General features: G+C 72.8%; 204 protein-coding genes, 5 tRNA genes, 1 other RNA gene and 4 pseudogenes (1 of these 214 running past the window's edge). 112 read left to right on the top strand and 102 right to left on the bottom strand.

The features are described 5' to 3' along the window. Positions 1-206: 206 nt before the first annotated feature. From SM611_RS06535 to SM611_RS06560, 6 genes are all read left to right on the top strand, one after another. Entirely contained in the window at positions 207-509 is a 303-nt protein-coding gene (locus SM611_RS06535) for a hypothetical protein (RefSeq protein ID WP_371948018.1), read from the top strand. Positions 510-512: 3 nt separating this feature from the next. After that, positions 513-968, top strand: a complete 456-nt coding sequence (locus SM611_RS06540) for a hypothetical protein (protein WP_371948020.1) — start codon at positions 513-515, stop codon at positions 966-968. Positions 969-982: 14 nt separating this feature from the next. Further along, a complete protein-coding gene (locus tag SM611_RS06545; protein ID WP_371948021.1) occupies positions 983-1,426 on the top strand; it encodes a hypothetical protein in 444 nt (147 codons plus the stop codon). A gap of 50 nt (positions 1,427-1,476) precedes the next feature. Further along, positions 1,477-1,677, top strand: a complete 201-nt coding sequence (locus SM611_RS06550; protein ID WP_371948023.1) for a hypothetical protein — start codon at positions 1,477-1,479, stop codon at positions 1,675-1,677. Between the two features lie 19 nt (positions 1,678-1,696). Next, the gene (locus SM611_RS06555) at positions 1,697-2,131 is read left to right on the top strand and encodes a M67 family metallopeptidase (protein ID WP_371948025.1); all 435 of its coding nucleotides are present in this window, start codon (positions 1,697-1,699) and stop codon (positions 2,129-2,131) included. Positions 2,132-2,290: 159 nt separating this feature from the next. Next, positions 2,291-2,944 carry an abortive infection system antitoxin AbiGi family protein gene (locus SM611_RS06560; RefSeq protein ID WP_371948027.1) on the top strand — a complete coding sequence of 218 codons (654 nt, stop codon included), beginning with the start codon at positions 2,291-2,293 and terminating at the stop codon, positions 2,942-2,944. Between the two features lie 36 nt (positions 2,945-2,980). On the opposite strand, the gene SM611_RS06565 is transcribed toward SM611_RS06560, so the two are convergent. After that, positions 2,981-3,766 carry a hypothetical protein gene (locus tag SM611_RS06565; RefSeq protein ID WP_371948029.1) on the bottom strand — a complete coding sequence of 262 codons (786 nt, stop codon included), beginning with the start codon at positions 3,764-3,766 and terminating at the stop codon, positions 2,981-2,983. A 109-nt stretch (positions 3,767-3,875) separates the two neighbouring features. After that, positions 3,876-4,676, bottom strand: coding sequence for a putative endonuclease domain-containing protein (locus tag SM611_RS06570; RefSeq protein ID WP_371948031.1), 801 nt, complete (start codon positions 4,674-4,676; stop codon positions 3,876-3,878). 97 nt (positions 4,677-4,773) lie between these two features. Here SM611_RS06570 and SM611_RS06575 point away from each other — a divergent pair, with 97 nt between their 5' ends. Continuing rightward, entirely contained in the window at positions 4,774-6,330 is a 1,557-nt protein-coding gene (locus SM611_RS06575; protein WP_371948032.1) for an AbiJ-related protein, read from the top strand. 360 nt (positions 6,331-6,690) lie between these two features. Here the strand turns inward: SM611_RS06575 and SM611_RS06580 are convergent, their stop codons facing one another. Next, positions 6,691-7,041 (bottom strand): terminase large subunit domain-containing protein, encoded by a 351-nt coding sequence (locus tag SM611_RS06580; protein WP_371948034.1) that lies wholly within the window; start codon positions 7,039-7,041, stop codon positions 6,691-6,693. Positions 7,042-7,223: 182 nt separating this feature from the next. Beyond that, complete coding sequence (locus tag SM611_RS06585; protein ID WP_371948035.1) at positions 7,224-7,619, bottom strand: hypothetical protein; 396 nt, start codon at positions 7,617-7,619, stop codon at positions 7,224-7,226. A gap of 172 nt (positions 7,620-7,791) precedes the next feature. Between SM611_RS06585 and SM611_RS06590 the strand changes: the two genes are divergently transcribed. The 5 genes from SM611_RS06590 (at position 7,792) to SM611_RS06610 (ending at position 10,638) form a co-directional block, all read left to right on the top strand. After that, positions 7,792-8,118 (top strand): hypothetical protein, encoded by a 327-nt coding sequence (locus SM611_RS06590; protein WP_371948037.1) that lies wholly within the window; start codon positions 7,792-7,794, stop codon positions 8,116-8,118. Positions 8,119-8,214: 96 nt separating this feature from the next. Beyond that, positions 8,215-9,222, top strand: coding sequence for a helix-turn-helix domain-containing protein (locus SM611_RS06595; protein WP_371948039.1), 1,008 nt, complete (start codon positions 8,215-8,217; stop codon positions 9,220-9,222). A 10-nt stretch (positions 9,223-9,232) separates the two neighbouring features. Then, positions 9,233-9,904 (top strand): ATP-binding protein, encoded by a 672-nt coding sequence (locus tag SM611_RS06600; protein ID WP_371948041.1) that lies wholly within the window; start codon positions 9,233-9,235, stop codon positions 9,902-9,904. 11 nt (positions 9,905-9,915) lie between these two features. Beyond that, entirely contained in the window at positions 9,916-10,251 is a 336-nt protein-coding gene (locus SM611_RS06605) for a DCL family protein (RefSeq protein ID WP_371948042.1), read from the top strand. Between the two features lie 249 nt (positions 10,252-10,500). After that, entirely contained in the window at positions 10,501-10,638 is a 138-nt protein-coding gene (locus SM611_RS06610) for a hypothetical protein (RefSeq protein ID WP_371948044.1), read from the top strand. On the opposite strand, the gene SM611_RS06615 is transcribed toward SM611_RS06610, so the two are convergent. Next, positions 10,635-11,573, bottom strand: a complete 939-nt coding sequence (locus tag SM611_RS06615) for a hypothetical protein (RefSeq protein WP_371948045.1) — start codon at positions 11,571-11,573, stop codon at positions 10,635-10,637. The two genes, SM611_RS06610 and SM611_RS06615, sit on opposite strands and share 4 nt — an antisense overlap. A 982-nt stretch (positions 11,574-12,555) precedes the next feature. On the opposite strand from SM611_RS06615, the gene SM611_RS06620 reads away from it, so the two are divergent. Then, positions 12,556-12,620: transfer RNA gene (locus SM611_RS06620), tRNA-Val, on the top strand. 188 nt (positions 12,621-12,808) lie between these two features. Here SM611_RS06620 and SM611_RS06625 read toward each other — a convergent pair. The 3 genes from SM611_RS06625 to SM611_RS06635 form a co-directional block, all read right to left on the bottom strand. Beyond that, entirely contained in the window at positions 12,809-13,501 is a 693-nt protein-coding gene (locus tag SM611_RS06625; RefSeq protein WP_371948047.1) for a DUF899 domain-containing protein, read from the bottom strand. Between the two features lie 87 nt (positions 13,502-13,588). Beyond that, positions 13,589-14,650 carry a right-handed parallel beta-helix repeat-containing protein gene (locus tag SM611_RS06630; RefSeq protein WP_371948048.1) on the bottom strand — a complete coding sequence of 354 codons (1,062 nt, stop codon included), beginning with the start codon at positions 14,648-14,650 and terminating at the stop codon, positions 13,589-13,591. Between the two features lie 206 nt (positions 14,651-14,856). Next, positions 14,857-15,093 carry a hypothetical protein gene (locus SM611_RS06635; RefSeq protein WP_371948050.1) on the bottom strand — a complete coding sequence of 79 codons (237 nt, stop codon included), beginning with the start codon at positions 15,091-15,093 and terminating at the stop codon, positions 14,857-14,859. Positions 15,094-15,278: 185 nt separating this feature from the next. Here SM611_RS06635 and glnII point away from each other — a divergent pair, with 185 nt between their 5' ends. Both glnII and SM611_RS06645 read left to right on the top strand, forming a co-directional pair. Then, a complete protein-coding gene (glnII, locus tag SM611_RS06640) occupies positions 15,279-16,292 on the top strand; it encodes a glutamine synthetase (RefSeq protein ID WP_371948051.1) in 1,014 nt (337 codons plus the stop codon). Positions 16,293-16,439: 147 nt separating this feature from the next. Continuing rightward, positions 16,440-17,069, top strand: coding sequence for a hypothetical protein (locus tag SM611_RS06645; RefSeq protein ID WP_371948053.1), 630 nt, complete (start codon positions 16,440-16,442; stop codon positions 17,067-17,069). Here SM611_RS06645 and SM611_RS06650 read toward each other — a convergent pair. Continuing rightward, positions 17,050-17,871 (bottom strand): hypothetical protein, encoded by an 822-nt coding sequence (locus tag SM611_RS06650; RefSeq protein ID WP_371948054.1) that lies wholly within the window; start codon positions 17,869-17,871, stop codon positions 17,050-17,052. The genes SM611_RS06645 and SM611_RS06650 overlap by 20 nt on opposite strands. 370 nt (positions 17,872-18,241) lie before the next feature. On the opposite strand from SM611_RS06650, the gene SM611_RS06655 reads away from it, so the two are divergent. From SM611_RS06655 to SM611_RS06675, 5 genes are all read left to right on the top strand, one after another. Beyond that, positions 18,242-19,261: a polyhydroxyalkanoate synthase family protein gene (locus tag SM611_RS06655; RefSeq protein WP_371948056.1), complete on the top strand. Its 1,020-nt coding sequence runs from the start codon at positions 18,242-18,244 to the stop codon at positions 19,259-19,261. 175 nt (positions 19,262-19,436) lie between these two features. Next, the gene (locus tag SM611_RS06660) at positions 19,437-24,743 is read left to right on the top strand and encodes an SDR family NAD(P)-dependent oxidoreductase (protein WP_371948058.1); all 5,307 of its coding nucleotides are present in this window, start codon (positions 19,437-19,439) and stop codon (positions 24,741-24,743) included. After that, positions 24,740-28,975, top strand: a complete 4,236-nt coding sequence (locus SM611_RS06665; RefSeq protein ID WP_371948060.1) for a beta-ketoacyl synthase N-terminal-like domain-containing protein — start codon at positions 24,740-24,742, stop codon at positions 28,973-28,975. The genes SM611_RS06660 and SM611_RS06665 overlap by 4 nt, the downstream gene beginning before the upstream one ends. Continuing rightward, positions 28,972-30,195, top strand: coding sequence for a glycosyltransferase (locus SM611_RS06670; protein WP_371948061.1), 1,224 nt, complete (start codon positions 28,972-28,974; stop codon positions 30,193-30,195). Before SM611_RS06665 ends, SM611_RS06670 begins: the two co-directional genes overlap by 4 nt. A gap of 50 nt (positions 30,196-30,245) precedes the next feature. Beyond that, entirely contained in the window at positions 30,246-30,980 is a 735-nt protein-coding gene (locus SM611_RS06675; RefSeq protein ID WP_371948063.1) for a maleylpyruvate isomerase family mycothiol-dependent enzyme, read from the top strand. Positions 30,981-30,999: 19 nt separating this feature from the next. Here the strand turns inward: SM611_RS06675 and SM611_RS06680 are convergent, their stop codons facing one another. The 4 genes from SM611_RS06680 to SM611_RS06695 form a co-directional block, all read right to left on the bottom strand. Continuing rightward, positions 31,000-31,653 carry a DUF1361 domain-containing protein gene (locus SM611_RS06680; RefSeq protein ID WP_371948065.1) on the bottom strand — a complete coding sequence of 218 codons (654 nt, stop codon included), beginning with the start codon at positions 31,651-31,653 and terminating at the stop codon, positions 31,000-31,002. A gap of 112 nt (positions 31,654-31,765) precedes the next feature. Further along, positions 31,766-32,164, bottom strand: coding sequence for a hypothetical protein (locus SM611_RS06685; protein ID WP_371948067.1), 399 nt, complete (start codon positions 32,162-32,164; stop codon positions 31,766-31,768). A gap of 49 nt (positions 32,165-32,213) precedes the next feature. After that, a complete protein-coding gene (locus SM611_RS06690; RefSeq protein WP_371948068.1) occupies positions 32,214-32,558 on the bottom strand; it encodes a DUF6191 domain-containing protein in 345 nt (114 codons plus the stop codon). 45 nt (positions 32,559-32,603) lie between these two features. Continuing rightward, a complete protein-coding gene (locus SM611_RS06695; protein ID WP_371948070.1) occupies positions 32,604-33,137 on the bottom strand; it encodes a pyridoxamine 5'-phosphate oxidase family protein in 534 nt (177 codons plus the stop codon). A gap of 111 nt (positions 33,138-33,248) precedes the next feature. On the opposite strand from SM611_RS06695, the gene SM611_RS06700 reads away from it, so the two are divergent. The 6 genes from SM611_RS06700 (at position 33,249) to SM611_RS06725 (ending at position 38,269) form a co-directional block, all read left to right on the top strand. Then, complete coding sequence (locus tag SM611_RS06700; protein ID WP_371948072.1) at positions 33,249-34,070, top strand: Nif3-like dinuclear metal center hexameric protein; 822 nt, start codon at positions 33,249-33,251, stop codon at positions 34,068-34,070. Then, positions 34,067-34,810, top strand: a complete 744-nt coding sequence (locus tag SM611_RS06705; RefSeq protein ID WP_371948073.1) for a zinc ribbon domain-containing protein — start codon at positions 34,067-34,069, stop codon at positions 34,808-34,810. The genes SM611_RS06700 and SM611_RS06705 overlap by 4 nt, the downstream gene beginning before the upstream one ends. Then, entirely contained in the window at positions 34,807-35,934 is a 1,128-nt protein-coding gene (locus tag SM611_RS06710) for a bifunctional RNase H/acid phosphatase (protein WP_371948075.1), read from the top strand. The genes SM611_RS06705 and SM611_RS06710 overlap by 4 nt, the downstream gene beginning before the upstream one ends. 44 nt (positions 35,935-35,978) lie before the next feature. Then, a complete protein-coding gene (locus tag SM611_RS06715; RefSeq protein WP_371948077.1) occupies positions 35,979-37,322 on the top strand; it encodes a TrpB-like pyridoxal phosphate-dependent enzyme in 1,344 nt (447 codons plus the stop codon). A 28-nt stretch (positions 37,323-37,350) separates the two neighbouring features. Beyond that, positions 37,351-37,746, top strand: an RNA gene (rnpB, locus tag SM611_RS06720) — RNase P RNA component class A. A gap of 307 nt (positions 37,747-38,053) precedes the next feature. Further along, entirely contained in the window at positions 38,054-38,269 is a 216-nt protein-coding gene (locus tag SM611_RS06725; protein ID WP_371948079.1) for a hypothetical protein, read from the top strand. Between the two features lie 132 nt (positions 38,270-38,401). Here the strand turns inward: SM611_RS06725 and SM611_RS06730 are convergent, their stop codons facing one another. From SM611_RS06730 to SM611_RS06740, 3 genes are all read right to left on the bottom strand, one after another. After that, positions 38,402-40,657, bottom strand: a complete 2,256-nt coding sequence (locus SM611_RS06730; protein ID WP_371948081.1) for a SulP family inorganic anion transporter — start codon at positions 40,655-40,657, stop codon at positions 38,402-38,404. A gap of 159 nt (positions 40,658-40,816) precedes the next feature. Further along, entirely contained in the window at positions 40,817-42,604 is a 1,788-nt protein-coding gene (locus SM611_RS06735) for a hypothetical protein (RefSeq protein ID WP_371948083.1), read from the bottom strand. A 252-nt stretch (positions 42,605-42,856) separates the two neighbouring features. Further along, entirely contained in the window at positions 42,857-43,447 is a 591-nt protein-coding gene (locus SM611_RS06740) for a YbhB/YbcL family Raf kinase inhibitor-like protein (protein ID WP_371948084.1), read from the bottom strand. Between the two features lie 387 nt (positions 43,448-43,834). Here SM611_RS06740 and SM611_RS06745 point away from each other — a divergent pair, with 387 nt between their 5' ends. Further along, the gene (locus tag SM611_RS06745) at positions 43,835-45,208 is read left to right on the top strand and encodes an NAD(P)/FAD-dependent oxidoreductase (protein ID WP_371948086.1); all 1,374 of its coding nucleotides are present in this window, start codon (positions 43,835-43,837) and stop codon (positions 45,206-45,208) included. 198 nt (positions 45,209-45,406) lie between these two features. Here SM611_RS06745 and SM611_RS06750 read toward each other — a convergent pair whose 3' ends face one another. Then, positions 45,407-46,216 (bottom strand): ABC transporter permease, encoded by an 810-nt coding sequence (locus tag SM611_RS06750; protein ID WP_371948088.1) that lies wholly within the window; start codon positions 46,214-46,216, stop codon positions 45,407-45,409. Beyond that, entirely contained in the window at positions 46,213-47,205 is a 993-nt protein-coding gene (locus SM611_RS06755) for an ATP-binding cassette domain-containing protein (RefSeq protein WP_371948090.1), read from the bottom strand. Before SM611_RS06755 ends, SM611_RS06750 begins: the two co-directional genes overlap by 4 nt. Positions 47,206-47,463: 258 nt before the next feature. Between SM611_RS06755 and SM611_RS06760 the strand changes: the two genes are divergently transcribed. Beyond that, positions 47,464-48,021 carry a PH domain-containing protein gene (locus SM611_RS06760; protein WP_371948092.1) on the top strand — a complete coding sequence of 186 codons (558 nt, stop codon included), beginning with the start codon at positions 47,464-47,466 and terminating at the stop codon, positions 48,019-48,021. Then, positions 48,018-49,457, top strand: a complete 1,440-nt coding sequence (locus SM611_RS06765; protein WP_371948094.1) for a PH domain-containing protein — start codon at positions 48,018-48,020, stop codon at positions 49,455-49,457. Before SM611_RS06760 ends, SM611_RS06765 begins: the two co-directional genes overlap by 4 nt. Here SM611_RS06765 and sepH read toward each other — a convergent pair. Next, positions 49,429-51,246, bottom strand: a complete 1,818-nt coding sequence (gene sepH, locus SM611_RS06770; RefSeq protein WP_371948095.1) for a septation protein SepH — start codon at positions 51,244-51,246, stop codon at positions 49,429-49,431. The genes SM611_RS06765 and sepH overlap by 29 nt on opposite strands. Before the next feature lie 399 nt (positions 51,247-51,645). On the opposite strand from sepH, the gene SM611_RS06775 reads away from it, so the two are divergent. Then, positions 51,646-52,581: a hypothetical protein gene (locus tag SM611_RS06775; RefSeq protein WP_371948096.1), complete on the top strand. Its 936-nt coding sequence runs from the start codon at positions 51,646-51,648 to the stop codon at positions 52,579-52,581. A gap of 5 nt (positions 52,582-52,586) precedes the next feature. On the opposite strand, the gene SM611_RS06780 is transcribed toward SM611_RS06775, so the two are convergent. Further along, positions 52,587-53,897: a D-arabinono-1,4-lactone oxidase gene (locus tag SM611_RS06780; protein WP_371948098.1), complete on the bottom strand. Its 1,311-nt coding sequence runs from the start codon at positions 53,895-53,897 to the stop codon at positions 52,587-52,589. A 148-nt stretch (positions 53,898-54,045) separates the two neighbouring features. On the opposite strand from SM611_RS06780, the gene SM611_RS06785 reads away from it, so the two are divergent. Genes SM611_RS06785 through SM611_RS06795 form a run of 3 tightly spaced genes read left to right on the top strand, consistent with a single transcriptional unit; the run spans position 54,046 to position 57,150 of the window. Beyond that, positions 54,046-55,326, top strand: a complete 1,281-nt coding sequence (locus SM611_RS06785; RefSeq protein WP_371948099.1) for a lytic transglycosylase domain-containing protein — start codon at positions 54,046-54,048, stop codon at positions 55,324-55,326. 55 nt (positions 55,327-55,381) lie between these two features. Beyond that, positions 55,382-56,290 carry a ferrochelatase gene (locus SM611_RS06790; RefSeq protein WP_371948100.1) on the top strand — a complete coding sequence of 303 codons (909 nt, stop codon included), beginning with the start codon at positions 55,382-55,384 and terminating at the stop codon, positions 56,288-56,290. 50 nt (positions 56,291-56,340) lie between these two features. Further along, entirely contained in the window at positions 56,341-57,150 is an 810-nt protein-coding gene (locus SM611_RS06795; protein WP_371948717.1) for an inositol monophosphatase family protein, read from the top strand. Positions 57,151-57,209: 59 nt separating this feature from the next. Here SM611_RS06795 and SM611_RS06800 read toward each other — a convergent pair whose 3' ends face one another. Next, positions 57,210-57,386 carry a hypothetical protein gene (locus tag SM611_RS06800; protein WP_168444606.1) on the bottom strand — a complete coding sequence of 59 codons (177 nt, stop codon included), beginning with the start codon at positions 57,384-57,386 and terminating at the stop codon, positions 57,210-57,212. A 208-nt stretch (positions 57,387-57,594) separates the two neighbouring features. Between SM611_RS06800 and SM611_RS06805 the strand changes: the two genes are divergently transcribed. Then, positions 57,595-58,248, top strand: coding sequence for a response regulator transcription factor (locus tag SM611_RS06805; RefSeq protein ID WP_024935038.1), 654 nt, complete (start codon positions 57,595-57,597; stop codon positions 58,246-58,248). Beyond that, positions 58,245-59,603: a sensor histidine kinase gene (locus tag SM611_RS06810; RefSeq protein ID WP_371948102.1), complete on the top strand. Its 1,359-nt coding sequence runs from the start codon at positions 58,245-58,247 to the stop codon at positions 59,601-59,603. Before SM611_RS06805 ends, SM611_RS06810 begins: the two co-directional genes overlap by 4 nt. Positions 59,604-59,707: 104 nt before the next feature. On the opposite strand, the gene SM611_RS06815 is transcribed toward SM611_RS06810, so the two are convergent. Beyond that, entirely contained in the window at positions 59,708-61,375 is a 1,668-nt protein-coding gene (locus SM611_RS06815) for a serine/threonine-protein kinase (protein ID WP_371948104.1), read from the bottom strand. A 542-nt stretch (positions 61,376-61,917) separates the two neighbouring features. On the opposite strand from SM611_RS06815, the gene SM611_RS06820 reads away from it, so the two are divergent. Both SM611_RS06820 and SM611_RS06825 read left to right on the top strand, forming a co-directional pair. After that, entirely contained in the window at positions 61,918-62,214 is a 297-nt protein-coding gene (locus SM611_RS06820) for a DUF4193 domain-containing protein (protein WP_067488409.1), read from the top strand. Between the two features lie 17 nt (positions 62,215-62,231). Next, positions 62,232-63,050, top strand: a complete 819-nt coding sequence (locus SM611_RS06825; RefSeq protein ID WP_371948105.1) for a hypothetical protein — start codon at positions 62,232-62,234, stop codon at positions 63,048-63,050. A gap of 104 nt (positions 63,051-63,154) precedes the next feature. Here the strand turns inward: SM611_RS06825 and SM611_RS06830 are convergent, their stop codons facing one another. Both SM611_RS06830 and SM611_RS06835 read right to left on the bottom strand, forming a co-directional pair. Next, entirely contained in the window at positions 63,155-63,736 is a 582-nt protein-coding gene (locus SM611_RS06830) for a maleylpyruvate isomerase family mycothiol-dependent enzyme (RefSeq protein WP_371948107.1), read from the bottom strand. A gap of 97 nt (positions 63,737-63,833) precedes the next feature. Further along, positions 63,834-64,121 carry a DUF4235 domain-containing protein gene (locus tag SM611_RS06835; protein WP_371948109.1) on the bottom strand — a complete coding sequence of 96 codons (288 nt, stop codon included), beginning with the start codon at positions 64,119-64,121 and terminating at the stop codon, positions 63,834-63,836. A 181-nt stretch (positions 64,122-64,302) separates the two neighbouring features. On the opposite strand from SM611_RS06835, the gene valS reads away from it, so the two are divergent. After that, a complete protein-coding gene (gene valS / locus SM611_RS06840) occupies positions 64,303-66,852 on the top strand; it encodes a valine--tRNA ligase (protein ID WP_371948110.1) in 2,550 nt (849 codons plus the stop codon). 134 nt (positions 66,853-66,986) lie between these two features. On the opposite strand, the gene SM611_RS06845 is transcribed toward valS, so the two are convergent. The 8 genes from SM611_RS06845 to SM611_RS06880 form a co-directional block, all read right to left on the bottom strand. Continuing rightward, positions 66,987-68,273 (bottom strand): cytochrome P450, encoded by a 1,287-nt coding sequence (locus SM611_RS06845; RefSeq protein WP_371948112.1) that lies wholly within the window; start codon positions 68,271-68,273, stop codon positions 66,987-66,989. Between the two features lie 74 nt (positions 68,274-68,347). Next, positions 68,348-68,533: a hypothetical protein gene (locus tag SM611_RS06850; protein ID WP_371948113.1), complete on the bottom strand. Its 186-nt coding sequence runs from the start codon at positions 68,531-68,533 to the stop codon at positions 68,348-68,350. 6 nt (positions 68,534-68,539) lie between these two features. Then, on the bottom strand, positions 68,540-69,094 hold the full coding sequence (locus tag SM611_RS06855) for a hypothetical protein (RefSeq protein WP_371948114.1): 555 nt from the start codon (positions 69,092-69,094) through the stop codon (positions 68,540-68,542). Between the two features lie 18 nt (positions 69,095-69,112). Then, complete coding sequence (locus SM611_RS06860; RefSeq protein ID WP_371948116.1) at positions 69,113-69,280, bottom strand: hypothetical protein; 168 nt, start codon at positions 69,278-69,280, stop codon at positions 69,113-69,115. After that, entirely contained in the window at positions 69,268-69,822 is a 555-nt protein-coding gene (locus tag SM611_RS06865) for a hypothetical protein (RefSeq protein ID WP_371948117.1), read from the bottom strand. Before SM611_RS06865 ends, SM611_RS06860 begins: the two co-directional genes overlap by 13 nt. After that, on the bottom strand, positions 69,819-70,283 hold the full coding sequence (locus SM611_RS06870) for a hypothetical protein (protein ID WP_371948118.1): 465 nt from the start codon (positions 70,281-70,283) through the stop codon (positions 69,819-69,821). Before SM611_RS06870 ends, SM611_RS06865 begins: the two co-directional genes overlap by 4 nt. Then, positions 70,280-70,810: a MauE/DoxX family redox-associated membrane protein gene (locus SM611_RS06875; RefSeq protein WP_371948120.1), complete on the bottom strand. Its 531-nt coding sequence runs from the start codon at positions 70,808-70,810 to the stop codon at positions 70,280-70,282. Before SM611_RS06875 ends, SM611_RS06870 begins: the two co-directional genes overlap by 4 nt. After that, positions 70,807-71,505: a hypothetical protein gene (locus SM611_RS06880; RefSeq protein ID WP_371948122.1), complete on the bottom strand. Its 699-nt coding sequence runs from the start codon at positions 71,503-71,505 to the stop codon at positions 70,807-70,809. Before SM611_RS06880 ends, SM611_RS06875 begins: the two co-directional genes overlap by 4 nt. A 232-nt stretch (positions 71,506-71,737) precedes the next feature. Between SM611_RS06880 and dut the strand changes: the two genes are divergently transcribed. The 3 genes from dut (at position 71,738) to SM611_RS37625 (ending at position 73,295) form a co-directional block, all read left to right on the top strand. Beyond that, on the top strand, positions 71,738-72,229 hold the full coding sequence (gene dut, locus SM611_RS06885; protein ID WP_371948124.1) for a dUTP diphosphatase: 492 nt from the start codon (positions 71,738-71,740) through the stop codon (positions 72,227-72,229). Positions 72,230-72,232: 3 nt separating this feature from the next. Further along, positions 72,233-73,045, top strand: coding sequence for a DUF3710 domain-containing protein (locus tag SM611_RS06890; RefSeq protein WP_371948126.1), 813 nt, complete (start codon positions 72,233-72,235; stop codon positions 73,043-73,045). Between the two features lie 169 nt (positions 73,046-73,214). Further along, positions 73,215-73,295, top strand: coding sequence for a 50S ribosomal protein bL37 (locus SM611_RS37625; protein WP_486303772.1), 81 nt, complete (start codon positions 73,215-73,217; stop codon positions 73,293-73,295). Positions 73,296-73,316: 21 nt separating this feature from the next. On the opposite strand, the gene SM611_RS06895 is transcribed toward SM611_RS37625, so the two are convergent. Beyond that, positions 73,317-74,018, bottom strand: a complete 702-nt coding sequence (locus SM611_RS06895; RefSeq protein WP_371948128.1) for a PIG-L deacetylase family protein — start codon at positions 74,016-74,018, stop codon at positions 73,317-73,319. An 83-nt stretch (positions 74,019-74,101) separates the two neighbouring features. Here SM611_RS06895 and SM611_RS06900 point away from each other — a divergent pair, with 83 nt between their 5' ends. Then, on the top strand, positions 74,102-78,142 hold the full coding sequence (locus tag SM611_RS06900; protein WP_371948130.1) for a HEAT repeat domain-containing protein: 4,041 nt from the start codon (positions 74,102-74,104) through the stop codon (positions 78,140-78,142). Here SM611_RS06900 and SM611_RS06905 read toward each other — a convergent pair. Then, the gene (locus SM611_RS06905; RefSeq protein ID WP_371948132.1) at positions 78,096-79,376 is read right to left on the bottom strand and encodes an ArsB/NhaD family transporter; all 1,281 of its coding nucleotides are present in this window, start codon (positions 79,374-79,376) and stop codon (positions 78,096-78,098) included. The genes SM611_RS06900 and SM611_RS06905 overlap by 47 nt on opposite strands. A gap of 230 nt (positions 79,377-79,606) precedes the next feature. Between SM611_RS06905 and SM611_RS06910 the strand changes: the two genes are divergently transcribed. The 5 genes and pseudogenes from SM611_RS06910 (at position 79,607) to SM611_RS06930 (ending at position 83,952) form a co-directional block, all read left to right on the top strand. Then, on the top strand, positions 79,607-80,401 hold the full coding sequence (locus SM611_RS06910) for an ABC transporter ATP-binding protein (protein WP_371948134.1): 795 nt from the start codon (positions 79,607-79,609) through the stop codon (positions 80,399-80,401). Between the two features lie 2 nt (positions 80,402-80,403). After that, positions 80,404-81,762, top strand: a complete 1,359-nt coding sequence (locus SM611_RS06915) for an FtsX-like permease family protein (RefSeq protein WP_371948135.1) — start codon at positions 80,404-80,406, stop codon at positions 81,760-81,762. 316 nt (positions 81,763-82,078) lie between these two features. Next, a pseudogene (locus tag SM611_RS37605) lies at positions 82,079-82,324 on the top strand (murein biosynthesis integral membrane protein MurJ); the annotation flags it as partial. A gap of 477 nt (positions 82,325-82,801) precedes the next feature. Further along, positions 82,802-83,224 carry an OB-fold nucleic acid binding domain-containing protein gene (locus tag SM611_RS06925; protein ID WP_371948139.1) on the top strand — a complete coding sequence of 141 codons (423 nt, stop codon included), beginning with the start codon at positions 82,802-82,804 and terminating at the stop codon, positions 83,222-83,224. 50 nt (positions 83,225-83,274) lie between these two features. Further along, positions 83,275-83,952, top strand: coding sequence for a DUF3159 domain-containing protein (locus SM611_RS06930; protein WP_371948141.1), 678 nt, complete (start codon positions 83,275-83,277; stop codon positions 83,950-83,952). Between the two features lie 25 nt (positions 83,953-83,977). On the opposite strand, the gene SM611_RS06935 is transcribed toward SM611_RS06930, so the two are convergent. Together SM611_RS06935 and SM611_RS06940 are read right to left on the bottom strand one after the other, a co-directional pair. Further along, positions 83,978-84,637: a potassium channel family protein gene (locus tag SM611_RS06935; protein ID WP_371948143.1), complete on the bottom strand. Its 660-nt coding sequence runs from the start codon at positions 84,635-84,637 to the stop codon at positions 83,978-83,980. Beyond that, positions 84,637-85,302, bottom strand: a complete 666-nt coding sequence (locus SM611_RS06940) for a potassium channel family protein (RefSeq protein ID WP_371948144.1) — start codon at positions 85,300-85,302, stop codon at positions 84,637-84,639. Before SM611_RS06940 ends, SM611_RS06935 begins: the two co-directional genes overlap by 1 nt. 231 nt (positions 85,303-85,533) lie before the next feature. On the opposite strand from SM611_RS06940, the gene SM611_RS06945 reads away from it, so the two are divergent. From SM611_RS06945 to SM611_RS06955, 3 genes are read left to right on the top strand one after another with little or no spacing between them, the layout of a single operon-like run. Continuing rightward, positions 85,534-87,567, top strand: a complete 2,034-nt coding sequence (locus tag SM611_RS06945) for an APC family permease (protein ID WP_371948146.1) — start codon at positions 85,534-85,536, stop codon at positions 87,565-87,567. Next, on the top strand, positions 87,560-88,897 hold the full coding sequence (locus tag SM611_RS06950) for a class I SAM-dependent RNA methyltransferase (protein WP_371948148.1): 1,338 nt from the start codon (positions 87,560-87,562) through the stop codon (positions 88,895-88,897). Before SM611_RS06945 ends, SM611_RS06950 begins: the two co-directional genes overlap by 8 nt. Positions 88,898-88,932: 35 nt before the next feature. Beyond that, positions 88,933-90,111 (top strand): GNAT family N-acetyltransferase, encoded by a 1,179-nt coding sequence (locus tag SM611_RS06955; protein ID WP_371948150.1) that lies wholly within the window; start codon positions 88,933-88,935, stop codon positions 90,109-90,111. Positions 90,112-90,133: 22 nt separating this feature from the next. Here the strand turns inward: SM611_RS06955 and SM611_RS06960 are convergent, their stop codons facing one another. Further along, the gene (locus SM611_RS06960) at positions 90,134-91,162 is read right to left on the bottom strand and encodes a glycoside hydrolase domain-containing protein (protein WP_371948152.1); all 1,029 of its coding nucleotides are present in this window, start codon (positions 91,160-91,162) and stop codon (positions 90,134-90,136) included. Between the two features lie 586 nt (positions 91,163-91,748). On the opposite strand from SM611_RS06960, the gene SM611_RS06965 reads away from it, so the two are divergent. Together SM611_RS06965 and SM611_RS06970 are read left to right on the top strand one after the other, a co-directional pair. Next, positions 91,749-92,504 carry a hypothetical protein gene (locus tag SM611_RS06965; RefSeq protein ID WP_371948154.1) on the top strand — a complete coding sequence of 252 codons (756 nt, stop codon included), beginning with the start codon at positions 91,749-91,751 and terminating at the stop codon, positions 92,502-92,504. A 43-nt stretch (positions 92,505-92,547) separates the two neighbouring features. Further along, positions 92,548-93,474, top strand: coding sequence for an LLM class F420-dependent oxidoreductase (locus tag SM611_RS06970; RefSeq protein ID WP_371948155.1), 927 nt, complete (start codon positions 92,548-92,550; stop codon positions 93,472-93,474). A gap of 56 nt (positions 93,475-93,530) precedes the next feature. On the opposite strand, the gene SM611_RS06975 is transcribed toward SM611_RS06970, so the two are convergent. After that, on the bottom strand, positions 93,531-95,237 hold the full coding sequence (locus tag SM611_RS06975) for an MFS transporter (RefSeq protein ID WP_371948156.1): 1,707 nt from the start codon (positions 95,235-95,237) through the stop codon (positions 93,531-93,533). Between the two features lie 171 nt (positions 95,238-95,408). Here SM611_RS06975 and SM611_RS06980 point away from each other — a divergent pair, with 171 nt between their 5' ends. Further along, complete coding sequence (locus SM611_RS06980; protein WP_371948157.1) at positions 95,409-96,155, top strand: TetR/AcrR family transcriptional regulator; 747 nt, start codon at positions 95,409-95,411, stop codon at positions 96,153-96,155. Here the strand turns inward: SM611_RS06980 and SM611_RS06985 are convergent. Beyond that, positions 96,152-96,985 (bottom strand): TIGR02452 family protein, encoded by an 834-nt coding sequence (locus tag SM611_RS06985; protein ID WP_371948158.1) that lies wholly within the window; start codon positions 96,983-96,985, stop codon positions 96,152-96,154. The genes SM611_RS06980 and SM611_RS06985 overlap by 4 nt on opposite strands. Before the next feature lie 76 nt (positions 96,986-97,061). On the opposite strand from SM611_RS06985, the gene SM611_RS06990 reads away from it, so the two are divergent. From SM611_RS06990 to SM611_RS07000, 3 genes are read left to right on the top strand one after another with little or no spacing between them, the layout of a single operon-like run. Further along, complete coding sequence (locus SM611_RS06990; protein ID WP_371948159.1) at positions 97,062-97,913, top strand: DUF3152 domain-containing protein; 852 nt, start codon at positions 97,062-97,064, stop codon at positions 97,911-97,913. Between the two features lie 56 nt (positions 97,914-97,969). After that, positions 97,970-99,406 carry a 3' terminal RNA ribose 2'-O-methyltransferase Hen1 gene (locus tag SM611_RS06995; RefSeq protein WP_371948161.1) on the top strand — a complete coding sequence of 479 codons (1,437 nt, stop codon included), beginning with the start codon at positions 97,970-97,972 and terminating at the stop codon, positions 99,404-99,406. Beyond that, a complete protein-coding gene (locus SM611_RS07000; RefSeq protein ID WP_371948163.1) occupies positions 99,403-101,946 on the top strand; it encodes a polynucleotide kinase-phosphatase in 2,544 nt (847 codons plus the stop codon). The genes SM611_RS06995 and SM611_RS07000 overlap by 4 nt, the downstream gene beginning before the upstream one ends. A gap of 95 nt (positions 101,947-102,041) precedes the next feature. On the opposite strand, the gene SM611_RS07005 is transcribed toward SM611_RS07000, so the two are convergent. From SM611_RS07005 to SM611_RS07020, 4 genes are all read right to left on the bottom strand, one after another. Then, entirely contained in the window at positions 102,042-102,308 is a 267-nt protein-coding gene (locus SM611_RS07005) for a TFIIB-type zinc ribbon-containing protein (protein WP_371948164.1), read from the bottom strand. A gap of 67 nt (positions 102,309-102,375) precedes the next feature. Then, entirely contained in the window at positions 102,376-103,305 is a 930-nt protein-coding gene (locus tag SM611_RS07010; RefSeq protein WP_371948165.1) for a phosphotransferase family protein, read from the bottom strand. Positions 103,306-103,331: 26 nt separating this feature from the next. Beyond that, positions 103,332-105,065, bottom strand: a complete 1,734-nt coding sequence (locus SM611_RS07015) for an AMP-binding protein (RefSeq protein ID WP_371948167.1) — start codon at positions 105,063-105,065, stop codon at positions 103,332-103,334. A 57-nt stretch (positions 105,066-105,122) separates the two neighbouring features. Further along, the gene (locus tag SM611_RS07020) at positions 105,123-105,614 is read right to left on the bottom strand and encodes an Lrp/AsnC family transcriptional regulator (protein ID WP_371948168.1); all 492 of its coding nucleotides are present in this window, start codon (positions 105,612-105,614) and stop codon (positions 105,123-105,125) included. A 105-nt stretch (positions 105,615-105,719) separates the two neighbouring features. Here SM611_RS07020 and SM611_RS07025 point away from each other — a divergent pair, with 105 nt between their 5' ends. Next, positions 105,720-106,886 (top strand): MFS transporter, encoded by a 1,167-nt coding sequence (locus tag SM611_RS07025; RefSeq protein WP_371948170.1) that lies wholly within the window; start codon positions 105,720-105,722, stop codon positions 106,884-106,886. A 3-nt stretch (positions 106,887-106,889) separates the two neighbouring features. On the opposite strand, the gene SM611_RS07030 is transcribed toward SM611_RS07025, so the two are convergent. Further along, the gene (locus SM611_RS07030; protein WP_371948171.1) at positions 106,890-107,096 is read right to left on the bottom strand and encodes a hypothetical protein; all 207 of its coding nucleotides are present in this window, start codon (positions 107,094-107,096) and stop codon (positions 106,890-106,892) included. Between the two features lie 155 nt (positions 107,097-107,251). On the opposite strand from SM611_RS07030, the gene manA reads away from it, so the two are divergent. The 10 genes from manA to SM611_RS07080 all read left to right on the top strand — a co-directional run bounded on the left by manA (position 107,252) and on the right by SM611_RS07080 (position 112,985). After that, the gene (manA, locus tag SM611_RS07035) at positions 107,252-108,370 is read left to right on the top strand and encodes a mannose-6-phosphate isomerase, class I (protein ID WP_371948172.1); all 1,119 of its coding nucleotides are present in this window, start codon (positions 107,252-107,254) and stop codon (positions 108,368-108,370) included. Beyond that, positions 108,367-109,302, top strand: coding sequence for an ROK family protein (locus tag SM611_RS07040; protein ID WP_371948174.1), 936 nt, complete (start codon positions 108,367-108,369; stop codon positions 109,300-109,302). Before manA ends, SM611_RS07040 begins: the two co-directional genes overlap by 4 nt. Positions 109,303-109,353: 51 nt before the next feature. Continuing rightward, positions 109,354-109,617 (top strand): sigma factor-like helix-turn-helix DNA-binding protein, encoded by a 264-nt coding sequence (locus SM611_RS07045; RefSeq protein ID WP_371948175.1) that lies wholly within the window; start codon positions 109,354-109,356, stop codon positions 109,615-109,617. Between the two features lie 376 nt (positions 109,618-109,993). Beyond that, a tRNA-Ser gene (locus SM611_RS07050) sits at positions 109,994-110,078 on the top strand. A gap of 1 nt (position 110,079) precedes the next feature. Further along, positions 110,080-110,152, top strand: a tRNA-Met gene (locus SM611_RS07055). 11 nt (positions 110,153-110,163) lie between these two features. After that, positions 110,164-110,236, top strand: a tRNA-Arg gene (locus SM611_RS07060). A gap of 2 nt (positions 110,237-110,238) precedes the next feature. Continuing rightward, positions 110,239-110,310: transfer RNA gene (locus SM611_RS07065), tRNA-His, on the top strand. 76 nt (positions 110,311-110,386) lie between these two features. Continuing rightward, entirely contained in the window at positions 110,387-112,237 is a 1,851-nt protein-coding gene (locus SM611_RS07070) for a glycoside hydrolase family 3 protein (RefSeq protein ID WP_371948176.1), read from the top strand. Between the two features lie 158 nt (positions 112,238-112,395). After that, a complete protein-coding gene (locus tag SM611_RS07075; RefSeq protein WP_371948177.1) occupies positions 112,396-112,698 on the top strand; it encodes a hypothetical protein in 303 nt (100 codons plus the stop codon). After that, positions 112,695-112,985, top strand: a complete 291-nt coding sequence (locus tag SM611_RS07080) for a hypothetical protein (RefSeq protein ID WP_371948178.1) — start codon at positions 112,695-112,697, stop codon at positions 112,983-112,985. Before SM611_RS07075 ends, SM611_RS07080 begins: the two co-directional genes overlap by 4 nt. Here the strand turns inward: SM611_RS07080 and SM611_RS07085 are convergent. The 9 genes and pseudogenes from SM611_RS07085 to pdhA all read right to left on the bottom strand — a co-directional run bounded on the left by SM611_RS07085 (position 112,960) and on the right by pdhA (position 122,542). Then, positions 112,960-113,130, bottom strand: a complete 171-nt coding sequence (locus tag SM611_RS07085) for a hypothetical protein (protein WP_371948179.1) — start codon at positions 113,128-113,130, stop codon at positions 112,960-112,962. The genes SM611_RS07080 and SM611_RS07085 overlap by 26 nt on opposite strands. A gap of 40 nt (positions 113,131-113,170) precedes the next feature. Then, a complete protein-coding gene (locus tag SM611_RS07090) occupies positions 113,171-113,902 on the bottom strand; it encodes an anti-sigma factor (protein ID WP_371948180.1) in 732 nt (243 codons plus the stop codon). Then, on the bottom strand, positions 113,899-114,495 hold the full coding sequence (gene sigK / locus SM611_RS07095) for an ECF RNA polymerase sigma factor SigK (RefSeq protein ID WP_371948181.1): 597 nt from the start codon (positions 114,493-114,495) through the stop codon (positions 113,899-113,901). The genes SM611_RS07090 and sigK overlap by 4 nt, the downstream gene beginning before the upstream one ends. A 65-nt stretch (positions 114,496-114,560) precedes the next feature. Beyond that, entirely contained in the window at positions 114,561-115,958 is a 1,398-nt protein-coding gene (locus SM611_RS07100; RefSeq protein WP_371948182.1) for a High-affinity nickel-transporter, read from the bottom strand. Beyond that, the gene (locus SM611_RS07105) at positions 115,955-117,265 is read right to left on the bottom strand and encodes a tetratricopeptide repeat protein (RefSeq protein ID WP_371948183.1); all 1,311 of its coding nucleotides are present in this window, start codon (positions 117,263-117,265) and stop codon (positions 115,955-115,957) included. The genes SM611_RS07100 and SM611_RS07105 overlap by 4 nt, the downstream gene beginning before the upstream one ends. Next, the gene (locus SM611_RS07110; RefSeq protein ID WP_371948185.1) at positions 117,265-118,818 is read right to left on the bottom strand and encodes a DUF4331 domain-containing protein; all 1,554 of its coding nucleotides are present in this window, start codon (positions 118,816-118,818) and stop codon (positions 117,265-117,267) included. The genes SM611_RS07105 and SM611_RS07110 overlap by 1 nt, the downstream gene beginning before the upstream one ends. A gap of 233 nt (positions 118,819-119,051) precedes the next feature. Then, complete coding sequence (locus SM611_RS07115; RefSeq protein WP_371948186.1) at positions 119,052-120,335, bottom strand: dihydrolipoamide acetyltransferase family protein; 1,284 nt, start codon at positions 120,333-120,335, stop codon at positions 119,052-119,054. Between the two features lie 98 nt (positions 120,336-120,433). Next, a pseudogene (locus tag SM611_RS07120) lies at positions 120,434-121,423 on the bottom strand (alpha-ketoacid dehydrogenase subunit beta); the annotation flags it as partial. A 12-nt stretch (positions 121,424-121,435) separates the two neighbouring features. Further along, positions 121,436-122,542: a pyruvate dehydrogenase (acetyl-transferring) E1 component subunit alpha gene (gene pdhA, locus SM611_RS07125; protein ID WP_371948187.1), complete on the bottom strand. Its 1,107-nt coding sequence runs from the start codon at positions 122,540-122,542 to the stop codon at positions 121,436-121,438. Between the two features lie 150 nt (positions 122,543-122,692). On the opposite strand from pdhA, the gene SM611_RS07130 reads away from it, so the two are divergent. The 13 genes from SM611_RS07130 to SM611_RS07190 all read left to right on the top strand — a co-directional run bounded on the left by SM611_RS07130 (position 122,693) and on the right by SM611_RS07190 (position 138,618). Continuing rightward, positions 122,693-123,319 carry a GntR family transcriptional regulator gene (locus SM611_RS07130; protein ID WP_371948188.1) on the top strand — a complete coding sequence of 209 codons (627 nt, stop codon included), beginning with the start codon at positions 122,693-122,695 and terminating at the stop codon, positions 123,317-123,319. 51 nt (positions 123,320-123,370) lie between these two features. Next, positions 123,371-123,595 (top strand): carboxyltransferase domain-containing protein, encoded by a 225-nt coding sequence (locus SM611_RS07135; protein WP_371948719.1) that lies wholly within the window; start codon positions 123,371-123,373, stop codon positions 123,593-123,595. Beyond that, the gene (locus SM611_RS07140) at positions 123,592-124,176 is read left to right on the top strand and encodes a 5-oxoprolinase subunit C family protein (RefSeq protein ID WP_371948189.1); all 585 of its coding nucleotides are present in this window, start codon (positions 123,592-123,594) and stop codon (positions 124,174-124,176) included. The genes SM611_RS07135 and SM611_RS07140 overlap by 4 nt, the downstream gene beginning before the upstream one ends. Continuing rightward, positions 124,173-124,964, top strand: coding sequence for a putative hydro-lyase (locus SM611_RS07145; protein ID WP_371948190.1), 792 nt, complete (start codon positions 124,173-124,175; stop codon positions 124,962-124,964). The genes SM611_RS07140 and SM611_RS07145 overlap by 4 nt, the downstream gene beginning before the upstream one ends. Positions 124,965-124,983: 19 nt before the next feature. Then, positions 124,984-126,387: a protein kinase domain-containing protein gene (locus tag SM611_RS07150; protein ID WP_371948191.1), complete on the top strand. Its 1,404-nt coding sequence runs from the start codon at positions 124,984-124,986 to the stop codon at positions 126,385-126,387. A 191-nt stretch (positions 126,388-126,578) separates the two neighbouring features. After that, positions 126,579-127,865: an ABC transporter substrate-binding protein gene (locus tag SM611_RS07155; RefSeq protein ID WP_371948192.1), complete on the top strand. Its 1,287-nt coding sequence runs from the start codon at positions 126,579-126,581 to the stop codon at positions 127,863-127,865. After that, positions 127,862-128,776: a carbohydrate ABC transporter permease gene (locus SM611_RS07160; protein WP_371948193.1), complete on the top strand. Its 915-nt coding sequence runs from the start codon at positions 127,862-127,864 to the stop codon at positions 128,774-128,776. Before SM611_RS07155 ends, SM611_RS07160 begins: the two co-directional genes overlap by 4 nt. Further along, positions 128,773-129,663: a carbohydrate ABC transporter permease gene (locus SM611_RS07165; RefSeq protein WP_371948194.1), complete on the top strand. Its 891-nt coding sequence runs from the start codon at positions 128,773-128,775 to the stop codon at positions 129,661-129,663. Before SM611_RS07160 ends, SM611_RS07165 begins: the two co-directional genes overlap by 4 nt. Continuing rightward, complete coding sequence (yicI, locus tag SM611_RS07170; protein ID WP_371948195.1) at positions 129,663-131,954, top strand: alpha-xylosidase; 2,292 nt, start codon at positions 129,663-129,665, stop codon at positions 131,952-131,954. The genes SM611_RS07165 and yicI overlap by 1 nt, the downstream gene beginning before the upstream one ends. Further along, on the top strand, positions 131,954-133,321 hold the full coding sequence (locus tag SM611_RS07175; protein WP_371948196.1) for a GH1 family beta-glucosidase: 1,368 nt from the start codon (positions 131,954-131,956) through the stop codon (positions 133,319-133,321). The genes yicI and SM611_RS07175 overlap by 1 nt, the downstream gene beginning before the upstream one ends. Next, on the top strand, positions 133,318-134,505 hold the full coding sequence (locus SM611_RS07180) for an MFS transporter (RefSeq protein ID WP_371948197.1): 1,188 nt from the start codon (positions 133,318-133,320) through the stop codon (positions 134,503-134,505). Before SM611_RS07175 ends, SM611_RS07180 begins: the two co-directional genes overlap by 4 nt. A 27-nt stretch (positions 134,506-134,532) precedes the next feature. Beyond that, complete coding sequence (locus tag SM611_RS07185; RefSeq protein WP_371948198.1) at positions 134,533-135,540, top strand: LacI family DNA-binding transcriptional regulator; 1,008 nt, start codon at positions 134,533-134,535, stop codon at positions 135,538-135,540. A gap of 90 nt (positions 135,541-135,630) precedes the next feature. Then, positions 135,631-138,618 carry a glycoside hydrolase family 3 protein gene (locus SM611_RS07190; RefSeq protein WP_371948199.1) on the top strand — a complete coding sequence of 996 codons (2,988 nt, stop codon included), beginning with the start codon at positions 135,631-135,633 and terminating at the stop codon, positions 138,616-138,618. Between the two features lie 311 nt (positions 138,619-138,929). Here SM611_RS07190 and SM611_RS07195 read toward each other — a convergent pair whose 3' ends face one another. Beyond that, on the bottom strand, positions 138,930-139,391 hold the full coding sequence (locus tag SM611_RS07195; protein WP_371948200.1) for a nuclear transport factor 2 family protein: 462 nt from the start codon (positions 139,389-139,391) through the stop codon (positions 138,930-138,932). A 153-nt stretch (positions 139,392-139,544) separates the two neighbouring features. Between SM611_RS07195 and SM611_RS07200 the strand changes: the two genes are divergently transcribed. Next, on the top strand, positions 139,545-139,868 hold the full coding sequence (locus SM611_RS07200) for a hypothetical protein (RefSeq protein WP_371948201.1): 324 nt from the start codon (positions 139,545-139,547) through the stop codon (positions 139,866-139,868). Positions 139,869-139,881: 13 nt separating this feature from the next. On the opposite strand, the gene SM611_RS07205 is transcribed toward SM611_RS07200, so the two are convergent. The 11 genes from SM611_RS07205 to SM611_RS07255 form a co-directional block, all read right to left on the bottom strand. After that, complete coding sequence (locus SM611_RS07205) at positions 139,882-140,364, bottom strand: nucleoside deaminase (protein WP_371948203.1); 483 nt, start codon at positions 140,362-140,364, stop codon at positions 139,882-139,884. Between the two features lie 14 nt (positions 140,365-140,378). After that, positions 140,379-141,389, bottom strand: a complete 1,011-nt coding sequence (locus tag SM611_RS07210; RefSeq protein ID WP_371948204.1) for a LacI family DNA-binding transcriptional regulator — start codon at positions 141,387-141,389, stop codon at positions 140,379-140,381. Between the two features lie 37 nt (positions 141,390-141,426). Continuing rightward, entirely contained in the window at positions 141,427-142,851 is a 1,425-nt protein-coding gene (locus SM611_RS07215; RefSeq protein ID WP_371948205.1) for a GH1 family beta-glucosidase, read from the bottom strand. Further along, positions 142,848-143,669 (bottom strand): carbohydrate ABC transporter permease, encoded by an 822-nt coding sequence (locus SM611_RS07220; RefSeq protein ID WP_371948721.1) that lies wholly within the window; start codon positions 143,667-143,669, stop codon positions 142,848-142,850. Before SM611_RS07220 ends, SM611_RS07215 begins: the two co-directional genes overlap by 4 nt. 74 nt (positions 143,670-143,743) lie before the next feature. After that, positions 143,744-144,733: a carbohydrate ABC transporter permease gene (locus tag SM611_RS07225; protein WP_371948206.1), complete on the bottom strand. Its 990-nt coding sequence runs from the start codon at positions 144,731-144,733 to the stop codon at positions 143,744-143,746. A gap of 119 nt (positions 144,734-144,852) precedes the next feature. Then, positions 144,853-146,148, bottom strand: a complete 1,296-nt coding sequence (locus SM611_RS07230; protein ID WP_371948207.1) for an ABC transporter substrate-binding protein — start codon at positions 146,146-146,148, stop codon at positions 144,853-144,855. Positions 146,149-146,346: 198 nt separating this feature from the next. Continuing rightward, on the bottom strand, positions 146,347-147,393 hold the full coding sequence (locus SM611_RS07235; protein ID WP_371948208.1) for a LacI family DNA-binding transcriptional regulator: 1,047 nt from the start codon (positions 147,391-147,393) through the stop codon (positions 146,347-146,349). 10 nt (positions 147,394-147,403) lie between these two features. Then, the gene (locus SM611_RS07240; protein WP_371948210.1) at positions 147,404-149,029 is read right to left on the bottom strand and encodes a glycoside hydrolase family 13 protein; all 1,626 of its coding nucleotides are present in this window, start codon (positions 149,027-149,029) and stop codon (positions 147,404-147,406) included. A gap of 32 nt (positions 149,030-149,061) precedes the next feature. Further along, positions 149,062-149,886: a carbohydrate ABC transporter permease gene (locus tag SM611_RS07245; protein WP_371948212.1), complete on the bottom strand. Its 825-nt coding sequence runs from the start codon at positions 149,884-149,886 to the stop codon at positions 149,062-149,064. Beyond that, the gene (locus tag SM611_RS07250) at positions 149,883-150,878 is read right to left on the bottom strand and encodes a carbohydrate ABC transporter permease (RefSeq protein WP_371948213.1); all 996 of its coding nucleotides are present in this window, start codon (positions 150,876-150,878) and stop codon (positions 149,883-149,885) included. The genes SM611_RS07245 and SM611_RS07250 overlap by 4 nt, the downstream gene beginning before the upstream one ends. Positions 150,879-150,883: 5 nt before the next feature. Beyond that, on the bottom strand, positions 150,884-152,185 hold the full coding sequence (locus SM611_RS07255; RefSeq protein ID WP_371948214.1) for an ABC transporter substrate-binding protein: 1,302 nt from the start codon (positions 152,183-152,185) through the stop codon (positions 150,884-150,886). A 208-nt stretch (positions 152,186-152,393) separates the two neighbouring features. Between SM611_RS07255 and SM611_RS07260 the strand changes: the two genes are divergently transcribed. From SM611_RS07260 to SM611_RS07295, 8 genes are all read left to right on the top strand, one after another. Beyond that, the gene (locus tag SM611_RS07260; protein ID WP_371948215.1) at positions 152,394-152,537 is read left to right on the top strand and encodes a hypothetical protein; all 144 of its coding nucleotides are present in this window, start codon (positions 152,394-152,396) and stop codon (positions 152,535-152,537) included. A 112-nt stretch (positions 152,538-152,649) separates the two neighbouring features. Continuing rightward, a complete protein-coding gene (gene ribA / locus SM611_RS07265; protein WP_371948216.1) occupies positions 152,650-153,306 on the top strand; it encodes a GTP cyclohydrolase II in 657 nt (218 codons plus the stop codon). Continuing rightward, entirely contained in the window at positions 153,306-154,112 is an 807-nt protein-coding gene (locus tag SM611_RS07270; protein WP_371948218.1) for a CDP-alcohol phosphatidyltransferase family protein, read from the top strand. The genes ribA and SM611_RS07270 overlap by 1 nt, the downstream gene beginning before the upstream one ends. Further along, positions 154,069-155,040, top strand: coding sequence for a zinc-dependent alcohol dehydrogenase (locus tag SM611_RS07275; RefSeq protein WP_371948219.1), 972 nt, complete (start codon positions 154,069-154,071; stop codon positions 155,038-155,040). The genes SM611_RS07270 and SM611_RS07275 overlap by 44 nt, the downstream gene beginning before the upstream one ends. A gap of 22 nt (positions 155,041-155,062) precedes the next feature. Beyond that, positions 155,063-155,461 carry a 6-pyruvoyl trahydropterin synthase family protein gene (locus SM611_RS07280; protein WP_371948220.1) on the top strand — a complete coding sequence of 133 codons (399 nt, stop codon included), beginning with the start codon at positions 155,063-155,065 and terminating at the stop codon, positions 155,459-155,461. Further along, positions 155,458-156,585 carry a glycosyltransferase family 4 protein gene (locus SM611_RS07285; protein ID WP_371948221.1) on the top strand — a complete coding sequence of 376 codons (1,128 nt, stop codon included), beginning with the start codon at positions 155,458-155,460 and terminating at the stop codon, positions 156,583-156,585. The genes SM611_RS07280 and SM611_RS07285 overlap by 4 nt, the downstream gene beginning before the upstream one ends. A 71-nt stretch (positions 156,586-156,656) precedes the next feature. Then, the gene (locus tag SM611_RS07290; RefSeq protein ID WP_371948223.1) at positions 156,657-157,466 is read left to right on the top strand and encodes an SAM-dependent methyltransferase; all 810 of its coding nucleotides are present in this window, start codon (positions 156,657-156,659) and stop codon (positions 157,464-157,466) included. Further along, positions 157,463-158,392, top strand: coding sequence for a lysylphosphatidylglycerol synthase transmembrane domain-containing protein (locus tag SM611_RS07295; RefSeq protein ID WP_371948225.1), 930 nt, complete (start codon positions 157,463-157,465; stop codon positions 158,390-158,392). The genes SM611_RS07290 and SM611_RS07295 overlap by 4 nt, the downstream gene beginning before the upstream one ends. On the opposite strand, the pseudogene SM611_RS07300 reads toward SM611_RS07295, so the two are convergent. Further along, a pseudogene (locus SM611_RS07300) lies at positions 158,393-158,905 on the bottom strand (creatininase family protein); the annotation flags it as partial. Next, positions 158,799-159,713 (bottom strand): phosphatase PAP2 family protein, encoded by a 915-nt coding sequence (locus SM611_RS07305; protein ID WP_371948227.1) that lies wholly within the window; start codon positions 159,711-159,713, stop codon positions 158,799-158,801. The gene SM611_RS07305 and the pseudogene SM611_RS07300, both read right to left, overlap by 107 nt. Positions 159,714-159,860: 147 nt before the next feature. Here SM611_RS07305 and SM611_RS07310 point away from each other — a divergent pair, with 147 nt between their 5' ends. The 4 genes from SM611_RS07310 (at position 159,861) to SM611_RS07325 (ending at position 163,162) form a co-directional block, all read left to right on the top strand. Beyond that, complete coding sequence (locus SM611_RS07310; RefSeq protein WP_371948228.1) at positions 159,861-160,424, top strand: DUF1349 domain-containing protein; 564 nt, start codon at positions 159,861-159,863, stop codon at positions 160,422-160,424. Positions 160,425-160,479: 55 nt separating this feature from the next. Further along, on the top strand, positions 160,480-161,448 hold the full coding sequence (locus tag SM611_RS07315; protein ID WP_371948230.1) for an alpha/beta hydrolase: 969 nt from the start codon (positions 160,480-160,482) through the stop codon (positions 161,446-161,448). Positions 161,449-161,598: 150 nt separating this feature from the next. Next, positions 161,599-162,231, top strand: a complete 633-nt coding sequence (locus SM611_RS07320; RefSeq protein WP_371948232.1) for a signal protein — start codon at positions 161,599-161,601, stop codon at positions 162,229-162,231. Positions 162,232-162,364: 133 nt separating this feature from the next. Then, positions 162,365-163,162 (top strand): SDR family oxidoreductase, encoded by a 798-nt coding sequence (locus tag SM611_RS07325; RefSeq protein ID WP_371948233.1) that lies wholly within the window; start codon positions 162,365-162,367, stop codon positions 163,160-163,162. A gap of 14 nt (positions 163,163-163,176) precedes the next feature. Here the strand turns inward: SM611_RS07325 and SM611_RS07330 are convergent, their stop codons facing one another. The 6 genes from SM611_RS07330 to SM611_RS07355 all read right to left on the bottom strand — a co-directional run bounded on the left by SM611_RS07330 (position 163,177) and on the right by SM611_RS07355 (position 173,204). Next, positions 163,177-164,892, bottom strand: coding sequence for an ATP-binding cassette domain-containing protein (locus tag SM611_RS07330; RefSeq protein ID WP_371948234.1), 1,716 nt, complete (start codon positions 164,890-164,892; stop codon positions 163,177-163,179). Continuing rightward, positions 164,889-166,679 (bottom strand): ABC transporter ATP-binding protein, encoded by a 1,791-nt coding sequence (locus tag SM611_RS07335; RefSeq protein WP_371948235.1) that lies wholly within the window; start codon positions 166,677-166,679, stop codon positions 164,889-164,891. The genes SM611_RS07330 and SM611_RS07335 overlap by 4 nt, the downstream gene beginning before the upstream one ends. Positions 166,680-166,825: 146 nt before the next feature. Next, positions 166,826-166,981, bottom strand: coding sequence for a VenA family class IV lanthipeptide (locus tag SM611_RS07340; protein WP_371948237.1), 156 nt, complete (start codon positions 166,979-166,981; stop codon positions 166,826-166,828). A 5-nt stretch (positions 166,982-166,986) separates the two neighbouring features. Next, positions 166,987-168,870, bottom strand: a complete 1,884-nt coding sequence (locus SM611_RS07345) for an alpha/beta hydrolase family protein (protein WP_371948239.1) — start codon at positions 168,868-168,870, stop codon at positions 166,987-166,989. Continuing rightward, entirely contained in the window at positions 168,867-171,656 is a 2,790-nt protein-coding gene (gene lanL / locus SM611_RS07350; RefSeq protein WP_371948241.1) for a class IV lanthionine synthetase LanL, read from the bottom strand. Before lanL ends, SM611_RS07345 begins: the two co-directional genes overlap by 4 nt. Positions 171,657-172,055: 399 nt before the next feature. After that, positions 172,056-173,204 (bottom strand): ROK family transcriptional regulator, encoded by a 1,149-nt coding sequence (locus SM611_RS07355; protein WP_371948243.1) that lies wholly within the window; start codon positions 173,202-173,204, stop codon positions 172,056-172,058. Positions 173,205-173,349: 145 nt separating this feature from the next. Between SM611_RS07355 and edd the strand changes: the two genes are divergently transcribed. From edd to SM611_RS07375, 4 genes are all read left to right on the top strand, one after another. Continuing rightward, a complete protein-coding gene (gene edd / locus SM611_RS07360) occupies positions 173,350-175,161 on the top strand; it encodes a phosphogluconate dehydratase (RefSeq protein ID WP_371948245.1) in 1,812 nt (603 codons plus the stop codon). Then, positions 175,158-176,141, top strand: coding sequence for a glucokinase (glk, locus tag SM611_RS07365; protein ID WP_371948247.1), 984 nt, complete (start codon positions 175,158-175,160; stop codon positions 176,139-176,141). The genes edd and glk overlap by 4 nt, the downstream gene beginning before the upstream one ends. Next, complete coding sequence (gene eda, locus SM611_RS07370; RefSeq protein WP_371948249.1) at positions 176,138-176,758, top strand: bifunctional 4-hydroxy-2-oxoglutarate aldolase/2-dehydro-3-deoxy-phosphogluconate aldolase; 621 nt, start codon at positions 176,138-176,140, stop codon at positions 176,756-176,758. Before glk ends, eda begins: the two co-directional genes overlap by 4 nt. 84 nt (positions 176,759-176,842) lie before the next feature. Then, positions 176,843-177,253: a PPOX class F420-dependent oxidoreductase gene (locus SM611_RS07375; RefSeq protein WP_371948251.1), complete on the top strand. Its 411-nt coding sequence runs from the start codon at positions 176,843-176,845 to the stop codon at positions 177,251-177,253. A 172-nt stretch (positions 177,254-177,425) separates the two neighbouring features. Here SM611_RS07375 and SM611_RS07380 read toward each other — a convergent pair whose 3' ends face one another. Further along, a complete protein-coding gene (locus SM611_RS07380) occupies positions 177,426-177,911 on the bottom strand; it encodes a DUF1707 SHOCT-like domain-containing protein (protein WP_371948253.1) in 486 nt (161 codons plus the stop codon). A 2-nt stretch (positions 177,912-177,913) separates the two neighbouring features. Beyond that, a complete protein-coding gene (locus tag SM611_RS07385) occupies positions 177,914-178,594 on the bottom strand; it encodes a PadR family transcriptional regulator (RefSeq protein WP_371948255.1) in 681 nt (226 codons plus the stop codon). A gap of 226 nt (positions 178,595-178,820) precedes the next feature. On the opposite strand from SM611_RS07385, the gene SM611_RS07390 reads away from it, so the two are divergent. Further along, on the top strand, positions 178,821-180,797 hold the full coding sequence (locus tag SM611_RS07390; RefSeq protein WP_371948257.1) for a bifunctional phosphatase PAP2/O-acyltransferase family protein: 1,977 nt from the start codon (positions 178,821-178,823) through the stop codon (positions 180,795-180,797). A gap of 33 nt (positions 180,798-180,830) precedes the next feature. Here SM611_RS07390 and hpnH read toward each other — a convergent pair whose 3' ends face one another. Genes hpnH through hpnC form a run of 6 tightly spaced genes read right to left on the bottom strand, consistent with a single transcriptional unit; the run spans position 180,831 to position 187,963 of the window. Next, positions 180,831-181,835 carry an adenosyl-hopene transferase HpnH gene (gene hpnH / locus SM611_RS07395; protein WP_371948259.1) on the bottom strand — a complete coding sequence of 335 codons (1,005 nt, stop codon included), beginning with the start codon at positions 181,833-181,835 and terminating at the stop codon, positions 180,831-180,833. Then, complete coding sequence (gene shc, locus SM611_RS07400) at positions 181,835-183,742, bottom strand: squalene--hopene cyclase (protein ID WP_371948261.1); 1,908 nt, start codon at positions 183,740-183,742, stop codon at positions 181,835-181,837. The genes hpnH and shc overlap by 1 nt, the downstream gene beginning before the upstream one ends. Beyond that, the gene (locus tag SM611_RS07405) at positions 183,742-184,752 is read right to left on the bottom strand and encodes a polyprenyl synthetase family protein (protein WP_371948263.1); all 1,011 of its coding nucleotides are present in this window, start codon (positions 184,750-184,752) and stop codon (positions 183,742-183,744) included. Before SM611_RS07405 ends, shc begins: the two co-directional genes overlap by 1 nt. A gap of 58 nt (positions 184,753-184,810) precedes the next feature. Next, complete coding sequence (hpnE, locus tag SM611_RS07410) at positions 184,811-186,130, bottom strand: hydroxysqualene dehydroxylase HpnE (RefSeq protein ID WP_371948265.1); 1,320 nt, start codon at positions 186,128-186,130, stop codon at positions 184,811-184,813. 40 nt (positions 186,131-186,170) lie between these two features. Next, positions 186,171-187,088, bottom strand: a complete 918-nt coding sequence (locus SM611_RS07415; protein WP_371948267.1) for a phytoene/squalene synthase family protein — start codon at positions 187,086-187,088, stop codon at positions 186,171-186,173. Further along, a complete protein-coding gene (hpnC, locus tag SM611_RS07420; RefSeq protein ID WP_371948268.1) occupies positions 187,085-187,963 on the bottom strand; it encodes a squalene synthase HpnC in 879 nt (292 codons plus the stop codon). The genes SM611_RS07415 and hpnC overlap by 4 nt, the downstream gene beginning before the upstream one ends. Positions 187,964-188,182: 219 nt before the next feature. On the opposite strand from hpnC, the gene SM611_RS07425 reads away from it, so the two are divergent. Next, entirely contained in the window at positions 188,183-189,166 is a 984-nt protein-coding gene (locus tag SM611_RS07425) for a DUF2804 domain-containing protein (protein WP_371948269.1), read from the top strand. On the opposite strand, the gene SM611_RS07430 is transcribed toward SM611_RS07425, so the two are convergent. From SM611_RS07430 to SM611_RS07440, 3 genes are all read right to left on the bottom strand, one after another. Beyond that, positions 189,129-190,946, bottom strand: coding sequence for a glycoside hydrolase family 2 protein (locus tag SM611_RS07430; RefSeq protein WP_371948271.1), 1,818 nt, complete (start codon positions 190,944-190,946; stop codon positions 189,129-189,131). The genes SM611_RS07425 and SM611_RS07430 overlap by 38 nt on opposite strands. After that, on the bottom strand, positions 190,943-192,265 hold the full coding sequence (locus tag SM611_RS07435) for an MFS transporter (protein WP_371948273.1): 1,323 nt from the start codon (positions 192,263-192,265) through the stop codon (positions 190,943-190,945). The genes SM611_RS07430 and SM611_RS07435 overlap by 4 nt, the downstream gene beginning before the upstream one ends. 87 nt (positions 192,266-192,352) lie before the next feature. After that, on the bottom strand, positions 192,353-192,781 hold the full coding sequence (locus SM611_RS07440) for a MerR family transcriptional regulator (protein WP_371948275.1): 429 nt from the start codon (positions 192,779-192,781) through the stop codon (positions 192,353-192,355). A 93-nt stretch (positions 192,782-192,874) separates the two neighbouring features. Here SM611_RS07440 and SM611_RS07445 point away from each other — a divergent pair, with 93 nt between their 5' ends. From SM611_RS07445 to mug, 6 genes and pseudogenes are all read left to right on the top strand, one after another. Continuing rightward, complete coding sequence (locus SM611_RS07445; protein ID WP_371948276.1) at positions 192,875-193,882, top strand: SDR family NAD(P)-dependent oxidoreductase; 1,008 nt, start codon at positions 192,875-192,877, stop codon at positions 193,880-193,882. 248 nt (positions 193,883-194,130) lie between these two features. Continuing rightward, on the top strand, positions 194,131-195,705 hold the full coding sequence (locus SM611_RS07450; RefSeq protein ID WP_371948277.1) for a carboxylesterase/lipase family protein: 1,575 nt from the start codon (positions 194,131-194,133) through the stop codon (positions 195,703-195,705). A gap of 233 nt (positions 195,706-195,938) precedes the next feature. After that, positions 195,939-196,571, top strand: a pseudogene (locus SM611_RS07455) (DUF222 domain-containing protein); the annotation flags it as partial. Between the two features lie 742 nt (positions 196,572-197,313). Further along, positions 197,314-200,079, top strand: a complete 2,766-nt coding sequence (gene acnA, locus SM611_RS07460; protein ID WP_371948279.1) for an aconitate hydratase AcnA — start codon at positions 197,314-197,316, stop codon at positions 200,077-200,079. Between the two features lie 252 nt (positions 200,080-200,331). Further along, positions 200,332-201,270: an aldo/keto reductase gene (locus SM611_RS07465; protein WP_371948280.1), complete on the top strand. Its 939-nt coding sequence runs from the start codon at positions 200,332-200,334 to the stop codon at positions 201,268-201,270. Positions 201,271-201,357: 87 nt separating this feature from the next. Beyond that, the gene (mug, locus tag SM611_RS07470; protein ID WP_371948282.1) at positions 201,358-201,918 is read left to right on the top strand and encodes a G/U mismatch-specific DNA glycosylase; all 561 of its coding nucleotides are present in this window, start codon (positions 201,358-201,360) and stop codon (positions 201,916-201,918) included. On the opposite strand, the gene SM611_RS07475 is transcribed toward mug, so the two are convergent. The 5 genes from SM611_RS07475 to idi form a co-directional block, all read right to left on the bottom strand. Beyond that, positions 201,908-202,333: an ASCH domain-containing protein gene (locus SM611_RS07475; RefSeq protein ID WP_371948283.1), complete on the bottom strand. Its 426-nt coding sequence runs from the start codon at positions 202,331-202,333 to the stop codon at positions 201,908-201,910. The genes mug and SM611_RS07475 overlap by 11 nt on opposite strands. Before the next feature lie 253 nt (positions 202,334-202,586). Beyond that, complete coding sequence (locus SM611_RS07480; RefSeq protein ID WP_371948285.1) at positions 202,587-203,438, bottom strand: carbohydrate ABC transporter permease; 852 nt, start codon at positions 203,436-203,438, stop codon at positions 202,587-202,589. Continuing rightward, a complete protein-coding gene (locus tag SM611_RS07485) occupies positions 203,435-204,406 on the bottom strand; it encodes a carbohydrate ABC transporter permease (RefSeq protein WP_371948287.1) in 972 nt (323 codons plus the stop codon). Before SM611_RS07485 ends, SM611_RS07480 begins: the two co-directional genes overlap by 4 nt. Beyond that, positions 204,403-205,707 (bottom strand): ABC transporter substrate-binding protein, encoded by a 1,305-nt coding sequence (locus SM611_RS07490; protein ID WP_371948288.1) that lies wholly within the window; start codon positions 205,705-205,707, stop codon positions 204,403-204,405. Before SM611_RS07490 ends, SM611_RS07485 begins: the two co-directional genes overlap by 4 nt. Positions 205,708-205,814: 107 nt before the next feature. After that, entirely contained in the window at positions 205,815-206,390 is a 576-nt protein-coding gene (idi, locus tag SM611_RS07495; RefSeq protein ID WP_371948289.1) for an isopentenyl-diphosphate Delta-isomerase, read from the bottom strand. A 152-nt stretch (positions 206,391-206,542) separates the two neighbouring features. Here idi and dxs point away from each other — a divergent pair, with 152 nt between their 5' ends. Further along, a complete protein-coding gene (dxs, locus tag SM611_RS07500) occupies positions 206,543-208,495 on the top strand; it encodes a 1-deoxy-D-xylulose-5-phosphate synthase (RefSeq protein WP_371948290.1) in 1,953 nt (650 codons plus the stop codon). 37 nt (positions 208,496-208,532) lie between these two features. Here the strand turns inward: dxs and SM611_RS07505 are convergent, their stop codons facing one another. The 5 genes from SM611_RS07505 to SM611_RS07525 form a co-directional block, all read right to left on the bottom strand. Further along, on the bottom strand, positions 208,533-208,898 hold the full coding sequence (locus SM611_RS07505) for a hypothetical protein (protein ID WP_131943809.1): 366 nt from the start codon (positions 208,896-208,898) through the stop codon (positions 208,533-208,535). Positions 208,899-208,999: 101 nt separating this feature from the next. Next, positions 209,000-210,349, bottom strand: a complete 1,350-nt coding sequence (locus SM611_RS07510) for an FAD-dependent oxidoreductase (RefSeq protein ID WP_371948291.1) — start codon at positions 210,347-210,349, stop codon at positions 209,000-209,002. An 84-nt stretch (positions 210,350-210,433) separates the two neighbouring features. Beyond that, positions 210,434-211,918 carry an amino acid permease gene (locus SM611_RS07515; RefSeq protein WP_371948292.1) on the bottom strand — a complete coding sequence of 495 codons (1,485 nt, stop codon included), beginning with the start codon at positions 211,916-211,918 and terminating at the stop codon, positions 210,434-210,436. Positions 211,919-212,111: 193 nt separating this feature from the next. Continuing rightward, positions 212,112-214,199 carry a 3-hydroxyacyl-CoA dehydrogenase NAD-binding domain-containing protein gene (locus tag SM611_RS07520; protein WP_371948293.1) on the bottom strand — a complete coding sequence of 696 codons (2,088 nt, stop codon included), beginning with the start codon at positions 214,197-214,199 and terminating at the stop codon, positions 212,112-212,114. A 50-nt stretch (positions 214,200-214,249) separates the two neighbouring features. Further along, the gene (locus tag SM611_RS07525; RefSeq protein ID WP_371948294.1) at positions 214,250-215,452 is read right to left on the bottom strand and encodes a thiolase family protein; all 1,203 of its coding nucleotides are present in this window, start codon (positions 215,450-215,452) and stop codon (positions 214,250-214,252) included. Between the two features lie 198 nt (positions 215,453-215,650). Here SM611_RS07525 and SM611_RS07530 point away from each other — a divergent pair, with 198 nt between their 5' ends. Next, positions 215,651-217,435, top strand: a complete 1,785-nt coding sequence (locus SM611_RS07530; RefSeq protein WP_371948295.1) for an AMP-binding protein — start codon at positions 215,651-215,653, stop codon at positions 217,433-217,435. On the opposite strand, the gene SM611_RS07535 is transcribed toward SM611_RS07530, so the two are convergent. From SM611_RS07535 to SM611_RS07555, 5 genes are all read right to left on the bottom strand, one after another. Next, complete coding sequence (locus SM611_RS07535) at positions 217,368-218,570, bottom strand: sensor histidine kinase (protein ID WP_371948296.1); 1,203 nt, start codon at positions 218,568-218,570, stop codon at positions 217,368-217,370. The genes SM611_RS07530 and SM611_RS07535 overlap by 68 nt on opposite strands. Before the next feature lie 26 nt (positions 218,571-218,596). Next, positions 218,597-219,259: a response regulator transcription factor gene (locus SM611_RS07540; RefSeq protein ID WP_371948297.1), complete on the bottom strand. Its 663-nt coding sequence runs from the start codon at positions 219,257-219,259 to the stop codon at positions 218,597-218,599. A gap of 74 nt (positions 219,260-219,333) precedes the next feature. Beyond that, positions 219,334-219,720, bottom strand: a complete 387-nt coding sequence (locus SM611_RS07545; protein ID WP_371948299.1) for a hypothetical protein — start codon at positions 219,718-219,720, stop codon at positions 219,334-219,336. Next, complete coding sequence (locus SM611_RS07550) at positions 219,717-221,225, bottom strand: AbeC-like domain-containing protein (RefSeq protein WP_371948300.1); 1,509 nt, start codon at positions 221,223-221,225, stop codon at positions 219,717-219,719. The genes SM611_RS07545 and SM611_RS07550 overlap by 4 nt, the downstream gene beginning before the upstream one ends. A gap of 299 nt (positions 221,226-221,524) precedes the next feature. Continuing rightward, positions 221,525-222,349 carry a hypothetical protein gene (locus tag SM611_RS07555; protein WP_371948301.1) on the bottom strand — a complete coding sequence of 275 codons (825 nt, stop codon included), beginning with the start codon at positions 222,347-222,349 and terminating at the stop codon, positions 221,525-221,527. 408 nt (positions 222,350-222,757) lie between these two features. Here SM611_RS07555 and SM611_RS07560 point away from each other — a divergent pair, with 408 nt between their 5' ends. The 5 genes from SM611_RS07560 (at position 222,758) to SM611_RS07580 (ending at position 226,563) form a co-directional block, all read left to right on the top strand. Then, positions 222,758-223,183, top strand: a complete 426-nt coding sequence (locus tag SM611_RS07560; RefSeq protein WP_371948302.1) for a hypothetical protein — start codon at positions 222,758-222,760, stop codon at positions 223,181-223,183. Positions 223,184-223,191: 8 nt separating this feature from the next. Further along, entirely contained in the window at positions 223,192-224,223 is a 1,032-nt protein-coding gene (locus SM611_RS07565; RefSeq protein WP_371948303.1) for a peptidoglycan-binding protein, read from the top strand. Beyond that, positions 224,220-224,936 (top strand): ABC transporter ATP-binding protein, encoded by a 717-nt coding sequence (locus tag SM611_RS07570; protein WP_371948305.1) that lies wholly within the window; start codon positions 224,220-224,222, stop codon positions 224,934-224,936. Before SM611_RS07565 ends, SM611_RS07570 begins: the two co-directional genes overlap by 4 nt. Next, positions 224,933-226,120, top strand: coding sequence for an ABC transporter permease (locus SM611_RS07575; protein ID WP_371948307.1), 1,188 nt, complete (start codon positions 224,933-224,935; stop codon positions 226,118-226,120). Before SM611_RS07570 ends, SM611_RS07575 begins: the two co-directional genes overlap by 4 nt. Positions 226,121-226,200: 80 nt before the next feature. Further along, the gene (locus SM611_RS07580; protein WP_371948309.1) at positions 226,201-226,563 is read left to right on the top strand and encodes a hypothetical protein; all 363 of its coding nucleotides are present in this window, start codon (positions 226,201-226,203) and stop codon (positions 226,561-226,563) included. A 32-nt stretch (positions 226,564-226,595) separates the two neighbouring features. On the opposite strand, the gene efeU is transcribed toward SM611_RS07580, so the two are convergent. The 3 genes from efeU to SM611_RS07595 all read right to left on the bottom strand — a co-directional run. Continuing rightward, a complete protein-coding gene (gene efeU, locus SM611_RS07585; RefSeq protein WP_371948311.1) occupies positions 226,596-227,459 on the bottom strand; it encodes an iron uptake transporter permease EfeU in 864 nt (287 codons plus the stop codon). Between the two features lie 146 nt (positions 227,460-227,605). Next, entirely contained in the window at positions 227,606-228,526 is a 921-nt protein-coding gene (locus SM611_RS07590) for a ketopantoate reductase family protein (protein ID WP_371948313.1), read from the bottom strand. Continuing rightward, on the bottom strand, positions 228,523-229,319 hold the 3' portion of the coding sequence (locus tag SM611_RS07595; protein ID WP_371948314.1) for an enolase C-terminal domain-like protein. The gene runs 382 nt beyond the window's last position; 797 of the gene's 1,179 nt are visible here — the last part of the coding sequence; its start codon lies off the right edge, out of view; it ends in the stop codon at positions 228,523-228,525. Before SM611_RS07595 ends, SM611_RS07590 begins: the two co-directional genes overlap by 4 nt.

Here is a 229,319-nt window from a genome sequence, read left to right on the forward strand (position 1 = left end):
AAGGCCAAGACCCACCGGTCATCCCCCAGCCCACACCCGTCCAACTCCATCTCCTGGACCTGCTGGACATCGACCCGCGACAACTCCGCTGACGATCACTCATGTGCGGAAAACGGGGCTAGCTGACCTGCACATATGCCCTTAGACTGCATCAGGATGCATCAGGGTATGGCAGGCCTCGTCAGGCTTCGGTACGGTCGGGTGTCATGAGTCTTCCCAGGAAAACCCAGGAACAGATCCCCGTCCCGACCCCAGAGCGGCAGGAAGAGCGGCTGGCGGGCCTGGCCCGGCTGCTGGACCCGGGCGTCTTCAAGACCCAGATGAGCCTGTCGGGCACCGGCCAGCCCGAGCTGCGGATCATCAACCGCACCGCCCGGCAGCTCAGCGAGAGCGTCGGCGTCAGCGGCGAGGAGTACGTCTGGTCGTGGGGCCAGGTGATCGCCCTGGTGACCGTGCCCGAGCTGGCCGCCCAGCGCATCTCCCGCGTGCTGGCCACCGAGGAGGGCTGAGCAGTGCTGACCCACAAGGTGCTGGACTACCGCACCGACCTGCTGTTCGACATCGCCCGCAAGGAGCTGCTGGGCAAGGGCAACGCGCCCGAGGTGCTTCTGCTGCTCAACTCCGGCGGCGTCGGCCGAATGGTGGCCAACCTTTCCTCGCACGCCTTTCGGGAGCACCCCGGCGAGATCGTCGAGCAGATCGACGACCACCAGGCCGTGGCCGCCGTCCACATCTGCATCTTCCAGGCCGTGGCCCTGGCCGAGCCCGTCCCGGCGGGAATGCGCCGGATCGCCCCGCCGCACCTGCGCAACCTGCTCATGGCGATCGGCCACTGGCCCGCCCGCGACTACTCCCGGGCGAGGGCGGCCCAGATCATCCGCCAGGGCGACGTGATGGACCTGGCGGAGCTGGACGACCCGGGTGTCACCGTCACGAGCTGGCTGACCGACCTGCTGCCTCAGCGTTGATCGGAGACGACGTGATGCACGCTTCACCCCCCGAGACCCGTCGCCCCCTGCTGGCCCTCGTCACGGGCTTCGTCCTGCTGTGCCTGCTGGGAGCCTCCTCCCTGCTGGTGGCCTCGTCCCGCAGAGGGGGCGAGACGCAGAGCCTCTCGCAGGCGTCCCCGGTGCCCAGCAGTACCTGGACGCTCTCCAGGCCGCTGACGCCCGCTGAGACGTGCGAGAGGGCCGTGGTGCAGGCCCTGACGCGGTACGCCGTGGCGGTCCGCAGCGGCCAGAACCCCGACCTCGCCATGGGGGCGGAGATGCAGTCGCTGGAGCCGCTGGCGAGCGAGGCCATTCTGACGGTGGCGTACTCGTTCCAGATCGCCCTGTCCGAGCCCGCTGCGCAGAGCGAGGGCCTGGACGCCACCGTCAAGCGCGTCCAGCCCGGCATCCGCCGGGTGTGCCAGCGGGCAGGCTGATGGTGGCCAGCGTGGTGAGCGCAGGCGCGGGCACCGCTACGGTGCCCGCCATGTGGAACTATCTGGTGCTGGAGTGTTTTGTAGGTAAGTGGCAGGGCCTGCCTCGGGCGGTCGGGTATGAGTACAGCTCGCTAGAGGAAGTGTCCGTCCAGAAGGTCTGCGACCACCTCGGAGGGCAGGGCTGGGAGCTGGCGGGCGTGCTGGGCGACCGAACATCCTTCAGGCTCTTCTTCAAGCAGCCTCGGGCCTGAACCAGTGGACACTGGAGCCATGCGGATCTCTCAGGAGCTGGCGGAGGCGATGATCGCTCACGCGCTGGAGGAGCACCCCATTGAGGCGTGCGGGATCCTGTGCGGCCCGGAGGACTTGCCGGCCCGCGTCGTTCCGATGGAGAACGAGCTGGACTCCGAGACCGCCTACGCCCTCGAGCCCGCCCAGCAGCTCTCGGTATGGGAGGGCATGTATGACCGGGGCGAGGAGCTGGCGGGGACCTACCACTCCCACACGCGGCACGAGGCGTACCCGTCGCCCCGGGACGTGGAGTACGCCGTCTACGACGTGCCGCATCTGATCATCTGCACCAAGGGCGGCCCCGTCCTGCGAGCCTTGGCCTCGATCGAGCCTGCCTGCATCGCGGCTGCGATGGCGTCGCGGTCGAGAGACAGGCCCATGTGTGTCTGCTGGCGGTATCCGCGCTCCTGCTGATCTCCCGCGCGATAGCGTTACGGCTCATCCCCTCCGCGCGCATGGCACGCTTCTGCTCCTGCTCTCGTTGGGTGACTGGCGGTCCTGCCATGGCCGCCTCCGTACGCGCGAGGGAAGTGGGTCGTCCGGTCGGTCGACCGGTTTGAAGAAGGAGCTGAGGTGCTCGGTTACGCGGGTTATCCGGACTGGCGGGACATGTCCGAGTACTTGGTGCATCTGACAGACGAACTCGCGATGAATGCGATCCTCCGGCAGCGTGCGATCAAGGCGATGAAGGCGTTCGGGGCAGCGACGAACGTGGCTGGACTCGGGGACTCGCAGCATGCGGTCTGCCTTAGCGAGATCCCCCTGGATCGGCTGGACCGGTTGGTCGACCGGCATGGCGAGTGGGGGTTGGGGTTCTTCAAGTCCTACATCCGCTGTCGTAATGGCGGCCCCGTGTGGTACACGCATCGCGACTCGGACTTGGCTGGGGCCGTCTTCCAGACGGTCCGCCAGGCGATGTACGGCGGGGTTGTTCCGGAGGATCCTCTCTGGAAGCTCACCCCGTTCATCGACAAGACCGGTGCCTGGGACGGGGGCCGCTATGAGTTCGAGTGGGAGCGCGAGTGGCGGGTCCTCGGAGACCTGGAGTTTTTCGTCGGTGACGTCGAGTTCCTGATCATCCCCGAGGTGCAACAGGTGAGCATGCAGGCGTGGTGGGACAGGAACTTTGGCGAGATGATGCCCCCGGTCATCGACATCACCTGGGAGATGGGCCGGCTGCAAGCGGCTCTCATCGACTACAAGCTGTCCGAGGACGAGGCCGCCTGACTGGGTGAGCCCACAGCGGGCTCCAAGAGTGGAGGTCTACGCCGGGAGCATCTGGATGAGCTTTCTGGACCGGAGGATGTCCGGGTCCGGCAGCGTGCCATTGTCCCATCGGATCGACCAGATCACGGGGTCGGCAGCACGTACAACGGCTCCAAGGTCGTGCAGGATGGCCATCACACGTTCGTGGCGGAGCTGAACCTGGCCTCCCACCGACGCCTCGTCCCAGATGTCGGCGTGCTTGCTCGAATCCTTGGCATAGGCGATCACGTGATCGTCGGCAAAGCGCGCCCGCTGCTCCTCAGTCCGGAGTTCGCCGCGCTGGTGGGTCAACAGATGACGGAGGTCTCGGATGAACTTCACCCGTTCGGGCTGGATCTCGTTCCCAAGCTCGGCGTGAAAGCGGACGAGGACGTCCCATCCCGGCGTCTGCCATGTCTGGAGCTTCCTGAGAACCATTCGGTGCTTCTGTCCGGCATCATCGGTCCACCGGTACCGGTCGAGGGCCTCCTGGGCGGCCTTGTCTAGGTAGACCTCGAAGGCCGTGACCGCCTCTTTGACGACGGTGCCACGAATGATCCACTCGAAGTCGTCCGGCCAAAGCCCGCCAACACTGCGGTGGAACATGTCAACGTGCTCATCGCCGTAGTGCACGTCGGGATCGAAGACTGCTGAGAGCGTGGCTTCGGCCTTCTGCCACTCCTCCTGATAGCTGCGCTCCGCCCACTGCACGGCCAGCGTCAGGAAGGCCCTGATGTCGCGGTCGGTCAGTCTCCAGTCATCGAATGCCCGGCTGACCATCCCGGTCTCTTCGCTCCAGCTCACACCACGAGCCTAAGCATGCGGCCCTGCGCGCCGACACCCGTTTTCGCTGGGCATGTCGGCCACAGCCTGAGCCCACGCCGTAGATGTCTTGGCGTCCGACCTCTCGGGCCTACCGGGGCTGGAACAGCCACCGGCGCAGCTCTTCTCGGAGGAGCCGGTCAAGGGCTTCAGGATGGTCCACGTGGTGGGTGCCGATCCGGATGGTGCGGACCCCGCAGCGGTCCCAGTGCCGGTCGCGGTCGGCGTCATCGGCCTTCCGCGTGGTCCCGTAGTGGTGGGGGCCGTCCACCTCGATGACCAGAGCATGCCCGTTCCCAATCACGACGAAGTCCGGGGAGCGGACGCCGGCGTCTCTGAGCTTCGCACCCGGAAGAGGCAAGATAGCCAACGCCTTCTCCGGCGGACACTCCCGCTGAATGCCCGCGAGCAGCTCGTAGACGACGACCTCGGCTCGGCTGGTGAACGTCAGTCCGTCCCGCCTGGGATATCCGCCGTCCGCCCGTTCCCTCCGGGCTTGGTTGGTCGGAGGTACCGCCGTCTCCGGAGCATTGTTACGCCAGTCCGGGGCCACCGCTGGAAGGGGCTCCAGCATCGGCTCTGTGACCAAACCGAAGACGTCGTGCCGGTCGTGTCGCTTGAGCACGGTCTCCAGCTTGGCCCAGATCCGGCTGATCATCTCCTGCGTGTACTCGCCCTCAGCCCGGGGCGGCACTTCGAGGACAGCCTCGTATGAGGCGGCGGTCCAGTTGTCGTCCGGGATCGGGTGGAAGTACCCGCCGTCCCGGCGAAGGAGCAGCTTGGCCTGGAGCACGAGCCGCTGAGCGAGTTCGTCCCCGCCCTCACCGAGCAGGTGACGGGTCTGGCCGAGTACCCGATCTAGGTCGTTCTCAGCATCGTCTTCGAGGGGCATGGCATCAAGGATCTCACCGGGTCATCTCCCTGAGGAGGCCGATGCAGGACGAGCTGGACTGCGGCCTCATCCGCTCTGAGTCACGGATAATCGGGGCGTGACGAAGCACCGCTTCCTCGTTGAGGCAAAGATTTTCGGCGACCCGTTCGAGGCCACCCGAACGTGCCTGAATACCGACCGGGTCGGTCGTCTCCGCGATGACCGGTTGGACGACGTGACCGACTTGGACGCGGCGTACGAGTTGATCCGGCTCGCCATGGGCGAGCTTGAAGCGTTCGGCACAGGCGGGGGTGAGATCTTCGACGAAGTCGAGATTGCCCTTCTCCTCAGGTCGTTGTGCGCGGTGCTCAAGCGCCTTGGTATAACCCTGGACCTGCCTTTCCGTGACTTCAAGAGCTTCAAGTTCTTCTGGAAACAGCAGGGTATGAGTGGCAGTTACGACGCGCGTAGGAGCTATATCCATGGCCTGTTCGATCCGGTCCTCGACCAGTTGGACGAGTACCACCCGCATCTTCGGAAGAACCGAGATCAAACGCGCCGCATTACCGATGTCACTCGCCGCCGACTTCGCGAGGGTCTCGCGCACACACAGTGGTGGGGGACGCTCGACGAGGTCGAGTTCCTCGATCGCCTCTACGACCTGGACAACCTGCCCAGCCACGACCCCCGGTTCGCCACGGCCGCCATGGACATCTGGCAGCACTGCATCCACAATCCGGCGGACTGGGAAGGCGACTGGATCTGGCACGATAAGCGGCTCGGCCTGACCGACACCGATAGCGATGAAACGCTCTTGCGGTTTCTGGTCGAGATGTTGCACCCGGCCGTGCTCACTGACCTTGCCGAGGTTGATCGGCTCCAGACTTTCTTTAACGAGATGTTGGTGCACGACGGCTACGAGATCGTTCCGGTGGACAGCATTAGCGGTTCCCCGGTCTTCGCCGCCCGCGCGATCGGCGGAGGTGTGCCTGGGGTCATGAAAAACCTGTTCTTCGCCGCTGTCGGACCCAAGCCGGAGATCGTGCTCGAAGACTTTATCAACAACGACGTCCTGGTAGTGAAGAACGAGCAGTTCTGCCTCGTGTACGACCAGCCCCTTGGCAGCTCCGGCCTCACCTGGGGAGATATGATCGCCTGGTGGCGGGCAAAGGAATCCATCCCACAGGACGTGCCTGACATCAAAGTCGGTCATGCTCTCTACAGGCGGCTCTGGCGTTCGCTTCATAACGATCCGAAGCAACCTAAGAAGCTCACACCCGAGCGGAGGGTCTTTCGTGCCTACTGTGAGCTGTACCCCATCAACGACACCGGGGCCAGGTACCCCGCGCTGATACCGCAGGTGTACTTGCATTACGACCCGAAAACCCGCAAACAGCGTGGTGGCAAAGACAGCGTTCTCGGACGTGAACGCATGGACTTCTTGCTGTTGCGCCAACACGGAAAGCGCATCGTCTTGGAAGTGGACGGCCAGCACCACTATGCCGAAGGGGCCATCGCTTCCCCGCGCCTCTATTCAAAGATGGTCGCCGAAGATCGAGCGCTGCGGCTCAAGGGCTATGAGGTGTATAGGTTCGGTGGGCACGAGCTACTACAAGACGGTGCCACAGACATGCTTCGTCGGTTCTTCGCCGAGCTGCTCGGGACAGGCGACTGAGGTTGGGCTCCCCCGGTCCCAGCCCCCATACCACCGACACCGCCATCCCGATCCCGGCGACCCAGAGGCCGGCTCGTACCACGTGGCCACGCCACGTCCCGTCCGTCACCGTCCTGCGATCGGGATCACTCGATGCACTGTCCGGCGCTAGCTCTCCCATGACCGGTCAGACGCATCTGCGCCGGGCACCGTTCACCGGGCGCATGCTCACCGGTGTGCCCGCATCCGGCTGTACTCGACCGTCCTTCCCGGCGAGAGGACGTCAGCTCCCCGAAGACGAGCTGAAGGACGGCAGGAAGTACGAGGACGGGACGACGGAGGAGGACGTTCCCGAGAACGGTACCGGACCACGGGACGGGCTCAATTAACAGGCGGCGGCCGTGGGTGACGGCATCCAGCAGACTCTCGCACTCGATCTGGTCGACCAGGGGGACGGGGGTCGGTGACCAGCTCCAGGATCTGCCGGGCGTGGTCCTCCAGGCGACGGCCGGTGCGGTAGATCTCCCTGTACAGGTACAGGCGGCCGTCGCCGTCCTGCGCCCAGCACTGGAGGACGAAGGCGTGGACGTACCCGAAGTCCACCGTCCAGTAGCGTGTCCAGCCCTCGGGGACGGGGAAGCGGTCCACGACGTGGACGGCCTCGTCGAAGTTCTCGAAGATGATCCCCTCGACCGCCGCCCAGATCCCGTCGCGCAGCCGCAGCTTCCGCACGCCGGTGAGGTTGTCGAGCCTGCCCAGATACTTCTCGCCCTCGGCGGTGTAGGTGCCGTCGCTGTTGACGTAGCGGGGTTGTCGGCGTGCCGGGACACCAGGCGGCGCATGCCCCCGGCGTTGGCCCGCTGGCTGAGCCAGTGCGTGCGCTGAGCCGGGTTGCACGCGGCGACCTGCTGCTGTCAGTGGTCGTCATCGGAGAGGCCCACGACTGTATAGGTGACGTCCCCGGACACCTCCATCTTGGTGGCCGCGTCCAGCCCCAGCAGCTTGCGGCGGGACTCGCTGAGCTTCACCAGCCGGTCGACGGACTGGAGGATGGGGCCGTCGTCGAGCACGTCCTCGTAGATGCCGATGCGCTTGCCGTCAGGGGCCAGGCTGTAGGAGCCGTCGTCCTCGGTCTCGTAGCCCACCAGGCGGCGCACCACGCGGCCGTGGGAGACGGTGATGTGCTGCCGCTCCAGGACGTCCAGGATCTGCCTCTGGGCGAAGTCCAGGTCCTCCAGCTTCCGCTTGCGGGCGTCGGCGGCAGGTTCCTCGATGGTCCTCTCCAGCACCCTCTTGTATGCCTCGTGCACGGTGGACTTGGCGATCCCCAGCTCGTCGTGGCGGGGGCGACAATTTCTTCGGTAGGTCGCTGGGGAATGGGAAAAGTTCTTTGTGACGATCCGGTAACGGTCTCAGCTATTCCCCACTTTGCTTATGTAGAGCCATTTGCTAAGAGCAGGGATCTCCAGGCACTCTGAATTCATGACGAACAACGCAGTCGAGATCGACACCATCGCCATCTGCTACGACGTCTTCCACGCCCACCTCAGCCCCACCGCGAGGCTGCTTCTCATCTACGCGATGAACAACCGCGACGCGCGCACGGTCGGCATCAACAGCAAGACCGCCGGCAAGTGGCTGCAAATCACCCGGTACGCCGCCGAGAAGGCCCTGAAGGAGCTGCGCGCCTGCGGTCTGGCCGAGTTCCGGGTCGCCAACCGGAAGGGGCAGCTCCACCACGAGTGGACGTTCCGCTGGCCGACCATCGACGAGGCGAGCGAGCTGCGCCGCGGCCCCGTGAAGAAGTGACTCTGCCGAGATTTAAGAATCCCGCCCCCCGCTGAGGGGACGGGATCGCGAAAGGTAAATCGGATGCCACTCTACGCGGCCAGGGGGGAGTGAGGCGTGGCGCAGACAATCTTCTTCATGCCACCCGCCCGTCGCTTCACCCGGATCCCCAACGACATCGACACCGACAAGCGGCTCAGCATGAACGCGATCGGCGTTCTGAAGCACGTGCTGTCCAAGCCGAAGGACTGGGAGGTGTCGGCCGACTACCTCACCAAGGCGCTTCCCATCGGTCGGGACGCGGCGCGAGAGGCCCTGAAGCTGCTCGAAAAGTGCGGCTACGCGCGGCAGGAACGGAACCGCGTACGGGGACGTTTCGTGTCGCGCTGGAGCTTCCACTACCCGGCTCTCACCATCGAAGACATCGAATCACCGCGACTGGAAACCAGCGCTGGTAACCCGTCACTGAAAACCAGCGCTGGTTCACCGGCCCTGGTTTCCAGGGCCCTCCATAAGACGGTGGACCAAGACGGTCACGAAGACGGTCAGCCGCCTGCGGCGGCGGGCGGCGGCGCGTCCGCGAGCGCGGGGGAGTCGTGCGGGGGATCGTCCAGGAGCCAGGGGCGCAAGGGGGACGCCTCTGTCCTGGACGAGGGACCCGAACGCAAGCGCAAGACGCACACCCTGGAGACCGACAAGCCGCTCATCCTGGCCGCCCTGGACAAGCACAAGCGGGGCGAGACGCTCAAGCCCGAGGAGGTCGCCCTCATCGGCTGGGCGAGCTACTGCGACCACTTCGAGAACAAGGTGGCGGCCTACGCCACCACCCGCAGGAAGCTCATGCCCGTCTTCACCGAGACGGCGAAGGAGGACGGCACCACGGCCGAGGAGTTGATGTTCGCTGTGGACGCCTGGATCGGCAACCCCAGGGTGACCGTCAGGACGTCCGCAGGCTCCTTCCGCGCCTTCGGCCTGGAAGCCCTCCAAGAGGGTCGCGCCAAGCGCTCGGTGGCCGTCTCGGGGCCGCCTGAGAGGGGCCTGGGCATCCGCCACCAGGCCAGCCGCGACAACTTCGACGCTGCCATCAGTCAGATGAGCGAGCAGCAACTCGCCGAGTACCTCTAAGGAGCACACGATGGATCTCACGACCGCGCCGCCGCCCGAGTTGGTCCGGGTGGCCCCCGAGGACCTGTACGCCGACTACGCCCGGGGCCGCCCTCGGGAGGGGGAGAAGGCCGACGCCTACCAGTGGGCCAAGGTGCTGGACGTCTCCAGCAACTGGGTACCGCCGCGCTACCGGAAAGCCCACGAGATGCCCGCGAAGGCCAGGGCCTGGGCGGACGGCATTGTGGCGGGAGCCGACGCCAGCAACCTCGTCCTGATGGGCCCGCCCGGCACCGGCAAGACCCACGGCTCGTGCGCGGTTGCCCGCTACCTGACCGCGCTCTGGGAAGACCGGCACGCCCCCAGCCCGCTGCTGTTCACCTCGGCCAGCGACCTGCTGGCCCGCATGAAGGACTATGGCAAGGACGCCGACCGGCAGGGCGCGTACGACAAGGCGGCCAAGGCCAAGGTGCTCATCCTGGACGACTTGGCCCGCAGCAAGACCACCGACATGGACGTGGAGTCCTACGCCCGGGTGCTCGACCGGCGTTTGAACGCCCTGCTGCCGACGATCATCACCACGAACGTCTTCCCGAAGGAGAACCTCATCGAGACCTTCGGGGACCACCTGGCCTCCCGACTGCTGGGCGGCTCGACCCTCGTCCTCGTCGGAGGACCTGACCGCCGCTACGCGACCACCTGAAGGAGATGACCATGGCGAAGGTGTGGGTGGGTGCCACTGAGTACCCGAGCAAGAGTGCCGTCCAGGCCAAGTGCAGGGAGATCCTGGCCAAGTATCCAGGGGACCCGAACGCGGTCCCGGCCGGAAGTGAGCGGATCGCCGGCCCCGATGACGTCGAGTTCATCGAGGCGCTGATCGCCTCGCACCCCGACGTGGAGGAGAAGATCGGCGTCGGCATCGACCACTTCGAGGTGCGGTACTACGACTACGGCACGCGGGCCGTGTGCCTGGTGCGCATCGACGGTTCGGACACCGACATTTCGCTGCCCTGGGCGGTGAAACACCTGCCGACCTCTCCACCCCGATAGAGCCCCCGCCCCGGTGACCGCCAGCCCCCGGACCGTAGTCATCACAGAATCACACCGAAGTCATATGAGTGCGCCGTACGCAGACTGACTCACTATGACTTTGCTCCCCGCCCCGACGATGAAGAAAGTGAGCAAGATGAGCGTGATCCTGACTTTCCCCGGCGGCGTCCGGGTCTGGAGCGGGCCAGCGAGGTCCTCCAGGAGTACAGGGACGAGCCCCTGCGGGTCCTCGGTGGACGCCTCGTCCCCGTGAGGGACCGGGAGACCCTCTACTACGTGCTGAAGGCCCGCTGGATCCGCAAGCAGCTCAGCAAGATGCCCAAGCTGTCGGCGTCCCAGCGGGCCCTCGGGGTGCGCGTGAAGAGGGATCTGGCCAAGCTGGGCTAGTCGACCGTCCAAGGACCCTCGTCCATGTACTCGCTCGGATCCGGCTCGTAGTCAGGCAGCTCGACGACTTCCGGAACTCCGGCGGCGTGGAGTTCGTCGAGATCACGCAGGCGCAGGTCGCATACTCCGCAGATGAACGAGTGCGCTACCAGGATCCACATCTGATAGCTCCCGTCGCCGTCAAACACGGTGGCCAACCGCACATCGCCGATGCAGGTGGCCCGCTCATGTGAACAGACCGGACACGTCATATCGGCGATGTCTGAAGGCGGGGGCTGAGAGCGCACGAACGAGTTGTAGGCCGTTACCTGGAGGGTCTCCATCCAAGCCGAGCGCAGCTCCCGGGGTGTCTTGGCGACCCACTCCTCGTAGGTGCGCAGGGCCTTCGTCATCCGTGCCCGGACGCTCTTCTCAACGTCGCTGAGCGTCTCGGACACCAGTGCCTCGGCGAGCTGGCTGTTGCCACCCCACCGGTCTGCGCGATCGACCTGGAGTTCCTCGAAGAGCCGGTCGCTCAGCCGGACGAACGCCGCGAGGATGACCTGGGTCTCCCCGCCCTCGAACACGCCCGCGTGCAGCGCACCGTTCCGCAGGGCGATGAGCTGGTTGATGCGCTCCTGCGGCACCTTGATGTGCGGCAGGATCTCCTTGATGCGCGTGATCGCTAGGGCCCCGCTGATGGTCCGGAGGTCCTTGGCAGGCTTCTTGGCCTTGTCGCCGTGGCCGACGAGGTGCAGCAGCGAGTCGAGCTGGCCGTTCCTCAACTCGATCAGCAAGGCAGGATGCAGATCGCACAGGACCGCCTTGCTCAGTTGCTCCAGGCTCACGGCAGCTTCGGTCAGCGCGGCCTCGTGGTCGTCATCGGTGTATGCCTGGAGTGTCTTGGTGGCGTGCTTCTTCGCCGACTCCAGAAGCTGGTCACGGTCGATCGTCACGCGGACGACGCTAGAGATCGTCCCCAGGTGATCGCACCTGGTTTTCCCCAGCTCCTTGGGGAACGTCACCGCCAGATGACGTCGATGCGGTCGGGCATGCTGTAGTGTCCGCTCCCACAGCTCCGAAGCAGTGAAAGGCCCGGCGGTGCGCGAACACCCCGGGCACGGCCACTGCTTACTGGGAGCAGCGACATGGCGAAGCTTACCGACCGGGCCACCCGCTTCTGGGCGAAGGTCATCGAGTCATCCGAGGGCTGCTGGCTCTGGACGGGTGCCGTCTGCGGGAAGTACGGACGCTTCGGGCTGAACAAGGGCCGCACCGTCCTCGTCCACCGCTGGGCATACGAGCACATGGTGGCGGAGATCCCCCGAGGGCCTCACGCTCGACCACCTGTGCAGGACGACGCTTTGCGTCCGGCCCGACCATCTCGACCCCGTCCCGAACCGCATCAACAACCTGCGGGGCAACAGCCTCTCCGCCCTCAACGCGAGGAAGACCCACTGCCCCCAGGGCCACAAGTACACGTCCGAGAACATCTACTTCGGCAGGAACGGCAGCCGAGAGTGCAGGACGTGCAAGATCCTACGGATGAGGGCGTCCGGCTCACCGCCAGATGATGTCGATTCTGTCGGGCGAGAACACGCTTTACGGTCGCGTCGCGGGGGAGATCCTGATCTCCCGGATGTACGCCAGCAGAGGTGCTCCTGCGGTGAGCACCCGGGGGGGCTCCAGGTCGCGTCCTACCGCTGGCACAGGTCCGACGTACCTGAGATCGCAGTTTCGCGCTGTCCGACGAAGTCATAAGCCCTGACTCCGCCCATCACCTGGATGATAGATGTCGCCTTTTGGCTCTCCGGGATTGGCGGGGAACGACCTTCCCCGCGGATTGCATTCGTTCTCCAGGTTCCCTATGAATAAGACGTCGCTTGTGCCATCCTAGAGGGGCCCAAGAGAACCTGGAGAGGGTGTTTTCCCAGGTCAGTGGCTGTAGAGGCAGTACTCGCCTTACAAGCGAGGAGTCGGCGGTTCGAAACCGTCCGCGCCCACCCACGTCAAGGCCATGATCCGCCCCCGCGGATCATGGCCTTTGATCTTGTGAGGGGAGTGCTTCGGCGCAGGTCAGGGGGATGTCCGGGTGATCACGGCTCCTTGCGGGCGAGGAGTCGGACGGAAGCGACCGCGCCCGTTCGTGAAGAGACCCTGTTCCCGGGCGTGGGAACAGGGTCTTGGTGGCCTACTTGGGCGGGCCGTAGAGGGCGGCTATGGTTTCGGGGCTCGGCCAGCGGGTGTAGGTGGGGGACTGCGGCCAGTTATCGGGGGAGTCCTGCCACTCTTCCTGGCGGCCGTAGGGGAGTGTGTCGATCAGGGCGAAGGTGTGGGTGAGCTGCTCGGTGCCCCGGCCGCTGGTGTGCCAGGTGCGGTAGACGGTGTCGCCGTCGCGGAGGAAGACGTTGACGGCGAAGCCGCCGCCTGGCGGGGCGTCCACGTCGGTGCCGAACGGGCTGTTCGCGGTGGAGTACCAGGTCATCTTGTTGCCGACGCGGTGTTTGTTGGCGAGGGCCTCGTCGAGCGGGCCCTGGGTGACGACGACGAACCTGGCGTCGTAGGCGTCCAGGAACTCCAGCCGCGTGAACTGCGAGGTGAAACCCGTGCAGCCCGGGCACTGCCACTCCTCGCCGGGGAACCACATGTGGTTGTAGACGATCAGCTGCGACTTGCCGTCGAAGACGTCGGCCAGGCTGACCGGGCCTTCCTCGCCTTCCAGGGTGTATTCGGGCATCTCGACCATCGGTAGTCGGCGGCGCTGCGCGGCGATCGCGTCGAGTTCCCGGGTCGCCGCCTTCTCGCGGACGCGCAACTCGTCGAGGCGGCGGCGCCAGGTCTCGGCGTCGACCACGGGCGGCAGTGCTTTCGTCTTGTGCTCCATACGTGTGCAGACCACGCTCGTTCGCCGAACTCATCGGGTGGAGGGGGTGAACCCCCTGGTCCTCGTGGATCAGGGGGTTCGCGACCGTCAGCAGAGGTGGCGCGGCTGCGAGGTCCGGCACTTGTTGTGGCGGAAGCGGTTGGTCTTGCTGCCGCTCCTGTCGACCAGGTCGTACGGCGCGTTGCCGAGGGCGACGTTGCCCTTGATCAGGTTGTGGCGCGCGGGACGGGCGTGGCCGTGTTCCGGGGCGACGCCCGGGAAGAGGACGATGCCGCCGGAGTAGGGCAGCCTGCCACGGTTGTCCTTCACGGTGTTCTTCGTGACCGTGTTGTGCTCCCCGCCGAAGAACAGGATCCCGGTGCCGCCGAGCGCGGGCACGGGGCCGTGCGCGGCGCAGTTCCGGTTGTTCTTGTAGATCTTGTTCTTGTAGACCTTGTTGTGGCCCTGCCCGCCCTTCTGGCCGTCGTCGACCAGGGCGACGCCGACGCAGTTGCCGGTGATCTCGTTGCCGTAGACCTTGACGTGGTGGGCGTGCCGGACGAGGACGCCGAGCGTGTTGCCGGACGAGCGGTTCCGGGCGACCTCGGTGCCGTGCGCGTCGGCGATGTCGCCGACGTACAGTCCGGCGTCCTCGTCGTTGTCGATGGCCCAGTTCCAGGCGAAGTTGCCCCGGGTGGAGCGGAACTCCGCGATCCCGTACTCGCCGTTCTTCTTGGCCAGGACGGCCATGACGGTGAGGCGGTCGGTGTACATGCCGTGCACGCCGTTGGCCTCGAAGCCGTGGACGGTCAGGTTGCGGATCGTCACGCCCTTGACCGGGTGCCTCGACCGGCCGATCACGCAGATGCCCATGCCGGGCGCCTTGGCCTTCGCGCAGTGGTCGTGGCGGCCCGGGCGGATGATGGTCTTGTTGCCCTCGCCCCGGATGGTGAGGCGCTTGCGGACGAGGACGCCCCCCTCGTAGTAGCCCGCCTTGAGCCGGATGGTGTCGCCGGGCCTGGCGCGGTCGACGGCGGCCTGGATCGAATGACCGGGCCGGACGACGTGCGTTCTGCCCTTCCCGCCGGCGGCCTGGCTCGCCGGCGCGACGGACGCGAGCCCCGCCAGCGCGACCACCGTGCCGAGCGAGGCCGCAAAAATACGCCTCATCCCTTTTCCCCCGTTCTGTTTTCTGGGTAAGGACCCGTCACGGCGCGTGCCGGACGGTATTCCCCGATCATCTTGGAACGGGCGGCGTAATCCGCCGGTGCCGGCGGAGTAAACAATCGGGGGGCATTGCGGCAACCGCCGCCCGGCCCCGTCCCGTGAAACTCGGGGAACGGGGCCGGACGGGAAGGGATCGTGTCGGGAGCGGGTTATCGGCCCAGGCCGAGAAGTGCGTTCAGCTGGGCGATGAGGGCGGGCAGCGCGCCGAGGTCGCCGGGCCCGTCGAGGAGGCCGGCGATGGCGCACAGCAGGTTGCCCAGGAGGTTCCCCGGGCCGGAGATCGCCGTGATGTCCAGGACCACCCGGTCCAGGTGCACCGTCAGGCCGAGGAGGTTCAGGTCCAGCGGGCCGAGGGTCAGGTGCAGGATGGCCCGCTCGCGCGTCATGCCCCGTCCGCGCGGGCGGCGTCCCGGCCCCGGGAGGGGGCGGATCGAGGGATGTGACATACGTCTCCGCAGGTCACGTTGCGTGTTACATGCCGTTCACAAACGGGCAACAGATGCGAAATGCCCGGTTGGCACGTTCTGTAGGGCCGAACCCGTGAGGCCAGGCAGAGACGAAGGGACCGACGTTGAGCTACAAGGCCGAGTACATCTGGATCGACGGCACCGAGCCGACCGCCCGGCTGCGGTCGAAGACGAGGATTCTCGCCGACGGAGCCGACCTGCCGGAGTGGGGCTTCGACGGGTCCAGCACGAACCAGGCGCCCGGCGACCGCTCGGACTGCGTGCTGAAGCCGGTCTTCTCCTGTCCCGACCCGATCCGCGGCGGGGACAACAAGCTCGTCCTGTGCGAGGTCTTCCTCGTGGACGGCACGCCCCACGAGACCAACACGCGGGCCCTGCTGCGCCCGATCGCCGAGAAGTACGAGGCGCAGGACTCCTGGTACGGCATCGAGCAGGAGTACACGTTCTTCAAGGACGGCCGCCCGCTGGGCTTCCCCGAGCGCGGCTTTCCGGCCCCGCAGGGCTTCTACTACTGCGGCGTGGGCGCCGACGAGGTGTTCGGGCGTGAGATCGTCGAGCGGCACATGGACGCCTGCCTGGACGCCGGCCTGAAGCTCTCCGGCATCAACGCCGAGGTCATGCCGGGCCAGTGGGAGTTCCAGATCGGCCCGGCGGGCCCGCTGGAGGTCGGCGACCACATGTGGGTCGCCCGGTGGCTGCTGTACCGCATCGCCGAGGACTACGACGTGTCCGCGACCCTCGACCCGAAGCCGGTCGAGGGCGACTGGAACGGCGCCGGCGCGCACACGAACTTCTCGACCAAGGCCATGCGCGAGGGCTACGACGCGATCATCACGGCGTGCGAGGCGCTCGCCGAGAAGGCGCACGAGCACGTGGCCGGGTACGGCGCCGACATCGAGCGGCGGCTGACCGGCATGCACGAGACGGCCCCGTGGAGCGAGTTCAGCTACGGCGTGTCGAACCGCGGCGCCTCCGTGCGGATCCCGTGGCAGGTCGAGGTGGAGAAGAAGGGCTACATCGAGGACCGCCGCCCGAACGCCAACGTCGACCCGTACGTGGTGGCCCGGCTGATCACCGGCACCTGCTGCGCGGCGCTGGAGAAGGCCGGCCAGGTCTGACCGGACGAGGCGACGCCCCCCGGCCGCCGGCCGGGGGGCGTCGCCATGCCTGGGCACGTGACCAAACATCTGCAAATTGTGGGGCTTGGGCGAGTTCCCCCATCGGGGTCGGGTAGCACACCTACGTTCGCACCCGGGGGAGGGAAGATGCCCGACTCGCCATCCGGGCGGTACCCCGGCGGCCTGCCCGGCAGGCACGTCGGCCGCCCCGCGCCACGGCCCTGGGAACGGTCGTTCCGGTGTCCCTCCACGGCGCGCCGGCGTCCGGTCGAGGCGCCGCCCAGACGATACGAGGACTTCGTCGCGCTGCACGAGGAGATCGAGGCGGTGTCCGGGCCGCCGCTGCGTCCGCTGTGGTGGACGGGGATCTCCGCGTCGCTCGTCGGCGGCGGGCTCGCGTTCGGCGCGGTGATGGCGCTGCGCACGATTTTCGGCGTCGAGGTCCCGGTGTTCGCGGGCGGGCACGCCGCCGCGGCCCCGGCCGCGACCAGCTACGCGCTGTGCGCGACGGCGGCCACGATCCAGGCGACCGCGCTGATGCACCTGCTGCTCTCGACGGCGGCGCGTCCCGTCCGGGCGTTCGCGTGCATCGGCGCGGTCGCGGTCTTCATCCTGACGATCCTGCCGCTGACGATGCGCGGCCCGTTCGACGCCGCGCTCGCGACGTCCGGGATCAACCTCGTCGGGGGGACGTTCGTCGTCGTGCTGCTGTCGGCGGTGGTGGCGGCCTCCCGGCCGTTCCCGTGGGACGGGCCGTTCAGGCGCTCCCGACGCTGATCGTCAGCGGGCCCGGCGCGGCCGACGAGCGCACCCGCGTATGCCACAGCCGGCGCCACACCCGCACGTCCACCGGCGTGTCGGGGGCGAGCAGCCGCACCTCGCGGTGCATCCCGGAGAAGCCGAGGCACAGGGAGGCCTCCCAGGTGCCGCGCGGCAGCGGGTCGTCGATGAACGTGCGCGTCACCGGGATCGCGGCGGTGTAGCAGAGCCGTCCGGGACGCTCCTCCAGCATGGCGATGACCTCGAAGGTGCGGCCGGTCCGCTGCTCGGACAGCAGCAGCGTCCCCGAGATCGGCATGCTGATCTCCCGCAGGTCGAGGTGCCCGGCGATGACGACCTCCTTGCGTTCCGTGTACCACCTCGCCGCGTCGGCGCGCGTCGACCCGGCGGGGTGCGGGCGGCCGCCGACGTCGATCGTGAGGGCGCCGTCGGGGCCGAAGTAGGCGATGACCGTCAGGGAGCCGGGCAGGAACCGCCGCTGCGGCGCGAGGTCGAGGGCCGGGCCGTGGCCGAGCGGGACCACCAGCCGGCCGGCGTCGGCGCCGATCGACAGGCCGACGTCCCAGAGCCCGCCGGGGAGCGGGCCCCCGCCCAGGATGGACGCGATGTCGACCCGGGCCTCGAACGTGACCGCGCCGTCGCGCGCCTCGGCGGCGGCGGGCACGCGCAGCAGGTCGCCCGCACCGCGCTCGCGAAGCTGCAACTCGACCCCCGCGGCGGTGCCGCCGGCGTCGAACCGGCCGGCGAGCCGCAGCGCGGACCCCGCCCAGCCGACCTCCGTCAGGTGGGGATCCGGCATCGGCACCTCCGCCTCGTCCTTCGGCGTTCACCCTCACCCGTCCCCCCGGATGCCGCCGTCGAACCGGCGCGCGGGCCGCGAGGTGCGAGCGCGGGCGGGGCCGGCCCGGCGACCGGCGGCCCGCACGGGGTCCGGGCCGCCGCCCGCCGCCACGGACTGTGATCGTCATTATGCGCGATGTCGCCATCCGGTGCGAGATTCTCACGCGGCCACGTCCGGCCCGCGCTGTCAAGCCGAATTCACGCAGGCTTCACAGGACCGAGATTTCTGCGCGGCGGTGACCAGTGTATGAATGGCCTGGACGGCGAAGACCGCCTTTGGTCAATGCGCCCCTTGCCGATCCCGTCGAATGCGGATGGACAATGACGAAATGATCCTTTCCCCGCGAGGTCTGCGAGACGCCACGTCCAATGTCCTCCGGCTGGCGCTGTCCGGTCAGGTCGCCGATCTGCGCCCGATGCCGGCGGAGACGATCGACGACACGCCGGGCCGGGCGGTGCGCCGCTACCGCCCGCCGGAGGGGCTGGTTCCGGCCGGGCCGCCGGTGCTGTTCGTCCCGCCGCCGGACGCGCCGGCGCGCTGCTACGACCTGCGCCGGGGGTGCAGCCTCGCCGAGCACGTCGTCCGCGCCGGCCGCCGCAGCTACCTGCTCGATCACGGGACGGCCCGCTGCGACGACGCCGACCTGGGCGTCCAGCGGTGGGTCGGGGACGTGCTGCCGGGCGCGATCCGGGCGGTCAGCCGGGACGCGGGCGGGCAACCCGTGCAGCTCGTCGGCTGGTGCCTCGGCGGGATCCTCGCCCTGCTGGCCGCCGCCGCCGACCCGGGCCTGCCGATCGCGTCGGTCGCGGCGATCGCGGCGCCGGTGGACGCGGGCGCGGCACGGCGCCCGGCGGCGCCCGCCCGCCGGGTCCCGTGGCCCGCCGGCATGGACGAATACGTGCTCCGCCCTTACCGAATGCTGACCCATCTCGATAATGCCGACTTCCTCGCCCAGCTCGAGGCGATGGATCATTTCCGGACCATGATGATCGCCCATCCCGGGCAGCTCGCCCGGCGGATTTACCGGTCCCTTTCGGGCGGCGGCGCGCTGCTGCGGGGCGGCGCGCTGATCGGCGGGCGCACCGTCGATCTCGGCCGGGTCGGCGTGCCGGTGCTGGCCGTCGCGGGCCGCGGCGACGCGTTCGCGCCCGTCCGGGCCGTCCGGCCGCTCGTCGGCCTGCTGCGCGGGGCGCCGCAGGTGCGGTTCGAGGTCGTGTCCGGCGGCCACCTGGACGTGCTGACCGGGCGCGAGGCCAGGGCGACGACGTGGCGGCACCTCGACCGGTGGCTGGACGAGGGCATCGTCAGGCACGGGATCCGCGCTCAGCGCGCCGCCGCCGTCCGCTGACCGGCCCCGTCCTGTCCGGCGCCGTCCCGGGTCTTCCGCACGCCAAGGGACGTTCCAATCTCCTTTGCGGTGACGCCATCGACACGCCCGCTGGTGTGTCGTCGCGGTAATCGGCGTGTCGCCGAACGTAGTGTGGCGCACCGTTGTAGCCGCACGGGACGTCGGGGGGCGCTGCATGACGGCGGACACGGGCGGGCACCGCACCGCCCGGGGGGAACGTTCCCCCGCAGAGATCATCGGGGTCGCCCCGTCCGGCCGTCCCGTGCCCCAGCTCGCCGTGGCCGTCGCCCGCGCGGGCGGGACGGGAGTCCTCGACCTCGGCGCCGAGCGGGGGCCCGCGCTCGCCGCCCTCGCCGATGTGCGCCGCTGGTGGACGGGCCCGTTCGGCGTCCGCGTCCCGCCCGGCTGCGGGGTGCGCCCGGAGGAGGTCCCGCCCGCCGCCGGCACCGTCGTCGTGGCCGCGCCCGCGCTGCTGTCGGACGACTGGCTCGACGTCGCGGCGCTCTGCCGCGGCCGCCGCCTGCTGGTCGAGGCGGCGGACCCGGCGGAGGCCGCGGCCGCCGTCCGCGCCGGGCTCGGCCTGACGGACGAGGTCGGGATCATCGCGCGGGGCGACGGGGACGGCCGGGGCCTCACCACCTTCGTCCTGCTCCAGCGGCTGCTGGCGGACGCCGGAGTCCCGGTGCACGCGGCCGGCGGCATCGGCCCGCACACGGCCGCCGCGGCGGTCGCCGGGGGCGCCGCCGGGGTGGTGCTCGACGAGCAGCTCGCGTTCGTCCGGGAAATGGACCTGAACGGGCTCGGCCCGGCCCGGCCCGCCCCACCGGGTGCGGCGCTCGCGAACCGGTACAAGACGGCCGGGGGAGTGGTGCAGGCCGTCCGCACGCAGATCGCGGCGCACATCCGGGCCGCCGTCCGCGCCGCGCCGCTCGCGCCGCGCCCCGACCCGGCCGTCGTCCAGGGGCCGATGGCGCACGTCAGCGACGTCTCGGCGTTCGCGGGCGCGGTCGCGCAGGACGGCGGCCTGCCGTTCCTCGCGCTCGGAGCGCTGGACGGCGGGCGGGTGCGGGCGCTGCTCCGGGAGACCGCCGACCGGCTCGGCGGACGCCCCTGGGGCGCGGGCCTGCTGGCGACCGCGCCGCCGGACCTGCGCGCGGAGCAGCTCGCCGCGATCCGGGAGGCCCGCCCCCCGTACGCGATCATCGCCGGGGGGAGCCCGGCGGAGGCCGCGCCGCTGGAGGCCGCCGGGGTCGGTGCGTACCTGCACGTGCCGTGCCCGGAACGGCTCGGCCGGTTCCTCGACGAGGGCGCGCGGAGGTTCGTCCTCGCCGGGAGCGAGTGCGGTGGACACGCCGGCCCGCACGCGGGCTTCCCGCTGTGGGACGCGCAGGTCGAGCGGCTGACGGCGTTCTGCGGCGACGACGCGGCCGGGCTGTCGGTCATGTTCGCGGGCGGCGTGCACGACGAGCGGTCCGCCGCGATGGTCGCCGCGCTGGCCGGGCCGCTGGCCGAGCGGGGCGCCGACGTCCGCGTCCTGATGGGCACCGCGTACCTGTTCACTTCGGAGGCGGTCGCGGCGGGCGCGATCCTGCCCGGCTACCAGGAGGTGGCGCTCGCCTGCGACGGGACCGCCCTGCTGGAGACGTCCCCCGGGCACGCGGCCCGCTGCGCCCGCACCCCCTACGTCGAGGCGTTCGACGAGACCCGCCGCGAGCTGGAGCAGGCGGGGACGCCCGCGCGGGAGGTGGCGCGCCGCCTGGAGAAGCTGAACGCCGGGCGCCTGCTCCTCGCGAGCCGGGGCCTGCGGCTCGGCACGCCGGTGGACGCCGGCCGGCAGCGCACCGAGGGCCTGTTCGCGATGGGGCAGGCCGCGGCGCTGCGGTCGGCCACGACCGGGATCGCCGCCCTGCACGAGCAGGTCACCTCCGGGGCGACCGCCTTCCTCGCGGCGCGTGCCGCCGAGCTGGGCATCGGGACGGGGGAGGCCGCCCCGGCCGCCGCGCGCCCGGTCGACGTCGCGGTCATCGGCATGGGCTGCGCGTTCCCGGGCGCGCGCGACGCCGACGGCTACTGGGCGAACATCGTGGGCGGGTCCGGCCCGCTCGCCGCGGCCGGTCCCGTCTCCGAGACCCCGTTCGACGCGAGCGCGTACGGGCTCTCCGGCGACGCGCTCGGCGATGCCGATCCGATCCGGTCGCCGACGCTGGAGGTCGCGTCCCGCGCGCTGCAGGACGCAGGCTATGCCGACCGTCCGTTCGACCAGTCCCGGACCTCGGTGTTCTTCGCTGCCGACGCTTCCGCGATCGCGGAGCCGATCGCCGGTGCGATCGCCGGGCGGTTCGGCCTCGGCGGAGCCGTCTGCACGGTCGGCGCGTCCCCCCTCGCCGCACTCGACGTCGCCTGCAAGGACCTCGTCACGGGCTCCGGCGCCATGGCGCTCTGCGTGGGCGCCGGCCCGCGCGACGGCATCGCGTGCGTCGTCCTCAAGCGCCTCGCGGACGCCGAACGCGACGGCGACCGGATCTACGCCGTCGTCAAGGCGGTCGCCGGAGCCGGCGGCCGGGACGCCGCGGACCGCGCCCGTGAGCGCGCGGGCTCCGCGCCGGTGTCCGACCCGGCGTCCGACAAAGCGATCGAAACGGTCGAGGCGGAGCCGGCCGCCGGATGCGCGGCCGGTCTCGCCGGCCTCATCACGAGCGCGTACGCGGTGCACACGGGCGTGCGGGTCGACGGCGGGGCCCGCCCGTGGGCCGCCCGTCCCGGCGCGCGGTTCGCGGAGGTGAGCGGCGCCGGGTCCGGCGGCGCGCGGTTTCACGCCGTCCTCGCCGGCTACGAGGGCGCTCCCGAACCGGTGTCGGGGCTCGCCGAGTGGCCCGCCGAGCTGTTCCTCATCCGGGCGGGCGACCGGGCGGCCGCCCGCGCCGAGATCGACCGGCTGGAGCGCCTGGCCGGGGCGGAGCCTCGGTTGCGCGACCTCGCCCGGACCGCGGCCTCCCGCGAGGGGCCGGTACAGGCCGCGTTCGCGGCGTCGGGCCTGGACGACCTCCGCGAGAAGCTCGCGCTCGCCGCACGGTTCCGTCCGGCACCGGGCGTGTTCGCGGCGGGGGGCGAGCCGGGGCAGGTCGCGTTCCTGTTCCCCGACGCGGGTGGCCGTGCCGGCGGGCTCGCCGACCTCCTGATCGCCTTCCCCCGGCTCCAGCGGCTCCTGCGGCTCGCCGCCGGGCGGTACGCGGGCATCGCCGGGCTGGCCGTGCACCGGCTGCTGACCGCCGTCGGGGTCCACCCGGACCTCGCCGCCGGCCACGGGCACGGGGAGCTCGCCGCGCTGTGCGCCGCCGGCGTCATCGACGACACCGACATGATCGAGATCGGCGCCGCGTGCGCGGGCCCGCGCCCGTCCCGCGACGACCTCCTCGGCCGCGACCTCCGCTCGCCGGCGTTCCCGGTCTGGGCGAACACGACCGCCCGGCCGTACGAGACCGACCCGTCCGACCTGGCCGCGGTCCCGGCCGCGCCGGTGCACGTCGCCGAGCAGATCGAGGCGATGTACGAGGCGGGCGCCCGCACCTTCGTGGAGGCGGGCCCCGGACGCGCCCTGACCGAGCTCGCGGGCGCGACCCTCGGCGACCGGCCGCACACCGCCGTGAGCTGCGCCGTTCCCGGCGAGAACGGCCTGGTGGCGCTGCTGCGCGCGCTCGCCGAGCTGGCCGCCGCCGGCGTTCCGGTCGACCCGCTGCCGCTCTTCGCCGGACGGGGCGCGCAGCCGCTCACCGGCGCTCCCGCGCGGCCCGGCCGGCCCGTCGGCGGCCACCGCGTCCGCGCGGCCGGCGGCGGCTGCCAGGGCACCCGCCCGGCCGGGACCCGCCCGGCGGAGACCCGCCCGGCGGAAGAGGCCGTGCTGGAGTACCTCCGCACCAGCCGGGAGATCATCGCCGCGCAGCGCGACATCGTCCTCCGGCATCTCGCGGCGCCCGCCCCGGTGCCCGCGACGGCCCCCGATCCGGTGCCCGTTCCGGCGGCACACCCGAACCCGCCCGCCGCCCCGCCGCGCCCGGCCGCCCCGCCGCGCCCGGCCGCCCCGCCTCGGCCCCGGCCCAGTGCCCTCGACGCCCCCGGCGCGCATGTGCGGAACGCCGCCCTGTCCGGCGGCCCCGCCGCCCCGGCCGCCCCGGCCGACCGGCCCGTGCCGCGGACGCGCGGGTCCGACACGCAGGTGTGGCCGCGTCCCGAGGCGCGGGCCGCGCACCGGGTGGTGCGGCGGGCGCCGCGCGTCGTGGACCTCGACCCGCTGCCGATGCCGCCCGAGTCGGGGACGGACTTCGCCGGACGGCGCTTCCTCCTCGTGGACGACGGATGCGGCATCGCGCCGGAACTGGGCGACCTCCTCGAACGCCATGGCGCGCAGGTGCGGACACCGCCGGACGTCGACGGCCCCTGCGACGGGCTCGTCCACCTGGCGGCCCTGCGCCCCGGCGCGGCGGGCGTCCTGCCGCAGGCGTTCGCGGGGATACGGCGGGCCCTGGACGGCGGCCTGAAGTGGCTCGTCCTCGCGAGCGGCGCCGGCGGGACGTTCGGCAGCCGGTTCCGCGGCGGAGCCGTCGGCGACCCGGCGCCCGGCGCGGGCCTGCGCGGCCTCGCCCGGACGATCGCGGAGGCCTACCCGGAAGCGCTGGTCAGGGCGCTCGACATGGACACCGAGGACACGCCCCGGGCCATCGCCCGGCGGATCATGGCGGAGCTGCCGGCCGCGCACGCGCCGGTCGTGGTCGGGCACGAGGGCCCCCGCCGGTACGGGCTGGCGCTGCTGCCCGCCGAGCCGGCCGAGCCGGCCGGCGACGCCGCGCCGAGCATCGGCCGGGACGGGGTCGTCCTGCTCACCGGTGCCGAGCACGCCGTCACCGCGCGGACCGCCCTGGGACTGGCCAGGACGACCGGCTGCCGCATCGAGCTCATGGGCCGCGCACCGGAACCGGACCTGGACGCACTGCGCGAACACGCGGCGGACGTCCGCTACCACGCGGGCGACGCGCGGGACCCGCAGGCCGTCCGGAGCGTCGTGGAGAGCGTCCACCTGACCCACCGGCGCCTGGACGGCGTGGTCCACGGCGCCGGGCTCGACGCGAACGAACCCGACCCGGAGAAGGCGTACCGCGCGAAGGTGGACGGAGCGTCCGCGCTGGTCCAGGCCGTCCAGCCGGACCTCGGGTTCCTCGCCGTCCTCGGCGGCCTCGCCGGCGTGGACGGAGACCGCGGCCTGGCCGGCGACGCGGCGGCGAACGACGCGTGCGGCACGCTCGCGCACGTCTGGCGCAGGCGGCTGCGGGGGCGGGTGCTCGTCGCGAGCCTCGGCCCGTGGGCCGGCACCGGCCCGCCGCGCGACGGCGAGGCCCTCATCGATCCGGACGCCGGCGCGGCGGCGCTGGTGCGGGAGATCCTGCACGGGGACGAGCCGCACGTCGTCCTGACGGGAGACGTCCGGTGAGCGACCCGCGCGAGCCGATCGCGATCGTCGGCGCCGGGGCGGTGTTCCCCGGCGCGGGGTCGGCGGCGGAGCTGTGGCGCAATATCCTCGCCGGGTTCGACGCCGTCACCGAGGTGCCGCCCGGACGCTGGGACCCCGCGCTGTACTACGACCCCGACGCCTACGGGCGCGCCCCCGAGAGCGACCGGTTCTACTGCCGGCGCGGCGGGTTCGTCGACGAGGTGGCGACGTTCGACCCGGCGCGGTTCGGGATCCTGCCGGCGGCGGTGCCGGGCATGGAGCCCGACCAGCTGCTCGCGCTGCGCACGGCCGGGGACGCGATCGCGGACGCGGGCGGCGACGAGCGGCTGCCCGACCGGTCCCGGATCGGCGTGGTCCTCGGCCGCGGCGGCTACCTCACCTCCGGCGTCGCCCGCTACGACCAGCGGGTCAGGACGTCCCACCAGGTCGCCGCGATCCTCGCCGACCTGGTGCCGGGGCTCGGGCGGCGGCGGCTGGAGGAGATCCGCCGGGCGTTCTGCGAGCGGCTCGGCCCGGACGGCGCGGACGCCCCGATCGGGCTGGTGCCGAGCCTCGCCGCGTCCCGCATCGCCGGCGCGTTCGACCTGCGCGGCCCCGCCTACACACTGGACGCGGCGTGCGCGTCGTCGCTGCTGGCCGTCGAGCACGCCGTGCGGGCGCTGCGCGGCGGGCAGGCCGACGCGATGCTCGCCGGGGCCGTCCACCACGCGCAGCACGCCACGCTCTGGAGCGTGTTCAGCCAGCTGCGCGCCCTCAGCCCCAGCGAGACGATCCGCCCGTTCGACCGGGCCGCCGACGGGACGCTCCTCGCCGAGGGCACCGCGATCGTCCTGCTCAAGCGGCTGTCGGACGCCGAGCGGGCCGGCGACCGGATCCACGCGGTGATCCTGGGCGCCGGGTCGTCCAGCGACGGCCGCGCCGCGGGCATCATGAGCCCGCTGGTGGACGGGCAGGTCCTCGCGGTCGAGCGGGCCTGGCGGGACGCGGGCCTGGACCCGGCCGCGCCGGGCGCGGTCGGGCTCGTCGAGGCGCACGGCACCGGAACCCCGGCGGGGGACAAGGCGGAGCTGGCGACGCTGCGCCGCGTCCTCGGCATGGGCGGCCCGCCGGTCGGGCTCGGCTCGGTCAAGTCGATGATCGGGCACGCGATGCCCGCCGCCGGCATGGCCGGGCTGATCAAGGCGGCGTTCGCCCTCCGCGACGGGGTGCTGCCGCCGACGCTGCACGTGGACGACCCGCATCCCGCGCTGGAGGACGGCAGGCTGCGGCTCGTCCGGGAGGCCGTCGAGTGGGAGCGGCACGGCGCGCCGCGCCGGGCCGTCGTCAACGCGTTCGGATTCGGCGGCGCCAACGCGCACCTCGTCCTGCAGGAGGCGCCGTCGTCGGTCGTGCGGCGGGCGCGGCGGCGGAAGCTGGACGCCCCGCAGTCCGATGAGGCGGTGCTCCGCCTGGCCGCGCGCACGACCGACGAACTGGCCGCGGCTCTGGGCGCCCCCGACGAGGACCTTCTGGCGCGGGCCGCGGCGGACGTTCCCGACCTCCCGTGCCGTCTCGCCATCGTCGGCCCGACGCCGCGCAGGCTCGACCTGGCGCGGGCCGTCGTCCAGCGCGGAACCGCGTGGCGGGGCCGGAGCGACGTGTGGTTCTCGCCGCGGCCCCTCCTCGCGGAGGGCGGCCGGCTGGCGTTCCTGTTCCCGGGCTTCGAGCCCGCCTTCGACCCGCGCGTGGACGACGTCGCCGCGCACTTCGGGATGCCGCACCCCCGGCCGACCGGCCGCACCGACCTGCTCGGCCACGCCGCCGACGCCATGGCCGTCGGGCGCCTGCTGGCCGCCGCGCTCGCCGAGCTGGGCATCGAGGCGGACGTCATGGCGGGGCACGGCCTCGGCGAGTGGACGGCCATGGCCGCCGCCGGGATGTGCGACGCCGGCGCGCTCGTCCGGGACCTCGACGGCGCCGCGCCGGACCTCCCCGACGTGATCTACGGGACGCTCGGCTGCGGCGCGGCGCAGGCGCGGGAGGCCGCCGGGGCGGGCACGGGGGTCTTCGTCAGCCATGACAACTGCCCGCACCAGTCGGTGATCTGCGGCCCGGCGGAGGCGGTCCGGGAGATCCTCGGGCGGCTCGCGGCCGAGGGCGTCCTCGGCCGCGAGATGCCGTTCCGGACGGGGTTCCACACGCCGCTGGCCGAGGCGTTCGAGAAGCAGGCGCGGCACTCGCTGGAGGGCCTGGAGATCCGCGAGCCGCGCGTCCCGCTGTGGTCGGCGTCGACGGCCGCGCCGTTCCCGCACGGGGCGGACGCGGTGCGCGACCTCGCCGTCCGGCACCTGCTGGAACCCGTGCGGTTCAGCGAGCTGATCGAGGAGCTGTACGACGCGGCGCACGTGCGGGCGTTCGTCCAGCTCGGGCCCGGTGGCCTGACCGGCTTCGTCGCCGACCGGCTCGGGGACCGCGAGCACCTCGCGATGGCCGCCAACGTGCCCACGCGGGACGGGATGGCGCAGCTGCGCCGGGTCGTCGCCGCGCTGTGGGCGGAGGGCTACGGCGCGTCGACGCCGCCGGCGCCCGCCGCCGGCATGCGGCTCGACCTCGGCACGCCGCTGGTCAGGCTGGACGGCGCCGTGGAGCCGATCGTCCGCACGCCCGGCGTCCCGTCGCTGCCGGCCGACGATCCCGTCCTGGCGGAGCTGGAGGCGCTGCTCAACGACGCGGCGACGGGGGCGCAGTCCGTGCTGGAGGCGCTCGGGGCGGGGCCGTCGCCGGCCGCGGCGGGCGAGGCGGACCCGGCGGCCTCCGAGCTGAGCGTGTCCCGGGTGTTCTCCATCGACGCGATGCCCCAACTGGCCGACCACTGCCTCGTCCCGCAGGCCCCCGGCTGGCCCGACATGTCGGACAGGTTTCCGATCGTCCCGCTGGCCGTGCTGGTCGAGGTGATGGCCGGCACCGCGCGCGAACTGCTGCCCGACATGGTCGTCGTCGGATTCGAGAACGTCCGCGCCGTCCGGTGGGTCGTCGCCACGCCGCCGACGACCGTCGACATCCGCGCCCACGTCGTCGACGACGGCGACATGCCGCGCAGGGTCAAGGTCGTCATCCCCGACCACGCGGACGGGACGGTCCTGCTCGCCGAGCGCCACCCCCTGCCGCCCGCGCCGGACCGGACACCGCTCACGATCGAGGGGCCGCCCATCGTCACCGCCGAGCGGCTCTACGAGGAGCGGTGGATGTTCCACGGCCCGCTCTTCCGCGGCATCAGCGAGATCACCGCCCTGGCGGAGGACGGCGTGCGCGCCGTCCTGACCTCGCTGCCCACGCCGGGTGCGCTCATGGACAGCGCGGGCCAGCTCTGCGCGCACTGGATCCAGGTGTACGGCGACACCAACCAGACCGTGTTCCCCGTGGGGATCGAACGGGTCCTGCTGTACGGACCGCTGCCGCCCCCGGGGGAACGCCTGAACACGACCATCTGGAACCAGTCCCTCACCGACACGACCATGCGCTGCTCGGCGGAGCTCGTCCGCGAGAACGGGACCGTGTGGGGGCGCATCGACGGCTGGACCACGCACCGCTTCTACACGGACGAGGCGCTCTGGCGGATGAAGTTCACCCCCGAGGTCTCCGGGACGGGGGAGCCGCAGGCCGGCGGCTGGACCGTCGCCCGCAAGCGCTGGGACGGCACCGCGTCCCGCGACCTGCTGATGCGCCAGTACCTGTCCGCCCGGGAGCGCGCCGAGTACGACGCCCTCCCGCCGGTCGCGCAGGGGCCGTGGCTGCTCGGGCGGATCGCCGCCAAGGACGCCGTCAGGGACCACCTCTGGCGCAACGGCCACGGGCCCCTGTTCCCGGCCGAGCTCACCGTCCACGAAGGGCCGGTCGTGACGGGCCCCTTCGACGAGCCCCTCACGGTCTCGATCGCCACGGACGCCGAACTCGGCGTGGCCCTGGTGCGGCCGGGACGCGACCCCGCCGGCATCGGGCTCGCCGTCAACGAGAACAACGCGCGGGTGCGCGCGGCCAAGCAGGCGGTGCTGCAGTCGATGGGCGCGGGGGCGGAGCACGCCGACCTGGTCGTGACCGTCGCCGACGCCGAACGGCTCCTCATCGCCGCCAACGGCACGGTCACCACCGTGCAGACCCGCGAACTCGACGGACACATCGTCGCCTGGACGACCGCGTCCGGCGGAACGGACATGGAGGAAAGCCGAGTATGACCCAGCGCCGCCCGAGCGCCCGTCGCGTCCAGGTCCCGTCCATTCTCGGCGATCCGGCGGTGCGGCGGGCGCGGACACCGGAACGCCGCTTCCTGTTCGCGGTGCCGCCGCTGGCCGGCCGCATCGCCCCGGCCGCCGCGGTCGCCGCCGAACTCGGCCGGCGCGGCCACAAGGTCGCCTGGACGGGCCACCGCCCGGCGCTGGAGGCCCTGCTGCGGCCGGGCGCCCGCATCTTCAGCGCGGGCGACGACGCCGCGGCGGCCCGCGACCGGTGGCTGGAGCTGCGCGGCCTCGACGCGCTGCGCTTCCTGTGGGAGGACTTCCTCGTCCCGCTCGGCCACGCGATGCTGCCGGGCGTCGAGCGGGCCATGGACCGCTTCCACCCGGACGTCGTGGTCTCCGACCAGGCTGTCCTCGCCGCGCCCGTCGCGGCCCGGCGGCGCGGGATCCCCTGGGCGACCTCCGCCGCGTCGCCCGCCGAGTTCACCCGCCCGCTCGCCGACCTGCCGGAGGTCGAGGCGGAGATCCGCGACCACATCGGGGGCTTCCAGCTCGACCACGGCATCGACGACCTGATCGATCTGCGCTTCTCCGACCACCTAACGCTGGTGTTCTCCACGGCGGCGCTGGTCGGCGACACCTCGTTCTTCCCGGACCACTTCGCGTTCGTCGGCCCGGCGCGGGGCCGTCCCGCCCCGTGCCCGTTCCCGTGGGAATGGCTGGACGGCCGGCCCGCCGTCCTCGTCTCCCTGGGCCGGATCGCGGGGCCGTCCGCCGACCGGTTCGTCCGGGCCGCCGCCGAGGCCGTCCGCGGCCTGGACGTCCAGGCGGTGGTGGCGGCGCCGCCGGAGGCCGTGACCGACCCGCCGCCGAACGTCCTCGTGCGCGACCGCGTCCCGCGCCACAAGCTCCTCGAACGCCTCTCCGCCGTGGTCTGCCACGCGGGGCACTCCGCCGTCTGCGAGTCCCTCGCGCACGGCCTCCCGCTGGTGGTGGCCCCGGTCCGGGACGACCAGCCGGTCATCGCCCGCCGCGTGGAGGCCGCCGGGGCGGGAGTCCGCGTCGGCTTCGACGAGGCCGGCCCGGACGGCCTGCGCGCCGCCCTCGCCGCCGTCCTCGCGGACGGCCCGCACCGCGCCGCCGCCGAGGCCGCCCGCGCGTCGTTCGCCTCGGCGGGGGGCGCCGCCGAGGCCGCCGACCGCCTGGAGAAGATCGCCTGACCGACTGTGGACAGATCAAACCGAATCGGATTCGGGTTATCGTGGGCGGCATGGCGGATGTCTTCGACGACCTGACCGCGGAGTACCACCGGCTGGACACGGTGCTCGTCTCCCTGACTCCGGATCAGTGGGCGCACGCCTCCGGCGCCGAGGGCTGGACGGTCGCCGACGTCGTCCTGCACCTCGCGCAGACCAACGAGGTGATCGCCGAGCCGTCCATCGCCGAGGGCACGCCGTTCCTGTCGTCCGTCGGGAACACCGTGGACGGCGTGGTCGAGGACATGGTCACCGCCGAGCGCGGCATGCCGCCTGACGAGCTGCTGGCGCGCTGGCGCAAGACCGCCTTCGCCACCGTGGACGTCCTGCGCGCCCAGCCGCCAGGCATGCGCCTGTCCTGGGTGAGGACGCCGCTGTCCCCCCGCACGCTCGCCACGACGCGCATCGCCGAGCACTGGGCCCACGCCCAGGACATCGTCGTCCCGCTGGGCATCCCCTACCCCGACACGGCCCGGATCCGCCACATCGCCTGGCTGGCCCACCGCACCCTGCCGTACGCCTTCTCCGTCGAGGGACTCCCGGACGCGCCGGTCTTCTGCGACCTCACCGCCCCCGACGAGACGCACTGGACGTTCGGCGACCCCGCCGCCCCGTCCCGCATCACCGGCCCGGCCTCGGAGTTCTGCCGCGTCGGCGCCCGCCGGCTCAGCCCGGAGCAGACGAGCCTCACCGCCGAAGGCCCCCGGGCCGCCGACGCGCTCCGCGTCCTCCGCAACTACGCCGCCTGAGCGCGGACCGGCGCGCCGGTCAGGACGTGAGCGTCCCGTGCAGCCGGCGGGCGCTCTTCAGCGTGGCGTCGAACGACGCCTCGGCGATCGCCCTCGTCATGAAATGGCAGGCCCAGGTGACCGCGAACGTGGCGAGGATCAGCGCCGGCGCCCACGTCCAGGTCAGCTGGACGAAGATCCGCTCGATGGTGGCGTGCGGGTCGACGACGGGCTCCCAGCTGTTCAGGCGCGCCCAGCGGCCGAGGAAGACGCCGATCGCGCAGAGGGCGTGCGCGGCCACGGTGACGCGGCCGTTCCAGGCGCCGAGGCCGAGCCGGGTGAGGTGCCGGGTCGCGGCGGAAAGGGCGAGGTAGTAGGCGAGGAAGCCGGACCCGATGAGCGCCGCGTAGACGGGCAGGATCGCGGTCACCACCGGCCCGCCGCGGTCGGCGAGCAGGATGTCGGTGCGCAGGTGGACGAGATCGGTCACGACATAGGGCGCGTTCGGCAGAAAGAGCACGAACAGGACGAGTCCGGCCCACCAGAAAGGCGACCGGGACACGCGCCCGCCGCGGAAAAGGAGGAATGCCAGACCGACCGGAATCCAGGCCAGGAACGTGTTCCAGCCCATCCACCAGGCGTCGCGGCGGAGAACGTCGACAAGGTTCGGTGCGACCTGCTCCAGAATCCCCATGCCTCCTATGGTGCATGAAGCGCGTCACCGCGGTGGAATGCGACCCGGCGATCATCACGCCGGACCGCGGGCGGTCCCTCGCGGGGGGCCGTTGAAGCTCGGGGGGCGAACGTCAGAGCTTCGGGGTGAAGGGGCGGCGGTGGGCCGGGTCGTCGGGCTCGGCGAGGCCGCGCAGGGCCGTCTCGACGAGCTCGATGGCGTGCAGGACGGCGACGAGGCGGGCGCCCTCGCGGCGGTAGGCGTCCAGGACGGACTCGATGCCGTGCGGGGGGACGACATCGCCGAGATCGACGCGGGCGGTGCGGAAGCCCTCGCGGGCCGCCTCGACGGACGCGGCCACGTGCTGGCGGGCCATCCGGGCGAGGGCGATGGGGTAGCGGCGGAGGACGCCGTAGCGGCGGTACTCGGGCGGGACGTGCTCGAGCAGCCAGCCGAGGGCGGTGTCCTCGAAGCGGTCGGTGCCCGGTGGATGCACCTGCGAGGGCCAGCCGGGCGGAACGTAGGTGCTCACAAGGGCAGGATAACCCCCATTCGAACCTATGTTCGATACAAATCGGACACTATTCGGGCGGCGGGGTGCGCCGGATGCGGATCTTGCCGGAGTCCAGGTCGTCCCGCGTGGCGCCGTCCCCGGCCTGCTCGTGGTCGTCCTGGCGCAGCACCTTCTGCCGCTGCTCCTCCTCGACCTTGACCTTTTTCGAGCCCTCGAACGCTGAGGCGAGGTCCTCGAACATGCCGCCGCCGAAGCCCGCGCCGGTCTCGCCGTCGCCGCGGATGGCCCCCATCAGGGACGACTTGCCCGTCCCCTCGCGGGGCCACTCGACGATCTCCTGCTCGGCCGCCTCCGGGCGGTTGCCCATCGGACGGCCCTTGACGCGCTTGCGGCGCCGAAAGGGTGACTTCACACAGGCTCCAACGCGATGAGTCTCCAGATTGATCCCAGCGGACGTTCAGGTCGCGAACGACCAGCGGGTGGGAGAACCCGTGAAGTCCCCCTGGCGGAGCCCGAACACCGACTGCGGGCGCACCGCGACGGTGGCGTTCACCTCCGGGTCCAGGAAATCGACACGATAGCGGGTGGCGTACTTGGAGTTGACCAGGTCGATGAACCGCTGAAGATCCTTCTGCTCGGTGAGGATCTCCGCGCGCCCCTCGACGACCACGGGGTTCTCCGCCTCCTCGGTCGTCACCACGACCTGCGGGTTCAGCCGCAGGTTCACCATCTTGCGGGACGGCACGGCGCTGCTGAACAGCACCGCCTCACCCGACCACGCGCCCCACACGGGCATGGCGTGCGGGCGCCCGTCCGGGCGCACCGTGCACACCCAGAAGTTGCGCGCGGCCCGCAGCCGCTCCACGGCCCAGGACCACGGCAGCAGCCCGCTGCCCTCGTCGGGTCCCTGAATGCCGTACCCCGGCATGTACGGTCGTCCCGCCGTGGGTGCGACGGGCTCCGGTCCCGCTGCGGCGCCGGTGGCCGACATGGCGTCTCCCTCCATCGTGCACTGTCCCGTTCATATCGTTACAGACCGCGGCGCCCCGTGGTGACGCTCGGTGGCTCGTTGGGAGCGGCTCGGCGCGGTAGCCTGCGGGACGTGCGCCTATCCCATGTCATCACGGTTCTGGAGGAGCTTTATCCACCGGAGTGGGCCGAGTCCTGGGACGCCGTCGGCCTCGTCTGCGGAGACCCCGATCAGGAGGTCCGCCGCGTCCTGTTCGCCGTCGACCCCGTCGCCGCCGTGATCGACGAGGCGCTGGAATGGGGCGCCGGCCTGGTGGTCACGCACCATCCGCTGCTGCTGCGCGGGGTGCACTCCGTCGCCGCCACCACCCCCAAGGGGCGGCTCCTCCACCGGATGATCACGAACGGGATCGCGCTGCACACCGCGCACACCAACGCCGACCGGGCCGATCCGGGCGTCTCGGACGCGCTGGCGCGGGCGGTCGGCCTCACCGGCGACCTGCGCCCGATGGTCCCCGCCGACGACGACCCGCGCCGCGGGCTCGGCCGGATCGGCGACCTCGACGAACCCGTCACGCTGCGGGAGTTCACCGCGCGGGCCGCCGCCGGGCTGCCGTCCACCGCCTGGGGGGTCCGGGCGGCGGGCGACCCCGACGCCGTCGTCCGCACCGTCGCCGTCTGCGGCGGCGCCGGCGACTCCCTCCTCGGCACCGCCCGGACGGCCGGTGTCGACGCCTACCTCACCGCCGACCTGCGGCACCACCCCGCGTCGGAGTTCGCCGAGCACGGCGGGCCCGCCCTGGTGGACGCCGCGCACTGGGCGACCGAGTGGCCGTGGCTGGCCGACGCCGAGCGCCGGCTGGCCGCGTCCTCCCCGGAAGCGGGCAAGTTGGAGACACGGGTGTCCACGCTCGTCACCGACGCGTGGCGCCTCCACGCAGAAGGAGCACAGTGAAAGCCGCACCGCAAGCCCAGCTTCGCCTGATCGACCTGCAGGATCTCGACAGCTCGCTCGACCGGCTGGCGCACCGCCGCCGCACGCTGCCCGAGCTGGCGGAGATCGAGCGGCTGGAGGGACGCCTGACCGAGCTGCGCGACGCGATCGTCGCGGCCGAGACCGAGGTCGGCGACCTGCAGCGGGAGCAGCGCAAGGCCGAGCAGGACGTCGACCAGGTCCGCACCCGCGCCGACCGCGACCAGAAGCGGCTCGACTCCGGGCAGGTGTCGTCCGCGAAGGACCTGTCCAGCCTGCAGGCGGAGATCGAGTCGCTGCAGCGCCGCCAGTCCGACCTGGAGGAGGTCGTGCTGGAGATCATGGAGCGCACGGAGGAGGCCGAGGGCAGGGTCGCCGCGCTCCGCGCCGACCGGTCCGCCGCGCAGGACGAGCTGTCCGCGCTCGCCGAGCGCCGCGACACCGTGCAGCGGGAGATCGACGACGAGGCCGGGACGACCAGCACCGCGCGCACCGCCGTCGCCAAGGACGTCCCGGACGACCTGCTCGCCCTCTACGAGAAGCTGCGCGGCCAGTTCGGCGGCGTGGGCGCCGCCAAGCTGTTCCGGGGCGCGTGCCAGGGCTGCCACCTGGCCCTCAACACCGTCGACCTGAACACCATCCGGACCGCCCCCGAGGACGAGGTCATCCGCTGCGAGGAGTGCCGCCGCATCCTCGTCCGCACCCCCGAGTCGGGCCTGTGAGCGCAGCCGCGAGGGGACGCGCCGGGAACCCGCGCAAACTGGTCGTCGAGGCGGACGGGGGATCGCGCGGCAACCCCGGCCCGGCCGGCTACGGGGCCCTCGTCCGGGACGCGCTGACCGGCGAGGTCCTCGCCGAGGTCGCCGAGTCGATCGGGCACGCCACCAACAACGTGGCCGAGTACCGGGGCCTGATCGCCGGGCTCACGGCCGCCGCCGGGATCGACCCGTCCGCCCGCGTCGAGGTCCGGATGGACTCCAAGCTCGTCGTCGAGCAGATGTCCGGCCGCTGGAAGATCAAGCACCCGGACATGATCCCGCTGGCGCTGGAGGCGCGGGAGCTCGCCTCCGCGCTGGGCTCGGTCTCCTATGGCTGGATCCCGCGCAACCGGAACGCGCACGCCGACCGGCTCGCGAACGAGGCCATGGACGCCGCCGCGCGCGGCGAGCACTGGACCCGCAAGGTCGAGGAGACGCCGGGGGAGCCGGAGCCGCCGCCGCGCCCGCCGTCGTCCGCCCCGCTGACCACGGTCCTGTTGCGGCACGGCGAGACGCCGCTCTCGGTCGAGAAGCGCTTCGCCGGAACCGGCGACGTCCCGCTCACGGCGACCGGCGTCGCCCAGGCCCGCGCCGCCGCCCTCGCGCTCAAGGACCGCGGGCTCGACGCGATCGTCACCTCGCCCCTCGCCCGCTGCCGCGACACGGCGGCCGAGGTCGCCGACGTCACCGGGCTGGACGTCCGCGTCGAGGAAGGCTTCCGGGAGACCGACTTCGGCGAGTGGGAGGGCCTCACGTTCGGCGAGGCGGGCAAGGGCTGGCCCGCCGAGATGAAGGCGTGGCTGGCCGACCCCGAGGCCGCGCCGCCGGGCGGGGAGAGCTTCGCCGAGGTGTCCCGCCGCGTCCGCACGTCCCTGGACAAGCTCAAGGTCCGCTACCGCGAGCGGACGGTGCTGGTGGTCTCGCACGTCACGCCCATCAAGCTCCTGGTCAAGGACGCCTTGGGCGCGCCCATGTCGTCCCTGTACCGGATGCACCTGGACGTGGCGGCGCTGTCGTCCATCGACTGGTACGCCGACGGCCCCGCGACGCTGCGCGGCTTCAACGACGTCCACCACCTTCCCTCCTGACCCGCCGGCGCCTACCCTCCCCATAGGTGACCTGGGGAGGGACCATGACCACCAAGATCCTGCTGGACGAGTCGAAGCTCCCGAGCCGCTGGTACAACGTCGTCCCCGACCTGCCCGCGCCCCCGCCCCCGCCCCTGCATCCCGGGACGCGCGAGCCGGTCGGCCCGGACGACCTCGCCCCGCTGTTCCCGATGGACCTCATCGCCCAGGAGGTCTCGGGCGACCGCTACATAGACATCCCTGACGAGGTCCGCGAGGTCTACCGGCTCTGGCGTCCGACACCGCTGATCCGGGCGCACCGCCTGGAACGCGCCCTCGGCACACCAGCCCGCATCTACGTCAAGTACGAGGGCGTCTCACCGGTCGGCTCGCACAAGCCGAACACGGCGGTCCCGCAGGCGTACTACAACGCGCGCCAGGGCATCCGCCGCCTGACCACCGAGACGGGCGCGGGCCAGTGGGGGAGCGCCCTCGCCTTCGCGTGCGCGCAGTTCGCGCTCGACTGCGAGGTCTGGATGGTGCGCGCCTCCTACGACCAGAAGCCGTACCGCCGCTCGATGATGGAACTGTACGGCGCGACGGTGCACGCCAGCCCGTCCCCGCGCACCTCCTCCGGCGCGAAGATCCTCGCGGACGACCCGGACTCGCCCGGCTCCCTCGGCATGGCGATCTCCGAAGCGGTCGAATCCGCCGCCCCGGACGACACCCGCTACGCCCTCGGCAGCGTCCTGAACCACGTCCTGCTGCACCAGACGGTGATCGGCGAAGAGGCGCTCGAACAACTCGCCCTCGCCGGCGACACCCCCGACCTGATCGTCGGCTGCACCGGCGGCGGCTCCAACTTCGCGGGCCTGTTCTTCCCGTTCCTCCGCGAGAAGCTGGCGGGCCGCATGAACCCGGACATCCGCGCCGTGGAACCGGCCGCGTGCCCGTCCTTCACCCGCGGCCGCTACGCCTACGACTTCGGCGACACCGCCGGCTTCACCCCGCTCCTCAAGATGCACACGCTCGGGCACGACTTCGTCCCCGACCCCATCCACGCGGGCGGCCTCCGCTACCACGGCATGGCCCCGCTCCTCTCCCACATGTACGACCTGAACCTTTTCGAGGCCGAGGCCAAGCACCAGCGCGAGTGCTTCGAAGCCGGCGTCTTGTTCGCTCGCACAGAGGGCATCGTCCCGGCCCCCGAACCCACCCACGCCCTGGCCGCCGCCATCGCCGAGGCCCGCCGCTGCGCGGAGAGCGGCGAACCCAAGGTCATCCTCACCGCGCTCTGCGGCCACGGCCACCTCGACATGGCCGCCTACGACCGCTACCTCTCCGGCCGGATGGAGGACCACGCCCTTCCCCAGTCCCGCCTGGACGAGGCCCTGACCGCCCTTCCCTAGCGAGCCGCTACCCTGTGTCTACGGCGGACGAGTCGGCCGGACGGCCGCGTCGGGGAGCGATCCCCGTCGAGGAAAGTCCGGGCTCCACAGGGCAGGGTGGTCGGTAACACCGACCCGGGGTGACCCGCGGGACAGTGCCACAGAAAGTAAACCGCCACCGCCTCGCGGTGGTAAGGGTGAAACGGTGAGGTAAGAGCTCACCAGCGCCCACGGTGACGTGGGCGGCTCGGTAAACCCCACCCGGAGCAAGGTCAAGAAGGGGCCCCGCAAGAGGCTCCGCGCAGGTGCCCGAGGGCGGCCCGCCCGAGCCTGCGGGTAGACCGCTGGAGGCCGCCGGCAACGGCGGTCCGAGATGGATGGCCGTCACCCGCCGCCCCGCAAGGGACGGCGGCCACAAAACCCGGCTTACAGGCCGACTCGTCCGCCCCTTGCGGGGCTTCGTCGTCGTCGATGCCGACACGGGGCGGTCGCATTCCAGCCCCGGTGACGCTTTCTCCCGGCGGACGGTGGCTCGCCGCGAATCGCGATCAGAGAGCGTGTCCGCGTGGGACGCCCCCGGTTCCGCCCTGCGGCCGGTCAGCGGTTCTTGCTGGGGCGTGCGACTCCGTGGAATCGGGTCACGGGACACAGAAGGGATGAAACACGGCGCTTACCGTGCTGGTAAGAGCTGATCGCCTTGATCGGTGACGGCGGCGGGGCCGCGGTGCTGGGCCCCGTGGAGAGGAGCGCTGATGTTCATCATCGTGTTCGTGGCCCTCGCGCTCGCTGGGCTGCTGGGGGGCTTCGTGTACCTGTGGGACTTCTCGCGCGCCAGCCGGCGCGACGCGCTGTTCCTGCCGGCGTCCGACCGCCGCGCGCGCCGCGCCCGGCGCGTGACGGGAATGTACGTGCGCGACTACACGCGCGACTACGACTATGCGCGCGGCGACGAACTGGTCGGACGCTGACCGAGTCCGATGAGGATCTCCGGTCAGCGCCCCCCGGGGGCGGGGGGTCGTCCCCGGAGAGGGCGCTGACCGGAGTACGTGCGGGGGACGAGGCGTGCGGGTCGTCCGGACGGGGGGACGGCCCGCACTCGCTCAGGTGAGGGTCCGGGTGCCGGGCGCCTCGTCCGGGGCCTGGGCCGGGGCCTGGTCCGGGACGCGGGCGAACGTGCCGGCGTCCCGGTCGAGGACCTCGACGGTCGCGGACGAGAGGTCCAGGTAGAGGCCGACCAGTTCGATCTCGCCGGCCTCGACCCGCTCCCGCAGCCAGGGATAGGTCAGCAGGTTGTCGAGCTGCTGCATCACGTTGATCTTGCAGAGCCGGGTGAGGGGCGGCTCGTCCCAGCCGTCCGGGTCGGTGGACAGGAAGCGGGCGAGGCTGTGGTTGCCGTGCCGCAGCCAGCGCGACAGCCCGGACAGGTGCTCGACCTCGGTGCCGCCGGCGAGCAGCGCGGCCATCGCGCCGCAGTTGGAATGGCCGCAGATCGTGATCGTCCGGATGTCGAGGACGTTGGTGGCGTACTCGACGGTCGCGGACACCGAGTCGTCCGGCGTCCGGGAGCCGTGCCGCGGGACGAGGGCGCCGACGTTGCGGTTGATGAACAGGTCGCCGGGCCCGCTCGCGGTGATGATGTTGGGGACGACGCGCGAGTCCACGCACGTGATGAAGAGGTGCTCCGGCTTCTGCTCCATCGCCAGCTCGGCCATGATCGGCCGGACGAGGCGGGCGGTGCTGCCGTGGTACTCGCGGACGCCGTCCAGCAGCACCGCCGCCGGGGACGTCTCCGGCGCGTCGAGCTCGGCCTCGGAGCGGCGCCGTCGGTTCGCCCAGGGCGCCCACCAGCGGTTCGACGGAGCGGCTTTACGCAGCTGACTCATATCGCCTGTCACGGCTCTTTCATACCAAGCCTCATGAACCTCGTCGATGTCGACCCTGCCTCCGTGGCGTTCGTGCGCGAGCCGCCACTGGTGGATGGCGTCGAACGCGGCGTGGTCCATGAAGTCGACGTTGAGGTCGAGGTCGACGCTGGACCCGGCCGGGATCTCCTGCAGGGCCCGCGTCACCCGGGGGACGCCGAGGAAGGTGAACGTCCCCTCGACGACCACGTGGCGGCGGGGCGGGACGGGCCCGTCGTCCGGCATGGGCGCGAGCTCCTCCGTCCGGACCGACAGCCGCGTCAGGCGGCGCAGCGCCATCACCGCGGCGATCGCGACGCCGACGAGCACGCCCTCGCCGAGACCCAGCAGGACGACCCCGGCGAGCGTGCCGTAGTAGGCGGGCGCCTCCCGGTGGTGCCGCAGGACGCGGACGCGGGCGACGTCGGTCAGCCGGACGCCGAGCACGATCAGCAGCGCGGCGAGGGCGGACAGCGGGACCCGCTCGATCAGCGGCGCGCAGGTCAGCGCGAGGCCGAGCACCCAGACGCCGTGCAGGGCGGGCGACAGCCGGGTGCGCCCGCCGGCGTCCACGTTGGCCGTGCTGCGCACGATCACGCTGGCCACCGGCAGCCCGCCGAACAGGCCGGACACGGTGTTCGCGGCGCCCTGGGCGCGCAACTCCCGGTCGAGGTCGGCGGGCGGGACACCGGCCGGCCGGATGCGGTCGACGGCCACGCTGCACAGCAGCGACTCGACCGCGGCCACGAGCGCGATGGAGAGGACGGCTCCGGCGATCCCGAGCGGCGGGCCCTGCGGCAGGACGGGCGTGCTCAGGTCTCCGAGCGGCGAGTCCGGCAGGTCGACGCGCGGGACGGGCAGGGCGAGCGCCCAGGCGGCGGCGGTGCCGGCGACGACGGCGGGCAGCGGGGCGGGAATGAGCCGGAGCCGTCCGCCGCGCGGCAGCCGCGACCACCCGAGCAGGACGAGGACGGTCAGCGCGGCCAGCATTGCCGGCGGCAGGTCCGGATGGGCGAGCTGCCCCGGCAGTTCCCGCAGGTTGGCGACGGCGGACTGCTGCGGGCTGCCGCCGAGGACGACGTGCACCTGCGCGACCACGATGACGACCCCGACCCCCGCGAGCATCCCGTGGACGACGGCGGGGGAGACGGCGAGCGCGGCCCGCGCGACCCGGCCGACGCCGAGGACGATCTGCAGCAGCCCTCCGAGTACGGTGATCGTGCAGGTGGCGCGCCAGCCATAGGTCTGGACGAGTTCGGCGACGAGCACCGTGAGCCCGGCCGCCGGCCCGCTGACCTGGAGCGGCGAGCCGCCGAGCAGCCCGGCGACGATCCCCCCGGCGACCGCGGCGACCAGCCCCGCGGCGACCGGCGCACCGGACGCGACCGCGATGCCCAGCGACAGCGGGACCGCGATGAGGAACACGACGAACGACGCGAGCAGATCCCGCCGCAAAGTGGATACGTAACGTGGCTTTGAAGTCACACACCGTATATAAGCACGACTGGCGCGGCTTCATGCGAATCCACGGTTCCGGAATCACCACGAGCTGGTCTGCGGACATGCCGAGGGCCCGCCGACGTCGGCGGGCCCTCGGCGGGACGTCGTGCGGGTTCAGCGGCGGTAGTTCTCCCAGTCGTCGGCGGGCTGGCGGTTGCCGTAGGGGTTGGCGTCGTTCTGCTGTCCGCCCTGGTAGCCGCCCTGCTGCTGCGAGCCGCCGTAGTAGCCGGAGTCGTACGCCTGGGTGGAGTTCGGGTCGGTGTAGCCGCCCTGCGCGGCCGGGTCGTGCGGCGCGGCCAGCGGGTCGCCGGCGCCGTTGTAGCTGCTGCCGCTGAAGTCGCCGTAGACACCGCCGCCGGAGCCGCCGTAGGGCTGCTCGTTGCCGCCGGTGCTGAGCGGGTCGTCGTAGCGCGGGGACTCGCCGTAGGCGGGGGCCGTCGGGTAGCCGTCGCTCTGCTGGCCCTGCCCGTAGCCGGGCTGCCCGCCGAGACCGGAGTCGTAGCCCCCGCCGGAACCGAGCCCCGGGTCGTACCCGCCGCCCTGCCCGCCGGACGGCCACGGGCCGGTGTTGCCCGTGCTCGCGGGGGGCGGGGTCGTCCCGTAGGAGCCGGTGCCGAGCGGGTCGCCGAGCGGGTCGTTCAGGGAGCCGCCGCCGTAGCCCTGGTCGGCGGACGGCGCGGGGCCCGTCGACCGCTGCCGGTCGGACTGGATGCGCTGGAGCAGCTCGTCCACCGTCGGGAGCTTGTGGCCGTCGGTGTCGGACCCTCCGCCGGAGCCGGCGTGCGCGGCCGGTGCCGGTGCCGCGGGCGCCGGGGGAGCGGGCGGGGCGGCCGGCTCTCCGAGGGGCAGCCCGAGCGGGTCGGACACCCGCGGGTCGCCGCCGCGCGGGCCGCCGGGCCCGGACGGGCCGAGCGGCATGTCGAAGTCCTGGCGGGCCGGGGGCGGCCCGGCGGCCGGGCGGCCGCCCAGCGGGTCGGAGCCGTAGTCGCCGTAGGACGGCTCGCGGGAGCCGTACTGGGGCTGCTCGGGGGCGCCGTACTGGTCCTGGCCGCCGTAGGACGGGTCGCCGGGGCCGTAGGACGGGTCGCCCGCGGACCCGTACGCGGGCTGCGGCTCCTGCCCGCCGTACACCGGCTGGTCGGGCGCGCCCGGGACGCCGTAGGGCGGCGGCGGCCCGCCGAGGTCGGCGGGGATGGGGTCGAGCGCGGTCGAGCCGGGGTCGTTCCCGAATGGCGCGCCGCCGGGGAACCCGCCGGGCGCGGGAAGCTGCTGCGGGCCGGTGCCGCCGCCCGGTCCGGGGTGGCCGCCGAGGCCGTTGAGGACGGTGCCGTCGGCGCCCAGCGAGACCGGCTGGGTCAGCTGGGGCGGCTCGACGGGGGGCTGCTCGGGCGGCGGGGCCTGCGCGTGCAGGGGGTCGGCGGCGAAGTCGGGCTCCGGACGCTCGTCCTCGTGGCCGCGGTCGTGCTGCCAGGGGAACTTGGGCTTGTCGAAGGTGATCGTCGCCCAGTAGTCGTCGTCCTCCATCTCGTCCGATGCCTGGCCGCTCGGGGCGGGGGGCGGCGGGGACGGGGCGGCGGTGGGGGCGGCGAGCGGCCCTCCGCCGAGCGACCCGCCCGCGACGCGGCGGTCCGGCACGGCCTCGGGCGCGCGGTCGTAGCCGCCGTCGTACCCCTCGTCGTAGCCGTCGCCGTAGCCCTCCCCGTAGCCGGGGCCGTAGTCGTCCGGACCGCCCATGTGGTCCTGCGGCGGGACTCCCCGGCGGCCGCGCGGCTGCTTCGGCTCGTCGTCCATCCAGTCGTCGTCGTCGCGCCCCGCCCTGCTGGCCCGCAGGCCGAGGGCCACGAGGACGACCACCAGGACCACGACCACAATGAGGCCGAAGACCACGATGTAAGAAGTCATGCCACCACCCAATGCCTTGGCCCAGCGAGAGTCGCCGGCGCGGACCGCGGGTCCGTCCCGATTGTCGCAAGCGTCCGGTTAGTCACGGGCCTGACCCGATTCTGTCCGACCGCTATGACCGTTGTCACACCCTTCGCGCACATTTACCCTCACACGGCGCGTGCCGATCGGCCAACCCGGCCGATCCGCACACCCCTGTCAGCTCCAGCCCCCGAGGGGTCCGCCCTGACCCTGCGCCCTCAGGCTCCACGGTCAACGCGCCTGCTCGCCGCCGAAGTTCCCGATGATCCGCCCGCGCCCGACCGTGTGCTCGGCGATGGCGGGGAGCGAGTCCTTCAGTGCGGCGCCGTTCTGGAACGGTGCCGGATCGTCCAGCGCGTAGATGGTGAACCGGTACCGATGCTGTTCTCCCTTGGGCGGGCACGGTGGCGCGTAGCCCGCCTTCTTGCCTGTGGTCAGCCCTCCGACGGTCCTGTCCAGCCGGGCGTCCTCGACGATCTCGTTCACCGTCCCGTCGATGCCCGCGATCACCCAGTGGACGTAGGCGCCATCGGAGGCGTCCGGGTCGTCCATGACGATCGCGAACGACTTGGTCCCGGCCGGCGCCGACCATCGGAGCGGGGGAGTCTTCCCCTGCCCGCCAGGGTACGTCGTGCAGCCGTACCGCGGGGGCAAGTCCCCGCCATCGCGGAAGACCGGGCTGGTCACGGTGAACCACTCCGACAGTTCGGCACTCTCGTTCTGCGGCTGCCCGATCAGCCCGCAGCCGCCGAGGGCTCCGCCGAGGGCGAGGGCGAGGACGCTCGCCGCGGCCAGCTTCGGACGCCGGTCTCTGCTCATCATCGATACGCTCCCGGGCGAGATCGTACGCCGCGAGCCGCCGGACCGCCGTCATCTCGGCCCCGTCTGTCGGCCGCGCGTCCCGCCGCCGGCGCCCCCTTCCTCGTCCGCCCCAACCTTAGGGCTTTCCGGGGAGTGCGACGGGCGGTTCGCCGTGCCGTTCGCGCGGCCGCCGTGGGACGTGTCCTGTGACTTGCGCCATGCGTGCTTTGCCCCGCTCCATCCCATATTTTGGGAAGGAGTGGCGGGTTTCACACCCGGATCAGGCCCTCCGTTTACCCGGACGGGAAGTTTGTTGGTTCTTCCCTGGTTTTGCATTGGTGTCAGGGAGGTTCCATCGGCTAGCTTGTGAATGTCTTCACAAGCCGACCGTGACATTGGAGGGCCGCAATGGCCAGGACCGCCGGAGAGACCTCAGGCGCTCCCCACATCCTCATCGTGGGTGGCGGCTATGTGGGCATGTACACCGCGCTGCGCCTGCAGAAGAAGCTCAAGCGCGAGCTCAGACGCGGCGAGGTCAAGGTCACCATCGTCGACCCCAACTCGTACATGACGTACCAGCCGTTCCTGCCCGAGGCCGCCGCCGGGAACATCTCCCCACGGCACGTCGTCGTCCCGCTCCGCCGGGTGCTGCCGAAGTGCACCGTGCGCAAGGCGCGGGTCACCGAGCTGAACCACGACGAGCGATGGGCCATCGTCCAGCCGCTGGCCGGGCCCCCGGAGCGGATCTCCTACGACTACCTGGTCATGGCCGCCGGCGCGGTGCCGCGGCTGCTGCCGATCCCCGGGCTCGCCGAGAACGGCATCAGCCTCAAGACCGTCGGCGAGGCCATCCACCTGCGCAACCACGTCCTGGAGCAGCTGGAGATCGCCGAGTCGACCGACGACGTCGAGCTGCGCCGCAAGGCGCTGACCTTCGTGTTCGTCGGCGGCGGGTTCGCCGGCGTCGAGGCGGTCGCCGAGCTCGAGGACATGACCCGCGACGCGACCAAGTACATGCGCAAGGTCACCCCGCAGGACCTGCGGTTCATGCTGGTCGAGGCCAGCGACCGGATCCTGCCCGAGGTCGGCCCCGACATGGGCAAGTGGACCGCCGAGCAGCTGCGCGGCCGCGGCATCGCGGTGAAGATGAACACCTTCCTGGAGTCGGCGGTCGACGGGCAGATCGAGCTGTCGGACGGCAGCAGCTTCCCGGCCGGGACCCTGGTGTGGAACGCGGGCGTCAAGCCGTCGCCCGTCGTCCGGCACGGCGACCTGCCGCTGGACGAGCGGGGCCGCGTCAAGGGCACCGAGTACCTCACCGTCGAGGGCCTGGTGCGGGCGTTCACCGCCGGCGACAACGCCGCCATCCCGGACCTGACGCAGGAGGGCATGTACTGCCCGCCGAACGCGCAGCACGCCGTCCGGCAGGCCAAGCTGCTCGGCGACAACATCGTCCGGTCGCTGCGCGGCAAGACCCTGAAGCCCTACGTGCACGGCAACCTCGGCGCCGTCGCGGGCCTCGGCCTGCACAAGGGCGTCGCCAACCCCATGGGCTTCAAGCTCAAGGGCTGGCCGGCGTGGTTCTTCCACCGCAGCTACCACGGCGCGATGGTCCCGACGTTCAACCGCAAGATCCGCGTGATCGCGGACTGGACGCTCGCGCTGTTCCTCAAGCGCGAGACCGTCTCGCTCGCCACCATCGAGCAGCCGCGCGCCGACTTCGAGCTCGCGGCCCTCGACGGCGGCAAGGCGCAGCCGAAGGCCTCCGAGAACGCGGCCTGAGCCCGCGCGCCCGGCGCCCCGGCGGTCCCCGCGACCGCCGGGGCGCCGCACGTCGTGAGGCCCGCGTGCGGCAGAAGTCGCGCGGCAGCATCGGCCCGTGCGGATCGGGATCCCTCGGGCCGCTGGAGGTCCGCGCCGGTCGGCGCGGCTGCGTACGACTCCCTCGCTGACGGGGAATGGGGGATCGTCCCCGATCGGTCAGGCGCGCTGCTTGAAGGCTCGCAGGGACAGGGGGGCGAACACCAGGGAGATGCCGAAGCCCCAGGCCAGGGCGATCCAGGCGTGTTCGAGGACGGGGCCGCCCACCAGGAGACCGCGCATCGCCTCGACCAGGTGCGTCACCGGGCTGTTGTCCATGACGTAGGCCACCGGGCCGGGAATGCCCTCGGTCGACTTGATGAACGCGGTGCTGAGGAAGCTCAGCGGGAAGATCACCACGAAACCGAAGATCTGCACCTTCTCTGGCTCGTTCACCTTCATCGCGATGTAGACCGACGTCCAGGAGAACAGGATCGCGAACGTCAGCAGGAGCAGGAACGCGGTGACCAGGGCGATCACGTTCGTCTCCACCCGGAAGCCGATGGCGAAGCCGACCAGCAGCAGGATCACCATCGACCACGCCTGCTTGACGGTGTCGGCGATGATCCGCCCCGCGAGCGGGGCGCTGCGCGCGATCGGCAGGCTCCGGAACCGGTCGAACACGCCCTTGGTGATGTCGGTGTTCAGCCCGAAGCCGGTGCTCATCCCCGCGAACAGCGCGTTCTGCGCGATGATGCCGGGGATGACGACGGGCAGGTAGGCGTTGACGCTGCCTTCCATCGGCGGGCCGAACACGTACGCGAACAGCAGCACGAACATGATGGGCTGGATGGACAGGTCCAGCAGCTCCATCGGGTTGTGCTTGATCTGGACGAGGTTGCGCCAGGCCAGGGTCACCGTGTTGCGCGCGGCCGTGGCGGGGGCGATCCGCTTGGACAGGTTCTGCGGCGCGAGCGACGTTGTCGTCATGTCGACGCCCCTTCCTTGTCGACGGACTGGGCCAGCTCGCCGGCCTCGGCGTCGATGTCGTCGGTGTGGTGGCCGGTGAGGGCGAAGAACACCTCGTCCAGGCTGGACTTGCGGAGCGACAGCTCGCCGATGGCGACGCCGGCGTCGTCGAGGCGCCGGACGACCGCGGGCATCAGCTGCGGGTCGGTGATCGGCGCGCTGATCAGGCCGTCGCGCACCTCGGGGACGGCGTCGGCCAGCTCACCGACGATCTTCGCCGCGGTGTCGCCGTCTGCCTCGTGCACCGGGCGAACCTCCAGCACCTGCCCGCCGACCTGGGACTTCAGCGTGTCGGATGTGCCGTGCGCGATGGCCTCGCCGCGGTCGATCACGATGATGTCGTCGGCCAGCTGGTCGGCCTCCTCCAGGTACTGCGTGGTGAGCAGGACCGTGACGCCGTCGTCGGTCAGGCCGCGGACGATGTCCCACAGGCCGTTGCGGCTGCGCGGGTCGAGGCCCGTGGTCGGCTCGTCCAGGAAGAGGATCTGCGGGCGTCCGACCAGGCTCGCCGCCAGGTCGAGGCGGCGCCGCATGCCGCCCGAGTAGGTCTTGGCCGCGCGCTCGGCGGCCTCGCTGAGCTGGAAGCGCTCCAGCAGCTCGGCGGCCCGGGTCTTGGACCGCCGCCGCGGGAGGCCGAGCAGCCGCCCGATGAGGACGAGGTTCTCGGTGCCGGTCAGCATCTCGTCCACCCCGGCGTACTGCCCGGTCAGGCCGATGAGCTGCCGCACCTTGTGCGCGTCGCGCACCACGTCGTACCCGCCGACCCGGGCGCTGCCCGCGGTCGGCTCGATGAGCGTGGCCAGGATGCGGGTCATGGTCGTCTTGCCGGCGCCGTTCGGCCCCAGCACGCCGAGGACCGTTCCGGGTTCGGCGGTGAGCGAGACGCCGGCCAGCGCCTGGGTCTCACCGAACCGCTTCTCCAGGCCCTCGGCCTGGATCGCGTAGGTCATGTGATCTCCCCTGGGATCTGTATGCCGGACGCCTGAGCCCCTCCGACCGGGGGCCCGCCAAAGTATGCGCTGTCCGGGGTGGTGTGCATTCGATTTTCCGCCGCCCCTGCCCAGCTCTGCCAGTCGCCCGAGACGCGTCCTCAACATCGCATGCGCCACTGACAGAACGCCGCCGAGACCGCGATCGTGCCCCGCAATCCTGTGGTCCACCCTCGGCGAGGCGGCTGGAGGGAGCCTCGAGCGTTCTAGACTCGCGGTGTGACGACGGTGCGGCGCGGTCACCAGGACGGCGGGGGCCCGCATCCGCCGCGGCTGCGGCCGCCCGAACACCGGGTGTCGACCCGTGCCATCGCGCACTGGGCGATCGAGTACCTGCTGCTGTGGGGGCTGGCGTTCGGGCTCGCCCTGGGCGTGGCCGCCTGGATCGGCGACTCCGGCTGGGACGCCCTGCCCGGCTGGCTGTCCGGGCGGGTCGGCTGGCTGCCCTACATCGTCGGCGCCGCGGGCCTGCTGATGGTGACCGTCGCGCCCGTCTGGCGTTACCGCGTCCACCGCTGGGAGGTCAGCTCCGACGTCGTCTACACCCGCACGGGATGGTTCAGCCGCGAGTGGCTCCTCGTGCCCGTGGGGCGCATCCAGACCGTCGACAGCAAGCAGGGGTGGATCGAACGGATGCTGGGGCTCGCCACCATCGAGGTCAACACGGCCTCCCACACCGGCTCGTCCGAGGTGGCCGGCCTCCCCGTGGACGTCGCGACACGCCTGGCCGGGGAGCTGGCGCACCGCGCGCACGACCTTCGCGACGACGCCACGTGAACGTGCGGCTGCATCCGCTCACGTTCGTCGTCGGCGCCGTCCGCGAACTGATCGCGCTCCTCGCCGCCGGGGCCACGGGACTTCTCGTCGGCGGCATGTCCACGGCGTTCTACTTCACCCTCGCCGGGCTCGCGCTGGGGCTGCTCTTCCACGTCGCCAACTGGGTGACGTTCACATACGTCCTGCACGACGACCGCATAGAGCTGCGGCGCGCGCTCATAGGCCGCTCGGTCAAGAGCATCCCGCGCGACCGGATCCGGGGCGTCGACATCAGCGCGTCCCTGCCGCACAGGCTGCTCGGCCTGGCGGTCGTCCACATCGACGCGGGCGCGGACGGCGGCGAGGGCGAGCTGAACGCGGTCTCCCTGCGCGAGGCGGAACGGCTACGCCGCGTCCTGCTGGCCAGGGACGCCCCGGCGCCGCCCCAGCGCGTCCTCGGCCGCATGCGGCGCCGCTGGTACGTGTACGCCCCGCTCAGCGGCGCGTACCTGCTCACCCCGTTCGCGGTGGCGGGCAGCCTGCTCGGCACCCTCTACAACCTCGGGGACGATCTGGGCCTCATCACCCAGGAGCGCGTGGAGAGCGTCGGCCACGACGTGGTCGGCCTGCCCACCGCGCTCGCCCTCGCGCTGGCCATCCTGGTGCTGATCGCCATGCCGGTCATGTCGATGATCGCGTTCACGCTGTTCAACTGGGACTTCACCGTCCGGGAGCGGGACGGGTCCGTCGTCGCCGAACGCGGCCTGCTCACCCGGCGCAGCGTCTCCCTGGAACGCCGCCGGTTGCGCGGCGTCGAGCTCGCCGACAACCCCTTCGAACGCCTCGCCGGCGTGACCCGGCTCGGCGCCCTCATCACCGGCCTCGGCGACGCCGCCCACCGGGGCCGCCTGCTGCCCGCTGCGCCCCGCCCGGTCGCCGAGTCCCTCGCGGCCCGCGTCGTCGGGGCCGTGCCCGGCCCGCTGATCGCGCACCCGCCCGCCGCCCGGGGCCGCCGCGTGGTCCGCGCCGTCGCGCCCCCGGCCGGTTTCGCCGCGCTCGCCCTCCTGGCCGGTCAGCCGTGGGTCGCCGCCCTGTGCGCGGTACTGGCCGTGCCGGCCGTGCCGCTCGGCCTGGACCGCTACCGCCAGCTCGGCCACGCCACCGACGGAGGGCGCCTCACCGTCCGATCGGGGTCGCTGCGCCGCCGCCAGGTCGTCGTCGAGCACGGCGCCGTCGTCGGCTGGCGCATCCGCCGGACCCTGTTCCAGCGCCGCCTCGGCCTCGCCACCCTCTTCGCCGCCGTCGGGGCGGGCGACGGCGGCTACTCCTCGGCCGACATGAGCGAGGCCGACGCCGTGGCGCTGGCCGCCGCCATCACCCCCGACTGGGTGGCCCCGTTCCTGGCCGCCCCGCCCGGGGACGCGCCGCCTACTCCGGGCGGCGCGCGCCGAACATGATCTCGTCCCAGGACGGGACGGAGGCGCGCTTGCCCTTGGCCTTGCGGCGCCGCGCCGGCCGCTGGGACGCCGCGCCCTCGCCGCTCGCGGCGGGCGAGCCGGTGGCCGGCTTCTCCTGGGCGGCGGCGGGCATGGTGGGACGGCTCGCCGGCTTCTTCTTGGCCGGTGCCCGCTGCGGCTGCCGCGGGGCCGGCGGCTTCTTCGCCGGCGCGGGCTCGGCGGCCTCCGGGGCCGCAGGCTCGGGCTGCGCGGCGGCGGGCGCCGCCGGCTCGGCTTGCGGACGGGTCGGGGCCGCCTCGCCGTCCGCGCTCACGGCAGCCTCGCCGGCCTCGTGGACCGGTTCCCCGGCCGGGGCCGGCGCGGCCTCCTCGGACGCCTCAGCGGCGTCCTGGACGTCCTCGTCGTGCGCGTGGCCGTCGTCGGGCGCCTCCAGCGGCGCCTCGCCCCGCTCAGCGGCGGCGGGCTCCTGAGCGGCCTGCTCGGCGACCGGCTCCTCGTCCTCGTGCGCGCCGGCGGACTCGGCGGTCGCGTCCTGGTCGCCCGGTGCCTCCCGCAGGTCGGCTTCGGCGGACTCGCGCTCCGCCTCGCCGTACTCCTCGCCGTCGTATTCCTCGCCGTCGTGCACCGCGCTCTCGTGCACCTCGCCGCCGGGCGTTTCAGACACGTCGGCGGACGTTTCGGGCACGTCGGCGTCGGCGTCCTCGCTTTGCGCGATCTCGTGCGTCCGGGGCTCCTCCGCCGCGGCGGGCTCGCTCCGCACGGTTTCGAGGGGCTCGCGGCGTTCCCGCTCCTCACCGTGACGGGCGGCGCCGACCGTCCGCACCGCGTCCCGCGGCTCGGCGGGGGCGGGTTCGCTCTCGGCACGCGGCCCGGACGCCTCGCGGGGCTCGTCCTCGTCGCGCGGGCGGGCGGGCGCGGCCGGCTGCGGGCGGTGCTCGCGGCGGGGCGGCTCGCCGGGCCGGGCGGCGGTCTCGCGCAGCGGGGCGGCCTCGGAGGTCTCGCGGAACGGGGGGTGCGGGTCGATCATGCGGCCGCGCTCGACGATGTACTCGCGGGGCTCGGCGGGCCGGAGGGGGCCGGAGGGGGCGGCGGGGCCGGGCTGCTCGGGTTCGGCGGGGACGCCGCGGGCCTCGCGGTCGCCGCCGACGACCTTCATCGCGGGACGGCGCGGCACGAGGGGGGTGACGGTGTCGGAGAGCGCGTCGTCGTCGTCCCACTCGACGGACGTCAGGCGCGCCGCGACCTCGTCCAGCGGGGAGACGTGCCGGCGGCGCGGGTCGAAGGTCCACTCGGCGGCGTGCGGGCGGCCGCCCTCGAAGAAGGACAGCCGGACGCGCCAGGTGCCGTCCTCGCACTTCCAGGAGTCCCACTCGGCTTCTTCGAGGTCGACACCGCCGCGGCCGAGGCGCTCCTCGACGGTCTCGCCGAGCGGCGGCCCCGGGGTGGACTCGCCGGGCCGGCGGACGGTGACGCGCTGCGCCTGCTGGGCCATGTACTCGCGTTCCTGCAGGACCGGTCCCTCGAACCAGCGGACGCGCTCGACCGGGATGCCCGCCGACTCGGCGATCTCCTCAGCGGTCTCGCCGGACCGGATCCGGGCCTGGATCTCCTTGGGGCGCAAGGGACTCTCCACTTCGATCTCGAACTGGCCGAGGCGGGAGAAGTGCCCACGGATCGCGGCGCGGAGCCGGTCGTCTACGGGCAGGGTGAACCGGGTGCCTCGGCCCGCGGTGGCCAGGACGAGGTACGTACCGTCCTCGCTGACCGCGACGAGGCGCAGCTCCTGCATGCGTGTCCTTCCTGCCCTGTCTTGATGGCACGGAGGACGCCGGACCGCGCGACCGTGCTCTCACGGTCGGCCGCCCGATGCCCACCGAGGGCGCATGCGTGCCCTTTCCCCCGGGTTCCCGAGTCTCTCTTTCGGACACACCTGCTGCCAGCACCGTACCCGGCATGTCCGAACATCGCCGCTCTCGAAGCCCTCTTCACGAGGTCGAAGAGGGCACCCGACCTAGCTTGCCGGTGACGTGGGCGGCGAGGGGGCGGCATGCCGATTCTTGTGCATCCTTTTCCACACCGTGCCTGACGGGCGGGTTCGTCTCCGGTCGACGGACGTTGCGAGAGTCACTTCCTGGGCAGGAACAGGTAGATCCTCCGGTTAGTTTCTGTTCGGGGGATTTCGTGACGAATGACGGGAGCAGACGAGAACATGCCGCGCAAGCTGCCCGATCTCAGTACGACGCAGCTGATCGCGAGTGCGGTGGCGACGGCGGTCGCCGCCTTCGGGGCGTCCTATCTCGGGGTGTACGGCACGATCATCGGCGCCGCCCTGATGAGCGTGATCTCGACGGCGGGGTCGGCGGTGGGCAAGCACTACCTCGACCAGGGCCGCGAGCAGATCAAGGAGCTGACGCACTTGCAGACGGCGGTGCGCCGCCGGGCGGCGGCCGACGGCGCGGCGGGCCGGGCGACGAGCGCCGACCCGACGCGGACGGCCGTGTGGCAGGGGGACCCGAACGCGACGCGGCTCGACCCGTTCGGCGGCGACCCGAACGCCACCCGGCTCGACCCCGGCGGTGACCCGAACGCGACGCGGCTCGATCCTCGGGAGGCGGTCGCCGGCTCGCTCGCCGAGGCGGCGGGGGAGGACGCGGTGCGCGAGGTCGTCCGCCGGACGGCGTGGCGGAGCACGGTCGAGTGGGCCAGGGCGCACTGGGTGAAGCTGGTGGTCGCGTCGGCGGCGGTGTTCGCCGTCGTGATCGGCGGGATCACGGCGATCGAGGCGTCCACGGGCCAGCCGATCGGCAGGAGCGACCGGGGGCTGACGGTCACCAACGTGCTGGACGGCGGAGGCGGCGGGCGGACCGGCGACACCCCGTCGCAGAGCCCGTCCGACGCTCCGACGACCGAGCCGAGCGGCGGCCCGAGCCGGCAGCCCACGGACGGGACGCCTTCGACGGAGCCGACCGCGCCGGATCCCCGCCCGACGGACGGGCCCACCGGGCAGCCCACGCAGGAGCCGCCGACGACGTCGGTGCCGACGGCCCCGAGCACGCCGGCGCCGACCGGCGGCCCGCAGGACGACGGCCAGGGCGCGGACGTGCCGCAGACCCCGGCGGGCTAGTACGGCTAGTCGCCGAAGACCTGCCTCGTGTACGGGTTGGCGAAGCGGCGGTCGGGGTCGAGTTCGTCGCGCAGGGCGCGGAAGTCGCCGAACCGCGGATAGACCTTCTCCAGGTAGGACGCGTCGCGCGTGTGCAGCTTGCCCCAGTGCGGGCGGCCGCCGAGCGACGTCAGCAGGTCCTCGACGCCGCCGAAGTAGTCCTCGTGCGGGTCGCGGTGGTAGACGTGCACGGCGATGAACGCGCTCTGCCGCCCGTGGGCCATCGACAGCCAGGCGTCCTCCTGCGGGAGCAGCCGGACCTCGATGGGGAAGCTGATCCGCCAGTCCCGCCTGGCGAAGAGGGAGCGGAGCTCGCGCAGCGCGGGGACGAGTTCCTCGCGCGGGATCGCGTACTCCTGCTCCTTGAAGCGGACCGTCCGCGGGCTGGTGAAGACCTTGTAGGACGTGTCGCTGTAGGTGCGGGCCCCGAGCGCCTTGGCGGAGATGCCGTTCACGAAGGGCGTGACGGCGGGCGCGGCGTGCGTGAGCCGGTTGACGGCGCCGAACACCGTGTTCGACAGGAACTGGTCGTCCAGCCAGTACCGGAACTTGGACACCGGCGCCGCGGGGCCCTCGACGCGGTTGTTGCGCTTGGTCAGGCAGCCCTCGGTGTGCGGGAACCAGTAGAACTCGAAGTGCTCGTTGGCGGCGTCGAACTCGTCCACGCGCGCGAGCACCTCGTCCCACTTCATCGGCTCCTCCTGCGCGCGCAGGAGGAACGAGGGGACGGTCCGCCAGGTGATGGCGGTGACGATGCCGAGCGCGCCGAGGCCCGCGCGCGCGGCGTCGAAGAGGTCGGGACGCTGCTCGCGCGAGCACGTCACGGTGCTGCCGTCGGCGAGGACGAGTTCGAGCGCGGCGACCTGGGAGACGAGCCCGGCGGCGTCGCGTCCGGTGCCGTGCGTGGCGGTCTGCAGGGCGCCCGCGACGGTCTGCTCTTGGATGTCGCCCATGTTCGCCAGCGCGAGGCCGTGCTCGTCGAGCACGCGGTTGAGCGCGTGGAGCGGGAGCCCCGCCTCGACGGTGACGAGCCCGGTTGCGGTGTCGACCGAGCGGACCGCGGTGAGCGCCGTCGGGCGCAGCAGGACCCCGTCGGCGACGGCGGCGCCGGTGAAGGAGTGCCCTGTGCCGATCATGCGGACGGTGAGGCCGTCGTCCGCGGCCGAGCGGACCGCCTCCGCCACCTCGCCGGCGGTGCGCGGCGCGGCGACGCGCTGCGCCGTGGCCTGCTGGTTTCCCGCCCAGTTCTGCCACGTTCGGGTGTTGTCGGGGGACATGGGGCGACTCTACTCGGCAATCGATAGTGAGGAAAGTTCATGTTTTTGCCCGGCCCGGAACCGGGAAGAAGGCCGGAACCGGCGATAACGTACGATCCGGTAACCACGGCTGGCTAACCGTCCGTAGCGAGACTCGTTGGGAAATGTTGTGGCTTCTCCACCAGCATCACGCACCGGCCCCGTCGCGGGAGGGTCCGGCGATGGTGAGGCGCCCGCCGCCCGCCCGCCGAGGCCCAGGCCGGAGAAGAAGCGGCGCGATCCGCGCGGCGCGGCGAGCGCGCCGCCGCGGCGCGGCCGCCGGGCGCTGCCGTTCCTCATCGGCGGCATCGCGGTCCTCGCCATCGCCAGCACCTCCGGCGGCGTGTACGCGGCGCTGACCGCCGAGAAGGGGGAGCCCGCCGCGTCCGGACCGCCGCAGGCGGACCAGCCGCCGAGCGCCGGGGCCGGGGCCGGTGCCGGGGACCCGGTCAACGTGGCCACCGGCGGCCAGGTCGCGCCACTGCGGCGGGTCGTGCCGCCGGACGTGCTCGCCGTCGGCGGCGCCTCGATCTCCGCCGCCAAGATCAAGCGGATCGCGAAGCTGCCCCGGGTGAAGGACGTGTCCGCGGTCGCGGGCGGCGCCGTCCAGCTCCAGGGACGCCAGGTGAACGCGTTCGCCGTCGACCCGTCGGCGTTCCGGTCCTGGACGCCGCCCGACACGGCCAAGAAGACCGAGCTGTGGGAGGCGCTGGCCGGGAACCGGTTCGTGGTGTCCCCGGCCGCCGCCGAGCAGCTGCAGCTCACCAAGGGCTACCAGTACCCGGTGGTCGGGCGGACGATGCCGAACCTCACCATGGGCGGCTCCGGCCCTCTCGGCCTGCCCGGCATCGACATGCTGGTGAGCGAGAAGTCCGGCGGCGAGATGGGCCTCGTCCCGAACGTGGCGGTCCTCGTCAACGCGCCCGGGGTGAGCCCCGCCAAGGTCGTGAAGGCCGTCGGCAAGGTGCTCGGGCCCGGCACGAACGTGCTCAACCTGCACGAGAACAAGTACCAGTCGTCCGGGGGCGGCCGCTCGGCGAGCTACCTGGACCTCTACAAGAAGGCCGCCACCACCTGCCAGGGCCTGTCCTGGACGGTCCTCGCCGCGATCGGTCAGGTGGAGAGCGACCACGGCCGCAATGCGGGCCGGTCCAGCGCGGGCGCCCTCGGCCCGATGCAGTTCATGCCCGCGACGTGGAAGGCGTACGGGGTGGACGGCGACGGCGACGGCAAGGCCGACATCATGAACCCCTACGACGCCATCCCGGGCGCGGCCAAGTACCTGTGCGCGAACGGCGCGGGGCGCGGCGGCAAGCAGCTCTACAACGCGGTGTGGCACTACAACCACGCCGACTGGTACGTCCAGAAGGTCCTGAACCTTGCCAAGGCGTACGCGGCCAGGTACGAGTGAGCCCCTGCGGCCGGGCCTGAATCGGGCATCCGGTGCGGGCTGGTTGGATGGAGGCATGACGGCGTACGACGCGTTGCTTCTGCTGTCCTTCGGGGGGCCGGAGGGGCCCGAGGACGTGATCCCGTTCCTGGAGAACGTGACCCGCGGCCGCAACATCCCCAGGGAGCGCCTGGAGGAGGTGGGGGAGCACTACCACCTGTTCGGCGGGGTCAGCCCGATCAACGGGCTCTGCCGGGACCTCAAGGCGGCGATCGAGAGCGACTTCGCTGCCCACGGGGTGGATCTCCCGGTCTACTGGGGCAACCGGAACTGGACCCCCTACCTCGCCGACACCGTCCGGCAGATGAAGGCCGACGGCATCCGCCGCGCCGCCGCGTTCGTGACGTCCGCCTACAGCGGCTTCTCCACGAACGACCAGTACCTCGACGACATCGCGCGCGCCCGTGACGAGGTCCAGGACGCCCCCGAGATCGTCAAGCTCCCCGTCTACTGCGACAGGCCCGGCTTCATCGATCCGTTCACGGACGCCGCCAAGGACGCCCTGAGACGCGTCCCAGTAGGCGCGCGCCTCGTCTTCACCGCGCACAGCGTGCCCTTGTCCCAGCCCAACCGCGAACTGTACGTCGCCGAACTGGAGCGGGCCGCGCGCACGGTCGCGGACGGGGCGGCCCCCGGGGCGCCCTGGGATCTCGTCTACCAGAGCCGCAGCGGGCCCCCGGGCCAGCCGTGGCTGGAGCCCCAGATCACCGACCATCTGGAGCGACTCCACAAGGAGGGCGTCAACGGCGTCGCGGTCGTCCCGATCGGGTTCGTCTCCGACCACATGGAGGTCAAGTACGACCTCGATGTGGAGGCCGCCGAGCGGGCGGCCGAACTCGGGATCCCGTTCGCGCGCGCCGCCACGCCCGGCGCCGACCCCCGCTTCGCCGCCCTGCCCCGCCACCTCCTTGGAGAGACCGAATGAGCGAAGCGAACCGGGGGGAGCCGGGGGTCGTCCCCGCCCGCCGGGCACACATGGGCCTGGCGGACGAGCTGCTGGAACTCGCCGCGGCGACCGCGCGCGAGGCCGGCCGGATGCTGGTCGACAAGCGTCCCGCGGACGGCCCGGACGTCGTGCAGACCAAGTCGTCCCCGACCGACGTCGTCACCCAGATGGACCGCGCCGCCGAGCAGCTGATCATCGAGCGGATCCGGGCGGCGCGCCCGGACGACGCGTTCCTCGGCGAGGAGGGCGGCACCCGCGCGGGCGGCAGCGGCGTCCGCTGGGTGGTCGACCCGATCGACGGGACCGTGAACTACCTCTACGACCTGCCCGACTGGGCGGTCAGCATCGCCGCCGAGGTGGACGGCGAGGCCGTCGCCGGGGCGGTGGAGATACCGCGCCGCGGCGAGTCGTACACGGCCGTGCGCGGCGGCGGCGCCCTCCTGCACACCGCGTCCGGCACCCGCGAACTCCGGGTGAACGCGCGGGTCCCGCTCGGCAGGGCGCTGGTCGCCACGGGGTTCGGCTACGACGCGGGACGGCGCGCCGGGCAGGCGCGGGTCCTCACCGGGGTGCTGCCGAACGTCCGCGACATCCGGCGCGGCGGCTCCTGCTGCGTGGACCTGTGCTCCCTCGCGGCGGGACGGGTCGACGCGTACTACGAGCGGGGCGTCCAGGCGTGGGACGTCGCCGCCGGGGCGCTGATCGTCCAGGAGGCGGGCGGACGCGTCGAGGGCCTGCACGGGGCGCCCGCGAGCCCGGAGCTGACCGTGGCGGCCGGGCCGGGCACGTTCGAGGCCCTGCACGACCTCCTGGCCCCGCTGGACCCCACACGCGACTGAGCCCGGGACGGCAGGCTGTCCCGGGCTCCTCCTGCGGGGGTGTGCGCTCTTGCGGCGGGTCAGTCGCAGCGGGGTGGTTCGACGCCGATGTCGTTGTTCGCTGCGATCCGGCGCAGTTCGCTGATCTCCTCCTGACGGATGTCCGCCAGGTAGGTGTCTCCCTCTGCGTGGGCGGTGCGCAGCGACGCGTACGCGTCATCGAGCCGCTGCTGGATCATGCGTGACAGCTCGCCCATGGGCCTCCTCCCGGATCGTCTCCATGCCCTACCCAGACCTAAGCTGAAAGCAAACCTGTTCGCGGATGCAATTTTCGCGGATTCTTGCGTCCACGAGGTCACGCCCCGGCGTACGCCGAGCTGAACGCCCGTTTACGGGCTTCTTACGGTGCCCGTGGCATATCTGAAGGCCCGGGGGCGGCCGCGCCCCCACCAGGAGGGGGACCCTGTGCGTGTTCTAGTCGTCGAGGACGAGCGGGTGCTCGCCGACGCGATCGCCACCGGCCTGCGCAGGGAGACGCTGGCCGTGGACGTGGCCTATGACGGCGCGGGGGCGCTGGAGCGGGCCGGCGTCAACGAGTACGACGTGATCGTGCTCGACCGCGACCTGCCCAAGGTCCACGGCGACGACGTCTGCAAGCAGCTCGTCGCGCAGCGCTACCCGGCGCGCATCATCATGCTGACGGCGGCGGGCGAGCTGGACGACCGGGTCGAGGGCCTGTCCATCGGCGCCGACGACTACCTGGCCAAGCCGTTCGCGTTCGCCGAGCTGATCGCCCGGGTGCGGGCGCTCGGCCGGCGCGCCGCCGCGCCGCTGCCGCCCGTTCTGGAGCGCGCCGGGATCACGCTCGACCCGGCCCGCCGCGAGGTCGCCCGGGACGGCCGCCCGGTCGAGCTGACCCGCAAGGAGTTCGCGGTGCTGGAGGTGCTGCTCAGCGCGGACGGCGCCGTCGTCAGCTCCGAGCACCTGCTGGAGAAGGCGTGGGACGAGCACATCGACCCGTTCACGAACGTCGTCCGGGTCACGATGATGACGCTGCGCAAGAAGCTCGGCGACCCGCCGGTGATCGAGACCGTGCCGGGCGTGGGGTACCGGCTGTGAGCGGGGCCCGGCCGGGCCCCGAGGAGCCCGGCACGGACGCGCGGTCCCCCGGGTCCGGCGACACGCGCCCGAACGCCGCGCAGGAGGCGGGCGCGCGGGCGACCCAGCCGACCGCCGTCCCCGGCGGCGACGGCGGCGCCCGGCGCGGCGGCCGGTGGCGGCGCCCCGGCCCGCAGCAGGTGCCGCAGCCGCCGCCGGCCGCGAAGGGCATGTGGCGCGCCGACGGCCGCGGGCCCGTGGCCGAACTCGCGGCGCTGCCCGGCCGGATGAGCGTCCGGCTGCGCCTCACCCTGCTGTACGGCCTGCTGTTCTTCGTGGCCGGGGCGCTGCTGCTGTTCGTGATGTCGTTCCTGATGGCCAACATCCTCGGCAACGTCAAGGTGATCGGGCTCGGCATCTCCGACGCCGAGTCCGCCGAGTTGCAGCGCCAGTTCGTCGAGCAGACGATGAAGCAGCTCGTCGGGCGGTCGCTGCTCGCGCTCGGCGGGGTCGGGGTCATCACCCTGGTGCTCGGCTGGTTCGTCGCCGACCGGGCGCTCAGCCCGCTGCAGCGGGTCACCACGACCGCGCGCCGGCTGTCGGAGAGCACGCTGCACGAGCGCATCGCGCTGGAGGGCCCGGACGACGAGATCAAGGAGCTGGCCGACACCTTCGACGCGATGCTGGAGCGCCTCGGCCAGGCGTTCGACTCCCAGCGCCGGTTCGTCGCGAACGCCTCGCACGAGCTGCGCACCCCCCTCGCGATCAACCGGACGCTGCTGGAGGTGGCGCTCGGCGACCCCGAGGTGTCGGACGACCTGCGCACCGTCGGCCGGACGCTGCTGGCCACCAACGCCCGGCACGAGCGGCTCATCGAGGGGCTGCTGCTGCTCGCCCGCAGCGAGCGGGAGCTGACCGCCCGCACCCCCGTCGACATGGCCGAGGTGGCCGCGACGGTGCTGGAGCAGTCGGCCCGCCGCGAGCACGACAACGACGTGGCCGTCCACCCGGAGCTGACGCAGGGGACGGCGCTCGGCGACCCGGTGCTGCTGGAGCACCTGGTGTCGAACCTCGTCGAGAACGCCGTCAAGCACAACGAGGAGGAGGGCGGCGAGCTGTGGCTGCGCACCGGCATGCTCGACGGCTACGCCACCGTCCAGGTCGAGAACACCGGGCCGGTGGTGCCCGCCTATGAGGTGGAGCGGCTGTTCGAGCCGTTCCGGCGGCTGAACGCCGACCGCGTCGAGTCGTCCAAGGGCGCGGGCCTCGGCCTGTCGATCGTCCGCTCGGTGGTGCTGGCGCACCGCGGCGCGGTCTACGCGGCGCCCCGCCCTGGCGGCGGGCTGATCGTCACCGTCCGGCTCCCGCCGGGCTGACGCGCCGCCCCACCGCGAGCCCCGGAAAGCGGAACGCCCTGCCCGGCCGCCACGGCCGGTCAGGGCGTTCCGTCTCGCCAGGGCGGATCGCTCCCGCCCGCGCGTCAGGCCTTCGACACGGTCCCGTACGCGCCGGCGCTCACGTCGGACTGGTTCTGCCGCCACTCCCACCGCATCGAGGTGCCGGACGAGGACGGGATGAAGGTGACGTACCCGGCGGCGCACTCCTTCGGGTCCATCCCCGCCATGGGCGTCTCCCGGTACTCGACCTTGCTCTCTTCCGAGGACAGCAGCGACAGGCGCGTGTAGCACTTGTCCTGCGCGCCGGACGGGTAGGTGTACGTCGCGACGCCGGTCGTGTAGATCAGGGAGAACTTGACCTCGAACTCGGTGTGCCCGGCGCCGGCGCCCGGCTGGTTCCCGTCGCCGGTGAAGTTGCCCACCAGCCCGCCGGTCGTGCGCGGCGTCGGGATGCTGGGCGGCGTGTACGTCCGCGTCGGCGTCGGGAAGGTGTACGGGTCCGGGTCCGGGTCGTCGCTGTTGGCGCCGATGATCGCCAGCACCACGACGACCAGGATCACGATCAGCGCGAGCGCGCCGCAGCCGATCGCGATGATCGGCCCGGCCGAGCTGGACTGCTTCGGCGGCGGCCCGTAGCCCGGTCCCGGCGGCATCGGCTGCTGCATCGGCATCTGGTGCTGCGGCGGTGGCGGTGGCGGCGGCGCGCCCTGGTACATCGGCATGGGCGGCGGCGTGATCGGCTGCGGCGGCGGCGTCGCCGGGCCGCCCATCGCGCCCTGGTGCATCGGCATGGGCGGCGGCGTGATCTGCGGCTGCGGCCGGTGCTGCGGCGCGGGCGGGACCGGGGGCGGCGGCGGAAGCTGCGAGGCGATCCGGGTGCCCTGGTTGAGCAGCTCCTCCTGCCCGGCCGACTGCCCGGCGGGCGCGGCGCCGACCGCGCCGAGCAGGTTCAGCAGCAGCTGCGGGGCGGGCGGGCGCAGGCCGGCGTCCTTGGACAGGCAGCGCCCGATCAGGTCGCGCAGCGGACCGGCGGGCAGCGCCGACAGGTCCGGCTCCTCGTTGAGGATCCGGTTGATGATGACCGGCAGCGTGTCGGCCTCGAACGGCGACTGCCCGGTGGCGGCGAACACCATGGTCGCGCCCCAGGCGAAGATGTCGACGGCCGGGGTGAGCGGCGCGCCGGTGAGCTGCTCGGGCGCCAGGTAGCCGGGCGTGCCGACCACCATGCCGGTCGCGGTGACCGCGCTCTCCTGCGAGTTGACCGTCCGCGCGATGCCGAAGTCGACGACGCGCGGCCCGTCGGAGGCCAGCATCACGTTGTTCGGCTTGAAGTCGCGGTGCACGATCCCGGCCTCGTGGATCGCCGCGAGCGCGGTCGCGGTGCCGATCGCGAGCCGTTCCAGCTCGGTGGCGCTCCGCGGCCCGTCGTGCGCGACCACGTCGTGCAGGGACGGCCCGTCGATGAACTCGCTGACGACGTACGGCTGGTCGCCGTGGACATCGGCCTCGATCACCCGCGCCGTGCAGAAGGGCTCGACCCGCTGCGCCGCGCTCACCTCACGGGTGAACCGGGCACGCGCGGCCGGATCGTTGGCCATCTGCGCGTGCAGCAGCTTGACCGCGACGTACTCGCCCCCGGGCGCCTTGCCCAGGAAGACGGCGCCCTGACCCCCGGCGCCCAGCCGTCCGATGACCTCGTACTGTCCGAGTGCCCTAGGATCGCCTGGCTCCAGCGGAGCGGCATCCGGCATCTGACCCTCCATTGACCCGCAGTGATGTCCGCGACATTGTGCGCCGGACCCACCGCGGGCCCCGTCCCGGCGACCGAACCGCGTCACCGGGAGAACCGAACCTCCGCAGGGGGCCCGCCCCCAACCTCAGGCGGGCACGATATCGCGTTAGTTCAGACGTTTCACCGATCAGTCTGGTTCGCTCTTCCGGCGGCCGGGTCGGGCCGTCTCGCCGCGCGTCCCGCCGAACCTGCCGCAACACGGGGCCGGTCGGCGCGCGCAACGCCGCCGGGACCGATATGATCCCCGCCGCCGCGGGAACTCCGGCAGGTGCCCCGGCCTCGGAACCGGGCCGTCGGCACCCGCCGGGCATGTGACGGAAGACACAGGACGAGGAAAGATCCGGGTGACTGCCGTCACTCGTGGGAACGGTCGCGCCTTGTGTGTCGCAGGTCACCAACCGTGACAGAATTTCCCGCCCGGATCGGGCACAAGAACGGCCCGTTGAGCGTTAGATCCGCCCGACGGGGCGCATAAAGCACTGAGGGGGATGGAGATAGAAGATGGCGACCGACTACGACAGCCCACGCAAGACAGACGACGATCTCAGCGAGGACAGCCTCCAGGAGCTCCAGGCCCGGCGGGCCGACAAGGCCGCCAGCATCATCGACGAGGACCTGGACGCCGGTGAGGTGGCCGAGCTGCCCGGCGCCGACCTGTCGAACGAGGAGCTCACCTTCCGGGTGGTTCCGCGCCAGGCCGACGAGTTCACCTGCACGCGCTGCTTCCTGGTGCACCACCGCAGCCAGCTGGCCGGCGAGAAGAACGGCCAGCCGATCTGCCGTGAGTGCGCCGCCTGACCGGGAGTGGCCGCAGGGTGTCGGGAGAGATCGAGAAGCGTCATGACGAGGTGGAGCCGGCGCGCGGCGGCGGCTCCACGGAGCTGGGTGAGCTGATCGGACGGCTCACCGCCGATGAGGACATGGACCGCGCGACCCGCGGCCGCCTGCTCGGACGGCTGGCCAGGCTGCTCGGCCAGAGCGCCCGCAAGGTGGGGGCCGCGGGGGTCGGGCGCGGGAGGTGGCTGGCCGACCTGCTCGTGGAGGCCGCGCCGCACATCCCGATCCGCGACCTGGAGACGTTGCAGGCCCACCACCGCGGGCTGATGGGCGAGGCGCTCGCCGACCGGCTCGTCAAGGTGGCCGGCAACGGCACCACCGCCGTCGGCGCGGCCGGCGGCGCGCTGGCCGCGGTGGAGTTCAGCGCCCCGCCGCTGCTGCTGTCCGCGCCCGCCCAGCTCGCCGCCGAGACGCTCGTCGTCGCGGCCATCGAGGTCAAGATGATCGCCGAGTTGCACGAGGTGTACGGCGTCCGCGTCCAGGGCACCGGCACGGCGCGCGGCGCCGCGTTCGTCACGTCCTGGGCCCGGCAGCGCGGCATCAACCCCCTGGAGACCGGGTCGCTGACCAGCGCTCTCGGCACCGCCGCCAAGTCGGCCCTGCGCAAGCGGATGCTGCGCACCTTCGGCCGCAGCATGAGCACCATGGGCCCGTTCCTCACCGGCGCCGCCGCGGGCGCCGCCCTCAACCGCTCCGCGACCAGGGCGCTGGCGATGAAGGTCCGCAACGACCTGCGCGAGACCGCCGGGATCACGCCCCCGCTCCCGGGCGACCACGAGCGCCGCCTGAACCCCTGACCGCAGCCTGAACCCCTGCCGCCGCCTGAACCTCTGACCGCCGCCTGAGCCCCCGACCGGCCGCTTGCACCCCCTGAGCGGAAGGCCGGCCCGCGGGCCCGGCTTCAGGCGAACCGGAGCTCCGGCGCCACCGAGTCGCGGCCGGTGAGCCACATGCCGAGAGCCTCCCGGGTGCCGGTGACCTCGCGGCCCCGGCCGACCGGGCGGTGCCCGTCCGTCGGGACGAGGCGGTGCCGCAGGACCCGGCGGTTGAGCCACAGGCTGAGCTGCAGCCCCTCCCGGAAGATCGCCGTGGCGACCGGGCCGGGGACCTCGCGGGTGCGGCCGAGCCCCCGCAGGACGTCCTGGTGGTGGACGCCGAGGTCGCCGAGCAGGAACCCCGCGGCGGACCGGGACGAGGCGGACGGTTCGTCGGCCCAGTGCCGGGCCCAGTCCATCAGCCGGTCGCGGGAGATCCGCCTGGCCCGGTCGGCGGCGGCCTCGTTGGCCCTGTTCACGTGCCATCCGTGCCGGAGGTAGGTCGCCGCGGGGTAGTCGAGGCCGATGAGGTGCCCGAGGACGTCCCGCGGGGCCCACTCCGAGCACAGGGTCGGGCCCGCGTCGAACTCGTCGTCCGTCAGGCCGGCGAGGGTGTCGACGAGCCGGCGGCGCTCGGCCTTCAGCTCGTCCTCGAACGGGAAGCGCATCGTGGTCGGTCCCTTCGGTGCCTTCGTCGAACGCGGGGACCGACCACGATACGCACCGGGGCCGGACGGGGCGGACTGGACCCCCGATCCAATAGGGTCAGCCCTCGGTCTTGAAGTGGGACGGCAGCTGACCGGTGCCCTTCGCGTACTGGTGCGCCACGGCGCGGGTGGCGAGCAGGCGGGCCAGTTCCATGCCGACCCCCATCACCACCGCCCACCCGACGGCCTCGGCGAGGTCGACTTCCGGCGACTCGGGATTCGTCGGGGGCTCCTTGCCGGTGCTCTTCTTCCAGACCAGGGTGATCGCCTTCTTCGCGACGAAGCCGCCCGCGAACGCCGCGGCGCCGGCCATCACCCGCCAGCCGATGTCGCCCTTATCCGCCATATTCGTCCTCCACTCGTCTGTCGTCTCCGACGCTACCGGAACGGTCCGCCCGCGGCGGCGGACATGATCGCCGCGTCGCCACCGTCCTCCAGCCCCCACCCGCCGCCATTCAAACGACGAGCTCCGCTCGGCGGCCGGTAATCGGCATGCGATCCGCGCCGATGTCAATACCATTGGCCCCATGACAGAGCAGCCGCGTACTCCGCACGTTCCTCCGAAGCCCTCCCTGGACGGCCTGGAGGAGAAGTGGGTACGCGCCTGGGAGGACGGGGGCGTCTACCGCTTCGACCGCACCCGGCCGCGCGGCGAGGTCTACTCGATCGACACCCCGCCGCCCACCGTGAGCGGGTCCCTCCACGTCGGACACGTCTTCTCCTACACCCACACCGACACCGTCGCGCGGTTCCACCGCATGCGCGGTCGCGCGGTCTTCTACCCGATGGGCTGGGACGATAACGGCCTGCCGACCGAACGGCGCGTGCAGAACCATTTCGGCGTCCGATGCGACCCGTCCCTTCCCTACGACCCCGACTTCGAGCCGCCGGCGAAACCGGACCCGAAACGCCAGCGGCCGATCTCGCGGCGCAACTTCATCGAACTGTGCGAACGGCTCACGGAGGTCGACGAGAAGGCGTTCGAGGAGATGTGGCGCCAGGTCGGCCTCTCGGTCGACTGGAACCACCTCTACACCACCATCGGGGACGTCTCGCGGAGGGCGTCGCAGCGCGCCTTCCTGCGGAACCTGGCCCGCGGCGAGGCGTACGTGTCGGAGGCGCCGACGCTGTGGGACGTCACGTTCCGCACGGCGGTCGCGCAGGCCGAGCTGGAGGACCGCGAGCACCCCGGCGCGTTCTACCGGATCCGGTTCCACGGCGGCGAGCGCCCCGTCTACATCGAGACGACGCGCCCGGAGCTGCTGCCCGCCTGCGTCGCGCTGGTCGCGCACCCCGACGACGAGCGGTACCGGGAGCTGTTCGGGACGACCGTCCGCACCCCGCTGTTCGGCGTGGAGGTCCCGGTCCTCGCGCACCGGCTGGCCGAGCCCGACAAGGGCTCCGGCATCGCGATGATCTGCACGTTCGGCGACGTCACCGACGTCACCTGGTGGCGCGAGCTGAACCTGCCCACCCGCGCGATCATCGACTGGGACGGACGCCTGGCCGCCGACCCGCCCGCGGGCGTCGCCGCGGAGCCGTACGCCGAGCTGGCCGGCAAGACGGTCTTCTCCGCGAAGGAGCGCGTCGCCGAGCTGCTGCGCGAGTCCGGCGACCTCGACGGCGAGCCGCGCGGGATCAGCCGGCCGGTGAAGTTCTACGAGAAGGGCAGCAAGCCGCTGGAGATCGTCACCACCCGGCAGTGGTACATCCGCAACGGCGGCCGCGACGAGGGCGTCCGCGCCGAACTCCTCGCCCGCGGGCGCGAGCTGGAGTGGCACCCGGCCTACATGCGGGCCCGCTACGAGAACTGGGTGGAGGGCCTGAACGGCGACTGGCTCATCTCCAGGCAGCGGTTCTTCGGCGTCCCGATCCCCGTCTGGTACCCGCTGGACGGCTCCGGGGAGCCGCGCTACGACCGGCCGATCGTCCCGTCCGAGGACGCGCTGCCGGTCGACCCGTCGTCCGACGTCCCGCCGGGCTTCACCGAGGAGCGGCGCGGCGAGCCGGGCGGCTTCATCGGCGACCCGGACGTGATGGACACCTGGGCGACGTCGTCGCTGACCCCGCAGATCGCGGGCGGCTGGGAGCGCGACGCCGACCTGTTCGGCCGCGTCTTCCCCTACGACCTGCGCCCGCAGGCGCACGACATCATCCGGACGTGGCTGTTCTCCACGGTCGTCCGCGCGCACCTGGAGCACGGCTCGCTGCCGTGGCGGGGCACCGCGCTGTCCGGCTGGATCCTCGACCCCGACCGCAAGAAGATGTCGAAGTCGAAGGGCAACGTCGTCACGCCGATCGACCTGCTGCGCGAGTACGGCTCCGACGCCGTCCGCTACTGGGCGGCCAGCGGGCGGCCGGGCACCGACACCGCGTTCGACACCGGCCAGATCAAGGTCGGACGGCGCCTCGCCATCAAGATCCTCAACGCGTCCAAGTTCGTGCTGGGCCTCGGCGAGGTCGAGCCGGACGCGTCCGTCACCGAGCCGCTGGACAGGGCGATGCTGGCGGCGCTGTCCGGGGTCGTCCAGGACGCGACGGAGGCGTTCGAGGGCTATGACTACACGCGGGCCCTCGAACGCACGGAGCGGTTCTTCTGGGAGTTCTGCGACGACTACCTGGAGCTGGTCAAGGCCCGCGCCTACGGCGGTGGCGAGGAGGGTTCGGGCGGCGTGACGGGTGGGGCGCAGTCGGCGCGGGCCGCGCTGCGTCTGGCGCTGTCGGTGCTGCTGCGGCTGTTCGCGCCCGTCCTGCCGTTCGTGACCGAGGAGGTCTGGTCGTGGTGGCGGCGCGGGTCGGTGCACGCGGCGTCCTGGCCGTCGGCCGCCGAGCTGCCGGCCGGCGGCGACCCGGCCGTCCTCGCGGCGACCGGCGAGGCGCTCCGCCAGGTCCGCAAGGCGAAGTCGGAGGCGAAGGCGTCGATGCGCGCCGACGTGACGCGGGCCGTCGTCCGCGGCGCGGAGGTGACGCACATCGCGCGGCCGGATCTGGCCGCGGCGGGCCGGATCGCCGACCTCACCCTGGAGAACGCGCCCGCCGACCTGACCGTCGACGTCGTCCTGGCCCCCGCGACGTAGACCACCGCTCCCCGCGCCCAGACGCTCTGGGGCGCTCGCTCGTCCGCGACGGCGAGCGCCTCAGTGGCCGTGCCCGCCGCCGGGCCCCGGGCGGGGCGTCCGAGCATGCGGGGCGGTCAGAACGTGCGGGGCGGTCAGAACGTGCAGGGCAGGTGCTTGATGCCGTTGATGAAGCTGGAGAAGAGCCGGTCGGGCTCCCCGGACGCGCGGATGCCGGGGACGCGGGTGAACAGCTCGCGGAACATCACCGTGATCTCCCGGCGGGCCAGGTTCGCGCCGAGGCAGAAGTGCGGTCCGGGGCCGCCGAACCCGACGTGCGGGTTGGGGGAGCGGGTGATGTCGAAGACGTCCGGGTTCTCGAAGACCGTCTCGTCCCGGTTGGCCGAGTTGTAGAACAGCAGGACCTTGTCGCCCTGCCGGTACTGGTGGCCGTTCATCTCGTGGTCCCGCGTCAGCGTCCGGCGGAACTGGATGACGGGCGTCGCCATCCGGACGATCTCCTCCACGGCGCCCGGCATGTGCGCGTCGAAGTCCTCCAGCAGCAGGGCGCGCTGCTCCGGGTTGTCGGTGAACAGCTTGAGGCCGTGCGACATCGCGTTCCGCGTCGTCTCGTTCCCGGCCACCACGAGCAGGATGAAGAACGAGCCGATCTCCTGGTCGGTCAGCCGCTCCCCGTCCACCTCGGCCGAGATCAGCGCGGACACCAGGTCGTCGCCGGGGTGCCGGCGGCGCCGCCGCGCGAGCTTCATCGCCAGGTGGTTCAGCTCGTATCCGGCGACCATCACCTTGAGGAGCCCGTACAGCGCGCCGAGGCGGGTGATGCCGTCGCGGGTGTAGTCCCGGCCGCCGCTGTACTCGGGGTCGCCGAGGCCGAGGATGATGTTCGTCCGCTCGTACACCATCGGGCGGACGGGCTCAGGGATGCCCATCATGTCGCAGATGACCTGGAGCGGGAGCCGTGCGGCGACGTCGGTGACGAAGTCCGTCGAGCCCTTCTCGATCAGGTCGTCCACGATCCTGGTCGCCGCGGCCTGGAGGTCGGTCTCCATCTTCTCCAGGACGCGGGGGGTGAACGCCCGCGACACGATCTTGCGGATCTTGGCGTGCCGCGGGTCGTCCATGTTGATCATCGACCCGAAGTACCGGGCGAGGTACCCGGGCATGTCGGCGATGCTGTTGGAGCACGGCTCGCTGCTGAAGACCTGCGGCGTGCGGCTGGCCTCGACGACGTCCGCGTGCCGGGCCAGCGCGTAGAAGCCGGGGCCCTGCTTGACGAACGGCAGCTTCAGCTCCTGGTAGAACCGCGGATGCTCGCGCTGCCGCAGCTCGGCGAACTCGGCCATCCGGCGCTCCGGGGGCAGGGCCCAGAAGGCCAGGTCCGACACGCTCAGTTCACCGGTCTCCGGAACCGTCGCCGTCACCGCGCACCGTCCTCATAGTTAGAATCTCGTTCGGTTCTATCGAACCGAGACTCCGGCGACCCCGTCAAGGGGAATCAGGCGACCCGCACGATCCGCCGCCGCGGGACGGCCCGCTCCACCGCCGCCCACGCCCCGGACGTGAGCGGGCACGACCCGGCCGCGAACGGAACGAACGCGGCGAAGACGGCCGTCCCGAACGGCATGATCTTCGCCATGGCGCCCAGCGCCCCCTCGGCGGTGACCCGCCGCGATTCTGTCACGTCCCGTCACCACAGGAGGAGGGCGAGAGCGGTGAAGGAGGTGAGCGCCGTGGCGGTCTTGATGGCGGGCATCCGGGCGGCTACGGCGGTGTCGCGGTACTCGTCGCGGGCCAGGTAGGTGAGGGCGGCGCTCAGGGCGCGTCCCGCGCCGAAGGCGGCGCCGGTCAGCACGGCGATCGGGAGGCTTCCGCGGGCCAGGAGGAGAGCCAGGGCCAGGACGTAAGGGGCCGTGGCCGGGACGTAGGTGCGGACGCCGGTGCCCAGTTCGAAGCCGAACTGGAGGGTGCCCCGGCGCAGGTGGGTCTGCAGGACGTCGGGCGGGATCTGGCGGGCGTTCTGCGGGAGCGGCAGGCGGATCAGGCCGACCTCGCGGGCCACGCCCGCGGCGGCCACGGCCAGGACGGCGGACGTCCGCGCCCAGTGCGGCAGCGGCGCGGCGAGGCCGGACAGCAGCCAGACCACCGCGGCGCTCAGCATGCCCCCGAGCAGGAGCCCGGAGGTGAAGACGGCCAGGACCTCGCCCTGCCGTACGGGGGCCCGCCAACCTGGCGAGAACAGCACGGATTCGCTGTTGCGCGTTCAAACGCTGCCCGACAGCGAGAACCCGGCCAGCGCGCCGATCGACGACCAGCACAGGACGGCGGCGTCCAGGGCGGCGGCGGCGACCGCGAGGAGGGCGAGCGCCGCGACCGGCAGGAGCGGGTCGGTCAGGCCGCGCCGCAGCCTCCCCGCCGTCAGTTCTTGCACGCCATCGCTTTACGGCAGATGGTCTTGTACCAGTTGCCCTTCTTCGACTTCTTCCAGCCGTCGTGGCAGCGCCACGTGACGCCCTTCTTGCACTGGCCGCAGCTCTTGGAATAGGCCCAGAGCCATCCGTCGTAGCCGCCGCCGTAGCACTGGTTGGGGCGCAGCTTGTACCAGCCCGGGTTGGAGACGCCCGACTTGTGGAAGCCCTTGTACTTGCCGCTCGTCCGGCAGCACCAGCTGCACACGTAGCTCGGCCCGCAGCCGGGGGAGCAGTTGTGGTTGGCCGCGTACGAGGGGCAGCGCGGATAGATGTCGTAGTAGCCGACCAGCTGGAAGCCGGAGGCGAGCGCCTCCCGCGCGGGCGGGAAGACGCCGAGCGCCTTCAGCCCGGCGGTGGCGCCCGCGGCGGCGAGGCCGGTGAGGACGCTGCGCCGCACCGGCCGGAACCTCGGCTCCTCCTGCGGGACGGGCCGGCGCCGGACGCGCGACGCCCCGGCGGGACGCGGTCCGCGCAGCGGCGGGATGTCCTCCAGCTCGATCATCGGACCGCCTCCAGGGCCAGTTCGTGGAGGGCTTCGGGCGAGCCCACGGGTTGCGCGGCCCGCACGCGGCCGTCCGCGTCGACGAGCACGGCGAACGGGGTGGCGGGGATGCCGTAGTCGGCGAACAGGCCGTCCTGCTCGCCGGTCAGCACGGTCGCGCCGGGCGGCGTCCCGTCCTCCGGCGGCGGTCCCGCGAAGACCGCGTGCAGCGGCCGGTCCAGCGCGCCGGCGGCGGCGAGCACGTCGGTGCAGACGCCGCAGTCGCGGTCCAGGAAGAGCAGCAGGCCGGGCCCGAGCCGGTCGAAGGCGGGCGCGGGCGTGCCCGGCGCGGGACCGAGCCCGGCCGGCCGGGGCGCGCCCTGGCTCAGCGCGTGGACCTGCCGGACGAGTCCGGCGACGACCAGGGCGAGCAGCAGGATCGCGACCCACGACAGCAGCAGCGCGCTGTTCTGGAAGCTCATCCGGCCGTCCTCCTCTCCGTGAGCAGCGCGCGGGGGAGCGTCCAGAGGATCACCGCGAATCCCAGCCCCGCCGCGACGGCGATGGACATCTCGTATGCGGTCGAGCCGGTGGGGAGGCCGTGCAGCGCGCCGGCGAGGGCGAGCAGCGCGAGCGCGGCGGCCCGTCCGGCGACCCAGCCGGTCATCGGCGTGCCGTCGCCCGCGCACCCGCACGGGACGCCCTGCCGGGTGCGGGACACGTACGTCCCGTAGAGCGCGTAGGCGGCCAGCAGGACGGCGGCCGCCCAGAAGGCCGCCCGGATGGGGCCGTCCAGCCGGAGCGGCAGCGCGACCGCGAGGCCCGCACCGGCCGCGGCCTCCGCGGCGATCGCCGCCACGGCCAGGGCGGGCGCCAGCCGGCGCGGGAACACGCGGTGCGCCCGCAGCGCGGCGGCGAGCGCGCGGGGCCTTCTGACCTGGCCGAACACCGAGGCCAGCAGGACGAGCGGGACCGTGACCGCGGCGATCCCGGCGAGCAGCGCGGTCACCGGATCGCCTCGACCGCCAGCCCGGCGAGCCGCCGCGGGACCTCGCGCACCCGGTCCTCCTCCGGCAGGACGGTCACGAGCAGCGACCTCAGCGCCAGCAGGAAGTAGGGGCCCTGGCCCTCGACGGTGTCCTGGAACAGCTCGCCGCCCGCGACCGACGCGCCGCGCCACGGCGGCAGCCGCCTGCGGGTCCGCGTGTTCAGCGCGGTGATCTCCAGGAGCCCGAGCCCCGGGACCTCCTTGACCATCTCGGCGGGTTCGGGACGGCGGGCCCGGCCGCGCGGGACGGCGGTGACGCCGTCCTCGTGCTCGGTCAGCCGGACGGTGTCGAAGAACGCCACGGCGTCCGCCGGGCGCCCGTGGTACAGGTGCGTGAACACCGCGTGCCGGCGCCCCTCCCACACGGCGGCGAGGACGGGGTCGCTGTGCCCGGTCTCGCGGTCGCGGGTCGACGTCCGGCCCACCCGCAGCCGCCCGCCCTGGATGCGGAACTCCTGCTCGAAGCGGTCGACGCCGATGTCCTCGGCCCAGGCCAGCGCGTCCGCGCGGGTGCCGCTGGAGATCTCGTGGAGCCGCCCCCGCTCGGCGATCCGCGCGACCGACGTGCACGGCCGCCCGAGATCGTGGGCGCCGCCCAGCCGGACCCGGACGCCGTCCAGCGACCGGTGGGTGACCTTGCGTTCGGGTGAGCCCATGCCGCCCCCTTCCTGCGGGACGCATTTCCCACAGAAGCACCGCGGGTAACAGAGGTGACGCTACGCGTGATCCGACTCTTCGGGGTCAAACCTTCCGGAAGTGGTCACGTCCGGGAACGGGTAGGGTCAACTGCCGGACTCGCGCGGCGGCGGCGTTTCAGCGGCGGTCGCGCGCCGCGCCGCGGATAGGGTCGGGTGGTTCTCCGGCAGGCAGGCGTCGAGGTGGGGTCCCGTGAGCAAGGTCGATGTGCTGATCCAGCGGCTGGATCCCGAGCTGCCCCTGCCCGCGTACGCGCACCCGGGCGACGCGGGCGCCGATCTGGTCGCGGCCGTGGACGTCGAGCTGCCGCCGGGAGAGCGCGCCGTCGTCCCCACCGGGGTGGCGATCGCGCTGCCGGACGGCTACGCCGCTTTCATTCACCCGCGGTCCGGATTGGGCGCTAAGTTGGGAGTGACCATAGTCAACGCACCCGGTACGGTCGACGCCGGCTATCGGGGTGAGATCAAGGTGACCCTGCTGAACACCGACCCCCGCGCCGCGGTCACGCTGCGGCGCGGAGACCGCATCGCGCAGATGGTCGTGCAGCGGGTCGAGCGGGCGGTGTTCCACGAGGTCACCGACCTTCCCGGGGCGGCGCGCGGAACCGGTGGACTCGGCTCCACGGGCGGGTTCGGCGGCGCGCGCGCGTTCGGGGACAATGAGCACAGTCGAGAAGGAGTGTGAGTCGTGGCTTTTGGACGTCGCCGGCAGGCCGAGGAGCCCGAGAAGGGTCCCGAGGCGACCGAGGAGCCGGCGGAGACCACCGAGGATGCCCCCGCCCAGGCGGAGTCCGCCGAGGGCGGCCCGTGGGACTCCGAGGACTCCTTCCCCGAGCTGCAGCGGCTTGACTTCGGTTCCCTCCAGATCCCGGTCGCGCCGGGTCTGGGCTTCCAGGTGAACTTCGAGGCCACCCAGGTGGACGAGGAGGGCAACCCGCTGGACGGGCGTCCCGTCGCGGTGCTGGTCCAGTACGAGGAGAGCGCCATGCAGCTCCAGGTGTTCGCGGCGCCGAAGCGCAGCGGCATCTGGGACGACGTGCGGCGCGAGACCGCCAAGGACATCCAGGAGGAGGCCCAGGGCCAGATCCAGGAGGGCGAGGGGCCGTTCGGTCCCGAGCTGCTGGCGATGGTCCCGGCGGCGCTGACCGAGGAGGTCCTCGCGGAGATGCCGCAGGAGGTCCGCGACCAGATCCCGGCCGAGTTCGTCGAGCAGGGCTGGGCGCCGCAGATCATCCGCTTCCTCGGCGTGGACGGCCCCCGCTGGTTCCTGCAGGCCGTGGTGCAGGGCGCCGCGATCGAGGACGAGGAGCAGTGGCAGGTCCTGGAGGACGTGCTGCGCGGCGTGGTCGTGGTCCGCGGCGACGCCCCGATGCCGCCCCGCGACCTGCTGGAACTCCAGATCCCCAAGGAGTTCAGCGAGGCCGGGCAGGAGGAGGGCGAGGAGGCCGTGGAGACCTTCGACCCGTTCGAGCGCGGCCCGGAGATCACCGAGGTCCGCTGAAGGGGGTGGTCGGTGTTCCCTCCGGGCGGCTCCCGGTGGATGCCGACCCTCGCAGACATGGACCCGCCCGTGTCGCGCGCCTTTTCGGACGTGCGGCCGGGCGGGTTTCCGTGTCCGGCCGCGCGTCCGAACCCTTGTCAGGGCCGCCCGGCGGGTGGTCAATCGGGGCATGTCGAAGAAGACGCGCAAACGCCGTGCCCGCAAGCGCAGCAAGCACAACAAGGGCAAGCGGCCGAACGCCCGCCGTTGACCCCGCTCCGGCGGCCGGCCGCTAGCCGCCGATCATCTCGAACACCATGGCGTGCTCGACCCCGGCGGCCTCTCCCGCCGGTACGGCGATGCCGGTGAGGAACTCCGCCGGGTCGAACTCCGCGCCCAGGTTGGAGAAGTAGACGCGGTGCGCCAGCAGGGAGTCGATCCCGGCCTGCAGGTGGCCGGTGACGTCCACGTAGTGCGTGGCCTGCGGTGACCCGCCGAACAGCGCGAACCGGACGCCCTGCCAGGGGTCGAGGTCGAGGTCGCGGAACACCCACCGGTTGGCGGCGTCCCTGATCGCGTCCGCCACGGCCAGCCCCAGCACGCGGTGGTCGGCCATGTTGAACCCGCCGCCGGGGAACGTCTCCCGGAAGCTGACCGACAGCACGACCTCGGGCCGGTGCCACCGGATGGCGCCCGCGAGCGCGCGCCGCAGCGGCAGCCCGTACTCCAGCATCCCGTCCGGCATGTCGAGGAACTCGACGGTGTCGACGCCGACCCGCCGCGCGGCCTCGATCTGCTCCGCGCTGCGGACGCGGCGGACCTCGTCGGGGTCCATCGAGTCGATCCCGGCCTCGCCGCGGGTGGCGAGCACCTCCGTCACCGTCTTGCCCTGCGCGGTCCACTTGGCGATCGCGGTCGAGCCCCCGTACTCCAGGTCGTCGGGGTGCGCCACGATCGCCAGCGCCCGTTCCCAGTCCTCCGGTATCTCGTCCATGCCCCCATCCTTCCCATCCTGGGGGACACCGGACGGGCCGCCCGATAGAGGATCATGGTCGTCGAGCAGGAGGGGGACGAGAGGTGACCGCCGGACCGCCCATGCCCGCCGCACCACCGCCCGGCCCGCCGGCCGCCGTCCGGGTCGACCGGCTGCGGGCCGAGATCATCGGCCGTCCGGCCGCCGTGCGGGACGAGCCCGCCGGAGAACCGCTCTACCAGGCGGTGCGCCGGATCGGCGCGCTCGACCCGGCCGACCCGGAGGAGCTCGTCCGCCACCTCGCGGGACGTCCCGACCGGGTGCTGCGGGCCGAGGCGTTCCGGATCGCCCGGGAGGCGCTGCGGGCGGGGCTGCTGCCCGCCGCCGCCGCGCGGACCCTCATCGAGGGGCTCGCCCGCGACGTGCCGGACGCGCTGAGCGAGCTCGCCGCCCCGTGGGCGGTGCTCGACCCGCTCCCGCACGAGCGGATGCGCCGCCTCCTGGACGCCGGGCCCGCCGCCGCGATCGAGGTCGCGGCCCGGCACGGCCACGGCGACCTCCTCGCCGGACTCGCCGCCGACCCCGGCCGCCCGCCCGCGCTGCGGCGGCGCTGCCTGGAACTGCTCGGCGATCTCGCGACCCGCGAGGACGTGGGCGAACTCGTGGCGACCGCCGCCCGGGACCCGCTGCTGCTCGCGGGGCCCGCCGTCGCCTGCCTCACGGGCCTGCACCGGCGCGGCCACTTCCCGGCGGAACGGGACGTCCCCGCCGTCGTCGGCCTGGCCCTCGCCGATCACGGCGTCCCCGCCGAGGACCTCGCCGTCGTCCTGTACCCCCGCAGGCACGAGACGCTGCGGGAACTGACGTCCGGCGGCGGAGACACGCGGCGGCGCCTGGACCTGCTGGCCGCCCTGGACGAGCAGGGCGCCCCGGACCTCGGGATCGGCGACGCCGTGACCGCCCTGGCACGCCGCGCGGGCGACCCGGCTCCGTTCCTGCGGGCGATCCGCCGGCTCCGGCACGCGGCGGCGGAGGAGACCGTCCTCGAACTGCTGCCCCGCTCGCCCCGGGAGGCCCTCGCCGCCCTCGAAGCGGTGGGCGGCGCCCGGACGGTCGCGGTCCTGCGCGACGGGCTGGGCCTGGACGGCGGCGGCGTCGCCCCCCACCTCGGGCCGTTCCGGCACCGGGCCCTGGAGATCCTCTGGCACCTCGGCGGCGACCCCGCCCTGCGCCGGGCGATCATGGAGCGGCTCGATCCGCGCGACCTCCCCCGCCGGATCGCGGCCGACCTCGGCGGGCCCGACGCGCGGGAACTGGCGCTGCTCCGCGCGAACCCGGACCCCCGCGACCCGGCCGCCGCCCTGCGCGGGCTGGCCGCGAACGGGGACGCGACGACCCTGCCCGCCATCGCCGACCTGCTGCTCCGCGTCGTGTCGGAGGCCGCGGCGGAGGGGGAGGCGCCCGTCCCGGACGACGTCCTCGCGGCCGTCGGCGAGCTGGGCGGCAGGCTGTTCCGGCGCGGCGCCCTGCGGCCGTGCTGCCTGCTGGACGCCGCCGACGCGGCCGAGGCCGGGAACGCCCTCATCGCGGACCTGGCCCTCGGCCTCCTGGAACGCCCGGGGCTGGGGCCGGCCGAGCGGGCGGGGCTGCTGGACGTCGTGGGCCGGGCCCCGCACCACCGGACGAGGGCGCGCGTGCACCGGCTGCTGCGGGACCGGGACCGGCACGTCCGCGCGAGGGCGGTCGCGATCCTCGCCGGGGACGGCGGGGACGCGCGGGCGCTGTCGGCGAGCCTCGTGCCGCTCACGGCCGCCGGGGACGTCCAGACCGTCCGGCAGGCGATCGTCGCGCTGGCCGAGGCCGGTGCGGACTGGGCGGCGCCGGCGATCGCGGACTGCCTCGACCACCCCACCATGAACGTCAAGAAGGCGGCGGCGTCGGCCCTCGCTCGGGCGGGCGCGCCGGGTGCCGTCCCGAAGCTGCTGTCCTGGCTCGGCCGCCACGACAATCCGGGCCTGCGCGAGGCGATCGCCGGGGCGCTGCGGGCGATCCTCGGCGACGCGTTCGCCGCGACCGTCCTCGCGGCGGCGGACCGCGCCGCCGACCCGGGCCCGCTGCTGCGGACCCTCGACGGCCTGCTCGACGAGCGCGCCGTCGCCGCCCTGGCCCGGCGCGGCGTCGTCGTCCGGGGACGGGCGCCGTCGCGGGCACCGGCCGTGGAGGCCCTCCTGGACGGCGGCTGGGACGCCGAGATCGCGCGCGGCGTCGTGGCGGCCCACGAACGCGAGCCCGGCACGCTCCCGTACGGGCGGCTCCGCCCGCTGCTGGTCCGCTGGCTGGACCTGGCGGCCACTGATCCCGGCGCGGTCCGGCTGGTCGCGGAGATCTGCCGGCCGCCCTGGCCGGACGCGGAGCTGGAGGTCCTGGCCCGGTCCGCCGGAACCCTGGTGGACGGCCTCGCGGCCACCGGCGACCACGACCGGCTGCTCGCGCTGCTGACGGGTGCGATCCCCCGGCTCGCGCGCGGCGAGCGGCGGGCGGTCGCCGAGCGGGCGCGCGGGCTGGGCCTCGGACGGGCGGGGCTCGTCGTGCTGCGCCTGTGCGCGGTCCCGCCGGCGCGCGGCGACGTCGAGAGGGCGCTGGCCGCCGCGCGGCGCGGAGAAGACCCGGGCCCGGAGCAGGAGGCCGTCCTGCGCGAGGCGTTCGGACAGGACGCGATCGACGATCGTTCTCCGTTCCGTGAGGAACTGGGGGACGCCGTCCGTGACGCCGTGTCCCTGCGGCAGGCCCGCGACCGGGCGCGGGCGCCGTCGCGCGTGGTCCTCGACGCGCTGATCAGAGTGTCCCCGCAGGCCCCGCCCGATACGCGCGATGCCCTTCTCGACTGGATGCTGGAGGTGCAGCCGCTCGGCGTCCCGCCCTGGACGATCGCCGAGGAGGCCCGCCGTCCCGTCCCGGACGTCCGGGTGCCCCATCCGGCCGACCTGGACCAGCCCCGTTCCGGCGCGCAACGGCGGCGCCTCCTGGCGATGCTGGACGACGCGCAGGGGGAGCGGCGGGCGACGGCCGCCCGTATCCTGCTCGGCTGGCCCGAGCCGCAGGCCCGGCTCGCCGTGCTCAGGGCCTTCCTGCACGGGCGGCCCGGCATCCCCGCCACCCCCGATCTGGCGCGCACGCTCGCCGACGCGGCCGAGGCCGACCTGGCCGGGGACGGCGCGGTCCAGGAGCGGGTCGCCCGCCTCGCCGTCCACCTGGATCCCGGGAGCCTGGACGATCTCGTCCCCCGCCTCCTGCACACCTGGGAGCACGGAGGAGCCGCCGCCTCGGAGGCCGCCGGGCGGGCACTGCGCCGGGCGTCACCCGACGTCGTCGCCGCGGCCGTCTCCGGGCGCCTCGCCGCCGGCGCCCGGGGGCTGCTCGACCTCGTCGCGGGCAGGCCGGTGCTGCGCACCCCCGACCTGGTCCGGACGCTGCGGCGGCTCCGCGACGAGGGACGCGACGACCTCGCCGCCAAGCTCGTCCTGGTCGAGGGGCCGCTGCGCGCGCCGGGAGCGGCCGGGCGGGACGAGGAGGCGCTGGACGCCCTGCGCGAGCGTCCCGCCGGTACGGCCCGCGAACCCTCGCGCGCGGAGCTGTTCGCCCAGGCCCGCGACGGCGGCGCCAAGGCCGTCAAGCGCGCGCTCACCCTGCTCGCCGAACGCCATGAGGAGGCGGGCGCCGCCGCCGACCCCGAGCTGGCGGACCTGCTCGCGGCGCTGATCGCGCACCCCGAGACGAAGGTCCGGCTGCACGCGCACCGCGTGTCCCGCCGCGTCCTGGACCGGCGCGGCTATCTCGACCAGACGATCCGGCTGCTGGACGATCCGGAGCCCGCCGTCGTCCGCTCGGCGGCCAGGACGCTCGGGCACGCCGCCTGGGAGCCCGCGGTCCCGGGCCTCGTCGCGCTGCTGTCGCACTCCCGCGAGCCCGTCCGCGCGGCCGCCGCCGACGCGCTGGTCCTGCTCGGCGCGGCGGCGGTCCCCGCGCTGCGGCACGCCGAGGGCCGCGCCCGCCCCGACCGGCGGAACCGCTACACCTCGCTCCTGGAGCGGATAGCGGCTACAGGTAGCGGAGCCACAGGTACGGGGTCGCGAGGGCGACCGTGACGAAGGTGACGACGAGGCCGTACTTGGTGAAGTGCCAGAAGCTGATCGGGGTGCCGTTGCGGGCGGCGATGCCGAGGACGACGACGTTGGCGCTGGCGCCGACGGCGGTGGCGTTGCCGCCGAGGTCGGCGCCGAGGGCGAGGGCCCACCACAGCACGTGGCCTTCGGTGCCGGGATGCTGCTGGACGAGGTCGGAGACGATCGGGCTCATCGTCGCGACGTAGGGGATGTTGTCCACGATCGCCGACAGCACGGCGGACGCCCACAGCAGCAGCATCGTGGCGAAGCCGAGGCGTCCTTCGGCGGCGTCGGCGGCGGCCCTGGAGACGTCGCCGATGACGCCGGTCTCGACGAGCCCGCCCACCATCACGAAGAGGCCCGCGAAGAACACCAGGGTGGGCCATTCGACCTCGCTGAGCGCCTCCTCGGTGGTCACCTTGGTCGCGGCGACGAGCAGCCCGGCGCCGAGCAGCGCGACCACGGACGGCTCGTAGTGCAGGACCGGGTGCAGCACGAACGCGGCGACCACGATGGCGAGGACGCCGAGCCCCTGCGCGAGCAGCCGCCTGTCGGTGATGGCCTCCCGCTCCTCCAGCTCCATGATCTCCGCCGCGAGGTCGGGGTCGTAGGTGAACGCCGACCGGAACAGCCACCGGCACAGCAGGCAGAACACGATCATGAGCAGCACGACCAGCGGCGCCAGATGGACGAGGAAGTCGTTGAACGACAGCCCGCCCCGGCTGGCGATGATGATGTTGGGCGGGTCGCCGACCAGCGTCGCGGTGCCGCCGATGTTGGACGCCATGACCTCGGCGATCAGGTACGGCTCGGGACGCAGCGCGAGCCGCTCGCACACCAGGAACGTCACGGGCGCGATCAGCAGGACGGTGGTGACGTTGTCCAGCAGCGCGGACGCCGCCGCCGTCAGCACGACCAGCATCACCATCAGCCGGTAGGGGCGGCCCCGCGCGCGCTTGGCGGCCCAGATCGCCACGTACTCGAACAGGCCGGTGCGGCGCAGCACCGAGACGATCACCATCATGCCGAGCAGCAGGAAGACGACGTTCCAGTCGATGCCGGACTCCGGCGAGAAGAAGGCGCCCTCGGAGTCGGTGATGTGCAGCAGCAGCATCAGGCCCGCGCCGCCGAGCGCCACCGCCGTCCGGTGCACCTTCTCCGACGCGATCATCACGTACGCGGCGACGAAGACGACGATCGCGGCGGTGGCCTGCACGGAGCCTCCCGGTCGGCATGCGGATCACGGGACCTGCCGACCAGACTTCCCGGCGCACCGCAGGCGACTCTAGCCGTCCCCCGGCGCTCGCGGCGAAGGCGGGTGCCCCGGCGATGGTGGGGTTTTGCCTACCCCGATCGGCGTGCTGGACCCATCCTCGGCCGCGCCCGCCCTCCGTAGCTTCGTTCCCGAGGCGCCCCGCGAGGGGGCGCCGGGCGGAGGTGAGGACGATGTTCGGACAGGAGAGGCCCGCCGCGGGGGAGGCGTCCGCGGAGGCGCTCCGGCTTGAGGGCGTGCGCAGGATCTACGGCGCCGAGGGCAACCGGGTGGCGGCGCTGGACGGCGTGTCGCTGTCGCTCCCGGCGGGGTCGTTCACCGCGGTGATGGGCCCGTCCGGATCGGGCAAGAGCACGCTGCTGCAGTGCGCGGCGGGCCTGGACCGTCCCACCGAGGGCCGGGTCTTCGTGGACGGCGCCGAGCTGACCGGCGGCGGCGAGGCCGCGCTGACCAGGTTCCGGCGGCAGCGCGTCGGGTTCGTCTTCCAGCAGTTCAACCTGCTCCCGACGCTGAACGTCATGGAGAACGCGGTGCTGCCGCTGAAGCTCGCGGGACGCAGGGTCGACAAGGCGGCGGTGCGGGCCGTCCTGGAGCGGGTGGGCCTCGGCGACCGGCTCGACCGCCTCCCGGCGGAGCTGTCCGGCGGCCAGCAGCAGCGGGTGGCGATCGCGCGGGCGCTGGTCACCCGGCCGCGGGTCGTGTTCGCGGACGAGCCGACCGGCGCGCTCGACACCCGCAGCGCCCGCGCCGTGCTGGAACTGCTCCGCGAGTCGGTGCGGACGTCCGGGCAGACGGTCGTGATGGTGACCCACGACCCGGTCGCCGCGTCGTTCGCCGACTCCGTCCTGTACCTGGCGGACGGCCGGATCGTCGGCTACCAGACCTCCCCGACGGCCGAGACCGTCGCGGAGCGGATGACACGCCTGGCCGACGAGGTCGAGCGCCAGCGCACGGCGGCGGGGGTCTGATCATGTTCGCTCTGGCACTGCGCTCGCTGCGCAGGCGCGCGAGCGCCTTCACGGCGGCGTTCCTCGCGATGTTCCTCGGCGCGACGATGATCATGGCGTTCGCGTCGATGCTCGACACGGCGGAGGGGAGCGGCGCGACCGGGGAGGCCGCGGAGACGCTGTCGACGATGGCGATCGTGGTCGGCGGCTGGGGGCTGCTGCTGGTGGTCTTCGCGGTCGCCTCCACGCTGACCCTGTCGGTCCGGCAGCGGGCGGCGGAACTGGCGCTGCTGAAGAGCGCCGGCGCGACCCCCGCGCAGCTCGGCCGGATGATCGTCGGCGAGGCGGCCGGGCTGGCCGTGGCCGCGGCGCTGCTCGCGGTCGTCCCCGCGATCCCGGCCGGACGGGCTCTGCTCGGGCTGCTGCACGGCACCGGCCAGGTCCCCGCGGGGATCGGCTACCACTTCGGGCCGGTCGCGCTGTCGATGGGGATCGCGGTCACGCTGGTGTCCGCGGTCGCCGCCGCGCTGATCACCGCGCGGCGCGCCGTCCGCGTCCGGGTGGCGGAGTCGATGGCGGCGGCAGCCACCGACGACGCGCGGCTGAGCCGGAAGCGGATCGTGTTCGCGGCGGTGTTCCTGCTGCTCGCCGCCTTCGAGGCGATCATCACGGTCACGGTGATGGACGGCGCGGGCAGCGACGCGATGGCGACGTCCGGGCAGGCCGACATCTTCGCCGGGATCGGGCTGGCGCTGCTGGCGCCGGCGATCATGCGCCGGGTGACGGCCCTGGCGGCCGGGCCGCTGCGCGCGCTCGGCGGCGCGCCGGGCGGCCTCGCGGCGGCCACGATGCGGCGCCGGACGGGCGCCCTCGCGTCCGCGGTCACCCCGGTCATCCTGTTCGTCGCGACGGCCGTCGGCACGCTGTTCCTCCAGGCCACCGAGAACGCGGCGATGGACGCGGCCGGGCTCGCCAAGACGGCCGAGCAGAAGAGCATCGAGACGCTCAACTTCGTCGTCATCGGCATGGTGGTGCTGTTCACCGCGATCATGCTGGTCAACACGCTGGTCGCGGCCACCGCGGACCGGCGCCGCGAGTTCGGCCAGACCCGGCTCGCCGGCGCCACCCCGCGCCAGGTGCTCGCCGCGGTGGCGCTGGAGTCGGCGGTGCTGACCGTGACGGGCGTGCTCGTCGGGACGGTCGCGTCCGTCTTCACGATCGTGCCGTTCGGGCTCGCCCGCCGCGCCTCCGCCGTCCCCGACGGCGACGTCTGGACGTACCTCGCGGTCGCCGCCCTCGCCGCCGTGCTGACCGGTGCGACGGCGTACGGGGCGACCCGCCGCACGATCCGCGTCCCGGCCGTGGAGGCCGCCCTCCGCTGACACCGGCCCGCACGGGGGCCCCTCCCCGGCCGTCCGGCCGGCGAGGGGGCCCTCCCGTGCGGGCATACTGGCGCGTCCGGGGGTGGTGCCGATGGACGAGTCCGGCAAGCGCCGGATCCTCATGCCGGGGGTCTTCGACGAGGCGGAGCGCGCGGAGCCGCCCGGCCGGCCCGAGCCGGGCCTCGTGCCGGTCCGCGACCCCGGCGACGTCGGCGACCCGGGTCCCGCCGACCGGCAGGCCCCCGAGGGCGACGAGATCGGCGGCGCCGCCCAGGCCGCCCCGCCGGGCGTCGCGCACTCCAGCGCCGTCATGACGGTCGCGCAGAGCGGCGCCCTCGTCTGGATGCTGCGGTCCGCCGGGTTCCGCTGGCGCCCGCGCCTCGACCTGCGCGGGTCCGGGCTCGGCGAGGCCGCCCGCACCGCGACGTGGATGCTGCTCTACATCGTCGTCGCGCAGCTCGGCGTCCTCGTCACCGCGAACGTCGCCACGCGCGCCGGGGACCGGGCGACCGCCGCCGCGGGCCATCCGGAGGCCGGGACGGCGTTCGCGCTCCTGGCGTTCGTCCCGGCACGGCAGGTCGTGGTCGGCCTTCCCGCCGCCTATGGCCTGTTCTACCTGGTGGGGGCGACCGGCGCCGCGCTCGTCCTGCGCAGGCGGCTCGGCGGCATGGACGGCCGCCGCATCCTGCGCGCGCTGACCCGGCTGCACCCGGCCGCGCTGCCCGCGCTGGCGTTCGCGGCGGCGGTCGTCCGGGCGTCCGGCCGGCTGCCGGGCGACCGCGCCCCCGCGCTGCTCGCCCTCGCCGTCGGCGGCCTCGGCGGCGGCGCGCTCTACCTCCTCGCCGCCCGCCGGATGAACGTCCCGGAGATCGGCTACTTTTCCGCGATGGCCGCCGCCCGGTTCCGGCGCCGCCAGGCGTAGGCGGTGCGCGCTCCGCCGCCCGCGGGCGCGCGGCGGGTCGCGGCCGCGGCCGGAACTCGTCGCCGGGGGCGCGGGGCGGGGGGTCGATTCGTCCTTGGATGTCATACGCTTCGAGGTATGGACGAGGTTTCGGCCGGAACCCCTCCCCGGACGGATCCCGGCGGACGCGGCGACGGCAAGCGCGGCCTGCGGCGCCTCCTGCGGCGCATGACGGCCGGCAACGCCGAGCTCGAGGCCGAGGAACTGCAGAAGACCACCGGCGACGAGGGCGCGACACCGATCACCGACTGCGCCGCGCGCCAGCGGCACTGCGTGGCGGGTACGCTACGTACCGTCACCCTGCGTCCGCGGGGCGGCGCGCCCGCGCTGGAGGCCGAGCTCTACGACGGCACCGACGTGGTCAACCTGGTCTGGCTCGGCCGCCGCAAGATCGCCGGCATCGACCCGGGCCGCCGGCTGCGCGCCGAGGGGCTGGTCAGCGTGCAGGACGGCCGCAAGGTGATGTTCAATCCGCGATACGAGCTGCGCGGCGGCTCCTGAACAGGTGGGCGGGACGACGGCGTGGGCCACAGTGTGAGCGAGACGGCGGCGTGAGCGAGACGACGGCGGGCACCGGGCGGGAGACCGCCGCGCACGACACCGTCGAGGCGGCCGTCCGCGCCCAGCTCAACAAGGCGCTCGGCGGCGTCCGCGGCATGCTGGAGGCCGCCGTCCCCACGATCGCCTTCACCGGCACCTACGTCGCGGTGGAGAACATCAAGCTCGCCGTCGCGGCCGGTGTCGGCGCGGCGGTGGTGCTGCTGATCGTCCGGATCGCGCAGCGCTCCAGCCCGCAGTTCGTGCTGAACAGCCTCGTCGGCATCGGGATCGCCGCGTTCTTCGCGCTGCGCTCGGGCAAGGCCGAGAACGCCTTCCTGCCCGGCATCCTGCTCAACGCCGGCTACGGCGCCGCGATGATCTTCTCGATCGCGGTGCGCTGGCCGGTCGTCGGCTTCATCATCGGCTCGGTCACCGGCGACCCGACCGAGTGGCGCGCCGACCGCGGCATCGTGCGGCTGTGCTCCCGGCTCACCTGGCTGCTGGTGCTGCCCTGCGTGGCGCGCGTCGCCGTGCAGTACCCGATCTACCTCGCGGACGGCGACCAGAGCGGCCTGCTCGGCACCGCCAAGATCGTGATGGGCTGGCCGCTGCAGGTCGCCGCGCTGGCCGCCATGGTGGCGCTGCTCGCCCGCGGCCGCACCCCGATCGACCGCGAGGAACCCGCCTGACCGTCCGGCCAGGCGGGTCCCGCCGCTAGCGTCCACCGAGGAGGGCGGCCAGCTCGTCCTCCACGTCCTGGCTGGCCACGAACATCAGCTCGTCGCCCGGTTCGAGGGTGTCGTCGGGCGAGGGGACCAGCACCCGCCCCTCCCGCAGGATCGCCACGAGCGCGGTGTCGCGCGGCCAGGCCACCGACCCGACCCGCTGCCCGCCGAGCGGCGCGTCCTCCGGCAGCGTCAGCTCGACCAGGTTCGCCTCGCCCTGCCGGAACGTCATCAGCCGGACGAGGTCGCCGACGCTGACGGCCTCCTCCACGAGCGCCGACAGCAGCCGCGGCGTGGACACGGCCACGTCCACGCCCCACGACTCGTTGAACAGCCACTCGTTGTTCGGGTGGTTGATCCGCGCCACCACGCGCGGCACCCCGTACTCGGTCTTGGCCAGCAGCGACACGACCAGGTTGACCTTGTCGTCGCCGGACGAGGCGACCACCACCTGGCAGCGCTCCAGCGCCGCGTCGTCCAGGGCCGATATCTCGCACGCGTCGGCGAGCAGCCACTCCGCGCGCGGCACCATCTCGACCTTGATGGCCTTGGGGTTCTTGTCGATCAGGAGCACCTCGTGCCCGTTCTCCAGCAGCTCCTGCGCGATGGAGCGGCCCACCGCGCCGGCCCCGGCGATCGCGACCCGCATCAGGCGTCCTCCCCGTTCCGCGCCGCCACGGCGGCGTTGACGCGCTCCAGCTCCTCGGCGTTCGCCATGATGTGCACGATGTCGCCGTCCTGGATCACCGTGTCCCGCTGGGGGACGAACGCCTCGCCCATCCGGGACAGGAACGCCACCCGGGTGTCCGCGTGCTCCTCCAGCGCACCGACCTTCGCGCCGACCCACAGGTGCCCGGAGTCCAGCTCGGCGAGGACGACCGCGCCGGTCGGGTCGCGCCACAGCGGCTCGGCGCCCTCCGGCAGCAGCCGCCGCAGGATCTGGTCGGCCGTCCACCGGACGGTCGCGACCGTGGGGATGCCGAGCCGCTGGTACACCTCGGCGCGGCGCGGATCGTAGATCCGGGCCACCACGTTGTCGACGCCGAACGTCTCGCGCGCCACCCGCGCGGAGATGATGTTGGAGTTGTCGCCGCTGCTGACGGCCACGAACGCGGACGCCCGCTCGATGCCCGCCTCGGCGATCACCTCGCGGTCGAACCCGAACCCCGTGATGCGGCGGCCCCGGAACCCGCTGCGCAGCCGGCGGAACGCCTCCGGGCTCTGGTCGATGATGGCCACCGAATGGCCCTTGTCCTCCAGGATGTGGGCGAGCGTCGAGCCGACCCGCCCGCATCCCATGATCACGATATGCACGGCCGTTCCCTCTTCCGTCCAGGGGACGTTCCCCCTGTACCCCCCGCGCGTGCCCGGCATCCGTCGCTGCGCCGCCGCCGCCGTGCCGTGCCCGAGGACCGTTTTCCGTCAATGATCCCTGCCGGGCTGCAAACCTACACATCCACCCAGGCGAGTACTACCCGGCCCGGCCCCCCGGCGGGCGGCAGGGCGGGAGAACCGCGCTCGCGCCGAGGGCTAGGCTCTCCTTCCGTGTCGAAGGTTCCGGACCTGACGAAGCGGCTGCTGCTCGGCCGCGCGCTGAGCAGCTCCCAGCAACACGAGCAGCTGCTGAAGAAGCGGATCGCCCTGCCGATCTTCGCCAGCGACGCGCTGTCCTCGGTGGCGTACGCCCCGCAGGAGATCCTGCTCGCGCTCGGCGCGGGCGGTCTCGTGATGTACCACTACACCCCCTGGGTGGCCGCGGCCGTGGTGGTGATCCTGCTCACCGTGGTCGCCTCCTACCGGCAGAACGTCCGGGCCTACCAGAGCGGCGGCGGCGACTTCGAGGTCGCCACCACCAACCTCGGCGACAACTGGGGCGTCGTGGTGGCGAGCGCGCTGCTGGTCGACTACGTCATGACCGTCGCGGTGTCGGTGTCGTCCGGCGTCGAGAACCTCGGCGCGCTGCTGAAGTTCATGCAGCCGCACGAGGTCGTCGTCGCGATCGGCATCGTCGTCCTGCTCACGCTCGGCAACCTGCGCGGCCTCAAGGAGGCGGGCGTCGCCTTCGCGATCCCCACCTACCTGTTCATGTTCGCCGTCTTCAGCATGCTGGCGTGGGGCCTGGTCAGGCTGGTCGCGGGCACCGACCTGGAGGCCGAGACCGCGCACTTCGAGGTCCGCGGCGACGAGACGGACCTCGCCGGGTTCGCGCTGGTCTTCCTGCTGCTGCGGGCGTTCTCGTCCGGCTGCGCCGCGCTCACCGGCGTCGAGGCGATCAGCAACGGGGTGCCCGCGTTCCGCAAGCCGAAGGGCGAGAACGCCGCCACCACCCTGCTCGCGCTCGGGCTCGTCGCGATGACCCTGTTCGGCGGCGTGACCGCGTTCGCCTACATCACCGACGCCAAGTTCGCCGAACCCGACCAGGGCAGCCACCTGGTCGACCCGTCCACCGGCAAGGCCGTCACCGACGCCGACCCGGTGATCGCGCAGGTGGCGCACACCGTGTTCAGCAACTTCACCCCCGGCTTCGCGCTGGTCACCGCGATGACCGCGCTGATCCTGTTCCTCGCCGCCAACACCGCGTTCAACGGGTTCCCGGTGCTCGGCTCGGTGCTCGCGCAGAACCGCTACCTGCCGCGCCAGCTGCACACCCGCGGCGACCGGCTCGCCTACAGCAACGGCATCATCATCCTCGCCACCATGGCCGGGCTGCTGATCTACGCCTACGACGCGTCCGTCAGCCGGCTGATCCCGCTCTACACCGTCGGCGTCTTCGTGTCGTTCACCGTCAGCCAGGTCGGCATGGTGCGGCACTGGAACCGGCTGCTCGCCACCGAGGAGGACGCGGCGCAGCGCCGCCGGATGAAGTCCTCCCGCGGCATCAACGCGTTCGGCGCCACCCTCACCGGCATCGTCCTCGTCGTCGTGCTGATCACCAAGTTCGCGCTCGGCGCCTACATCGTGTGCATCGCGATGCCGCTGCTGTTCCTGCTGATGAAGGCCATCCGCAGGCACTACGACCGGATCGCCGAGGAGCTGGTGCCCTCCGGCGAGGACGTCGCGCTGCCCGCCCGCAACCACGGCATCGTGCTCGTCTCCAAGATCCACAAGCCGACGCTGCGGGCGCTCGCCTACGCGCGCGCCACCCGTCCCTCCACGCTGGAGGCGGTGACCGTCGCGGTGGACGCCGAGGAGTCCCGGCGGCTCCAGGAGGAGTGGGACGCCCTCGACATCCCCGTCCCGCTGAAGATCCTCGACTCGCCGTACCGGGAGATCACCCGGCCCGTCCTCGCCTACGTCAAGAACGTCCGGCGGCGCAGCCCCCGCGACGTCGTCACCGTGTTCATCCCCGAGTACGTCGTCGGCCACTGGTGGGAGCAGCTGCTGCACAACCAGAGCGCGCTGCGGCTGAAGGGGCGGCTGCTGTTCCAGCCGGGCGTCATGGTGACGAGCGTCGCCTGGCAGCTGCAGTCCTCCGACCGGCTCAAGGGACGGGTCGAGCCGCCCGGGCCCGGCTCGTCCCGGCGTCCGCCGCGGACCGGGACGCCCCCCGGTGCCGGTAGTGTTTCGGATCGTGACTGAACTCGAACCCGACGTCCTCGAACTGGAGGTCGGCAACGTCGCCAACGGCGGTTTCTGCGTCGCCCGGCACGAGGGCCGCGTGGTCTTCGTCCGGCACGCCCTGCCCGGCGAACGGGTGAGGGCCCGCGTCACCGACCGCACCAAGAACTTCCTCCGCGCCGACGCCGTCGAGATCATCGAGGCGTCCCCGGACCGCGTCCAGCCGCCGTGCCCGTTCGCCGGGCCCGGCCGCTGCGGCGGCTGCGACTGGCAGCACGCCTCGCTGCCCGCCCAGCGCGCCCTCAAGGCCGCCGTGGTGGAGGAGCAGCTCCAGCGCCTCGCCGGGATCACCCGCACGGTGACCGTCGAGGAGGTCCCGTACCCGGTCGACTCCGAGGTGGCGCCGCCGCCCGGCCTCGGCTGGCGCACCCGCGTGCAGTTCTCCGTCGCGTCCGGCGCCGTCGGCCTGCGCAGGCACCGTTCCCACGACATCGAGCCCATCGACGAATGCCTGATCGCCCACCCGGGCGTCGAGCTGATGGGCATCGAGCGCAAGCGCTGGCCGGGCGCCACGGGCGTCGAGGGCATCGTCTCCGCCACCACCGGCGACCGCCTCGTCGTGCTGCGCGGCCGCGACCGCCGCAAGATCAAGGTGCCGCGGCTGGACGTCCCGGTCCGGCTCGTCCGCGGCAAGCCGGAGCCCGGCAGCGCGCTCCCGTACGTCCGCGAAGAGGTCTCCGGGCGGCTGTACCAGGTCAGCGGCAGCGGCTTCTGGCAGGTCCACCCGGGCGCCGCGCGGCTCCTCGCCGACGCCGTGCTGGACGCCCTCGAACCGAAGCCCGGCGACATCGCCCTCGACCTGTACTGCGGTGTCGGCCTGTTCGCCGGCGTCCTCGCCGACCGCATCGGCCCGGACGGCCTCGTCGTCGGCGTCGAGTCGGACGGCCAGGCCGTCCGCGACGCCCGCTACAACCTGCGCGACCTCCCGAACGTGTCGATCGAGCGCGGCCCCGTCGAGGAGATCGTCGCCGACCTGGAGTTCGGCCGCGCGACCAGCTCGTCCCGCACGCAGAACAAGCGCGGCGGCGGCCACCACCGCGGCGAGCGCGTCCGCGGCGCCGACCTCGTCGTCCTCGACCCGCCCCGCACCGGCGCGGGCCGCGACGTCGTCGAGCACATCACCCGCCTCGCCGGCCGCAAGATCGCCTATGTGTCCTGCGACCCGGCCACCCTGGCCCGCGACCTCGGCTACTTCAGCGAGCGCGGCTGGACCCTGGAGACCCTGCGCGCCTTCGACGCCTTCCCGATGACCCAGCACGTGGAGTGCTTGGCGGTGCTGGTCAGGGGCTGAGAAATCCGGTTGCGGCCCCGGCATACGGTGGACGCATGATCGAGATCAGGGACGTGCCGGAATCCGACGCCGGCCGCATGGTCGACTTCGCCGGACTGGTGTTCCACGTCCGCGCCGACGACAACGAGCTGGACTCCTGGAAGCCGCGCCGCGCCGAGCGCCTGGGCGCCTACGACGGCGGCACCCTGGCCGGCCAACTGGCGGCGCTCCCGATGCGCCTCGCGGTGCCGGGCGCGTTCCTCGACTGCTCGGCGGTCACCTTCGTCGGCGTGCTGCCCACCCATCGCCGCCAGGGCGTCCTCACGTCCCTGATGGCCCGCATGCACGCCGACGCGATCGCCGCTGACCGCCCGGTGGCCGCGCTGTGGGCGTCCCAGGGCGCCATCTACGGCCGCTACGGCTTCGGCCTCGCCACCCGCGCGATCGGGCTGGAGGTCGACACGTCCCGTCCGCTGGACCTCCGCACGACGCCCGACGACCGGCCCCTCCGCCTGATCGACATCGCCTCGGCCCCCGGGATCCTCGACCCGATCCACAGGCGCGGCCTCGCCGCCCGGCCGGGCGGCCTCGTCCGCGACCCCGAATGGTGGACGCGCGGCATCCTGCGCTCGGTCGACGTGGAGGCCCCGGGCTTCACCGAACCGCGCGTCGTGGCCCACCCCGCCGGCTACGCCGTCTACCGCGCCAACGGGCAGCAGACGATCAGGGTCGTCGAGCTCGTGGCCGAGACCCCGCAGGTCGAAGCAGCCCTCTGGCGCTACCTGGCGTCGATCGACCTGACGACCCGCGTCCACGCGCCGACCCGTCCCGTGGACGACCTGCTCCCGCACATGGCCGCCGACCCCGACCAGGTCGCCGTCAAGGAGAACTACGGCGCGCTGTGGCTCCGCCTGATCGACGTCCCGGCCGCGTTGCGGGCCCGTTCGTGGGCGGCCGAGGACGCCTTCGTCCTGGAGATCGAGGACGCCCGCATCCCGTCCAACTCGGGCCGCTGGCGCCTCACCACCGGCCCGAGCCCGGCGTGCGACCGGACGACGGACGCGCCCGATCTGACGCTGACCGCCGCCGACCTGGCCGCCACCTACCTGGGCGGCACCACCCCGGCCGCCCTCACCCGGATCGGCGCCATGACCGAACACGCCCCGGGCAGTGCGGCCCGTCTGACCGCCGCCCTGTCCGTCCCGCTGGCCCCGTACATCAACGACGACTTCTGACCGCCGGTCCAGGACGGCCGATTCACCGCCAGAAGAAGACCTTGGCGCTGCCGTCCTTGAGGGTCGCCGCGGAGCCGCCGTGCTGGACGAGCTGGAAACGCACCCGGTGGCCGGAGCGGACGGTGTCGGCGGACAGGGCGTACACCAGGTTGGTGGTGTCGCCGACCGAGAGGAAGTCCTGGACGGGGCCGACCTCGAACTTGCTCGTGTCCTCGATCTCGACCTCGACGACGCGGGCCTGGACGAGGGTGCCCGCGGGGACGCCGCCGACGGTCGCGGCGACCGTCAGGCTGTACCGGGCGGACCCGGTCAGCAGGCTGGGGCCGCCCGGGTCGTTGTGCTGGTGCTCGCTGTCGGAGTACTCGCGGTCCCAGGTGACGTTCGTCCACTTGCCGGGGGGAATCTGCTGCTCGGCGTCGGCGCCGACGGACACGTAGTCGGGCATGTCGTCCACTCCCTCGGGCGAGACGCCGACGCGCCACTGCCCGTAGTCGCTCTTGACGGCGCGGTCGTAGTCGACGCCGACGCCGTTGATGGTGTGGTCGTTGGAGTACTGCTGGAGTTGCGCGCGGGCGTCCCAGCGGCCGCCGGACCAGGCGTACGTCTGCCAGCCGTAGGTGATCTTCCCGGCGTCGAACGCGCGCTTCGTCGGGCCGTACCCGGCGTAGAGGCCGACCCGGTCGCGGCCGATGACGCTCGCGGCGCCGTCCAGGTAGGCGTTGATCTCGTCCTGCTGGGAGGCGGAGGCGTCCCAGTCGGCGGCGAAGTAGATGGGACGGTCGTCCGGCATGCCGCAGGCCGTCGCCTGCGCGGCGGCGTCCCTGGCGTCCGTCACTCCCGCGGAGCGTCCGGCGAGCGGGCGCTTCGCGGTGGACTCCCAGACGACCACGACCCAGATCCCGGCGTCGGACAGGTCGTCGGCCTCGGCGCGGGTCAGGTTCTTGCCGGTCGTGTCGTGCGACAGGTAGCGGCACGCGAACTTCACCCCGGCTCGCCTCAGCGCGGTGACGCCGGGGCGTCCCCACGCGTAGTCGACGCCGAAGACAGCCATGTCAACTCCATGGGTCGGGGGGACCAGTTTTGGCCGATTCAACAGGTTCTGCCCTTTACAGCGCAGCAAATTGGACAGGTTCGCACTTCAGCGTGACGTAACTGTCACTGTCTGTGACGACACGCCGACGGGGCGCTAGGTGGCCGGTTCGGGGATCGCTACAACGGACGTGTCCGCAAGGAATCCGCAGGCCACAGGGGGTCTCATCATGGTCTGGACATTCAAGGGGCGCGGTCTGGCGCTACTGGCCGCCGTACCGCTGCTGGGCGCGGCACCGGCGGCGGCGTACGCCGACGGCCCCGGCCCGTCCGCGCACAAGGGAGACAGGGGGAGCGCCTCCGCCCCGGCGCCCAGACCCAGAACCCACCCGAAGCCCGATCCGCACGCCAAGCCGAAAGCACACGGCAGACCGCAAGCACACAAGAAGCCCAAGAAGGCCCACGCCAAGCCGAAGCCGCACGCGAAGCCGAGGCCGCATGCCAAGCCGAGGCCGCATGCCAAGCCAAAGGCGCATGCCAAGCCAAAGGCGCACGCCAAGCCAAAGGCGCATGCGGAACCGAAGGCTCACGCCAAGCCGAAGCCGCACGTGAAGCCGAAGGTGCATGCCAAGTCGGAGGGGCCGGGGGTCGTGTTGCGGACGGAGAGTCCGCGGCGGGCCGTCGTGCCCGGGCGGGTCTACGCGTGGTCGTTCACGGTGACCGCCGAGGGGCGGGGAAAGTCCGGCAAGGCGGTGTTCAGGACGACGCTGCCGAAGTCGCTGGCGTTCGTGTCCGGCGGGAAGCGCTGCAGGGCGGACGGGCGGAAGGTCGTGTGCCGTCTCGGGGCCGTCGCGAAGGGCGAGAGGGCCACCGGCGTGATCAAGGCGAAGGTCACCAGGCGCGCCGAGCCGGGGGAGGAGATCGGGCTGCGCGGGACGGCGACCTGGGGCAGGGCGCACGCCACCCGCGGGTTCCCGGTCGTGCGCGTCGCGCGGACCGCCGATCTGGCGCTGGCGAAGGAGGCTCCGGCGACGGCCCGGAGGGGCGCGGAGATCTCGTACGTGCTGCGGGTCGGCAACCTGGGCCCGGCCGCGGCCGAGAACGTGGCCGTCGAGTCGCGGGGGCCGATCAGGCTCGTCGGGCGGGACACCGCGTGCGTGCCGCACGGCCGCGCCTACGGGTGCTCGGTCGGCCCGCTCCGGGCGGGCGAGACGCGGACGCTGCGCCTCACGGCCGTGCCGCGGGAGGACGTCCGGGCGGGGGCGGTGCTGGAGGCGTCCTGGAAGGCGGTGTCGCCGGCCCTCGACCCGGACGAGGCGAACAACACCGCGGTGGTCCGCACGGCGATCACGGAGCGTCGCTGACCCGGTGGTGCGACCGGTGGCCGGCGGGTACGAGGATGGGGTCATGCGTCTTCGGATCTTCACTGAGCCCCAGCAGGGGGCGAGCTACGAAACACAGCTGGCGGTCGCCAAGGCGGCCGAGGACCTCGGTTTCGACGCGTTCTTCCGTTCCGACCACTTCGTCAAGATGGGGGACGTGACCGGCGAGCCGGGGCCGACCGACTCCTGGATCACGCTGGGCGCGCTGGCCCGGGAGACCAGCCGGATCAGGCTCGGCACGCTGGTCACGGCGGCGACGTTCCGGCACCCGGGGCCGCTCGCCATCTCGGTCGCGCAGGTCGACCAGATGAGCGGCGGCCGCGTCGACCTCGGGCTCGGGACGGGCTGGTTCGACCAGGAGCACGCCGCCTACGGCATCCCGTTCCCGAGTCTGGGGGAGCGGTTCGAGCGGTTCGAGGAGCAGCTGGAGATCCTCGCCGGGCTGTGGGGGACGCCGGCGGGGGAGACCTACTCGTTCAGCGGCGACCACTACACGCTGACCGAGTCGCCCGCGCTGCCGAAGCCCGCCCAGGCGGGCGGCCCGCCGATCATCATCGGCGGGTTCGGGGCGAAGCGGACGCCGCGGCTGGCGGCCCGGTTCGCCGACGAGTACAACGTCCCGTTCCACCAGGTGGCGGACACCGGTGAGGCGTTCGGCCGGGTCCGCGCGGCGTGCGCGGACGCGGGCCGGACGAAGCCGCTCGTCTACTCCGCCGCCCAGGTCGTCTGCTGCGGCCGGGACGAGGCCGAGATCAAGCGCCGCGCGGACGCGATCGGGCGGGAGGTGTCCGAGCTGCGCGACAACGGCCTGGCCGGGACGCCCGGCGAGCTGGTCGACAAGATCGGCCGGTTCGGCGAGCTGGGCGCCGAGCGGATCTACCTGCAGGTCCTCGACATGCACGACCTGGACCACGTGGAGCTGCTGGCCGCGGAGGTTCTCAGCAAGGTCTGACACGGCGAAGGCCCGCGGTGGGGGACGTTCCCCGGCCGCGGGCCTCGTCCGTCCGCTCAGGCGGTCTCCTCCTCCGGACGCGCGTGCATCGGCAGCAGGAACGTCGCCAGGAACGTCAGGCCGAGGATCCCGATCTCGACCCCGAGTGTGGTCTTCATGGCGTCGCTGAAGCCGACCTTGGCGGAGTGCTCCCCGGCCGCGGCGACCGCCTTCTGGACGGCCGGCGCCGACGCCGGTGCCGCGGCGACGGCGCCCTCGACGGCGTCCTGCAGCCGGTGGCAGGACGCGGGGACGGCGGCGGCGTCCTTGGCGGTGGCGCGGTCGTGGCCGCAGTCGCGCAGGCCGGCCACGATGCCGTCCCGCAGCGCGGCGGGCACGGACGCGGCGGCGAGGTCGCGGCGCAGCGCGGGCGCGCCGTCGTCGGCGGCGGCCGCCACGTGCCCGCCGAGCAGCCCGAAGAAGATCGTGCCGAGGACGGCGGCGCCGAGCGCGCTGCCGAGCTGCTGGACGGCGGTGAGGGTGCCGCCCGCCGAGCCGGTCTCCGCGGGCTCGACGCCGGCGAGGACGGTGTCGAAGAACGGCCCCATCAGCAGGCCCATGCCGATGCCGGTGACGGTCAGGGCGGGGATGAGCTGCCACGGGGTGACGTCGGTGCCGGCGTACTGCAGCGTGGCGTAGAGCCCGGCGATGCCGGCGGCCATGATGACGGCGCCCGCGTGGATCACCTTGCGGCCGAAGCGCTGCACGGCCTGCATGGCGCCGAACCCGATGATGATGCCGGCCGACCAGGGGATCTGCGCGAGGCCCGCCTTCAGCGGCGAGTAGCCGAGCCCCAGCTGGAAGAACAGGGCCAGCACCAGGGCGATGCCCGCCATGCCGGAGAAGAACACCAGGCCGACGACGAGTCCGCCGGTGAAGGCGCGCTTGCGGAACAGGCTGGGGACGATCAGCGGGTCGCCGCCGGCGCGCTGCTTGCGGATCTCGTACCAGGTGAAGACGCCCCAGACGGCGAGGGAGGCGGCCATCATCAGGAACGTCCAGAGCGGCCAGTCGTGCTCGCGGCCCTGGACGAGCGGGTAGATCAGCAGCCCGGCGCCGAGGGACGCGAGGGCCGCGCCGGTGAGGTCGAGGCGGGAGGCGTGCTCGGCGCGCCCGGCGGGCAGGAACTTCAGCCCGGCCAGCACGGCGGCGATGCCGAGCGGCAGGTTGATCAGGAAGATCATCCGCCAGCCGGTGCCGAAGAGGTCGGCGTCGATCAGCCAGCCGGCCAGCACCGGGCCGCCGACCGACGACAGGCCCATCACCGGCCCGAACATGGCGAACGCGGCGCCCATCTCCTTCGCCGCGAACATCTGCTTGATCATCCCGATGCCCTGCGGCAGCATCAGCGCGCCGAACAGGCCCTGCATGGCGCGGGCGCCGATCAGCATGCCGGGGGAGACGGCGACGCCGCACAGCAGCGAGCCGGCCGTGAAGCCGGCGGCGCCGATGAGGAAGATCCGCCGGCGCCCGTAGAGGTCGCCGAGGCGGCCGCCGGTGATGAGCCCGACCGCCATGGACAGCGTGTAGCCGGCGGCGAGCCACTGGATGGTGGCGGCCGATCCGCCCAGTTCGGCCCGGATCGTGGGGGCCGCGATGTTGGTGATCAGCGCGTCCAGCATGTCCATGATCTCGCCGGCGAGGATCACGAGGAGGGCGAGCCAGCGCCAGCGGTAGGGCGCCTCCGCGGTGTCCCGCCCCGGGGACGTCAATGTCTCGGTCATGGTGGTCTCCAGCGTTTGGAACATAGTTCGTAAGTGCGAACACTGTTCTAAAGGCGAATGGCGTTCGTGTCAAGTACGATGTTCGTGTCAGCCGTGCTTCTCTCGGCAATAGAGAAGATATATCGCGTTTCGCGAGTGTCAAGATGTATCGCGAGATTGGGAGGTCCCGCCGTGCCCACCGCACGCCCGGAACCGGGCATGCCCACGCCGCCCGGACGCCGGCCCCGCAAGGCCGCGGCGCCGCGGCGGCCGCTCACTCAGGAGGCCATCGTCGAGACGGCGATCCGCGTCCTCGACGCGGAGGGGCTGGAGGCCGTCACCATGCGCCGCGTCGCCCAGGAACTGGGCACCGGTCCCGCGTCCCTCTACGCCCACGTCTCGGGCAAGGACGAGCTGCGCGAGCTGATGCTCGACCGCGTCGCGGCCGACATCATGCTTCCCGTCCCCGACCCGGAGCGCTGGCAGGAGCAGCTGAAGGACCTGGCGCGCGAGATCCGCCGCGTCTACGTCTCGCACCGCGACATCGCGATGGTGTCGATGGGGCTCATCCCCACCGGGCCCCACCTGCTGGACGTCGCCGAGGCGCAGCTCGCGCTGATGCGCGCGGGCGGAGTGCCGAAGAAGATCGCCGCCATGGCCGTCGACACGCTCGGCATGTTCCTCGACGCCGATGCCGTCGAGGGCACGATCTACTACGCGAAGACGCCCGCCGGCGAGGACCCGCACGCGTTCTTCGAGGAGTACTTCGGGCAGTTCAAGGAGTACTTCGCCGCCCTCCCGGCGGACCGCTACCCGGTGCTCACCGGGATGGTGAAGGAGCTGACGGACGCCGACGACGACGGCAGGTTCGAGTTCGGGCTCGACCTCATCGTCCGCGGCATCGCCTCCTACGTCGAGGACGGGGAACGCCCCGGCTAGGCGAAGGCGTCCTCGAAGGCGGCCTGCCGGGGGGAGCCCTTCGCGGTGTCCCACACGGCGAAGACGACGTGCTCGAACCGCCCGGCGAACTCCCCGCCCGGGCGCAGCGGCTCGGCGAACGCCTCCGCGACCTCCGCCGGGTCGTTGCGGAACACGCCGCAGCCCCACGCGCCCAGCACCAGCCGGTCGTGCCCGTTGGCCAGCGCCACGGCGAGGACCTTGCGTGCGCGCAGCCGCAGCACGGCGGGAATGCGCTCGGCCTCGGCGGGATCCCGGATCGCTCCGCGGTTCGGGGCAGGGGACGTCAGGAACGCGACCTCGTACGGCTCGTCCAGCAGGCGCCCCGCGTCGTCCCGGAACACCGGAACGCCGGGCGAGTAGATCATGTGGTCGCTGTAGAGGAGGTGGCGCCGGGCGCGGTGAAAGTCGTAGAACTCCCTGGCCGACAGCAGCGACGTGTAGAGGCCGGACGAGCGCGCGAGCCCCTCCTCCTGGGCGTGCGCCCCGTTGAGGAAGCCGCCGCCCGGATTCTTCGCGGACGCGAAGTTGAGCGCGAACGGGACTGTCCCCCCGCCGCGCAGCCGGCGCGCGGCGGCGAGCGTCGTCTCGCCGGTCACCTCGACGCGCGTCCCGCCGTCCGCGGCGGGGCCAGCGGAGAGCCGCCCGAGGAGCGCGTCGAGTTCGCCGGGCCGGTACAGGACGGTGCTCCCGACGGCGCGGGCGAGGCCGCCGGCGATCGAGACGGTGCGGCCCGAAGGGGCCGTGTAGTCGCCGCGTTCGAGGATGGCCACGGTCTCCTGCGCGGTCATCCGGCGGGGATGTCTGCTCATGTCGCCTCGGATTCTGCTGGCCCCGCGAACCCGCCCGCAAACCCTTTTAAGATCATTTCTGGCATGCTGGCGCGGCATGCAGCCCACACGATCACGACGCGGTCCCCGTCCCGGCGCGCTCCCGGACCTCGACCGGGAGTTCGAGCGGGCGCGGCGGGCCCGGTTACGCGGGGCGGTCGCCGGGGTCACCGCGCTCGTGCTGGTGCTCGGGCTCGGCGGGGCGGTCGCCTGGTCCCTCCGGCCGGGCGCGGAGCCGCCCCGCGGCACGTCCGCCGCCGGACGCCCAGGTCACGGGGGTGACACCCGGGTGGAGGAGGAGCCGTCCGACCCGCCGCTCGTCAAGCCGAAGCGCACCCCGTACATCCCGGCGAAGGGGACGGGGAAGTTCCACCGCCCCGCGTCGAGCGGCAAGGTGCACGGGCACGGCAAGCTCATGCGTTACATGGTCGAGGTCGAGGGCGGTCTCAAGCAGAGCCCCGAGGCGTTCGCGCGGAGCGTCGACGGCATCCTCGCCGACCCGCGCGGGTGGACGGCCGGCGGCAGGTTGGCGTTCGAGCGCGTCGACTCGGGCGCCTACGACTTCGTGGTGAAGCTGGCCTCGCCCGGCACCGTCGACACGATCTGCGGCGCCTACGGGATGACGACCGAGGGCAAGGTGAACTGCAGCGCGGGCAAGCAGGTCGTGGTCAACCTGAAGCGGTGGCTGCTGCTGACGACCTACTACCGGGGCCAGCCCGAGCATTACCACGCGCTGACGATCAACCACGAGGTCGGCCACCGCCTCGGATTCGGGCACATGACGTGCCCCGGACGCGGGCGACTCGCCCCCGTCATGCAGCAGCAGATCTTCGGCCTCAAGGGCTGCCGGATCAACGGCTGGCCGTATGACCGGAAGGGGCGGTTCGTCAAGGGACCTTCCGTTCCCTGAGCGTCCGTCCCGAAAAAGGAGATGGGGGATCCGGCGGGGTCCGCCACACTTGGGGCGTGCTTCTGACGATCACCACGACCATGGAACAGGCCACCGACCTGGGCTACCTCCTGCACAAGCATCCCGAACGGGTGCAGCGGTTCGAGCAGTCCTTCGGCACGGCGCACGTCTTCTACCCCGACGCGGACCAGCGGCGCTGCACGGCGGCGCTGCTCCTGGACGTCGACCCGGTCAAGCTCGTGCGCACGCGCGGCAGAGGCACGCCGGACTTCTCACTCGGCCAGTACGTGAACGACCGGCCCTACGCGGCGTCCTCGCTGCTGGCGTCCGCGATGGCCAACGTCTTCCGCACCGCCATGCGCGGACGGTGCGACCTGCGTCCCGGACTGGCGGAGACGCCGATCCCGCTGGAAATCGTCCTGCCGGCCCTGCCGTGCAGGGGCGGGCCGGGGCAGGCCGAACGGTTCTTCGCCCCGCTGGGCTGGGACGTGTCGGCGGTGCCGGTTCCGCTCGATCCGGAGTTCCCCGACTGGGGCGACTCCCGGTACGTGACGCTCACACTGACCGGGACACTGCGGCTCGCCGACGCGCTCAACCAGATGTACGTCCTGCTGCCCGTCCTGGACGACGCCAAGCACTACTGGCTGGCCCCGGACGAGGTGGACAAGCTCATCCGGGCGGGGGAGGGCTGGCTCGCCGCGCACCCCGACCGCGGCGCCATCACCCGCCGCTACCTGGCCAACCGGCGCGGGCTCGTCCGCACCGCGCTGGGCCGGCTCGCCGACGCCGAGGACGCGCCCGAAGAGGAACTCGACCCCGTGCAGGTCGAGGAGGAGCCCGCGCCCAGCGAGGACGAGGCGCAGGACGAGGCGCAGGACGGGAAGACGGCCGTCTCCCTCGCGGAGCACCGTCTCCGGTCGGTGATGCAGGCGTTGCGCGACGAGAACGCGCGGCGCGTCATCGACCTCGGCTGCGGCTCAGGGAAACTGCTCTCGCTGCTCGTCAAGGACGACTTCTTCAGCGAGATCGCCGGCGCGGACGTCTCCCACCGCGCGCTCAGCCACGCCTGGCGGCGGCTGCGCTGGGACGACCGGCCGCGCCGCGACGGCGACCGCGTACGGGACGTCTTCCAGGGCGCGCTGACCTACGCCGACGAGCGGTTCGCCGGCTACGAGGCGGCCGTGCTGATGGAGGTCGTCGAGCACGTCGACCCGCCGCGCCTCGGCGCGGTCGAGCGGGTCGTGTTCGGCCACGCCGCGCCGCGCGTGGTCGTCGTGACGACCCCGAACGCCGAGCACAACGTCCGCTACGAGGGCCTCGCGCCGGGCGCGATGCGCCACTCCGACCACCGCTTCGAATGGACGCGGGCCGAGTTCCGCGCCTGGGCGGACCGGGTCGCCGCCGAGCACGGCTACCGCGTCCGCCACGTGCCCGTCGGCGACGACGACCCCGAGGTCGGCGCGCCCACCCAGATGGGGGTTTTCACCCGATGACCGAGATCAGGGTCCCGGAGACGGGCCTCGTCGTCCTGGTCGGCGTGACCGGGTCGGGCAAGTCCCACTTCGCCCGCAAGCACTTCAAGCCGACGCAGGTCGTCTCGTCCGACTTCTGCCGCGGGGTCGTGTCGGACGACGAGAACGACCAGTCCGCGACCGGCGACGCGTTCGACCTGCTGCACTTCATCGTGGCCACCCGGCTGCGGCGCGGGCTGCTGACCGTCGTGGACGCGACGAACGTGCAGGCCAAGGCGTGGCAGGCGCTGCTGCGGATCGCCAAGGACCACGACGTCCTGTCCGTCGCGATCGTCCTGGACGTCCCCGAGAGCCTCGCCGCCGAGCGGAACGCCGCCCGGCCCGACCGGAACCTGCCGCCGCACGTCATCCCGCGCCAGCGGCGCGAGCTGCGGCGCGGGATGCGGGACCTGGGCCGCGCGTTCCGCCGCCACCACGTCCTGACCGGCGCCGCGGAGATCGACGCCGCGACGATCGTCCACGAGAGGCCGTGGAACGACAGGCGCGAGCTGACCGGCCCGTTCGACGTCATCGGCGACGTGCACGGGTGCCGCGCCGAGCTGGAGGACCTCCTCACCGGCCTCGGCTACGAGATCGAGCGGGACGCCGAGGGGCGTGCCGTGGGGGCGAACCATCCCGGCGGGCGCACCGCCGTCTTCGTCGGCGACCTCGTCGACCGCGGGCCCGACACGCCGGGCGTGCTGCGCCTGGCGATGGGCATGGTCGCCGCCGGTGACGCGCTGTGCGTGTCCGGGAACCACGAGGCGAAACTCGTCCGTGCCCTGCGCGGACGCAAGGTGCGGGTGACGCACGGCCTCGAGAACTCCCTGGAGCAGTTCGCCGCGGAGGACGACGGCTTCCGCGCGAGCGCGCTGGCCTTCATGGACGGCCTCATCAGCCACTACGTGCTGGACCGCGGCCGCCTGGTCGTGGCCCACGCGGGGCTGAAGGAGGAGTACCACGGCCGCGCGTCCGGACGGGTCCGCTCGTTCGCGCTCTATGGCGACACCACCGGGGAGACCGACGAGTACGGGCTTCCCGTCCGCTACCCGTGGGCGCGCGACTACCGGGGCAAGGCCATGGTCGTGTACGGGCACACGCCCGTCCCCGACGCCGAATGGGTCAACAACACCATCTGCCTCGACACCGGCGCCGTGTTCGGCGGCAAGCTGACCGCGCTGCGCTATCCGGAGCGTGAGCTCGTGTCGGTTCCGGCCCGGCAGGTCTGGTACGAGCCGACGCGTCCGCTGGAGAGCACCTCCGCCGGGCCACGGGAGGACGACGTCCTCAACATCGCGGACGTGCTGGGCAACCAGGGCGTCGAGACCCGCCTGATGGGCCGCGTCGCCGTCCGCGAGGAGAACGCGATGGCCGCGCTGGAGGTGATGAGCCGGTTCGCCGTGGACCCGCGCTGGCTCGTCTACCTGCCGCCCACCATGGCGCCCGCCGACACCTCGGCGCTGCCCGGACACCTGGAGCACCCGGCCGAGGCGCTCGCCGCCTACCGGGACAAGGGGATCGCCCGCGTCGTGTGCGAGGAGAAGCACATGGGCTCCCGCGCCGTCGCCGTCGTGTGCCGCGACGCGGCCGTCGCCGCGGAGCGCTTCGGCGTGGCCGACGGGACGACCGGCGCCGTCTTCACCCGCACCGGGCGGTCGTTCTTCCGCGACGCGTCCCGCACGGACGAGGTCCTGGACCGGCTCCGCGCGGCGATCGGCGCGGCCGGTCTCTGGGACGAGCTGGACACCGGATGGCTCGTCATCGACGGCGAACTGCTGCCGTGGTCGGCCAAGGCCATGGACCTCATCCGCACCCAGTACGCGGCGACGGGGGCCGCGGCCCGTGCGGCCCTGCCGATGGCGTCCGACGTTCTCGCGCGCGCGGACGCGCGCGGTCTCGACCTCGGCGGCCTCCGCGAGCACATCGACCGGCGAACCGCCAACGCGTCCCGGTTCCGCGACGCCTACGCGCGGTACTGCTGGACGGTCGACGGGCTGACCGGCCTGCGGTTCGCGCCGTTCCAGATCCTCGCGGGAGAAGGAACCGCCTGGGCGGACGCACGCGACCACGAATGGCACATGTCCGTGGCGGAACGGCTGGCAAAAGGTGACGGGAGCGGGTTCGTCCAGCCGACGGAGTCGGTGACCGTCGACCTGGGGTCGGCGGAGTCGGAGGCCGCCGTCACGGCGTGGTGGGAGGAGCTCACCGCGGCGGGCGGCGAGGGCATGGTCGTCAAGCCGCTGGGCCCGCCGCCGGACGGCGCGAAGATCCAGCCCGGCCTCAAGTGCCGCGGACCGGAGTATCTGCGGATCATCTACGGCCCGGACTACGCCGAGCCGGAGAACCTCGACCGGCTGCGCCGCCGGTCGCTCGGCCGGAAGCGGTCGCTGGCCATGCGCGAGCACGCGCTCGGCGCCGAGGCGCTCGGCCGGCTCGCCGCCGGGGAACCGCTGTGGCGCGTCCACCAGGCGGTCTTCGCCGTGCTGGCGCTGGAGTCCGAGCCCGTCGACCCGCGCCTGTGACCTGCGCGCGGGCACGTGACCCGGGTGTGCGTGACGCGGGTGCCCGGCATGCGTGCGGCCCGCCTCCTGCCGGAGGCGGGCCGCACGAGGACACGTCAGGTCGAGAACAGCATGTTGAAGACGCTGCCGTGGTGCGGGCGGCGGTGCCCGCCGTGGTGATGGTGGTGCACCGCCGGGCCGGGCGCCCCCCAGCCCGGTGCCGCGGCGGGCGGCGGCGCCGCCCGGTACTGCGCCTCCATCTGGGCCAGGGCCTCGAGCTCCCCGTAGTCGAGGAAGATGCCCCGGCAGCTGTCACATTGCTCGATGTGGACGCCGCTGCGGGTGTAGGTCCGCATCACGCCACGACACTTAGGGCAGTGCATCGCCTTGTCGTCCTTCCGGTATGGATCCCCAGGTAGAGGCTAAAGGTAGGGCGGGTTTCGCGCCACGTCACGCCGCGTCCCCCGCCGCGGATATTCTCACGCAGGCGTCGATCATCGCCTGCTCCGGCTCGTCGAGTGTCCGATCTTCCCTCCCCGCGGTTAAGACGCACGTGGCGGCTATCTGGATCGCCAGACTTCGTGCGGGAATGTCCAGGCTCGTCCAAGGGTCGCCCTGAGCGGGGACCGCGGGGCCGCCCGCCGCCCGGTACGCGTCCAGGAACCGGGCCCACTCCTCCGCGTACAGGACCCCGGCGGAGAACAGCGCCGCGGGGCGGGCGAGGTCCCAGGCGGGGTCGCCTCTGCCCATGTCCTCGATGTCGATGAGCCGCCACCGCCCGTCCTGGAGGCGGACCATCTGGCCCAGGTGCCAGTCTCCGTGGACGAGGCGCTCCGCCCGAGCCGGGGGCTCGTCCTCCTCGCCGCGTATCCAGGCGGGAAGGGCGCCGAACGCACGCCGCACGGCGTCCTCGGCCGGGCCGTCGCCCAGCCGCGAGACGAGCCGCGCCACGCGCGTCGGACGCCCCCAGGACGGCGCGTCCGCCGGGACGTCCTCGGAGTGCAGGGCCGCCAGAAGCCGCGCGCCCTCTTCCCACGGGAGTTCGTGGTCCGGGTCGACCGGGTCACCGAACGGGGAGACCGTGACCGTCCTGCCGTCCACGGTGAGCGGCGGGCCGAGCGGCGCCAGGACGATCCTCGGAAGCGTGCCCGCGAGCCGTATCCGTCCGAGGAACGGGGGCCCGTGCTCACGGTCGGCCTGATGCGCCTTCACCACCACGTCGCCGACCCGCACCACCAGCACGCCGTGCCGGTCGTACAGCGTCTCCGGAGACGCCGTATCCGCGGGCGCGGTCCCGCGAGACGCGCCGGCGCGGGCCGAACCGCGCCCGATCTCGACGAGCCGGGCGAAGAGCCCGGCTTGGGCGGTCTCGGTCTGCACGCGCCCAGTCAACCACTCCGCGCCGCTCAACCGCTTTGGGCCGAGCCCATCCGCCTGGGCGCGGACTCGGCGAACTCGTCCCGCAGCTGCTGCCGGACGATCTTGCCGAGCAGGTTCCTGGGCAGTTCCGTGCGCGGACGGAACTCCGACGGCACCTTGTAGTGCGACAGGTACCGCTTGCAGTGCGTCCGCAGCTCCTCCGCCGAGAAGGGGTAGGCGGGATGTTCCACCACGTGGGCGATGATGCGCTCCCCGCGCCGCGTGTCCGGCACGCTGATCACCGCGCAGTCGTAGACGGCGGGATGGCGGCGCAGCACCTTCTCCACCTCGGTCGGGAACACGGTGAAGCCGTTCACCTTCATCATGTCCCGCAGGCGGGCCAGGATGGTGATGAAACCGTCCTCGTCCATCACGGCGATGTCACCGGTGCGCAGCCACCCTTTCGACAGGGTCTGCGCGGTCGCGAGCGGCGCGTTCCAGTAGCCGGCGAAGACCTGCGGCCCGCGCACGACCAGCTCCCCGGCCTCGCCGGGCGGCAGTACCCGCGTCGGCTCGTCCTGGTCGACGACGACCGCGTCGGTCGATGGCAGCGGGAGCCCGACGGTCAGGTTCCGGGCCGTGCCGTCGAGCGGGTTCGCGGTGATGGCCGGGGACGCCTCGGTGAGCCCGTAGCAGTTGCTGAGGCCCTTCGCGCCGAGTCGCTCCAGCCGGTCGATGGTGCTCTGCGGCAGGTCCATCGCGCCGGAGATGAAGATGCGCAGCGACCGCAGGTCGGACGGCTGGAACCGGGGGCTGTCGAGCACCTGCTCGTACAGCGTCGGCACGCCCGGGAAGATGGTCGGCCGGTACCTGCGGATCGCCCGCAGCACCCGGTCGCCGTCGTAGCGCGGCAGCAGCACCACCGCCCCGGCCGTCACCACCGGCGAGACGAGGCAGCTCACCAGCCCGAACGAGTGGAAGAGGGGCAGGACGGCGAGCGTCACGTCCTCTCCGGGCCGCCCTTCGAGGTCCCACGAGTGCTGCTGGCAGGCGTTCGCGACGAGGTTCCGGTGCGTCAGCATCGCGCCCTTGGGACGCCCCTCCGTCCCGCCGGTGTACTGGATCGCGGCCAGATGCCGCGCCGGGTCCACGGGCAGCTGCCGCACCGCCCCCCGGGTAGGCCGCTGCAGCCTCGTGAACGGCACGACGCCCGGATCGTCCGGCACGTCCGCGGTGATGTCCGCGCGCCGCCGCTGCATCTGCACCAGCGGCAGGCGGAGCGCGATCCGCCTGGACGCCGGCAGGAAGTCGAGCATGGACGTGACGACGATGTGGTCCAGCCTCAGCCGGGAGCGCACCGCCCGCACCGTCGCGAAGGAACGATCCAGGACGACCGCCACCCGCGCGCCGCAGTCCGCGAGCTGGCGGAGCATCTCCTCCTCGGTGTAGAGCGGGTTGTGCTGGACGGCGATGGCCCCCCGGCGCAGCACCCCGTAGAACGCGATGACCTGCTGCGGGCAGTTCGGCAGGATCAGCGCCACCCGGTCGCCCGGCTGCACCCCGAGCCGGCGCAGTCCGTCGGCGAAGCGGTCCACCGCCTCGCGCAGGTCGCGATAGGTGAGCTGCCGGCCGAAGAAGATCAGTGCGGGCTTGCGCGGATACCGGTCCGCGGCATCGTCGAGGAACCGCGTGACGGGGATATCCGGGATGTCGACTTCACCGGGAACACCGGGCTGATATCTCCGTCGCCAGGGCGTGGAGCGCAGTGACGAGTGCCACATAGCGCCCGATTCAACCATTTCCTGGACGTCCGCGCCGCCTTCATGATCCGGAAACACCTAGCGTGTCCAGCCCTCGGAGGCCGTGACCGTCCGCTCGCCGGGCGCCGGGGGCACCACGGCGCGCCCCTCGTAGGCGGTCGACAGGACGATGTGCGAGTTCATCTCGCCGTGCTCGCCGAGCCGCTCCAGCAGCCCCTCGAGATGCGCCATGGACGCGACCCGCACCTTCAGCATCGAGCACCAGCTTCCGCTCAGCTTGTGGACCTCGGTGACCTCGGGCAGGTCCTCGGCCGCCGTCGTCTTCAGCAGGCAGCGCCCGAGGGCGCAGCGCATCTGCACGAACGCGGTCAGCGGCTGGCCCGCGCGCGCCGGATCGACCTGCGCCCGGTACCCGGTGATCACTCCCGACTCCTCCAGGCGCCGCACCCGCTCGGCGACGGCCGGAGAGGAGAGGTTCACCAGACCCGCCAGCCTGCTGAACGACAGGCGCCCGTCCCGTTGCAGCTCGGTGAGGATGCGCCAGTCGGTCTGGTCCAGGGGCCTGTCCATGGCGAAAGTCCTTCCCGGATAACTCCTTACAAACTAGAAGCGGATGGGCGGGAACGCCAGCGATCGCCCATTCCTCGGACGGATCGGCGTTCATAGCGTTAAGGCATGGCGAAACAGTCACGTCCGATGGCGGCCCTCTGCACGGGCACCGCCCTGATGAACGCGTCCATGGCGGTGACGAGCGCGACGGGCACGCTCGTCGCCGCCGACCGGCTCGGTGCCGGCTGGGGCGGCGTCCCCGCCACCGCCGGCATCGTCGGGACGGGCGCCGGCGCGCTCGCGCTGACCCGGCTGAACCGCCGGATGAGCCGCCGCGCCGCCTTCGTCCTCGGCTACATCGCCGCCGCGGCGGGAGCATGCCTGGCCGCGGCGGCGGTCGCGAACGGCGACGTCGCCGGGCTGTGCGCCGGGATGATCCTGCTCGGCCTCGGCAACGCGGCCGCCCAGCTGTCCCGCTACGCGGCGGCCGACCTGCACCCGCCCGAACGGCGCGGCTCCGCCATCGGGCTCGTCGTCTGGTCCGCGGCGGCGGGCGCGGTCGGCGGCCCGCTGCTGCTCGACCCGTCCGGTGACCTCGCCGGCGGCGCGGACCTTCCCGTGCTGACCGGCCCGTTCCTCCTCGCCCTCCTCACCTGCGCGGTCGCCGCCGCCGCGGCGGCGGGCGGCCCGCGGGGGCGGGCCGGAGCACCGGCCGCGCCGCCGCTGCGCGATCTGGTCCGGACCCCGGCCGCTCGCTCCGCGCTGACCGTGATGGTGACCGCGCAGGTCGTGATGGTCGCCGTCATGACCGCCGCGCCGCTCGACATGCACATGCACGGGGACGGCCTGGACCAGGTGGGGATGACTCTGTCCGCGCACACCTTGGGCATGTTCGCCCTGTCACCCGTGACGGGACGCCTGTTCGACCGCTTCGGCGCCCGCCCGGTGATCACCGGCGGGCTGCTGACCCTCGCGGCCTCCGCCGGCCTCGCCGCCGTCGCGACCGGCTCGCTGGGCCGTCCCGCGGCGCTGTTCCTGCTCGGCTACGGGTGGAACCTGTGCTTCGTCGGCGGCAGCGGCCTGCTCGCCCGCGACCTCCCGGAGGCGGAGCGCCCGCACGTCGAGGGCGCCGTCGACGCCGCCGTCTGGACGACCGCCGCGGCGGCGAGCCTGCTGTCGACCGTCGTCCTGTCGGCCGGCGGCTACGCGGTCCTGGCCTGGGCGTCCTGCGCCGCGGTGCTCCTGGTCGCGCTCACGCGGCGGGCGGCGCCGGCGTCCCGCGCCGCACCGTGACGCTCAGATGCGTCCGGTGCCCCGGCAGACGTTGCATCTCTCGTGGGTGGCGGTACTGGTCCCGGTCCCGTTGCAGCCGGGGCACGACCGCGTCGCCGGCTTGTTGTGCTTGCCCACGTCCACCACCTCCCCGGCGTTCATCCTAAGGGGTTCGGGCCGCCGGGCACCGTCCCCGTCCATCAGTTCGAGGACGGGCCGCCGGAGGTTCACCGGACCGCCGTCCGCACCCGTACCGCGTGTCCCGGATGTCGTGTTGATCACGAGCGCCGGGCTCCGTGCTCGCGGCTGCCGGGCACTTGTACCCTGTCCTTCACGAGCGCCGACCTCCCGACGTGGCGCACCGAGTAAGGAGAACCCGCGGGTTGGTGCCCCTGCCGCTGTCCACCGTGATCCGGCCCTACGAGTGGGGGTCGCGAACCGCGTTGCCGGAGCTGCTCGGCGCCGAGCCGACCGGCCGTCCGCAGGCGGAGCTGTGGGCGGGCGCGCATCCGGCGGCCCCCTCGTCCGTGGACGGGACGCCGCTCGACGCCCTCATCGAACGCGACCCCGCCGGGATGCTCGGCGCGGCCTCGATCGCCCGGTTCGGCCCCACCCTTCCGTACCTGCTCAAAGTGCTGGCCGTCGAGAAACCGCTCTCTCTCCAGGTGCATCCCACGACCGCGCAGGCCGAGGCCGGCTTCGCCGCGGAAGAGGCGCGCGGCATCCCGATCGACGACCGCGTCCGCACCTACAAGGACCCGTTCCACAAACCGGAGATGGTCTGCGCGCTCACCGCCTTCCACGGCCTCTGCGGTTTCCGCGAGCCCCGGGAGACGGCCGCCCTCCTCGACGGCCTCGGCGTCCCCGGACTGCGCCCCTGGGCCACCGCCCTCCGCACCGAGCCGCCCGCGAAGGCACTGCGCACCGTCCTCACCCAGATGCTGGACGAGAGCTCCCGTCCCGTCCTGGCCGCGGTCGAACCCGCCCTCACCGGCGTCTACGCGGGCATCGCCCGCGCCCACCCCGGCGACCAGGGCGTCCTCGCCGCGCTGCTGCTCAACCACGTCGAACTCGAACCCGGCGAAGCGCTCTTCCTCGACGCCGGAGTGCCCCACTCCTACCTGGGCGGGCTCGCGATCGAGGTCATGGCGAACTCCGACAACGTCCTGCGCTGCGGCCTCACCGGGAAGCACGTGGACGTCCCCGAACTGATGCGCGTGGTGGAGTTCGCCCCGTCCGCCCCGGCCCGGGTCGAGCCGGCGGGAAACCAGTACCGGTCGGCCGCCGCCGAGTTCACCCTCGTCCGCCACGACCTCACCGACGACCCGGACGAGCTGCCCGCGGGCCTTCCCCAGACGCTCCTCTGCCTGGAGGGCGAGGCCCGCCTCACCCCGGACCTGACACTCGGCCGGGGCGAGGCCGCCTTCATCCCCGCCGGCGCCCCCGCGACGCACCTCACCGGGAAGGGCACCCTCTACCGCGTGCTCCCGGGAATCGGGTCATGACCGTCCTCGCGCTGGACATCGGCGGAACCAAGTTCGCCGTCGCCCGCGTCGACGCGTCCGGGACGCTCCTCGACCGAGCCGAGCACCCCGTCGGGCAGTCGCCCACCGCGACCCTCCGCGGCCTCGTCGCCGACTTCGCCGAACCCGGCATCACCGGCGTCGGCATCGGCTCGGCGGGCCCCATCGACACGGTCGCCGGCACCGTCAGCCCGATCAACATCCCCCGCTGGCGCGGCTACCCCCTCGTCGCCGCCGTCCAGCGCCTCGTCCCCGGCGTCCCCGTCTCCCTCGCGGGCGACGCCCAGTGCATGGCCCTCGGCGAATGGTGGCGCGGCGGCCACTCCGCCGCGTCCCTGCTCGGCATCGTCGTGTCGACCGGCGTCGGCGGCGGCCTCGTCCTCGACGGCCGCCCCTGGACGGGACGGACCGGCAACGCCGGCCACATCGGCCATGTCCTCGTCGACCAGGACGGCGAACCCTGCGTCTGCGGCGCCCGCGGCTGCCTGGAGACGGTCGCCGGCGGCCCCAGCATGGTCCGCTGGGCCCTCGCCCAGGGCTGGACCCTCGCCACCGGCCGCCCCGACGCCAAGGCCCTCGCCACCGCCGCCCGCGACGGCGCCCGCATCCCGCTCGCCGCCTTCGAGCGCGCCGCGACCGCCCTCGCCACCGCCATCCTCAGCACCGCCGCCGTCCTCGACGTCCGCGACGTCGTCATCGGCGGCGGCGTCGCCGCCTCCGGCGACCTCCTCCTCGCCCCCCTCCGCACGGCCATGGCCGACCGCGCGGGCATGCCCCACCTCCGCGACCTGCATGTCGCCTCCACCACCCTCGACCGCGACGCCGGCCTCTACGGCGCCGCGGCCCTGGCCCTCCTGGCCTCCAAGACCCCCCTCGCCCGGTCGCCCCGAATCCCACCCTCAACTCTTCCTTAACGCGGGCATAAGGGGGGAGCCTTGGGGGCTCGGGGGTGCGAGGTTCGTTGCGTGGCACTGCGAATGGGCAAAGACACCGGTTCGTTCGTCCCCGGGATGCCGGGGCAGCGGATGCGCCCCGCGGTGGTCGCCCGGGCTTTCCAGGCGCTGCCGCCGGCGCACCGCGAGATCCTCACCGAGACGGTCTTCCGGGACCGGTCGGTCAATGAGGCCGCCGCCTCGCTGGGGATGCCGGTGGACGTGGTCAAGGTCCGCGTCTACCACGCGCTCCGGGCGCTCAGCGCGGCTCTGGACGCGCCGCGTTCCACCGTGTGACGGCGGCCCCCGCTGCGTTGACCTGCGGCGTGTCGTTGTTATGGACGCGCTCAAAACAACAACATGCCGCAGATCAACGAACTGCCGGGCGCGTGCCGGGCGCGTTCCGGACGTCGTCGCCCTGGACGGGGCGCTGAGGGGTTCCCCCTGGAGAAGGTTCCCGGGGGCCGATTTCGGCGGCTGACCGATAAATGGGTTGCCGGGGCGGGAGCCGCCCCGGCACCATGGGCGTCAGAACGGAACGAGACCGGGAGGAGAGGGAAGATGCGTCGCCATCGAATGCACAGCAGTTCCCTTTCCGGTCTCGGGAGTCGACGACGGACGTGAGATAGACGTCCTCGGCCGCCCTGGGATATGGGCGGTCTTTTTGTTTTCCGGAGGGTTGGCCGAGCGGGAAGGCAGCGGCTTGCTAAGCCGTCGTCAGGGGCGACCCTGCGCGAGTTCGAATCTCGCACCCTCCGCGCCAGGTGAGGATGCTGGTGTGTCCGGCGGATTCATATCCCGCTTTAGGCAGGTTCGATTCCTGCACCTGGTACGTCAGAACGAGTCTCCGTGGCGCAGTGGAGAGCGCGCCGGGTTGCGGACCCGGAGGTCGCAGGTTCGATTCCTGCCGGAGATACGGCCTTCGTGGTGTAGTGGTCTGCACACCGGGTTGTGGTCCCGGAGGTGTCGGTTCGATCCCGAACGAGGGCCCTATGACCGTCAGATATTGCTCATGTGCGGATATCTGGTTGCGTTGCGTTTGATCAACCCTGGAAAAGCTTTCCGCATGCACAGATCCTCCCCGCGCGCGATGCGGTCCCGTCTTCTGGCCTTCGGAATGCTGGCGGCGCTGGCGCTCGCCGGTTACGGCGGGCCCGTCCGGGCGGACCCGGGCCCCGCCCGCTACCTCGCCCCCCAGCTGCCCGTCCGGGACAGGGTGGACGACCTGCTCGGCCGGATGAGCCTGGACGACAAGCTCGGCCAGATGACGCAGCCGGAGCGCCGGTACGTCACCCCCGCGGAGGTCACCCGCTACCGGATCGGGTCGGTGCTGTCCAGCGGCGGGTCGGCACCTGAGCCGAACACGCCGGAGAGCTGGGCCGACATGTACGACGGGTACCAGAAGGCGGCGCTCGCCGGACCGCTGCGCATCCCCGTCATGTACGGGGTGGACGCGGTGCACGGCGACAACAACATGGTCGGCGCGACGATCTTCCCGCACAACATCGGGCTCGGGGCGACCCGCGACCCCGCGCTGGTCCGCAGGATCGGCGCGGCGACCGCCGAGGAGATGGCGGGGACGGGCGTCGACTGGAACTTCGCGCCGTGCGTGTGCGTCGCCCGCGACGACCGGTGGGGACGGACGTACGAGTCCTTCGGCGAGGTGCCCGAACTGCCGTCGATGATGACGACGATCATCGACGGGCTGCAGGGCGACACGCTGGGCGGCCCCACGTCCGTCCTGGCCACGGCGAAGCACTTCGTGGGGGACGGCGGCACCGAGGGCGGCGCCGACCGGGGCGACACGAGGCTCCCGGAGGAGGGGCTCCGCGCGGTGCACCTGCCGCCGTTCCGCGCGGCGGTGGAGCGCGGCGTCGGCGCGGTGATGGTCTCCTACAGCTCCTGGAACGGGCTGAAGATGCACCAGAACAGGTACCTGATCACGGACGTGCTGAAGGGCGAGCTCGGGTTCACCGGGTTCGTCGTGTCGGACTACAACGGCATCGACGAGATCGACGGGAAGCCCGGGTTCACCAAGGACGAGGTCGCGGCCGCGGTCAACGCCGGGATCGACATGGTGATGGTGCCGACCGAGTGGCGCCGGTTCATCGGCTACCTGCGGGACGCGGTGAAGGACGGCGACGTCCCCATGTCCCGCGTCGACGACGCGAACCGCCGGATCCTGGCGAAGAAGTTCGAGCTCGGCCTGTTCGAGCGTCCGATGGCCGACCGCGGGTACCTGAGGACGATCGGGAGCGCCGCGCACCGGGCGCTGGCGCGGCGGGCGGTCGCCGAGTCGCAGGTGCTGCTGAAGAACGACGACGGCGTGCTCCCGCTGGACGACGGGGACAGGGTGTTCGTCGCCGGCCGCAGCGCGAACGACATCGGCATGCAGTCGGGCGGCTGGACGATCACCTGGCAGGGGAGGCCGGGCCCGATCACGCCGGGGACGACGATCCTGGACGGCATCCGCGAGGCGGCCGGCCCGGACGCGACCGTCGCCTACGCCGAGGACGGCGCCGGCGTCGACTCGTCCTACGACGTGGCGATCGCCGTCGTGGGCGAGACCCCGTACGCCGAGTACCACGGTGACCGGACCGACGGCCTGGGACTGGACGGGGCCGACCTGAAGACGATCGACCGGCTGCGCGCCGCCGGCGTCCCGGTGGTCGTGCTGCTGGTGTCGGGCCGTCCGCTGGACATCGCCGGGAACCTCCCGAAGTGGGACGCGCTGGTCGCGTCGTGGCTGCCGGGAACGGAAGGCGAAGGCGTCGCGGACGTCCTGTACGGCGACGCCGACCCGAAGGGCCGGCTTCCGGTGACGTGGATGCGGAGCGGCGACCAGGAGCCCATCAACAAGGGCGACGGCAAGAAGCCCCTCTTCCCGTTCGGTTACGGCCTCACCTACGACGACTAGCCGTACTGACCACGGAGGCCGGGGACGTGGCGACTCGCAGCCGATGATCTCGGCATGAATGAGGGCCTCCAGGTCATGGCCCTCCGTCCTGTCGGTGCGGGATTGTAGGGTCCCGGTGTACGGGTGAGCGGGGACCGAGCAAGACGGACGGGAGCGGCATGAGCGCACAGCCGGCAGAGCCCGCTCTGCCGTCTTCGGGGGCCGCCTACGGGGTCCCGCGGACGATCAAGAGCATCGGCGAGCGGCTCCCCAAGGAGAAGCGCGCGCTGTTCATCGAGCAGGTCACGGCCGCCGAGTCCGAGGCCGACTTCGACGAGGTGATGCTCGTCTGGTGGGGCCAGGCGGTCCTGGCCCAGGACCCCGGCCGCGAGAAGCGGCTCGCCGACGCGCGGGCCGGGCGCGACCTCGTGCCGCTCTCGGAGGTTCAGCGCCGGCTCGGACGCCGTGATGGCGCCGAATGACCTTCCACGGCCGCGGCTGGACCGTCTTCTGCACGGAGAAGGTGGTCCACGTTCTGCTGGCCATGCCCAAGCCGGTGCGGGACATCCTCAACCGCCAGCTCTGCGACCTGGCGAAGCGCGGCGGTGCGGCGATCGACGCCGGCCTCCCACCCCCGGGAGTGCCGCTGGACGCGGTCGGCGTTCACTACTCCTTCTCGCTGAGGGAGGGCGTGCGGGGAATAGCCGAGTACCTGGTGATCGCCGACATCCGGGAGTTTTACGTCACGGAACTGCTCCTGGTCGAATGACGCAGTTGATGATGTTCTGCCGGACGACGAGCCACACGTTCACCGCGCCGGTCGCGAAGCCGAGCAGCTCCGCCCACGTCGTCGGGACCGACCCCAGGTGGAAGGCGGGATCGAGCAGCGGACCCAGCGGAACATGCACCGACATGCCGGCAATGATCACATATCGTCAGGAAGACGACAACGGGTCAGGCGGGGCTCAGCAGGACGAGCGGCGTGGTGGTGGGGCGCGCCGAGCCGCCGGCGGGCTCCACCGTGACGCCCAGCTTGTCGGACGGACGCCACGCCCCGGCGACCACCGGGCGCCCCCGGTCGCCGGGCAGGAGCCCCGCCGAACGCGGGCCGTCCGCGTCGATCAGCCACAGCTGGTACGCCTGCGACGACGGCAGCGTCCGCAGCCCGGACGACGCGACGACCACCCGGCCCCGCGACGCGGACGCGACGATCGTGACCGTCCCGCCCCCGGCGGCGCGGCCCGTCGCCGAGCGCGCGTCCGGCGCGGACAGCACCGAGGACACGTCCCGGTACGCGGCCTCCGTCCGTTCCACCCGCTGCCGCTCGCGGACCGCAACGCCCACGGACGTGGCCGTGACCAGGCACGCGGCGGCGGCCAGCCCGGCGGCGACCGCTCGCCGCCACCGCCGCGGCCGGATCTCCCGGACGACCTCGTCCCGGCGCGGCGACTCGGGCGGAAGCTGCCGGACGTTCCGGATGTCGGCCAGCACCCGGTCGCGCAGCTGCGGCGGGGGCGGTTCGGCGACCGCGACGGCGAGCCGGGCCGTCGTCGCCTGGAACTCGCGCAGCTCGGCCGCGCAGCTCTCGCACCCGTCGAGATGAGCCTCGAACAGCCGCCGTTCGGCCGCGTCGTCGACCGCGTCGAGCGCGTACGCGCCGGCGAGGGCGTGCGGGTCGTCCGTCATCGTGTCACCCCCAGGCAGTCGCGCAGCCGGATGATGCCGTCGCGCATCCGGGTCCGCACCGTGTTCGGCGGCGCCCCGACCAGGGCGGCGACCTCGTGGTAGGAGTGCCCGCCATAGTAGGCGAGCGTCACCGACTCGCGCTGCAGGTCCGTCAGCGTCCGCAGGCAGCGCCGCACCCGCTCGTGCTCCAGCCGCGCCTCGACCCGCTCGGCCACCGGGTCGGCCGGGTCGTGCCCGCCGCCCGCCCCCGAATGGGCGGCCCGCGCCGCGCGCTCGTCCGCGCTCTGCTCGCGCCGCACCCGGTCCACGGCCCGGCGGTGCGCGATCGTCATGATCCACGCCATGGCGCCGCCGCGCTCCGGGTCGTACCGGGGCGCCGACCGCCATACCTCGATCATCACCTCCTGCGTCACCTCCTCCGCCATCGCCGGGTCGCGGACGACCCGCCGCGCGAGCCCGTGCACCGGCGCCGCCACCACGTCGTACAGCAGCTCGAACGCGCGCTCGTCGCCGCGCGCCGTCCGGCCGAGCAGCAGGTCCGCGTCGTGCGCGGACACCGTGCCGCGGCCCGGCGGTCTCGTCTCTGCCGGCATGCCGGGCTCCCCTCGGTAGGCCGTCCCTCCGGCACTACGCATCCGGGGCCGCCTCGGATCGGACATCACGGCACCAGGCTGCGCAACGTCAGCCCGAGCCCGAGAGCGACGACCGTCGCGGACGTCCCCATGGGCATCATTCCGCGTGGGAGCCGCAGCCGTATGGCCGGAATGCGCCGCGCCAGCACCTGCCGTCCGCCGAGGACAAGGAGCCCGACCGACACCAGCGCCGCGGCCAGGCCGAGCCCGTACGCCAGGACGAGCACGACCCCGAACCACGCCCGCCCGATCGCCGCCCCGCCGACCAGCACGACCACCGCGGAGGGGCTCGGGACCATGCCGCCCGCCAGCCCCATCAACACGACCCCGCCCCGGCGCGAACGCCCGTGCCCGTGGTCGTGCTCATGCCCGGGCCCGTGCCCGTGCTCATGCCCGTGACCGTGCCCGTGACCGTGTGCGTGGCGGCGGTCGTGGAGGGCGCGGCGCATCAGGAGCGCGCCCGCCGCGGTCACGAGGACGCCGCCGGCCGCGCCGAGCCAGGGGAACAGGGCCTCGGGGGCGAGGAGCGAACCCGTCGTCACGAGCAGGCCGAGGGCGAGCACCCCCGCCGTGTGGGTGAGGGTGACGGTGAGGCCCAGCGTGAGGACGTCCCGCGTGCGCCGCCGGCCGTCCCCGATCGCGTGCGCCGCCATGATCGTCTTCCCGTGGCCCGGTGCGAGCGCGTGCAGGGCGCCGAGGAGCAGCGCGATCAGGAAGGCGAGGGCGGCGAACCCGGGCGTGAGGTCGTGCCGGGCGACCAGGGACGTGAACCGCTGCGTGAGCCCGTCGGCGCCGCGCGGCAGCAGCCTCCCGGGCCCGCCGCCGGACGCGGGCGCGGCGAGCGGCGGCCCGCCCGCCCGCACGGTGAGGGCCGCCGACCGCTGGTCGAGCGGCGAGGAGAGCATGTCCTCGGGGTAGGCGGTGAGACGCCGGCTGCGGGACGTCTCCGGCACGTCGGACGCGGACAGCGTCATCCGGTCGCCGCGCGCGGTGATCTCCCGCCAGCCGATCCGGCCGTCCGCCGCGGCGCCGGCCCGGAAGGCGACCGCCCCCGGCCCGGCGGGCGCGGTGATGCGGCATTCGAGCCGCAGTGTCGGCAGCCCCGCCTGCCCGCGCGGCGCGGAGGCGGCGGCGGACGCGGCCGACGCGGTGACGGCGCGCCCGTCCACCGTGACGCGGAACGACGCGGCCGCCCGCTCGCAGGACCGGTCCGCCCACGCGGCCAGCTCACCGCTCGACGGCCGCCCGTCGCGGTCGGCGTCGACCTCCGGCATCGCCTGCGCGGCGGGGATCTCCGCCAGGTCCTCGACGTGGTCGATCCGCAGTTCGTGCGGCGCCAGGACCAGGCCGTCGTAGTGGTTGACGGTGAAGTTGCCCAGCGGATGCACGGCGAGCATCCCGGCGGCGAGCGCGAGAACGATCACGACGCACCTTCCAGGTCGTCCAGGGCCGCCTTGGCGCGGGGCGCCCACAGCGGCGAGAAGTGCGGATTGCGGTGCAGCGACCCGGCCAGGTCGCGGCGGGCTCCGGCGCGCTTCCCGAGCGCCTTCTCGATGGCGCCGAGGTGAAACCGGAACTGCGCGCGGCGGTATCCGGTCGCCGTCGCCTGGCGGGCGTAGCGCAGGGCCTCCGCGTCCCGCCCGTTGACGTGCAGCGCCCAGGCCAGCGCGTCGGCCGCGTGGACGCTGCACCGCCGGACGCGCGCGCCCGGGCAGCGCCGCCCGTACTCGGCCCGCGCCGCGCGCAGCGCCGCATCCGGATCGCCGTGGTCGCTCTCGAACAGAGCGGTCTCCAGGTCGGCGTCGACGCCGTTGGCCTCGGCGATCCGCGCCCACGCCGTCGCGACCGCGTACTGGCGCTCCGCCTCGTCGCGGCGCCCGGCCGACTCCAGCAGCTCCCCGTACTCGGTGAGGTACTGCGGCAGCGGCAGCCGCCGGACGATCTCCGCCCGCACGGCGAGCGCGCCGGCCGTGTCGCCCCGCGCGGCCCGGACGCGGGCGTCGCCGTCCAGGGCGGGCAGGTCGCCGGGGGACAGGCGCAGCGCCTCGGCGTACTCGCGCCCGGCCCGGCCGAGGTCGCCGTCGTTCCAGGCCAGCTCGCCGAGCTGCACCGCGATGTAGGCGAGGTCGCCGGGCCCGGTCGCGGACGCGCGCGCCAGCCCGAGGACGCGCCGCGCCTCCGGCACGTCCCCGCGCAGCTCCCGCACGTACGCGAGCCGCGTGAAGATCGGGATGCCGGGGCGCGTCGCGTCGGCGCGCCGGGCGGCGGCGAGCGCGTCGTCGTAGCGGCCGAGCTCGACGAGCGCGTCCACCCGGACGGCGGCGGCCCGCTGCCCGTACGGGTTCGCCTTCAGCGCGCCGTCCGCGTACCGCAGGGCCCCGTGGAAGTCGTGCCGCGCCGCCGCCAGCGCGCCGAGGCCCGCGAGCGCCCCGTCGTTCCCGGGCGCCTCCCGCAGCGAGCGGCGCAGCACCTCGCCGGCCTTCGGGTAGTACGTCGGGTCCGCGGTCAGCCGGGCCCGCTCCACGTAGGCGGCGCCGAGCGACGCCCAGCCCGCGGCGTCGTGCGGCTGCTCGCGCAGCCGCTGCTGCAGCCCGGCGATGCCGGCGGCCGGGGGACCGGCCGGGCCGGCCGCGGCGGTGGGCCCGGACGGGCGGCCGAAGGCGACCGCCGATCCGAGCGTGAGCGCCGCGACCAGCCCGGCCGCGGAGGCCCCGGTGAGAAGGGCACGCATCAGTTCTCGGGCCGTCCCGTCGCGGGCCGCCGGCGCCGCCACCACAGCAGCCCGCCGGTCAGCACGAACGCCCCGGCGCCCGACAGCGCCGCGACCGGCAGCAGGGACAGCGGCCCGGAGCCGCCGTCGTCCGAGTCGTCCTCGACCGCGCCGGCGTTGAGGAAGTTCACGGTCTCGCCGTCGTCCTTCGCCGCGCCGGACGCCTTCGCCCCGGACTTCGTCGCACCGCGCACGTCCGACCCCGAGTGCGGCTGCGCGACGTACGGGAACGCCTTCTCGAAGCCGACGTCGTTGGCGTTGACGGCGTCCCCGAGGTCGTTCTTCTTGCCGAGCAGCTCGCCCTCGACGGCCTGGAGCTCGATGTCGATGACGTCGTCGGTGAGCCGCCGCCCGTTCGGGAAGCCGGCCTTGTCGCCGCCGAGCACCCCGAGCCGGTCGGGCTTCGCGGCCGGCTTGATCGACGTGTTGAGCCGCAGCAGCTCGGCCGGCCGGACGCGCGCCGGCTGGTTCAGCCCCGGCACGCCGGTCAGGAACGCCTGGACGAGGTCGTTGCGCGGCCCGGGCGGCGCCGGGATCTTGTAGATCTTCTCGATCAGCTTCGGCAGCTCGGGGTCGGTGACGAACCCGGCGAACTGCGCGTCCTGCCATGGCGTGGACGCGTTGAACGTGTCCTTCTTGCCGCGCGGGACGACCACCTCGTTCACGAGGGGGCTCCCCAGCCGCGACACCTGCGTGTACTGGCCGGACGCGGTGAGCCGCGACACCGTCGAGTTCACCCCGATCACGGGGTCCTGCCCCTTCACCAGGTGCCGCGTCGGCACCTGCAGCGCGACCGTGTTCACGTTGTAGCCGCTCAGGGTGTCGTTGCCGACCTCCTTGAGGTTCGCCCCGTAGAGCAGGTCGAACACGCGCAGATCGAGGAAGAACGAGTCGTCGGCCTGCCCGGCGAACGACGTCACGCCGTTGCCCGCCGGCTTGACGGCCTGCGCGCGCAGCGTCGCGTAGTCCGGCATCGACGCCCGGCCCACGTTGGACGGAGCCACCGGCGCGTCGTCGATGAGCTTGTGGATGCCGCGCACGTTGCCGTCCACCCGCCGGACGAGCGTCAGGTCGTAGGTCTGCGTGAAGTTGAGGTCCGGGTCGTCGAGGCTCGTCACCGGCCCGGTGTTGTAGAGGAACGTGTTCCCGTTCTTCAGCCGGTCGTGGAACTGGAACCGGTAGGTGAGGTCCGGGAGCGAGTCGCCGTCGTTGTCGACGTTCAGGTCGTAGCGCGCGTCCCGGGCGAACTTGTAGAAGTTGGGCCCGCCGGCCGGGTCCTCGAACGGGATGAAGTTGGCGATCAGCGTCGTCGTGTCCGGCTTGTCCGGGCTGACGAACGCGTACACGTCGGTGTTGTCGTACTGCGGCTGCCCCGAGATGAGCGGCGCCTCGCGGTGGCTGGAGGCCGTGCCCGGACTCGGCGCGAGCCCGGCGAACCCGCCCGCCAGCAGCACGCCCCCGGCGGCGACCAGCGCGGCGACCCGCGCTTTGGCGGACGTCTGGAGTGTCGGCATCTGAAAACCCCTGCCCGGTCCCGGGTGCCCGCCGCGGCGGCGCCGTTCCATCGGCGCTGGGCTGCGTCTGCCGCGACGCCGGATCGACCGGTCTCTTCGCCATGCCCGCCACTACTTCGCGCGCCGCGCCCGTCCTGATTGGTCGGCCTCGCCCGGTGGCCGGATACGGCCATCGCCGGACATGCCGCAGGGCCCCTCGCCGGACGGGCGGGGGACCCTGCGGGCGCGCCGGGCTAGGCGACGATGAGGAGCGGGTTCTGGAGCAGGTTCGCCAGGTGGTCCAGGAACTTCGCGGCCGTGGCGCCGTCGGTGGCGCGGTGGTCGACCGACAGGGTCACCGCCATGCGCTTGCCGGGGACGACCTCGCCGTCGCGGACGACCGGCTCGTCCCGGATCGCGCCCACCGCCAGGATCGCGGCCTCCGGCGGGTTGATCACCGCGGAGAACGAGTCGACGCCGAACATGCCGAGGTTGCTGACGCTGAACGTGCCGCCGCTCATCTCGTCGAGGGAGAGCTTGCCGTCGCGCGCCCGGCCGGCGAGCTCGCGGGCCTCCCGGCCGATCTCGGAGACGCTCTTGCGGTCCGCGTCCTTGACGACGGGCACGACGAGGCCGTCCTCGACCGCGACCGCGACGCCGACGTTGACGCGCTTGTGGAAGAGCAGGTTCTCCTCGGTGTAGGAGACGTTCACCGCCGGGTGCTCGCGCAGCCCGGTCGCGACCGCCTTCACGATCAGGTCGTTCACGCTGACCTTGGCCGGGGCGAGCGCCTCGTTCAGCGTCCCGCGGAACGCCAGCAGCGCCTCGGCGTCCACCTCGCGGTTCAGGTAGAAGTGCGGCGCGTCGCGCTTGCTCTCGGTCAGCCGCTTGGCCGCGACCTTGCGGAAGCGGTTCAGCGGGACGGCCTCGACGTCCGGGTCCTCCGCGCGGGCCTGGACGGGCGGAGCCGGCGGCGCGGGTGCGGGGGTGGCCGCGGGAGCGGCCGGCGCCTCGGCCGGGGCTCCGCCGCGGATCGCGGCCTCGATGTCGGCGCGGACGATGCGCCCGCCCGGACCCGATCCGTTCAGCGTCGCCAGGTCGATGCCGTGGTCGCGGGCCAGCCGCCGCGCCAGCGGCGAGGACGGCGGGCGCGACGCCGCGGAACGTTCCGGCGCCCGCGCGGGCGCCTCCGCGGCCGACGCCGGCGCCGGCTTGGCCTCCGACTCGGCCTCGGGCTTGGCCTCGGCGGGAGCGGGCTCCGGCTCGGGCTTGGCGGCCGGTTCCGCCGGCGCGGCACCGCCGCCGGCCGGCGCGATCCTGGCGATCGGGGCGCCGATCGCGGCGGACTCGCCCTCGGGCACCAGGATCTCCTCGAGCACGCCGGCCTCGTAGGCCTCGTACTCCATGACCGCCTTGTCGGTCTCGATGTCGACGATGACGTCGCCGACCGAGACCTCGTCCCCCGGCTGCTTCTGCCAGGAGCTGATGACGCCCTCCTCCATGGTGTCGGAGAGGCGCGGCATGAGGATGTCGGTCATGAAACGGTCTCCATCGATTCAGGCGACCGCAGCGGAGCACTGGCGGAGTGAGGATCGCGCTGCGGGGGTCTGGGGGTCGCCCCCCGGGCGGACTCGTGGCCGGTCGCGCGGAGCGTGTCGCGGACGGCGGTGAGCAGGGAGTCGGCGGACGGCAGCGCCGCCGACTCCAGGGACTTGGCGTACGGGAGCGGCACCTCGGCCATCGCGACGCGGCGGACCGGGGCGTCCAGCCAGTCGAACGCGCCCTCCTGGATGGTCGCGGCGATCTCGGCGCCGATGCCGTAGGTCAGCCAGTCGTCCTCGGCGACGACCGCGCAGCCCGTCTTGCGGACGGACTCGACGATGGTCTCCCGGTCCAGCGGGCGGAGGCTGCGCAGGTCGACGACCTCGGCGGACACGCCCTCGTCGGCCAGCCTCTCGGCGACCTCGCCGGCGACGCGCGCCATTCGGGAGTAGCCGATGATCGTGATGTCGGTGCCCTCCCGGGTGACGCCGGCGCGGCCGATCTCGGCGGGCTCGACGTCCTCGATCGCGCCGGGGATCTCGGCCTTGGTGTTGTAGAGGGCGAGGTTCTCCAGGAACAGCACCGGGTCGTCGTCGCGGATCGCGGCCTTCAGCATCGCGGACGCCTCGGCGGGCGTGGAGGGCGCGAGGACCTTCAGCCCGGGGATGAACGAGTAGAACAGCTCGACGTTCTGCGAGTGGGTGGCGCCGAGCTGCTGCCCGCCGCCGCCCGGGGTCCGGATCACCATCGGGACGCTGGCCTGCCCGCCGAACATCCCGTAGATCTTCGCGGCGTGGTTGACGATCTGGTCCAGCGCCAGCAGCGAGAAGTTGATCGTCATGATCTCGACGACCGGGCGGAGGCCGAGCATCGCGGCGCCGATCGCGGCGCCGACGAAGCCCTCCTCGGCGATCGGGGTGTCGCGGACCCGCTTCGGGCCGAACTCCTTCAGCAGCCCCTCGGTGATCTTGTAGGAGCCCTCGAAGAGCCCGATCTCCTCGCCCATCAGGAAGACGTTCTCGTCCCGCAGCATCTCGGCGCGGAGCGTGTCCCGGAGGGCCTGGCGGTAGGTCACGGTTGCCATCGGGGGTGCCTCTCAGGAGCGGAATACGGGGTCGGCGGGGAACCGGCGCAGGTCGCCCGCGACCGGGGTCGCGTAGGTGTAGTCGAACAGCGTGGAGATCTCGGGCGCCGGGCTCTCGTCGGCGAACTTCGCGGCCTCGTCGACCTCGGCCGTGACCTCGGCGTCCAGCCGGTCGCGCTCCTCGTGCGAGAGGACGCCGGCCTCCTCCAGGTCCAGTGCCATCTTGGCGAGGGGGTCGGCCGCCTTCAGGGCGTCCTTCTCCTCCTTGGACCGGTAGCGGGCCGGGTCGACGACCGAGTGGCCCTTGAGCCGGGGGCTGAGGGTCTCCAGCAGGTACGGCTTGCTCTCCGACCGGGCGCGCTCGACGGCCACGCGGGCGGCGTCGCGCACGGCGACCACGTCGGCCCCGTCCACGCGGGCGCTCTCCATCCGATAGGCGGCGCCCCGCTTGTACAGCTCGGGCTCGGCGCTGGACCTGTCCACGGTGGTGCCCATACCCAGGCCGTTGTTGATCACGACGAAGACGATCGGGAGGTCCCACAGGCCGGCGATGTTCAGCGATTCGTGGAACGCGCCGATCGCGGCCGTCCCGTCGCCCATCTGGCACATGACGATCTCGTCGCCGCCCTTGTAGGAGACGGCGAGCGCCGCGCCGGTCGCGAGCGGGAGCTGCCCGCCGACGATGCCGTACCCGCCGAGCAGGCGCGTCTCGAAGTCGAACAGGTGCATCGACCCGCCCCAGCCCTTGGACACGCCGGTGGAGCGGCCGTACAGCTCGGCCATGACCCGGTCGGCGCCGATGCCCTTGGCGATGGCGTAGCCGTGCTCGCGGTAGTTCGTGAAGAGGTAGTCCGTGGGGCGCAGCGCGGCCATCAGCCCGACGACCGTGGCCTCCTCGCCGAGGTTCAGGTGGCAGTAACCGCCGATCTTCGCCTCGGTGTAGGCGCGGGCGGCGCGCTCCTCGAACCGCCTGATCAGCAGCATCTGCCGGTAGTAGCCGACGAGCGTCTCGGCGTCCTCCGCCGGGACCTTCGGCGGTGTCGCGGCGGACCCGGGCTCCGCGTCCTCGCCGCGCGTTCTCCGGCCTCGCGCCGGAGCGGCCTTGACGGTCTCAGCCATCGGCGACCTTCCTCTGTCCGGGGCAGCGTCGTAGGATCCCCACAACACTCCCGATCATCATTGATCTATGATCGATCATATTCCACGGAGTCAGGATTCGCCTACCCCATCACGAGGTACTTACCCATCGTGGCGCTACGATCGAGTTTCGTGAACACGCCCGCCCAGCTGCTCCGCACCGGACTCGCCGACCAGATCCGGGAGTTCATCGTGGAGGGCATCAGCTCGGGCCGGTGGGAGCCGGGCGAACGCGTCGTCGAACGCCGGATCGCCGCCGAGCTGGGCGTCAGCCAGGGCCCCGTCCGCGAGGCGCTCCGCCAGCTGGAGGCGCAGCGGCTCATCGAGTCGCTGCCGAACCGGGGCGCGCGCGTCCGCGACTTCACCGAGCGCGACCTCGCCGAGATCTTCCCCGTCCGGGCCGGGCTGGAGCGGACCGCCGTCGAGCTGGCGCTGCCCCGCCTCGCCGGCTGCGTGGACGCCCTGGAGGAGCACAACGACCGGCTCGCCGCCGCCGCGCGGGACGGCGACCTGCAGGAGCAGATGCGGCTCAGCATCGCCTTCCACCGCGAGATCGTCGAGACCGCCGGCAACCGGCTGCTCGTCTCGGTCTGGGAGGGGCTCGGCATCGAGCTGTGGACGACCCTGTCCCTGCGCCTGCACCAGACGGAGATCTACTCCAAGTCCGCCGAGCACGCGGAGCTGATCGAGGCGTTCCGCCGGGGCGACCCGGAGGCGCCGCAGCTCCTGCACGACCACGTCATGAACTACGCACCGTAGCCGCGCCCGGCTCCGGCCGCGTCACTCCTTGTCGCGGTAGGCCTTTGTGAGCTGCGCCTCCGCGTCGTCCAGGTAGCAGCGCAGCTCCCGCGCGTCCGCGTCCCGGCGGGCGCGGTCGGCCTCGCCGGGCGCTTCAGCGGCGTCTACCCGGTCGAGTCCCCGGGCGGCTGGCGGCTCATAGGGCGGACGGAGGCCGTCCTCTGGGACCTCGACCGCGACTTGCCCGCCTTGCTCCGCCCCGGAGTCACCGTTCGTTTCGTCGAGCGGGAACCATGAAGCGGGGCCTGGACGTTGTGCAGACAGGGCCGCTGGCGATAGTCCAGGACCTGGGACGACCGGGTCACGCGGCGCTCGGTGTGGGGGTGTCGGGCGCCGCGGACCCGGCTTCTCTGCGGCTCGCCCACCGCGCCGTGGGCAACCCGCCCGGCGCGGCGGCGACCGAGGTCGCCTTCGGCGGGCTGCGCGTCCGCTGCCGGGGCGGCCTCTTCGCGTCGGTGACCGGCGCGCCCGCCCGGCTGCTGGTCGGCGGGCGTCCCGAAGCCTGCTTCTCGGTGTTCCACGTACCGGACGGCGCCGAACTCCGCATGGGCGTCCCCGCCGCCGGGCTCCGCAGCTACCTGGCGGTGCGCGCCGGCCGGGGCGAACTGCCCAGCGAGGGGACGGTCGCCGGGGCGCTCCAGGTGCCGCCGTCCGGGCAGCCCGTGCTGTTCCTCGCCGACCATCCGCTGACCGGCGGGTATCCCGTCATAGCGGTGGTCGCGTCCGCCGACATCGGACGCGCCGCCCAGGCCCGCCCCGGGCAGCGGCTCCGCTTCCGGCCCCACCCGGCCCCGAACCTCGGAGAGGACCGACCATGACCGCACCGATCGACCCGGGCGCCCTCGGCCCGGACCAGGCCCGCGCGCTGTTCCGGGCCGGCCTGCGCGTCCCCACGTCCGGCTGGTGCGCGGGCTGGACGCAGGCGAACCTCATCGGCGTGCCGCGCGAGGACGCCTACGACCTGCTGCTGTTCGCCCAGCGCAACCCCAAGCCGTGCCCGGTCCTGGACGTCACCGAACCCGGTGGGACGTCCGCCTCGCTGTTCGCCGGGGACCTGCGCACCGACCTGCCCGGCTACGTCGTCTACGAGCACGGCGAACCGGTCGCCGAGGTCGCGGACGCGACCCCCTACTGGCGCGAGGACCTCGTCTCGTTCCTCATCGGGTGCAGCTTCACGTTCGAGGACGCCCTCCGCGAGGCGGGCGTCCCCGTCCGGCACATCGAGCAGAACCGGAACGTCCCCATGTACCGGACGAACCGGATGTGCCGCCGCGCGGGCGGGTTCGGCGGCCCGCTCGTCGTCTCGATGCGCCCGGTCCCGGCCGCGCAGGTGGCGGACGCCGTGCGCGTCACGGCGCGCTACCCGTCCGTCCACGGCGCGCCCGTGCACGTCGGCGCCCCCGTCGAACTCGGCATCGACGACCTGGCCGCGCCCGACTTCGGCGACCCGGTCGAGATCCGGGTGGACGAGATCCCCGTGTTCTGGGCGTGCGGGGTGACCCCGCAGGCGGCGGTGATGGCGTCCCGCCCGAAGCTCGCCATCGGGCACGCGCCCGGCCACATGGCGATCACCGACGCCCGCGACACCCGGTACCTCGTGCCCTGAGTCGGCATAGGCTGCGTCCATGCCCGAGACCGTCGCCCCGGGAGACGTCCTGGGGGAGCGCTACCGCCTGGAGCGGCCCCTCGGCACCGGCGGCATGGCGACCGTGTGGCGCGCGGTCGACCTGGTGCTCGACCGCGCCGTGGCCGTCAAGGTGCCCAAGGAGGGCTGGCCGGAGGAGTTCACCCGGCGGCTCCGCCAGGAGGCGAAGGCCGCGGCGGGGCTCACCCATCCGAGCATCACGGGCGTCCACGACTACGGCGAGCACGACTACGGCGAGCAGGGCTCCGTCCCGTACGTGGTCATGGAGCTGCTGGAGGGGGAGAGCCTCGCGGCGCGGCTGTCGCGCGGGCCGCTGCCGTGGCGGGAGGCGGCCGGGATCTGCGCCCGGGTCGCCGACGCGCTGGCCGCCGCCCACGCCGCCGGGATCGTCCACCGCGACGTCAAGCCCGCGAACGTCTTCCTCACCCCGGTCGGCGTGAAGGTCCTGGACTTCGGCATCGCTTTCACCGGACCGTCCACGCCCGGCGGCCCCCTGCTCGGCACGCCCGCCTACGTGGCCCCCGAACTGCCGGCCGGCGCGCCGCCCACCCCGGCCGCCGACATCTACTCGCTGGGCGTGGTGCTGCGGGAGTGCCTGGCCGGCGGCTCCGAGGTCCCCGCCGAGGTCGCCGGCCTCCGCCGCGACTGCCTGCTGGACGACCCCGAGACCCGGCCCTCGGCCCGCGAGGTGGCGCGCGTGCTGGCGGACGCCGCCGGCGTCCAGCTGGCGCAGCTGCCCCCGGACCTTCCCGCCGAGCAGGACCGCCGGGTGCCGGACGTGCCGGACGTTGCGGACGTCCCGGACGTGCCGGAGGGCGAGCACCAGCCGACGCGCGTCCTGGACGAGCCGCCGCCCCCGGAACCGCCCGCGGTCCTCCCGCCCGCGCGGACCCCGCCCGCGCAGGCCCCGGCGGCGTCGCCGCGCAAGCCGCTCGTCATCGCCGCCGCCGCGATCGGCGCCGCGGCGCTGGTGGCCGTCGTGCTGGCCGCCCTGGCGCCCGACTCGTCCGACCGGACCGCGGCGTCGCCGCCGTCCGGCAGCCCGTCGCCCACGCGGACCGCCGCGTCCGCGTGCTCGGTCTCCTACCGGGTGGACGGGACGTGGCCGGACGGCTTCCAGGCGACGGTGCGCATCACCAACCTGGGCGACGGCGAGATCGAGGGCTGGCGGCTCGGCTTCGAGTTCCCGGACGGCCAGGAGATCACCCAGCTGTGGAACGGCAGCCAGGCGCAGGACGGCTCGTCCGTCACGGTGACGGCGGCGGACTGGAACCGGTCGATCCCGCCGCACGGCACCGCCGAGTTCGGGTTCCTCGGCCGCCAGGACGGCGCCAACGGCGCGCCGGACAGGTTCACCCTGAACGGCGGCGCGTGCGGCGGCTGACCGCCCGATATGGGAGCGCTCCCAGCCTGTTCGCGCAGGTCAGAGCTGATATGGGGGAATCGGTGCCGGGCGCCCTATTGTCTCGCCCCTGGTCGAGGGCTTACCATCCGGGCAATCGAAGCGCTTCGACAACCTCTCGACCGGCACCGCGGTCCCACCCCCGGAGGAATCCCATGATCCCCATGATCCTCATGAGCAAGGCAGGCAGGAGCGCCGCCGTGCTCGCCGCCCTCGCCGCGGCGGCGCTGTCGCTCACCGCGTGCGGCGGTGACGGCGACGGCGGCTCCGGTGGCAAGGAGCTGAAGCTCTGGCACTACGAGGCCCCGGACAGCGCCATGGGCAAGGCGTGGAACGAGGCCGTCAAGGAGTTCGAGGCCACCCACCCCGGTGTGAAGGTGAAGTTCGAGGAGAAGGGCTTCGAGCAGATCCAGAAGACCGCGCCGATGGTGCTGAACTCCAAGGGCGCCCCCGACGTCATGGAGTACAACAAGGGCAACGCGACCGCCGGCCTCCTCTCCAAGCAGGGCCTGCTCACCGATCTGACCTCCGAGGCGACCAAGCGCGGCTGGGACAAGCTGATCAGCCCCAACGTCCAGGTCACCGCCAAGTACGACGCCAAGGGCACGATGGGCGGCGACAAGTGGTTCGGGATCCCGAACTACGCCGAGTACCTGCAGGTCTATTACAACAAGGACCTGTTCGAGAAGAACGACGTCGAGATCCCGAAGACCTATGACGAGCTCGTCGCCGCCATGGACGAGTTCGTCGCGAAGGGCGTCACGCCGCTGACCAACGCGGGCGCCGAGTACATCGCGCACCAGTTCGTCTACCAGCTCGCCCTGGACAAGGCCGACCAGAACTGGGTGAGCGCCTTCCAGCGCTACACCGGCAAGGTCGACTTCCACGACGCGGCCTGGACGGCCGGGGCGGCCACTTTCGCCGACTGGGTGAAGAAGGGCTACATCGCCAAGAACACGGTCAGCCTCAAGGCCGAGGACGCGGGCGTCGCCTTCATGAGCGGCAAGTACCCGATGATGTTCTCCGGCAGCTGGTGGTTCGGCCGGGTCGCGGCGGAGGCCAAGTTCGACTGGGAGACCGCCGTCTGGCCCGGCGCCAAGATGACGCTCGGCTCCGGCGGCAACCTGTGGGTCGTCCCGAAGGGGTCGGAGAACAAGCAGCTCGCCTACGACTTCATCGACATCACGATGAAGAAGAAGGCGCAGAACCTCCTCGGCAACGCGGGCGGCATCCCGGTCGCGGCGGCCCCGTCCGCCATCACCGAGCCGAAGGCCAAGAAGCTCATCGACGACTTCGACGGGCTGGCGCGGTCCGGCGGCCTCGCCTACTACCCGGACTGGCCCGTCGCCGGCTTCTACGACGTCTGGGTGTCGCAGGTGCAGAAGCTCATGAACGGCGAGTCGCCCGGCAAGGTGCTCGGCAACGTCCAGAAGGCGTACGAGGACGGCCTGCCCAAGTGACGGCGCAGGTCCGCGGCCGGTCGCGGGAGCAGTGGGGCTACCTGCCCTACCTGCTCCCCGGCCTGCTCCTCTTCACCGCCGTCATCGGCGTGCCGTTCCTGATGAACGTCGGGACGAGCCTCACCGAGTGGACGGGCGTCGGCTCCCCGAAGTGGATCGGGCTCGGCAACTACCGGGAGCTGGTCCGGGACGAGGAGTTCTGGGCGTCGTTCGGGCACAACGCCCTGGTCATCCTCGGGATGGCGATCATCCCGACGATGATCGGGCTGGTGCTCGCCGCCGCGCTGACCGACCTGATCGGCCGGCACTTCGGGGCGCGCGCGGCGAGCGTCCTGCGCGCCTGCGTCTACCTGCCGCAGGTGCTGCCGATCGTCATCGCGGGCGTGGTGTGGAGCTGGCTGCTGGCCCCCGAGAACGGCGCGGTCAACGCGCTGCTGGGCAAGGTCGGGCTCGGCTCGCTCGCGCACGACTGGCTCGGCGACCCGGCGACCGCGCTGTGGAGCGTCATCGGGGTGATGGTCTGGATCCAGATCGGGTTCCCGCTGGTCGTCTTCATGTCGGGGCTGCAGCGGGTCGACCCGTCGCTGTACGAGGCCGCGGAGATCGACGGCGCCGCCTGGCCGCGCCGGTTCTGGCACATCACGATCCCGCAGATCCGCCCGGAGATCTTCGTGGTGCTGCTGTGGACGACGATCGCCGCGCTGAAGGCGTTCGCGCAGATCTTCGTCCTGACGAAGGGCGGGCCGGGCGGCGCGACGAACGTCCCGGCGTACTACTCGTGGGTCCACTTCTTCGAGAAGTCGGACGTCGGCTACGGCTCCGCGATCGCGACCGTGCTGACCCTCGTCATCATCGCGCTGACCGTCGTCTTCCTGCGCATGCAGGGACGTGAACTGGGGGAGGAGCGATGACCGCGACACTGACGGGGAAGGCGGGCGCGCCGCCGCGCGACCGCCGGACCGCGCCGCGCCGCCGCCGGCGGGGGCCGTCCGCCTACGCGGTGCTGGTGGCGCTGACCGCGTTCGCGGGCGTGATGCTGATCCCGTTCGCGGTGGTGGTCTTCAACGCGTTCAAGACCCCGGAGGAGTACACCTCCAAGAGCCCGCTGGCGCCGCCGGACGGGTTCAACCTGGACGCCGTCCGCGCGTTCTGGGAGCGGACCGACTTCGGGCACGTCCTGCTGAACAGCGTCCTGATCAGCGGGTCCGTCGCCGTCCTCGCCGTGCTGCTGTCGGTGCTGAACGCCTACGCGCTCGGCGTCGGCCGCATCAAGGGCCGGATGTGGGTGCTGGTCCTGCTCCTCATGGCGAACACGGTGCCGCAGGAGGCGCTCGTCTACCCGCTGTACTACCTCTCCAAGCAGGTCGGCCTGTACGACACCAGACTCAGCGTGATCATCGTGTTCACGGTCATCCAGGCGGCCTTCGGCACCTACCTGCTGTCGTCGGTGCTGGCGGCGTTCCCGCGCCCGCTGCTGGAGGCGGCCCGCATCGACGGCGCCGGCCGCTGGCAGGTGCTGTGGCGGGTGGTCGTCCCGGTGGTGCGCCCGACGCTGTCGGTGCTGCTCGTCTTCTTCTTCGTGTGGACCTGGAACGAGTTCCTGATCCCCATGACCTTCCTGATCTCCAACGAGAACCAGACGGTCTCGGTCGCGCTCGGCGTGCTGCAGGGCCAGCGCCTCATGGACGCCACCATGTCCAGCGCCGCCTCCTTGCTCGGCCTCCTCCCGACCGTCGTCTTCTTCCTCATCTTCCAGCGCACTCTCTCGCGCGGACTGACAGCGGGGGCCATGAAGTAATGAAGTTCAGTGACGGGTACTGGATGATGCGCGCGGGTGTGCAGGCGTTCCATCCGGTGGAGGTCCTCGACGTCGACGCCGGGGCGCACTCGTTCACGGTGCACGCGCCCGTCCAGCGGATCCGGCACCGGGGCGATCTGCTCAAGGGGCCGGTGGTGACGGTGACATGCGAGTCGCCGATGCCGGACGTCGTCGGCGTCACCCTCACGCATTTCGCGGGGGAGCGGCGGCGCGGTCCGGAGTTCGAGCTGGCCGCCGATCCGGGCGGCGAGGTCTCGGTCGATGACGAGGCGGCGACGCTGACGTCCGGCGCGCTGTCGGTGCGGGTCGGGCGCGGGCGGGAATGGAGCGTCGACTTCCTCGCGGACGGACGCCGGCTGACCGGCAGTCCGCCCAAGGCGCAGGCCGTCATCGACACGAGCGACGGGCGGCATTACGTACGCGAGCAGCTCGATCTGGGCGTCGACCATTTCGTCTACGGGCTCGGCGAGCGGTTCGGCCCGCTGGTGAAGAACGGCCAGTCGGTGGACGTGTGGAACGCCGACGGCGGCACGGCCAGCGAGCAGGCGTACAAGAACGTGCCGTTCTACCTGACAAACGCGGGGTACGGCGTGTTCGTCGACCATCCGGGGCGCGTGTCGTTCGAGGTGGCGTCGGAGGCCGTCGCGCGGACGCAGTTCAGCGTCGAAGGCCAGTCGATGCGGTACTTCGTCATCTACGGGCCGTCTCCGAAGGAGATCCTGCGCAAGTACACGGCGCTCACCGGGCGGCCCGCGCGGCTTCCCGACTGGTCGTTCGGGCTGTGGCTGTCGACGTCGTTCACCACGTCGTACGACGAGGAGACCGTCACGTCGTTCATCGACGGGATGGCGGAGCGGAACCTGCCGCTCAGCGTGTTCCATTTCGACTGCTTCTGGATGCGCGAGTTCCAGTGGTGCGACTTCGAATGGGATCCGCGGGTCTTCCCCGACCCCGCGGGAATGCTGCGGCGGCTGCGTGAGCGCGGGCTGCGGATCTGCGTGTGGATCAACCCGTACATCGGGCAGCGGTCGCCCCTGTTCGAGGAGGGGCGCTCGCGCCGCTACCTGCTGACGCGCCCGGACGGCGGCGTGTGGCAGTGGGACAAGTGGCAGCCCGGCCTGGCGGTGGTGGACTTCACCAATCCCGAGGCGCGGGAATGGTACGCGGGCAAGCTGGAAGCGCTCATGGACATGGGCGTCGACTGCTTCAAGACCGACTTCGGGGAACGCATTCCGACCGATGTCGTCTACCACGACGGCTCCGACCCGGAACGCGCCCACAACTACTACACCTACCTCTACAACCGGACCGTCTTCGATCTGCTCCGCAAGAAGCGGGGCGAAGGCGAGGCGGTGGTCTTCGCGCGGTCCGCGACGGTCGGCGGGCAGCGTTTCCCGGTGCACTGGGGCGGCGACTGCGAATCGACGTTCGAGGCGATGGGGGAGAGCCTGCGCGGCGGGCTCTCGCTGGGCGCGTCGGGGTTCGGCTATTGGAGCCACGACATCGGCGGGTTCGAGGGGACGCCCGATCCGGCGCTGTTCAAGCGCTGGATCGCGTTCGGGATGCTGTCGTCGCACAGCCGCCTGCACGGCAGCCATTCCTACCGGGTGCCGTGGCTGTTCGACGAGGAGTCGGTGGACGTCCTGCGCGACTTCACCCGGCTGAAGATGCGGCTCATGCCGTACCTGTCCGGCGCCGCCCGCCAGGCGTACGGGGAAGGGCTGCCGATGATGCGGGCGATGGTCGTCGAGTTCCCGGACGACCCCGCGTGCACGCACCTGGAGCGCCAGTACATGCTCGGTGACGATCTCCTTGTGGCGCCCGTGTTCTCGTCCGGCGGTGACATCTCCTACTACGTCCCGGCGGGCGTGTGGACGCACTACCTCACCGGCGAACGCGTGGAGGGCGGCCGGTGGGTGCGTGAACGGCACGGCTTCGACAGCGTGCCGCTGCTCGTCCGGCCGGGTGCGGTCATTCCGGAGGGCGCGGTGGAGGACCGTCCCGACTACGACCATGCGGACGGCGTCACCCTGCGCGTCTACGAGCCGTCCGACGGGGCCTCGGTCGTCACGCAGGTCGGCGACATCGCCTTCACGACGGTGAGAAACGGTGAAAACGTGCGCGTGACGGGCGAGGGGGCCTGGAACGTCCTTCTCGTCAACGCGCGCGTAGCGGCCGTAGAGGGCGGCGAGCGTTCGGACCATCCGCACGGCGTTCTCGTCAAGGCGACCGGTGATGAACTGGTCATCACACTGGAAGAGGAGAGCTGATGGGGTTCCCGCAAGGGTTCCTGTGGGGCGCGGCCACCGCCGCCTACCAGATCGAGGGCGCCGCCCAGGAGGACGGCCGGGCGCCGTCCATCTGGGACACGTTCAGCCACACGCCGGGCAAGGTCCTCGACGGTGACACGGGCGACGTCGCCACCGACCACTACCACCGGTGGCCGGAGGACATCGCGACGATGGCCGCCCTCGGCATCGGCGCCTACCGGTTCTCGATCTCCTGGTCGCGCGTCCTGCCGGACGGCACGCCGAACCGGAAGGGCCTCGACTTCTACTCCCGCCTGGTCGACGAGCTCCTCCGGCACGGCATCGCCCCGGTCGCGACCCTCTACCACTGGGACCTCCCGCAGCACCTGGAGGACGCCGGCGGCTGGCCCGAGCGCGACACCGCCCGCCGGTTCGCCGACTACGCCGAGCGTGTCGGACGCGTCCTCGGCGACCGCGTCCACACGTGGACGACGCTGAACGAGCCGTGGTGCTCGGCGTTCCTCGGCTACGCGTCCGGCGTGCACGCCCCCGGCCGCACCGACCCGGCCGCCGCGCTCGCCGCCGCCCACCACCTCAACCTCGCGCACGGGCTGGCCGTGCGGGCGCTGCGCGGCGTGTCCGCGCCGTCCGCGCGGCACTCGGTCACGCTCAACCTGCACCACGTGCGCGGCGACGCCGAGGCCGTCCGGCGGGTGGACGCGGTTGCCAACCGCGTGTTCCTCGACCCGATGCTGGGCCACGGCTACCCCGCCGACCTGCTGGACGACACGGCGTCCGTCACCGACTGGGGCTTCGTCCGCGACGGCGACGCGGAGATCATCGCCGCGCCCCTGGACGTCCTCGGTGTCAACTACTACTCGCCGACCCTCGTCCGTGACTGGGACGGGGTGTCCCCGCGCGCACACGCGGACGGCCACCGGCAGGGGGCGGCGTCGCCGTTCGTGGGCTGCGACCGCGTCGAGTTCGCCGAGCAGCCCGGCCCCTACACGGCGATGGGCTGGCCGATCGACGCGACGGGCATGGAGGAACTCCTTCTCCGGCTCCACCGCGAGTACCCGCACACACCGCTGATGGTCACCGAGAACGGCGCCGCGTTCGACGACGAAGTGGCGGACGGCCGCGTCCGCGACGACCGGCGCATCGCCTACCTGCGCGACCACATCGCGGCCGTGGAACGGGCCTGCGAGGCGGGCGCCGACGTCCGCGGCTACTTCGCCTGGTCGCTGCTGGACAACTTCGAATGGGCCTACGGCTACTCCAAGCGCTTCGGCCTCGTCCGCGTCGACTACACCACGGGGAAACGCACGTGGAAGGACAGCGCCCATTGGTACCGCGACACCATCGCAGAACGTCGCGGGAGCCCATGAGCGCGGCACGGGCACGGACGGCCGTGCTGGCGCTGTCCCTCGCCGCGTTCTGCTTCGTGTCGAGCGAGAGCCTGCCGATCGGGCTGCTCGGCCTCATCGCGGACGACCTGGACGCCTCCCCGTCGGCCGTCGGCATGCTCGTCACCGGCTACGGGATCGTGATCGCCGTGGTGTCCGTCCCGCTCGTGCGGATGACGTCCCGGATGGGTCGCCGCCGCCTGCTGACGGGCGTGATGCTCCTGTTCGTCGTGATGTCGTTCGCCGCCGCGGCGGCCCCCGGCTACGGGACGCTGCTCGGCACCCGGCTGGTGACCGCGCTCTCGCAGGCCGTGTTCTGGCCGGTCGCGGCGGTGGCGGCGGCCGGGCTGTTCCCGCCGGAGCGGCGGGGGAGGGCCGCCGCCTACGTGTTCGCGGGCGGGTCGCTCGCCGTCGTCCTCGGCGTCCCGCTCGGCACCTGGCTCGGCCGTGCCGCCGGCTGGCGCGCGTCGTTCGCCGCGCTCGGCGCGCTGTGCCTGCTGTCGCTCGCGGCCGTCGCCGCGCTGCTGCCGGGAGGGAGCACCGGCGGCGCGGGCACGGTCCCCGCGACCCGCCCGGACGCGCGCCGCTTCGTGCTGCTCATGGCCGCGGTCATGCTCGCGGTCGGCGGCGTGTTCGCCTGCTTCACCTACATCACCGAGTTCCTGACCGGCGTCAGCGGCTTCCCCGACGCGGCGATCAGCCCGCTGCTGCTGGCCAACGGCGTCGCCGACATCACCGGCCTGCTCATCGCCGGTCTCGTCGTGGACCGCGGCCCGCGCGCCCTGCTCGGCGCGGCGACCGGGGTGCTGGCGGCCGGAATGCTCCTGCTGTTCGCGTTCGGGACGGCCGCCGTCCCGGCGGTCGGCGGGCTCGTCCTGCTGGGGCTCGGGCTGCCCGCGTTCGTGACCGCGATGCAGGCCAGGGTCCTGGAGTCGGCACCCGGGGACACCGACGTGGCCTCGGCGTGGACGGCGTCGGCGTTCAACGTCGGCATCGCGGGCGGCGCGCTGCTCGGCGGCGCGCTCCTGCCGGTGACCGGGGTGCGCGGCACGGCCCTCGCCGGCGGGCTGCTCGCCGCCGCGGCGCTCGCGGTCATCGCGGCGGACGGACCGCCGCGCCGGCGCGTCCGGCCGCCCCCGCCGCGGCTAGCATCGAGTCCGCTTTGAATCGCTTCGACGCCGACGGGACGGTCCGTGGTCAAGATCACTGATGTGGCGCGGCACGCGGGAGTGTCGCCGAGCACGGTCTCCTACGTGCTGAGCGGCAAGCGCTCCATCTCCGAGGAGACGCGGCGGCGCGTCCGGGAGAGCATCCGCGAGCTGGGCTACCGCCCGCACGCGGGCGCGCGGGCGCTCGCCAGCAGCCGGTCCAACGTGCTCGCGCTGATGATCCCGCTGCGCTCCGGCATCGCGGTGCCCGTCGTCATGCAGTTCGCCGTGTCGGTGGTGACCGCCGCGCGCCGGCACGACCACGACGTCCTGCTGCTCACCCAGGAGGAGGGCGAGGAGGGTCTGCGCCGCGTCGCCGACAGCGCCCTCGTCGACGCGCTCATCGTCATGGACGTCCAGATGGAGGACCCGCGGCTGCCGCTGCTGCGCTCCCTGGACCGGCCGAGCGTGCTCATCGGGTTCCCCGCCGACGCCGGCGACCTGACCTGCATCGACCTCGACTTCCACGCCGCGGGCGCCGTCTGCGTCGAGCACCTGGCCGGGCTCGGGCACCGCGAGATCGCGCTGATCGGCTCGCCGCCCGAGGTGTACGCCCGGCAGACCGGCTACGCGCAGCGCGTCGCGGACGGGTTCGCCTCGGCGGTGGCCTCGCACGGCCTGAAGGGCGAGGTCCATCCGTGCGAGGCGACGGCGGACGCCGCCCGCGAGCTGGTCGCGCGGCTGCTCGCCGAACGCCCCGGGCTGACCGGCGTCCTCGTCCACAACGAGCCGGTCGTCGGCACGGTCGTGCGGGCGCTGCGCGCGGCCGGGCGGCGCGTCCCCGAGGACGTGTCCGTCGTCGCGATGTGCCCGGACGAGATGGCCGAGCACGCCGAGCCGCCGCTGTCGTCGGTCGCGATCCCGGCCGAGGAGGTCGGCGGGCGCGCCGTCGACCTGCTGATGGCCAAGCTCGACGGCGCCCCCGTCCCGGCCGCGACCCTGCTCCCGCCCACCCTGACCCGGCGCGCCAGCAGCGCGCCCGCCGCTCACTGACACCGACGACAAGGAGGGCCCGGGGCCTTTCGCGGCCCGTCATCGAAGCGCTTCGATACGTCATTCGGGGGCAAGTCCAGAGGAGAATCGGTGAACAGACCCCATCGAAACCCCCGTTCCCCCGGCCGGCGCAGCCGGTCGCTGACCCTCGTCCTGGCCGCCGCGCTGGCGGCCCCCCTCGCGTGGGCGGCCCCCGCCGCCGCCCGCGAGACCTACCCGTTCCGCGACCCCGGCCTGTCCGCGGACGCCCGGGTGGACGACCTGCTCGGCCGCCTCACCCTCGACGAGAAGATCTCCCTGCTCCACCAGTACCAGCCCGCGATCCCGCGGCTCGGCATCGGCCGGTTCAAGACCGGCACCGAGGCGCTGCACGGCGTCGCCTGGTCCACCGACGTCCACAACGGCGGCGCCGTCGTGACCGCCAAGGGCACGGTGTTCCCGCAGTCGGTCGGGCTCGGCGCCACCTGGGACCCGGCGCTGCTGAAGCGGGTCGGCTCGGCCGTCGGCGACGAGGCCCGCGGCTACAACAGCGAGGACCCCGACGTGTGGGGCCTGCAACTGTGGGCGCCCGTCGTCAACCTGCTGCGCGACCCGCGCTGGGGCCGCAACGAGGAGGGCTACTCCGAGGACCCGCTGCTCACCGGCCTGCTCGCCACCGCCTACGGGCACGGCATGCAGGGCGACGACCCGGACCGCCTCAAGACCGCGCCCGTGCTCAAGCACTACGTCGCCAACAACAACGAGATCCGCCGCGACCAGACGTCGTCGAGCCTGCGTCCCCGGGTGAAGAAGGAGTACGACGAGGCCCCGTTCAGGATCCCGCTCTCGCGGGACGCCGCGACCGGGATCATGACGTCGTACAACCTGGTCAACGGGCGTCCCGCGACGGTCACGCCGGACGCCGGGGACCTCGTCCGCTCGTGGACGGACCGGACGCTGTTCAACGTCACCGACGCGGGCGCGCCCAACAACATCGTCAACTCGCAGAAGTACTACCCGGACCTGGCCTCCGGTGACGCGGCCATCGTGAAGGCGGGCGTGGACAGCTTCACGACCGACGACACCAACTCGTCCATCACCGTCAGCGCCGTCAAGGACGCGCTGGCGCGCGGGCTGCTCGCCGAGTCCGACATCGACCGCGCGGTGGGCCGCATCCTGAGCATCCGGGTGCGGCTCGGCGAGTTCGACCCGGGCGGCGGCCGCTACGGGAAGATCACCAAGGACGTGGTCGACAGCCCGGCGCACCGCGCGCTCGCCCGGAAGGCCGCGGCCGAACAGATGGTGCTGCTGAAGAACCGGGGCGCCACGCTGCCCGTCCCGTCCGGGAAGGTGGCGGTCGTCGGGCCGCTCTCCGACACCCTCTACACCGACTGGTACTCGGGTTCGCTGCCGTACAAGGTCACTCCGCTGGACGGCATCAGGAACCGGGCCGGTTCGGTGACCTCCAGCGAGGGCGTCGACCGGATCGCGTTGAAGGACGTTTCGACCGGCAAGTACATCGCGGGCGGAACGGGGGCGGGCGCCGTTCTGAAGACCGGCCCGGCATCGGCCTCCGACGCGACGGCCCAATTCGACGTGTTCGACTGGGGCCAGGGCATCGTGACGCTGCGCAACGCCGCCAATGGAAAGACCGTCGGCCGCTACAACTGGGGCGACACGTTCGCCAACGACCAGGACCAGCCGAACGGATGGTTCGTCCAGCAGATGTTCAAGCTGGAGAAGCAGGACGACGGCGACCACCTCCTCCGCTACGCGGGCTACGAGAAGGCGTACGACTGGGCCGACCCGGCCAAGACGTACGTGAAGGCACAGGACGACGGGACGCTCGTCCTCACCACCAAGGACGGGGCTTCCCGTTTCGCCAAGGACGTCATCAGCAGCGGTGTGGAATCGGCGGTCAAGGCCGTGACGGGCGCCGGCTCCGCCGTCGTCGTGGTCGGCAGCATGCCGTTCATCAACGGCCGCGAGGACCACGACCGCACCACGATGGCGCTCGCCAAAGGGCAGTCGGAACTCATCAAGGCCGTCCGGAAGGCGAACCCGAACACGGTCGTCGTGGTGGAGAACAGCTATCCGACGACGCTCACCTGGGAGCAGGAGAACGTCCCGGCGATCCTGTGGACGAGCCATGCGGGCGCCGAAACGGGCAACGCGCTGGCGTCCATCCTGTTCGGCGACGAAAGCCCGTCAGGAAAGCTTCCGCAGACGTGGTACCGCTCCGAGCAGCAACTGCCCGACATCCTCGACTACGACATCATCAAGTCGGACCGGACGTACCAGTACTTCAACGGGAAGCCGCTCTACCCGTTCGGGTACGGACTCTCCTACACCACGTTCCGGTACGGCAAGCCGCGGCTGAGCACCCATTCGGTGGGACGCGACGGAACGGTGACCGTCACCGTGCCCGTCACCAACACGGGCAAGAAGGCCGGTGACGAGGTCGTCCAGCTTTATACGCACCAGCAGAAGTCGCGGGTGAAGCAGCCGCTGAAGGCGCTGCGCGCCTTCGACAAGGTGCACGTCGCCCCGGGGAAGACGGTGACGGCGACACTGCGGCTCGCCGCCTCGGACCTCGCCGTCTGGGACGTCACCCGCAACAAGTGGACGGTCGAGAAGTCGAGGCAGGACCTGCTGATCGGCTCCTCGTCCGCCGACATCCGGCAGCGCGCGACGCTCAGCGTGCGCGGCGAGCAGATCCCCGACCGGGACCTGTCCACACCGACCCGCGCCGCCGACTTCGACGACCAGAACGGCATCCAGGTGGTCGACGAGACGAAGGTGAAGGGCGACGCGGTGGCCGGCGCGGCGAACTCCTGGCTGAAGTTCGCGGACGCCGACCTCGGCCGCTCCACCGGCACGATCACCGCTCGCGTCGCGGGCATGTCGACGACGACGATCCAGGTTCGCCTGGACCGTCCCGACGGCTCGGTCGCCGGAACCCTGAACGTCCCGGCCACCGGCGACAAGTACACCTACAAGGAGATCAGCGCACAGTTCGGAAACGTCCAGGGCGTGCACGACGTCTACCTGGTCTTCACCGGCGAAACCCGCCTGAGCACCTTCTCCCTCACCCGATGAAAGCCCCGGCCCGCCCCGGTTCCGCCGGGGCGGGCCGCTCCGCCGCAAGTCCGCTGCAAAGGACGCCATCCATGCGTGCCAACAGTCCACTGATCAAGCGAGGCGCCGCAGGACCGGCTCAGGCGGATGATGACCGCTTGTCACGCCCCCCGCCCGACCACTTCCCGGCCTACGCGCTGCCGCGTGCTTGTCATCCCTCAACATCCAGCGCAAGCCTGATGTAGTCCCGGGCCATCATCTCCGCATCCTTGAGTGACGCCGGACGAGGCGATCGTGCGCACTCGGCGTTCGTCGCCGTGGGGCGGGGTGGCTCAGGCTGGGCGGGCGTGGGCGGGGAGGGCTTCGGGCTTGCGGAGGTGGTGGGTCACGTCGCCTGTGAGGTCGAGGGTGATGCGGCGCTCCGCGAAGCGCCACCGGCCCTCGTGGAGCTCGAAGGAGTCGTGGTAGGTGCCGCAGGCTATGGGCTGGAGGGGGAGGTCCGGGACGGCCTGGAGGACGGTGTAGTACGCCTTCGAGGTGGCGGTGCCGGCTTCCTCGTCGACCTCGATGGCCAGGTTCGTGGTGACGTGCTTGGTGCGCAGGGTGCCGTCGGGGTGGACGATCACGGTCTTCTCGAACATGCGGGCTATCGCGTCGCCGCCGTGGAGGGTGCCGCCGCTGCCGGTGAAGGCGGCGTCGGCGAACAGGTCGCGGATGCCCGCGAAGTCGGCGTTGTCCACGCACTCGGCGTAGCGGTAGATCAGGTTGGCGATGGCCTGGTGAGCGCACTGCATGGTCCATCATCGGCGGCTCGCGCGGCGGGGCCGGGGCGCGGCTCCCGGTGAGCGGGACGGGATATCACATGGCGCGGTCAAATCGCGGCAACTCGCATTGCACGATTGGGCAGACTTGATTTAAGTGGCGGCCCGCATGGAAAGGAGGCGTCTATGCTCGCTTTCACCGGGCCCGACGTGCTGGTCACCTATGAGCGCACCGGCGGATTCGCCGGAATCCGGGATAACGTCACCGTGTGGAATTCGAATTCCGCGCTCGTCAACGGCAAGAGCATAACGGTGAAGGACGGCGAAATGCGCGGCCTGCGGGACGCGCTCGGCCGCGTGGTCACCACCGGGTCGTCGCAGGCCGGGTGCCGGGTGGCCGACCACTTCACCTACACCCTCACTTATGGCGGGCACCGGGCGACCCGGTGCCGGCTGCCGGACGACTGGCGCGCCGCCGTCGAACGGCTGGAGGCGCTGACCCGGAGGTGAGACGGCGCCGCCCTCAGGTGCGGGCGCGGGTGTGCAGCTCGCGCATGGTCGCTTCGAGGGCGGCGACCGGGCCGTCCACCGGGACGCCCGGCGCGACCTCCTGGATCGGGATCGGCGCGACCGGGCCGGGCGGGACGCCCAGTTCGGTGCGCAGGGCGACGAGCTGACGCGACGACATGATGTACACGATGCGGCCGAGCCCGACCCAGGCGTGCGCGGCCGAGCACATCGGGCAGTGCTCGCCGGACGTGAAGACGGTCGCGTCCGCGCGCTCCCGGACGGTCATGTTCGCCGCCGCCCAGCGGGCGATCTCGAACTCGGGGTGGCGGGTCTGGTCGCCGCCCGCCACCCGGTTGCGGTCCTCGAACAGGACCTTCCCGGAGGCGGCGACCAGCACCGACCCGAACGGCTCGTCGGCCGCCTCCAGCGCCTCGGCGGCCAGCTCGGCGCAGCGGTTCAGATGGACGAGCTCATCGGCGGACGGTTCGTACCCCATCCGACGATCGTAGATCAGGCCGATTCGCGCAGCACCAGGTGCGGCCGCAGGATGACCACCGGGTCGTCGACCGTCTCGCCGCGGATCCGGGACACCAGCAGCCGCGCCATCTCCACGCCCATCTCCTCCGGCGACTGGTGGACGGTGCTGAGCGGCGGGTCGGCCAGCGGCGCGGCGGCCGAGTCGTCGAACCCGATCACCGCGACGTCGTCCGGGATGCGCCGCCCCCGCCGGTGCAGGATCCGCAGCGCGCCGAACGCCATCGGGTCACTGGCCGCGAACACCGCGTCCAGGCCCGGCTGGGTGGCGAGGAGCTTCTCGGCGGCGGCGATCGCGCTGGCCTCGCCGAAGTCGCCGTACTCGACGTACTCGGGCAGGCCCGCGTCGGCGAGCGCCTCCCGGTAGCCGGCCAGCCGGTCGATGCCGACGCCCATGTCCTGGGGGCCCGCGATGGTCGCGATGTGCCGCCGGCCCCCGGAGATCAGGTGGCTGACGGCCTCGCGGGCCCCGCTGCGGTTGTCGACGTCGACGTAGCTGACCGGCGACAGGCCGGGCGGGCAGCCGCCGAGGACGGTCGGCACGCCGTTGGCCTCCAGCTTCGCGGGCAGCGGGTCCTCGGCGTGCAGGGAGGTGAGGAGCACCCCGTCCACGTGCTGGGTGGTGAGGTACTCCTCCAGCCGGCCGTACTCGGCGGGGGAGCGGGCGAGGGCGAGCAGGAGCTGGAGCCCCGTGTCGCCGAGCCCCTGGCTGATCCCGCGGATGATCCCGGCGAAGTAGGGCTCGCCGAACAGCCGCTGGTCCGACTCGGCGACGACGAGCGCCACGGTGTCGGTGCGGCGGGTGACGAGGGTGCGGGCCGCCCGGTTGGGCACGTAGCCGAGCTCCTCGATCGCCCGCAGCACCGCCTCCCGGGCCTGCGGGCTCACCCGCGGCGAGCCGTTGACCACGCGCGACACCGTGCCGCGGCCGACCCCGGCCCGTGCCGCGACCTCTTCCAGTGTCGGGCGCGTGCTCCTGCCCGTCATCCAGCCCCCTTCGTCCGTCCGTCCACCGTCCCCCGGGTCAGGCCCGTTCGGGCAGCCCGCCCCGCCGGATCACCCCGGAGTACCAGTGCGCGCTGTCCTTGGGCACCCGGCGCTGCGTGGCGTAGTCGACGTGGACCAGCCCGAAGCGCTTCGAATAACCCCAAGCCCATTCGAAATTATCCAGCAGGGACCAGGTGAAGTAACCGCCCAGCGGGACGCCCTCGGAGATGGCGTCGTGGCAGGCGCGCAGATGCGCGTCGAGGTAGGCGATCCGCCCGGCGTCTTGGACCGTGCCATTGGCGCCAGGTGTCTCGTCGTAGCCCGCGCCGTTCTCGGTGATGTAGAGCGGGAGGGACGGGTACTCGCGGTGCAGCCGGGTCAGCACCTCGTACAGGCCGCGCTCGTCGATCTCCCAGCCCATCCCGGTGACGGGGCGCCCGGCCGGGACGAACCGGACATGGTCGCTGCCGACCCAGGGGGAGTGCGTCGAGAACGGCGACGACGCCGTCTGCGTCGCCTCGCCGGGCGTGCCGGCGACGGTGTGCCGCGAGTAGTAGTTGATCCCGAGCTGGTCGATCGGCTGGTTGATGACGGCCAGGTCGGCGTCCGGCGGGGTGAACCCGTAGCGGGACGTGTCGGCGAGGACGTCGTCGGGGTAGCGGCCGAGCAGCAGCGGGTCGAGGAACAGCCGGTTCTGCAGCCCGTCGATGCGGCGCGCCGCGTCCACGTCGGCGGGGTCGTCCGTCGCCGGGGACACCGCGTAGAGGTTCACGGCGGCGCCGAACCTGTTGTCGGGCCGGCGCGCCCGCATGGCCTCCACGGCCAGGCCGTGGCCGAGCATCAGGTGGTGCGCGGCCAGCAGCGACGCGGCGGAGTCGCGGCGTCCGGGCGCGTGCTCCCCGGACGCGTAGCCGAGGAACGCCGCGCACCACGGCTCGTTCACCGTCGTCCAGTGGTGGACCCGGTCGCCGAGCGCGGCGTGCACGTGCGCCGCGTACTCGGCGAACCGGTGCGCGGTCTCCCGCTCGGGCCAGCCGCCCTTGTCCTCCAGCGGCTGCGGGAGGTCCCAGTGGTAGAGGGTCGGCCACGGCTCGATGCCGGCCTCCAGCAGCGTGTCGACCAGCCGCCGGTAGAAGTCGAGGCCCTCGGGGTTGAAGGTCCCGGCCCCGGTGGGCTGCACCCGGGGCCAGGAGACGGAGAACCGGTACGCGGTGAGGCCGAGGCTCGACATGAGCGCCACGTCCTCGCGGAACCGGTGGTAGTGGTCCACGGCGACGTCGCCGTTCTCACCGTTGAGGACCTTGCCCGGCGTGCGGCAGAAGGTGTCCCAGATGGACGGCCCGCGCCCGTCCTCCCCGGCGGCTCCCTCGATCTGGTAGGCGGCGGTGGCGGCCCCCCAGCGGAACCCGGTCGGGAAAGGTGCGGCGGGAGCCGCGCTGGTGTCGTCCTGTAGGGAGGTCACGCCTTCACAGCACCTTCCATGATTCCGCCGATGATCTGGCGGCCGAAAATGATGAACACGACGAGGAGCGGCAGGATGGCCACGCTGGTCCCGGCGAACATGAGCGTGTAGTCCTTGAAGTACGCGTTCGCCAGGTTGTTGATGGACAGCTGCACCGTCGGGTTGTCGGGTTGCAGGACCGCGAGCGGCCACATGAACTCGTTCCAGGTCTGCATGAACGTGAAGAGGCCGAGGACGCCCGCGGCGGGACGCAGCGCGGGCAGCACGACGCGCCAGTAGATGCCGAACGTGGTGCACCCGTCGACGCGGGCCGCCTCGATCAGCTCGTCCGGGACGGCCTGGTCGGCGTACTGGCGCATCATGAACACGCCGAACCCGGTGACGAGGAACGGGACGATGACCGCCTGCAGCTGGCCGGTCCAGCCCAGCTTCACCATGATCATGTAGAGCGGGATGATGCCCATCTGCACCGGGATCATCATCGTCGCGATGATGGTGAGCAGCAGCGCGTTCTTGCCGCGGAAGCGCAGCTTGGCGAACGCGAAGCCGGCCAGCGAGGCGAAGAACACCGTGGAGATCGTCACCGCGGCGGAGGCGAGCGCCGAGTTCAGCAGGCCCTTGGCGAAGTAGGCCTCCGGGTTGTCGAACAGCCGGCCCACGTTGTCGGTGCCGTGCGCGCCGGGGAGCAGCGGCGGCGGGACGTCGGCGACCACGCTGTTGGTGCGGGTCGCGACGATGATCATCCAGTAGATCGGGAAGATCGACAGCACCAGCGCGACGATCAGCGTGAGGTAGGTCAGCGGGCTGGCGTTCCACATGCCGCGGAACCGGCCGGGCCGCGCGGCGGCGTGCTTGGCGTTCGGCCGCCCGCCGGGGCCTGCGAGGAGCGTGGTCACTTGGTGCCTCCCGTACGCCGCACGGCCAGGAAGTTGATCAGGGAGAACACGATGATCATCACGAACAGCGCCCAGGCGACGGTCGCGCCGTAGCCGTACCGGTCATGGCCGAACGCGTTGTCGTACATGTACATCGTGATCGTCTGGAACTGGTGCATCGGGCCGCCGTCCATCTTGTTCGGCGTGCCGACGCTGAACAGGACGGGCTCGGTGAACAGCTGCAGGCCGCCGATCGTGGAGATGATCACCGTGAAGATGATCGTGGGCCGCAGCATCGGCACCGTGATCTGCCAGAACTGCCGGATCCTGGAGGCGCCGTCGATCGCGGCGGCCTCGTACAGGTCCTTCGGGATCGCCTGCATGGCGGCCAGGTAGATCAGCGCGTTGTAGCCGGTCCACCGCCAGTCGACCATCATCGCGATCGCGATCCAGGACCAGCCGCGGCTGCTCTGCCAGTGGATCGGGTCGATGCCGACCAGCCCGATCACCCAGTTGACCATGCCCCAGTCGGTGTCGAACATCTGGGTGAAGACGATCGCGACGGCGGCGGTCGAGGTGACCAGCGGCGCGACCATGCCGATCCGGAACAGCGTGGGGAGCCGCATCCGCCGGTTCAGCGCGTTGGCGACCAGCAGCGCGAGCAGCAGCTGCGGGACGGTCGAGACGGCGAAGATGCCGAGGGTGTTGACCGTCGCGTGCCAGAAGTCGGCGTCGGACAGCAGGTAGTCGTAGTTGTCGAGCCCGACGAACTTGCGCGTGCCGGACGCCAGCTCCCAGTCGTGCAGGGAGACCCAGAGCGTGTAGACGAGCGGGAACGCGCCGAAGATCAGGAAGACGATGTAGAACGGCGAGATGAAGGCGTAGGGTGCGCCCTTCACATCGAGCCTGGCCAGTCGGGTCCGCCAGCTGCGGCCGGGGCCCGGCGGGGCCTTCGCCGGCGAGTGCGGCGGCGGGCCGTTCCGGCTGGGGCGCAGATCGGTGGTCATGGTCGTGCGCCTCCTTTCCGAGGACGGGACGGGCGGGGAGAGACCGGATGGGAACGGCGGCGGCGCCGGCGGGGAGGTAACGGCGCGGCGCCGCCGCCGTGGTCACAGGTCGCCGGGGGTTACCTGGCGGCCTTCTTGGCCTCGTCCACGGCCTTCGTCCAGGCGTCGCCCGGCTTCTGCTTGCCCTGGCCCACGGAGATCAGGACGTTCTCGACCGCGGCCCGGACGTCCTCGTTCTTCGGCCCGAGGTGGACGGGCTTCACGCCGGCGGCCAGCTCACCGAAGATCTGGCCGACCGGGGCGTCGCCGAAGTACGCGCTCTTCGCACCCGCGACGGCCGGGTCCTGCGCGGCCTGCGGCGAGGACGGGAAGACGTTCGCCGCCTTGTAGGCGGCCACCTGGCCTTCCGGCGAGGTCAGGAACTTGGCCAGGTCGGCGGCGGCCTTCGCGTGCTTGGTCTGCTTGGGCACCGCGAGCCACGAGCCGCCCCAGTAGCCGGCGCCGCCCGGGGTCTTGGCGACGTCCCACTTGCCCTTGCCGAAGTCGCCGGAGAACTCCTCGATGCCCCCGAGCATCCAGGACGGGCACGGCAGGGTGGCGAAGGTGTTCCGCTTGAGGGCGGTCTGCCACGGCGGAGTGAAGATCGACATGTCCGAGGTGAGCTTGTTCTCGGCGAACTTCAGGGACGTGTCGAACGCGGTCTTGACGGCCGGGTTGCTGTCGAAGACGAGGTTGTTGCTCTTGTCGAAGAAGCTGTAACCGGGGCCGTTGCCGGCGTTCTGCAGGACGGTGGCGCGGAACACGGCGGTCGGCCCGTCCAGCCACTTGGTGCCGGGCACCTTCCCCTGGAACTTCTGCCCGGTCGCGAGGAACTCGTCCCACGTCGCCCAGAGCTGGCCGACCTTCTCGCGCTCGGTGGGCAGGCCCGCCTTCTTGAAGAGGTCCTTGCGGTAGCACATGGCCAGCGGGCCGATGTCGGTGCCGAGGCCGACGAGCTGCTTGCCGTCGGCGGTGACGCCCATCTGCCACTTCCACGGCAGGAAGTTCTTCTCCAGGTCCTTGCCGCCCTGGTCGAAGAGGTTGACGAACTTGTTCGCCTGCTGCATGTAGAGCGGGAGGATGCCCTCCTCCAGCATGACGACGTCGCCGGCGCCGCTTCCGGTGGCCATCCACTGCTGGATGCGCGGCTTGTACTCGTCCAGCGTGGAGACCTTGCGCTGCTTGATCTTCACGTTGGGGTGGGACTGCTCGTACTGCTTGTAGAGCGCGTCGTAGCCGGGCTCGCCGAAGACGTCGACGGTCAGCTCGATCGGCCCGCTGTCGGTGCCTCCGTCGTCTCCGTCGTCGCCGCCGCACGCGACGGCGAGGCCGCCGACGAGTACCGCCGCCATCGCCGTACTCAGTCCGCGCCGCATGATGGCCCTCATGGCGGACCCCTCTCAGGTTGTGTTGTGCAGTGCTGTGGGAGCGCTCCCACGAAGGAAAGACCGTGACTGGGCTCACTGTCAATGCGCCGAAACATAACCGTTACAACAACCTAGCCGCGGGGGCATGATGGTCAGGCCATGTTCGACCGCCGGTCAGAGCCCGGTCATGGCCCCCGGCCGGGGGTGTCAGCCCTCCGTGACGGGGGTCAGCCGGGCCGCCGCAGGAGCCGGGGCCGTCGACCGCCTGACCACGAGTTCCGGCCGGTAGAGCAGCTCCGTCCGGGGCGCGCGGGCGCCGCGGATCTCGTCCAGGACGGTGCTCACCGCGGCCATCGACATCTCCCGCACCGACTGCCGGATCGTGGTCAGCGGCGGGTCGAGGTAGGCGGTCAGGAGCGAGTCGTCCATGCCGGTGACCGACACGTCCTCCGGCACCTGCAGGCCGCGCGCCCGCGCCGCCCGGATCGCGCCGAGCGCCATGATGTCGTTGCCGCCGCAGATCGCCGTGCAGCCCGCGTCGAGCAGCTTCGCCGCCGCCGCCTGCCCGCCCTCGACCGTGTACATCGTGTTGACGATCAGCCCGTCCACCTCGTCCGGCGCGAGATCGGTGTGCGCCGCCATGGCGCGCCGGAACCCCTCGGTCTTGCGCCGCGTCGGCACGTAGACGTCCTGGCCGATCGCGAGCCCGATCCGCCGGTGGCCCATTGCGGCCAGATGCGCGACGATCGCCTCCAGGGACGCCACGTCGTCGTTCGAGATGTACGGCGCGTCGATGTCGGGCCGGTACCCGTTCACCAGGACGATCGGCAGCGCCTGCTCCAGCAGCCGCGCGTACCGCGCCCGGTCGGAGTTGGCGTTGGCGTGCAGGCCGTTGACGAAGATGATCCCCGCGACGCCGCGCTCCAGCAGCATCTCGATGTAGTCGTCCTCGGCGACGCCGCCCGGCGCCTGCGAGCACAGCACCGCCATGTACCCGTGCCGGGCCAGCGCGCTCTCGATCACCTCGGCGAAGGCAGGGAAGATCGGGTTGGTCAGCTCGGGGATGATCAGCCCGATCAGCCCGGCCCGCCGCTGGCGCAGCCGGGCCGGGCGCTCGTAGCCGAGCACGTCCAGGGCGGTGAGCACCGCCTGGCGCGTGGTCGGGGACACGCCCGGCTTGCCGTTGAGCACGCGGCTCACGGTCGCCTCGCTCACCCCGGCGTGTGCCGCGATGTCCGCCAGGCGCGTCGTCATGGGTTTCAAGTTAGCCCTCCTCGACGTCCCACCACAGAGCGGTGTCCGGGGGGAGCTCCGCGTGGCCGTCAGCGGTGTGGACCGGTCCGCTCGCGAGGAGCGGTGTTCCGCGCACGGGGACGCCGGCCGCGCGGTCGCCCGTGTTGACCGCGCACGCGAGCCGCCTTCCCCCGTTCCCCCGGACGAAGACCAGTGTGCCGGGTGGAGCGGACTCCCAGCGCACATCACCGTCGCCGAGCGCCGGATGTTCGCGCCGGATGCGCAGCGCGTCGCGGTACAGGGCCAGCATCGAGCCGGCGTCGGCGCTCTGCGCGGCGACGGTCAGGTCGCGCCACGCGGTGGGGATCGGCAGCCAGGACGAGCCGCCCGCGCCGAAGCCGAACGGGGGCTCCTCGCCCTCCCACGGCAGCGGGACGCGGCAGCCGTCGCGGCCCGCGCCCTCGCCGCGCAGCCGCTGCGGGTCCTGCTGGAACTCCTCCGGCAGGTCGAGGACCTCCGGCAGGCCCAGCTCCTCGCCCTGGTAGACGTAGGACGAGCCGGGCAGCGCGAGCGTCAGCAGCGCCGCCGCGCGGGCGCGGCGGAGTCCCCGGTCGCCGCCGCCGTACCGGGTGACGTGCCGTTTCACATCGTGGTTGGACAGCACCCAGGTCGCGGGCGCGCCCACCGCGCGGGAGGAGCGGAGCGACTCCTCGATCACCTCGCGCAGGCCGCCGGCGTCCCAGGGGGCGGTCAGGTAGTGGAAGTTGAACGCCTGGTGCAGCTCGTCCGGGCGGGTGTAGGCGGCGAGCCGCTGCGGTGTTGGCGCCCACGCCTCGGCGACGGCGATCCGCTCGCCGTCGTAGGAGTCGAGCAGGCGCCGCCATGCGCGGTGGATGTCGTGCACGGAGTCCTGGTCGAAGTACGGCAGGACCGCCGTGCCGAGCATCTCGACCTGGTTCGCGTGGCCGACGTCCGGGAGCCCTGGGGCCTTGGCCATCCCGTGGGCGACGTCGATGCGGAAGCCGTCCACGCCGAGGTCGAGCCAGAACTTCAGGATGTCCGCGAACTCGGCGTGGACCTCGGGGTTCTCCCAGTTCAGGTCGGGCTGCTCGGACGCGAACAGGTGCAGGTACCACTGGCCGTCCGGCAGCCGCGTCCAGGCGGGGCCGCCGAACACCGACTCCCAGTCGTTGGGAGGACGCGCGCCGTCCGGGCCCCGTCCGTCCCGGATGATGTAGCGGGCGCGCTCGGGGGAGCCGGGGGCGGCGACGAGCGCCTCCTGGAACCAGGCGTGCTTGTCGGACGTGTGGTTCGGCACGACGTCCACGATGATCCGCAGGCCGTGCGCGTGCGCGTCGGCGATCAGGTCGCGGGCGTCGGCGAGCGTGCCGAACAGCGGGTCGACGTCGCGGTAGTCGGCCACGTCGTAGCCGAAGTCGGCCATCGGGGAGACGTAGAACGGGGTCAGCCACAGCGCGTCCACGCCGAGGCCGGCGAGGTAGGGCAGCCGTGCCCGGACGCCGGGCAGGTCGCCGACGCCGTCGCCGCCGGAGTCGGCGAAGCTGCGCACGTACACCTGGTAGATGACGGCGTCGCGCCACCAGCGGGTGCCCGCCTCCTCGTGGGAGGCCTGGGCGAGCAGGGCGTCCTGGGTCATGAACATCCTTCGAATCGGGAGCCGTCAGGGAGCTACTTGACGCCGCCGGCGGTGAGCCCGGCGACGATCCGGCGCTGGAAGGCCAGCACGAGGGCGATGAGCGGGACGGTCACGACCACCCCGGCCGCCATCTGGGTGCCGAACGGCTGGTCGAACCCGGAGACGCCGGTGAACTTGGAGATCGCGACCGTGGCGGTCTGCATCTCCTTCTTGTTGACCATGGACAGGGCGATGAGGAACTCGTTCCACGCGGCGATGAAGGTGAGGATCGCCGTGGTGAACACCCCGGGCGCCGCCAGCGGCACGATGATCTTGCGGAACGCCTGGCCGCGGGTGCAGCCGTCCACCATGGCGGCCTGCTCCAGCTCGAACGGCAGCTGCCGGAAGAACGCCGTGAGCAGCCACACCGACAGCGGCAGCGCGAAGCCGAGGCTCGGCAGCACCATCGCCTGGTAGGTGTTGATCCACGAGATGTCCGTGAAGAGCTTCAGCAGCGGGACCAGCTGCGAGATTCCCGGGAACATCGAGGTCGCGACGACCAGCCCGAGCACCGCGTTCTTGAACCGGAAGGTGAGCCTGGCCAGCGCGTACGCGGTGAACGTCCCGATCAGCAGGGTGAGGGCGGTGGTGCTCCCCGCCACGATGACGCTGTTCAGCAGGGCGCGCCCGAACCCGTTGCCGCCGGAGAAGACCGCGGAGAAGTTCTCCCACGACCAGCGGGACGGGACGATCGAGTTGTCGAACTGGTCCTGCGGGCGGCGGAACGCCGAGACCGCCATCCAGTAGAACGGCGCGAGGCAGTAGACCGCCACCGCCGCGAACCCGAGGTAGGACAGCAGCCGCTTCGTCCGGGTCATGGCGTCGTCCTCCGCTCGCGCCTGGACCGCTGGCGCGCCACGCCGATGATGTCGGCGCCGAGCAGCTTGACGAACAGGTACGCGATCAGCGCGATGTACAGGAACAGGACGGTCGCGTACGCCGCCGCCGACCCGTACCGCAGGTTGGACGCCTCGAACCAGGCGATCATCGTCAGCGTCTCCACCGACTTCTGGTTGACGCCGATCAGCACGGCGGGCAGGTCGAACATGCGCAGCACGTCCAGCATGCGGAACAGCACGGCGACCAGCAGCGCGGGCCTGACCAGCGGCAGCGTGATGCGGAAGAACTGCTGGACGGGGCCGGCGCCGTCCACCCGCGCCGCCTCGTAGACGTCCCGGGGGATCATCTGCAGCCCGGCGAGGACGAGCAGCCCGATGAACGGGGACGTCTTCCACACCTCGGCGATGACGACGGCCATCTTGGCGGGGAACCCGTCGGCGGTCCACAGGATCTGCCGGCCGAGCACGGCGTTCGCGGCGCCGTCCGCCTGGAAGATCCACCGCCACAGCAGGCCGGAGATCGCGGTCGGGATCGCCCACGGGACGAGGATGCCGGCCCGCACGATCGCCCGCCCCTTGAACGCCTGGTGCATGATCAGCGCCATCGCGACGCCGATCAGCGTCTCCAGCACGACGGTCGTCAGGGTGAAGAACGTGGTGTTGGAGAAGGCGTTCCAGAACGCGTCGGCCCGGTCGCCCTGGAAGATCGCCGTGTAGTTGCCGAGGCCGACGAACCGGTCGCCCTCCACGACGAACCCCTGGTCGTCCAGGCCCTCGCCGCGTGCGTACAGCGACTCGCGGAACCCGGCGAGGACCGGGTACCCGATGACCAGGGCGAGGACGAGCAGTGTCGGCGACAGCAGCAGCGCCGCGAGCCGCTTCGTCCCCTGCACGTCGCGCCCGTGTGCGCGGGCGCGGGGCGCGCCCGCCGCGGGGGTGCCCGCGGCGGACGGCGTCTCGGTCGTGGTCATGCCGCTCACTGCGCGGTCAGCGGGGCGAGCTTGGCCTGCAGGTCCGTGAGGGCCTGGTCGACGGGCTTCTTACCGGTCACCGCGTCGTACATCTCGCCCTGGATGGCGGCGGTCACGTCGCCGTACTTGACCGCGACCGGCCGCGGCCGGGCGTTCGCGATGGCCTGCTTCAGGACGGGCAGGTACGGGAACTTCTTCACCATCTCCGGGTCGTCGTACAGCGCGGCGACGGTCGGGGCCTGCGAGGTGGCGAGCAGGTTGGCGCGCTGCGACTGCTCACCGGTGAGGTACCGGACGAAGTCGAGCGAGGTCGCCTTGTTCTTGGCGAACGCGGAGATGGCGAGGTTGTGGCCGCCGAGGTTGGCGACGCCGGGGCCGGCCGGGCCGGGCAGCGGCGCGACCGCGAACTTGCCCGCGACCTTGGACGAGCCGTCCTTCTGGTTGGCGAGCGCGTACTGGTAGGGCCACTGCCGCTGGAAGACGAGCCTGCCGGACTGGAAGTAGCGCCGCCCGCCCTCGGTGTCGAGGGTGACGGCCTCCTTCGGCATGTGCTCCTTCTTGGCGTTGACGAGGAACTCGACGCCCTGCCTGGCCTGCGGGGTGTTCAGCGCGGGCTTGCCGTCCGCGCCGATGATGGCGCCGCCGGCGCCGCCGATCGCCTCGACCGCGCTGATCGTCATGCTCTCGGTCTTGTTGACCTCGGTGAAGAAGCAGTCGATGTCCTTGGCGCCGGGCAGCTTCCGCACCTTTTCGCAGGCGTCCCACATCTCGTCGTAGGTCTTCGGCGGCGCGGAGATCCCGGCCTTCTTCAGCAGGTCCTCGCGGTAGTAGAGCATCCCGGCGTCGGACGTGGAGGGCACCGCGTACAGCCGGTCGCGGTACTGCCCGGTGGTGATGGTCGCGGGCAGCATCCTGGACAGGTCGATCTTGTCCTTGGGGAGTTCGGCCAGCCACCGGTTGGCAGTGAACTCGGCCGTCCACACGACGTCGAGGTTGAGCACCGAGTAGGCGTCCGACCTGGTGGTGGCGTTCTGGATCATCTGCTGGCGCTGGTCGTTCGGCTCGTCCGGCAGCTCGATGACGCGGACCTGCTCCTTCGCGTGCTGGGCGTTCCACGCGTCGACCTGCTTCTGCAGGTTGCCCGAGCGGTCCTTGCCGGTGACGAAGGTGATGGGGCCGCGCCCCTCCAGGGCCGCCGCGCCCGTGCCGCCCGCGGAGCCGCCGCCGTCATCGCCGCCGCAGGCGGAGAGCGAGAGCGCGACGGCGGCGCACATGACCGTGCCGCCGATCAGGGGGATGCGCCGCATGGTGTCCTCCTTCGCGGGGACGGGCCTCGCCGGGCCGCCGTCCCGCAGTCCGGTACTGGGGGTGACGGATCGGGACGTTAGCAACGCGTTTCAAGCCCGTAAAGCTCTTGCAGAAACTTTCTGCAAGTCTGTGCCTGTCCTGTAACCGTCTTGCAGGGGAGGGATAATGTGGTCGACAGCTCCGGCGGCCCTGCGCCACGCTGCCCGCGTGACGAACATGTCGCGCCTCCAGGAGGACGTCGCCGCCCTGACGATCCGGCTGGAGGGCGAGCGGGAGCGCAGCGGGCCGCCCGGCTTCCCCGCCGGCCGCCGCGCCCTGCACGACTTGGTGGTTCGGACGCGCCTACGCTGAACCCTGCGGTGCCTTCCCTGCGTGCCATCCGTTATACGGACCGTTTGGACGCAACCACCCGGATACGTCTCCACGTACCAGAGGTGAATTGCGGAGCCGAGGAAGGGGAGCGATGCGCGTGCAGGGCATCGACGAGAAGGACATCGCGGAGGCGGATCTGCGGACCAGGCGCGGCGTGTTCCGGGCCGTCGCGTTCCGGGACCCGGTCGACGGGCACGAGCACATGGCGCTGGTGCGCGGCGACGTCCGGGAGCGCGGGGACGTGCTCGTCCGGATGCACTCCGAGTGCATGACGGGCGACATCTTCGGCGCGACCCGCTGCGAGTGCGGGGACCAGCTCGGCGCGGCGCTGGACGCGATCGTCCGCGAGGGCGCCGGCGTCCTGGTCTACATGCGCGGGCACGAGGGGCGCGGGATCGGCCTCGTCGCGAAGGTCCGCACCCACATCCTGCAGGACGACCAGGGCCTCGACACCGTCGACTCCGCCACCGCCATCGGGCTGCCGGTGGACGTCCGCGACTATGGCCCGGCGGCCCGGATCCTGCGGTACCTCGGCGTCGGGCCGGTGCGGCTCATGTCGAACAACCCGGACAAGGTCAGCGCGCTGGAGTCCTACGGCGTCGCCGTCGCGGCGCGGGTGCCGCTGCTCGTCCCCGTCAGCGACGACAACGTCCGGTACCTGACCGCCAAGCGCGACCGGCTCGGCCACGACCTGCCCCAGCTGGACGCCGGGGTGCTCGGTGAGGCGCCGGTCAGCGAGGTGCACTGATGACGCGGCCCATGACCTTGGCGCGGCCCCCGCTGCGGGCGCCCGTGCCGCTGCCGCGCCGGCCGCGCCTCACCCGGGGGCCCGAGCTGGGCCTCGCGGTGGCGGCGCAGGCCGTGCTGCTGGCGGTGCTTCGTCCCGGCCACGCGGGCCTGGCCGTGGGCGTCGTGTTCGCGCTGGCGTCGTGGGCGCTCCTCGGTCGGGCGTTCCGCCGTCGGCGCGCGCTGGGGCCGGCCGACCACGTGACCCTGGCCAGGGTCGTGCTCACCGGCGGTGTCGCCGCGCTGGTCGCGGGCCATCTCGCAGGCGGCGGGCACACCGCGGCGCTGGTCGTGACGGCGTCGGTGGCGCTCGTCCTGGACGGAGTGGACGGCCAGGTCGCCCGGCGCACGGGGACGGCGTCCCGGCTCGGCGCGCGGTTCGACATGGAGACCGACGCGTTCCTGGTGCTGGCGCTGAGCGTCGAGGTCGCCTGGACGGCGGGGGCGTGGGTGCTGGCGATCGGCGCGATGCGGTACGCGTTCGGCGCGGCGGCCTGGGCGGCGCCGTGGCTGCGCGCCGACCTGCGGCCGAGCGTCGCGCGCAAGGCCGTCGCGGTGGTGCAGGGCGTGGTGCTGGTCGTGGCCGCGGCGGGCGTCGTCCCGTACGCGGGCCTGCTGGTGGCGGCGGCGCTCGCGCTGCTGGTGTGGTCGTTCGGCCGGGACGTGCGGTGGCTGTTCGCCGCGCGCGGCCGGCGGGTGGACGCCGGGCGGGGGAGGAGCACGGATGGAGCGCGACGCGCGCGCCTTCTGGATCCGGTCGCCCGGTGAGGGGGAGATCCGCGATGTCGTCCTGCCGGCGCCGGGGCCGGGAGAGGTGCTGGTCAGGACCGTGTGCTCGGGCGTGAGCCGGGGGACGGAGGCGATCGTGTTCCGCGGCGCCGTCCCGCCGAACCAGCACGCGATCATGCGGGCGCCGTTCCAGGACGGGACGTTCCCGGGCCCGGTCAAGTACGGGTACCTGAACGTCGGGGTGGTCGAGCACGGGCCGTCCGAGCTGGCCGGCCGCACGGTGTTCTGCCTCTACCCGCACCAGACCCGGTACGTCGTTCCGGCGAGCGCGGTCAGCGTCGTCCCGGACGACGTGCCGCCGGGGCGCGCCGTCCTCGCCGGGACGGTCGAGACCGCCGTGAACGCGCTGTGGGACGCGGCGCCGCTGGTCGGCGACCGCATCGCCGTGGTCGGCGCCGGGATGGTCGGCTGCTCGGTCGCCGGGGTCCTCGCGGGGTTCCCGGGGTGCCGGGTCCAGCTGGTCGACACCGACCCGTCGCGCGCCGCCGTCGCGGCGGCCCTCGGCGTGGAGTTCGCCTCGCCCGAGGCGGCGCTGGGCGGCTGCGACCTGGTCGTCCACGCGAGCGCGACCGAGGCGGGGCTGGCGCGGGCGCTGGAGCTGCTCGCGCCCGACGGGGAGGTCGTCGAGCTGAGCTGGTACGGCGACCGGCGGGTCAGCGTCCCGCTCGGCGAGTTCTTCCACTCGCGGCGGCTGACCATCCGCGGCAGCCAGGTCGGGGCGGTGCCGCCGGCCCGCCGGGCGAGCCGCGGCTTCGCCGACCGGCTGGCGCTGGCGCTGCGCCTGCTGGCCGACTCCGCCTTCGACGCGCTGATCACCGGGGAGAGCCCGTTCGCCGACCTCCCGGACGTCATGCCGGCGCTCGCGAACGGCGAGGTCCCCGTGCTGTGCCACCGGATCGTCTACTGAATCGGATACGAGGAGGACGCTGTTGTTCGGAATCACCGTCCGCGACCACGTCATGATCGCGCACAGCTTCCGCGGCGAGGTCTTCGGGCCCGCGCAGCGGCTGCACGGCGCGACGTACGTGGTGGACGCGACGTTCCGCCGGGAGGCTCTCGACCCGGACGGGCTCGTCGTCGACATCGGGCTCGCCACCCGCGGGCTGGGCGAGGTCCTGGGCGGGCTGAACTACCGCAACCTGGACGACGAGCCGGACTTCGCCGGGGTCAACACCTCGACGGAGTTCCTCGCCAAGGTCATCGCCGACCGGCTCGCCGACCGCGTCCACGCGGGGGCGCTGGGCGAGAACGCGCGCGGCCTGTCCGGCCTCGTCGTGACACTGCACGAGTCGCACGTCGCCTGGGCCAGTTACGAGCGCGACCTATGACCGCGCCCGACTCGCCCACCGCGTCCGCCGGGCCGGAAGCGCCCCCCCGGTCCGCCGCGGCCGAGATCTGCGTCGTCGTCCCGGGCGGCATCGACGACGCCGCGGCGCCGAGCGGCGGCAACCGCTACGACCGGCGGCTGTGCGACGGGCTCGCGGCGTCGGGGCGTCCCGTCCGCGAGGTGGCGGTGCCGGGCGCGTGGCCGCGCCCGGACGCGGCGGCGCGCGACGGTCTCGCCCAAGCCCTTGCCGCGCTGCCGGACGGCGCCGTCACCCTGATGGACGGCCTGGTCGCGTGCGGGGTGCCGGAGATCGTCGTCCCGGAGGCGGCGCGGCTGCGGCTGGCCGTCCTCGTCCACCTGCCGCTCGGGGACGAACCCGGGCAGGCCGACCTGAACGCGGGCGAACGCAGGGTCCTGGAGGCCGCCGGGGCGGTCGTCGCGACCAGCCCGTGGGCGAAGGACCACCTCATCGCCCACCACGGCCTCGACCCGTCCCGCGTCCACGCGGTCGTCCCGGGGACCGACCCGGCGCCGCTCGCGTCCGGCACCGACGGCGTGTCCCGCCTGCTGTGCGTGGCGTCGGTGACTCCGCGCAAGGGCCACGACGTCCTCGTCGAGGCCCTCGCCACCATCGAGCACCTGCCCTGGCGGTGCGAATGCGCCGGGCCGCTCGGCCGCGACACCGGCCACGTGACCCGCGTGCGCGGCCTGATCGACGGGCACGGCCTCGGCGGCCGCGTCGAGCTGCGCGGGCCGCTGACCGGCACGCGGCTGGAGGACGCGTACGCCTCCGCCGACCTGCTCGTCCTCGCCTCCCGCGCCGAGACGTTCGGGATGGTGGTGACCGAGGCCCTCGCCCGTGGCATCCCCGTCGTCGCGACGGCGGTGGACGGCGTCCCCGACACGCTCGGCTGGGACCCGACCGGCGCCGTCCCCGGCCTGCTCGTCCCGCCGGACGACCCGGGCGCGCTGGCCGCCGCGCTGCGCCGCTGGCTCGTCGAGCCCCATCTGCGGGGCCGCCTGCGGGCCGCCGCCCGGCTGCGCCGCGGCATGCTGCCCGGCTGGGACGACACGTCCCGCCGTATGGCCACCGTCCTGTCCCGGCTGCGGAGGGAGGCACGATGACGGAGCGAAGCGAGGGCATCGGTGCGGCACCTGCCGAGGGGCGTGGGGGGTCGTCCCCCCACAAGGAGACGATGACGGAGCGGAGCGAGGGCTTCGATCCCGACTGGCTGGCGCTGCGGGAGGGCGCCGACGCCGCCGCGCGCGCCGGCGAGCTGCTCGGCCCGCTCCGGGACGCGCTCCCGCCGGACGGGCCGCTGGTCATCTGGGACCTCGGCTGCGGCACCGGCGCGCTCGGCCGCTGGCTGGCCGGACGGCTGCGCGGCCCGCAGCACTGGATCCTGCACGACCGGGACCCCGCGCTGCTCGACCGCGCCCGCGCCAACGCCTACGTGACCGCGGACGGGACGCCCGCGACGATCGAGACGCGGACCGGCGACCTCGCCGGACTGCGCGCCGCCGACCTGGTCGGCGCGTCGCTCGTCACCGGGTCCGCGCTGCTGGACGTGCTCACCGCCGCCGAGATCGAGACGATCGCCGCGGCGGCCGGCTGCCCGGCGCTGCTCACCCTGTCGGTCGTCGGCCGCGTGCGGCTCTCCCCGTCCGAGCCGCTCGACGCCGAGTTCGCCGCCGCCTTCGACGCCCACCAGCGGCGCGGCGGCCTGCTCGGGCCGGACGCCGTCACCGCCGCGACCAAGGCGTTCGGCGGCCGCGGCGCCCACGTCCTGACCCGTCCGAGCCCGTGGCGGCTCGGCCCCGGCCAGGCCGAGCTGACCGCCGAGTGGCTGCGCGGCTGGGTCGGCGCCGCCGTCGAACAGCGGCCCGATCTGGCCCCGGCCGCGGACGACTACCTGTCCCGCCGCCTCGCCGAGTGCGCCGCGGGCCGCCTCACCGCCGAGGTCCACCACCTGGATCTGCTCGCCGTACCTGGGGGAACATCGTGAAGAGGCTCTGGCCCTGGGGGCGGCTCGTCATCGGGGTGGGCATCATGGCCGCGCTGCTGTGGTGGCACAGCACGGACGCCTTCGTGGCGGCGCTGCACGCCATCGATTCCGAATCCGTCGTCCTCGCCCTCGCCATCGGGTTCCTGACCACGGTGCTCAGCGCGGTCCGCTGGTGGCTGGTCGCGCGGCGCCTCGGCCTGCACCTGCCCGTGGCCGGCGCCATCACCGACTACTACCGGTCCCAGTTCCTCAACGCCGTGCTGCCGGCGGGCGTCCTGGGGGACGTGCACCGTGCGGTGAGCCACGGCCACCGGTCCGGGGACGTCGCCCGCGGCGTGCGGGCCGTGTTCCTCGAACGGTGCGCCGGGCAGGGCGTCGCCGTCGTCGCGGGCATCGCCGCCCTGTTCGCCTATCCGGCGCTGCTGTCGGCCATGGCCCCGGTCCTGGTCTCGGTGGGGATCGTCCTCGTGCTTCTGCTGGTGCTGGGGCGCTGGAGGCATCCCGCTCTGGCGTCCACGTTCAGCGACCTGCGCGCCGCCGCGCGCGTTTGGCCGGGCGTCGTGGGCCTGTCGTTCGCGGCGCTCGCCGGTCACCTGGCGCTGTTCGTCGTCGCGGCCCGCCTGACCGGCGCGACGGCGCCGGTCCTGCGGCTGCTCCCGCTGCTGCTGCTGGCGCTGCTGGTGATGGTGCTGCCGATCAACGTGGGCGGCTGGGGGCCGCGCGAGGCCGTCCTCGCCCTGGCGTTCGGCGCCGCCGGGCTCGGCTCAGCGCAGGGCCTCACCGTCTCCGTCGTGTACGGGGTGCTGAGCTTCATCTCGTGCCTGCCCGGCGCCGCGACCCTGCTGCTGAAGCACCGCGAGGACGTCCCCGAACGCCGCGACCAGGTTCCGCAGCGCGTCCCGGCCCTTGTCGGCGCGGGCCAGTGAGGGCCGTCCGATGACGCCCGACCCGGTGTAGGCCGCCATCCCCGCCGTCAGCAGATGCCGCCGGTCATCGGCCAGATGATCGGCGGCCTCGTACCCGGCGCGGACCAGCTCCGGGTGGGCGTGCAGCAGGATCGAGGTCTCCAGCTCCCCGGCGTGCATGTCGCTGTCGCCGGACGTCTCGACGCCCGCCGCCCGCCGGGCCTCCTCCCACTGCTCGAACCCCGGGAAGAGCGCCATGTCCCCGTGCGCCTCCTGCACGACGTTCCCGAGGACGTAGTTGCCGCCGTGGCCGCTGACCAGCACGAGCTTCGGCACCCCGGCCCCGCGCAGCGACTCGGCGACGTCCCTGACCACCGCGTGCAGGGTCGCCGCCGAGATGCTCACCGTGCCCGGCCAGCCGGCGTGCTCATGCGAGCACGAGATCGTCACGGGCGGGAGCGTCCGCACCGCATGCGTCTTCGCGATCTCCGCCGCGAGCGTGCAGGCGATCACCGTGTCCGTCGCCAGCGGCAGGAACGGTCCGTGCTGCTCGAAGCTCCCCACCGGCAACAGGGCCACGGGGACGTCCGGTACCTGGGCGCTCGTATGCGTCGGCAACATGCACCCCACCCTGCCGCACCCTGCCGGCGACCGAAACCAGCGCCATGGCGCCGGCCAGCAGGACGGCGGCGACGATCCCGTCCGTCCAGTAGTGGTTGGCGGTCACGACCACCACGAACACCGTGACGGGCGCGTGCAGGGCGACGACCCACCGCCACCGGCTCCGCGACGCCCGGACCACCGCGACCGCCACGAGGATGGCCCACCCGATGTGCAGGGACGGCATCGCCGCGTACTGGTTGGCGATCCCGTCCGCCGCCGCGGGATACGCGGACGGGCCCACGGTCAGCATCGTGTCGACGGCCCCGACGCCCGCCAGCCGCGGCGGCGCGAGCGGGAACAGCAGGTGCACCGCCAGCCCGGCCGCCGTCAGCAGCACCAGCTCGGTGCGCACCCTCGCGTAGGACCCCCGGTGCCGCACGTAGAGCCAGGTCAGCAGCAGCGCCGTCCCGGGGAAATGGACGGTCACGTAGTAGAGGTTGGACAGGAAGGCGGTGTGCTCCCAGCCGAGCGCCCAGTCCTGGAGCCCGACCTCGCTCGGCAGCCACGAGCGCTCGAACGCCCACAGCCGGGCGGCGTTCGACATCGCCTCGGCGGGGCCCTCCTCGATCAGCGTCCGACCCCACTTGTAGAACGCGAACAGGACGGCCAGCAGGCCCACCTCGGTGAGCAGCGGCCGTGCCCTGTCCCGCATCGCGCCCAGCGTCGCCGCGCTCGCCATGGTGCCCTCCCCGTGCCGTGATCCCGTCCAATCACAACCCTTGCGTCCGACACTTCGGCGGGCACTGGGCCCAGCTCCATGAAAACCGGAGGAAAGGTCCATCGGAGATGGTGGAGATAACCCCACCCCTTCCGTAGATTCCGGGACATGATCACCGGCGCATGGCTCAACCCGCCCGTCGCGGCCGTCCAGGACGGCTCCGCGCTGCTCGTCACCGCGGCCAACGGCAGCGACTTCTGGCGGACGACGTCCTACGGCTACGACCGCGACAGCGGCCACGCCCTCCTGTCGCCGCTCGGCGCGGAGGCCGCGGTGGAGGTCTCGTTCGTCGCCGACTACGACCACCAGTTCGACCAGGCGGGCCTCCTCGTGCGCCTGGACGAGGAGACCTGGATCAAGGCGGGCGTCGAGTACTGCGACGGCGCACTGCAACTGGGCGCGGTCGTGACGAACGGCGCCTCCGACTGGTCCTCGGCCCCCGTGCCCTGGCAGGGCCGGGAGGTGACCCTCCGGGCCAGCCGCTCGGGCGACGCCGTCACGATCCGGGCGCGCGCGGGTTCGGACCCCTGGCGGATGATCCGCCTGGCGCCGTTCCCGCCGGGCGTCGAGGCCGCGGCCGGCCCGTACTGCTGCGCCCCCGAGGGCGGCGGCCTCACGGTGCGGTTCACGGGCGCGGCCACCGGCCCGCCCGACGCCGTCCTGCACCCGTAGGCACCCAAGCACTTACTTGGTACACTCCCGTCCACGACGGCGGGAGGAACTGCACATGGCGCTCGCACCGGTGATCGAACAGCGCGCGGGATGCGGACGGGGCGCGCGGGCCGCCGCCCGGCTGATGCGCGTGTTCATGCGGCCGCTCGTCACCCGGCTGCCCTGGACCCCGCTCACCCTCCGCTTCGCGCCCCTGCTCGACCTCGGCGCGGCCCTCATGCCGTCGCCGCGCGGCACCCGGGTCACCAGGGTCGCGGGGCTGGGCTGCGCGGCCGAATGGGTCCGCGGCCGCGGCGTGCCCGCCGACTCCGACCGGGTGATCCTCTACTTCCACGGCGGCGGCTTCGTCGCCTGCGGCCTGCGCACCCACCGCCGGATGATCTCCCGGATCTCGCAGGCCGCCGACATGCCCGTCCTGTCGGTCGCCTACCGCATGCAGCCGCGCGTGCCCATCCAGACGTCCATCGACGACTGCGTGGACGCCTACCGGTGGCTCCTCGAGACCCACGACCCGGACGACATCGTGATCGCGGGCGACTCCGCGGGCGGCTACCTGGCCTTCATGGCCCCGCTGCACGCCCTGCGCGCGGGCCTGCCCCGTCCCGCCGGGATCGCCGCCCTGTCCCCGTTCGCCGACCTGGACATCGACGTCAAGATCGCCCACGCCAACGCCCCGCTCGACCCGTTCATCCCGGCCCGGCGCATGTGGGACATGGTCCGCACCTGCTTCCCGGGCGCCGAGCTGACCGACCCGTGGCTGTCGCCCGTCCACGCCGACCTCGCCGGTCTGCCCCCGACCCTCATCCACGTCGGCTCCATCGAGGTCCTCCTCGCCGACGCCGAACTGATGGCCGAACGCCTCGGCGCCGCCGGCGTCGCCTGCACCCTGCAGATCTGGGAGGGCCAGGCGCACGTCTTCCAGATCTTCGCCGACCTCTCCCGCGAGGGCCTGATCGCCATCCAGGAGATAGGCGCCTTCGCCCGCCGCGTGACGACCGCCGTCACCCCCCAAAAGGCCGCCTGACGCCCCCGAAGGCGGACGTGCGGTGGCGTGATCGGGTGCGGTCGGTGTGGTCTGGGCGTGATTTGCACTGGTTCGTGTTCCGCCGGGACGTCACTATTCGGCGAAAGAAGATCAGGTTTGCGCTAATCTGCGGCGATGATTCGTGGTCGGATGGTGGTTTCGCTGGTCGTGTTGGGGCTGGTCGCCGGGTGCGCCGAGGAGAAGCCGGACGGTACCGCCGCCTCGGCCGGTGCCGATGCCGCGACCGAGAGCGCGTCGCCTTCGCCGAGCGGTGGCGCCGTCGTCGGATCGCAGGACCCGGGCGACCTGCAGTCGGCCTGGTGGAGCTGGGCCGCGGGCTCGCCCTCGGGACGCAACCCGGTCGAGGACACCACGGGAGAGTTCTGCGCGGTCGGCCAGCCGTCCGACGTCTGGTTCCTGGCCGGGACGTTCGGCGGCTCCGTGACGCGCCGCTGCGCCGTGCCGGCCGGCCGCACGATCGTCGCGCCGGTCGTCAACCAGCGCGGTCTCAGAGAGGACTGCGCGGGCTTCATGGACGTGGCGGCCGGGACACTGACCCTGGACGGGAAGAAGGTGGCGCTGAAGCGCTGGCCGGCCACGCCCATCACGATCACGGGTGTCGCCGGCAATCCGGCCAGTGACGAGGGTTCCGTCAGCGCGTACGGATGCGGGCTCTGGGGCGTGCTCCCGCCGCTGGCGCCCGGTCCGCACAAGGTCGGCATCCGCGGAAGCAGCGGCGGCTTCCGCACATCGGCGGATTATGAGCTGACCGTGGCCGGTTGACCGCACGGTCCGCCGCGATCAATGGCGTCGCCGATCTATCCGGGGACGTGGCGGCCAAGTAAGCTCAACGCATTCCGGATGCGGTGTCCGGACCAATTCGTTATTCGTGCCCGCCTCCATTCCGGGAGTAGCCATGCGCAAGGCGGTCGTCACCGGCAGCACTCAGGGAATCGGCCGCGCGCTCGCGGCCGAATTGGTCCGGCGCGGGCATTCCGTGGTCGTTACGGGCCGCAGCCAGGCGACGGTGGACGAAACCGCCGAACAGTTGCGCAAGAACGCGCCCGACGGCGTCACCGTCCACGGGCGCGCCGTGGACGTCACCGACGCCGCGCAGGTCGAGGCGCTGTGGGACGACGCCGTGGACGCGCTCGGCGGAGTCGACCTGTGGATCAACAACGCCGGTGTCGCGCACACGACCCGTCCCATCGTCGAGACCACGGCCGGCGAAGTCCGCGCGATGGTCACGACGAACATGCTGGGCACCGTGTACGGCTCCCAGGCCGCGGTCCGCGGCATGAGCGGCGAGGGCGGCGGCCAGGTCTTCAACGTCCTCGGCGGGGGCAGCGACGGCCGCATCCGGCCGGGCATGGGCGTCTACTCGGCCACCAAGCGCGGCCTGGACTCCTTCACCCGCGCGCTGGTCAAGGAGGTCGACGGCACCGCCGTCCGGGTCGGGCAGGTCAGCCCCGGCATGCTCATCACCGAGGGCTGGCTCCGGGAGGCCGCCGCGGCCCCGGACCAGGTGGCGAAGCAGCGCAAGATCCTCAACATCCTGTGCGACCACGTCGACGACGTCGCGCCCTACCTGGTCGACCGGATGCTCGCCAGCACCAGGAACGGCGACGCCATCGCCTGGCTCACCACCGCCCGCATGACCCGCAAGTTCCTCGCGCCCCGCAAACGCGACGTCCTCGCCCGCTACGGCCTCTGAACCCCGGGCGCCGGTCAGGTGTGCCAGTGGCCTACCAGTTCGGCGTACAGGGGGCTGTCGCGCAGCAGGGTCTCGTGGGTGCCGTGGACGGCGGCCGGGCCGTCGAGGAGCAGGACGCGGTCGGCGCGCTCGGCGGAGGTGATCCGGTGGGCGATGACGACGAGGGTCCGGCCCTGTCCGGCGAGGGCCAGTTCGGCGCGGGCCTCGGCGGCGGGATGCAGGTGGCTCGTCGCCTCGTCCAGGACGACGATCGCCGCGGGGGACAGGTAGGCGCGCGCCAGGGTGATGAGCTGCCGTTCGCCCTGGGAGAGGGACGCGCCGCCCGGTGGGACGGCGGCGTCGTATCCGCCGAGGCGTTCGACGGCGTCCGCCAGCCCGACGGCGTCGACGGCCTCGTCGAGCCGGCCCGCGGTGGCGTCCGGGCACAGGTAGGCGAGGTTGTCGCGCAGCGTCGCGGCGAAGACGTAGCTCTCCTGCGGGATGAGGGCGACGGCCGACCTCAGCTGGGCGGGATCGACGTCGTCCAGCGGTACCCCGCCGAGCGTGACGCGCCCCCGCTGCGGACGCAGGAGGCCGGTGAGCAGGTTCGCGAGCGTCGACTTGCCGGTGCCGCTCGGGCCGACCACCGCGAGGTGCGTGCCCTCCGGGACGCGCAGGGACAGGTCCGCGACGACGGGGGCGGCGTGCGGGGAGTAGGCGAAGGTGACGCGGTCGGCCTCGACGCCGAAGGACCGGACGGGCACGGCCGGGCCGGGCGGGGGCGGCGCGGGGGGGACGTCGCAGACCCCGGCCAGCCGTCCGAGGATCACCGCGAGGCTCAGCAGCAGCGTGCCTCCGGCGTCCACCAGGACGGTGATGCCCGGCTGGAGCCCGGTGACGAGGTACCCGGCCGCGCCCGCGATCTGCCCGGCGGTGAACCCGTGGCGCGCGGTCAGGTACGGGGACAGCAGGAGCAGCGCGAGCAGCGGGAGGTGCACGCCGAGGGCCAGCACGGGCAGCCGGACGAGGCGGGTCCGCGCGTACGCGCGCAGAGCGTCCGCCTGGGCGTCGATCACGGTGCCGACGGCGGCGGCCGCGCGCTCCTCGGCGGCGCAGGCGGCGACGTCCCGGACGCCGTGCACGACGGTGGCGGCGGTCTCGCCGATCCGCTCGGCCTCCCGGATGACGGCCCGGTAGCGGCGGACCTGCAGGCCCGTGAACGCGGCGAACACGCCGAGCGCGAGCGCCACCGGGACGCCGGCCGCCAGCGCCAGCGGCGGCGACAGCAGGGCCAGGCCGAGCAGCGCCGCGACCCCCGCCGACAGCAGCTGCCGGACGTTGCGCAGCGCCGTGCCGAGCAGCGTCCGGACCGCCTCGGCCTGCTCGGTGACCTGGGAGACCCCGGCGCCGGCCGCGCCTGCGGCGCCGTCGCTCATCCGGTGCAGCGCGGCGGTGACGACCTCCCGGACGAGTGAGTCGCGCAGCGGTTCGACGGCCGCCGCGAGCCACGGGTACACGCGGCCCGTCGCGAACGCGCCGAGGACGTACAGGGCGGCGAGCACGGCGAGCCAGCCGAGCCCCGCCAGGGGACGGCCGGCCAGGAACCCGTGGTCGATGGCGTGCGCGAGCAGCAGACCGGACGCGAACGCCGGGACGCTCTCCAGGGCCGACCAGGCGGCGAGGCGCCGCAGCGCGGGCCACTGCCCGCGGATGTGGCGGTGCAGGAGGCGCGCGGCGGGCGGGGCCGTCATGCTCCCGCGCCCCTTTCGGCGGCGGAGCCCGCGCCGCTCCCGGCGGCGGCGGACGCCTCGGACGCGGCGAAGACGGCGCGGTAGCCGGGGTCGGGCCACAGGTCCGCGTGGGCGGCGAGGGCCCGCACCCGCCCCCCGTCCAGCCAGGCGACGAGGTCGGCGCGGGCGGCCGTCGCGGGGCGCCGCGCCACCACCAGGCTGGTGCGGCCCGCGAGGATCCGCTGGAGCGCCCGCGTCACCTTCATCTCCGTGGCCGTGTCGAGGCTGCTGGTGGCGTCGTCCAGGACGACGATCCGGGCGTCGGTGAGGGCGGCCCTGGCCAGGCCGAGGCGCTGCAGCTCGCCGCCCGACAGCGGGGCGCGGTCGAGCGGGGTGTCGTACCCGTCCGGCAGCGCCCGGACGAAGGCGTCGGCGTCGGCGGCCCGCGCGGCGCGGCGGACCTCGTCGCGGGACGCGTCCGGGCGTGCGTAGGCGATCGTGTCGTGCACGGTGGCGCCGAGCAGGGCGGGCCGTTCGAAGGCGTAGGCGACGGCGCGCCGCAGCACGGGGAGCGGGACGGCGGCGACCGGGACGCCGTCGATCTCGACGGTCCCCTCGTCGGGGTCGAGCAGCCGCCCGATCGTGGCCACGAGCACGCTCTTGCCCGTCCCGGAGGCGCCGGCGACCGCGACGGTGGCGCCCGGCGGCACGTCGAGGTCGAGCCGGTCGAGGACGGTCCGGCCGCCGGCCCGGACGGTGACGCCGCGCAGCCGCAGCCGGCCGGGGCCGTCCGGCAGCGGCACCGGGCCCGGGGGCGGGCGCACCGCCGGGACGGTCGTCATGATCTCGTCGATCCGCCCGGCGCCGACCTGGCAGTTGAGCAGCGCGACGAAGGTGTCGAAGAGGGACGCGGAGGCGACCGCCATGGCGGCGTAGGACACGCTCGCCACGAGCTGCCCGGTGGTGATGTCGCCGGTGGCCAGCCGGATCCCGGCGACGCCGACGACCAGCACCTGCGTGAGCGGCGCGAGCAGCGCGAGGCGGCGGCTCACCCGGCCCTGCGCCTCCCACGTCTCCAGGCCGGCGCGGCGCAGCCCGGCCAGCGGCGCGAGGACGCGGGCGGCCTCGGCCCCGGCGGTGCCGCTGGCCCGGATCGTCCGGATGCCCTGCCGGGCGTCCAGCAGCCGGGTCGCGATCGCGGCCTGGCACGCCTGGTAGCGCGCGAACGGTTCGGTCGCCCGGACGACGAAGACGCGCAGCGCCACGACGAGCGGCGGAACCCCGGCGGCGAACGCGGCGGCGAGCCACCAGTCGATCAGGGCGAGCGCGGTCACCGCGCCGGCGGTCGTCACGACCGAGGCCGCCGCGGTCAGCGCCAGGACGGGGAAGGCGGCGGGCCCCGAGGCGCTCTCGGTGAGCCGGGACAGCACGTCCCCGGTGGGGAAGCGCCGCTGCCCCTGCGGCCCGAGCGCCAGCACCCGGCCGAGGAGGCGGTGCCGGAGCCAGGCGGTGATGTCGCCGCCCACGCGGGCGCCGAGGACGTCCTCGCCGGTGTCGGCGAGGGCCGCCGCCGCGAGGACGCACGCCAGCCGCGCCGTGGCCGCGCCGAGATGCTCCTGCGTGCGGGCGGCGTCGACGGCCGCCGCCAGCATGACCGGCGTGGCCAGCGTCGCGGCGACGCGGACGGCCGTGAGCGCCGCCAGCAGGCACATCCGCAGCCGGAACCGGCGCAGGGCCTCGCGCAGCCGGCGCCGGCCCGCGGCGCGGAGTGCGGCGGGCGTGCCCGGCTCCGCCGGTGTCCGGACCACCCTCGTCTGCTCCGTCCGTCGTCGGGGTACGTCATCTACACTCGGGGATGGGTCCGGCCACGGACCGGCTCTCGCCGGTCCGTGACCGGGGTTCTGCGGGCCGGGGTTCAGTCAGGGGTCCCGGAGTCCGCATGGGATCTGCGGTATCAGATGCACGAGATGCCGACGCACACCGTGTTCAGCAGCGTGAGCAGGCCCACGCACGCGCAGGTCCCGCCAAGCTGGATCCCCTCGATCTCGATGGGGTCCGTCTCGGGCAGCTCCTGCAGAGCGGCCACGAGGTCGCCGTCGAACGTGTCCATGATTTTCACCTCCTCTCCGGGTCTCGCAGGGAGGCCCGTCCCGCCGTGAGGCAGAAGCGGACCACCGCTTCGCGCAGGACCGGGGCCCAGGCCTGGACGACGCCGTTGTGGTCGTCGTCGGCCTCCAGGTAGTCGAAGTCGACTCCCTCGGTCCTGCCAAGTTCGAGAAGCCGGGCGCGCAGCGCCCGGGACTGCGCCACCGGGACGGCCTCGTCCCGTGCGCCGTGGACGATCAGCAGCGGCGCGGTGAGCGCCGCGCACGCGCGCAGCACGTCGCGTCCGGGGTCCGGCTCGCCGGACGCGTCGCACCGGCTCAGCCGCGACACCCGGTCGCGGACGGGGCCGGGCGCGCCGCCGCGCAGCCCGGCGGCGGAGGTGAAGGGCGCCAGCGCGACGCAACCCGACCACAGGTCCGGGGCGCGGCAGGCCGCCAGCAGGCCCAGGAAGGCGCCGTAGCTGCCGCCGAGCACGACCGGCCGCGGCAGGCCGGCGGCGTCGCGGTCGCGCCCGAGCGCCCGGGCCAGGTGGACGACGTCGTCGAGGTCGGGGCCGCCCCAGTCGCCGATGACGGGCCGCAGGTGCCGCTCGCCGTAGCCGGTGCTGCCGCGCTGGTTGGGCGCGGCCACGGCGACGCCGGCGGCGGCCAGGTGCTGGAACAGCGGCTCGAAGTCCAGCCGCCAGGCCGCCAGGGGGCCGCCGTGCAGGGCGAGCACCAGGCGGCGGGCCCGCCGCCAGCCCGGGCCGCCGTAGACGATCGTCTCGATCGGCCCGGCCGGGCCGGGCAGCTCGACGGTCTCGGCCTCCGCCCAGCCGCCGTCCGCGCCGTCCGGGGCCAGCCACCACTCGCCGGCGGGCGGACGCGGCACCGTGGCCAGGGTGGGGGGCCGGTGCGGCGCGGCGAAGCGCACGTGGATCCGGCCGTCCGCCGCCCAGCCCGCGGGCGGCCACAGCATTCCCGGCGGACCCGGGACCGGGGTGACGCGCTCCCAGCCCGGCGTGTAGACCGCCAGGCGCTCCGCGGCGCCCCGCGTCTCGCGGACGAGCAGCTCGTCCCCGGCGGCGTCGAAGGCCAGCGGCGCCCGGGGGTGCTCGGACCGGTTGAGGGCCTCGGGGAACCGCACGGTGCCCCCGCCGGGGAACCGCAGCCCGATCTGCCCGGTACCGGGCTGCTGGCCCCCCGGCGAGGTCGTGGTGACGGCGAGGACGCCGGAGTGCGGGCTGTAGGCGGCGATCCGGTCGGTCGTGGCGTCGGAGACCGACCAGAGGCGCCGCCACGTGCCCTCGCGCAGATCGACGAGGATGCCCTGGGCGCGGTGCGCGGCGGAGGTGTGGTCGAGGGCGAGGGTGCGCCCGCCGTCGAGCCAGACGCCGCCCGACAGCACGCCCGGGATCCGCACGATCGGTTCCGGTGCGGGCGACCGCCGGTGCAGCCACCAGATCCGGGAGTGCCGCTCGTCCTCGACGGCGACGAGCACGACGGTGCCCGCCGGGCCGGGCGCGGCCAGCAGGAAGCCGGCGAGCATCGCCGGGACCGGCCACGAGCGGGTGATCCGCGGTCCCCGGCGAGACGGCTCCGCCGCGAGCACCTCCGCGTGCCCGGCCGGCTCCCCGTCCCCGCCGGTCGCGGGCCGCAGGACGAGGACGGTCCCGTCGTCCAGCGGCAGCACCCCGCAGCGTCGGTCCAGAGCGCCGCCGGCGCCGTCCTCGCCACCGGCGAGCGTGCTCCGGGACGGGACCGGCCGCGACAGGTCCCACCTCTCCAGCGTCACCTCGTCCCCGACGGCGCGCAGGCAGGCGGCCCACCCGCACCCGCCGGAGAAGGCGAGCCCGAAACGGACCGGGACCGGCGGCAGGCCCTGCCGGACGGGTTCCCGCGCGGGCGCGGTCACGACGCGTGCTCCACGCCGGCGCCCGCGGCCGCCGCGCCCCCGGCGAGGCCGGCGGGGACGTCGGCTGTCCACAGCCGCGGCGTGCCGTGCAGGGCCCGCAGCAGGAAGCCGAGGATGCCGCTCATCCCGTCGCCCCAGTTCACCGAGACCTGCCCGAACTCGTCGGGGAACACCGCCGCGCCGCCGCGCCGCGCCCGGTTGGCGAGGACGATCCGGACGAGCCGCCAGGCGTCGTGCCGGTGGGCGGCGTCGCCGGTGAACGCGGCCATGTCGAGCAGGAAGTCCCCGTTGCCGGCGAGCCCGTGGCACTGCCCGAGCGGCGCGCGCCAGCGGTGCTCCAGCACCGCCCGCGCGGCCCGCTCCGCGCCCTGGACGAAGCGCTCCTCGCCGGTCGCGTCGCCGAGCCGCACGAGGAAGCCCCCGATCCCGGCGGCACCGTGGCACCAGTACGGCGCCGTCGGCGCGTCGCCGGGACCGGCCCCCCACATGGCCGCCCGTCCGGAGACGGTCGCCTCGTCCAGGAGGTTCTGCCCGACCGCGGCGGCCAGCGCCAGAAGGTCGTCGCGGCCGGTGGCCCGCGCGCACGCGGTGAGGAAGTAGCCGACCCCGGCGATGCCGTGCGCGAACCCGTAGTAGCGCCGCCCGGCGAGCTTCGAGTCGTACTGGGCCGGGGTACTCCAGGACAGCCGCCCGGACCGCTCCTCGACCGCGGCGGCGAGCGCGTCGGCCGCGGCGACGGCGCGCTCGGCGTACCGGGCGTGCCCGGTGCGGGCCCACAGGTGCAGGGCGGCCAGCCCGATGCCGGACGTTCCGTGCGTGACGTCCGGGGCGTCGACGGACGCGGGCAGCCGGTCGGCCACCGCGAGGGCGCCGTCCACGAGGGCGTCGTCCTCCAGGGCGAGGCCGGCGTCCAGCACCGCCCACGCCGCCCCCGCGGTGCCGAAGTAGAGGCCGGCCGGGCGCGCCGTGCCGTCGTCCAGCCGGGTGAGGATCCAGCCGGCCGCGCGGGCGATCGCGTCCGGGAGGCGCCGGTCGCCGGTGAGGTCGAAGCAGCGGACCAGCGCGCCCAGCGGCCCGGCCGCGCCGTGCTGGAGGCTGCACGGGTCCGGCGCCCCGTGGACGCAGGACGCGGGCCACAGCGTGTCGGTGCTCCCGGCGTCCATGGTGGCGAGGAGGTGGTCGGTGATGCCCGAGACGGCCTGCCCGCTCTGCTCGCGCAGCCACCCGGGCCGCAGGCGGGGCGCCGGGGCGGGGACCGCGGGCCGGCCGCCCGTCCCGCCCGCCGCGGCCGCGAGCGCGTCGCGCGCCTGCTCCAGCCCCCAGCGGTGCCCGGGCTCGTCGGCCATCAGCCCGAGGAGCAGCGGCGGCACCGGCGCGGGCAGCTCCAGGCCCTGGGTGCGCGCGGCCAGCCACTCCGCGAGCCGCTCGGTCACCGACCGCGCCGCCGGACGCTCCTCCAGGAAGTAGGGAGGCCCGCCGGTGAGGACGTGGCAGAGCGTCGCGCCGAGGGCGAAGCGGTCGGCGGCGGGATCGGGGGCCGCGCCGTCCATCTGCTCGGGCGCCGCGTAGCCGGGGGTGCCCGCGCGCAGCGGGCCCTCGTCCGGTGCGCCGGGCGGCACGGCCAGCTCCAGGTCGATGAGGACGGGCGCGCCGTCCGGGCGGACCATGACGTTGTTCGGGTTGAGGTCGCGCACGATGAGACCGGCGCCGTGCGCCCGGATCATCAGTTCGGTGAGCCGGGCGGCGGCCTCCAGGGCGGGGGCCAGGTGCGGGCCCCACCCGCGCTCGCCGATCAGGTCGGCCGTCCACTGCCCGAGCGTGGTCCCCGGCACCATCTCCTGCGCCAGGAACAGGTGGCCGCTCTGCGTGAAGAGCCGTACCGGGCGCGGCGCCAGCCGCAGGGGCGCGACCGCCTCCAGCACGAGGGCCTCGGCCCGGAGGCGGTCACGGGCGTCCTTGCCGTCCTCGTCCGCCGCCACATGCGGGCGCGCCTCCTTCAGGACGACCGGTTCGCCGGTCTCGGTGTCCAGGGCGCGGTAGACGCCGCCCTTGTTGGTGTGGCGGATCGCCTCCCGGACGGCGAAACGCGTCCCGATCAGAATCTCGTTCCGTTTGTCGCCCGGGCCGTTCCCGGTGCTCCCGGGGGCGTCGGCGCGATTGTCCGGAAAGGGACAGACCGCCCAGGGCGGGGGCGTGTATCGTCCGACCCGCTGGTCCTCGACCGGGTTGCCGTCCGGGTCGAGAATCATCCACGCGTAGAAACCGTCATTGGTTATGCGGCGCTCTTCGACGAACGCGCCGTAACGATAATGGACGAGGCTGTCCGGTGCGTACGGGCGGTCCGACAGAATGCGCGGTCCGGGCAGCCCGGCCGTCGCCTCGTGCAGTTCCCGCGCCAGCCGGACGGCCTCGTCGTCGCTCGCCGGGTAGACGGTGATGAACTTCCCCGAATGGCCGCGGGAGGCGTTGCGCGCGGTCAGTGCGGCGACGTGGTCCAGGGTGGCGGCGAACTTGAACGCCGAGCCGCCGGCCAGCAGCACCGCGAGCGACCGGGAGAGCACCTCGGGCGCCGACGCGGGCGTCGCGGAGACGTGCAGCTTCCAGCCCTGGGCTGGGCATTCGACGTCCGCGGGGACCACGTGGCACCACATGGCGGCGCGCCGCACCCGCCAGCGCGCCCCGCCGGGCGCCGCGGCCGTCGCGCGGTCGAGCGCGTCGAGCAGGCGGGTGTCGCCGCCGGCCGCGCCGGCGCCCCCGGAGAAAACGCTGAAATGGAAGTCCGCCATGGTGTTTCGTCGCTCTCTTTTCGTTCGCCGGCCGGATGGCCGCCCATCGTGCGATCTTTTCCCTGCTTTGTCAGGCAATGGAGTTCGGTTGATCGCCGGGGTCTTTCATCGAACGAGGACACATTAGCCACGTGTCCGCCATGAACGCCAGGGTGGATTCTCCGTAGAAATGTCTGCCGAGCGGCTATGAAAACCTTACTCGGAGGGGCACGGTCGTGTGACTGGTGTGCAGTGAGTGCCGTTCGGTGGGCGTGGTCCCCGCCCGTCCGGGGGTTTTGTCCAAATTGTCGATGTCATGGATCGGCGGTGACTTTGCCAATTCGGTGTCGAATCAGTTTCGACCCCGGTCATGGCCGATGACCGCCATGCGCCCCTCTGGCGGACCCCTCCGCCCGTGTGCTAGGTCGCCGTCCGCGGGACCGGCGCCGCGTCGACGGCGGCGGGGGAGAGGATGTTGTCCAGGACCATCGCGGCGCAGCCCGTCAGGCCGGCCCGCTCGCCCAGGCGGCTCGGCTCGATGCGCAGGCTGCGGGTCGCGAGGGCCGTGGAGCGCTGGTAGACGATCTCGCGCAGGCCCGCGATCAGGGGCTCGTCGGCGCCGACCAGGTCGCCGCCCAGCACGACGACGGCGGGGTTGAGGAGGTTGACGGCGGTGGCGACGACCTCGCCGATGCGGCGGCCGGCGTCGCGGAGGAGGGCGACGGTCGCGGGATCGCCGGAGCGGGCCAGCGCGGCCAGGGCGGCGAGGCTGTCCGCCGGGGAGCGGGCCAGCAGCGCGGTGCCGCCGGCGATCGCCTCCACGCAGTTGACGTTCCCGCAGCGGCACGGCGCGTCGAGGGGGGACGGGACGGGGACGTGCCCGATCTCGCCCGCCGCCCCGAGCGCCCCGCGCTGGATGCGGCCGCCGGAGATGAGGCCCGCGCCGATGCCCGTCGAGACCTTGACGAAGAGGAGGTCGTCCACGCCGGGGTGGGACTGGTGCTCGCCGAGGGCGGCGGCGTTGACCTCGTTGTCGAGGTAGGCGGGGACGCCGAAGCGGGCGGAGACCGGGCCGGTGATCTCCACGGAGTCCCAGCGTCCGGCGGCGTGCTCGACGGCGTCGGGGACGCCGAGGCCCACCCCCCGGACGGTCGACGCGCCGATCCCGGCGGAGGCCAGGAGCGAGGTCCACTCGTCGAGCAGGCGGGGGAGCGTCTTCTCCGGGGACGTCTCCGCCGGGGGGCCGTCGGCGCGGGCCAGGATCGCGCCGGCCAGGTCGCAGACGGCGAGCTGGCCGCGCGACTGGCCGAGGTTCGCGACGAGGACCGTGCCGCCGGCGGCGTTGAACTCCAGCCGCGCCGGGGGCCGCCCGCCGGTCGACGGCCCGTCCGCGCGCTCGACCACGAGGCCGCGGGAGACCAGGGACGCCACCCGCGACGCCACAGCCGGGCGGGACAGGCCGGTGATGCGGCCCAGCTCGGCGCGGGTGGCGACGCCGTCCTCGCGGATCAGGCGGAGCACGTCGCCGACCGAGGTCGGACGCGTGATGGGGCTGATGGGGCGCGGCATCCGGCCAGTCAAGCACGCCGCCTTTCTGTCGTCCAGTTGGCTCAACTTGCCGACTTTTGTCACTTGAAGTTCATAAGTGGGTTGAAGAGATGACCTATGTCTCGGTAGCTTGCGATCTAGACATCCCCCCTGGTTGGAGCGCCCCATGGCCGTACATCCCGTGCTGGAGGCAGTGACCCGGCGCGTCGTCGAGCGCAGCGCGGCAACGCGCGGCGCCTACCTGAGCCGGATCCGGGACGCCCGGACGGAGGGCCCGGTGCGCACCGGCATGGGCTGCGCGAACCTCGCCCACGGCTTCGCGGCCTGCGGCGTCCAGGACAAGCTGTGGCTGAGGGGCGACGCCACCCCGAACATCGCGATCGTGTCGGCCTACAACGACATGCTCTCGGCGCACCAGCCGCTCCAGGACTACCCGGACATCCTCAAGGGCGCGATCCGCGCGGCGGGCGGCACGGCGCAGTTCGCCGGCGGCGTGCCCGCGATGTGCGACGGCATCACGCAGGGCCGCGCCGGCATGGAGATGTCGCTGTTCAGCCGGGACGTGGTGGCCATGGCGACGGCCGTGGCGCTGTCGCACGACATGTTCGACGGCGCGCTGCTGCTCGGCGTCTGCGACAAGATCGTCCCGGGGCTGGTGATCGGCGCGCTGTCGTTCGGGCACCTGCCGGTGATCCTGGTGCCGGCCGGCCCGATGGCGTCCGGGCTGCCGAACGGGGAGAAGGCGAAGATCCGCAAGCGGTTCGCGGCCGGGGAGATCGGGCGCGAGCGGCTGCTCGCCGCCGAGGCCGCGTCCTACCACTCGCCCGGCACCTGCACCTTCTACGGGACGGCGAACTCCAACCAGCTGCTCATGGAGGTCATGGGCCTGCACCTGCCGGGGGCGAGCTTCGTCCCGCCGGGCACGAAGCTGCGGGACGCCCTGACCGAGGCGGCCGGGCGCCGCATCCTGAAGCTGACGGACCTGGCGGACGAGTACACGCCGATCGGCGAGCTGCTGGACGAGCGCGCCTTCGTGAACGGCGTCGTCGCCCTGCTCGCCACGGGCGGCTCCACCAACCACACGCTGCACCTGGTCGCGATGGCCGCGGCGGCGGGCATCGAGCTGACCTGGGACGACTTCGACGAGCTGTCCGCGGTGACGCCGCTGCTCACCCGCCTCTACCCGAACGGGACCGCCGACGTGAACCACTTCCACGCGGCGGGCGGCACCGCGTTCCTCATCGGCGAGCTGATCGACGCCGGGCTCCTGCACGAGGACGCGCGGACGGTCGGCGGCGCCACCCTCGCCGCATACAGGAACGTCCCGGAGTTCGTCGACGGGAAGGCCGAGTGGCGCGACACCGTCACCGAGTCGGGCGACGCGGACGTCCTGCGGCCGGTCGCGGAGCCGTTCGACACGCACGGCGGCCTGCGCACCGTGCGCGGCAACCTCGGCCGGGCGGTCGTCAAGGTGTCGGCCGTGCGGCCCGAGCACCGCGTCATCGAGGCCCCGGCCCGCGTGTTCGACTCGCAGGAGCGGCTCCAGGCCGCGTTCGCCGCCGGGGAACTGGACCGGGACGTGGTGGCCGTCGTCCGCGACCAGGGGCCGAGGGCGAACGGGATGCCGGAGCTGCACCGGCTCACCCCGCCGCTGGGGGTCCTCCAGGACCGCGGCCACCGGGTCGCGCTCGTCACGGACGGTCGGATGTCGGGCGCCTCTGGGGCGGTGCCCGCCGCGATCCACGTGTCGCCGGAGTCGGCCGCGGGCGGCCCGCTCGCCCGCGTCCGCGACGGCGACGTCGTCCGGCTCGACGCGGACGCCGGGGTCCTGGAGGTCCTGGTGCCGGACGAGGAGTTCGCCGCCCGCGAGCCCGAGCACCGTCTTCCGGACCAGACGTACGGCACGGGGCGCGAACTCTTCCAGGCGTTCCGCGACGCCGTGGGTCCCGCCGAGCGGGGCGCGGGAGTCTTCACATGAGCTGGCTGGTCGCGGACGTCGGGGGGACGAACGCGCGGTTCGCGCTGGTGGACGGCCCGGACGGCGTCCCGTCCGACGTGCGGTCGCTGCCCACCCGCGACCATCCGGGCCTCGCCGAGGCGGCGGCCGCCTACCTGGAGGCGACCGGCGCGCGACCGTCGGCCGCGTGCCTGGCGGTGGCGGGCCCGGTCGCCGGCGGGACGTACCACCTGACCAACGCGGGCTGGCCGGAGGGCACCCCGGAGGCGGTGCGCGCCCATCTCGGGCTGCCGCATCTCGACGTCATCAACGACTTCGAGGCGCTCGCCCTGGCCCTGCCGCGCCTGGCGGAGCGCGACCTGATCGTCATCGGCGACCGGGCCCCGGCCGCCGGGGCGCCGCTCGCGGTGGTGGGTCCCGGCACGGGCCTCGGCGTCGCCGGGCTCGTCCCGACGCCGGCCGGCTGGGTGCCGCTGCCCGGCGAGGGCGGCCAGGTCGACGTCCCGGCCGCCACCGAGCGGGAGATCGCGGTGACGCGGCTGCTGCGCGCAGAGAAGGGCGCCGCGACCGCCGAGTACCTGCTGTCCGGGGCCGGCCTCACCCGCATCCACCGGTACCTGGCGGCCCTCGACGGCGAACCCGCGCAGGAGCTCACCGCGAAGCAGATCTGCGAGGACCGCGACGACCCGCGCTGCGACGAGGCGCGGCTGATGTTCTGCGCGCTGCTCGGCTCCCTCGCCGGGAACGTCGCGCTCACGCTCGGCGCCCGCGGCGGCGTCTACCTCGGCGGCGGGATCCTGCCGCGCATCGTGGACGTGCTGCACGGCAGCGCGTTCCGCGCGCGCTTCGAGGGGAAGCCTCCCGTCGAGTCGTACATGCGCGGCATCCCGACCGCGCTCATCGTCCACCCCGGCCCGGCCCTGGTCGGCGCCGCCGTCCGGCTCGCGCAGAGCCTGCCCGGCGTTCCCCCGCACGCCCGGCCCGACCTGGAGACCGCATGATCGCCGAAGACCTGTTCGACCTCGCGCCCGTCATCCCCGTCGTCGTCCTGGACGACGCGGAGGCCGCCGTCCCGCTCGCCCGCGCCCTGGTCGGGGGCGGGCTGCCGGTCATCGAGGTGACGCTGCGCACCCCGGCCGCGCTCCCGGCGATCGCCCGGATCGCCGCCGAGGTCCCGGACGCGGTGGTCGGCGCGGGCACGGTCGTCCGGCCGGAGGACGCGGAGCGGTCCGCCGCCGCCGGGGCGAGGTTCCTGGTCAGCCCCGGCTGCACGTCCCGACTCCAGGCGGCGATGGCCGCCACGGGGGTGCCGTTCCTGCCGGGCGTCGCGACCGCGTCGGAGGCGATCGCGCTGCTGGAGGGCGGCATCACGGCGATGAAGTTCTTCCCCGCCGAGGCCGCCGGCGGGGCCGCCTGCTTGAAGGCGCTCGGCGGGCCGCTCCCGCGGATCCGGTTCTGCCCCACCGGCGGCGTCAGCCGGAGCAACGCCGCCGACTACCTGGCGCTGGAGAACGTCGGCTGCGTCGGCGGCTCCTGGCTGACCCCGGCGGACGCCGTCCGCGACGGCGACTGGGACCGCGTCCGCGACCTCGCCGCCGAAGCCGCAGCCCTGCGGTGACGCCCCGTCGCGGTGACGCCCCAGAGGGGTGACGCGAGGCGGATGTGATGTCACGTCCGGGGGCGGGTATCCCGTCTCCTGGGCATGGACACCACAACGACGCTCGAGAAGCTGAAGAAGCAGCGGACCGTCCTGCTGACGTCCTACCGCAAGGACGGGACGCCGGTCGGGACGCCCGTGAACGTCGTCGTGCGCGGCGACCACGCCTACTTCCGCACCTACGACAAGGCGTTCAAGGCGAAGCGGCTGGCGCGCAACCCCGAGGTGGAGATCGCGCCGAGCACCTTCCAGGGGAAGGCCACCGGCCCGGAGGTGCACGGGCGCGTCCGACTGCTCACCGAGGAGGAGGCGCGGCCGATCCGCCGGCTGCTCGCCCGCAAGCACCCGCTCCTGCAGGGGCTCGCGGTGCCGCTCTTCCACAAGTTGAAGCACTACCGGACGCTCCACTTCGAGGTCACTCTCGGCCAGTCCCGTGGGGGCACGGCCCGGCGGTGAGCCGGGGGGCGTTCCCGTTCGGGAGGAGGTCCATGCGCAGCCGCCCGCACGCGCAGCGGGTCCAGACGACGACGCCGTCACTGGTCAGATGCCGGGAAACAAGCGTGCTCTCGTTCATGTACGTCAGTCTGCTACCGGCCGCGGCTGCGTCCTGGCCGCCGCCTGAGCGCGATCAGTGCCCGCGCGAGCGCCGCACCCCGAACGCCAGCAGCACCGCGCGGATCACCCAGACGGCCAGCGCGATCTGCAGCACGACCAGGACGCCCGTGCCCGGCCCGGCCGTGAGGGCGAGCACCAGGAACACCCCGAGCAGCAGCGGGAACGCCGGGAAGGGCGGCCCGTGCCGGTGGCGGCGGGCCGGGTGCCGGTGATGGCGCCGCCACGCGGGGTGCCCCGGCCCGCCGGACATCGCCGGCCAGCCGAACGCGAGGGGCACGCCCGCGACGGGCGCCCGCTCCGGTTCGGGCAGCCCGGTCGGGGACGGCAGGTCCTTGACGAGGGTGCGCAGGTCGCCGCGCGTCCGGGCGGACAGCACGGCGTCCAGCCGCTCGTCCAGCTCGGCGCGGTCCAGCCGCCCCTCGGCGAAGTGGTCGTGCAGGGCTCCCATGACGGCGTCGCGCTCGGCGTCGCCGATGCGGATCTCGTCGTGGCGTGCCATGTCTATCCCTCCTCGCGGGCCGTCGGGCCCGGGTCGTCGGCGTCGTCGGCGTCATCCACGCCGTCGGCGTCGAGGTCGTCGGCCAGGATGCGGTACAGGTTGCGCCGGGCGTCGGCGAGGACGTCCCTGGCCTGGGCGACCTGCTCGGACGAGCCGGAGTGGACGATCTGCATCACCGCGGCACCGGTCTGCGCGGCCTGCTTGAACAGCTCGGGGACGCCCTCGCCGAAGTCGGGCGTCATCTCCGCCCACGGCTCGGCGAGCCGGTCGGCGTTCTCCTCGACGTGGGCGCGGCCCTCGTCGGTGAGGTGGAAGGTGCGGCGCCCGCCCGACTCGTCGCCGGCGATCAGGCCCTCGTCGGCGAGCTGCTGGAGCGCCGGGTAGACCGCGCCGGGGCTCGGCTTCCACGCCCCGCCGCTGCGCTCGTGGATCTCCTGGATGATCTGGTAGCCGTTGCGCGGCTCCTCGGCCAGCAGCACGAGGATCGCCGCGCGCACGTTCCCCTTGCGCGCCCTGCCGCCGGGGCCGCCCCGGCCCCACGGACCGCCGCGCCCCCGCGCCCACGGCGGGCGCGGCCCGGGGCCGGGGCCGAATCCGCCGGGCCCCCAGGGGGCGCCGCCGAACAGCGCGCCGAAGTTCGGGAAGTCGCCGCGCCCCCAGGGCCCCGCGTGCCTGTGTCCCATGTTCTGCACCTGCCTTCTGCGATCTTCGGAGAGCTTCTGAGATCTCTCTATGAACGTTCGCGATACGACAACGATATATCGAAGACGCGCGGATGGGCCAGATGGTTCCCGGAGATTCCGGTGCCGGTCCAGGCTTTCGCCATGAGCGAACCGGGCATGATCTCCGATACCGGGCATCGCCGTCTGATTTTGCGAATCTTGGGTACCACCCGCTCCGAGGGGGACGATGGGCACACAGGAGGCGGTGACCGCGCGGGAGGCGGTCGCAACGCCGGGCGTCGCGGGCGGCAGGCCCCGCGCCCGGAACGAGCTGCTGCTCGGACTGGCGCTGTTCCTCACGTACTCGCTGGTCACGATGCTGCCGGAGCAGGGCCGCCAGCAGGCCGCCCGCGACCACGGCGAGTCGCTCTACCGCCTGGAGCGCGCCCTGCGCCTCGACGTCGAGCCCGCCCTCAACACCTGGCTCGCCCACCAGCCGTTCTGGCGCGTCCTGGCCAACTACGAGTACGCGATCACCTACATCGCGAGCGCGCTGGCCCTGCTCACATGGTTATTCATCCGGCATCCCGAGCGGTACCGGACGGCCCGCAACGCCTTCGTCATGCTCAACCTGGGCGGCCTCGCCTGCTTCGCGCTGTTCCCGGTGATGCCGCCGCGCCTGATGCCCGACCTCGGGTTCGTCGACACCGTCACCGAGGGCCGCACCTGGGGGTCGTGGGGCTCGCCGATGGTCGAGCACGCCGACCGGTTCGCCGCCGTCCCGTCCCTGCACATGGCCTGGACGCTGTGGGTCGGCGTCGAGCTCGCCCGCGTCAACGCCCGGCGGTGGGTCCAGTGGCTGAACACCGCCCACATCCTCGTCACCCTGTACGTCATCCTGGCGACCGCGAACCACTTCCTGCTGGACGCGGTGGCCGCCGTTCCCTTCGTGGTGGTCTCCGTGTACATCGCTCAGCGCATCACCCGCCCGCGCACCGCCCGCATCCAGGGCCCCGACGCGTTCTTCCTCGCCGTGGAGACGCCCGCCGCCCCGCAGCAGGCCGGCGGCGTCATCATGCTCGACACCGCGCGGGACGACGTCGGGCGCGACGACCTCGTCCGGGTCATCCGGGAGCGGCTGCCGGGGCTGCCCCGCTTCCGGCAGCGGCTCGTCCGGCGGGGCCGCTGGCGCCGCCCGGTCTGGCGCGACCACGACGAGATCGACTGGGAGTGGCACGTCGCCGAACGGCACGTCGACGGCATCGCGGGCCTGCGCGCCGCCGTCGCCGAGATCCAGTCCGAGCGGCTGCCGCTCGACCGGCCGCCGTGGCGGATGGTCGTGATGAAGGGCGCCGAGCCCGGCCGCACCGCCGTCGTCTACCTGATGCACCACGTCGTCGCGGACGGCGTCGGTATCGTCGCGCAGGCGATGTACCTGATGGAGCCGCCGCCCCACAACCTCGGCGCCGCGTTCCCGCGCAGGCCGCTGCAGAAGGCGCTCGCCACCGTCGTCGGGCTCGGGCAGCTCGCCGGCGCCGTGACGAGGCCGGAGCGGCTGCCCGCCGGCGGGACGGCCGACCGCCGCTACGGCACCATGCACCTTCCGCTGGCCGAGGTCCGCGACGTCGGCGTCCGCCACGGAGCCCGGGTCACCGACGTCGTCCTGTGCGCGGCCGCGGGCGCGCTGAACCGCGTCGTCAGCGAGGACGACGGCCGCCCCGACACCTGCCGCGTCGCCGTGCCGCTCATGATGCGGCCGCCCGGCAGCGCGATGGTCGGCAACCACACCACCGCCGTCATGGTGGACCTGCCGGTCGGGAAGATGGCCGAGCCCGACCGCCTCGCGCTCATCGCCGAGCGCAGCCGCGTGCTGCGGTCCGGCACCCGCGCGCAGGCCGCCTGGTTCGTCATGTGGCAGGCCGGGCGCGTCATGCCGGCGCCGCTGCACGCCCGGTTCGCCCGCATGTCCTACAGCGGCCGGTTCCTGCAGGGCACCGTGTCGAGCCTCCCGGGACCCGACCGGCCGCTACGGCTGGCGGGCGCGCCGCTGACGGCCGTCTACCCGATCGTCCCGCTCGCCCCCGGCGCCCCGCTCGCGATCGCCGCCCTCGGCGTCGACCGCGAGCTGTGCTTCGGCCTCTCCGTCGACCCCGGCCTCACCGGCGACGCCGACGCCTTCATGGACGCCGTCCGCGACGTCATCGAGGAACTCCGCGACTCCTGAGCCGGCCGCTCGCGCGAGCCGCACGCCGCCCGGTCACACGCTGCGGACCGCGCGGAGCGACTCCTTGAGGGAGCCCATCGTCGCGAAGACGGCGGTGGGCTCGTAGCCGCAGTGCGCCATGCAGTTCGCGCACCGGTCGTCGCGCCCCCGCCCGTAGGCGTCCCAGTCGGTGGTGTCGAGCAGCTCCTGGTAGGTGTCGCAGTAGCCGTCGTCCATCAGGTAGCAGGGCCGCTGCCAGCCCTTCAGCGAGTACGACGGGATCGCCCACGCCGTGCACCGGAAGTCGGCCTTCCCCTCGAGGAAGTCGAGGAACAGCGGCGAGTGGTTGAACCGCCAGCGCTTGCGGCGGCCGTCCGCGAACGCCTTCGCGAACAGGCTCCTGGTCTCCTGGACGCCGAGGAAGTGGTCCTGGTCGGGCGCCTTCTCGTACGCGTACGCCGGCGAGATCATCATCTGGTCGACGCGCAGGTCGTCGTTCAGGTAGTCGAGGACGTCGATGACGGTCTGCGGGGTGTCGGTGTTGAACACGGTCGTGTTCGTGGTGACCCGGAACCCGCGCTCCTGGCACATCCTGATCGCCTCGACCGCCTGGTCGAACACGCCCTCCTTGCACACGGACGCGTCGTGCCGCTCCCGCAGGCCGTCGATGTGCACCGCCCACGCGAAGTACCGGGACGGCTCGAATTGGTCGATCTTCTTCGGGATCAGCGCCGCGTTCGTGCACAGGAACACGTACCGCTTCATCGCGACCAGCCGGGCGACCAACTCGCCGATCTGCGGATGCATCAGCGGCTCGCCGCCGGCGATCGACACCATCGGCGCGCCGCACTCCTGGATCGCGGCGACCGCCTGCTCGACCGGCATCCGCCGCTTCAGCACGTCCGCCGGATGCTGGATCTTCCCGCAGCCCGCGCACGCCAGGTTGCACGCGTACAGCGGCTCCAGCTCGACGATCAGCGGGTACTTCGCCCGCCCCGCCAGCCTGTTGCGCAGGATGTAGCCGCCGACCCGCAGGCTCTGCCGCAGTGGCATCCCCATCAGGAGCTCTCCTTCAGGTACCGGCCCAGCGCCGAGAGCGGGAACACCAGGCGGTACAGGTGGTAGTTGATGTAGAAGTCGCCCGGGAACCCGGTGCCGGTGAAGTGGTCCTCGTCCCACGTCCCGTCCGGGCGCTGCCGCTCGACGAGCCAGCGGACGCCGCGCTCCACGGCCGCGCCGCGCTCGCCGGCGGCGAGCAGCGCGAGCAGCGCCCACGCCGTCTGCGACGCGGTCGACGCGCCGTGCCCGACCCACGACCGGTCCCGGTAGGAGCGCAGGTCCTCGCCCCAGCCGCCGTCGTCGCGCTGGTGGCGCTCCAGCCAGCCGACCGCGTCCCGGATCGGCGGCTTCTCCGGCCGGACGCCCGCCGCGATCAGCGCGGGGACGACGGCGCCCGTCCCGTACACGTGGTTGGCGCCCCACCGGCCGAACCACGACCCGTCCGGCTCCTGCGCCCTCAGCAGCCACACGACGGCCCGCTTGACCAGCAGCGAGTCGGCCATGCCCCGGTGCGCCATCGCCTCCACCACGTGCGCGGTGACGTCGGCGGACGGCGGGTCGATCACCTCGCCGAAGTCGCAGAATGGTAGCTTGCGGCACAGCGCGCGGGTGTTGTCGGCGTCGAACGCGCCGAACCCGCCGTCCCGGGACGCCATCCCGGCCATCCAGCGGACGCCGCGCTCGACCGCCGGTTCCGCCTCCGGGTGCCGGACGCGGTTCAGCGCGATCACGACCTCGGCGGTGTCGTCGACGTCGGGGTAGCAGTCGTTGTCGAACTCGAACGCCCAGCCGCCCGGCGGCAGCTCGGGGCGGCGCACCGACCAGTCGCCCGGCCCCCGCACCTCCTCGCCGATGACCCACTCGGCGGCCCGCTCCAGGGCGGGGTGCCCGGCGGGCAGGCCCGCGTCGGCGAGCGCGTTCATCGCGAGGACGGTGTCCCAGACGGGGGACTGGCACGCCTCCAGGCGCCGCCCCTTCTCGTCGCGGATCGTGAACCGTTCGAGGCCGTCCAGGCCGCGCCGGATCACCGGGTGGTCGAGGCCGTAGCCGAGCAGGTGCAGCGCGATCAGCGAGTACACCCACGGCGGCTGGATACCGCCCCACGACCCGTCCCGCTCCTGCCGCGCGACGATCCACTCGCCGGCGCGGCGCAGCGCCGCCTCCCGCAGGCCCTTCAGCGGGCGCCGCCGGGGCGCGTGCCGCTGGTACACGTGCAGGGCCCTGTCGAGCGCGCCGAACGCCTCGCCCCAGCCGGGCAGGCGCCGCCGCCCGCCGCGCGGGACGTCGTAGCCGGGGGCCAGCTCGTCCAGCCCGAACGGCAGCGGCCGGACGGGACGCAGCGCGCCCACCACCGTCAGCGGGACGATCGTCTGCCGCGCCCAGCACGCGAAGTCGTACACGTTCAGCGGGAACCAGCGCGGCAGGAACACCATCTCCGGCGGCACCACCGGCAGCTCGTCCCACGGCCAGCGGCCGAACATGGCGAGCCAGAACCGGGTGAACACGCGGGTCGCGGGAACGCCCCCCTCGCCGCGGATGTAGGCGGCGGCGCGGATCATGTGCCCGGCGTCCGGCAGGTCCCCGGCGAGCCGCAGCGCCACATACGCCTCGACGGTCGTGGACAGGTCGGGCGGGCCGTCGTGGAAGTTCGCCCACGTGCCGTCCGCGGCCTGCTGCGACCTGATCCAGCGGGCCGCCTCGTAGGTGTCCTCGTCGGTGCGGATGCCGAGGAACTCGCGCAGCAGCAGGTCCTCGGCGTCCATCGTGACGTTGGTCCGCAGCTCGCCCTTCCACCAGCCCTCCGGGGACTGGAGCAGCAGCAGGTGCTCGCGGGCGGCGTCCAGCGCCGCGGCGGCCGTCTGGGGCGGAGCGGCCTCGGGTGTCTCCGGTGTCTCCAGCGTTGTCATCAGTGGTCCCGGCGGGTGACGAAGTCGGCGATGCGGAGGAACTCGGCGCGGACGGAGTCCGGCAGCCGGGCGGACAGCAGGTGCTCGGCGGCGCGCTGGATGCGGCTCTCCGCCTCGACCTCGGCCCAGGCGCGCCCGCCGGCCGCCTCGACCAGCGCGGCGGTCTCGGCCAGGTCGTCCTCGGACGGCTCGGGCCGCGCGTACAGGTCGGCGAGCCGCGCCGCCTCCGGCGTCCCGGAGTTCAGCGCGGCCACGACCGGCAGCGACATCTTGCGGGACCGCAGGTCCGACATGGCCGGCTTCCCGGTGGTCGCCTCGTCGCCCCAGATGCCGAGCAGGTCGTCCACCAGCTGGAACGCGACGCCGAGGTCGGTCCCGAACGCGTGCAGGGCCTCCGTGAGGGACTCGGGCGCCCCGTCCAGCACGGCCCCGATCGAGCAGGAGCACGCCAGCAGCGCGGCGGTCTTGTCGGACGCCATGGCCACGCACTCGTCCACGCCGATCTGGCGGCGCGTCTCGAAGTCCATGTCGAGCGACTGCCCGGCGATCAGGCGCAGCGTGGCGGCCGACAGCGCGCGCGCCGCCTGCGCCGAGCCCTGGCCCGGCGCCTCCAGCAGGATCTCGCCGGCGAGGGCGAGGAGCGCGTCGCCGGCCAGGATCGCGGACGCCTCACCGAACACCGTCCACGCCGCGGGACGGTGCCGGCGCGTCCGGTCCCGGTCCATGATGTCGTCGTGCAGGAGTGAGAACGCGTGGGTCAGCTCCACCGCGACGGCGCCCGGCAGCGCGCTCTCCGGCGGTGCCACCGCGGCGCGGGCCGACAGCAGCGCGAGCGCCGGACGGAGCGCCTTGCCCGCCGGCGCCTTGCGCGGACGGCCCTCCTCGTCCGTCCAGCCGAGGTGGTAGGCCGCGACACGGTACGTGCGCGGGTCGAGCCGGCCGACGGCCGCGCGCAGCGCCCCGTCGACCAGCTCGCGGACATCGGTCATCGAGACCGGGACAGCGGTCACAGCGTCCTCACCTTGCTCAGGTCGTGGCGGATCGGCCGGGGGCCGGCGGGCGTCGCGCTCACCGGTCCCGCACCCCCTCCAGGTGGCGGCGGACCAGCCGCGCGGCGGTGAGGCCGCTGCGCACTGCTCCCTCCATCGTGTCGGGCCAGCCCGTGTCGGTCCACGCGCCGGCCAGGAACAGCCCGGGCGCCCGCGTCGCCGCGCCCGGCCGGGCCGCCGCGCAGCCGGGCCGCTGCCGGAACGTCGCCCGCCGCTCCCGCGTCACGAACAGCTCCCGGACGGCGGCGTCCCGCGCGGCCGGCAGCAGCCGCCGCAGCTCCGGGACGAAGCGGGCGCGCAGCTTCGCGGTCGGCATGTCGATCCACCGGTCGGCGGCCGACAGCGACACCGCCAGGTACTGGCCGCCGCGCAGGCCGCTCACGTCCGTCCGGTCGAACACCCACTGGACGGGCGAGGCGACCGCGGCGGCGAACGGCGCGTCCATGACCTTCCGGTCGTAGACGACGTGCACGTTCACGATCGGGCTGGCGTCCAGTTCGGGCCACCGCAGCGGGTCGGGCAGGGCCTGCGCGGGCAGCAGCCGCGCCGCCGCCTCGTGCGGCACCGCCATGACCACCGCGTCGGCGGCGATCGGCGCGCCGTCCACCACCACCTTCGGGTCGGTGGTGACGGCCTCGACCTTCGCCTTGAGCCGGACCGTCCCGCCCATCTCGGCGATGCGCCGCAGGGCCGGGCCGCCGTGCAGCTCCTCCAGCGGGACGAGCGGAACCCCGATGTCGGCGGCGTCGGCGCGGCCCAGCAGCGCCCGCTTGCACACCATCGCGGACAGGCCGAGCGCCGCGTCGTCCGGCTCGGCGTTGAGCGCGGCCGTGATGAACAGCCCCCACAGCGCCTGCCGCGCCCACGCCCGCTGCCCCCGCTCGGCCAGCCACGTACCGGCCGACATCGTGTCGAGCACCGGGTCGGCCGGGTCGAGGCGGCGCAGCCCGACCGCGGCGCGCATCGCGCGGAGCCGGTCGGCGGGCGGCAGCGGCGCGTACCCGGCCAGCGCGGGCAGCAGGTGCAGCGGGCTCGGCAGGCTCGCCCGCCGCAGCCGCGCCGGCCTCGCGCCGGGCCGCAGCACGGCCACGTCGAAGCGGTCCTGCACCTCCACCAGGTGGTCGGCGCGGAGCCTGCGCAGCAGCCCCTGGTACGCCGAGCAGCACCGCAGGAACACGTGCTGCCCGTTGTCGACGCTCAGCTCGCCCCGGACGAACGAGTGCGTCGCGCCGCCCAGCCACGGCCGGGACTCGACGAGCGTCACCGGCACGCCCGACTCCTGCAGCGCGATGGCGGCGCTGATGCCCGCCAGCCCGCCGCCGACGATGACGACGCTCACCGCGCCACCCCCGGTGCGGGCGCGCCCCGTCCGGCCCCGCTCACCGCTCCACCCCCGACAGGGCGCGCGCCGCCACGACGGCCTTCTGCCACGTCGGCAGCGACACCCGGCCGTTCAGCGCGATCGACGGGCGCGCCGCGATCGTCTCCAGCAGCCGCCGGTAGATGCCCGCCATCGCCGCCGTGCAGGCGGAGCTGCGCCGGTCCAGCAGCGGCAGCAGCCGCAGCCCCTCCGCGTACCAGGCCCGCGCCCGCTCCGCCTGGAAGCCGACCAGCTCGTTCAGCCGCCACGGCGGGTCGATGAACGTGCCCGACTCGTCCAGCTCCAGCGTGCAGCCGAACCGGTCGAGGTCCTCCTTCGGGATGTAGGTCCGCCCCGCCAGCCGGTCCTCGCGCAGGTCGCGCAGGATGTTGGTGAGCTGCAGCGCGACGCCGAGCGAGTCGGCGAGGCCCTCCGCCCGCTGCCGGCCGTCCGACCCGAACACCCCGAGCGACAGCCGCCCGACGGTCCCCGCGACGCGCTGGCAGTACCGCAGCAGGTCGTCGAAGGTGTCGTAGTCGGAGCCCCGCACGTCGTTCTCGCAGCCGTCGATCAGCTCGTCGAACGCCTCCAGCGGGATGGGGTAGCGGGCCGCCGCGTCCGCCAGCGCCGTCAGTACCGGATGCCCCTCCAGCGCCCGGACGTCCGTGCGCCGCCGCAGCACCTCCTGCACGGTCAGCAGCCGCTGCCGCGACCGGTCCAGCAGGTCGAGCCGCACGCACGCAGGCTCCGGGCCGTCCCCGATGTCGTCGATGCCGCGCGCGAACGCGTAGATCGCGCTCATCGCGCGCCGCTTCGGCGCCGGCATCAGCCGGATCCCGTAGGAGAAATTGCGGGCCTCGTCGCGCACCACCCGTTCGCAGTGTCGGTACGCCTCGAAAACCTGCTCGGAACGCTCGCACGCCTCCGAAACCGTCATCGCCGTCCCCCTCCAAGCGCGCGCGGTGAAAGCGTCTGTGCCCATCTGACGGGCAAGGTGGCGTGCCGGGGGCGCAGCCGGCGGGCGAGGACGTCGTAGCGTCCGCGCGCCAGCGCCGACAGTGCCTCGCGCCCCCCGGCCACGTAGCCGGCGACCGCGATCCGGGCCCAGCCGGTCAGGCCCGCCATGAGCGGCGGCGCGCCGCGGTCCAGCAGCTCTGCGGCGCGGCCCGCCTGCAGCGCCAGCACGCCGCGCAGCCGCGTCGGCGTCACCGGGCGCGCCAGGTCCTCCTCGGCGCAGCCGAACCGGCGCAGGTCCTCGCCGGGCAGGTAGACGCGCCCGTCCCGGTAGTCCTGGCCGGCGTCCTGGCAGTGCTCGATGACCTGCAGCGCCGTGCACACGTCGTCGGACGCCGCCACCAGGGCCGGCCGGTGCGCCCGGAACAGGTGCAGGACGATCCGCCCCACGGGCGCGGCCGACAGCGCGCAGTAGCCCGCCAGCTCATCGAACGTCTCGTACCGGTGGACGACCTGGTCCTGCCGGTTGGCCCGCACCAGGTCGCGGAACGGCGCCTCGGGGATCCGGTGCGCGTGGACCGTCGCCGCCAGCCGCCGTAACTGCGGCAGGTCCGGCGTCCGCCCGGCGAACACGCGGTCCAGGTCGTCGTCCACCAGGGAGAGCAGCTTGGACCGCTGCTCCCGCGGCGCCTCGTCGCCGATGTCGTCGACGAGCCGCGCGAACCCGTAGACGGCCCGCAGGCCCGCCCGGTGCCGGGCGGGGAGCAGCCGCGCCGCCACCGGGAAGTTCTCCCGCGCCGCGAGCCGGTCCAGCGCGCGATCGTGCTCCTCGACGCTCCAGAGCGGTTCAATGATCACCTTGGAGAGATCGACCGGTCCGGCACGAGAGAAACTCTGGCCAAGGTATGGACTTATTTAAACGGTGCCCTTGCCGCCCCGAACCGTTGCCGAGCCCCCGGCGCCGAGGCCATTGAACAGGCCATTCCCCACCTCGGCGGTTCGCGGGGGGAATGGCGGCGTTCCGGTCGCGTCCCGACCGCGTGACCAGCGTCGACGGCCGGTCGGTAGGCTCCGGGGATGGGCACGCACGAGCGCGAGATCACCGGACCCGTCGACCTGTGCCTGCCGGACGGGCGGCTGAACCCGGACGCGGTCGGCTGGACGCGTCGGCCGCTGCACCGGGCGAACCTGCGCGGGTGGGGACGGGTGAAGCGCTGGGAGTACTGGGGCATCGTCACGCCCCGGCACATCGTCGGGCTGGTCGCGTCGTCGCTCGACTACGCCGGCGTCCACGGCGTCTACGTGCTCGACCGCGAGACCGGCGCGGAGACCGGGAAGGACGCGGTGGTCCCGTTCGCGCGCGGCGCCGTGTTCCCCGACCGCAGCGGCGCCGGCGAGGCGTCCGTGCGGGGCGGGGGAGTGGCGGTCGGCGTCCGGCAGCGCCCGTCGGGGACGCGGATCCGGGCGCTGGCGCCCGGGGTGGCCGATCTCGACGTCGAGGTCCCGCTGCCGGACGGGCACGAGTCGCTCGGCGTGGTGATCCCGTGGGGGCCGCACCGTTTCCAGTACACCGTCAAGGACGTCGGGCGCCCGGTGCGGGGACGGCTGACGCTGCCGTCGGGGGAGCACGAGATCGGCGACGGGGCCTTCGCCGTCCTCGACCACGGGCGCGGGAAATGGCCGTACCGGATGACGTGGAACTGGGCGGCGGCGAGCGGGCCGGGACTGTCGCTGCAGTTCGGCGGCAGGTGGACGGACGGCACCGGCATGACCGAGAACGCAGTGCTCGTCGACGGCCGGCTCCACAAGATCGGCGAGGAGCTGGACTGGTCCTACGACCGGGACGACTGGCTGCGCCCGTGGACGATCGCGGGGAAGCGCGTCGAGGTCGAGTTCCGGCCGTTCCACGAGAAGGTCGCGCGCACCGAGCTGGGCGTCGTCGGCACCGAGACCCACCAGTGCTTCGGGCATTTCAGCGGGCGCGTCCAGGCCGACGACGGCGCGTGGATCGACGTGGACGGGCTCACCGGGTGGGCGGAGGAGGCCCGCCAGCGCTGGTGAGGGGCGCGCCGAGCGCGGCGGTGAGGCGCGCGTTCACCGAGCGGACCAGGTCCGCCGGCAGCTTGCAGACCTCGCGGTCGTGGGTGAGCAGGCCGTTCAGCTCGTCCTCCACGTCGGAGAGCTGGGTGTAGACGGTCGCGCCGAGCCCGCGCGGGATCGCCGGGACGATCTGCCGCGCGTGCAGCCGCGCGAACGCCGCGCCGAGCCGGCCGGCGTCCTCGTAGCGCTTGTAGCCGAAGTCCTTGTCGCTGAAGGCGTGGCCGTCGACGCGCAGGTTGTATCCGCCGTATTCGGACAGGACGAGGACGCGCGGGTCGCGGCGGCGCGGCACCCGGAACTTCCGGAAGTAGACGTGCAGGCTGCGCAGGTCGCCGGCGCCCTGGTCGTGCCATCCGCTGGCGTGGTCGATGGTGCGCGTCGGGTCGAGCGCCCTGATCTCGGCGGCGACGTCCGCCGCGTCGAACTGGCCCCAGCCCTCGTTGAACGGCACCCACACGGCGATGCTCACCACGTTGCGCAGGTGCTCGATCGTCTCGCGCGTCTCTTCGCGGAAGCGTTCGCGGGAGGCGGGGTCGGCGCGCCCGAAACGCCTGTGCTTCGCGTCGTCCAGCCGCAGCGGCAGTACGGCCGGCGCCGTGACGACCTCCGGGCGGTACGGGCCGCCTCCGTTGACCATGTCCTGCCAGACGATCATGCCCAGCCGGTCGCAGTGGTAGTACCACCGGCACGGCTCCACCTTGATGTGCTTGCGGAGCATGGTGAAGCCGAGGCGCTTCATGGTGGCGATGTCGTGCACCAGCGCCTCGTCGGACGGCGCCGTGTACATGCCGTCCGACCAGTAGCCCTGGTCGAGGACGCCGGCGTGGAAGTACGGGCGGCCGTTCAGCAGGAGGCGGGGGACGCCGTTCTCGTCGGGGCCGGTGCCGAACGACCGCATCCCGACGTAGCTTTCGACGCGGTCTGTACCGAGTTCGACCGTGATGTCGTAGAGGAAGGGGTCCTCGGGACTCCACGGGCGGACGTCCGGGACGGGCAGCCGTACGGGTTCGTTGGCCGGTGCCTCCGCACGTGCGACGACCTCGCCGTCAGCCCGTATTCCCTCGTTCGCCCGCATCTCGGTGTTCGCCCGTATCTCGATGCGTGCCGTTTCGTGGGTGGCCGCGTGGACGGTCACCTCGACGCACGCATCGTCGAGATGCGGGACGAGCGTGAGCCGCTCGACGTGCACCGCCGGTACGCACTCGATCCACACCGTCTGCCAGATGCCGGACTGGGGCGTGTACCAGATGCCGCCCCGCTTGAGCCTCTGCTTCCCCCAGCCGCGGTCTCCGGTGTCGGACGGGTCCCGCACTTCGACGACGAGTTCGCCGGCGCCGTCCTCCAGGAGGCCGGTGATGTCGAGACTGAACGGCAGGTAGCCGCCGTCGTGCCGTCCGGCCTCCCGGCCGTTGACCGCCACGCGGCAGGTCTGGTCGACGGCGCCGAAATGCAGCAGGACGCGGTCGCCCGGCCGCTGGAACCCGTCCGGCAGCTCGATGGCCCGCCGGTACCAGAGCGTCTCGTCCGGGAGGAGCCGCCGGCCGACGCCCGACAGCGCCGACTCCGGCGAGAACGGCACGACGATCTCGCCGTCGTACTCGGCCGGCTCCGCGTCCGCGAACGCGTACTCCCAGCGCCCGTTGAGATTGAGGTGGCCCTCGCGGACGAGTTGCGGGCGCGGATACTCCGGCAGCACCGCGTCCGGGTCGAGGGCACGGCCCCACCTGGTGAGCAGCGTCATCGCACGGCCTCCCTCGCCGTCGGGTCCCGGCGGCGCAGCGCCGCCACCGGCGGAACGATCAGCACCAGCACGGCCGCCGCCGCGACGAACACGGCGGGCGTCGGGACGTGCTTGAGCACGCCGAGCTCCTCGTAGCGCTCGTCCGCGCCCTTGATGACGGCCGCGCCGAGCCACGGTCCCACGATCATGGGGATGAGGATGGCGAACACCATCCGGAGGCCCTGCACGTGCCCGGCCCGCCCCGGCGGCGTGTAGTCCCGGACGAGCGCGCCGACCGGCGCCAGGACCAGCATGAACCCCGACATCAGAACCAGCCCGGCCCCGATCACCGGGACCATGCCGCGCGCGACCGCCATCAGCAGCAGCCCCGCCGCGTACACCGCGACCGCCGGCGCGAGGAACCGCGCCTTCCCGACCCGGTCGATCACCCGGCCGGCCGCCACGCTGACCGCCGACGCGCCCGTCAGGACGACGGCGAGCACCAGCGCGTACCCGCCGATGTCCAGGTACCGCTCCAGGTAGATGATCAGGTACGGCAGGAAGACCTGCGTGGAGACGCCCCACACGCACCATGCCGCCAGCGCGAGGTACAGCCCGGGGTTCCGGCGCATCGCCGCGGGGCGCAGCCCGTGCACGAGCGCGCCGAGGTACCCGTCCGAGTGCCGCTCCACGGGACGGTCCCGGACGAACACCCACGCGACGACCCCGGCCGCCGCGATGATCAGCCCGATGACGAGGAAGAACAGCGACCACTGGCCGTCCCGCGTCATCCAGTCGAACCCGCCGAACACGACGAGCATCGACATCAGCGGCATGACGGCCAGCACCGACTCGACCCGTCCGCGGTTCTCGGTCCGGGTCACGTCCGTCACCCACGCCTGGAACGCCGCGTCGTTCGCGCCCGACCCGAGGAACGACATCACGCAGTCGAGGACGATCACGCTGACCGCCGCGACCACGACCGCGTCGGCGACCGGCGCGATCCCGGCGGCGGCGTCCACGCTGATCAGCCCGAACGCCGCCGTGGACAGCCCCCACACGAGGTAGCCGGCCGCGATGAACGCGCGCCTGCGCCCCAGCCGGTCGGACAGCGCCCCGATCGTCAGCGTCGCGACCGTCGCCGCGACCGCGCTCGCCGCCACCATCGCCGCGATCACGTCGGGGTTCCCGCTGATCGTGTCGTAGACGAAGACGTTGAGGTACATGTTCTCGACGGTCCAGGCGAGCTGCCCGACGAAGCCGAGCACGATCAGCATCGTCCAGAGCCGGCGTCCGAGCGGCGCCGTCTTCCCCGTTGTCAGGGACTTCCCCGTTGTCACGGACGAGACAGTACAACCATCACTTACCGGGCTGGTCACGCCGTGCTGCGGCTGCACCGCGGAGGGGCGGAACCGGTCGGTGGCGCCTCAACGGTCGCCTGCCGGGGCACTCGCTTCCCGTGACCGCGGCGGCGTGGACTCCGCCGGCGTGGGACGGGTCTGGAGCAGGGCGGTGGCGAGGAACGAGTCGAGCGCCTGCTGGGACGTTCGGAGCCGGGTGATCGTCTCGGTGATGCGGGAACGCTCCTGCCGAAGCTTGGTGATCATGGTCGGGCAGGGCGACGGCACCGTCCGCCCGTCCTCGTCGCGCACGCAGTGCAGGAGTCCGGCGATGGCCGCGGTGGGAAGCCCGGCGGTGAGGAGGGCGCGGATGTGGCGCACCGCGGTGACATCGGCGTCGTCGTACTCCCGGTAACCGTTGGCCAGTCGTGCCGGGTGCAGCAGGCCCTGGTCCTCGTAGTAACGCAGCAGCCGCCGGCTCACCCCCGTCGTGCTGGCAAGCTCACCGATCCGCATCCGCCGCTCCGTCCCGCTCCGGATTGACCTTCACATTGATGTGACGCCTTAGCGTTCCGAATATTCCTGAACGGGGATTTCCGAGGAGGCAGGATGTCCGGAACGGTCGTCATCGGAGCGGGGCCGGGGATCGGTCGGGCGGTCGCCCGCAGGTTCGCCCGAGAGGGACACCCGATCGCCCTTGTGGCCCGCGGTGAGGAGACGTTGCGAGCCGCGGCGCACGGCATCGGGTCCACCGGGGTGCCGGTCGTGGCCCTGGCAGCCGACAGCGCCGATGAGGATGCGCTGCGAGCCGCCTTGGACCGAGCCGTTGCCGAGATCGGTCTGCCCGACGTCCTGGTGTACAACGCCGCGATCGTCCAGGCCGACGCGCCGGGGGAACTGTCGGCGCGCGCACATCTGGATGCTTGGGCGGTCAACGTCGTGGGCGCGCTCACCGCCGCCACGCATCTGGCGCCGTCGATGGCGCGGCGCGGGAGCGGATCGATTCTCGTCACCGGCGGCATGCCCGAGCCGAAACCGCAGTATGCGAGCCTGTCTCTGGGGAAGGCCGGAGTGCGGACCCTGGTGCGGCTCCTCCACCAGCAGTACGGGGACGCCGGAGTGCACGCCGCCAGTGTCACCGTCGCCGGTCCCGTGGCCCCGGGCACGGATTTCGACCCCGACGACATCGCAGAACACTACTGGCGGCTGCACGCCCAGCCGCGCCACCAGTGGGAGCACGAGGTCCTGCACACCGGACGGCCGGGGCCCGCCGGGGTTCTCGCCGGGCTGCTGGACACCTGGCAGCGCGCCTTCGACCGACACCGGCCGGGTGACCTGGCCGCACTGTTCAGCCCGGACGCGCTCTTCCAAGGCGTCAGCCCCCACCTGCGCCAGGGCCCGGCGGAGATCGCCGGCTACTACGGCGACGTCCCCGCAGGCACGACCGCCAAGGCCGAAGTGCTCGCCGAAATCCGCCTGAGCGAACGTCTGGTGAGCGGATTCGCACAGGTGACCTTCACCGCCCCCGGGGGCGAGGAGCGCCCGGTGCGGCTGTCCGTCGTCGCTGAACGGTCCGAGGAGACCTGGCTGATCCGCCAGTATCACGCCGCTGGTTGAGACGACCTTGACGGGCTCCGTGACGTGAGTGGTATTGGTCCGAAACAGCCCTGTCGTCCTAACACGGCGATGTTTCCGTGTAACGGACGAGGCAGCATAATCATCACTATTTGGATGATCTGCACGTAGGTCGCTTGCACCCTCCCTGGGATCGGGTTGTCATTTGGATCGGAGAGATCGGGGGGCTGGTCCCGCGGGATCCAGGCATCGGGGGAGTCAGATGTGGTGTCGCACCGAAAGGGGACTCTGTGAGGCTCACCGCCATCCCACTGCTCGTATCCGCCCTCGTCTTAGGAGGGGCGGCTCCGGCCGGGGCTCAGCACCGGGCGCCGGAACCGTCCGCCGTCGTCCGCACCGATCTCGGACCGGTGCGAGGCCAGGTGAAAACCGACTACCGGCTGTTCCAGGGCATCCCCTATGCCGCACCGCCGACCGGAAGCCTGCGCTTCAGGCCACCGCAGCCGGCGCGCGCCTGGCCGGACGTGTACGACGCCACGTCCCCGCGCGAACAATGCGCGCAACTCCCTCCGCCCTACGGCGGTGAGACGTCCTACGTCGAAGACTGCCTCTACCTGAACGTCACCACGCCGGCCCGCACGCACGGCCGTGACCGGCTGCCCGTCATGGTGTGGGTGCACGGTGGCGGTAACACGACCGGCACCGCGAGCGTCCACAACGCCGCCAAACTGGCCGTGGACGGCGACGTCGTGGTCGTCACCATCAACTACCGCCTCGGCCCCTTCGGCTGGCTCGCGCACCCGGACCTGGAGACCGGCCCCGACCGGCGCCACCAGTCGGGGAACTACGGCCTGCTCGACCAGCAGGCCGCCCTGCGCTGGGTACGGCGCAACGCGGAGGCGTTCGGCGGGGACGCCGGAAACGTCACGCTGTTCGGCGAGTCCGCCGGGGCCTTGAACACCTGCGCCAACCTCGCCTCGCCGACCGCCGCCGGCCTATTCCACAAGATCATCGCACAGAGCTACACCTGCACCGCGCCCGCGCGCACCGTAGCGGCGGCCGAGGCCGACGGGGCGGCGATCGCGGAGGACATGGGGTGCGACAAGGACTCGGTCTCCGCCGTCGCCGCCTGCCTTCGCGCGGCACCTGTCAAGACGGTACTGGAGAGCTTCGAGGCCAAGGCCACGGACGCGGGCCCCGTCGCGGGCGGCGACCGCGTCCTGCCGTTACAGCCCGAGCAGGCGATCGAACGGGGCCGCTTCAACCGGGTGCCGGTCATGCACGGCAACACGCTGGACGAGATGCGCCTGTTCGTCTCCCTCTCTTACCCGGACCCCATCACCGCGGCTCAGTACGAGGAGATCGTCCGCTCCACCTACGGCACCGACGCGGACGCGATACTGGCCCGCTACCCGGCGGCGGACTTCCCCGACCCCAGGATCGCGCTGGCGACGCTGCAGACCGATTCCCACGAGATCCTGTCGGCGTGCGCACACCAGGACGCCTTTGCGCTGCTCGATCGTGCGGGCGTCCCGGTGTACGCGTACCAGTTCGCCGATCGCGCCGCTCCACCGCTGGTGGACGTCCCGGGATTCGAGGAGGGCGCCGAGCACACCAGCGAGTTGACGTTCCTGTTCCCGGGCCTGTTCGGTGACCTGAACGCGGAGCAGCAGCGCCTCTCCGACGCCATGGTGGGCTACTGGACGTCCTTCGCCCGCAGCGGCATCCCGAAGGCGCGCCAGGCGCCGTCATGGCCGCGTTTCCGAACACCGAACGACGTCTTGTCACTGGCGTCCGGCCCAGGTGGCATCCACCGAACCGACACAGCCGCGTCCAGCAACTGCTCCTTCTGGAACTCCCTCTAACGCGCTGGCGGAGGCGCCCGACAAGCCGAACGGTGAAATCATCACCGACGTTCTTGCCGGGCGCCTCACGGAGCGCTGACCGTTGGATGGGAGCTGAGTGCAAGGAGCGTCCTTTCGTGTTGGCGGGCAGAAGATAAAGGTGACAGTAATGTGGCGTGTCCAGAATGCCCGCCAAGGTTGACGGTAGGTCGCGATACAATTAGGCAATGGAATCGGGTTGGAGGTGAATCCTTGTGTCGGTCCCCGCAGAAATCGTTGGTCGCCAGCGTGAATGGGCGGATCGGGAGTGGTTTCCTCCCGGCCCGCAACTGGCCATCTGCCTCTCCGGCGGAAAAGAGCGTCTGGCCGATCTGACCGACGACGAGCTACTCCAGGTCGCAGCCGCCGCGCGCCGCCAGACTTCCTGGGCGCAGGCGCGGGAGTTGGCCGCCATCGCCGAACTCACCCAGCGTCGTACCCAGGCCGAAGCCGATGGCGACCCCGACTACCGGATCCTGTCGGCCCGCGAATCGGTCACCGAAGAGGTCGCCGCCGCGCTCACCATCACCAGCAACGCCTCCGCCACCCTTCTGCACCTGGCCGAAAGCCTCACCGGTCCGCTCGCCGCCACCGGTGCCGCCCTCGAAGCCGGACGCGTCGACCTGGCCAAAGCCCGAGTCATCAGCGACCTCACCGAGAGCCTTCCCCGGCAGGTGACCCAACGGGTCCAGACGGCGGCGCTGGAGAAGGCGTCCACCCAGACCACAGGGCAACTGCGCCGCCGGATCAGGCGGATCGTCCAGCGCCTCGCGCCCGAAGCCATCGAAGAACGCAAGCAGCAGGCCGTCCGGCAACGACGCCTGGAACTCTGGGACACCCCGTCCGGCACCGCCGACCTGTCTCCGTGCGACCTGGCAGCCGAAGTCTTCACCCAGTTGTGCAGCGTGTACTGGTTGATCCCCAGATCACGCGCCACCTGCGCAACCGGCCGGCCGGTCTCCTGCACGATGCGCACCGCTCCGGCCCGAAACTCCGGATCGAACGAGCGTCTCTCGGTATCCAACGACCCAACCTTCTCCCAGGTTCGGTCTCCACGATCTCAGGGGAAGCGCAGTACGCGGGCGCGGACGGGTCGCTCATGTCCACGAAGCTGACCCGCACGCCCTTGTTCGTCGCGTGCTCGCTGTACCAGGAGACGAGCTGGACCTCACGGCCGTTGTAGGTCCCCTCGCCGAGATGGTCGGCGCTGGTCGTCAGGCCCTGCGGGTACCAGTAGTCGTCGTTGCGGTCGCCCGACTGCCAGAACCAGTGGTCGGCCCTGGGCGGGTTGTCGGGGAGGCCGCCGTCCGTGCCATCCGGACACCCCTTTCCGCGCCGGCGGACGGGGGTGCAAGTAGCTTGATGTCGAGATAAATTGAGGATAGCTTGACGTCAAGAGAAAACCTGCGGAAGTTAGGCGGCCCTGATTGCGGGTGATGGGGCCGACTAAGGCAGGATCAAGGTAGACGAGCACCGTCCCGCCGCGCGCCGCCCCGTGCCGGCCCAGGGGATGGGCACACTGAAGATCAAGACGAGCGCCGCGCGCTCATGTCCCGGACCGGACGCGCGGTTGCGATGGAGGAGGAGTCCGTGTCCGCGAACAGCTTCGGCAGCCTTGACAAGCTGCAGGTTGGCGACAAGTCGTACGACATCTATCGGCTGGACGCCGTCGAGGGCGCGGCCCGTCTCCCGTACAGCTTGAAGGTGCTGCTGGAGAACCTGCTGCGCACCGAGGACGGCGCGAACGTGACCGCCGAGCACATCCGCGCGCTCGCCCAATGGGACTCGCAGGCCCAGCCGAGCAAGGAGATCCAGTTCACCCCGGCCCGGGTGATCATGCAGGACTTCACCGGCGTGCCGTGCGTGGTGGACCTCGCCACGATGCGCGAGGCCGTGCGCGACCTCGGCGGCGACCCGACGAAGATCAACCCGCTGGCGCCGGCCGAGATGGTGATCGACCACTCGGTGATCGTCGACTACTTCGGCACGCCGCAGGCGTTCGAGCGCAACGTGCAGCGCGAGTACGAGCGCAACAAGGAGCGCTACCAGTTCCTGCGCTGGGGGCAGACGGCGTTCGACGAGTTCAAGGTCGTCCCGCCCGGGACCGGCATCGTCCACCAGGTGAACATCGAGCACCTCGCGCGCGTCGTGTTCGACCGCAACGGCGTCGCCTACCCGGACACGTGCGTCGGCACCGACTCGCACACGACGATGGAGAACGGCATCGGCGTGCTCGGGTGGGGCGTGGGCGGCATCGAGGCGGAGGCCGCGATGCTCGGCCAGCCGATCTCGATGCTCATCCCGCGCGTCGTCGGCTTCAAGCTCACGGGCGAGCTGCCCGCCGGGACGACCGCGACCGACCTGGTGCTGACCATCACCGAGATGCTCCGCGAGCACGGTGTGGTCGGCAAGTTCGTCGAGTTCTACGGCGAGGGCGTGCACGCGCTGCCGCTGGCCAACCGCGCCACCATCGGCAACATGAGCCCCGAGTTCGGCTCCACCTGCGCCATCTTCCCGATCGACGACGAGACGCTGAAGTACCTGCGGCTCACCGGGCGCGGCGAGGAGCAGATCGCGCTCGTCGAGGCGTACGCGAAGGCGCAGGGCATGTGGCTCGACCCGTCCGTCGAGCCCGACTTCTCCGAGTACATGGAGCTGGACCTCGGCACGGTCGTCCCGTCGCTCGCCGGCCCGAAGCGCCCGCAGGACCGCATCGCCCTGGCGAACGCCAAGGCGACCTGGCGGCGGGACGTGCAGAACTACGTCGAGAGCGTCCTCGGCGCGCTGGACGAGGCGTCCGACGAGAGCTTCCCCGCCTCGGACACCCCGGCGATCACGCACGAGACCAACGGGGACAAGCCCCGGCACGTCGACGCCAACGGGTCCGGCCGTCCGCACAACCGCGTCCCGGTGAAGCTGGAGGACGGCACCGAGTTCGAGCTCGACCACGGCCACGTCGCCGTCGCGGCCATCACGTCCTGCACCAACACGTCCAACCCGTACGTGATGATCGGCGCGGCGCTGCTGGCCAAGAACGCGGTCGAGCGGGGCCTCACCCGCAAGCCGTGGGTGAAGACCTCCCTCGCGCCCGGCTCGCAGGTCGTCACCGACTACTACGAGCGCGCCGGCCTCACCCCGTACCTCGACAAGATCGGCTTCAACCTGGTCGGGTACGGCTGCACCACCTGCATCGGCAACACCGGCCCGCTGCAGCCGGAGATCTCCAAGGCCGTCAACGACAACGACCTCGCGGTCACCGCGGTGCTGTCCGGCAACCGCAACTTCGAGGGCCGCATCAGCCCCGACGTGAAGATGAACTACCTGGCGTCGCCGCCGCTGGTCATCGCCTACGCGCTCGCCGGGACGATGGACATCGACATCCTCAACGACCCGATCGCCGAGGGCACCGACGGCCCGGTCTACCTGCGCGACATCTGGCCCGCGCCGGAGGAGGTCGCCTCGATCGTCGAGTCGTCCATCGGCCAGGACATGTTCACCGAGAGCTACGCGGACGTCTTCAAGGGCGACGAGCGCTGGACGGGCCTCGACATCCCGACCGGCGACCTCTTCGAGTGGGACGCCTCGTCCACCTATGTCCGCAAGGCCCCGTACTTCGACGGCATGGGCGCCGAGCCGGAGCCCGTCACCGACATCCACGACGCCCGCGTCCTGGCGAAGCTGGGCGACTCGGTCACCACCGACCACATCTCCCCGGCCGGGGCCATCAAGGTCGGCACGCCCGCCGCGCAGTACCTCCAGGACAACGGCGTCGAGATCAAGGACTTCAACTCCTACGGCTCGCGCCGCGGCAACCACGAGGTCATGATCCGCGGGACGTTCGCCAACATCCGGCTCCGCAACCAGCTCCTGGACGACGTCGAGGGCGGCTACACCCGCGACTTCACCCAGGAGGGGGCGCCGCAGTCGTTCATCTACGACGCCTCGCGCAACTACATCGAGCGCGGCGTCCCGCTCGTGGTCATCGCGGGCAAGGAGTACGGCTCCGGCTCGTCCCGCGACTGGGCGGCCAAGGGCACCGCGCTGCTCGGCGTCCGCGCGGTCATCGCGCAGTCCTACGAGCGCATCCACCGCTCGAACCTGATCGGCCTCGGCGTCCTGCCGCTGCAGTTCAAGGACGGCGAGTCCGCCGAGTCGCTCGGCCTGACCGGCACCGAGACCTTCGACATCACCGGCGTCACCGCGATGAACGAGGGCGGCGTCCCGGACGAGGTCACCGTGAAGGCCGACGGCAAGGAGTTCACCGCCACGGTCCGCATCGACACCCCCGGCGAGGCGGACTACTACCGCAACGGCGGCATCCTCCAGTACGTCCTCCGCAACCTGATCCGCAAGTAACCCGCACCGCCGCGACGGGCCGCTCCGGAAGGGGCGGCCCGTTTCGCGTCCTCAGTGGGCGACGGCGAGGCGGAGGCCGAAGCCGATGAAGGCGACGCCGGTGAGCTGCTGGAGGCGGCGCCCGGCCGAGGGGCGGGCCAGGGTGCGGCGCGGCCGAAGGCGAGGCGGGCGGTGACCATACGGAAATGCTGCCAGGAGTGTTCCGGCGTCCGGCGGGAATGGCCGTCCCGGACTCTCTGATTGGATCACGACATGGCTGACATGAAGAAGATCGGCGACCTGGACGTCTTCCCGCTGTGCCTGGGCGGCAACGTGTTCGGATGGACCACCGGCAAGGAGCGCTCGTTCGAGATCCTGGACGCCTACGCGGCGGCCGGCGGGAACTTCGTCGACACCTCCGACTCCTACATGGCGTCCGCCCCGGGCAACAGCGGCGGCGAGTCCGAGACGATCATCGGCGAGTGGACGGAGTCGCGCGGCAACCGCGACGACATCGTCATCGCGACCAAGGTGGGCCGGCATCCGGACCGCCGCGGGCTCGCCCCGGCGAACATCAAGGCCGCCGCGGACGACTCGCTGCGGCGGCTCCGCACCGACCGCATCGACCTGTACTTCACCCACTTCGACGACCAGTCCGTGCCCGTCGGGGACATCATGACGGCGCTGGACGAGCTGGTCACCGCCGGGAAGGTCCGCCAGATCGGGGTGTCGAACATCGAGCTCGACCGGCTGGAGGCGTCCCTGGCGTTCAGCGAGCGCGAGGGCACCGCCCGCTACACGGCCATCCAGCCGCACTACAACCTGGTGTCCCGCGACACCTACGAGGGGCCGCGCCGCGACATCGCCGAACGGCACGGGCTGGCCGCCGTCCCGTACTACGGCCTCGCGTCGGGCTTCCTGACCGGCAAGTACCGCCCCGGCGCGAAGGTGGACAGCGTCCGCGCCGGCCGCGCCGCCGAGTACCTGGAGACCGAACGCGGAAGCCGGGTCCTGGCCGCGCTCGACATCGTCGCCGAGGAGCAGGGCACCGCCGTCGCGACCGTGGCGCTGGCCTGGCTCGCCGCGCAGCCGACCGTCGCCGCCCCCATCGCCAGCGCCCGCACCCTCGACCAGCTCCCGCCCCTCGTCGAGGCCGCCCGCACGGTCCTGACCGACGACCAGCTGAAGCGCCTCACCGAGGCATCCGCCTGAAAGGCCGACGAACTCTGCCGGCTCCGTGAAGCCGCTGACGCGGTCAGAGGTTCGTCCGCGGGTGGTGATCGTTCGTAGTCTGGTCCGATGCGTCCTACGAAGGCTGATCTGGAGGCCGCTCGCGACCGTGTCCTCGCCGATGTCCTGCCGCGGGGCGGGGGGACGCTTCGCGTGCTGTTCAGCGGCATCAATCCGGGCCTGTACTCCGGCGCCACCGGGCACCACTTCGCGCGTCCCGGCAACCGGTTCTGGCCCGCGCTGCACCGCTCGGGCTTCACCGACCGGCTGCTGGACCCGTCCGAGCAGGACCTCCTGCCCGGCTACGGCCTCGGCATCACCAACCTGGCGCACCGCACCACGGCCCGCGCCGACGAACTGACCGACGCCGAGCTCCGCGAGGGCGGGCAACGCCTGAGGGCCCTCGTCGGACGGCACCGCCCCGCCTACCTGGCCGTCGCGGGCGTCACCGCCTACCGCACGGCCTTCGGCCGTCCCCGCACCCAGATCGGCCCGCAGGACGAGGCGTTCGGCCCGGCGAAGATCTGGGTCCTTCCCAATCCGAGCGGCCTCAACGCGAGCTGGCCCCTCGACCGCATCGCCGCCGAGTTCCGCCGCCTCCGCGAGGCCGCCGAAGCCCTCAGGAGTTGAGGGCGGCGGTGGCGAACATGGTCTCCACCTCGTTGACCAGGGTGGGGTGCGGCTGCCACAGGTCGGTGCGGCCGAGCGCCACGATGGGGCGGGGGAGGGGCCGGACGGCGGTGAGGTGCCAGTGGTGGAAGCCGCGCTCCGACCAGGGGCCGCAGTCGCACGAGCCGTCGCGGACGGCGGCGGCGGAGCAGACGTCCTCCAGTTCGGCGACGGCGGTGATGGCGCCGATCGTGGCGAGCGGGTCGCGCGGGTCCCAGCCGGCGGCCCGGATGAGCGGCGAGTCGCACGCCTTCAGGTCGACGCGCAGCGAGGCGTGGACGAGGAGCGGACCGCGGTAGGCGGTCGGCAGGGCCTGGTTCGAGACGGTCTTGCCGCCGCGCGCGATCGCGAACGCCCAAGGCTGCTGAACACTCATCGCCTGCACGCGCCCACCTCCACAGCTCGTCCCGTCCCCGCCGGCCCGGGGATCGCCGAGGCGCCGGCGGGACGCCGGAGTACCGCGCGACGATGCCCGAGAGGCTAGGCGCATCCCGGCTGAATTGCCAATGGACGGGTCGAAAGGGTTGATGTCCGTCATGGGACGGCTGCCGGGCCGTTCGACTCCCATGCGGATCTCGATCACCCATGTGACGCCCGAGACCCGTGCGAGGTTGACGCACTCGTGTGGCTTATCCCTTCAGAGCCCCCGCCATGAGGCCGCGCATGAAGAACCGTCCGAGCAGCAGGTAGACGAGGAGGGTCGGCAGGGACGCCAGGAGCGCCTCGGCCATCTGCTGGTTGTACTGGACGGCGACCGCGCCCGAGCCCGCCGTGTTGTTCAGCATCACCGTGACCGGCCAGCTGTCGGGCGCCCCGAGGAACACCGCGAACAGGAAGTCGTTCCACATCGACGTGAACTGCCAGATCAGCGTCACCGCGAACGCCGGGGCCGACACGGGCAGGACGACCGACCAGTACGTGCGCAGCATGCCGGCGCCGTCCACCCGGGACGCCTCGATCAGCTCGTCCGGAATGGTGACGTAGTAGTTCCGGAAGATGAGCGTGCAGATCGGAATGCCGTACACGACGTGCGCGAGGACGAGACCGCGGATCGTGCCGGACAGCTCCATGTCCGTCAGCAGCCCTGCCAGCGGGATCATGACCGCCTGGTACGGGATGAACATGCCGAACAGGAACAGCGTGAACACGACGTCCGCGCCGGGGAACCGCCACTTGGACAGGACGTAGCCGTTCAGCGAGCCCAGCACGGCCGAGATGACGGACCCGGACACGGCGATCTTGACGCTGTTCTCCAGGCCGGGCCTCAGCGCCTCCCACGCCGAGCTCCAGCCGGACGTGCTCCAGTGGGCCGGCAGGTTCCACGCGCTGCTCGGGTCGGCCTCGTCCAGCGGCTTGAAGCTCGTCACGACCAGCACGTAGACCGGGATCAGGAACAGCAGCACGAACGCCAGCAGGACGGCGAGCCTCACCGCCTGCACGCCGCCGGACGAGCGGCGGCCCGGCGCGCCCGCGGCGGTCATCGGGTCCGCTCCGACCGCACCGACCACACCAGGTACGGGATGACCAGCACGGCCACCGCGACCAGCATGTACGTGGCGATGGTGGCGCCGTTCGCCGGATCGTGCCGGTCGAAGATCTCCACGTAGGTGGCGATGGCCGGGACGTAGGTGATGATCTGCTTGCCCGCGATCGCCATGATCAGGTCGAACACCTTGAGCGAGATGTGCCCGAGGATGATCAGCGCGGACAGCGTCACCGGCCGGAGCTGCGGGAAGACCACGTACCGGTACACCTTCCACTCCGACGCGCCGTCCACCCGCGCCGCCTCGCGCAGTTCCTCCGGGACGCTGCGGAACCCGGCCAGATACAGAGCCATGACATAACCGGACATCTGCCAGATGGCGGGGAGGGCCATCGCCGCCATGCCCCAGTCCGGGTTCTGCCACCAGTCGTTCGACAGGAAGCCGAGATGCAGCTTGTCGAACAGCTGGTTGAACCCGACCGCGCGCTGCGGCGGCGCCGGGTTCATCAGCCACCGCCACACCACGCCGCTGGCGATGAACGACACCGCCATCGGGAACAGGTACACGACCCGGAAGCCCGCCTCGGCGCGGACGCCCTTGTCCATCAGGAACGCCAGGAACGCGCCGAGCATCAGGGCGCCGACGACGAACACGGCCGTGAACAGCAGCGCGTGCTTCACCGCGCCCGGCCAGCTCGGCTGGTCCCACAGGTCGACGAAATTCCTGCCCTTGTCGAACCCGTACTCGGAGACCTCGTCGTGCTTGCCGCTCAGCGCGACCCGCGTGTTCCAGAACAGCAGGCCGTAGACGAACAGGCCGATCGCCGCGATGGACGGCGAGACCAGCAGCAGCCCCGGCAGCCACGCGCGGGCGCGCCGGAGGAACGACGAGCGGTGTCCCTCCGGCGCGTCCCGGCGGCCGGGGGCCGCCGCCTTCCGGTCCTGCTCCGAGTCCGCGGCGGTCACTGTCCGCTGTTCTCGGCCGCGCTCACCAGCCCCTGCTGGAGCTTGGCCACATCCTTGTTCTGCAGGAACAGGCCGATCGCGGTGTCGATGTCGGTGTGCCACTTGTTGTTGGCGTTCACGCCGTGCCAGAACGAGCCCGCGAGCTTGGTCTGCGGGTTGTTCCACTCCTCGAACGCGGTCTGCAGGTAGCCGGTGTAGAGGCTCTTGTCGGCGTCCTTGCGCGCGGGGATGGAGCCCTTCTTCGGGTTGAACAGGTCCTGCCCCTCCTTGCTGGACACCTCCTTCAGCCACGCCTCCGCGCCCGCCTTGTGCGGCGCGCCCTTGGGCAGGGTGAAGCTGTCCGACAGCCACATGTAGGTGCCCTCGGTGCCCGGCGCCGGCGCGTACTTGAAGTCGGTGTCGAGCTTCTTGCCGAGCCCGTTGGGCGCGTCGCCGACGAAGTAGCCGTACGCCCAGTCGCCCATGATGTTGAACGCGGCCTTGTCGTCCACGACGGCCTTCGCGGCGCCCTGCCAGTCGGTGGACGCGGCCTCCAGCGTCGTGTACTTCATGATCTCGCCGAAGTCGTTCAGCGCCTTGGTGACCGCCGGGGTGCTCCAGTCGGCGCCCGGCTTCCACAGCGCGTTGTAGCCGTCGGTGCCGAGGTCGCCGAGCAGGACGTTCTCCAGCAGGTGGTCGGCCGTCCACTGCGCGCCGAGCGACAGCGGCACCTTCTCCGTCTTGTCCTTGACGGCCTTCAGCGCGGTGATGAACTCGGCGATCGACTTCGGCGGGGCGTCGACCCCCGCGTCCTTCAGGATGTCGGGGTTGTACCAGAGCACGTTGGACCGGTGGATGTTCACCGGGACCGAGTAGATGTGCCCCTTGTAGGTGATCTGGTCGAGGAGCTGCTGCGGGTAGACCGACTTCAGGCTGTTCCGCTGGTAGAAGTCGTCCAGCGGCTCGATCTGCCCGGCCTTGATGTAGTCGAGCAGCTCGGCGCCCGCGTGGCCCTGGAACGAGTCCGGCGGCTTGCGGTTCTGCAGCCGGCTCGCCAGGACGGCCTTCGCCTGCGTGCCCGACCCGCCGGCGATGGCCGCGTTGACGAACTTCGTCCCGGGATTCTTCTTCTCGAAGTCGGCCTGCATGGCCTTCAGGCCGTCGGCCTCACCGGGACCGGTCCACCAGGAGAAGACCTCGACCTCGGAGCTGTCGTTCTTCGATCCGCCGTCGTCGCCTCCGCAGCCCGACAGGGCGAGCGCACCGGTCATCGCCACGGCCGCGAACACCGTCCAGCGGCCCCTGAAAGCACGTACTCGCATCGTCCGTCCCTTCGGTTACCCCGGGAAGGCCAGCGTCCGTTCGGACGCGCGCCAGGGTCAACACCGGGGACCGAAAAGTGATCAAGCGGTGATGCGGGTCACATCGGCTACCAGGCGAGCGCGGGCGGCAGCTCCTCCGGGCCGGCGTCCGGCCAGTCGAGCGGGGCGCCGAGCGGTGCCAGTTCGGCGAGCTGCAGCCGGTACCAGGGCGAGGACTCGGGACGGCGCGCGAGGTCCAGGCAGCGCTCCCACGTCCACCACTCGGCCGCCTCGACCTCCTCGGGGTTCGGGCGCACCGACCCGTCCGCGACGCCGGCGCGCACCACGGGGCAGCGCTCGTGCTCGACGGTCCCGTCCTCGGCGACGGCCCGGTACTGGAACCGCGGCAGGACGGACGTCAGCGACGCCGACGGTATGCCCAGCTCGTCCCGCAGCCGGCGCAGCACCGCGTCGCGGAGTTTCTCGCCCGGCCCCGGATGGCCGCAGCAGCTCCCCGTCCAGACACCCGGGAAGGTGCGCTTGCCCAGGGCGCGCCGAGTGATCAGCACGCGACCCTCCGTGTCCACGACATAGCATGAGAAAGCCAGGTGGTACGGCGTGTCACTGTGGTGGCTGGCGCTCTTCGGAGCGGTTCCGACGGCCTCGTCGTCCGCGTTGAGCAGCACGATCTCTTCGACGCCCATGCTCTACTCCTACCCCATCCCCGCCGCCGGGGTCAGTCTTTTCACACCCGCCGCGCGGGCGGGCTTCGGCGCGTCGGGGGCGAACCGGGATTAAACTCGGAACGGCCCGAGCCAGGGGAGACTCAGGTCCCCGACGGAGGAGTTGAAAACGAGTGAGCTTGCTGGAGTCGATCAAAGGTCCCGACGACCTCAAACGACTGGACGCCGCTCAACTGTCTCGGCTCGCGGAGGAGATCCGCGAGTTCCTCGTTCAGGCGGTCTCCAAGACCGGCGGGCATCTGGGGCCCAACCTCGGCGCGGTCGAGCTGACGATCGCGCTGCACCGCGTCTTCGACTCGCCGCACGACAAGATCCTCTTCGACACGGGGCACCAGGCCTACGTGCACAAGATGCTCACCGGACGGCACGACTTCGAGCTGCTGCGCAAGCGCGGCGGGCTGTCGGGCTACCCGAGCCGCGACGAGTCCGAGCACGACGTCATCGAGAACTCGCACGCCTCGACCGCGCTCTCGTACGCCGACGGGTTCGCCAAGGCGTTCCAGCTGCGCGGTGAGTCCGACCGCGCGGTCGTCGCGGTCGTCGGCGACGGCGCGCTGACCGGCGGCATGTGCTGGGAGGCGCTCAACAACATCGCCGCCGGCGTCGACCGCCCCGTCATCATCGTCGTCAACGACAACGGCCGGTCCTACTCGCCGACCATCGGCGGCCTGGCCTCGCACCTCGCCGACCTGCGCGTCACCCAGGGGTACGAGAACGCGCTCGACCTCATCAAGAAGACGGTCCCGCGCGCGCCCGTCGTCGGCAACCTCACCTACGAGGCGCTGCACGGCATCAAGAAGGGCCTCAAGGACGTCCTGCAGCCGCAGGCCATGTTCGAGGACCTCGGCATGAAGTACGTCGGCCCGATCGACGGCCACGACGAGGACGCCGTCGAGCGCGCCCTGCGCCGCGCCCGCGGGTTCGGCCGCCCGGTCATCGTGCACTGCATCACCACCAAGGGCCGCGGCTACGCGCCCGCCGAGAACGACACCGAGGACTGCATGCACGGCGGCGGCGCCTTCGACCCCGCCACCGGCAGGTTCGTCACCAAGAAGGGCGGCCCCGCCTGGACGAAGGTGTTCGGCGAGGAGATGGTCGCGATCGGCCGGGAGCGCCGCGACGTCGTCGGCATCACCGCCGCGATGCTCTACCCGGTCGGCCTCGCGCCGTTCGCGGAGGCGTTCCCCGACCGCATCTTCGACGTCGGCATCGCCGAGCAACACGCCGTCACGTCCGCGACCGGGCTCGCCATGGGCGGCCTGCACCCGGTCGTGGCGGTGTACGCGACGTTCCTCAACCGCGCGTTCGACCAGGTCCTGATGGACACGGCGCTCCACCGGCAGCCCGTCACGTTCGCTTTGGACCGCTCCGGGGTGACCGGCGACGACGGCGCCAGCCACAACGGCATGTGGGACATGTCGATCCTGCAGATCGTCCCCGGCATGCGCGTCGCCGTCCCGCGCGACGGCGCGCGGCTGCGCGAGCTGCTGCGCGAGTGCGTCGCCGTGTCCGACGGCCCGACCGCGATCCGGTACCCGAAGGGGTCCGTGACCGAGGACATCGAGGCGATCGGCAAGGCCGGCGAGATGGACGTGCTGGCCCGCCACGACGGCTCCAACGGCACCCGCGTCCTGCTGGTCGCGGCCGGCTCGATGGCGGCGCCCGCGGTCGAGGCGGCCGGGCTGATCGCCGCGCAGGGTATCGGCGTCACCGTCGTCGACCCGCGCTGGGTGAAGCCGCTCGACCCGGCGCTGCTCGACCTCGCCCGCGACCACGCGCTCGTCGCCGTCGCCGAGGACAACGGCCGCACCGGCGCCGTCGGCGACGCCGTCGCCCGGCTGCTGCGCGACGCCGAGGCGGACGTCCCGCTCCGCACGTTCGGCATCCCGCAGGAGTTCCTCGACCACGCGTCGCGCGGCGAGATCCTCGCCGACATCGGGCTGACGCCGCAGGCGCTCGCCCGCGACATCACCGAGTACGTCGCGCGCATCACCTCGACGGAGGCCGAGAACAGGGACGTGTCCCGGGCCGCGGAGAAGTCGGAGACGTCGGACGAGAAGCCCTGACCCCCGCCCGGCGGGGTGCTGACCCCGCCCGGCGGGGCTACACCCCGTCGGCGGACAGCAGGCGCCAGAAGTGGGTGATGGACGCGGCGGACGTGCCGAGTTCGCGTCCCGAGTACGTCCATCGCCCGCGCAGGCGCCACGGGCGCCCGGCTCCGTCCTGGACGAACACCTGGAGCGGGAAGCAGGCGTCGTGCGCGCGGATGACGCCGGCGGGGTCGACCGAGGGGTCGAGTCGAGGCTCGCCCTCGCACCGCACGCCCATGACGGACGTGCGGGGGTCCTGGCGCAGGAGTCCCTGCGTCAGGTCGTACACGAGTACGGACACGTAGTCGGGGCCCAGCCACCTGAGGTCGGGGACCGTCTCGGGTGGGGGGAACCCGTACAGTTCTGGACCGCCGGTCACACGCGGCACCGTAGCGCCCGCGTGACATGTGCGTCACTACTTTCCGGGCGGGATATTCGCCCGGAGACGAATTACACGGTCGTCATTCCGTCACACGGGCGTCATTCCGTGCGGCGGCACGCGGACGTCATCGCCTCCCAGTGGGCCAGCTTGACCCGTTCGCCGCGGTCGAGGCTGCGCGCGAGCGCGATTTCGGCGGCGTCGAGGTTGAGCCAGTCGGTGTAGGTGACGACGGGCAGCCCGCGCGATTCGAGCAGCTCCTCGATGGTGCGCTTGGGCGCGGAGTCGGTGCCGGCGACGTCCTCCAGGAGGTTGCGGACGGTCTCGGCGGCGTCGGACTTGTTGGTGCCGACGACCCCGGACGGGCCGCGCTTGATCCACCCGGCGACGTACTCGCGGGGGACGGGCGCGCCGTCCGGCCCGAGGATGCGCCCGCCCTCGTTCGGGACGACGTAGGAGCGCTCGTCGAACGGGACGCCCTCCAGCGGGACGCTCTGGTAGCCGACGGACCGCAGCACCATGCCGACGGGCAGCGTCTCGAACTCGCCGGTGCCGGTCACGCGGCCCGACTCGTCCAGCCGGGTCTTCTCCAGTTTGAGGCCCTCGACGCGGTCGGTGCCGATGATCTCGGCGGGGGCCCGCCAGAACCGCACGTCGATGTGCCGGGCGCGGCCGGGGGCGGGCTCGCCCGTCCAGGCGCTGAGGGCCTTGATGTTGCCGCCGGTCTTGCGGTCGCCGGCGGCGAGTTCGGCGCTCGCGGGGTCGAGCTCCATGTCCTCGGGGCTGACGTGGATGCTCGCGTTGGGCAGCTCGCCCAGCTCGCGGGCCTCCTTGGTGGTGAACTTCGCCTGCGCGGGGCCGCGCCGCCCGATCATGTGGACGCGCTTCACCCTGCTGCGCGACAGCGCCTCGATGACCTGCTCGGGCACGTCGGTCTCGCGCAGCTCCTCGGCCGTCTTGGCGAGGATGCGGACGACGTCGACGGCGACGTTCCCGACGCCGATGACCGCGACCTCCTCCACGGACAGGTCGAACTCGTGGTCGGCGGCATCGGGGTGCCCGCAGTACCAGTTGACGAAGTCGGTCGCCGCGATGCTGCCGGGGAGGTCCTCGCCGGGGACGCGCATCTGCCGGTCGACCATCGCGCCGGTCGCGTAGACGACGGCGTCGTAGCAGTCGAGCAGGTCGGCGCGGGTGAGGTCGCGGCCCAGCTCGACGCAGCCGAAGAAGCGGACGGCGGGGTCCTCCAGCACCTTCTGCAGGTACCGGGCGATCGACTTGATCGACTTGTGGTCCGGGGCGACGCCGTAGCGGACCAGACCGTACGGGGTCGGCAGCCGGTCGAACACGTCCACCCGGACGTCGCCGTCCGTCTGCTTGACGAGGGCCTCGGCGGCGTAGATCCCCGCCGGGCCGGAACCGATCACCGCGACGAGCACTGGGGAAGCCATGCGGGACATTGTGCCCACCCGGCGGCCAAATGCCTACCGTGACCCCCCTCACTGATGTAACCGCAGGTCAGACCGCACCAGGTGTCAGGGCTCGACGGAGGCCGAGTGCGCGTCGCCGACCCGGCTGTGCCGGTACCCGTAGAAGGCGTAGACGACGACGCCGATGACCATCCAGGCCAGGAACCGCAGCCACGTGTCCACCGGCAGGTTGATCATCACGAAGAGGCAGGCGAGCACGGACAGGATCGGCAGGTACGGCACCCACGGGGTGCGGAACGCGCGCGGCAGGTCCGGGCGGGTGCGGCGCAGCACCAGCACGGCGATCGAGACGACGAGGAACGCGAACAACGTGCCGATGTTGACCAGCTCGGCGAGCTTGGCGAGCGGGATGAAGCCGGCGAGGGCGCCGACGACGGTCCCCATGATGACGGTCGAGCGGTAGGGCGTGCCGAACCGCGGGTGGATGGCCGAGAGCCACTGCGGCATGAGGCCGTCCCGTCCCATCGCGAAGAAGATGCGGCTCTGCCCGAGCAGCAGGATCAGCACGACGCTGGTGAGGCCGATGACGGCTCCGACGTCGATGATGGTGGCGAACACCGGGTGCCCGACGGCCTTGAACGCGTCTGCGAGCGGCGCCTCGGTGCTGAGCTTGGTGTAGTTCTGCATGCCGGCGACGACGGTCGACACGGCGGCGTACAGGACCGCGGTGATGACCAGGGACCCGATGAGCCCGATGGGCAGGTCCCGCTGCGGGCGGCGGGCCTCCTCGGCGGCGGTGGCGACGATGTCGAAGCCGATGTAGGCGAAGAACACGATGGCGATGGCCGCGAAGATGCCGAGCCAGCCGAAGTTCGCCGGCGTGAACCCGAACAGCTCCTGCATCAGCGGCGCGGTGAGGCCGCTCCCCTCGGGGGCCGGCTTCGAGGGCGGGATGAACGGGTCGTAGTTGGAGCCCTTGACGAAGAACAGCCCGGCGAAGATCACCAGCAGCACGATCGCCACCTTGATCGCGACGACCACCGCGTTCACCCGCGAGGAGATCTTGACGCCGAGGACGAGCAGGGCGGTCACCAGGGCGACGAGCGCGATGGCGGGGACGTTCACCGTGCCGCCCTCGCCGGGCGGGGCGGCGAGCGACGCGGGGATCGAGACGCCGATGTCGTCCAGCAGCGAGGCGAAGTAGCCGGACCAGCCGACGGACACCACCGCCGCGCCGAGCGCCATCTCCAGGATGAGGTCCCAGCCGATGATCCAGGCCGGGAACTCCCCGATGGTGGCGTAGGAGAAGGTGTAGGCGGAGCCCGCGACCGGGACGGTGGAGGCGAACTCGGCGTAGCAGAGCGCCGCGAGGCCGCACACGACGGCGGCGAGGATGAACGACAGCGCGACCGCGGGGCCGGCCTTCTCCCGGGCGACCTGGCCGGTGAGCACGAAGATGCCGGTTCCGATGATCACGCCGACGCCGAAGACCGTGAGGTCGAGCGCGGACAGCGCCCGCCGGAGCCGGTGCGCGGGCTCCTCGGTGTCCTGGATCGACTGCTCGACCGACTTCGTGCGCAGCAGGTTCATCCTCGTCGCCCCTCCGCCCTCGCCTCGTGCCCGTCACGGCCGCCGGATGCCCGGCAGGGCCGTCAGCCGTATGCCCATATGTGCGCGGCTTATGATCAGGTCAAACGCACCCGAGTCCGTGACGTGCGGAAACGCCGGAAAAGAGGCGTTCCGAACGCGGCTCGGAACGCCCCTCTCCGGGGGAGCGGCGGGGTCAGGCGGGCAGCGAGGCGACCCCCGGCTCCAGGAAGCGGCGGCCCGCCGCCTTCTCGGCGACGCCCGACCGGTCCAGGTACGGGGTGATGCCGCCGAGGTGGAACGGCCAGCCGGCGCCGAGGATCATGCACAGGTCGATGTCCTCGGCCGCCGCGACGACGCCCTCGTCCAGCATGATGCGGATCTCGTCGGCGAGCGCGGCGAGCGCCCGGTCGAGGACCTGCTCCTCGGTGGACGGGCTCGTCCCGCCCGCGAAGATCTCCACGACGTCGGGGTCGAGGGAGAAGTCGGGCAGGTACACGCCGGGCTTGCCGGCCGCGACCATCTTCGCCAGGTTGCCCGACAGCGGGAACCGGTCCGGGAACGCGCCGTGCAGCGTCTCGTTGACGTGCAGCGCGATCGCCGGGCCGACCAGGCCCATCAGCACGAACGGCGGCATCGGCAGGCCCAGCGGCGCGGCGGCCCGCTCGGCGACCTCGATCGGCGTGCCCTCGTCCACCGTCCGGACGATCTCGGCGAGCAGGCGCAGCAGGACGCGGTTGACCACGAACGCCGGGGCGTCCTTGACCAGCACGCACGACTTCTTCAGCGCCTTGCCGGTCGCGAACGCGGTGGCGAGCGCGGCGTCTCCGGTCCGCTCGCCCCGGACGATCTCCAGTAGCGGCAGCACCGCGACCGGGTTGAAGAAGTGGAAGCCGACGACCCGCTCGGGGTGCCGCAGCCCCGACGCCATCTCGGTGACCGACAGGGACGAGGTGTTGGTCGCGAGGACGCACTCGGCGGAGACGTACTCCTCGACCTCCGCGAACACCTTCTGCTTGACCGACATCTCCTCGAACACGGCCTCGATGACGAAGTCGGCGTCGGCGAACGCGTCCTTCGTCAGCGAGCCCGAGATGAGCGACTTGAGGCGGTTCGCCTTGTCGGGGGAGACGCGTCCCTTGCCGAGCAGCTTGTCGATCTCGCCGTGCGCGTAGCCGACGCCCTTGTCCAGGCGCTCCTGGTCGAGGTCGGTCAGCACGACCGGAACCTCCAGGCGGCGCGCGAACAGCAGCGCGAGCTGCGAGGCCATGAGACCCGCGCCGACGACGCCGACCTTGGTGACCTTGCGCGCCAGGGACGCGTCGGGCGCCCCGGCCGGCCTCTTCGCCCGCTTCTGGGTGAGGTCGAACGCGTACAGGCCGGCCCGCAGCTCGTCGCTCATGATGAGGTCGGCCAGGGCCTCGTCCTCGGCGGCGAAGCCCTCGTCGCGGGTGCGGTCCTTGGCGGCGGCGACCAGGTCGAGCGCCCGGGTGAAGGACGGCGCCGCGCCGTGCAGCTTGCCGTCCAGGTTCCAGCGGGCCGCCGCGACGGCGTCGTCCCACGCCCTGCCCTTGTCGACCTCGGGCCGGGTGACGGCGATGTCGCCGTTCAGGACGCGGGCCGTCCAGGCGAGCGACTCCTCCAGGAAGTCGGCCGGCTCGAAGACCGCGTCCGCGATGCCCAGCTCGTACGCCTGCCGGCCCTTCAGCGTGCGGTTCTGGGCGAGCGGGTTCTCGATGACGACCTTGAGCGCCTTCTCCGCGCCGATCAGGTTCGGCAGCAGGTACGTCCCGCCCCAGCCGGGCACCAGGCCGAGGAACGCCTCGGGGAGCGCGAACGCCGGGACGCCGGACGAGACCGTCCGGTACGTGCAGTGCAGGCCGATCTCGACGCCGCCGCCCATCGCCGCGCCGTTGTAGTAGGCGAAGGACGGGACGTCCAGCTCGCCGAGCCGCCGGAACACGTCGTGGCCCAGCTTGCCGATGGCCCGCGCGTCGTCCCGGCTCGTGATGAGCGGGACGCCCTTGAGGTCGGCGCCGACCGCGAAGATGAACGGCTTGCCGGTGACGCCGACGGCCGCGATGTCGTCGCGCCCGGCGATCGTGTCGATGGCGGCGTCCAGCTCGGCGAGGCCGTTGGGACCGAACGTGTTGGGCTTGGTGTGGTCGTGCCCGTTGTCGAGCGTGATGAGGGCGAGCGTGCCCGCGGCGTAGGGGAGTGTCACGTCCCGTACGCGCGCGTGGGTCACGACCTCGTCACCGAAGATCTCTCCCAGACCGCTCATCGTGGCCTCCCCGGGTGCGGTCCCCCGGACCCCCCGAACGACTGCGTCGCTCATTTGCTGCCCTCCCAGTTCGCGTTCTCCCAGAGGACGGTCCCGCCCATGCCCATGCCCACACACATCGTGGTCAGTCCGTAACGGACGTCGGTACGCTCCTCGAACAGGCGCGCGAGCTGGTTCATCAGCCGGACGCCGGACGAGGCGAGCGGGTGGCCGAGCGCGATCGCGCCGCCCCACGGGTTCACCCGCGCGTCGTCGTCGGCGATCTTGAAGTGCTCCAGGAACGCGAGCACCTGCACGGCGAACGCCTCGTTGATCTCGATGAGGCCGATGTCGTCCATGGTCAGCGAGTTGCGGGCGAGGAGCTTCTCGGTCGCGGGGACGGGCCCGACGCCCATCACCTCCGGATCCACCCCGGCGAACGAGAAATCGACGAGCCGCATCTTCGGCGCGAGGCCGAGCTCGTGGGCGACGTCCTCGGCCGCGAGCAGGCAGGCGGTGGCGCCGTCGTTGAGCCCGGCGGCGTTCCCGGCCGTGACGTTGCCGTGCACGCGGAACGGCGTCTTCAGCTTGGCGAGGTCGTCCAGCGTCGTGCCGGGACGCGGCGGCTCGTCCTCGGTGGCGAGCCCCCACCCCTTCTCGGCGGAGCGGATCGCGGTGGGCACCAGGTCCGGCTGGATCTTCCCGGCGGCGTACGCGGCGGCGACCTTCCGCTGGCTGCGCACGGCGTAGGCGTCCGCGCGCTCCTTGGTGATGCCGGGGAACCGGTCGTGCAGGTTCTCGGCGGTCGTCCCCATCACCAGGGCGGACGGGTCGACGAGCCGGTCGGCGAGGAACCGCGGGTTCGGGTCGACGCCCTCGCCCATCGGGTGCCGCCCCATGTGCTCGACGCCGCCCGCGATGACGACGTCGTAGGAGCCGAACGAGATGCCGGCGCCGGACGTGGTGACGGCGGTCATCGCGCCCGCGCACATCCGGTCGATCGCGTAGCCGGGGACGCTCTTCGGCAGCCCGGCCAGCACGGCGGCGGACCGTCCGATGGTCAGGCCCTGGTCGCCGGTCTGGGTGGTGGCGGCGATGGCGACCTCGTCCACCCGCTCGGGCGGGAGGGACGGGTTGCGGCGCATCAGCTCGCGGATCGCGCGGACGACCAGGTCGTCGGCGCGCGTCTCCGCGTACAGGCCCTTGGGGCCGGCCTTGCCGAAGGGTGTGCGGACGCCGTCGACGAACACGACGTCGCGTGCGGTGCGAGGCACGGGTCGTCCTCCCTGCGTGCGGATGGATGTGGGTCGTCGAGCCTCGTGCCGCCCCTGCCTTGGACGGCGGCACGAGTGCCCGCGACAGCGATGCTACTCGCTGGTAACCCACAATGCTACTCGTCAGTAACCACTGACGCGGAGGTGCTCTTGTTCGGCCCTGGACGGGTGAGTACCGTGGCGGGGAGGGAGGGTACGGTGACGCACGCGAGGCCCGTCTACCGGCCGGGGATGCGCCGGCGGATCGGGCACATCCGCGACCTCACCGGCCTCCTGCTGAAGACCGGGCTCCTGTTCTCCGGCGGGCCGCGCCGCATGGTCAAGCAGACCGGCACGCTGCGGCGCTGGGGCACCACGCTCGCCGGGCTCGTCGCCGCCTCCGCCGCCCGGTCCCCGACCCGTCCCGCGCTGATCGACGACGAGGGCGTCCTCACGTTCGCCGAGCTGGACGAGCGGGCCGCGCGGCTCGCCGCCGGACTCCCGCTGCACGGCCCCCGCCCGCGCGTCGGCGTCCTGTGCCGCAACCACCGCGGCATGGTCCTGACGCTCGTCGCGTGCTCGCGGCGCGGCGCCGAGGTCGTGCTGCTCAACACCGGCTTCGGATCGGGCCAGATCCGCGCCGTGCTCGGCGAGCTGCGGCCCGCGCTCATCGTCGCCGACGCCGAGTTCGCGCCGCTCCTCGCGAACGTCCCCCTCGCGCTGCGCCGGAACGTGCTGTGGGCCGACCGCCGCCCGCCCGCCGGCATGCCGCTCGCCGCGCCCGTCCCGCTCGCCGCGCTGCCGCCCGCGCCGCGCCCCGACGCCGACGCCCCGCCCCGCCCCGCTCCCGGATCGGGCCCGAGCATCGCGGAGGTCATCGCCTCGGCGCCCGCGCCCGGCGCCGCGGACGGGCCGCCGCAGATCCAGAGCCGCACCATCATGCTCAGCTCCGGCACCACCGGACGCCCCAAGGGCGCTCGCCGCCCGCCCCGGCCCGGCCTGTGGCCGCTCGCCTCGATGACGTCCCGGATCCCGCTGCGCACCCGGCAGACCATGGTCGTCGAGGCGCCGCTGTTCCACACCTGGGGGTACGCCGCGCTGCAGATGGCGTGGGCGCTGCGGGCCCCGGTCGTCCTGCACCGCCGGTTCGACCCCGAGCAGACCCTGCGGGCCATCGCCTCGCACCGAGACGTCGCCGTTTTCGCCGTCCCGGTGATGTGCCAGCGCATCCTGGAGCTGCCCGCCGAGGTCCGCGACCGCTACGACACGTCCGGGCTGCGGATCTTCGCGCTGAGCGGCGCCGCGCTGCCCGGCGACCTCGCCACCCGGTTCATGGACGCGTTCGGCGACCGGCTCTACAACGTCTACGGGTCCACCGAGGCGTCCTGGGTGTCCATCGCCACCCCGCACGAGCTGCGGCTCGACCCGCGCACCGCCGGGCGCCCGCCGCGCAACACCTCGCTCGCGATCGTGGGCGCCGACGGCCGCAAGGTGGGCCGCTCCACCCGCGGCCAGATCTTCGCCGCGAACGAGCTGCTGTTCGAGGGCTACACGGGCGGCGAGCCCATGGAGGTCCGCGACGGGCTGCTCGCCACCGGCGACCTCGGCCACATCGACCACCGCGGCCTGCTGTTCGTGGAGGGCCGCAGCGACGGGATGGTCGTGTCCGGCGGCGAGAACATCCTCCCGCAGGACGTCGAGGACGCGCTGCTGCGGCTGCCCGAGATCCACGAGGCCGCGGTGACCGGTGTCCCCGACGACGAGTGGGGGCAGCGCCTCGCCGCCTACATCGTCCTGCGGCCCGGCGCCCGCCTCGACGCCGACGCGGTCCGCGAGTACGTGCACGCGCACGTCGCCCGGTACGCGGTGCCGCGCGACGTGCACTTCATCCCCGAACTGCCCCGCAACGCGACCGGCAAGGTCGTGCACCGCTGGCTCAGCGCGCGTCCGGAGCAGCCGCGGCCGGAAGGACGGGTGGAGTGGCCGCGGCCAGCCGGACTGTGATCGACAGGCCGCCGTCCGGCCGCGGGACCGTCTCGATCGCCCCGCCGTGCGCGTGCACCACCGCCCGCACGATCGACAGGCCGAGCCCCGCGCCGTCCCTCGACCCCGTCCGGTCGGCGCGCAGCCGCCGGAACGGCTCGAAGATCGCCGCGACCTCGTAGCCGGGGACCGGCCGCCCGGTGTTGACGACCTGCAGGAACGCCTCGCCGTCCCGGGTCCCGGTGCGGACCCAGACCCGGCCGTCCCGCACGTTGTACTTGACCGCGTTCTCCAGCAGGTTCACCGCGCAGCGCTCCAGCAGGACGGGATCGCCGGTCACGACCGCCGGCGCGAGCCGCGCCTCGACGTCCACCTCCGGGTCGCCGAGCTGGTCGAGGGCACTGCGGACCACGTCCGGCAGGGCGGTGCCCACCCGGGTGCCGAGATCGCGCTCGGACCTCGCGAGCAGCAGCAGCCCTTCGATGAGCCGCTCGTGCCGCGCGGTGTTGCCGAGCAGGACGTCCGCGAGCGCCTTCGTCTCCGGCGGGTTCTTCCGGCTGGCGAGCGCGACCTCCAGCACCGTCCGGTTGATCGTCAGCGGCGTGCGCAGCTCGTGCGAGGCGTTCGCGACGAACCGCCGCTGGGCGTCGAACGCGCGGTTCAGCCGGTCCAGCATCCGGTCGAAGGTGTCGGCCAGGTCCTTGATCTCGTCCTGCGGGCCGTCCAGCGCGATCCGCTCGTGCATGTTGCTCTCCGACAGCCGCCGCGCCGTCGCCGTCACCCGGTGCAGCGGGCGCAGCATCCGCCCCGCGACCAGGTACCCGATCACCACCGCGAGGACGCCGATCACCAGCATCGTGACCAGCGAACTCTGCAGCAGCTGCGCCAGCACGTCTCGCTTCTGCTGCGCGAGCTGCCGGTCCGCGTCGGCCTTCAACGCGATCAGCTGGCTCGTGTCGCCGTTGAGCGCCACGTCCCGCAGCCGCGCGAGCGCCTCCGGGTCGAGGTCGCGCGCCGAGAACCGGTCGTCCATCGTCCGGACGGTCAGCAGGTACGTGACCGCGACCAGCACCGCCGACGTCACCAGGAACAGCGACCCGTACACCAGCGTCAGCCGCGTCCGGACGCTCAGCCTCCCCACCACGGGCCTCCCCACCACGGGCCTCCTCACCACGGGCCTCCTCACCACGACTCCAGCCGGTACCCGGAACCCGTCACCGTCTCGATCACCGGCGGCTGCCCGAGCTTCCTGCGCAGCGTCGCCATCGTCACCCGGACGATGTTGCTGAACGGGTCGATGTTCTCGTCCCACGCCCGCTCCAGCAGCCGCTCGGCGGACACCACGCCGCCCTCGGCCCGCATCAGCTCCTCCAGCACGGCGAACTCCTTCTTCGTGAGCCGCAGCTCCCGCCCGTCCCTGGCGACCTTCCGCCGGTGCGGGTCGAGCCGGATCCCCCGGCGCTCCAGCACCGGCGGCACGGGCACCCCCGATCTGCGCGCCAACGCCCGAACACGCGCGACGAGCTCACTGAACACGAACGGCTTGGGCAGATAGTCATCGGCACCGAGCGACAGCCCGTCCACCCGGTCATCGACATCGCCGGCCGCCGTGAGCATCAGAATCCGCCCCGGACTCCGCCGCCCCACGAGCTCCCGGCACACGTCGTCCCCGTGCACCGCCGGCAGATCCCGGTCGAGGACGACCACGTCGTACTCGTTGTAGGAGGCCAGCTCCAACGCCTCATCGCCGTCATAGACCACGTCGACGGCCATGGCCTCGTCCCGCAGCCCCTCGGCGATGGCGTCCGCGAGCACCCGCTCGTCCTCAACGACCAGAACACGCATGCGGCGAGCATGCCGCCCCAGGGGTTAAACCCCGGTAAGCCCTGTCCCGCCCGATGCCCTCGCGAGCGCGCTCGTCAGTTGACCAACGCGCGGACGGCCTGTGCCAGCGCGGTTCCGGCCTGCTCGACCACGGTCCCGGCGATCGCGGCCGGCAGCGCCCTGAGCGCGGTCCGCAGGGCCGGCCCCCCGGCCTCGACATCGTCGAGATTCGCCGCGATCGTCGCGGCCGCGTCACCGGCGCTTTGGCGCTGTTCGGCCGGGATGTCCTGCGACTTCTGTTCGATCTCCCGCCGGAAGTCCGCCAGCAGCCGGCGGACCTCGTCGACCATGGACGGCGCGGCCGGGTGCACGGTCTGGCTCACATTTCGCACGACCTTCCCCCCGACCTGCTGGATCGGTGCGTTGTTCGACTCCTGGATCCTGAGGGAGTTCGTCGTCTCGTCCTTCCGCCCGGAGTTCATGGGCTCTCCTTTCCAGATTGCTGCTCGACGTTCTGGACGGTGTTCGCGGTCACCTGCTGCACGGGCGCGTTGTTGTCGCCGTAGATATTGATCATGCTGAACACCGCGGCGACCTGCTCGTCGTACTCCTCGGTGGCCAATCCCTTTTCGTCCAGGTGGTGCTGCACCGACCTGAACACGCGCCGCTGGATCAGCGTCACGTGCCGTTTGGCGTCGTCGTTCTGATGCCTGTCCGTGGCCTCTTCAAGGGAGTAACGGTCACGCAGGCTCACCAGATCGACATCGGCCGAGGGCTCGGCACGGCGGCTGCGAGGCGGGAGCAGCATCTCCAGCGCGTCCAGAAGAGCGTCCACGGGCAGCTTTCGCGTCGTTCGCCGGGGCACGGTCTTCAACTTCGGGTACGGGGGCGTGCCGACCTGCGGCCGCAGGGTCAACCTCAGCTCGCCGGCCTCGAAGGCGGCGTGGACGAACACGTTGACCACGATCTCGCCCTCCCAGCTCACCGACTGGATGCGGAGGTAGAGCCGCTCCGGACGGCTGGACGGCGCCCGCCCGTTGAACCCGGACAGGTCGACGTCCTGCTCCGCGCCGCCCTGGGTGGCCTGCAGCCACCGCGCGGCGGGCATCCCGACCACCTGGACGGCGGACAGGTGCGGCAGCGGGTCCGTCAACGCGTCGGCCGGGCGGGCGAGGACGTCCCGGCTGATCGCGTCCAGCAGTTCGCCTTCGTGGAGGCGGCCCGGGGGCGTGCCGCCCTCCTTGGGCCGCAGCGGCAGGCTGATCACGGCGGGAGACCAGACGTCGCGGCCCGCGCCGATGAAGTGCTCCCCGGTGTCGTCGTAGGGCAACTGCCTGCGGAACTGGGCGGCTGCCCGCGTGCGGAGGCGCGCGCGGTTCGGCAGCATGAGAGTCCGCGGGACGAGTTCGGCCTCCATGGCCCTGAGCGCGAGGACCCGGTCGAGCGCGCATGCGGTCGTCAGGCCGGTCAGGACTCCGAGGGGCAGCGCCCACAGCGTGAACCCCGGCGGGGAGAGCCCGCCCGCGTGGACCAGCCTCGCGAACACCAGGACCGACACGATCACCATCCCGCGCTTCCGCGACCGCTCGGCCTTGGCCAGAAGGGTGGCGAGGAGGAAGGGCAGCGTCCAGATCGCCATCGCCGATGGAGCCAGGACGGCCGCCGAGAGCAGCACCGCCCCGCACAGCACGCGCCGGAGCCAGAGCAGCCGGATCGCGTCGAGCGACGCGAGCACGACCGGTTCGAGGTCGAAGCCGTAGGAGGGGACGGGAACCCGCGGGCCCTTGAGTATGTGATCGACCATCCAGCGGGCGGCGGGCAGCCCGAGCGGAGGACAGTCGTCCCGTCCGGTGAGGTAGATGCGGCGGCGACGGCTGTATCGCGGTGGAGGCTCGGGTGCGTCGGCGTCGCGCCCCCGCAACCGCTGGCGAAAGGCCCTCACCTGGTCGGGCCGGTAGTGGACCGCGCGGCACAGAAGCCTGGTCACCTCGGAGGACGCAGGATCGAAAGCGAGGCTCCCCGCATCGGTGACCTCCATTTTGGACTTTCCCACTATCACCTCCCGGGGTGCGGGAATTCTCGATCGGCCTACCCGGTTAATCTAGGTCGCCGTCGCGAGTGAGGTTTATCGTTGCCCGCACCTGGCCAGGCCCGCCGGTTAAGGGCCTGGAAACCGTCAGTGTCCATCGGCTTATCGGACGTCCGTTACCGGTCCGGCGATGAAGGATCGGTTACGCGCGCTGATCTCGTCCGAGAGCAGTGCGTCCCCTTGCGTCCGGACGGGTGCTAACGCCGCCAGCAGGTGTAGGTCACGGTCGCCGTGCCGCCCGGCGCGAACGAGACCGTGCCGCTGCCGCGGCCGCCGATGTAGCACAGCACCGTGGGGCTCACGGTCACGGCGACCGACGTCGAGCGTCCGGCCTTGAGCGTTCCGGAGCCGCCAGCGCTGATCCTCTCGGCCCTGTCCCGCACCGAGGTCACCGACCACTTCACGGTGCCTCCCGCTGCCGTCAGCCGGATGTAACACCGGGTCGGCAGTCCGGCCGCGCGGACTCCCCGGCATCCCGAGTCGTTCACCGACAAGCGTCCGGGGCCGGTCGGCGCCTTGCGCGTCTTCTTCGGCTTGGCGGCCTTCTTCTCTTTCTCCGGCGCGTCCTTCCCGGCCTCGTCCGCTGGCGTGGGCGCGGGCGAGGGCGTCGGGGTCTGCGGCGTGACCATCGCCACCGGCGGCGCGGCCGCAGGCTTCCGCTCCGCCTCCATGGACTCGAACAGCACGAGCATGCCGCCGGTCAGCGCGACGGCCGCCGCCGCGCCCCCGATGGCGACGAGGCGTCCCCTCTTGCGCGGCGGCGGCGTCCCGCACTGGTCGCGGACCAGCTCGTACAGCCAGTCCCGGAACGTTCCCGCGTCCGGCACCTCCGCGTTCCGCAGCGTGAGCAGCGCCTCCCGGACGGCCCCGACCGCCCGCTCGCGGTCGCCGAGCAGCCCGTCCGCGTACTCGACCAATTCGGGCCCGTACACGTTGTAGACGTGGCCGACCGCCCCCGGCCGCTGCGCCTGAAGCGCCTCGACCAGCCGGAAGTCCTCGTTCAACGGCGGTGCACTGGCCACCTGGGGGATTATGCCGCCGCCGGCACGCGGAGTGTTCTCCCGTGACTTCACACTCCGCGACCCCCTTTTATCAACTGAGGAAGATTTTTCCGCGGAGGAACGAGACGGCGGTCGGATACCGGCGAACGATATGCACCGGATGGGCCCGGCTACATGGGCCGATGTCGATCAGCGGGATGAGACTCACCCCGCCAAGCGGCCCTGCGAATCCCCCGACTCGTACCGATCCCCACAGCGGCATCGCGGCTAATGCGGGTTTAACCCTGGGGGCGGTCTCATTGCTTTTCGCCTGGGGCGTGTGGTCTCGGCGGAGAGGAAGAGATGGGGATTCGGGCGTGGGCCGTCGGGCCGGCCGTGGTGCTGGCCTTGGGGCTTTCGGCGTGCGGGGGTGATGACGGCGGAGGCGGGGTGGCGAGTGCCGGTGGGGTGAAGGCGTCGGCGTCGGCTTCGCCCAGTGCGTCGCTTTCGGCGGAGGACGCGCAGCTCCGGTTCGCGCGGTGCATGCGGGAGAACGGGGTCGACGTCCCGGATCCGGGCAGCGGTGACCAGAAGGCGATGCGGCTCGGGAAGGGCACCGACCGGACGAAGCTGCAGGGCGCGCTGGAGAAGTGCCGGCAGTGGCTGCAGGCGGGTGGAATGATGCCCGACCTGAAGGACCCGAAGGTGCGCGACCAGTACGTGAAGTTCGCGCAGTGCATGCGCGAGCACGGGGTGGACATCCCCGACCCGGGTCCGGACGGGCAGGTCAGGCTTCCCACCGGGGAGATCGACCGGGGCGCCCTGCAGAAGGCGCGTGAGGCGTGCAGGGCCGACCTGCCGGGGGCCGGACGGTGAGGCGCGCCGTGGTCGCAGGCGGAATCGCCGTCGTCGTGGTCGTCGGTGGTGGCGGCGCGCTCGCCTGGACGGCGGGCGGCGGCGAGGCGGAGGCGGGGCATGAGGCCCGGCCGGCGACCGCCGTCGTGATCCGGGGCGATCTCGTGGACACCGAGACGGTGGACGGGAAACTCACCTACGGCGACGTGCGGGACGTGTGGTCGGGGGTGTCCGGCGTGGTGACGTGGGCGCCGGAGCAGGGCGAGGTGGTCGAGCGGGGCGGGACGCTGCTGAAGGTGGCGGACCGGCCGGTCACGCTGATGTACGGCGGCAGCCCCATGTACCGGACGCTGAGGGCCGGGGATTCGGGCAAGGACGTCCGGCGGCTTGAGGAGAACCTGCGGGCGCTCGGGTACGGCGGGATGACCGTGGACGACGCGTTCACCGCCGCGACCGAGGCGGCTGTCAGGGAGTGGCAGGACGACCGGGGGCTGGAGGAGACCGGCGCGGTCGACGGGGGCCAGGTCGTCTTCCTGGACGGGGCCGTGCGGGTGCGGGAGGTCAAGGCCCCCGAGGGCAAGCGGGTCGCCCAGGGGCAGCCCGTCCTGACGGTGGCCGGGACGAAACGGGTCGTGCACGTCGATCTCGACGCCGGCAAGCAGGATCTCGCCGGGGAGGGCGCCGAGGTCTCGGTGGAACTGCCCGGCGGCAGGACGGTCAAGGGGAGGATCTCCGCGGTCGGCAGCGTCGCGCAGAGCACCGGGTCGGGGCAGGACAAGAAGACCACCGTCGGCGTCGACATCGCGATCGGCGCGGCCGGGACGGGACGGCTGGACGAGGCGCCGGTCAGCGTCGAGTTGGAGAGCGAGCGGAGGAAGGACGTCCTGTCGGTGCCGGTCGAGGCGCTGCTGGCGCTGCGCGAAGGCGGTTTCGGCGTCGAGGTCGTGGACGCGGGACGGCGCCTCGTGCCCGTGGAGACCGGGGCGTTCGGCGGCGGGCGGGTCGAGATCACCGGGAACGGTGTCCGGGAAGGCATGAAGGTCGGGGTGCCCGCCGAATGAACGCGCCGGACTTGGACGCACAGGGCGAGGACATCGTGGAGCTGACCGGGGTGACGAAGGAGTACGCGGGCGGCGTCGCGGCGCTGAAGGGCGTCGACCTGGTGATCGCGGCGGGGGAGATGGTCGCGATCGTCGGGCCGTCCGGGTCGGGGAAGTCGACGCTGCTGCACATGATCGGGACGCTGGACCGTCCCACGAAGGGCAGCGTGCGGGTCGCCCGGCACGAGGTCGCCGGGCTCGGCGACCGGGAGCTGTCGGCGCTGCGGGCACGGCACATCGGGTTCGTGTTCCAGCAGTTCCACCTCGCGGCGGGCGTCAGCGCGCTCGACAACGTCGCCGACGGGCTGCTGTACGGCGGCGCGAGGCTGGGGGAGCGGCGGGAGCGGGCGCGGGCCGCGCTCGAACGCGTCGGGCTCGGGAACAGGGCCGGGCACCGGCCGCACCAGCTCTCCGGCGGCGAGCAGCAGCGGGTCGCGGTCGCGCGGGCCGTCGTCGCAGAGCCCGGCCTGCTGCTCGCGGACGAGCCGACCGGCAACCTCGACTCCGCCGCGGGCGCCGAGGTGCTCGCCCTGCTGGACGAGCTGAACCGCGCCGGCACCACCGTCGCGATCATCACGCACGACCTGGACGTCGCGGGCCGGGCGCCGCGCCGGGTGCGGGTCCGCGACGGGCTGATCGTCGCGGACGAGCGGGCGGAGGCGGGCAGCCGGTGAAGGCGGCACTCGCGCCCGCGCGGCTCGCCCCGGACGACGTCCTGCGCGTCGGCCTCGGCGGGCTGCGGGCCCGTCCGGCGCGGGTCGTGCTGTCCGCGCTCGGCATCGCGATCGGGATCGCCACCATGGTCGCGGTCATCGGGATCTCCTCGTCCAGCAGGGAGGACCTGCTGCGGCGGCTCGACCGGCTCGGCACCGACCTGCTGACCGCGAAGCCCGGCGACACCCTGTTCGGGGACGAGGCGGAGCTGCCGGAGGCGGCGCCGGAGATGGTGCGGCGGATCGGGCCGGTCACCGCGGTCGGCGCGACGGGGGCCGTGGACGCGACCGTCCGCCGGACCGACGCGATTCCGGCGGAGGTCACGCAGGGCATCTCCGTGCAGGCGGCCTCGACCGGGCTGCTCGGCACGCTCGACGTGGACACCGCGAGCGGGAGCTGGCTCAACGCGGGCACCGGACGCCACCCCGGCGTCGTCCTCGGCGCGGAGGCCGCGAAACGGCTCGGCGTGGACGGGGGCCGGGTGTGGATCGGCGGGCGGTGGTTCGTCGTCCTCGGCGTCCTGCGGCCCGCCGGGCTGGCGCCCGAGATCGACCGGTCCGCGCTCGTCGGCTGGGACGCGGCACGCCGCTACCTGGGCTTCGACGGGCATCCGACCACGATCTACGAGCGCTCCACGGACGCGTCGGTGACCGGCGTCCGGGACGTCCTCGCCCGGACGGTCAACCCCGAGCACCCGGAGGAGGTCCAGGTCAGCCGCCCGTCGGACGCGCTGGAGGCGAGGGCCGCGGCGGCCGGCGCGTTCACCGGGCTGCTGCTCGGGCTGGGCGCGGTCGCGCTGCTGGTCGGCGGGGTCGGCGTCGCCAACACGATGGTGATCTCGGTGCTGGAGCGGCGCCGCGAGATCGGGCTGCGCCGCTCCCTCGGCGCGACCCGCGGCCAGGTGCGCGTCCAGTTCCTGGCCGAGTCGCTGCTGCTGTCGGCGTTCGGCGGCGCGGCGGGGACGGTGCTCGGCACGGCCGTCACCGCCGGGTTCGCGCTGTGGAAGGGGTGGCCGCCGGTCGTGCCGGTGTGGGCGCTCGGCGGCGCGCTCGCCGCGACGCTGGCGATCGGGACGGCCGCCGGGCTGTATCCGGCGGTGCGCGCCGCGCGGCTGCCGCCGACGGCGGCGCTGGCATCGGTCTGACTCTGGTCACGCTCCCCGGGGGCGGTGCATGATTGTCACGGCAGCCGTGTTCCGCCCCCGGGGGAGGTGCCTCAACAGCCATGCCGGTGCCACGCCCGCTTCGTGAGCGCTGCCGGGAGTTCCTCGGGATCGACGGGGAGATCCGCTACATCTTCCCCGCGATGGCCTACGGCGGCGGCGCCGGCTTCATCTTCGTCGTCACCGACGACCAGGTCGCGGTGATCTCCACCGGCCCGCTGAGCCGCAGCACCCCGAAGACGATCTGGGGCAGCTACCCGCGCGGCACCCGGATCGGGCCGGTGGAGACGGGCGTCGGCGCGTCGTTCGAGTTCGCGGGCGCGGTGTTCGAGCTGGACGACGAGTACGTCCCGGTCGTGAACGCGGCCGACACCGAGATCTTCGCCCGCGACAGCCTTCCCCGCGACCCGCTCCCCGACCTGTAGAGGTCGTCGCCGGGGGGCGTCCCCCCGGGGGCTCAGGACGTGACCGCGGGCTCCGTCGCCTTGGCCGGGGCGGGCTTGGACGCGGACGGGCCGCGCAGGAACAGGAACATCACCGGCACCAGGTACGCCGCCCACATGACCAGCTGCAGCCAGGTGATCTGCGGGGTGACGTTCAGGACGCCCTGGAACAGCGTCTGCATCCAGTCGCCCGCGTCGCCGAACTTGGCGAAGAACGCGTGCGGCTCCAGCGCGACGGCGTTCAGTCCGGGGAAGACCTCGGCCTCCTGCAGGTCGTGGAAGCCGTAGCCGAACACGCCCGCGGCGACGACGATCAGCGCGGCGCCCGTCCAGGTGAAGAAGCGCTTCAGGTTGATCTTGAGGCCGCCGCGGTAGAGCAGGTAGCCGAGCGCGACGGCGACGGCGAGGCCGAGGAGCGCGCCGATGATCGGCTCGGTGGAGCCGCCGGAGGAGTTGGAGATGTTCGTCCACAGGAACAGCGCGGTCTCCAGGCCCTCGCGCCCCACGGCGAGGAACGCCACGGCGGCGAGCGCGAGCGGCCCGACGTTCAGCGCGCCCTCCAGCTTGCCCTCCAGCTCCGCCTTCATGAACCGGGCGGTCCTGCGCATCCAGAAGACCATCCAGGTGACGAGCCCCACCGCGATGATCGACAGGACGCCGCCGAACAGCTCCTGCGTCTTGAACTGCATCTCCGAGGACGCGGCGGTCAGCGCGATGCCGAACGCGAACGCGAGGACGACGGCGACGCCGATCCCCGTCCAGACGGGGATCAGGGCCCGGCGGTTGCCGGTCTTCACCAGGTAGGCGATCAGGATGCTGACGACCAGGGCGGCCTCAAGCCCCTCCCGCAGTCCGATGAGGAAGTTGCCCAGTAGCATCGCTGCACTCCTCCGGATGGCACAGATTTCAGGCAGGTCTTTTAGGCAAAGCTAACCTAAGCAATTCTGCGCCCGACGTCGGCCCCCCGGCAAGAGGCGGCGCCGCGGACGTCCTCGGCCGGGGCGGGCGCCCCGGCCGCGGGGGGTCACCGCCGCCAGGCGGTCTCGCGGTGGCGGGCGAGGGCGGTCAGCGCCTGGTTGACCGGTGCCGTGCGGCCCGCCTTGGCCGCCTCCCGCGGGACGGCGCCGTTGATCACATCGATCTCGCTGGTCCGGCGGGCCTCGTGGTCCAGCAGCGCCGACGGCTTGGCGCCGGGCATCCGGGCGGCGAACGCGCGCACCAGTTCCACGGGGTCCGGCACGTCGATGGCCACCCCGAGCGCGAGAGCCGTCTCCCAGGCCTCGGTCGCCGCGGCCCGGCTCGTCCGGCCGAGCTCGGGGTGGTCACGGATCTCGCCGACCGTCAGCCCGGTCAGGGCGCACGGAGCGCTGTAGGCCACGTTGCAGATGAGCTTCTCCCACTGCATCGCGAGGACGTCGTCCACGGCCGCCGCGTCGAACCCGGCCGTGCGCCAGGCCGCGGCCACCTCCTCGACCCGTTCGGGGGCCAAAGAGCCGTGGGCGCCGAACCGCAGCGCGCGCATCGCGTTGTGGTGCACCCGGCCCGGCCCGCGCAGGCCGGCGCCGAAGCCGCTGGCGATGCCGACGGCCAGGCGCCCGGCGCCCACGGCGCCGGCCACGGCGTCGGCCGAGCCGAGGCCGTTCTGGATGGTCAGCACCGTGGTCTCGGGCCCCAGCAGGGGGGCGAGCCCGGCCGCGGCGGCGGGCACGTCGGCGGCCTTGACGGCGAGCACCACGAGGTCGACGGGATCGGCGGGAGCGGTGGTGTGGGCCGCGACCGCGGCGCGGAACTCCCCATCGGGCCCGCTGACGTGCAGCCCGTCCCGGGCGATGGCCTCGACGTGGGCCTGCCAGGCGTCGACCACCGACACCTCGTGGCCCGCCCGCGCCAGGCGCGCGGCGTACACCGAGCCCATGGCTCCGCAGCCGACGACGCAGATCTTCATCGGTCCAGGTCCTTGAGGAGGTTGGCGATCTCGTCGCCGAGGCCGGGTTTGGCCTCGAGACCGAACCCGGGCGCCTCGCTGGGGCTTATGAGGCCGTCGGAGAGCCGGCAGTCCGGACTGTAGCCGCCGAAGGGCTCGAAGACCCCGGGGTACGCCTCGCAGCCGCCCAGCCCCAGCCCGGCCACGATGTGCAGGTTGATCAGGTGCCCGCCGTGCGGGAACGCCTGGGACCGGGGGACGCCGCACGCCTCCATGGCCTCGATCATGCGGGCGTACTCGGTCAGCCCGTAGCTGAGGCCGGCGTCCATCTGGAAGACGTCCCGGTCGGGCCGCACTCCGCCGTAGGCGAGCAGGTTGCGCACGTCCTGGACGGAGAAGAGGTTCTCGCCCGTGGCGATGGCCCCCGGATAGACCTCCGCCAGTTCCCGGTTCAGGGCGTAGTCGAGCGGGTCGGCCGCCTCCTCGTACCAGCGCAGGCCGAGCCCGGCCAGAGCGGTGGCGTAGGCCAGGGCCCGGTCCCGGTCGAAGCGTCCGTTGGCGTCGACGGCGACCCCGTCCCCGCCGCCGATCACCTCGATGGCGGTCTCGATCCGGGCCAGGTCGTCGGCGAGCGCCGCGCCGCCGATCTTGATCTTGATCATGCGGTAGCCCCGGTCCGCGTAGCCGGTGAGCTCGCCGCGGAGCCGGTCCAGGGAGTCGTCGGGGTGGTAGTAGCCGCCCGCGGCGTAGACCGGCGTGCCGGTGAGCACGGGCCGGCGGCCGAAGGCGCGGGCGATGACGGCGTGGGCCGGCT

The organism is Actinomadura monticuli (assembly GCF_041463655.1).
GTDB classification, from domain to species: Bacteria; Actinomycetota; Actinomycetes; order Streptosporangiales; family Streptosporangiaceae; genus Spirillospora; species Spirillospora monticuli.

Bases quoted from the DNA above. Each gene is read 5' to 3' on its own strand.
- SM611_RS06535 (WP_371948018.1), top strand. From the start codon at position 207: ATGAGTCTTCCCAGGAAAACCCAGGAACAGATCCCCGTCCCGACCCCA.
- SM611_RS06545 (WP_371948021.1), top strand. From the start codon at position 983: ATGCACGCTTCACCCCCCGAGACCCGTCGCCCCCTGCTGGCCCTCGTC.
- SM611_RS06550 (WP_371948023.1), top strand. From the start codon at position 1,477: ATGTGGAACTATCTGGTGCTGGAGTGTTTTGTAGGTAAGTGGCAGGGC.
- SM611_RS06555 (WP_371948025.1), top strand. From the start codon at position 1,697: ATGCGGATCTCTCAGGAGCTGGCGGAGGCGATGATCGCTCACGCGCTG.
- SM611_RS06570 (WP_371948031.1), bottom strand. From the start codon at position 4,676: ATGCCCCTCGAAGACGATGCTGAGAACGACCTAGATCGGGTACTCGGC.
- SM611_RS06590 (WP_371948037.1), top strand. From the start codon at position 7,792: ATGACGAACAACGCAGTCGAGATCGACACCATCGCCATCTGCTACGAC.
- SM611_RS06600 (WP_371948041.1), top strand. From the start codon at position 9,233: ATGGATCTCACGACCGCGCCGCCGCCCGAGTTGGTCCGGGTGGCCCCC.
- SM611_RS06605 (WP_371948042.1), top strand. From the start codon at position 9,916: ATGGCGAAGGTGTGGGTGGGTGCCACTGAGTACCCGAGCAAGAGTGCC.
- SM611_RS06625 (WP_371948047.1), bottom strand. From the start codon at position 13,501: ATGGAGCACAAGACGAAAGCACTGCCGCCCGTGGTCGACGCCGAGACC.
- SM611_RS06630 (WP_371948048.1), bottom strand. From the start codon at position 14,650: ATGAGGCGTATTTTTGCGGCCTCGCTCGGCACGGTGGTCGCGCTGGCG.
- SM611_RS06635 (WP_371948050.1), bottom strand. From the start codon at position 15,093: ATGACGCGCGAGCGGGCCATCCTGCACCTGACCCTCGGCCCGCTGGAC.
- SM611_RS06645 (WP_371948053.1), top strand. From the start codon at position 16,440: ATGCCCGACTCGCCATCCGGGCGGTACCCCGGCGGCCTGCCCGGCAGG.
- SM611_RS06650 (WP_371948054.1), bottom strand. From the start codon at position 17,871: ATGCCGGATCCCCACCTGACGGAGGTCGGCTGGGCGGGGTCCGCGCTG.
- SM611_RS06655 (WP_371948056.1), top strand. From the start codon at position 18,242: ATGATCCTTTCCCCGCGAGGTCTGCGAGACGCCACGTCCAATGTCCTC.
- SM611_RS06660 (WP_371948058.1), top strand. From the start codon at position 19,437: ATGACGGCGGACACGGGCGGGCACCGCACCGCCCGGGGGGAACGTTCC.
- SM611_RS06670 (WP_371948061.1), top strand. From the start codon at position 28,972: ATGACCCAGCGCCGCCCGAGCGCCCGTCGCGTCCAGGTCCCGTCCATT.
- SM611_RS06675 (WP_371948063.1), top strand. From the start codon at position 30,246: ATGGCGGATGTCTTCGACGACCTGACCGCGGAGTACCACCGGCTGGAC.
- SM611_RS06680 (WP_371948065.1), bottom strand. From the start codon at position 31,653: ATGGGGATTCTGGAGCAGGTCGCACCGAACCTTGTCGACGTTCTCCGC.
- SM611_RS06695 (WP_371948070.1), bottom strand. From the start codon at position 33,137: ATGTCGGCCACCGGCGCCGCAGCGGGACCGGAGCCCGTCGCACCCACG.
- SM611_RS06715 (WP_371948077.1), top strand. From the start codon at position 35,979: ATGACCACCAAGATCCTGCTGGACGAGTCGAAGCTCCCGAGCCGCTGG.
- SM611_RS06725 (WP_371948079.1), top strand. From the start codon at position 38,054: ATGTTCATCATCGTGTTCGTGGCCCTCGCGCTCGCTGGGCTGCTGGGG.
- SM611_RS06735 (WP_371948083.1), bottom strand. From the start codon at position 42,604: ATGACTTCTTACATCGTGGTCTTCGGCCTCATTGTGGTCGTGGTCCTG.
- SM611_RS06740 (WP_371948084.1), bottom strand. From the start codon at position 43,447: ATGATGAGCAGAGACCGGCGTCCGAAGCTGGCCGCGGCGAGCGTCCTC.
- SM611_RS06745 (WP_371948086.1), top strand. From the start codon at position 43,835: ATGGCCAGGACCGCCGGAGAGACCTCAGGCGCTCCCCACATCCTCATC.
- SM611_RS06750 (WP_371948088.1), bottom strand. From the start codon at position 46,216: ATGACGACAACGTCGCTCGCGCCGCAGAACCTGTCCAAGCGGATCGCC.
- SM611_RS06755 (WP_371948090.1), bottom strand. From the start codon at position 47,205: ATGACCTACGCGATCCAGGCCGAGGGCCTGGAGAAGCGGTTCGGTGAG.
- sepH (WP_371948095.1), bottom strand. From the start codon at position 51,246: ATGCAGGAGCTGCGCCTCGTCGCGGTCAGCGAGGACGGTACGTACCTC.
- SM611_RS06775 (WP_371948096.1), top strand. From the start codon at position 51,646: ATGACGGGAGCAGACGAGAACATGCCGCGCAAGCTGCCCGATCTCAGT.
- SM611_RS06780 (WP_371948098.1), bottom strand. From the start codon at position 53,897: ATGTCCCCCGACAACACCCGAACGTGGCAGAACTGGGCGGGAAACCAG.
- SM611_RS06790 (WP_371948100.1), top strand. From the start codon at position 55,382: ATGACGGCGTACGACGCGTTGCTTCTGCTGTCCTTCGGGGGGCCGGAG.
- SM611_RS06795 (WP_371948717.1), top strand. From the start codon at position 56,341: ATGGGCCTGGCGGACGAGCTGCTGGAACTCGCCGCGGCGACCGCGCGC.
- SM611_RS06800 (WP_168444606.1), bottom strand. From the start codon at position 57,386: ATGGGCGAGCTGTCACGCATGATCCAGCAGCGGCTCGATGACGCGTAC.
- SM611_RS06815 (WP_371948104.1), bottom strand. From the start codon at position 61,375: ATGCCGGATGCCGCTCCGCTGGAGCCAGGCGATCCTAGGGCACTCGGA.
- SM611_RS06820 (WP_067488409.1), top strand. From the start codon at position 61,918: ATGGCGACCGACTACGACAGCCCACGCAAGACAGACGACGATCTCAGC.
- SM611_RS06830 (WP_371948107.1), bottom strand. From the start codon at position 63,736: ATGCGCTTCCCGTTCGAGGACGAGCTGAAGGCCGAGCGCCGCCGGCTC.
- SM611_RS06835 (WP_371948109.1), bottom strand. From the start codon at position 64,121: ATGGCGGATAAGGGCGACATCGGCTGGCGGGTGATGGCCGGCGCCGCG.
- valS (WP_371948110.1), top strand. From the start codon at position 64,303: ATGACAGAGCAGCCGCGTACTCCGCACGTTCCTCCGAAGCCCTCCCTG.
- SM611_RS06865 (WP_371948117.1), bottom strand. From the start codon at position 69,822: ATGATCGAGCTGGAGGACATCCCGCCGCTGCGCGGACCGCGTCCCGCC.
- SM611_RS06870 (WP_371948118.1), bottom strand. From the start codon at position 70,283: ATGAGCTTCCAGAACAGCGCGCTGCTGCTGTCGTGGGTCGCGATCCTG.
- SM611_RS06880 (WP_371948122.1), bottom strand. From the start codon at position 71,505: ATGGGCTCACCCGAACGCAAGGTCACCCACCGGTCGCTGGACGGCGTC.
- SM611_RS37625 (WP_486303772.1), top strand. From the start codon at position 73,215: ATGTCGAAGAAGACGCGCAAACGCCGTGCCCGCAAGCGCAGCAAGCAC.
- SM611_RS06895 (WP_371948128.1), bottom strand. From the start codon at position 74,018: ATGGACGAGATACCGGAGGACTGGGAACGGGCGCTGGCGATCGTGGCG.
- SM611_RS06910 (WP_371948134.1), top strand. From the start codon at position 79,607: ATGTTCGGACAGGAGAGGCCCGCCGCGGGGGAGGCGTCCGCGGAGGCG.
- SM611_RS06915 (WP_371948135.1), top strand. From the start codon at position 80,404: ATGTTCGCTCTGGCACTGCGCTCGCTGCGCAGGCGCGCGAGCGCCTTC.
- SM611_RS06925 (WP_371948139.1), top strand. From the start codon at position 82,802: ATGGACGAGGTTTCGGCCGGAACCCCTCCCCGGACGGATCCCGGCGGA.
- SM611_RS06935 (WP_371948143.1), bottom strand. From the start codon at position 84,637: ATGCGGGTCGCGATCGCCGGGGCCGGCGCGGTGGGCCGCTCCATCGCG.
- SM611_RS06955 (WP_371948150.1), top strand. From the start codon at position 88,933: ATGATCGAGATCAGGGACGTGCCGGAATCCGACGCCGGCCGCATGGTC.
- SM611_RS06960 (WP_371948152.1), bottom strand. From the start codon at position 91,162: ATGGCTGTCTTCGGCGTCGACTACGCGTGGGGACGCCCCGGCGTCACC.
- SM611_RS06970 (WP_371948155.1), top strand. From the start codon at position 92,548: ATGCGTCTTCGGATCTTCACTGAGCCCCAGCAGGGGGCGAGCTACGAA.
- SM611_RS06975 (WP_371948156.1), bottom strand. From the start codon at position 95,237: ATGACCGAGACATTGACGTCCCCGGGGCGGGACACCGCGGAGGCGCCC.
- SM611_RS06985 (WP_371948158.1), bottom strand. From the start codon at position 96,985: ATGAGCAGACATCCCCGCCGGATGACCGCGCAGGAGACCGTGGCCATC.
- SM611_RS06990 (WP_371948159.1), top strand. From the start codon at position 97,062: ATGCAGCCCACACGATCACGACGCGGTCCCCGTCCCGGCGCGCTCCCG.
- SM611_RS07000 (WP_371948163.1), top strand. From the start codon at position 99,403: ATGACCGAGATCAGGGTCCCGGAGACGGGCCTCGTCGTCCTGGTCGGC.
- SM611_RS07005 (WP_371948164.1), bottom strand. From the start codon at position 102,308: ATGCACTGCCCTAAGTGTCGTGGCGTGATGCGGACCTACACCCGCAGC.
- SM611_RS07015 (WP_371948167.1), bottom strand. From the start codon at position 105,065: ATGTGGCACTCGTCACTGCGCTCCACGCCCTGGCGACGGAGATATCAG.
- SM611_RS07020 (WP_371948168.1), bottom strand. From the start codon at position 105,614: ATGGACAGGCCCCTGGACCAGACCGACTGGCGCATCCTCACCGAGCTG.
- SM611_RS07025 (WP_371948170.1), top strand. From the start codon at position 105,720: ATGGCGAAACAGTCACGTCCGATGGCGGCCCTCTGCACGGGCACCGCC.
- SM611_RS07040 (WP_371948174.1), top strand. From the start codon at position 108,367: ATGACCGTCCTCGCGCTGGACATCGGCGGAACCAAGTTCGCCGTCGCC.
- SM611_RS07070 (WP_371948176.1), top strand. From the start codon at position 110,387: ATGCACAGATCCTCCCCGCGCGCGATGCGGTCCCGTCTTCTGGCCTTC.
- SM611_RS07075 (WP_371948177.1), top strand. From the start codon at position 112,396: ATGAGCGCACAGCCGGCAGAGCCCGCTCTGCCGTCTTCGGGGGCCGCC.
- SM611_RS07080 (WP_371948178.1), top strand. From the start codon at position 112,695: ATGACCTTCCACGGCCGCGGCTGGACCGTCTTCTGCACGGAGAAGGTG.
- SM611_RS07085 (WP_371948179.1), bottom strand. From the start codon at position 113,130: ATGTCGGTGCATGTTCCGCTGGGTCCGCTGCTCGATCCCGCCTTCCAC.
- SM611_RS07090 (WP_371948180.1), bottom strand. From the start codon at position 113,902: ATGACGGACGACCCGCACGCCCTCGCCGGCGCGTACGCGCTCGACGCG.
- sigK (WP_371948181.1), bottom strand. From the start codon at position 114,495: ATGCCGGCAGAGACGAGACCGCCGGGCCGCGGCACGGTGTCCGCGCAC.
- SM611_RS07105 (WP_371948183.1), bottom strand. From the start codon at position 117,265: ATGCGTGCCCTTCTCACCGGGGCCTCCGCGGCCGGGCTGGTCGCGGCG.
- SM611_RS07110 (WP_371948185.1), bottom strand. From the start codon at position 118,818: ATGCCGACACTCCAGACGTCCGCCAAAGCGCGGGTCGCCGCGCTGGTC.
- SM611_RS07115 (WP_371948186.1), bottom strand. From the start codon at position 120,335: ATGACCGACATCCTCATGCCGCGCCTCTCCGACACCATGGAGGAGGGC.
- pdhA (WP_371948187.1), bottom strand. From the start codon at position 122,542: ATGGCTGAGACCGTCAAGGCCGCTCCGGCGCGAGGCCGGAGAACGCGC.
- SM611_RS07140 (WP_371948189.1), top strand. From the start codon at position 123,592: ATGAAGCGGGGCCTGGACGTTGTGCAGACAGGGCCGCTGGCGATAGTC.
- SM611_RS07145 (WP_371948190.1), top strand. From the start codon at position 124,173: ATGACCGCACCGATCGACCCGGGCGCCCTCGGCCCGGACCAGGCCCGC.
- SM611_RS07150 (WP_371948191.1), top strand. From the start codon at position 124,984: ATGCCCGAGACCGTCGCCCCGGGAGACGTCCTGGGGGAGCGCTACCGC.
- SM611_RS07155 (WP_371948192.1), top strand. From the start codon at position 126,579: ATGAGCAAGGCAGGCAGGAGCGCCGCCGTGCTCGCCGCCCTCGCCGCG.
- SM611_RS07165 (WP_371948194.1), top strand. From the start codon at position 128,773: ATGACCGCGACACTGACGGGGAAGGCGGGCGCGCCGCCGCGCGACCGC.
- yicI (WP_371948195.1), top strand. From the start codon at position 129,663: ATGAAGTTCAGTGACGGGTACTGGATGATGCGCGCGGGTGTGCAGGCG.
- SM611_RS07175 (WP_371948196.1), top strand. From the start codon at position 131,954: ATGGGGTTCCCGCAAGGGTTCCTGTGGGGCGCGGCCACCGCCGCCTAC.
- SM611_RS07180 (WP_371948197.1), top strand. From the start codon at position 133,318: ATGAGCGCGGCACGGGCACGGACGGCCGTGCTGGCGCTGTCCCTCGCC.
- SM611_RS07195 (WP_371948200.1), bottom strand. From the start codon at position 139,391: ATGCAGTGCGCTCACCAGGCCATCGCCAACCTGATCTACCGCTACGCC.
- SM611_RS07200 (WP_371948201.1), top strand. From the start codon at position 139,545: ATGCTCGCTTTCACCGGGCCCGACGTGCTGGTCACCTATGAGCGCACC.
- SM611_RS07205 (WP_371948203.1), bottom strand. From the start codon at position 140,364: ATGGGGTACGAACCGTCCGCCGATGAGCTCGTCCATCTGAACCGCTGC.
- SM611_RS07210 (WP_371948204.1), bottom strand. From the start codon at position 141,389: ATGACGGGCAGGAGCACGCGCCCGACACTGGAAGAGGTCGCGGCACGG.
- SM611_RS07220 (WP_371948721.1), bottom strand. From the start codon at position 143,669: ATGTGGAACGCCAGCCCGCTGACCTACCTCACGCTGATCGTCGCGCTG.
- SM611_RS07225 (WP_371948206.1), bottom strand. From the start codon at position 144,733: ATGACCACCGATCTGCGCCCCAGCCGGAACGGCCCGCCGCCGCACTCG.
- SM611_RS07230 (WP_371948207.1), bottom strand. From the start codon at position 146,148: ATGCGGCGCGGACTGAGTACGGCGATGGCGGCGGTACTCGTCGGCGGC.
- SM611_RS07235 (WP_371948208.1), bottom strand. From the start codon at position 147,393: ATGACGACGCGCCTGGCGGACATCGCGGCACACGCCGGGGTGAGCGAG.
- SM611_RS07240 (WP_371948210.1), bottom strand. From the start codon at position 149,029: ATGACCCAGGACGCCCTGCTCGCCCAGGCCTCCCACGAGGAGGCGGGC.
- SM611_RS07245 (WP_371948212.1), bottom strand. From the start codon at position 149,886: ATGACCCGGACGAAGCGGCTGCTGTCCTACCTCGGGTTCGCGGCGGTG.
- SM611_RS07250 (WP_371948213.1), bottom strand. From the start codon at position 150,878: ATGACCACGACCGAGACGCCGTCCGCCGCGGGCACCCCCGCGGCGGGC.
- SM611_RS07255 (WP_371948214.1), bottom strand. From the start codon at position 152,185: ATGCGGCGCATCCCCCTGATCGGCGGCACGGTCATGTGCGCCGCCGTC.
- ribA (WP_371948216.1), top strand. From the start codon at position 152,650: ATGCGCGTGCAGGGCATCGACGAGAAGGACATCGCGGAGGCGGATCTG.
- SM611_RS07270 (WP_371948218.1), top strand. From the start codon at position 153,306: ATGACGCGGCCCATGACCTTGGCGCGGCCCCCGCTGCGGGCGCCCGTG.
- SM611_RS07275 (WP_371948219.1), top strand. From the start codon at position 154,069: ATGGAGCGCGACGCGCGCGCCTTCTGGATCCGGTCGCCCGGTGAGGGG.
- SM611_RS07285 (WP_371948221.1), top strand. From the start codon at position 155,458: ATGACCGCGCCCGACTCGCCCACCGCGTCCGCCGGGCCGGAAGCGCCC.
- SM611_RS07290 (WP_371948223.1), top strand. From the start codon at position 156,657: ATGACGGAGCGGAGCGAGGGCTTCGATCCCGACTGGCTGGCGCTGCGG.
- SM611_RS07305 (WP_371948227.1), bottom strand. From the start codon at position 159,713: ATGGCGAGCGCGGCGACGCTGGGCGCGATGCGGGACAGGGCACGGCCG.
- SM611_RS07310 (WP_371948228.1), top strand. From the start codon at position 159,861: ATGATCACCGGCGCATGGCTCAACCCGCCCGTCGCGGCCGTCCAGGAC.
- SM611_RS07315 (WP_371948230.1), top strand. From the start codon at position 160,480: ATGGCGCTCGCACCGGTGATCGAACAGCGCGCGGGATGCGGACGGGGC.
- SM611_RS07320 (WP_371948232.1), top strand. From the start codon at position 161,599: ATGGTGGTTTCGCTGGTCGTGTTGGGGCTGGTCGCCGGGTGCGCCGAG.
- SM611_RS07325 (WP_371948233.1), top strand. From the start codon at position 162,365: ATGCGCAAGGCGGTCGTCACCGGCAGCACTCAGGGAATCGGCCGCGCG.
- SM611_RS07330 (WP_371948234.1), bottom strand. From the start codon at position 164,892: ATGACGGCCCCGCCCGCCGCGCGCCTCCTGCACCGCCACATCCGCGGG.
- SM611_RS07340 (WP_371948237.1), bottom strand. From the start codon at position 166,981: ATGGACACGTTCGACGGCGACCTCGTGGCCGCTCTGCAGGAGCTGCCC.
- lanL (WP_371948241.1), bottom strand. From the start codon at position 171,656: ATGGCGGACTTCCATTTCAGCGTTTTCTCCGGGGGCGCCGGCGCGGCC.
- SM611_RS07355 (WP_371948243.1), bottom strand. From the start codon at position 173,204: ATGCCGCGCCCCATCAGCCCCATCACGCGTCCGACCTCGGTCGGCGAC.
- edd (WP_371948245.1), top strand. From the start codon at position 173,350: ATGGCCGTACATCCCGTGCTGGAGGCAGTGACCCGGCGCGTCGTCGAG.
- glk (WP_371948247.1), top strand. From the start codon at position 175,158: ATGAGCTGGCTGGTCGCGGACGTCGGGGGGACGAACGCGCGGTTCGCG.
- eda (WP_371948249.1), top strand. From the start codon at position 176,138: ATGATCGCCGAAGACCTGTTCGACCTCGCGCCCGTCATCCCCGTCGTC.
- SM611_RS07375 (WP_371948251.1), top strand. From the start codon at position 176,843: ATGGACACCACAACGACGCTCGAGAAGCTGAAGAAGCAGCGGACCGTC.
- SM611_RS07380 (WP_371948253.1), bottom strand. From the start codon at position 177,911: ATGGCACGCCACGACGAGATCCGCATCGGCGACGCCGAGCGCGACGCC.
- SM611_RS07385 (WP_371948255.1), bottom strand. From the start codon at position 178,594: ATGGGACACAGGCACGCGGGGCCCTGGGGGCGCGGCGACTTCCCGAAC.
- SM611_RS07390 (WP_371948257.1), top strand. From the start codon at position 178,821: ATGGGCACACAGGAGGCGGTGACCGCGCGGGAGGCGGTCGCAACGCCG.
- hpnH (WP_371948259.1), bottom strand. From the start codon at position 181,835: ATGGGGATGCCACTGCGGCAGAGCCTGCGGGTCGGCGGCTACATCCTG.
- shc (WP_371948261.1), bottom strand. From the start codon at position 183,742: ATGACAACGCTGGAGACACCGGAGACACCCGAGGCCGCTCCGCCCCAG.
- SM611_RS07415 (WP_371948267.1), bottom strand. From the start codon at position 187,088: ATGACGGTTTCGGAGGCGTGCGAGCGTTCCGAGCAGGTTTTCGAGGCG.
- SM611_RS07425 (WP_371948269.1), top strand. From the start codon at position 188,183: ATGGGCACGCACGAGCGCGAGATCACCGGACCCGTCGACCTGTGCCTG.
- SM611_RS07430 (WP_371948271.1), bottom strand. From the start codon at position 190,946: ATGACGCTGCTCACCAGGTGGGGCCGTGCCCTCGACCCGGACGCGGTG.
- SM611_RS07440 (WP_371948275.1), bottom strand. From the start codon at position 192,781: ATGCGGATCGGTGAGCTTGCCAGCACGACGGGGGTGAGCCGGCGGCTG.
- SM611_RS07445 (WP_371948276.1), top strand. From the start codon at position 192,875: ATGTCCGGAACGGTCGTCATCGGAGCGGGGCCGGGGATCGGTCGGGCG.
- SM611_RS07465 (WP_371948280.1), top strand. From the start codon at position 200,332: ATGGCTGACATGAAGAAGATCGGCGACCTGGACGTCTTCCCGCTGTGC.
- mug (WP_371948282.1), top strand. From the start codon at position 201,358: ATGCGTCCTACGAAGGCTGATCTGGAGGCCGCTCGCGACCGTGTCCTC.
- SM611_RS07475 (WP_371948283.1), bottom strand. From the start codon at position 202,333: ATGAGTGTTCAGCAGCCTTGGGCGTTCGCGATCGCGCGCGGCGGCAAG.
- SM611_RS07480 (WP_371948285.1), bottom strand. From the start codon at position 203,438: ATGACCGCCGCGGGCGCGCCGGGCCGCCGCTCGTCCGGCGGCGTGCAG.
- SM611_RS07490 (WP_371948288.1), bottom strand. From the start codon at position 205,707: ATGCGAGTACGTGCTTTCAGGGGCCGCTGGACGGTGTTCGCGGCCGTG.
- idi (WP_371948289.1), bottom strand. From the start codon at position 206,390: ATGGGCGTCGAAGAGATCGTGCTGCTCAACGCGGACGACGAGGCCGTC.
- SM611_RS07510 (WP_371948291.1), bottom strand. From the start codon at position 210,349: ATGGCTTCCCCAGTGCTCGTCGCGGTGATCGGTTCCGGCCCGGCGGGG.
- SM611_RS07515 (WP_371948292.1), bottom strand. From the start codon at position 211,918: ATGAACCTGCTGCGCACGAAGTCGGTCGAGCAGTCGATCCAGGACACC.
- SM611_RS07520 (WP_371948293.1), bottom strand. From the start codon at position 214,199: ATGAGCGGTCTGGGAGAGATCTTCGGTGACGAGGTCGTGACCCACGCG.
- SM611_RS07540 (WP_371948297.1), bottom strand. From the start codon at position 219,259: ATGCGTGTTCTGGTCGTTGAGGACGAGCGGGTGCTCGCGGACGCCATC.
- SM611_RS07545 (WP_371948299.1), bottom strand. From the start codon at position 219,720: ATGAACTCCGGGCGGAAGGACGAGACGACGAACTCCCTCAGGATCCAG.
- SM611_RS07570 (WP_371948305.1), top strand. From the start codon at position 224,220: ATGAACGCGCCGGACTTGGACGCACAGGGCGAGGACATCGTGGAGCTG.
- SM611_RS07580 (WP_371948309.1), top strand. From the start codon at position 226,201: ATGCCGGTGCCACGCCCGCTTCGTGAGCGCTGCCGGGAGTTCCTCGGG.
- efeU (WP_371948311.1), bottom strand. From the start codon at position 227,459: ATGCTACTGGGCAACTTCCTCATCGGACTGCGGGAGGGGCTTGAGGCC.
- SM611_RS07590 (WP_371948313.1), bottom strand. From the start codon at position 228,526: ATGAAGATCTGCGTCGTCGGCTGCGGAGCCATGGGCTCGGTGTACGCC.